Genomic DNA, 230,686 nt, shown 5'->3' with positions numbered 1-230,686 from the left:
CGAAGACTGTCGCTGCTCGTGAGTCCTTTGGGGGGTAGGGGAGATTCGCATCCCGACTGATGACGGGATAGGTGACGATGCTGCCCGAGAGATACGATGCCTCCGTATTGGTCCCCGAGGTCGCCCCTAAGGGAAAGGACGTGGTGTCGGCACCGTCGACCTTGGCCAGTGCGTCCAGACTGATCACCTCAGCCACAGGGTGCCCTGACGTATCGGTCTCGCCGGTGTAGCGTGCAGCCCATCCGTTGATGAAAGAACTGAAAGAGTTGTCGAACGCATTCGGTTCAGACGGCAGCTCTGACAGGATGTTTGGAACCTTGACCTCGGTGGTGGGGTCGTTCTGAGGAAAGACCGTGGTGGTTACTGTCGGCCTGTGCACACTGGTAGTTGCTTTCTCATCGGAATGCTCCTTGGAACACTTCAGGATGAAGGAGGCATGTCCGGCCGGGCCGGAGTAGGACGCGCCGGAGCTCCCCGGGAGAGTCCACATCTTGGCCCCGTCGGTCAGTGAGAAGGCGGTGTCGTCATCGAGGACTGCGGAGTCGGTGAGCTGAAGCGGGCCACCGGTACCCTGACGCTCGAAGACGATCCTGCCGGTCTGGGCGTCGAACACCAGGGTGATGGTGGCTTGGCCTCCCTGAGGAGACACGACGAATGTGGGTAGCAGGATTCGGGTGGCCACGTACTTGCCGGCAGGGCTGGTGATGAGCCGACGTTCGTCGGGGGTGGAACTGGAGGTGGCGAATATGGCCTGCTTACGGCTGTAGCTCCACAGGACGCTGCCGTCCTTGTGGTTGAGCGCCATGATGCCGTCGTCGGTGAGGAGGATGGGGCCGCCGGCGCCCGCAGCGGTGGTCAGCTCGGTGGAGGAGATCTCCTTGGTCCAGGAGGCCTTCGGCGCCAGTGACGTAGGCGGCGCCAGTGAGGAATCGGCGGGGGCCTTGGCGATGACATGGTGGATCGGGTTGATGAGCGCCCACGTTCCCGTGATGGCGGAACCGAGCGTCAGCGCAGGGGCAATGACCAGGACCGTGAGGTAGGCGCGGGTACGGCGAGGTACCCGAATACGCTCGTAGTGGGGGAATCCCTTGTCGGTTTTCTCTCCGGTCTTGCGCTGGAGAGGAGCCCAGCGGCTCGGGTCATCGGGATCGCTGTTACCGACCGCGATGGAGCGCATGCGCAGGTAGTGCAGCAGTGGGACGACGTTGAGGAAGAGCGTGGTTGAGAGCGCCGCTCCTGCCAGGGCCAGGAGGAACAGAACGGAGAACCCGGTCTCTTGATAGGTGTTCCACCACGCCGTTATCAGAGATGCTGACATCGTCGCGCCCAAGGCCGCCATGACCGTGATCATGACCGTCGTCAGGATGGGGCCCTTCCTCCCCCGTAAGGTGAGGCACGGCCAGACCAGCACCCCTCCAACGATCATGCAACTTGTCAGCACTGAGACTTTGCTCGGGATGAGGCTGCTGGGATCCTTGAGTTCTCGGCGCAGCATCAGTGCGGTTGCTGCGAGCACGACGGCGCCGAGGAGTCCGCCCCAGCGCAGGGCACGCAGTGTCAGGGTGCCGTGCGGCGGGAAGGGATCGCTCACGCTCTTGCCCTCGGTTTCACCCGTGTCCGGCTCCGTCGAGGGCTCGTCTTTGGAGTCGGCAGCGCCTGGCTGGGTGCCGGGATCGGTGTCAGGCTGATCGGTGCTGTTCTCGGCGGCGTCGGACGTGGGAGGCATGAGCCTATTGTGGTGACCCATCCGTGACGATGTCAGGTGTTTGCGCGGTATTCGCCCGGTTGAACGGACAAGGGAAGGAGTACTCCGGAGGGCCGGGCTACTAGCGTTGCTTCGGGCGCTCCCAATGCTTCAGGTCGGGTGCGGTGACGCCCTCAATGATGCCGAGCTTTCGCCCCCGGGTATCGACGCGGGTGAGCGTCACCGACATGTCGTCGTGCCGTCCGGTGGCCGGCGACTGAGGGGACAGGAGCAGGGCGCCGTCGTCGATCCCGGTGAGCCACTGGTCGGTGGCGAAGGATGCTGGAGCGGCGGACGTGTCGGTCAGGGAGTAGACGGTGACCGTCCCCTTCCCGTCCCCGGCCGGGTAGTAGGTCCGGGCGGTCTCCACGGCCAGGGCGTCGTTGGTCAGCACCTGTCCCAGGACGAGCCCCGAGACCTCCACGGTGCGGACCGTCTTCCCGGTGGCGGCGTCGAGGACGAGGACGTGGGTGCGCTGAGCGGCGACGTCGAGCGGGTTGCGGTCCTCATCCGAGTCATGAAGCACGGGCCTCATCTGCGGTGGACGCAGGACGAGCGAGACATAGTCGCCATCGGGGCTGACGACGGCGTAGCCGGCCGGCCGCCAGGCGAGGAGGTCGTGGGCAACGTCCTGGGCAGAGCTGCCGTCGTCGTCGAGCCAGTTGACGACGGCCGGCTTGATCTCACGCGCCCACAGCACCGAGCCGTCTGCGCCGCGGTACCTGGCGACGATGGAGCCGTTCGCCCCCGACCGGTCCTGTCTGCCGCGTTGCGCCTTCTCCTTCTCCGTCAGCTCTGGGGCGGAGACGTGGAGGAAGTCCTCGCCGATGGGTGTGGAGTAGTAGTCGGTGCTGGTGGGAGTCTCCGAGACGCGCTCCTTGACCTGCGAGGCGCTCAGGGCGGTGGACTCCACCTGCGGCAGCTGCGAGGGGCTCGGGCTGCAGGCGCTCATGGCCCCCGCGAACAGGACTGCCGCAGCCAGGGCTGAGCCGATGATGCGCCGGCGACGGAGGTGAGGGCGTGTGCTGGTCATGACGAGGCTCCTGAGATGCCGAAGGTGCGGAAGGAGTGGGAGCCCTTGTCCGGGCCGGTGGCCATGATGACGAGGGTCGTGCCCGGCGTGCTCAGGGTGGTGAGCAGCGGATTCGACGACGGCGACGGATCCTCGATGGTCCACACGTGCCGAGTCCCGGGCGGGTAGTAGGTGGAGCCTGCGGGCACGTCCACCGTCGTCGGGGTGCGCTCCCCACTGCTGACGCTCAGGACGCCGCCACCACCGGACTCGGCGCGGGCGAGACCGGCGTAGGACAGGATCCCCGCCTCCTGCGCCGAGTGGGAGACGGTCCGGGTCTGCGGGTCGAAGATCGCGGCGACGGCTGTGTTGCCCTCGAAGTACTTGGGGGACTGCGGCGCATCGCGTACCGAGTCGCCCTTTGCCCGTCGAGGCAGCGTCGTCAGCGTACCCGTGGCGCGCGAGGCTGCGCTGTTGGTTCCGGAGGTCAGGCCCAGGTCGTAGGTGGTGGTGTCGGCACCGGCGACGCCGGCCATGGCGTCAAGGTTGACGGCCTGCGCCGCCCAGCCCGTGGGGGAGGTCTGGAAATCGATCGGCGTGGGAGTCTGCGTGAAGGCGGCCACCCACCCGTTGTTGATGTCCGGCTTGCCCCAACCGTTGGTGACCAGTGGGGCGCTCTCACGGCGCGTGGCGGGGGAGGTGTCCGACATGAGTGTGTAGGTCGCATACGGTCCGCGCCAGTCTGGTTCTCCCTCGGGACTGCGCGGTACGCCCCCGAGGAGGAAGGTGGAATGACCCGCCGTGCCCCAGTAGGGCCGGATGCCAGGTCCGGTGGAGACCTCCTCCTCGTCGATGGACCACAGTCGGGAGCCGTCGGTGAGCGAGTAGCCGGTGGCGCCGTTGAGCAGGACGGAGTCGGTGAGCTGGAGGACGCCTTCCTGCATGAAGCCCTCGTAGGTGACGCGCCCGGTCACCGTATCGAGGACCACCACCAGGGGGTCGACGCTCATGCCCTCCGGCTGCTCGCCGTCGGTGGCATCGAGGGTCACCGCGAGGTGACGGCGGTCCGGGCTCGGGTGGCTGCGGATGAAGCGCGCGTGCTTGCGCGGATAGGTCCACCGGGTCGAGCCGTCGGCGGGATTGAGGCCGACGACGCCGTCGCTGCTCAGGACGACTGGCCCGGCAGCACCGGCCACCACGTCCATCATGCCGTGGATGTCCTGCGACCAGGCCGCCGTCGAGGCGAAGGACCGGGGCAGTGCCGGAAGCGCAGAGGTGTCGATGCTCGCAGCGGTTGACGGCGTGACCCGGCTCGCGATCAGGTGCGGGACCGTGGCCGCTGTCCCGAGGGCGAGCGGCGGAATGACGATGAGAATGACCGCGCCGAGGACGGAGCGCCACGAGGGCCGGGGCAGCCGAATCCTCCGCAGGCCTCCCAGCCGCGCCCTCAGGTGCCGCTTCTGCGGCGGCGGGAAGTAGGTGGCCCGGGCGGCACGAACCAGGAGATCGGTCGCCGCCAGCAGGCCCAGACCCAGCGCCCCCACCGCCAGCTTCAGCAGCTGGTCGATACTGACCGAGGTACTGCGCAGCTGGGCGTGCCACAGGCGCAGAAGGACGATGGTGAAGCCGCCCGAGAACACCAGCAAGCACAGCGGTTGGAAGAGGACGGTCTTCCTGATGAGCGCTCGCGGTGAAGTGGGATAGCTCTTCAAGGCAGAACGCGCGGTCTCTCTCCACTTGAAGTAGCCGGCGATCCATATGAGCACGGCCAGGCCGCCAACGAAGCCTCCGACCGACTTCATCGCGTCACCGGGATCCCCCATCCCGCTCTGGTAGACGAGGAACAGCACGACCATCGCCCCGACCGCTAGGAGCCAGCCGAGGCGCAGGGCCCGCAGAGCCCGCAGCATCGTGAGGATGCGTCGCGGAGGATCGGGCACCGAGCCGTCTGAGGCGCCAACGGAGTCAGCGGCCTCTGCGGTCTCTGCGGCCTCTACGGACTCCGCAGACTCCGCGGACTCGGCCGAGCCGGTGGGTGCAGGGGACTCGTTGTCCTGGGACTGGTCACTGTGCTGATCGGTCATCGTGCTGTCTTCCGTGCCGCTACTTGCTGGTGAACTGCTCGAGGTTCTCGGTGTGGGGGTGGCCGTCGTCGTCGGCGCTGAGCCAGAAGACCGGGGTGGAGGTCGTCTCCCCGCTCGCGTCAGTGCTCGTCCGGCTGACCACCAGCCCGGGTCCGGTGGGGACTCCCCGGTCTTGGATGATCGTTCCGGTGACGTCCACGCTGCTTCCCGTGGAGACATTGACGACCTTACGCGTCAGGCCCTGCAGGGCGGCGTTGAGAGAGGCCGGTTTCTCCTTCTTGCCCGTCGCCGCGTGGTTGGCTGAAGCATTGACGGCTGCCGGGTCACTGACCTGCGTCACCCAGCCGCCTGGGTGCACGGCCTCAACACCCTTGATGGTTGCGCGGACCTTCCCGGAGGTATCCACCTGGGTGACCGTCGATGCGCCGGAGTCGCTTGTCGGGTAAGGCGGCTGCGGTGACAGCAGCAGCGAGTCGGCTCCGGCCCCCGCGAGCCACTGATCGGTGGCGAAAGACGTGGGTGGGGAGGACGGGTCGTCCAGCCCGAAGACATGGACCTGGCCTTCCCCCGTACCTCCGGGGAAGTAGTCGTTGGCGGTCTCCACGGCCAGAGAGCCGTTCGTCAGACCCTGCCCCAGGATCACTCCGTTGAGCTCCTCCGTGCGCACCACGGCGCCGCTGGTGGCGTCCAGGACGACGACGTAGGACTCCTGCTCGGCGAGCCTCTCCTCGAGCTGCCCGTGATGCGGGGTAAGGATGAGGGAGATGCGGCGCCCGTCGGGGCTGACGACGATCTCTCCGCTGGTACGGGACCGCAGCAGGTATGAGACGTTCTGCTGCGGGGCCTCTGTAACCTCCAGCGCATTGAGCGAGGCACCCGGCGGCGTGATCGTCACCGCCCACTTCAGGGCGCCGTCTGATCGGTTCCGGCTGACGAGGGTGGTTCCCACGGGCGTGCGATATTTCTTCTCCCAGTTGATGAGCACCGTGATGGTGCTGTTGTGAGCGGGAAGCGTTGGGAACTCGATGTCCGGGCCCGTGGTGGCGTCGGCCTCTATGCTCGTGACCTGCTCGGCGCTGAGCGCAGTGGCCTTGACGGTGACCTCCTGTGTGGCCTGGTCCGGGGCTGAGGTCAGCTGACCGGCGCAGGCGCTCAACGGGAGGGACAGCAGTGCTGCGGCAAGGAGCAGCCGGGGGGATCGACGTCGACGGTGCCCAGGCGCCGCGGACGTGCGATGGGGGTACCGGGCGGCTTGCTGGCTCATGACGATGCTCCTACCAGTGGCTCTGTCAACTTCGATTGGCCCCATGGTGATGGTCTGTTCTGGCCCCATGTCTACCCGGAGACCGGCTTGACCGAATCTTCACATTCCCTTGCCCCGACCTTGGTGTGGGGCTTCGAGGCTTGTGGCTATGACCTCGAACGAGAACTCTTCCCGTACCGTGCCGCTGGTTGCCCTGGGTGTCGGCACCATCGCAGCTGCCGCCCTGGCCCTGGCCGCCCCTGACCTGACCTCCGGGTCGGGGATGGAGGGCATGCCGATGACCCACTACATGGGGCTGTTGGCCGTGCGTCAGCCGTGGAACCTGCTGTTGTTCATGGCGCTTCCGGTCGTGCTGGCCGAGACGCTCGCGATCACCGAGTTGGTGATGCTGTTGGCTCGTCGGGGTGAGCGTCCGGCGCCGGGATGGGTGACGAAGGTGGGCCACTGGGCCGGGTTGCTGGCCGGGCCGGTGTGGGTGTTCATCGGCCTGCACCTGCTTATCACTGCCGTGGTTCCGCTGACGGTCAATGGTGGCTGGCGTGGCCCCGCGGACGTGATCGCTGTCCTGTCGTACCTGGCCGGTGGCGTGCCGATGCTGGTGATCAGCCTGCTGGAGGCCGAGCTCTTGGGCCGCGACGAGACCGGGCGCCTGCGCCTGCACGTGGCGATGGTGGCGGTGTTCCTGGTGGTGGCCCACGTCGCGATGATCTTCGGCATGCTCGACCCTGCCGTCATGGGCTATTCGCCGAAGGCGCCGGCCTCGGTGCAGCACGACATGGGCGGCATGTCCGGCATGAACCACGACATGGGTGGCATGACGGACATGGACCACTCGACGATGATGCCCAGCTCCGCCCCGTCGAATTGATCCCCGGCCGGGTCCGTGGTGAGGTGGTGTCATGAACAGCGCTTCTGTTGCGGTTGTACCGAGTGTCCTGGTCGTCGACGACGAGCGGGTGCTGTCGGGCACGGTGAAGAACTACCTCGAGCGGGCCGGCATGTCGGCCCAGACCTGCGGGGACGGGCTGGCCGCGCTTGACCTTGTCCGGGCCACGGCCCCCGACGTGGTGGTGCTGGACCTGGGCCTGCCGGGCATGGACGGGGTGGAGGTGTGCCGCCAGCTGCGCACCTTCAGCGACTGCTACGTGTTGATGCTCACGGCCCGCGCCGACGAGGTCGACAAGCTGATCGGGTTGTCGGTCGGCGCGGACGACTACATGACCAAACCGTTCAGCCCGCGTGAGCTGGTGGCTCGCATCCAGGTGCTGCTGAGACGCCCCCGCGCCGGAAGTACGGGCGCCACGGCCGCGGTGGTGCACCGCATCGGCGCCCTCACCCTGGACCCGTCGTCGCGTCGGGTGGAGCTCGACGCGTCACCGGTGGAGCTGACCCGTACCGAGTTCGACCTGTTGCAGGCCCTGGCGGAACACCCCGGCTGGGTGCTGAACCGCCGCCAGCTCACCGACGCCGTGTGGGGCGAGGACTGGGTCGGCGACGACCACCTGGTCGACGTGCACATCGCGCACCTGCGCAAGAAGCTCGGTGACGACCCCTCCCAGCCCCGGTTCGTGCAGACGGTGCGCGGCGTCGGCTACCGGATGGGCCAAGGGCAGTGATGCCGCGCAATCCGCGCGGCAGTTGGGGACGCCGACTGCTGTGGACCCAGATGGCCGTGGTGGCGGCGATGGCCGCCACCATGGTGCTGACGGCACTGCTGGTCGGCCCGGCATGGTTCCGGATGCACATGCTCGAAGCCGGCCACGCCCAGCCCGATGTCGTCGAGCACGCTCAGCAGGCCTTCCACGACGCGGGCCTGGTGTCACTGGCCGTGGGTCTGGGCACCGCGATGCTCGCCGCCCTCGGGGTCGCCACCGTCCTCAACCGGAACCTGTCGCGCGGGGTCGAAGCCCTCGTGGACGGCGCCCAACATGTCGCCGCCGGACACTACGACCAACCCGTCATGATGACCTCGGCCAGCCCCGAGCTGGCCCAGGTCGCTGACGCCTTTAACCACATGGCCAGCCAAATCGCCTCCACGGAGCAGACCCGACGACGCATGCTCACCGACCTGGGCCATGAGCTGCGCACCCCGCTGGCCGCCACCCAGGTCACCCTCGAAGGACTGCAGGACGGTGTGGTCGACTTCACCCCCGCAAACGTCGAGATCCTGCTTCGGCAGAACCAGCGGCTGGCCGCCCTGGCCGCCGACATCTCTGAGGTCTCCCGCGCCGAGGAAGGCCGCATCCCACTGTCGCTGAGCCACCAGGACCTCGACCAGATCGTGACGGCCAGCGTCGCCGCAGCCCGGCACGCCTACGACGCCGCCGGGGTGACGCTGCACGCCCAGACCGTTCCCGGCCTGCGCGTCGACGTGGATGCCGCTCGCATCGGGCAAGTCCTGGACAACCTGCTGCGCAACGCCCTGCAACACACGGTGGGCGGCAACCGGGTCGAGGTCGCGATGAGACACGAGCACGACCGGGCCGTGGTCCGCGTCACCGACAACGGCGTCGGCATCCCCACCGAGGCCCTTACCCACGTCTTCGAACGCTTCTACCGCGTCGAGGACACCCGCACTCGCGACGTCGACGGTGGAACCGGTGTCGGCCTGGCGATCTCCAGGGCCATTGCCCGCGCCCACGGCGGTGACCTGACGGCCCACAGCGACGGCCCCGGCCACGGCGCAACCTTCGCGCTGACCCTGCCCACCGTGACTTCTTGACCAGATCTTGACCAACCCCTGCCGGGGGCTTCATCCGGGCCCGACAGGCTCAAGGACATGAACACACTTTCCCGCCGCCACGTGCTGTTCACCGGTCTCGGCCTGGCCTCGGCAGGGGCCTTGAGCGCCTGCGGCGCCAAGAGCACCCCGGCCGCAGCACCCGCCGCGCCGAACTCCCCATTGACGATCCCCAGCCAGACCCCGCTGGTCGCAGCCCCCGGCACGAAGACCGTCAACCACGTCCTCACGCCCCGGCCGGTCACCCTCGATCTGGGCGGCGTCACGGCCAGGACTTGGGCCTACGACGAGACCCTCGACGCCCCCGTCCTGCGGGCCCGCGCCGGAGACCTGCTGCAGGTCCGCGTCGAGAACAAGCTTCCCACCAGCACCTCCGTCCACTGGCACGGCATCGCGCTGCGGCAGCCAAGCGACGGCGTGCCCGGCGTCACCCAGCAACCCATCGAGGCCGGCAGCAGCTTCACCTACCAGTTCGTCGCCCCCGACCCCGGCACCTACTTCTTCCACCCCCACACCGGGGTGCAGATCGACCGCGGCCTGTACCGGCCGCTGGTCATCGACGACCCCGCTGAACCCGGCCGCTACGACCACGAGTGGATCATCACCCTCGACGACTGGGCCGATGGCGTGGGCACCTCACCCGATGACATCCTCGCCGCGTTCAAGGCCCAGAACGGCACCGTGTCCAGCGGCATGAACCACGACATGGGCGGCATGGACCACGGCATGTCACCCTTGGGTGACGCCGGGGACGTCACCTACCCCCACTACCTCGTCAACGGCCGCGTCCCCGCCGCGCCCCGCACCCTGACCGCCAAGCCCGGGCAGAAGGTACGACTGCGCGTCGTCAACGCCTCCTCCGACACCATCTTCAAGCTCGCCCTGCAGGGCCATCGACTCACCGTCACCCACACCGACGGGTTCCCTGTGACCCCCACCCAGGCCAGCGCCGTCTACCTCGCGATGGGAGAACGACTGGATGCGACCATCACCCTCGGCGACGGCGTGTTCGTGCTGCAGGCCGCGCCCGAGGGCAAGAAGGGCACCCCGGCCCGCGCCATCGTGCGCACCGGCTCCGGCAACGTCCCGGCCCCGGACACCCGCATCGCAGAACTCGACGGCAAGGCCCTGCTGACCACCCAGCTCAAGCCCGCCGACAGCGCCCGACTGCCCGACCGCAAGCCCGACACCACCCTCGACTTGGCACTCAACGGCCAGATGAAGCCCTACGCGTGGGGCCTCAACGGCAAACGCTTCGGCGAGGACACCCCACTGGCGCTCAGCCGCGGCCAGCGCGTGCGGCTGCGGATGACGAACATGACGATGATGGCCCACCCCATGCACATCCACGGCCACACTTGGGCCCTGCCCGGCAGCGACGGGCTGCGCAAGGACACCGTCCTGATCCGCCCCATGGAGACCGTCGAGGCCGACCTGCAGGCCGACAACCCCGGCACCTGGATGCTGCACTGCCACAACATCTACCACGCCGAACTCGGCATGATGACGACCCTGCGCTACTGACATCTCCCGGCCGATGTCGGCCACCCACGCCTGCCCTGATGGCGCGGCTGCCCCCTTGCGGCAGCCTCACCATCGCCGTCTGCAGAGCTTGACCAGACCTTCACCAAACCTCGCGAGCTCATTGACCTCGCCCCGTCACCGTGGAAGTGGAAGAAAAACCCCTTCCCCGAGCAGACAAGGACACGCCATGTACACGAGCCCCGACCAGGCCCCCAGCTCCTTCGGCGAGGCCCCCCGCCAGCCCCTGACCGGCCCAATGACCGACCAGGACCCCACCAGCACCACCCACCAGCACGGCAACTCCCACCAGCACGGCAAGTCCCACCACTGGATGCACCTGCTGATGTGCGCACCGATGCTGCTCGTGGTCGCCGGCTACCTGTGGGCCGGACGTGCCAGCCTCGCCGCCGGCGGTGTCCTGGCCGCCCTCGTGCCCGCCATCAGCTGCATGCTCATGATGTGGCTGATGATGCGCATGATGGACCACGGATCCCAGCACTGACCACCGCCCGCCATCCACCGGCAGCACCGTCTCGAGGAGCAACCCATGAACCACCCGGCAGCCACCGCCACCCACGACCACACCACCCGCTACACGTGCCCGATGCACCCCGAGGTGACCAGCGACCAGCCCGGCCGCTGCCCCGAGTGCGGCATGTTCCTCGTCGATGCCGACGCTGCACCCGCCACCCATCAGCACGGACACGGCCGCCAGAACGGACATGCCCAGCAGCACGACACCCACGACAAGGGCACGTGGCTCTGCCCGATGCACCCCGAGGTGACCAGCGACCACCCGGGACGCTGCCCCAAGTGCGGGATGTTCCTGCAACCCGCCGACGGTGGGGACGCGGCGGCCGCACAGCACCACGACCACCAGCACCCCACCGGCGAGCCGGCGGTGGTGGCCGGTGCGGTTGCTGCAGGGGACTGGACCTGCCCGATGCACCCCGAGGTCCGCAGCGACGGCCCCGGTGACTGCCCGATCTGTGGCATGGCGCTGGAGCGGGTCTCGGCCGGGCTCGACGACGGCCCGAACCAGGAGCTCGTCGACATGCGTCGCCGGTTCTGGGTGGCGGCGGTGCTGAGCGTGCCGCTGGTGGCGATGGTGATGGTTCCCATGGTGCTGGGGCGTGCGCTGCCCGGCAGCGTCGCGCCGTGGCTCGAGCTGGCCCTGTCGACGCCGGTGGTGTGGTGGGCTGGGTGGCCGTTCTTCGTGCGCGGCGCGAAGTCGGTGGTCAGCCGTCACCTGAACATGTTCACCCTGGTGTCGTTGGGTGTCGGTGCCGCGTGGCTGTACAGCGTGGTCGCGGTGCTGGCGCCGGGGTTGTTCCCGTCCGGGATGCGGGCGATGGACGGCCGGGTCGGCACCTACTTCGAGGCCGCGGCAGTCATCATCACCCTGGTGCTGCTCGGCCAGGTCCTCGAGCTGCGGGCCCGCGACCAGACCTCCGGTGCGATCCGCACCCTGCTCGACCTGTCACCGGCCACCGCGCACCGCATCGGGGCCGACGGCACCGAGACCGACGTGCCGGCCGCCGAGCTGCAGCTGGGCGATCGGTGCCGGGTGCGGCCGGGCGAGAAGGTGCCGGCCGACGGCACCGTGGTCGATGGTCACGCGTATGTGGACGAGTCGATGATCACCGGCGAGCCGGTTCCGGTCGACAAGAGCCCCGGTGACCGGGTCATCGGCGGCACGATCATCCAGGGCGGCAGCCTGGTGGTGGAAGCCACTGGCCTGGGCGCCGACTCGACCCTGGCCCGGATCGTCGACCTGGTCTCCCAGGCGCAGCGGTCCCGTGCTCCGATCCAGGGACTGGTCGACAAGATCTCGGCGGTGTTCGTGCCGGTCGTGATCGCCGTCGCCCTGGCCACCTTCGGGTTGTGGCTGGCGATCGGGCCGCAGCCGCGGCTGCCGTTCGCGATCGTGGCCGCCGTCAGCGTGCTGATCATCGCCTGCCCGTGTGCGCTGGGTCTGGCCACGCCAATGTCGATCATGGTCGGGGTCGGGCGCGGCGCCAGCGAGGGCGTGCTGGTCAAGAACGCCGAGGCCCTCGAACGACTGCAGAAGGTCGACACCGTCGTCGTCGACAAGACCGGTACCCTCACCCAGGGCCGCCCCAGCCTGGTCGACCAGCAGGGCGTCGACGGCCACGAGGATGCCCGGACACTGCTGCTCGCCGCGGCTGTGGAGGCCGGCTCCGAACACCCCCTCGCCAGGGCGGTGGTCGATGCTGCCCGCCAGACGGGACGCACGGTGCCGGCGGCCAGCGATTTCGCCGCCCACCCGGGTGGCGGTGTCAGCGCCACCGTCGACGGTCAGCACGTGCTCGTCGGCAGCCCCGCCTTCCTGGGCAGCCAGCACGTCGACACCCATGCCCTGGACGCCGTGGTGGAGGCCTACCGTCGCCGTGGCGCGACCGCGATCGTCGTGGCCGTCGACGGCAGGCCCGCCAGTGTGCTGGCCATCGCCGACCCGCTCAAGGCGACCACCGCCGGCGCGATCGAGGACCTGCGTCGGCGCGGGATGAAGGTCGTCATGCTCACCGGCGACAATGCCACCACCGCCCGGGCCATCGCCAACGAGCTGCGCATCGACCAGGTCGTCGCCGACGTCCTGCCCGACCAGAAGCACGGCCACGTGCAGGCCCTGCAGGCCCAGGGCCACACGGTCGTTATGGCCGGCGACGGCGTCAACGACGCCCCCGCCCTCGCCGTGGCCGACGTGGGTGTGGCCATGGGCACCGGCACCGACGTGGCCATCGAGAGCGCCGACGTGACCCTGCTCGGCGGTGACCTGGCCGCCCTGGTCAAGGCCCGCGACCTGTCGGTCGACACGATGCGCAACATCCGCCAGAACCTGGTCTTCGCGTTCGTGTACAACGTGTTCGGTATCCCGCTGGCCGCCGGCGCCCTCTACCCGGCCTTTGGCTGGCTGCTGTCGCCCGTCATCGCGGCCGCCGCCATGGCCCTCAGCTCGGTCAGCGTGATCACCAACTCGCTGCGGTTGCGCCGTCACCGCTGACCCCAAGAGCCCAGCCGGTCGTTGTTCACCCCATCACAGATGCCCGGGCTCGGGTGTGGGCGAGGCGGTAGGAGTTTGTGCCGGTTTCGATGATGGTGGCGTTGTAGGTGAGGCGGTCGACGATTGCTGCGCACAGGCGGGGGTCGGTGAAGGTGTCGGTCCAGGCGGAGAAGGACTGGTTGGAGGCGATCGCGATGGCGTTCTTCTCCTCTCGTTCGGTGAGGACCTGGAACAGCAATTCGGCGCCTCGCCGGTCGAGTTCCAGGTAGCCGAGCTCGTCAATCACGAGGAGGTCGACGCGGCCGTAGCGGTTGATGGTCTTGGTGAGTTGTTTCTCGTCGGCGGCTTCGACGAGCTCGTTCACGAGCCGGGTGGCGAGGGTGTATCGGACGCGGTAGCCCTGCTCGGCGGCGGCGGTGCCGAGCGCGATGAGCAGGTGGGACTTGCCGGTGCCGGAGCCCCCGATCAGGCACAGCGGGTCGCCGCGGCGGATCCAGTCGCCGGTGGCGAGCTCGTTGATGGTGGCCGGGTTGATGTTGGGGTTCGCGGTGAAGTCGAAGTCGGCGAGCCATTTCTCGCGGGGGAAGCCGGCGCTCTTGATGCGACGCAGGGTGGAGCGGCGGTCGCGGTCGTCGACCTCGGCCAGGAGGAGTTCGGCGAGGAAGCCCTGGTAGGTGAGTTGTTCCTTGGTGGCGGCCGTCACGGCGTCGTCGACGACGGTGCGGATCGTGGGCAGCCGAAGCCGGCGGCAGGCTTGGTCGATCGCGGCCTGCGCGGCTTGCTCGGTGAGGCCCTGACGACGGCGAAGGCTCTCGGGACGGCTGGTGCTGGTGGTGGTCATGGGGTTCCTGTCGGGGTGTGGTGGTGAGTCTCGGCGGGGGCCGGGGCGGGATCGGGTTGGCGTCGGCACAGGAGTTCGTCGTAGGCGGTGACGGTGGGCAGGGGCCGGGTGTCTTCGGGCAGGTGCGCGATGACCTGGTGCGGGTTGGTGGGGCGTCGGGGTGGCAGGTTCACGACCGTCCCGCCCCTGGTCTGGCTGGCTGGGGCGGGTGTGTGGGTGGTGGCATGGCGGCGGGCTTCGACGGCGACGACGTCGGGGCTGATCGCGCCCACCGACAGGGCCGAGGTGATGCCGGCGATCACCGCGTCGGACGGGAGGGATCGGTGGAGCAGGAGCACGTCGATCAACGCTTGGGTCCCGGCCACGTCGCCGCTGGTCTTGCGGGCCGCGGCCCAGAACGCGTCGTGGGCCGCGGTGAATGCTCCGGCGGCGCGGGCCTGCGCGAGGGCGGTGGAGCCGGGGAACGCGCCGGGCTTGTGCCGCAGCACTTCGAGGTAGTGGTCCAGCTCGACCCGGGTCACGCCACGGGTGCCGAGGCGAGGGTGGGTGGCGAGGACGGTGCGGCCCTCGAACACGACCACGCACGAGGCCCGCAGGGACACGCGGACGCGTTGGCCGATGAGGTGCGCGGGGACGGAGTACTTGACCATGCGGACGGTGATCAGGGCGGAGCGGTCGACGCGGGGGTGGAGGATCAGGCCGGGGTCGAAGTCGTCGGCCGGCAACGGTGCCAGGTGGGGCAGCTCGGCGTGGTGGTCCTGCCCGATCGTGTTGGCGTGGCCGGTGATGCGGCGGGTGTTGTCGTCGTGCTCCCAGGCGCGGATCTTGTCGTTGAGTTCGTCCAGGGTCGCGACTTCGGGCATGGGGGTGAGGTGGTTGCGGCGGAACCATCCGACCTCGCCCTCGACGCCGCCTTTCTCGTGGGCGCCGTCGATGCCGGGCTGGCAGTAGAACGCGTCGAAGCCGTAGTGGGAGCGGAACAGCACTCAGCGTTCGTTCTCGTCGCGTAGCCGGTCGCCGCCGTGGATGACCTGGATGACGGCGGAGGTGAGGTTGTCGTAGCGGATGTGGCGGGTGGGGATGCCGCCCAGGGCGTGGAAGGCCTCGATGTGTCCTTCGAGGAAGGCCTCCTGTCCGCCGGTCGGGTAGACGCGGTGGATGGCCTTGCCGGAGTGGGACAGGCGGTAGACGAACATGTGGCACTTGGTCTTGACACCGTCCAGGATGACGTAGACCTCGCCGAAGTCGACCTCGGCCTCCGCGCCGGGGGCGTGGTCCTGCGGCACCATCGCCTCCACCCGGCGCCCGGCCTCCAGATCGATCTGCGCGCGCCTGACCCGGACGTAGTCCCGCACCGTGGAGTAGGACAGGTCGGTGGCGCCGTGCTCGTCGCGCAGCCGGGCCAGGATCCTGGTCGCGGTATGGCGCTGCTTGCGCGGCGCGGTCAGGTCATAGGTGAGCATCTCGTCGATCGCCGGCTTGTACGGGTCCAGGCGCGGTGCTGTGCGGACCGGTTTCTTGCGGGGTGGGGGTTCGGCTGCGGCGAGTGCCTGGCGGACGGTGCGGCGGTGGACTCCGTGTTTGCGGGCGAGCTCGCGGATGGACAGGCCATCGACTCGCGCGTCGTGGCGGATGTCGGCCTACAGCTGCACTCGTGATCCCATCTTGGCTCCCTTGCCCTCGCGACTGGTTCCCAGTGATGGGGACCAGCGTGAAGGGGTGGGGCCAGTTCAGACCGTCAACACCCCGGCAAGTCGCACGCGGGGCCAGATCAGGCCGTCACAACGGGGCCGAACCAAGCTGTCACAACCATGCCAGTCCGTAGAGACGAAGGCGTGTGCCGGTGGGCTGGCTCTCATAGGTGGGGCGTAGAAGGACGACCGTGACGCCCGGCGCGCTGAGTGCGCTAATACCGCCGTTACCTCCTGGTTCATTGACGAGGAAGTCGTCAAGGCCGGCGTTGGGACCGGCTGCTCCTGGAACGAAGGAGACTGTGCCTTTCTCCAGGGGGATGGAGGTGGCTTTCGACTTGTCTCCCGACTGAAGGCTGATGTGTCCCTGTCCGTCGTCGGCGCGGGTGACGCCGACGGCGGTGACGAGCCCCGGGTCCTGGGGGGCTGCCAGCACAGCACGAGTCCTGGGGTTGAAGGTGGTGGCGACGGTGGACTGGTCCTTCCAGGTATCGGGAAAGCGACTCTCGTTCGGTTCGACTGGGTCGGGTGCGGTCTCCGGCAGGACGGCCAGCCTCCCGGAGAGGTGGGACGCCATTGGGGCGATGCCGAGGGTCTGGCCCAGGTCGTAGGTGGGGGTGTCGGCGCCGGGCACCTTCGCCAGGGCGTCAAGGGAGACGGCCTGGGCGCGGTGGGCCTTCGAGTAGTCCCACTCGGACCCAGTGGACTCGTCCTTCGTGGCGTCGGGGTAGGTGACTGTCCAGCCCTCGACGATGAGCGGCTCCAGGTTGGCGAAGGCGGCCGGAACGTCCCTGACGACTCCGCGGGGGTTGGTATCCGGGACGAGCGTGAAACGGCCGATCCCGTTGAGGCTACCGGGGGCTTTCTCCTCGAGAATGAGGCTGGCGTGGCCCGCTGTACCTGTGTACTGGTGGTCCTCCTCGGAGAGATCGAGGTCGACGTCGCTCAGCCGCCACAGGACGGAGTCGTCAGCCAGCGAGTAGATGGTGCTGCCGGCCAGGAGCACGGAGTCGGTGAGCTGGACGGCCTTGCCGTCGTGGAGGTGCTCGTTGGTGACCCATCCGGTCACGGTGTCCAGGACGATGGTGAGGGCCGATTCCAGACCGTAATCGTCGTCGGAGCTCTTGCCCTGGAACTCCCTCTCCCCGAGCGTCAGGGCGACGTGGCGCCTGTCCGGGCTGGTGATGAGGCAGGGACGCTCACCAAGGACGCCGTTGACACGTCCCCCGTACTGGGCGAACTTCTTGCCTTGGCGGTGGTAGTCCCAGCGGATCTTCCCGGTGGAGGGATCCAGGCTGATGAGGCTGTCGTCGGTGAGGACGAGGGGTCCAGCGGCCCCTGCGTTCACGTCCAGCGCGGCGGGGATGTCGTGGGTCCAGGTTGCCTGAGACGGGAAGGAGGTCGGGTAGGCGGGCAAGGTGGCGGGCGCGGCCACAGGGGTCGGGCAGGACCGGTCCCAGTTGTGGGCGAGGTAGGCGCTTGCGCTGAGCACGAGGGACGGGGCCAGGAGGATCGCCACCAGAACGATGCGTGAGCTCCAGGAGCCGGTGCCCCGGAGGTGGGCGGGTAGAAGGCGTGAGAGACGAGCCGACCTGTCACGCAGCCGTGAACGGAGCGAGGAGGCCTGTGCGACCTCGGGGAAGAAGGAGCGGGTGACGCGCAGAAGGAGGTCGAAGGCGAAGAAGGCACCCAGCCCCAGGGCCGCCATCGCGAAGGCGAGCAGCTCGCCGGCGCTGGCATCCAGCGTCATGAAGATGCCGTGCCACAGGCGCAGCGCCTCTCCGGCACTGAGCAGGCCGCAGGCGGCCACCCCGGCAACGGGCAGGAGCCGCTTGATGATGCGCCAGCATGCCCTCGCCCGATGCCGCCAGTCGACCCAGTACTCGGCCGGCTCCTCCCAGGCGAGAATGCCGATCCCCCACAGGACGAGCGCCGTGACCAGCGGCGCGAGACCGAGGTAGAGGAGCACCCAGCGCATCGTCAGATCAGTGCGCCACGCCAGGTAGAGGCCGGCCGCTACGAGGACGGTGAGCAGGGCGCCGACCTTCAACGCCCAGAAGAGGCCCTCGAACCGCCGCGACCAGACACGTCGGCGCTCCTGGGCCGTGCGAGGGCGCCGACGGCGGGCAAGGGCTGATAGCGAGGAGTAGGGATTCTCTGAGGTGAGGGGAGTGGGAGCCGCGAGAGGCTCCGCGTCCTCGCCTGTGGGCTGATCGGTCATCGTGCTGTCTTCCGTGCCGCTACTTGCTGGTGAACTGCTCGAGGTTCTCGGTGTGGGGGTGGCCGTCGTCGTCGGCGCTGAGCCAGGAGACCGGCACCGACGGCGAGCTCTGCTTGTCGGGATCGGTTCTCCTCATCACGAGAAGCCCTGGACCAGTGGGCGGCCCTGTCTCCTGGGCGTGCTCGCCGTTGAGGTCGGTGGCGGCACCGGTGTCGACATCGACCACCTCTCGTGCTGCCTGCGCAGACGCCTCGCCGTCCTCGCCGTCTGGGGCGGGCTCCTTGTACCTCTCGACCCAGCCGCCGCGGTAGACCTTGTCTGCACGTGTGATGGTGCCGAGTTTCTGGCCGCCGGTGCTGATGCGGGGCAGGTTGAAGGGGCCGCAGAAGCTGCTGCACATCTTGTGGTGCACTGGCTGCGGTGACAGGAGCAGTGAGTCCTGCCCGGCTCCCACGAGCCACTGATCGGTGGGAGTCGTGGTGGGGGAGGTGGACGGCTCTGTCAGTGAGAAGACGCTGATGCGTCCCTTGCCTGTTCCCGCGGGATAGTCGGCGTCGGCGGGAGAAGTCACGGGAGGCATGATCTCTATTGTGGCGGGCCGCCCCGGATCGTGCGGCAGAATTGCGGGCAGTTCTTACCCTGCCGCTAGAATGGCCCCGCCTCAAGGTGCCCGTGGACGTGCCGACGCCGTCCCTGCCGCCGCGGTCGTACCTTATGCCGCGCGGTCGAGGGTTAAGGGTGCGACCGCGAGACCTAACCTACGACCGCGCGGCGCTTCATCACGACGAGGCCTGGCGGGTCTCTCGATCGGCGCGCATGCGCTCGAGCTCCTCCGGAATCAGCGGTCCCTGGGTGGGTCCCCGGGGGCCCGTCCTGATGGGGTATGGGTGTCCATGGTGCTGACATCAACCCCGCATCGGTGCTGCACGCCGAAGAAAGACCGCAGGATTTCAACGATTCCCTCTGGGTGCTTCGACGGCAGGCTCGGTAGTGTCGGCGCTGTGGACACCGGGCCGCGCAGGAGCGAGAGTCCGTGGGTCTTGCCGCAGAGCCCGGCACCTTTCTCACAGGTCCTCCTGCACCGCTCCCTTGCCCGCCGTCTACGCAGGGTCCCGGTGGTCATGGTTGGACGCAGGTTCCGCTTTGAGTCTCGCCTCGAGTAAGCCTGCTCCACGAGGGTCGGGATCCACTGGCCAAGGGTTGTGTCTACTGCACGAAGGCCCCACCTACCCGAAGTACCCCCAACCCTCCTCCAGTAGCGCCCCATCCTCGTGCAGTGCATCCAGGTGACGCCGGCAGCCACCGCACTGACCGGGTCAGCCCCTCTGGCAGGCTGAAGCAGCAGCTCTCCCGTCCGGCAGGCGCGCCGACGCTGTCCCTGCCGCCGCGGTCGTACCTTATGCCGCGCGGTCGAGGGTTAAGGGTGCGACCGCGAGACGTAACCTACGACCGCGGCCGGTGGGGCGGGGCGCCGGGAGGCGGGGCGCCGGGAGGCGGGCCGACCCTGCGCCGCACATCTTGAGCCGACCCGGCTCAAGGCTTACTCACGCCTACCGCGAACAGGGGCATGGCCCGGGCGTCGGCCTGGTTAGCCTTGTCAGCACGTGCTCTCAGCGCCATCTCTCCGCGGCGCTGCGACATCCCTCGCCACCACCGGACGAGAGGTCCCGCACTGAGCGCGTGCCGAGGAGGAATTACTGATGTTTGAACGCTTTACCGACCGCGCCCGCCGCGTCGTCGTGCTCGCGCAGGACGAGGCGCGGGCCCTGAACCACAACTACATCGGCACCGAGCACCTCCTTCTCGGCCTCATCCACGAGGGCGAGGGAGTGGCCGCCAAGGCCCTGGAGTCCATGGACATCTCCCTGGATGCCGTGCGCAGCCAGGTCATTGAGATCATCGGCGAGGGGCAGTCCGCCCCCACCGGCCACATCCCCTTCACGCCGCGCGGCAAGAAGGTCTTCGAGCTCTCCATGCGCGAGGCCCTCCAGCTCGGCCACAACTACATCGGCACCGAGCACCTGCTCCTCGGCCTGCTGCGCGAGGGCGAGGGCGTGGCCGCCCAGGTCCTGACCAACCTCGGCGGGGACCTGTCCAGCGTGCGCCAGACCGTCATGCAGATGCTCTCGGGCTACGAGGGCAAGGAGACCGTCAACGCCGGCGGCCCCTCCAAGGAGGGCACGCCCTCGGGCAGCGCCATCCTGGACCAGTTCGGCCGCAACCTCACCGCCGCCGCCCGCGAGGGCAAGCTGGACCCGGTCATCGGCCGCAAGAAGGAGATGGAGAGGGTCATGCAGGTCCTCTCCCGGCGCACCAAGAACAACCCCGTCCTCATCGGGGAGCCGGGCGTGGGCAAGACCGCCGTCGTCGAGGGCCTGAGCCAGGCCATCGTCCACGGCGACGTCCCCGAGACCCTGCGCGACAAGCAGCTCTACTCCCTGGACATGGGCTCACTCGTGGCCGGCTCGCGCTACCGCGGTGACTTCGAGGAGCGCCTCAAGAAGGTCCTCAAGGAGGTGCGCACCCGCGGCGACATCGTCCTGTTCATCGACGAGATCCACACCCTCGTCGGTGCCGGCGCCGCCGAGGGCGCCGTCGACGCCGCCTCCATCCTCAAGCCCATGCTGGCCCGCGGCGAGCTCCAGACCATCGGGGCCACCACCTTGGACGAGTACCGCAAGATCGAGAAGGACGCCGCCCTGGAGCGCCGCTTCCAGCCGGTGACCGTGGACCAGCCCAGCATCGAGGAGACCATCGGGATCCTCACCGGCCTGCGTGACCGCTACGAGGCCTTCCACCGCATCGTCATCACCGACGAGGCCATTGAGGCCGCCGCCAAGCTCGCCGACCGCTACATCAACGACCGCTTCCTGCCGGACAAGGCCATCGACCTGGTCGATGAGGCCGGCGCCCGCCTGCGCATCCGCCGCATGACGGCTCCGCCCGAGCTGCGCGAGATCGACGAGCAGATCGCCCAGGTCAAGCGGGAGAAGGAGTCGGCCATCGACGACCAGGACTTCGAGCGCGCCGCCTCCCTGCGCGACGACGAGCGCCGCCTGGCCGACGAGCGCGCCGCCAAGGAGAAGGCCTGGAAGTCCGGGGACCTCGACCAGGTCGCCGAGGTCGACGAGGCGCTCATCGCCGAGGTCCTGGCCATGTCCACCGGCATCCCGGTGGTCAAGCTGACCGAGGCCGAGTCCGCCAAGCTCCTCAACATGGAGGCCGAGCTCCACAAGCGCATCATCGGCCAGAACAAGGCCATCGAGGCCCTGTCGAAGTCGATCCGCCGCACCCGCGCCGGCCTGAAGGACCCCAAGCGCCCCGGCGGCTCCTTCATCTTCGCCGGCCCCACCGGCGTCGGAAAGACCGAGCTGGCCAAGGCCCTGGCGGAGTTCCTGTTCGACGACGAGGACGCCCTCATCCAGCTCGACATGTCCGAGTTCGCCGAGAAGCACACGGTCTCGCGGCTCTTCGGCGCCCCTCCCGGCTACGTCGGCTACGACGAGGGCGGCCAGCTCACCGAGAAGGTGCGCCGCCGGCCCTTCTCCGTGGTCCTGTTCGACGAGGTCGAGAAGGCCCACCCGGACATCTTCAACTCCCTGCTGCAGATCCTGGAGGACGGGCACCTCTCCGACGCCCAGGGCCGCGTGGTCGACTTCAAGAACACCGTCATCATCATGACCACCAACCTCGGCTCCAAGGACATCGGAAAGTCGGTGGCCACCGGCTTCCAGTCCACCGAGTCCGGCGCCATGGACTACGAGGAGATGAAGGCTCACGTCAACCGCGAGCTCAAGCAGCAGTTCCGGCCCGAGTTCCTCAACCGTGTTGATGACCTCATCGTCTTCCCACAGCTGACCAAGGAGGAGGTGCGCCAGATCGTCGACCTCATGATCGTGCGCCTCGACAAGCGCCTGGCCGAGCAGCAGATGACCATCGAGCTGACCGAGGCCGCCAAGGACCTCCTGGCCGAGCGCGGCTTCGACCCGGTGCTCGGCGCCCGTCCGCTGCGCCGCGCCATCCAGCGCGACATCGAGGACGCCCTGAGCGAGAAGATCCTCTTCGGCGAGCTCGAGCGGGGTCAGAAGGTCATCGTCGACGCCGAGGGCGAGTCCATCCTGGGTGAGTTCATCTTCCGCGGTGAGCCCTGGGAGCAGGGCGAGGCCGAGGTCGCCGCACTGCGTGAGGCCGAGGATGCCGCGGCCGGCGGCGGGGGCGGGGCCTCCGGCCCGCTGCGCATCTCCACTCCGCCCATCAGTCGCGGCGGCGGCGCCTCGCCGGCTGCCGAGCCCGGGCGCTGACCTCGCCGGGTTCTGCCCGGTCCAGTTCCCTTATCAGTTCCATACGATGGGCCGCAACCCCGCTGGGGTTGCGGCCCATCGTCGTCGCCGCGCGTCGGGGCCCTCAGGCTGCAAGACGCGTTGGCGCGAACCGTGGAGTAGGTGGTGGGGCCGCCTTGCCCCCATGCTCATTTTTCCAGGTGGAGACCATGATTGTGGACGCAGGAGTGTGCGGGGTGAAGCGTGCGGCTGCGAATATGCACGGGCCTCGTAGTCGCCTGAACTGCGGAGCAAGCACATGAAAAGTGAGTGACGCCTGAATGCAGTAAGAGAATATTCTGAGAGTTTGGCTTGACCGTCTCATGTCTGTCCTCTGCCCGATACAGTGGAGTGACGATCCGTCGAAAGTCGTCCCTCGGACATGGCCGATCGGTGTCGTCACCCCGCCCCGCGCGGGGCCGTCTCAACCGCTATCGCCCCTACTCGTCCTCACTGTCCGTACCTGTCCGCCCTCATTCAGACTGCCGCGACACCCCTCGGTCGCGGCGCCGGAATGTCCGGCTCGGATCGCCCGTGCGTGCTCACGCATTCTTGGTGCCGCTACTCCCATGACCCAACTCAGATACGAACCGCGACATTTCCACCAGCACCGTTTTCCGCGCCTGCGGACCGCTAACGCTGCTGCGACCTTGAGCGTCCTCGGCGTGGTGGCGGCGGTGCTGCCCTGGGTCGGCTGGCCGAAGCAGGTCACCGTCGGCGTTCTGGTCCTCACGGTCCTCATCGGCCTGGGGCTGGTCACGGCTCCGCCCACCCGCGCGCTCAAGCGCGGCGGCATTGCCCCGGGGGCCCGCTGGCACTGGGGTGCGGCAATGCTCCTGGGCATGTCCCCGGCGATCCTGCTGGGCCTGAGCTTCCCCGTCGTCTCCCAGAAGATGGCCGCCAGTACGGTGAGCGGCACCGGCCTGCCGGTCATCGTCCTGAGCGTGTCAGTGGCCGTGCCCTGGCTCAGCCAGATCATCGGCACCCCCGTCTACCGGCTCCTGGGCGACTCCATCGGCCGTGGCCCGCGGGCGGTCCTGGAGCGCTACTGCTCCATCTGGCCGGCGCTGTTCCTGTGGGCGCTCCTGCCCACGGCGCTGGAGATCCTCGTCGTGGCCGCCGTGACCGGCTGGAACCTGCACGTCCTGGGTGTCCACACCGCCCTGCTCCTCCTGCACGTCGTCTTCGTCCAGTCGCTCATCGTCGCCGACGTCGCCGGACGCCGCCGCCTGTGGTCGGTGGGCTGGCTCTGCTACGCCGTCGCACTCGTCGCCGAGCCGACCTGGTGGTACCTGCCCCCGCTGGTCGGGGCCCTCAGCCAGCTCCTGTCCATGGGGCGCAGCCTGGGAAGGATCCTGCGGCCCCGCGGGGTCGCCACCGGCATCCTCGTGCAGGACATGCTGCGCGGTGCGATCCTGGGAGGAGTGCTGTGGTCGGACAAGTTCTTCCTCTTCCTGGGCGCCGGTCGTGACTTCGACGTGGCGCTGGTCTACCTGTGCCTCCAGCCCGCCGTCGTCGCCTACTGCTACTACTTCGCGGTCACCGCACCCCGGGTCAACACCGAGATCGCCCTGTTCCAGACGGTTCTCAAGCGTGAGGGCATGGCCAGTCTGCGCGAGCGCGGACGCACGCTGCGTCGGCTGCTGGACGCCAGCCTCATTCGCGCCTGCATCGTGGGGGTCGCCGGCGTCATCGTCGTCGTGTGCTCCATGGCGCTCATGTCCACCGAGCAGGTCCCGCTGGTCCTCGAGGTGTGCCTCGCCTCGACCCTGTTCACGGTGCTGACGCTCCTGAGCTACGAGATCGACCACATCGGCGACTCGACCACCGCTCTGCTCCTGTCCGGCATCCACGTGGCGATCGCCGCGGCCCTGCTGCTCAAGGTGGCCGACGCCGCCGCCTACCTGCCGCTGGCCGGCGTCGACCTGCTGCTGTGCGCGTTGGGGCTGCTGCTCTACCGCAAGCGGTGGGCCGCACCCGAGTACTCGTTCTTCTGGGGAAAGGCCATGTCCTGGTGAGCTCGTCATCCTCCTTCCGCGCCCGCCTGGAGAGTCTTCCGCTGCGCTACTCGGCTCCCGCCGGCGGCTACGCCCCGATGCCCAGTCCCGACGACGCCCCTGGCATCGGCGACCGGGGCGAGGAGGCCGGCCCCAGGATCAAGGTCGGCCCCGACGGATACGGCGTCGTCGTCACCACCGGCGGTGCCCTGAGCGGGCCCTCGGCCGCCACCCCCTCCGCAGGCTCGCCCGCCGTCCCATCCACTGACCCGCCCGCCACCGAACCGGTTGCCGAGCCGGCCTCGGCCTCGGCCTCCACTCCTGAGATCCCGGCCGCGCCGATCTACGGCGTCGTCCAGACCCCGGCGCCGGCCGGCTACGGAGTGGTCCAGCCCCGCCCCAAGAGCCCGGAGCCGAGCTCCCCGCAGAGCTCCGACGTCCTCGACTCCCCGATCTTCGGCGCGGTGAGCTCGGCCGCGCCGGCTGCCTCGGGTGCCTCGGCCTCCTCACCCGTGGAGCCGGCCGCCCCCCGCTCCACCGCGTCGGAGCCATTCGTTGACGCCGAAGCCCCTGCCGTCCCTGCTGCCCCCTCCACCTGGGCCTCCGACGCCGCTGCAGCCGGAGCGCCCTCTGAGCCCTCCATGCCCCCGGTGCACGGCGATTCCTCGGTCCCCGCCGAGCCGGCCCGGCAGGAGGCGGATCGGCCGAAGCCCTCAGCCCCCGCCGAGCCGGCCCCGCAGGAGTCCGTCCTCCCACAGCCCGACCAGCCCGAGCCCCAGCAGACCCCCGCACCCACCGCCATCGCCTGGGAGTCCGTGGCCTCGGCCGCCTCCCACGCCGCCGCCATCCCCCTGTCCCAGCAGCAGGCCGCCCAGGAGGAGGCCGAGGACGAGGAGGCCCCCGCCAGCGCGGCCGAGCTGCTCCCGCCCCCCGAGGAGCCGGAGCCCGAGCCCGATGAGCAGGTCCTGCCCGACGGCGTCCCCGAGGACGGCGTCTACGTGGACGTCGACGTCGCCATCGTCATGGAGTCCACCTACCCTTACCTCAAGGGCGGGGTCTCCGCGGTGGTCCACGACATCATCACCGGCAACCCGGACCTCACCTTCGGGATCATCCACATCACCTGGGACTCCCACTCGCCGCTCAAGGACCTCTACGGCATGCCGGACAACGTCGCCTGGGTGAAGGTCCTCTACCTGTCCATGGAGGAGCACCAGGAGGACTTCCTGCGCGCCCGCCCGCGCGACCTGCGCATGAACCGCCGCCAGCGCCGCGAGCTGTCCCGGCGCATCCTGGGGGCCCTGCTCGCCCTGGCCCAGGACGGCCAGACCGAGCCGCTGTGGGACCTCATCAGCGAGGGCCTGAGCGCCTCGCGCCGCTACCCGGTCTGGGCGATCCTGGGCACGCGCGAGTTCATGGAGGCCTATCACGACATGATGCCGGACCTGGGGATGTCGATGACCGACATCTTCTGGTGCCTGCGCGACTTCTTCTCCCTGGCCTACGCGGTCCTGGCCGAACCGGTCCCGCGCGCCCAGGTCTACCACGCCCACACCACCGGCTACGCCATGCTGCTGGGCGTCAACGCCGCCCGCGAGCACGGCACCAAGGTGCTGCTGACCGAGCACAACCTCTACGTGCGCGACACCGTCAACACCCTCCTGGAACGCCGGCTGGACCTCAACGTCAGGCTCACCGACTACCGCACCTTCGACGTCACCGGCCGCGAACGCATGTGGATGGCCTGGTGGCTGGAGATGGGGCGCCTGTGCTACCCCTACGCCTACGCCTCCACCTACCTCTACCCGCGGGCCATCACCGAGGCCAATGAGCTCGGCGGTGACTCCGGGCGAGCCATCGTCATCCCCAACGGCATCGTCACCTCGGAGTTCGACGCCTCCTACGCCGCCCGCCTGGCCGCCATCGAGGAGATCAAGAAGGAGGGCGCGGACAAGCACCTGTGGAAGCTGGTGTACATCGCCCGCGTCGTACCCATCAAGGGGCTGCTGGACATGATCGACTCGGTGCGCCTCATGGTGGACCGGGGCCTGAACATCCACCTGGACGTGTGTGGGCCCACCGAGCACATGCCCTCCTACTTCGAGCAGTGCCTCACCCGCATCGTCGAGCAGGGCCTGGAGAGCGTCATCACCATCCGCGGGACCGTCAAGGTCCGTGAGCTCCTGCCTGAGTTCGACCTGTTCGTCCTGCCCAGCTACAACGAGGGCCTGCCGGTCGTCTCCCTGGAGACCATGGGGGCCGGCATCCCCACGGTGAGCACCGACGTCGGCGCCGTGCGCTCCGTCGTCGAGGACTTGATCGTCACCGACGAGGGGGAGACCTGGGACCCCTGCGGCATCATCATCGAGCCCGGTGACCCCGCCGTCATGGCGGACAAGGTCCAGGAGGTCATCAGCGACGTCGATCTCTACGAGCGCCTGAGCCTCAACGCCCGCGGCCGCGTGGAGGCGGCCTACGACCTGGTCAAGGTCAACGCCTCCTACAACAAGATCTACCGTCAGGGCGGTGCCGGCGAGCAGACCGGTACCCGCGCCGACCGAGGAGGAGCATGAGGAGCAGCACCGGCGGCGTCGGCGCCTGGATCCGTTACGGAAACCCGCTCGAGCCCGGGGAGCTGGACTTCGCGATCGCCCACTACCGGGCCGCGATCCTCCAGCCCTGGGAGACCGAGGCAGCAGCCCGCCTCAAGGAGGCGCGACCGGACATGACGGTCCTGGCCTACCGGTGCCTGTCCTCCACGCGAGACTTCGAGCCGGACTCCATGCGCGCCTCCGGGCTGTCCTACCGCGAGGCCCTCCGCCGCGGTTGGCTCGCCAGGCGTGACAACGGCGACCTGGTCGAGTGGAACACCTACCCCGGCCACTTCCAGGCCCGTGTGTGGGACCCCGACTACCGCGCCCGCTGGGTGGAGGAGGTCTGCCAGGCCACCGCTGAGACCGCCTTCGACGGCGTCATGGCGGACAACGACGTCTTCGACGACTACTACGGCCTGGACCTCCCCCTGGACGGAATCGCCGACACCGCCGCCCTGCGCGCCGAGCTGAACATCTTCGTGGACCAGGCCGGTGCCGGCCTCAACGGCGTCGGCAAGATCCTCATCCCCAACGTGGCCGAGGCCCGCCGGGAACCCGGCCGCTGGGAGCGCCACTCGGCCTGGGGTGGTGGCTTCGACGAGTGCTGGCTGGGCTGGGGGGACCATCACCTCTTCGATGAGGCCACGGCCCTGGCCCAGATTCACGAGCTGCGAGGGCCGGGCCTGTCCATCGTGCGCACGCCCGACGGCGGGGGCGGCGGCTCCATGTCCGGTGCCCGCACGTCCCCCGGCCTCTACGGGCTGGCGGCCTTCTGGGTCTTCGGGGGAGGGGAGGGCGCCTACACGGCCACCGGTCACGACGACTACTCCCGCACTGCCTGGTTCCCCGCCCTCGACGCCGACCTGGGGCGCCCGCTGGGACGGCCCCGGAGGACCTCGGGCGCCTGGGTGCGCGAGTTCGAGGGCGGAGTGGCCGCTGTCGCGCTCGGCGAGGAGGGAGGCGGCACCGTGCGTCTCCCGGCGGGCCTCAGGTCACCGGGGCCCACCGGGGACCCGGACGGTGAGGCGCTGGCTCTGGAGGTGCCCCTCAGCGCGCATTGTGGGATGATTGCCCTGCGTGCATGAGTCATGACCCGGTCCGGCTCGTGCGAGATCCGATAATGGGGCTAAAGACCTGTCAAACGTTAGTCATGTTGGGTGGATCATTGACCTGCTTGACTTCCTGAGATCCCCGCCGTCCCGTACAGCGTTCTCTCGGGCAGGAAGCGCGGCGTCCGTCTTGGGCGGCGTCGACAGAGTTCCACAGGACCCAGGACAAGGATGACCTATGGCACAGACTTCCCAGAATAGCGCGGCGGACATCGCGCACAAGCCCATGATGAGCACTGCTCAGATCCTGTTGATGAACGTCGGATTCTTCGGCATCCAGTACTCCTTCGGCATGCAGCAGAACGCCATGTCGCCCATCTACCAGTTCCTCGGGGCTTCCGCTGACGAGATCCCCATCCTCAATCTGGCCGGACCCGTCACCGGCCTGCTCGTCCAACCGCTCATCGGGGCGCTCTCGGACCGGACCTGGAGCGAGAAGTGGGGACGCCGTAAGCCCTTCTTCCTGATCGGGGCCGTCGGCTGCTCCGTGTTCCTGTTCCTCATGCCCTTCGTCACCGCCTTGTGGATGGCGGTGCTGTGCCTGTGGCTGCTGGACGCCTCGAACAACACGGCCATGGAGCCCTACCGGGCCTTCATCGGCGACCGCCTGCCCTCCAAGCAGCTCGCCAAGGGCTTCCTCGCCCAGTCCCTGTTCATCGGCGCCGGCTCGGCCCTGGCCGCCGGGACCCTCGTCGTTCTGGAGAAGACCCTGGCGGGCGCCACCGCCGCCGGCATCCCCTACTGGGTCTTCGGCGCCTTCATGGTGGGCTCGGTGTGCTCCATCGGCTCGGTGCTCATCTCGGTGCTCTCCACCAAGGAGCTGCCGCCCACGCCGGAGGGCTTGGTCGAGCTCGAGCGCAAGAAGCGGGAGGAGGGCCCCTTCGGCTTCGTCAAGGACATCGGCGTCGCCATCGTCGAGATGCCCCGCGGCCTGAAGAAGATGGCCCTGGTCTACCTCTTCCAGTGGTACGCCATGAACGTCTTCTGGCAGTACCTGGGCCTCATGTGCGCCGTCACCTACTTCGGCGTGAACCTGTCCGACCCGGGGTACGCCAAGACCGAGGCCTTCAACGACGCCTCCGGCTTCGCCACCGGGCTCATGGTCGCCTACTACGTCTCCTGCACGGTCGTCGCCCTCTTCCTGGCGCGACTGTCCGACCGCATCGGCCCCAAGCACGTCCACACCGCGGCGCTGTGCCTCGCCGCCGTCTGCCTGGTCCTGCTCACCCGCATCGGCAGCCCCGGCCACACCGCGGTCCTCTACCTGCCCATGATCGGCATTGGTGTGGCCTGGGCTTCTATTACGGGCGTACCCTACATCATGGCCATTGAGATGATCCGCAAGGAGCGCCGAGGCGTCTACATGGGCGTTATCAATATGATGATCGTCATCCCCCAGTTCATCCAGACCCTCACCTTCGGTCCCATTTACAAGCACCTGCTCGGCGATCACCCGGTCAACGCCATGCTCTTCGTCGCAGTCTTCCTCGTCATCGCCGGTCTGCTCATCGAGTGGATCGACACCGTCAAGGACGCGGACCCGCGGGTGCGCGCCGCCGCCGTGTCCGCCACTGAGACTGCCGTGGCCTGACCGGGTGCCCCACGAAAGGATGTCATCCGTGACCTATACCACCATTGTCGCCGGAGTCGGCGATGTCGAGGCGAACACCCACGTCATCGATCGCGCCTGCGAGATGGCTCGCCTGTGCGACGCCGCTCTTCTCCTCGTCGCCGGCTTCGACCCCGTCTCGGCGCGGGACAAGGCTCGCATCAACGAGTCCGCCCCCGTCGCCGATGTGCGGGGCGGGCTCACCGAGGACCAGGCCTACGCCGTCGTCGAGAAGGCGCGTGATACCGCCGTTGAGCGCGGCGTCGCCCTCGCCCAGGGCGTCGTCGTCGAGGGCACGGCGGTCAATGCCGTCACCCTCGTCACCTTGGAGACCGAGGCGGACCTCGTCATCGTCGGATCCAAAGGCGTCGATTCGCTGTTCGGCCGTATCTTCGGAGCCGTCTCCGTCCAGGTGCTCCGCAAGTCGAAGTGCGACGTCCTCGTCGTCGTTCCCTAGTCGCCGGATAGACGTCGGACGCACGCGTCGGATCCTGCGCGATCGGACCGGCGGCGGATGCCCGCCACGCGGAAGTGTGGCGGGCATCCGCCGCTATGTTTTGAGGTTCTTCGTGTGTGAGGGCGTGGTCGGGGTGAGCGGGTGCCGGTGGTTCGGCGTCTCGGGGTCCTGCGCGGTCGTACTCGGCGTCGCGTGGTCGTACCCGGCGGCGCGCGGTCGTACCTTAGAGGGGCTCTAAGGTACGACCGCGCGGTTTTACGTACGACCGCGTGCGCTGGGGGTACGACCACGCGGTTTTACGTACGACCGGGTGGGATCGCGTACGACCACGTACCCCGAGACCCCGACGAGGAAAGCCCCGCACAACCCCATCCCCACGGCACGAAGAACCCGTTTTGAGCAGTTGTCGTAACTCCTGTGATACGTGGGGCCGGGCTGGGCGCATGGCGACGCTGGAGCTGCCCGCCGGCCTGGTCCTGCCCGGCCCCACCGGGGCGCCCGACGGCGAGCCCCTGTCCACCCGCATCACCCTGCCGGGACACACCGGCCTGTTGGCGCTGCGCCCTTAAGCCCTCGGGCCGGCCGGCGCAGCCCTGTTCGCGGCTGGATGAGTCACCTGCAGCATGGGACTGAAGTCACATAGAGTGCTTCGCGTGCGCCTGCGCGTGCACGGAGTCCCTAGTTCCACAAGAACCGAAAGAGGCAAGGATGCCCAAGTACGTGTACCGCTTCAGCGAGGGTGACAAGGACCAGAAGGATCTCCTGGGTGGCAAGGGAGCGAATCTGGCGGAGATGACCCGGCTGGATCTCCCCGTTCCCCCCGGCTTCACCATCACCACCGACGCCTGTCGCGCCTACCTGGCCAGCGGCGAGGTCCCCGAGGAGCTCTCGGTCCAGGTCACCACCGCTCTGCGTGGAGTCGAGGAGGAGCTGGGGCGCGAGCTCGGCGCCGCCGAGGACCCCCTGCTCGTCTCGGTGCGAAGCGGCGCCAAGTTCTCCATGCCCGGCATGATGGAGACCGTCCTCAACATCGGCCTCAATGACGTCTCCGTCAAGGGCCTGGCCGCCGCCAGCTCCGATGAGCGCTTCGCCTGGGACTCCTACCGCCGCCTCATCCAGATGTTCGGCAAGACCGTCCTGGACATCGACGGCGACCACTTCTCCGACGCCCTGGACGCCAAGAAGGACGCGCGGGGCGTCTCCATGGACTACGAGCTCCCCGTGGACGCCCTCCAGGAGCTGGTCGAGGAGTACAAGGCCATCGTCAAGGAGCACGCGGGCATCGACTTCCCGCAGGACCCCCGCTCCCAGCTGGACATGGCCACCGAGGCCGTCTTCCGCTCCTGGAACACCGAGCGCGCCCACATCTACCGCCGCCGCGAGAAGATCCCGCACGACCTGGGCACCGCGGTCAACGTGTGCACCATGGTGTTCGGCAACATGGGGGAGACCTCGGGCACCGGCGTGTGCTTCACCCGCGACCCCTCCACCGGGCGCACCGGCGTCTACGGCGACTACCTGGTCAACGCCCAGGGCGAGGACGTCGTCGCCGGCATCCGCAACACCCTGTCCCTGGCCGACCTCGAGCGCCTGGACAAGGCCTCCTACGACGAGCTGCGCTCCATCATGCGCCGCCTGGAGACCCACTACCGCGACCTGTGCGACATCGAGTTCACCATCGAGCGCGGCAAGCTGTGGATGCTTCAGACCCGCGTGGGCAAGCGCACCGCCGCGGCCGCATTCCGCGTGGCCACCCAGCTCGTGGACGAAAAGCTCATCACCATGGACGAGGCCCTCACGCGCGTCTCCGGCGAGCAGCTCACCCAGCTGATGTTCCCCCAGTTCGACGACGACTCCAGCCGCGACCTGCTCACCCGCGCCATGGCCGCCTCCCCGGGCGCCGCCGTGGGCTACATCGCCTTCGACAACGACGAGGCCGTCTCCCGTGCCGAGAAGGGCGACTCCGTCATCCTCGTGCGCCGCGAGACCAACCCCGACGACCTGCCCGGCATGGTCGCGGCCGCCGGCGTTCTCACGGCCCGCGGCGGCAAGACCAGCCACGCCGCCGTCGTCGCCCGCGGCATGGGCAAGACCTGCGTGTGCGGCGCCGAGGCCCTCGAGGTCGACTCCGCCGGCAAGACCCTGCGCATCGCGGGGCGCGAGGAAGTCCTCACCAGTGAGGACATCATCGCCATCGACGGCACCACCGGCGAGGTCTTCCTCGGTGAGGTCGGAGTCGTCGACTCCCCGGTCATGACCTACCTGCGTCGTGGCCTGGACGAGGCGCTCAAGGCGGCCGGAGACGAGGACACCCGCGAGCTCGTCACCGCCGTGGACCGCCTCATGCGCCACGCCGATGTGGTCCGCCGCCTCGAGGTGCGCGCCAACGCCGACACCCCCGACGACGCCCGCCACGCCATCCACCGCGGCGCCCAGGGCGTGGGCCTGTGCCGCACCGAGCACATGTTCCTGGGCGAGCGCAAGCAGTTCGTCCAGAACCTCATCCTGGCCTCCTCCGAGGTCGAGCGCGAGGCCGCCCTGGCCGCCCTCCTGCCGCTGCAGAAGGGTGACTTCATCCAGATGTTCGAGACGATGAACGGCAAGCCCATGACGGTGCGCCTCATCGACCCGCCGCTGCACGAGTTCCTGCCGGACCTGACCGAGCTGAGCGTCAAGGTGGCCGTGGACCGCGAGCGTGGCGAGCTGGACCCGGCCGATGAGGAGCTCCTGGCCGTGGTGCGCAAGAGCCACGAGGCCAACCCGATGCTCGGCCTGCGCGGGGTCCGCCTGCTGCTGACCATGCCGGGCCTCATCGAGCTCCAGGTGCGCGCCATCGCCGAGGCCGCCGTCGAGCGCCTCAAGGCCGGCGGCGACCCGCACCCCGAGATCATGATCCCGCTCATCGGGTCGGTGCGTGAGCTCCAGCTGGCGCGCGAGCGCGTGGAGCACGTGCTGCAGGAGGTCTCCCAGGCCTCCGGCTACGCCCTCGACTTCCCGGTGGGCTGCATGATCGAGCTGCCGCGCGCTGCCGTCACCGCCGCCCACGTCGCCGAGGAGGCCGACTTCTTCTCCTTCGGCACCAACGACCTGACCCAGACCACCTGGGGCTTCTCACGCGACGACGTCGAGGGCTCCTTCGTGGGCCACTACACCGACGACGGCATCTTCGGGGTCTCCCCCTTCGAGACCATCGACACCGACGGCGTGGGCGGCATGGTGCGCCTGGGCGTCGAGGGCGGCCGCTCCACCAAGCCGACGATGAAGATGGGCGTGTGCGGCGAGCACGGCGGGGACCCCGAGTCCATCGGCTTCTTCCACCGGGTGGGCCTGAACTACGTCTCCTGCTCGCCCTTCCGGGTGCCGGTGGCCCGCCTGGAGGCCGGGCGCGTGGCCGTCGCGGACAAGGCTGAGTAACCGGGTAACCGGGTAGCCGGGTAGCCGGGTAGGGCGGCCCGCGGACCAACAGCGTCGTGGGGGTCGGGCTGGGATCAGGAGGCCGGCGACGGCGAGGCGATACCGAGTCGCCCGCCCAGCCAGTCGAGCTGGTCGGCCAGCGCCGGCCCCCACACGGCCCAGGTGTGGGCGCCGTCGTACTGGCGGGTGCTCACCGTCATCCCGGCCCTCGTGGCGGCCTCGGCCAGGACGGGCACGGCCCCGCGGTAGCTCGTGTCCTGGCGGCCGACCGACAGGATGCCGGCGATGCCGTCGTAGCGGCCGGGTGGGGCGGTGGACATCAGGGAGAGCGGGTCGTTGGCCTCGTAGGCGGCACGGTCTCCTCCGAAGCCCTGGGAGATGGTGCGCTCCACGCCGCCCAGCGTGGGGTGCTCCTCGGCGCTGATGGCCAGGAAGGTGCGGTAGACGCCCGGTGAGCGGGTGACGACCTGCATCGCGCAGGTGCCCCCGTTGGACAGGCCGGCCACCGCCCAGTGGGCGGGGTCATCGTCGACCTGCAGGTTCGCCCTGATCCAGGCTGGTACGTCCTTCTCCAGGTAGGTGGCCACCTTGCCGCCCGCCTCGGTGTCGGAGCACAGGGGATTGGTGTACGGGCTGCCCAGGAGGTCGGCGACGACGACTACCGGGGCCAAGCCGTGGTGGTTGGCCGCGTAGGCGTCCATCGTGTCCTTCAGGTTTCCCAGCTCGAACCAGTCCGACGGGCTTCCCGGCTGCCCGGTGAGCAGGACGAGGACCGGCAGGGCCGGGCGCTGTGAGCCCAGGTAGGCCGGCGGCAGGTAGATGAAGGCCCCTCGCGGCGTGAAGCCCTTCGTTCCGGACTGGTCACCGGCCGGGATGTCGGCAGTGACCGCCTGGCCGCGGGCGGGCATGTCCGACGGCGGCCTCCAGGTCTCCTCCAGCATCCCGCGGCCACGCACGGGTGCCGGAGATCGGGCCGCGGCGCCCTGCAGGCGGTTGAGTGGCGTGGTCGCCACCCCGTAGCCCAGGACCGATGCCAGGGTGGGGTAGGAGGCGAAGAAGGTGTTGATGGCCAGCAGGGAGGAGGCCACCACGGCCACGAGGCTGGAGGCCGACTCCGTGGCGCGCACCAGGCGGCGGTTGCGTGAACGCACCGCCCGGTGACGTCCTTCGGTGCGGTTGCCGGTGACCAGCTGGGCGATGACGAGGCCGACGACACCCACCCAGGTCCACACGAACCAGCCGACGCCGTCGGCGACGGGATGCCAGATGACGTCCACGACCAGCCAGAAGGTCACTGCGCTCGCTGCGGCAGCAGCAGGTACGACGAGCTGGCGAGGCCAAGGCAGGTAGCGGGTGCGCCGCCACCACAGCCAGGCGATGACCACCGCGGCCACGACCACGCAGACCGCCCCCAGCCAGGGCTGGAGGAGGTGGACGGCCTTGAGGGCGCCCACGACGCCGCCCGACGCCTGCACGTCGGCCGTGCTGCCGGTAGTGCTGCCGACCATGCTGCCGGCAGTGGTGGCGTCGGCGGTGGGCGCGCCAGCACCGCTGATCTCAGTCACGGTTCATCAGCACATGGGCGAAGCGCGCCGTCTGGGAGGGCTTGAGACCGGGCAGGTAGGCCCGGGCGATGGCGATCCCCACCGTGGGCAGGTCCACCAGGTCGGGAACCGCCAGGTACATGGGCACGGAGCGCGGCTTGAACTTGCGCTTGTAGGCGTGCAGGGAGCCGAATCCGTAGGCCGGCTCCAGCACGGAGGCCAACAGGTTCAGGAGCGGGTCGAAGCGTGAGGAGGCATCGCCGTCGGCCGGTGCGGAGCGCGACAGCGGCGCCCCGGACAGGGACAGGATCTCCAGCCCCTCGGCCTGGGCGTCCTGGGCGGCGCGCCCGATGAGGTACTCCATGACGGGGCGGAAGCCGCCCTCGCGGCGTCGCATGAAGTCCAGGGTCAGGCCGATGACGCGCCCGTCGCGGTAGACCGGCAGCCAGGAGGTGACGCCCTGGACGGTGCCCTCGGCGTCCACGGCCAGCAGCAGGCGTGTCTCGGCGTCGTCGAGCTCGGCCAGGCCGCCCAGGGTGAAGCCCATCTCCGGCAGCGGCTTGTCACTGGCCCAGGCCTGGGAGATGGCCCGGATCTGGTCGCGCCGGCCGGCCGGGCAGTCGCGGAAGGTGGTCCATACCGCCTCGACGCCCTCCTTGTTGGCGTGGTTGAGGGCGGTGCGCACGTCCTGGTAGGCCTTGCCGCGGAAGGCCAGGTCCGGCAGGTCCAGGACGGACTCCTCAGCCACCTGCATGATCGTCCAGCCCATGGCGCGGGCGGCCTCCATGGCCGGGGCGTGCACCGAGTACAGGGCGGGGATGAGTCCGGCGTCGGTGGCGAAGTCGGCGAAGTCGCGCACCGCCTGGGCCACGTCGGCGTCGTCGGCGGCGGGGTCCCCGACCGTCAGGGCGACGTCGCGGCTGGGCCGGTAGGAGAAGCCGGCCGTGCCCGCCTCGTTGACCCAGGCCTCGTTGCCCTGCCAGGTGAGCATCCACCCCAGGGTCCCGGCGCCGCGGCTGCGCACCAGGTCGACGAGCTCCTCGCGGTCGGAGATCCGGGTGCGGGCGGGAGCGGACTGGGCCAGCCACACCCACAGGATCGTCAGGAGCCACACCAGGACCGGAACCCACGCGGTGAGCAGGTAGGCCAGGGGGGTCAGGGGCTCGACGATCAGGCTCATGATGCCGCCGGTGCTGATGGGCAGCAGGTAGGACACGTAGGTCTCCAGCAGGGCGGGCCAGGTCGCGTAGGGGGAGAAGTCATGAGACATGAGCAGGCCCCCGGCAACGGTCAGGACCGCCCCGCCCAGGAGGGTCAGGACCCAGGCGACGACGGCGCGGCGAATGACGCCGGGGCGCGAGCCCAGGGTGAAGCGCCTCCTGGTCCACACCACCAGGCTGATGACCACGATGTTGAGCAGCAGCGGCACCAGCAGGTGCCCCGAGCGCAGCCAGCTGTGCAGGAGCTGGGTCGTGGTGGAACCGGACTCGGGTAGCTGCTCGCCGATCTTCTCCACCAGGGCGAACAGGGCCGCGCACACCCCCAGGAAGATCTGCAGGGCGATGGTGCCGTAGGCCGCTGAACGACGCCCCCGGCGCAGGCCGTCGGCCAGGACCAGCTGCAGGAGCGCCGGCATGCACATCAGGAGCTGCTCGACGGGGTAGATGACGGCGTCCTTGGGCAGGATGGCGGGGGTCAGCCCGTAGCGGGCGTCAGCCAGGGGGCCGGCGGCGTTACTCACCACCGCCAGGGCGCAGCTCACGGCCCAGCAGGCCACCAGGAAGGCCACGAGCTCGCGCTCCACGCGCCGGGGCAGCTCCTGGGAGGGGGCCGACTGCTGCCCGCGCTCCAGGACGACGCCCATGATGAGGCCGATGACGCCGGCTCCCAGGCGGGCCAGGGCGCCCACGGTTCCGGTCACGGCGGCCGAGACGATGAGGACGGCGAAGGCCGCCAGGCGCGTGCGCCGTCGCCAGGACGGGCGCATGACGCTGGTGGAGGCCGCCACCAGGCCGGCGATGGGCAGGCTGATGCCCTGGATCGGGGCGTGGATGAGGTAGGGGGACCAGGCGTCCCACACGCGCCCGATGAGGGGGTAGAGCGCCTGGGCCAGGACGATGCCCCCGGCGCAGGAGACGACGGCGGTGGCCAGCCACCGTCGCGTGCCCAGGAGCCGCTCCAGCAGCACGCCGATGGACAGCAGCATGAGGCTTCCGGTCACCGGCAGCAGGTGGCCGGGGACCGCCCAGGCGGTCAGCAGGGTCCACACCCTCTGGGGCTGGTGGATGTAGGCGGACAGGATGATCTGCCCCCGGGGCCCCCAGGGCAGCAGGAGGATGCTGATGACGAGGGTCAGCGCGGCGCAGGTGGTTGCGGCCGGTGCGGGGGCCAGCCAGGCGCGCGCGGCCCGTGAGGCTCGGTGCGCGTAGGCGCTCAGGTGCGAGGGCTCAGACGCAGGGGCCGGCGGCGCCGACGACGGCGATGGTGCGGGCGATGGGGTGGAGGAGGGCACCGGCGAGGGCGCGAGCTCGGATGCGTCCGGGGGAGATGTGGTGGACGAGGCCGACGGCATGAACGCTCCTCAGCGGTAGGTGATGGGAGGCTGGTGATGCGATAGGGGACGGTCGGGGCTCCCCGCCGGGAGTCGACCAGCCGACATTCTTATCCACTTCCCGGGCATCCTCATCCACCTCCAGGTGGATGCGACCATGAGACCGGTCTCTCCAAGAATCGGGGATAACCCTAGGAGATAACCTCGATCTGGCCGTGTTCTCGCGGTTTTCTCCCTGTGAGTGGGCTGATGTGGTGGGGTGACGGCCCGCCCCTCGTTGCCGTCATGAGATAGTCTGCCGTGTGCTGGCGGTCGTGACAGGATGGCTGGGCACTGTGTTCGTGGGGACTCGACTGTGAGCCGTCCACGCGCGTGCCCACCTGTGCTGGGGGCCATCGCGGAGCAGGACGACGAGGAAAGGCGGCCCCATCCATGGCCATGTACGAGCTCGACGGCAACCACCTCCTGCCCGTGCGCCTGGGTCGCTCCGCTGATGCCATCACCCTGTCTCACAGTCTGGTCGCCATCCAGCGTCAGATCGTCGATGTCCTGCGCCGCCCGCTCTTCCCCCTGTCATGGGAGGAGCTCGAGACCGGGGCGAGCCTGACCGCCCTGGACGCCACCGGGCAGGTCGTCGTCGTCGAGGTCCTGGAGAGAGTCGACTCCACAGGGCTGCTGGCCGCCATGTCGCGCCTGACCCAGGCCGCCACCGCGGGCCGCCGTGAGATCGCCAGCAGGTACGCCGGCGGGCTGGGGGCCTTCAGCCAGGACTGGAACGAGTTCCGCGAGGCCATGCCCGCCCAGGTCGAGGCCGGGCCGAGGCTGACAATCCTGAGCGCCTCCCTGGAGCCCGACGTCGTCGGAGGGCTGGGAGTGCTGGCCTCCTCCGGGCTGGAAATCCACGAGGTGGACGTGCGCATCGTGGACGAGTCCCGCATCGTCGTCGTGGTGGAGAAGATCTCCGGAATGGACGTGGCCGCCGGGGGGCCGCTGCTCGTGGCCCGTGCGCCCCGCCCGGCCCTGGCCGGTTCCGCCTCCTCCGGCTCGAACGGCTCACGGGGCATGGACGCCGCTGAGCAGGCCGAGCACATGAGTCCGGTCACCGGCCCCATCGAGATCGTCATGCCCTCCGAACCGGTGACCGCTCCCGAGGCCGGGGGCGTTGATGAGGCCAGTGCCGCCATCCCGGCGGGAGCCTTCGCCGCGACAGGTGCCGCCGATGCGCTCTCCGAGCTGTTCGAGCCGGTGGCCGTCACCGCCGAGCAGCCCCAGGTACACGCCCTCTCCGCCCAGGGCGCCGACGAGCCCTCGCCCGAGAACCCCGAGGAGGCCGGCGCCGCCCAGTCCGCCGGGCGGGCCGCGCCCGAACCGGATGAGGGGACTGCCGACGTCGCCGACGGCCCCGTCGACGACGGCACTAGTGACGACGCTGCCGATGATGGACCCGCGACCGATGCCGACCGCGGTGCCGAGCACGGGGCTGAGCACCGTGCCGAGGCTGAGCCGCAGGCCCCGCAGAGCCGGCCCGAGCCGGGACCGGAGAGCTCTGATGCCGCCGCTCCGGCCCTCGCCGCCTCCGAGCCCGCGGATGGCTCCGAGGACTCCGACCACCACCCCGGCGACTCCGACCACAAGACCGGTGACCACGACGCCGCTGGTAGCGCTGACAACGCTGGCGCCGCCGGCAGCGTCGGTCAGGACCTGGCCGACATCCTCAGCGGTGACACCGTGACCGTTCCCGCCGTCGTCGACCTGGGCGAGGAGCCCGTCGCCGACGACGCCGGCCATGGGGGCCGCTCCGACTCCACCGATGACTCCAGCGCCGGGCAGCGGGCCGTCGCCGCCCTGGCCGGAGGCGTGGACATCCTCGGCGGGAGCAGCCTGTCCGGGGGGAGTGGTTCAGCGGCCTCGGCCGGCGAAGCCCCGAGCCCGGACGGCTCGCGCACCCGCATGGGACGGCGCTCGCGGGCGGCGCACTCTCAGCCTGAGGCTTCCTCGGCTGCGCCCGCCGCGCAGGCCTGGTCCACGGTCGCCCCCAACGAGTCCCGCACAGAGGCGCCCACCGGCGCGGTGCCGCTCGTGTCCTGGGAGCCGCTGCGCGGCTCGGCCGACGGGCTCGACCCGGTGGCCGAGGCGCTGGGCGGGGACCCCTCCAAGTCTCTCCTGGTCCAGGAGACTGCGGAGCTGGCGGCCGTGGCGGCCTCGCTGGGCAAACCGACCCAGATCGTCTGGCAGCGGCTGCGCCGAGGCATCTACCACGAGGCGATCCTGTCGGTGGAGGGGGTCATCACCCTGTCCGACGGGCGCTCCTTCACCGACCCGACGTCGGCCGCCAACGCCGCCCAGGCCGTCACCGATGCCGATGGCTGGCGCGTGTGGCGCGTGGGGGTGCACGGCGCCCACCTGGGGGACCTGCGCGACGACCTGGCCGACCGCGGCCTCTGAAGCCCCCTGCCCCCGAGTCTGACTGTCCGGTCGGCTCGTCCGTGCGATCGAGTCCCTTAGGTCGTAGGTCGTAAACCCCCTGACATCCTGCGCCCGTAGAGGAGGGTCGCCCGATGCCGCGAGGCTGGAGGCGGCTCGCGGCTTTCCCGACCACGCGGGCCGGGGAGATGACCATGAACGCGACGCGCAACGTGACGCGCAACGTGACGCGCAGGGGTGCGGCTCTGGTTGTGGTGGCCTTGTTGGCCTCGTTGTCCCTGCTGACCGCCTGCGGCTCGACGTCGTCGTCGGCCAGTTTGCCGCCGCGTGAGCCTCCGTCCGGTGAGCATCAGCTGACGGCCAAGGACGTCAATGCCTGGTTGGACGGGAAGTTGCCCGATGCCTTGAAGAACGAGGATATTCCGGGTGCTGTGGTGTCGGTGGTCAAGGACGGTCAGGTGGTGACCACCCGTGGTTATGGGTGGTCCAATACGGGTGCTTCGGGCGGGCAGCCGGTGGCCGTGGACCCGCAGACGTCCTTGTTCCGGGTGGCCTCGATCTCCAAGATTCCGACCTCCATCGCGGCCATGCAGCTAGTGGAGCAGGGCAAGGTGGACCTCGATGCCGATATCAGTGCCTACCTGGACTTCGAGATCGAGCGGCGCTTCGATGAGCCCCTGACCCTGCGCAACCTCCTGACTCACTCGGCGGGCTTCGAGGAGAGCATCCGGATGGCTCAGGACGAGACGGACCTGGAGGCCTACGTCAAGACCAATCCGCCGGTGCAGGTCTTCGAGCCGGGGAGCACCCCGGGGTACTCCAACTACGGCATGGCCCTGGCCGGCTACATCGTGCAGCGGGTGAGTGGTCAGCCTTTTGAGACCTATGTGCGTGAGCACGTCCTGGAGCCGGCGGGCATGACCTCCTCCACCTATGAGCAGCCCCTGCCCAAGGATATGGCCGGCTCCCTGGGCCCGGGCTACACCTCCACGGGTGAGGAGGTCCCCTTCGAGCTCATGGGTGACTTCCCGGCCGGCTCGCTGACTGTCTCGGCTCCGGACTTCGCGGCCTTCATGAACGCTCAGCTGAGTCGCTCGCCCAAGCTGTTGCGTGAGGAGACCTGGGAGCAGATGTGGTCGCCCGGGCTGGGGGAGGAGCGGCTCGGCAACCGGGCCAAGGCCGGGGAGATGGGCCTGGGCTACTTCGACCTCTCCCGTCACGGCCGGCGAGTCGTGGGGCACGGCGGCGACATTGTGGGGTGGCACTCCCAGTTCGAGCTCTACCCCGAGGAGAACACCGGCATCTTCATCGCCTACAACGGCGATGGTAACGACAGCGACTCCTCGAACAACCTGCGCGAGGACCTGGCTCAGGGCTTCGCCGACCGCTACTTCCCCGGCGAGACGGTTAAGGCATCCGGCAGCAAGGACTCCGCCGAGCGCGCCCGCCAGGTGGCCGGCTCCTACGTGCCCAGCAGAGTCCCGTGGGCCTCCTTCGCGGCGGCCTGGGTGCCGACTCTCTTCCCGGCAACGATCGAGCAGACGGGCGACGGGGGACTCAAGGACGGTAAGACTCAGTATGTCGAGGTCGAGCCCTGGGTCTGGCGGCAGGTCGACGGGCGCAGCGCCTTCGCCGCCCAGGTTGAGGACGGCAAGGTCGTCAGCCTCAGCCAGGGGCCCGCGCTGACCCTGATCCCTATGACACCGGTTCAGCAGATGCTCGCTCCTGTGTTCGGCATCTGCCTGGTCCTGCTGCTGGTGTTGACGGTGGCCTGGCCGATCGGGGCACTGCGACGACGTCGGGCCCTCGCGCGGGGCCGGGAGGTCGGCGCCCCGGTGTCGTGGCTGACCCGGGTGGCTCGGGGCGGGGGCGCCGTGGCGCTGGCCTCTCAGTTCACCTGGATCGTGATACTCGTCGTCTTCGCAGCCGTTCAGTCTTCTATCGTGGGCTATGGCTCCCTTGCCTGGGTCGTCCCGGTGGTACGGGGCGCCCAGGTCCTTCAGGCTCTGGGCGTGGTGGCCGTCATCCCGGCAGCAGCTGACCTCGTGATGTCCCTGAGGCGCCGGACGGGCTGGCGGAGGATCACCATGTCGACCGTTCTCCTGGCGACACTGGTGGCACTGGCCTGGTGGGCCTGGGCCGGCAACGCCCTGGTACCCAGGCTCGGACTGTGACCGGGGAACGTCGAGGCCTGTGCCCGTCGGCGACAATGCAGCTATGAGCCTGTCCGATCCCACCAGCTCGGTCCCGATCCGGCGCAACGACGTGCTGCTGGCTCTCACCTTCGCCGTGGTTCAGCCGGCCGTGGCGTTCCTTGCGAGCACCTCGGTGCCGGTCGGCCCTCGACCGTGGTTCGCCGCGACGGCGATTCCGCTCGCGGTCGAGGGGCTGGCCCTCGTGCTGTGGCGCAGTCGCCCCCTGGTCTGTCAGGCGCTGGTGTGGTCGGCGGAGGTGGCGACATCATTGCTGCTTCCCGCGGGCTACGTCGCCAGCGGCTACGGCCAGCTCGTCGTGTCCTTCAGTATGGGGATGCGGTTTCCTCTGCGCCGAACGGTGCCTCTCCTGACCGCGCTGTCCCTGGCTTACTCGGCGGTCGACAACTGGCGAGACCCGCCCAATCAGTGGGAGCTGGCCATGACAAGAGTGCTGGTGAACCTGGCGGCCTGCCTGCTACCGATGCTGGGCGGGGCGGCGCTGGCCAGCAGTCGCAGGTACGAGCACTCCCGTCAGGAGCTCCTCAGGCGCGAGCACGGCCGGCAGCTGGAGGTGGCCCTCATCCAGGAGCGCCGCCGCCTGGCCGGAGAGCTGCACGACGTCGCCGCCCACCACCTGGCCGGGATCGTCGTGCAGGCGGCCGCGCTCGAGCGACTGATCGACCGCGACCCGCAGACGGCCAGGGACGCGGCTCAGCAGCTGCGCCGACAGGCCAAGGAGACCCTTTCCGGGCTCCGCTCCGTGGTGGGCCTACTGCGCAGTGACGAGGAGGTCGAGGAGTCCACACCCGGACTGCGCGACCTGCCCGAGCTGGTCGCCTCCACCCGGGTGCTCGGCGTCGACATTGACCTGTTCGACGATGGCCTTCTGGGTGACGAGCCGGGTGATGCGACCACCCGCAGCACCTCCAGCGGTGCGCCCTCCAGAGATACCGCCGCTCGCATACCGGTCCTGTCGCAGCGGGCCGACACCGCCGTCTTCCGGGTGGCGCAGCAGGCGATCAGCAACGCCCTGCAGCACGCTCCGGGAGCCCCGATCACGGTGGAGGTGAGACGTCTGGAGACCGCCCTCGAGCTGACCGTTCTCAACGGCCCCGCACACCGGCCCTCGACCGACCCCGGTGGTGGCGGCACCGGCCTGACGGTCATGCGGGAACGGGCGGACGCCGTCGGAGGTTCACTCCACGCCGGCCCGGTGGAGGGCGGAGGCTGGCGGGTACGGTTGGTCCTGCCGTTGGCTCAGGGGGCTCAGGAGGAGGACGCGTGATCGGGGTGGTACTGGTGGATGACCAGGCGGTGATCCGCGCCGGCTTCCGCATCCTGTTGGAGGAGAACGATGACATCACGGTGGTGGGAGAGGCCTCCGGCGGCAGGGAGGCGGTGCGCGTGGTGCGCGCGACCCGGCCCGACGTCGTGTGCATGGACCTGCGGATGTCGGAGGGGGACGGCCTGACGGCCACACGCCAGATCGTCGCCGAGCGGGAGGGCGGCGTCCCGGCGGTCCTGGTCGTCACCACCTTCGACATGGACGCCGACGTCTTCGGCGCCCTGGAGGCCGGGGCGGACGGCTTCATCCTCAAGGACTGCGAGCCCGAGGAGCTGGTCGATGCCGTGCGCCGCCTGGCCTCCGGCTACGGCCTGGTGGACCAGAGCGTCACCCGGCGGGTGATCGCCGAGTTCGCCCGCCGCCAGGGCCGGGTCGAGAACCGAGAGGCGCTCGGTGTGCTCACCGAGCGGGAGCGCGAGGTCGTCCAGCTCCTGGCCGGCGGCATGTCGAACGCGGAGATCGCCGCCGAGCTCGTCGTCGAGACCAGCACGGTCAAGTCGCACCTGACGCGGATCCTGCCCAAGATCGGCGCCCGCGACCGGGTCCAGGCCGTCGTGTGGGCCTTCCGCAACGGGCTGGTCTGAGGTGCCGGCCGTCGTCGGACCGGATCAGCGCAGCACGTAGGCGGCCATCCAGCGGCGCATGGCGGAGAAGACCTGCTCGCGCACGGGCGGCTCGGACAGGGTGAGGTCGTGGACGCCGCCGGGAAAGCGCGCGATGGTCACCAGCTTGCCGAGCATGACGGCGCGGCGGGCGGTGGCGTCGGCGTCGATGATCGTGTCCGCGCTGCGCGACTCCGGAGTCCAGGTCACCCCGAGGCGGGTGGAGGCCGCGCCCATGGACAGCACCGGGCAGCGGATGTCCAGGCCCTGGGCGACGCGGTTGTGGCCCTCCATGACGGCCTGGAGCCAGCCCACGCGCACGGGCGCGGAGGGCTTGATCGACCAGGCCGGGTTGATGTCCCAACCGGTCACGTAGGGGTCGTCGGCCCAGGCGGGATCGGGCAGCTCGCCGTCACGCTCGGGGAGCCAGCCATCGGTGATGGAGAAGACGCGCGCCGGGTCGACCCAGCCGTCGAGGATCGACATGCGCGGGTCGCGCAGCGCCAGGGTGCGCAGAACCGGGTCGCCGACGGTGCGCACGAGTTCGGAGCCCTGGAGCGAGAGCCAGGCGGAATTCAGGACCAGGGCGCGCAGGGCCCCCGGGTGGCGGTCGGCCCACAGGGAGGCGATAAGCCCGCCCGTGGAGTGACCCGACAGGACGAGCTCGGTCTCCCAGCCCTGATCGGCGCGGATGGCCGACAGGGCTCGCCCCAGGTCCTCGTCGTACTCGGCCAGCGAGGTGCACCAGCCCAGCATCTGGCCCTCGCGCCAGGAGCGGCCGTAGCGGCGCAGGTCCAGGGCGTAGAAGGCGCCGCCCAGGCGGGAGATCTCGCGGGCCAGGTGGGTCTGGAAGAAGTAGTCGTTCCAGCCGTGCAGGTAGAGGTAGATGAAGGTGGGGGTGGTGGGGGTGCCCGGCAGGGCGCCGGGGTCGAGGGCCGGCAGGTGGCGCACCAGGGTGGCGACGGCGCCGTCGTCCTCGTCGTCGGGCAGCAGCTCCAGGGTGCGGGCCTCGAAGCCCGGGCCCAGGAAATCCGGCCCCCAGGCGTCCACCGGCGCGTGCTCGGTCGTTGCGTTCACGCTCCCATGATGGCACCGCTCGCTGGAAGGGACGCCGCGACCGAATTCTCACTCACCGACCAAAACTTCAGAAACGACCCGGAGCCGCGTCGTTTCTGAAGTTTCTGTCGAAGTGAGGCGGGACGACGTGAGGCGGGGGGCCGGTGAGGCGATCGGTGTCAGCCGGCGTGCTGGCCGATGAAGCGGAGGATCGCCTCCTCGACCTGGCGGCCGTGGCCGGTGATGAGGTGACCGCCGGTGGGGAAGATCGACGTCGTCAGGTCCGGGTAGCGGTGCATGGAGGACTGCACGTGCCCCGCCGGGGGAGCGAAGGGCGCTATTCGGTCGTTCCGGGCGTGCAGGAGCAGGACGGGTGGCTTGAGCTCCTCGATCGGATAGTCCTCGAAGTGCACCGCCATGTCCCGGTTGGTGATCGAGGCGTCGATGTCCGCCCCCGTCCTGCGCTCGGACAGGGGGAGCATGCCGTGGATGGTCCGGGGATCCATGCCCAGGACGGGACCGAAGAATGGCGAGAGCAGCCACATGATCCAGTCATGGTTCATGATCGCCGGCGGCCCCATGCGCCCGGGCGGCGCCGCGGGCTGGGACGGCCAGGGCGCGGCCGAGCTCAAGAGAATGAGCCCCGAGACGCGCTCGGGGTGGTCCAGGGCGAAGCGGATGGCGGAGGTGCCGCCGGCCGAGGCTCCCAGGACGAAGACTCGTTCGATCCCCAAACGGTCGAGCATCTCGGCGAAGACGGCGGCCTGGGCGGCCGGCGAGCCGTCGCCCCGCACGGCGCTGCCGGGGTAGCCGAAGCGCGACGGCGCGAGGACCCGGCAGTGCTCGACCAGGCTTCCGACGCTGTCGAGCGCCTGGTCGTATCCGCCGTACAGCCCGTGAACCGACAGAATCGTCTCGCAACCGGAGCCGGGGCCGAAGCCGGAGCCTCCTCCCGAGGGCTGTGGTCCACAGTCGACGTAGGCGACCTCGCCGTGACTGAGGGCCAGCCTTCGCACCGGATGGGCGAGCAGTCGCGCGCGGGCTGCGGCGCGGGCTCGGCTGAGAGCGAGGGCCTGAGCCGCGCCGTAGATGACGATCCCGGCGCCGAGGAGGCCCGCGGCGAGCAGTGCACGTCTCAAGGCAGACCCCCTCAGGCCTCCGGCGGCGTGTGTGCACTCGTTGCGTTCACGCTCCCATGATGGCACCGCTCGCTGGGAGGGCGTCACGACCGAACTCTCACTCACCAACCAAAACTTCAGAAACGACCCGGAGCCGCGTCGTTTCTGAAGTTTCTGTCGAAGTGAGGTGGGTGGGGTGCAGCTGCGGCGGCATCGATGGTGGGAGGGCTCCATCGGTGGGCCGCTGACGAAACGCGCCTCGGCATCGACCCTGACGACCGCCTTCTGCATCCTCCTCCTGGGCGTCTGCGCCATGACTGCCTACAACCTCCTGGCCCCCAGCGTCTAGGGCTCGCCTGGGGCGGCGAGGCCTGAGAGACTGGGCGCATGCGAATCGCCATCGGTGCCCCGGGCAATGGAGCCCTCCTGAAGGACGCTCTTGCGGAACGACTGGCTGAGGACGGGCGCGTGAGCGACGTCCTCGACTTGTCCACACCGGAGATCACCTACCCGGAGGTCTCCTTCCAAGTCGCCCGGGCAGTCGCCGAGGGGCGGGCCGACCGCGGGCTTCTCATCTGCGGCACCGGCGTGGGAACGGCCATCGCGGCCAACAAGGTGCGGGGGGTGCGCGCGGCGACCGCGCACGACCTGCTCACTGTGCGCGGCTCGGTGGAGAACTACGATGCCCAGATCCTGTGCATGGGACAGAACGTCATCGCGGCCCCCGCAGCCTGGGCGCTCATCGACATCTGGCTCGACCTGCGCCACGACCCCACCAGCAGCTACGGCCCCAAGGTCGGCGAGATCGCCGCCTACGAGGCGCGCCTCCACTCCTGACGGCGGCCCCGCGCGAGCGGACGGGTGCCCAGGGCACTATCCGCAGCCTCTACGTGCGTGGCCCCTATCGGAAACTGATTGCGGTCGCTGTCTACGAGAGAGCCTGAGGGTTGCCCAGGTGCCGCAAGAGCATCCGTGTCCAAATCGGATACAAAGGAGTCCGAGGCCCGACATAGTCGCTGACTGAACCGCGGAATCGCGCGGTTTCTTTCTGCGCGTCCGAACTGGGGGCGAGCCTTTGTATCCGATTTGGACACCGCCCAGCACATCGTGGCCGGTCGCGCTGCGCGTGGGGCCGTGATGTCCGGTGCATGACCTGCGTGAGGAACCTCGCGCGAACTTGCATTGAGTGCAATGATGCACTGAGTGCAAGATGAGTGCGTGACCGGAACCGACCTGCGTGCCACCCAGGCGCAACGCACCCGCGCCGCCATCCGCGCCGCCGCGCTCACCCTGACCCGGGAGCGCGGCTACGCCGCGATGACGGTCGACGATGTCGCCGCCCTCGCCGGAGTCTCCCGGCGCACTGTCTTCAACCACTTCGCCTCCAAGGCCGACCTTCTCGTCATGGGCCTGGAGCCTCCGGTGCCCGCGGTTGTCGAGGCCTTCGTCAATGGCTCCGGAAGCCTCCTGGAGGACCTCGGTTCCCTGCTCGCCTCCGGCGCCGAGTCCGTCGAGTCCGAGCGCGGCTGGCTCCTGTCCTTCCCGGAGATCGTGCGGGACAACCCCGAGGTGGAGCGCGCCGTCCACGAGCGGCTGCGCATCGTCGCCCAGTCCTTGGCGGAGGCCGCCGGCCGCCGTCTGGGAGCCGAGCCCGACGACCCGCGCACCCGCGCCGTCGTCGCCCTGGCCATGGCCATCCAGCGCAGCTCCCTGGACCTGTGGTGCGGCCGCTCCCACCCCTGGGAGGAGCGCCGTGATGCGGCAGCGCCCCCAGAGAATCCTGGAGCCCCCGAGGCCTCGGAGCGGTGCCCCCAGGTCCCCTTGGTCGATGCCGTGCGCACCATGGTCGAGGCGATCTCCGAGGTCGTCTCCCCATCCCGTTCTCCTCGCAACTGACTGAACCAACTGTTTCCATCCTTCGCCCTCAACCGACAAGGCCACACCTATGACTCAACGCACTTCGACGCCGGCCTCCGCCGGCACCGCCCTCCACGAACCGGGGGCGGAGTTCCACCCCGACCGCCGCTTCTGGGCGGTCTACGCCTCGCTCCTGATCGTCATGTTCCTGTCCGCCATGGACCAGACGATCGTCGGCACGGCCCTGCCCACCATCGTGGGCGACCTCGGCGGCGCCGCCCACATGGCCTGGATCCTGACCGCCTACACCCTGGCCATCACTGTGGCCATGCCGGTCTACGGCAAGCTCGGCGACCTCGTGGGACGCAAGAACCTCTTCCTGGTGGCCATCGCCCTGTTCCTGATCGGCTCAGCCCTGTGCGGCACCGCCGACTCCATGACTCAGCTCATCATCTACCGCTTCATTCAGGGGCTGGGTGGCGGCGGCCTCATGATCTCCTCCCAGGCGATCACCGGCGACCTCATCCCGCCGCGCGTGCGCGGCACCTACATGGCCCCCATGGGAGCCATGTTCGGCATCGCCTCCATCCTGGGACCCATCATCGGTGGCTGGCTCACCGACTCGGTCTCCTGGCGCTGGACCTTCTGGATCAACCTGCCGCTGGGCGTCCTGGCCTTCATCGCCATCTTCCTGGTGCTGCGCCTGCCCAGCAGTCGCCTGACCAGCCCCATTGACTGGTGGGGGCTCGGACTCATGAACGCCGGTGCCATCGCCATCGTCCTCATGGCCACCTGGGGCGGCAACCAGTACGCGTGGACCAGCCCGGTCATCATCGGCCTGGGCGTGGTCGGCCTGGTGTGCTGGGGGCTGTTCGGCTTCGTCGAGACGCGCGCCACCGACCCCATCCTGCCCTGGACGATCCTCACCAGCCGCACCTTCATCGTCTCCACGCTCGTCGGCATGCTCGCGATGGGCGGCATGATCGGTGTGCTGAGCTACCTGCCCACCTACCTCCAGATGGTCTACGGCTACTCGGCCACCACCTCCGGCCTGCTCCTGGTGCCCATCACCATCGGGATGCTCATCTCCTCGATCCTCTCCGGCGTGCTCGTCTCGCGCACCGACCGCTACAAGATCTACCCGGTGGCGGGACCCCTGGTCGCCGCCGGCGCCGCCTTCTGGCTCTCCCGCCTGTCGACGACGTCGCCCGTCTGGCAGATCTCCGCGGCCACCTTCCTCATGGGGGCGGGCATCGGGCTGTTCTTCCAGCTCCTGGTCACCGTGGTGCAGAACGCCCTGCCGGCCAAGCACCTGGGCACGGCCACCAGCGGCAACAACTTCTTCCGCGAGGTCGGCGTCTCCCTGGGCGCCTCGCTCATCGGTGCGGCCTTCTCCTCCGGCCTGACCTCCAACCTCACGGACCGGATCGGGGCGCTGGCCCGCAGCGCGGACCCGACCGTCCTGGGGGAGCTGGCCCGGTTCAAGGACGCCGACACCTCCTCGCTCACTCCCGCCCTGGTCAACCAGCTGCCCACCGTCCTGCACGACGCCGTGGCCGGCTCCTACGCCGACGCCCTCCTGCCGATCTTCGGCTGGATGATCCCGCTGTTCGTGGCGACCTCCGTCGTCGCCCTCTTCCTGCCCGAAGTGCCCCTGTCCCAGAAGACCGCCATGGAGCAGGTCGCCGAGGCTGAGGCCGCGGCCGAGGATGAGCTCAGTGGGCCGACGTCGCCGCAGGAGCCGGACTCGGCGTCGCAGCAGGCGGAGCGGGAATCGACGGAGCCGGTGACGGCGGCTGACGCAGAGTGATGGGCGGCCCGGTGGCCGGGCGCCCGCCTCAGCCCGCCGGGAACCGGTAGCGGTAGATCCTGCTTCCCCGCGCGTAGTAGAGACTGCTGTCGGCGCCGAGGGTCAGGGAGTTGACGTAGACCTTTCCTTGAGGTGTGGTGGCGAAGTCGGCGATGACGGTGCCCTCATCCTGCAAGGACGTGCTCAGGGCCCGCAGGCGCCCCGCCATGATCCCGTAGAGCACGCCGTCGCGCTCTATCAGCTGACTGCGGTTGGCGTCGGCGTAGCCCTGCCTGGTCAGCGCCCGGCTGCGTCCGATCGTGAAGTCGGCCGGGGTCATGGCGAAGACGTGCATGCCGGTAGTCCCGTACACGGTGCCGTCGCTGCCCAAGGTCAGGGCCGTGATGGAACGCTGGTCCTTGAACGGCGTCATCACCCGGGTCACCTTCCGCGTCTTCAGGTCGAACTCGAAGAGCCTGGGCGCGCTCGCTTCCGTCTGCTCGGGGTTCATGCCGTTGCCGCTGGCACTGGTCCCCACGTACAGCTTGTCCTGGTGGTGGACGATCGACAGCGGCCGGCGGTCGCTCAACAAGCCCCGCAGCGACGGATCCACATAGTTGATCGTGTCCAGCGGGTAGGTGTCGATCGTGTTGTGCGCGGCGTCGTAGATGGACAGCGCCCCGGAGCCGGCCTTGCTCTTGGGAGAGGTGCCGACGGCGAACTCGTCGTCATTGATCGGCACGATGGCGTACGGCCGCGCCTGGCGGGCATCAGACGTGATCCTCACCGACTGGTGATTCTCCAGCGTCGGCCCGGAGGCCCCCATCTTGTACCTGACCAGCTCACCACTGGGGTAGATGCCCGTGACGAACCACTTGCTGCTGTGGCCGAAGCCCTCGACCTGACCCAGCGGGGCCTGGGGCAGGCTGTACTGCGTCTTGTCCACCTGCGCGTTGGGGGTGGCGCGAAGGAGCATCGGGGCGGTCATGTACCAGGAGGCGTAGAGGTCTCCGCCGGGGACTGCCGTCAGGGACTGGATGTCGCGAGGTGATCCCTGGATCGCGTTGCCTCCGTTCGCGTCCTTGGGGAGGCCCGTCGCGCTGCCGTCGGAGGCGTGGACAATGGCGATGCTGGCGTCGTCCTTGCCCGCTGAGATGAAGTGCTCGTGCGTCGCCCAGCTCGACTGACTCGGCCTGGCCGTGGAGGCCAGTCCTTGGGCCAGCGTCCGTGAGGTGTTGGTCCGTGGGTCGTACTCCTGGAGCGTCGGTGTGTTGTGGCTCTGGACGGTGTAGTAGACCTTCTCGGCCTCGCCGGGGCGAGTGACGACCTGGCTGGACCAGGTGCCCACCTCAAGCGCCTTGCCGTCCTTCATCTTCTGCGCCCCGGTGACCGGGTCCAGGACGCAGGTTCCCCCGCAGGTCGGCCGGACGCCGCCCGGGACGCTCGTGCCGACGTACAGGTTGCCGGCCTTGACCTGCAGCCGTTCGAGGTGGGAGAGGCCGGCGGTGACGCGACTGGGCACCGCCAGCCTGGTGGCGGCGTTGGTGGAGGTGTTGATCCGGACGATGGAGGGGTTCTTCGTACCTGTCCCGGCGTAGAGGAAACCGTTGTCGTAAGCGAGGCTGCGCACGTCGCTCTCTCCTGCCTGAACTCCTCCCGGCAGCAGGTCGGTCCACTGGCCCCGTCCCTGGTTGGCGGAGGGGTCGTATCGCAGGATGTGGCCGCCGTGATTGCTCTGCGTGGCCACATAGACCCGGTCGTGCTCGTCAACGACGACGTCCCAGAGGAACGCGCTGTAGGCGGCGACCTGTTCGTAGCCGGGCCGGGACGGATCGCTCAGATTCGTGGCTTTCTGTCCCTCGGGGGCGTCCGGATCGATCTCGAAGAGCTGTCCGCCGCCGCTGGCGAGCATGACGTGCCGGTTCGACAACGTGGCGAACTCCCAGGGCTGCACGTCGGTGTTCTCCGGGACGAGCCGCTCGCGCGACCTCAGCGTGCGGGTATTGAGGTCCACGACGTGCAGCAGGCCGCCGTTGCCGCCGGCCACGACGATGCCGACGGGGGTGCCGTCACTCAGGACGGTGGTTCCGATGCTCGGCACGCTGGGGTCGGGTGGCGGCGTAGTGGGCAGGGCCTCCTCCCTGCCTCCCGGGTCGAGGGCGACGGCGGGTGCGGTGATGGACAGGGACAGGGCAAGGGCGGTGACGAGTGCGCCCCACAGGGTGAGGATGGTTGTCCTGGCTGACTGCTTCATCGCTGTTCTCGCCTTGTGTCGGAGGAAGGGGGCTGTGCGTGCTGCCGTCCGACGGGCTGAGCCCGTCGGAGCGGATGGAACCGCCTGGCCATTGTTCACCGGGGGAGAGATGACGGGTGGCGAAACCAACCGTGAAGTTGATCGATAAATCACTGTGAGGATGCTGGTCGAGGTGCTCTGGTGGTCTTGAGTGCTCGCGCAGGCCGAGCCGGGTGCGCTGCCGGAGCGCAGTGGTGAGAGGATGGTCCGGTGATGAAGCAGATCTTCAGACGACCGCCCCCGGCAGTGCTGCTGGCGATGGCGGGCGCGGCGCAGAGCGCCATGACTCGTGGTCGGACAGTGACGCCCGCGTCGGTGGCGGCAGCCACTGCCGTCGTCGGGGGCTCGATGTGTCTGCTCGCCGGAAGCGCGGGCAACTTTCTTCGCCACCGCACCACGGTCGACCCGGTGAGGGTCGAGCGGGCTCAGCACCTCGTTGTGGACGGCCCCAACCGGCTGACGCGCAATCCCATGTACCTGGGCCTGACGGGCCTGCTGCTCTCGCACGCGATCGCGCGCAGGAGCCCGTCCGCGCTGATCCCGCTGGCCGGCTTCGTCTGGCTCATCGACCGCCACCAGATCCCGGCCGAGGAGAAGGCCTTGGAGGAGAGGTTCGGGCAGGACTACCTCGACTACAAGGAGGCCGTTCCCCGCTGGCTGGGTATGCCGTGTGCTCGAGGGGGCTGTCAGGCGCGCTGCCGGCGCTGAAGGCGTGTGACGCCTGAGGGAGGGGTGACCCGAATCGCGCGGTCGGACGGAATGATCCGACGGCGCGAGTAGTTGAAGATTGTATGAAAGCATTCGGGTTTCTCAGCTTCGGACACTATGGACACGGTCGCGGCCCTGGCGACCCCGACGCCCGCCAGGCGCTCAAGGAAGCCGTCGAGATCGCCGTCGGCGCTGACGAGATCGGTGTCAACGGCGCCTACTGGCGCGTCCACCACTACGCCCGCCAGGCCGCCGCCCCCATCCCGCTGCTCTCCGCGGCCGGCGCCCGTACCCGGCGCATCGAGGTCGGCACCGGCGTCATCGACATGCGCTATGAGAACCCGCTCTACCTGGCTGAGGAGGTCGCCGCTCTCGACCTGCTCACCGACCAGCGCATCGCCATTGGCATCTCCCGCGGCTCGCCGGAGCAGGCCCGTCGCGGCTGGGAGACCTTCGGCTACACCGGCGGCGTTGACCCGCGCGGGGCCGACGTCGCCCACGCCCACACCGCCCAGTTCCTCGACGCCGTCCGGGGCGTCCCGCTGGCGGACCTCGACACCAGCGGTGGCATGGCACCCGGCGCCGGCTCCCGCCTGCGCATCGAGCCGTACGCCCCCGGCGTGGACCGCCGCCTGTGGTGGGGCGCCGGCTCTCGGGAGACCGCCGAGTGGACCGCTCGCCAGGGTCTGAACCTCATGAGCTCGACCCTCCTGACCGAGGCCACTGGTGAGGGCTTCTCCCACCTTCAGGCCGAGCAGATCCGCCGCTACCGCGAGGCGTGGAAGGAGGCCGGCCACGACTGGACCCCGCGCGTGAGCGTCTCGCGCTCCATCTTCCCGATCGTCTCCGAGGTCGACCGGAAGTTCTTCGCGTTGCGCGGCGAGGACTCCCACGACCAGATCGGCGTCATCGACGGCCTGCAGTCGACCTTCGGGCGCACCTACGCCGCCGAGCCCGACGTCCTCATTGAGCAGCTCGCCCGGGACGAGGCGCTCCATGCCGCCGACACCCTCATGCTCACCATTCCCAGCCAGCTCGGCGTCGACTTCAACCTCCACATCCTGCAGGCCTTCGCCGAGCATGTCGCCCCGGCGCTGGGTTGGCAGCCCAACACCGCCGGGCCGGTGACGGGCTATTCCCTGGAGGCGTAGGCGTCCGGCAGCGGTCACCGTCCGGTCCGGTCGCGATACGGTTCCGTCATGGAGGGCGCAGGCGATCGGGCCCCGGTGGTCGTGCACGACCTCGTGATGCCACAGGAGGACGATGGGCCGGATCGCGAGGAGCTGCTGACGGAGCGGAACGCCCTGGTCGATCGGGTGAAGGAGCTGAGCCCGCTGCTGCGCGACATCCATCAGCCGGTCCTGGAGATAACGGCAGCGATCAACGACGTGAAGGCCCGCATCGACGAGATCGACGCGGAGCTGCTCGACCGTTCGGTGTCGGCGGCGGCGAAGCTGCTCGCGGACGTCGAGGAGCCGGTCGGCACCGCGGAGCGCCGCGAGGTGGTCGAGGCGAAGTGGAAGGTGTTGGACGTGGACCGCCGCCGGATGCTCGTGGACGAGCTGGTGACGGTGACCATCGAGCCCATCACGCCCGGTCACGTGAAATTCGACCCCGACCTGATTCGGATAGAGCCGCGTCGCGACTGACTCATGAGTCGACTCGTCATTGCAATGGTGAGTCGACTCGTGGGAGAATGGTTGCAGACAAGAAGATCCCACCGGGGCCGCGACTTAGAAGCGCGGGGTTCTGCTCCCGGATGAGTAGCCGGTTAAACAGCCCAATTACCGTGGCGGGGAACCGGAAGATACTCATGTCTGAGGACTTCCGATGTCTGTCGTTATCGACGTTCCCCGCGCATCCGCGCTCGACCGCCCTGGCCTCGATCAGGGCTCCACTCCTTCTCCGCAGGCAGACGGCCTCGATCCCGTCATCGCCGCCGCTCGTGCTGCTGGTCGTCTGGCCGGTGAACGCCTGGCTCGCACGCCCCTGACCCCGCGACAGCGCGCCGCGGTCGCCGCCGTGATGGGCGGTGGTCACTGATGAGCGCCAACTCCGCCGCCTTCGACCACGTGAACGGCTTCCGCTGGCGACAGGGCGACCCCTCCCTCGCCGAGTCCGAGGCACGTCTCTACGACCTCGGCGTGCTCCGCTCCGTGCTGGAGGAGTCCGTCGAGATCGCCGTCGCCGTCGCCGACGCCCGCGCTCCGTCGTGTGGCCTCGTGGGATCATTTTGGGTCTCATTTGGGGGTCAATAGGGGGTCATTTAGGCGCCGCACTCTCTCTGAGGCCCTCCGCGCTGTCCGCGGCGGGGGTGGTCGCTGTGGCTAAGCAGGAGAACAACCCGACGAGCATCGGGCTCACGCAGTACCTCGATCCGTCGTACTGGACCTGGGCTGCCGAGGACCCGAACGGGGCCGCGCTGCTCCAGCAGGGAGCCGAGGCGATCCTCGCCTACGTGGTGCAGCGGCTCGAGGCCACCGGCTGCGAGGTCGTCGAGGCCTACGGCATCGTGCATGACAAGGACGAGCGCGAGGTCTGGAGCGACACGGAGAAGGCTCTGGTGATCGAGCCGAAGCCCGATCACCTGCACGCGGTCATCAAGTTCGCCAGCCGTGCGAAGAGCGCACCGCTGGATCGGCTCGCGTTCGGCATCGGCGTCGAGCCCCAGTACGTCGAGAAGCCGGGCCGCGGGCGGTACGCCTACGACAACATGCTGTCGTATCTGACGCACGTGAAGTACGCGGACAAGCACCAATACGCGCCTTCGGAGGTCGCTACGGTGCGTGGGCCTGACTACCTCGGGATCGACGCCCAGCGTCGGGAGACCTGGCTCAAGGGGCGCGCGCACGTGAAGAAGAAGGTCGTCGCCGAGAACTTCGAGGACATGCGCGAGCGCGTGCTCCAGGGCGAGTTCACGCGGGATCAGATCATGCTCACGGACGAGCTGTTCGACATCTACTCGCGGCATCAGCGGGAGATCGACGACGCGCTGTCGGCCTACGGCCAGCGCCGCGCATACCGGGCGGCGGCGAAGCTCCGCGCCGGTGAGTTCTCGACGCACGTGGTGTTCGTCCATGGGGATGCCGGGATCGGCAAGACCCGGTTCGCCACGGACTTCATCACCGAGGCGATCAACGCGGCGAACGCGCACGGCGAGCGGTGGCAGGTCTACCGGGCCGCGACGGGGAACCCGCTTGATGACTGGCGAGGCGAGGAGGTGCTGCTGCTGGACGATCTGCGGGCCTCGGCGATGGATGCGAACGACTGGCTGCTGCTGCTTGATCCGTACAACGCCTCGCCTGCGAAGGCTCGGTACAAGAACAAGGGCGAGGTGGCCCCGCGCCTTATCGTCATCACGGCGACGATCGAGCCTGTCGAGTTCTTCTACTACGCCCGCCAGAAGGGCAACGTGGACGAGGCGTTGGACCAGTTCATCCGCCGCTTGGCCTCGGTCGTGAAGGTCTATCGTGCCGACGACATCAATCGTTACCTCGTGCAGCACATTGGGAAGATCGAGCCCTACGAGTGGCACCAGTGCAGCATCCCGACCGCCGCACACACGCCCGGCATGTACGGCAACGCGTATCACCAGAACGTCGGGTCGCGGGAACTGACCTACGGTCCGGAGACCTCGGGGGAACATGACGCTGAGGGCGCGGTTGCTGAGCTGCTGGGCGGGCTCGCGGTGCGGAGCCCTGACGTGCCGCTGGCGCTGATCGGAGGTGCCGCATGAGCACCGAACGCGATGCGCTCTTCCAGGGGGTCGAGGGGGCCGGAGGCCCCTCGCAAGCAGCCGGGGAGGACATGAGCGCCAGCGAAATGTCCGACACGGCTACTGCTTGCCACTCTGGCGTACAGGTGGAGCAGCAGACCGACTCCCAGGTGAACACCGGTCGGGCTGATGCGGAGGCTGTGCGTCAGAGTCACGGCGGCGCGAAGCGTCGTCGTGGGGGCCGCGCGAAGCGCGATACCGACTTCGGAGAGGAGACGCTCGCGGCGCTTCGCACTCGTGCGAAGCGGCTCGGGCTGGCTCCGAGCACGTGGGTGCGGACCGTCGTCCGGGATGCCCTCCACGCCTCTCGGAGCGAGGAGTTGGACGCCGCCGTGGCCGCGCACCTGCTCGGGGTCGAGGCGCGGGTGCAGGCGTCGGCGGATGCTCGCGAGCTGGCCGCGCAGATTCGCCCGCTGGCGATCAACGTCAACGACCTCGACCGCCGGGCGCGGGCTGGTGAGTCAGTGGCGCTGTCGGCGGAGGTGCCCGAGCTGATCGAGTTGCTGCGCGAGGTCCGCGCCCTGCTCGGGGATCGGGCGGCCTCATGAGCACCACGCACTACAGCGCGAGCGCCAGCGCCGCCGACACGGAGCGCTATATCCGTGGCAAGGAGGACGAGCGGGGCATCGCGATCACGTGCGATGTGCCGGGAGGCCCCGGCGCGTTCTCGGCGCGCGCTCGGTCGCTCACGCAGAACACGACGCGCGAGGTCGAGGCGGTGCATTACCGCCAGTCGTTCAGCGACGAGGAGTTCGACCCGAAGAGTCCGGAGGACGTGCAGCGGGTGAACGATCTCGGTTATCAGCTCGCGAAGAAGATGCACCCGGATTCCGACTGCCTCGTAGTCAGTCATGTGGATGGGCGGGGCAAGAAGCCGCACAACCACATCTTGGTCATCAACCACAACAACCGGACGGGGAAGGCGCTCTCGGACTATCGCACGTTCCACGACCGCAAGGCCGGGAATCAGCGGGGCGTCCAGTCGGCGAACGACCAGCTGATGCGAGAACACGGGCTCTCGGTCGTGAAGCGGCTGGAGCACGCACCGAAGGACTGGGAGCTGCGCCGCGAGGACTTCGCCGAGGGATCGCTCGACCGCGAGATGGGCGACCGGATGAGCGCGGCGCTGGCCGATCCCCGGGCGGTGGACAAGGCCGGTCTGGTCTCGGTGATCGAGGAGCAGAACCAGCGGCTCGGCGATGACGGGGAGCGGGTGCCGCGGATGCGGTTGCACAGCCCCGTCAGCAAGAAGGGCAAGCGCGCCGGGCAAGAGACCTGGACGCTCTACATCGAGGATCGCCGCGGCGAGTCCGGCCGCGCCGAGCGCCGCAAGCGCGCGAGCGCCCTCTCGGCGGACTTCACCCCGGAGGGCGCGCAGGCGTTCTTCGACTACCACCAGCAGCAGAAGGAGAAGGAACATGAGCGCAGCGCTCGACAGGCTGAAGCAGCAGAACGAGCCCGAGCAGTCGCAGCAGCAGCTCGGCAGTCCGGAGACGATGGAGCTGTTGACCTCGATCCTCGCCGCCGTCGAGGCGCAGAACACGAGGATCGCCACGCTGACCGAACAGCAGAAGAAGCTCGCGGGGTTCGTGAAGGTCATGGACGAGGAGACGACGAGGCGGCTGGAGCGGATCACGGCCCCGGCGTCGACCTCCTCGCCCTCCAGTGACGTGTCCGCGAGGATCGCGAGTATCGAGAGCAGGCAGAACGAGATCGCGAGCACGCTCGGCGAGTTCGCGCAGAGTCTCAACGGCGAGAGCTTGAACGCCGCGTCGCGGAGCTTGGTCGCGGAGGCGCAGAAGAATCGCGCGGCTACGGCCTCGGCGATTGAGGGTCTGAAGGCGCAGGTCACAGCGAACCAGAAGCTCGTGAGCCAGGTCGGCGGCGCGGTCCAGCGGATCGAGAAGCGCACCGAGGAACGGGTCGAGAAGGCTGTCGAGCAGGTCGCCGGGGAGGCTTCGGCCACGATGACCGCGAGCCTCGACGCCTCGAACGCGCGGGCGGAGCGGATCATCGCCGCGACGGCGAAGCTGGAGGCGCGACAGCTCTGGTCCGCCGCCGCCGCGATGTGCCTCGTTCTCCTGCCGGTGGCCGTGGTCGTCGCCGGTCTCTGGATGGGCATCGCCGGGCTCATCACGGGTGTTTAGTGGGCGCTGGACGTGGACGGGAGCGTGTGGCTCGGCATCGGCCGGTGGCTCGTGGTCGGCGCTGGCCTCGCCGGGGCCGGCTACGGGCTCTTCGCGTCCGTCCGCTGGGTTGCGGGTCTCGTGGAGACCTGGAAGGGCCGCGGGATGCCGAAGTGGCCCCGCTGGCGCAAGAGGTGATCACGCCTCACGAGGGCAAGCGCGCGCAGCGCGTGCGGCAGCCGCGACAACTGGACATTAGGTCAGCGGCTGCTGTATAGTTCAGTGCATGCTGACCATTGCTTCGCGTCTTGACGTCATGAACCGGCTCGGCCGGGCCATGGCCGACCCGACGCGCTCCCGCATCCTGATGTCCCTGCTCGACAGCCCGAGCCACCCCGCGGTGCTCTCGCGCGAGCTGGGGCTGACCCGCTCGAACGTGTCCAACCACCTGACCTGCCTGCGCGACTGCGGGATCGTGGTCGCCGAGCCCGAGGGCCGCCAGACTCGCTACGAGATCGCCGACCCGCACCTGGCTGCGGCGCTGACGGCACTGGTCGATGTGACCCTCGCCGTGGACGAGAGCGCGCCGTGCATCGACCCGGCCTGCTCGGTGCCGGGCTGCTGCGCCGCGAGCAGTTCGGGGGACGCCTCGTGAGCGCCGCCTGCGGCTGCGACGAGCCGACGACCAGCCCCGCGGACGAGGCAGAGGAGGCAGAGCGCCCGTGGTGGCGTGATCCCGGCCTGGTCGTGCCGATCCTCTCCGGAGTCGCGTTCGGCACCGGCCTGGCGCTGGAGTGGTCGGGGCTGCACATCGCGGCGCTGGTCGCGTTCTGGGCGGGCCTGCTGCTGGGCGCGTACACGTTCGTGCCCGGTGCGATCCGGAATCTCGTTGTGAAGCGCAAGCTCGGGATCGCGCTGCTGATGACGATCAGCGCCGTGGGCGCGGTGATCCTCGGCTACGTCGAGGAGGCGGCCGCGCTGGCGTTCCTCTACTCGATCGCCGAGGCCCTGGAGGACAAGGCGATGGACCGCGCCCGCGGCGGGCTGCGCGCGCTGCTGAAGCTCGTGCCGGAGACCGCGACCGTGCTGCGCGACGGGACCTCCGCCTCGGTCCCGGCCAGGGAGATCGCCGTCGGCGACGTGCTGCTGGTCCGCCCTGGCGAGCGGGTCGCGACCGATGGGCTGGTCCGCTCGGGCCGGTCGAGCCTGGACACTTCGGCGATCACCGGTGAATCGATCCCGGTCGAGGTCGCGCCCGGAGAAGCGGTGTCGGCGGGCGCGATCAACAGCGCCGGCGTGCTGGAGGTCGAGGCGACCGCCGCGGGCACCGACAACTCGCTGACCACGATCGTGGAGCTGGTAGAGCAGGCCCAGGCCGAGAAGGGCGACCGAGCCCGGATCGCTGACCGGATCGCCCGCCCGCTGGTGCCCGGCGTGATGGTCCTCGCCGTCCTCGTCGGCGTGCTCGGGTCCCTGCTCGGCGACCCGGAGACCTGGATCACCCGCGCCCTGGTCGTCCTCGTCGCGGCCAGCCCCTGCGCGCTGGCGATCGCGGTGCCCGTCACCGTGGTCTCCGCGATCGGCGCGGCGACCAAGTTCGGCGTCGTCATCAAGAGCGGGGCCGCCTTCGAGCGCCTCGGCGGCATCCGGCACCTGGCCGTGGACAAGACCGGCACTCTGACCCGCAACCGGCCCGAGGTAACCGCCATCGTCGCCGCCCATGGGTTCGACGATGCGCAGGTGCTTGCTTGGGCTGCCGCCGTGGAGCAGCACTCGACGCACCCACTCGCCGCCGCCATCGCCGCCGCGGGCCGGGGAACCCCCGCCGCGCAGGACGTGGCCGAGGAGGCCGGGCACGGCATCGGTGGCCTGGTCGACGGCCGCAGGGTGGCGGTGGGCAGTCCGCGCTGGATCGACGCCGGTCCGCTCAAGGCCCGGGTCGAGGACCTGGAGGCCGAGGGGCAGACCTGCGTGCTCGTCACCGTCGACGGCTTCCTGGCCGGGGCGATCGGCGTCCGCGACGAGCTGCGCCCCGAGGTCCCCGAGGTCGTGCGGACCCTGCGCGACCAGGGCGTCGAGGTGAGCATGCTCACCGGCGACAACTCCCGCACCGCTGCTGCGCTGGCGAAGCTGGCCGGGATCGGCGACGTGCACGCCGAGCTGCGTCCCGAGGACAAGGCTCGCATCGTCGCCGGGTTCTCGGAGACGTCGCCGACCGCGATGATCGGCGACGGCATCAACGACGCGCCCGCCCTGGCCGGGGCGACCGTGGGCATCGCGATGGGCGCGACCGGCTCCGACGCCGCGATCGAGTCCGCCGACGTCGCCTTCACCGGCCACGACCTCGGCCTCATCCCGCAGGCTCTGCGCCACGCCCGCCGCGGCGGCAGGATCATCAACCAGAACATCGTGCTGTCCTTGGCGATCATCACTGTGCTGCTGCCGCTGGCGATCACCGGCGTGCTCGGCCTGGCAGCGGTCGTCCTCGTGCACGAGGTCGCCGAAGTCGTCGTCATCGCCAACGGACTGCGGGCTGCGCGTGCCCGCAAGCAATAGGTGTTCCGTCCAACGCCATAACTCAGACATGCGCTATGAGAACCCGCTCTACCTGGCTGAGGAGGTCGCCGCTCTCGACCTGCTCACCGACCAGCGCATCGCCATCGGCATCTCCCGCGGCTCGCCGGAGCAGGCCCGTCGCGGCTGGGAGACCTTCGGCTACACCGGCGGCGTTGACCCGCGCGGGGCCGACGTCGCCCACGCCCACACCGCCCAGTTCCTCGACGCCGTCCGGGGCGTCCCGCTGGCGGACCTCGACACCAGCGGTGGCATGGCACCCGGCGCCGGCTCCCGCCTGCGCATCGAGCCGCACGCCCCCGGCGTGGACCGCCGCCTGTGGTGGGGCGCCGGCTCTCGGGAGACCGCCGAGTGGACCGCTCGCCAGGGTCTGAACCTCATGAGCTCGACCCTCCTGACCGAGGCCACTGGTGAGGGCTTCTCCCACCTTCAGGCCGAGCAGATCCGCCGCTACCGCGAGGCGTGGAAGGAGGCCGGCCACGACTGGACCCCGCGCGTGAGCGTCTCGCGCTCCATCTTCCCGATCGTCTCCGAGGTCGACCGGAAGTTCTTCGCGTTGCGCGGCGAGGACTCCCACGACCAGATCGGCGTCATCGACGGCCTGCAGTCGACCTTCGGGCGCACCTACGCCGCCGAGCCCGACGTCCTCATCGAGCAGCTCGCCCGGGACGAGGCGCTCCATGCCGCCGACACCCTCATGCTCACCATTCCCAGCCAGCTCGGCGTCGACTTCAACCTCCACATCCTGCAGGCCTTCGCAGAGCATGTCGCCCCGGCGCTGGGTTGGCAGCCCAACACCGCCGGGCCGGTGACGGGCTATTCCCTGGAGGTGTAGACCTCCGGCAGCGGTCACCGTCCCGTCTGGTCGCGATACGGTTCCGTCATGGAGGGCGCAGGCGATCAGGCCCCGGTGGTCGCGTGGATGGAGCACCACCAGGTGGTCCTGTACCTGGGTGCGCTCGTGGCCGGCGCCGTCCTGGGGCTGGCGGCTCCCGCAGCCAGCAGCCTTCTGGAGGCGGCTGTCTCCCCGGTGCTGGTCACGTTGCTGTACACGACCTTTCTCGGTGTCCCCTTCCATCGCCTGCGGGCCGCCTTCGCCGATGCCCGGTTCATGGCGGCGCTTGTGGCGGTCAACTTCCTCGTGGTGCCGGCGGTGGTCCTGCCTCTGTCCCGACTGGTCGCCGATGAGTCGGGGCTCCTGGTCGGCACCCTCCTGGTGCTCCTGGCGCCCTGCGTCGACTACGTCATGGTCTTCACCCGACTGGCCGGCGGCGCATGGTCACGCATCCTGGCGGCATCTCCGGTGCTCATGCTCCTCCAGGCCCTCGTCCTGCCGCTGTGGCTGGCCCTCGCTGCCGGCTCACCCGGGGCTCAGGGTGGTGGTATCAGCTGGCGGCCTTTCGCGCAGGCCTTCGTCCTCATGATCGTACTGCCCATGGGGCTATCGATCCTCACACGGTGCGCCGCACCCCGGGTCCGGTCCGCCGACCGGCTCGCTTCAGCAGCGACGGCGCTCATGGTTCCGCTCATGATGGCGACCCTGCTGCTCGTCGTCGCCTCCCAGGTTCCCCACGTCGCCTCCCGGCCCGACGTCGTTGCCCGGGTTGTTCCCCTCTTCGTGACTTTCGCACTGGTGATGCCGGCTGTGGGAGACATCGCCGGGCGCATGGCTCACCAGGGGCGCCAGGAGCGCCTGGCTCTCGCCTTCTCCGGGACCACGCGTAACTCGTTGGTGGTTCTGCCGTTGGCTCTGGCGCTGCCCGATTCCATGGGGATGGCACCGATTGTGGTGGTGACTCAGACGTTGGTGGAGCTCGTCGTCATGGCAATCGGTGTCCGTCTGCTTCCCTGTTTTATTCGATAGGGGGAGTGTGGGGAAGAAGCCGATGCAATGATGATGCATTGATGTCAATGATGCAGAAGAACGACGTGGCCTGTGGGTCTCGGACTGCTCCGAGCCCCACAGGCCCCTGTCGTTGAGGGTGGCATCGCCCCTGGATCCCATATTCCAGAGGAGACTCAACCCTCCTTCGCCAGAGCGGCTCACGCCGAGCTCCCTATCAACTCGGGCGGCCTCGAAATCCGATCGGTCATTGGGCTCCCCAACCCTCGCGACCAGTTCCGTCCGGCGGCGGTCACTATGTAACCCACTGCTCCTGAGGGAGCACTTCAATGTACCTGAGAATATTCTGGGAATCTAGTTGCGGAATTTGTTTCGTTTTCCTGAGGCTAGAGAAATCCTTTTCTAAAGAGGGAGAATGATGTTAATTTTTGATGCATTTTAAACGTATAGGCAATCCTTTTGTGTTGATTCTCCTCGGTGTTGTCCCGGAAGTGCCGTGTATTGTTCAGCCGTCCAACCGTTAATCAACGGGTGGAAGGTGGTGGTTGTCCGGCTCGGAGTGCCGGATGCCACCGGCCCCCGATCTCGTCCCCGATCTCTTCAAGGAGCAGTTGCCTATGCCGCAGGTCACCGGAGCCGTTCATGAGGTGGGTGTCGACCAGCTCTTCTTCTCCACCACTGACGCACGTGGCGTCATCCGCCACTCGAACAACGTCTTCATCGAGCTCTCGCGCTACCGGCGTGATGAGCTCTCCGGCGCCCCGCACAACATCATTCGCCACCCGGAGATGCCCGGTGGTGCCTTCAAGGCCATGTGGGACACCCTCAAGGCCGGCAGCCCCTTCGCCGCCTACGTGCGCAACCTCGCCGCCGACGGCAGCGAGTACGACGTCTTCGCCACCGTCACCCCGCTGTCCGACGGCGGCTACCTCTCGGTACGCACCCGACCGGTGTGCTCCGATCTGTTCGACACCGCCTGCGCCATCTACCGCGACGCCCGCGCCACCGAGGACCAGGCCATCGATGGCGGGGCCAACCGTCGGGCGGCGGCCGAGGAGGGGCTGGGCCGCATCGCCGAGATGCTGGCCGGAGCGGGCCTGTCCTCCTACGAGGAGTTCCAGAACACGGCCCTGCCGGCGGAGGTGGCGCGTCGTGAGGAGCTCTCCGACGGTATCCCGGTGCGCCCCGACGCCGCCGGGGACCTGCGCGTCATGCTCGACTCGGTCACCAGGATCGCCGCCGGGCTCGACTCGTGGATGTCCGGTCAGCAGCAGCTCGCCGAGCTCTCCGCCTCACTCAAGGCCGCGGGGAAGGGACTGACCCGGACCCTGGAGGACCCTCGCCTGAGTATCGAGCACATCGCCGCCCTGGACCGCTCCGACCCCAGGGTCAAGCCCTTGGCCGACCTGCTGGACCTGTGGACCCAGATGCAGGTTCTGGTCAGCCCCCTCGTGGCGAGGCTCGTCGACACCCTGGCCCAGCTCGACACCAACGGCGCCCGCACCCGCTTCCGCATCGCCCTGGCCCGTCTGCACACCACCATCACCTCCCTGTTCACCGTCGAGCTCATCGACGGCGTCGGAGACCCGCAGTACTCGGCGCAGGCCATCCCCGACCTCATCGAGTCGTTGCGTGAGGGCATCGCCGAGATGGAGCGTCAGGCTCAGGCCCACCGCGCCCTCGCGGCCCAGGCGGTCGCCTACATCGGCGAGGCCAGCCGCATGATGACGATCCCGAACCAGCTCCTCATGCTGTGGACCGGTTCGGCCGCCTCGAGCGACCCGGAGCTGCCCGCCACGGCCGCAGAGCTCTCCAGTGCCGCCTCCGGCGTGGTCGAGTCCGTGGGCCGTCGCCTGGCCGAGCTCGACGACCTCGCTGCCCGCTGCCAAGCCACTCATGTCGCCGACAACTTCGCGGAGCTGGGGGAGGCCCTGGACTCCTTCACGACGGCGGCCGGAGCTGTCGCCCCGAGCTGAACGGGTGCGGCGCCGGTCGGCGAACGTATCCGTTCACCAACCGGCGCCGCTGCGCTGACCGAGTGCTAGGCGGGCTCGCCCCGCTCGACCGGGCTCAGTAGGAGTCGGTCTCGGAGCGGGGGGCCTCCTGAGCCGTTGCCTCAGTGGGCGTTGCCCCCGGGTAGTCCACGTGTCGGTCCTGCACGGGGCTTGTCGGTGAGGCGTACCCGTAGGGGCCGGGTTGCTGCGGCCCGGTGGAACCGGCCGCGCTCGGGGGTGCTGAGAGGGCGCCCTGTCCGACAGACGCGGTTCCCACCGGAACGGGCACGGGAACGGGGGAGGCCCAGCGCAGCTCATCGCGAGGGACCTCATAGACCACACCGGGGTAGCGACCGAACTGCTCCTCGCTGGGCACGGCCGAGGAGGTGGAGTCCAGCACCGCGAGCATCTGCTCCGGCGTCGGCCACGAACCGGACGGCCCGCTGCCGCTGGGAGCCGGCGGCGGGAACCACGCCGTGAACTCCGGCGGACGGATCATGATCCGTCCCGGGCGGGTGCGGTCGCGCAGGGCGTGGGCGCGCCAGGTGATGACCGGGTGCGTGGACCGCCAGACGGTCATGTGGAGCCACAGTCCCTTCTCCCGGGTGGCGCGATCCGCCAGGGCGTGGGTGTTGACCTCGGCACCCAGGTACTTGCCGCCGGAGAGCACCCCCACGACCCCGGGCACACCCGCAGGCGCGTAGGTGTAGCCGTGGTTGTCCGCCGTGTACTCCTGGGCCCGAACCAGCGCTTTGCCCAGAAGCGGGACGTTGAGGCCGAGGGTGACGAACAGCAGGCGCAGCATGGAGATGTGACCCGCGGCGAGGTGCCCGACCTCGTGCCCGATCACGAAGCGCAGCGCCTCAGGGTCGCGGGCCCGGCCACCGATCTCGAACATGTCGGAGTGGACGACCACGAAACGCCGGTAGCCGTGGCCGGCCGCGAAGGCGTTGATCTGACCGTTGCCCATGGTCACGTAGGCATCGGGGACCCGGCGCAGGCCGAACTGCCGGGCCGCCTCGACAACCATCCGGTAACCCTCCGGGAACTGGGTGGGACTCATCTGGACCGCGGTTGCGCGGAGCTTGGCGTACAGCATCGCGCGCGCCACCCACAGGATGATCGGGATGATGGGCACCAGCAGGAGGAACTGCATGCCGCTGTTCTCTTCACTGAGGAAGAAGTCGCGAACCTGAGCCCCCAAACCGGTCGGTTCAGGCACAGCGACCAGCCAGATCACCAGGGCGATCCACGCCAGGTAGGCCAGTGCAGTCGCCATGCTGGTCGCGACCAGGAGCGGGATCTCGGCGGGGTGACGCAGCTTGCGGATGCCCTTGATGCCGTGAACGGTCGCGCCGTTGAACATCCGGGGGTGGGAGGGTGGCACGGCCGGCGGCGGCGAGCCGAGGGGACCGGGGACGGTGGATGGAACATGTGGTGGCATGACGGCAACCTAAACGACTCGCCGCTGGATTCATCTCCTGCCCCAGTAGGATCTTCGCCTCCGGCGTATCGGCCGTCTGGTGGGAAAAGGTGTGGTTGGTCGCTTCCCTCAAACGGCGCTGTCGCTCCAGCAGTCCTGCAGGAGGTGGGGAGCCGGCGGGACCTGACGCCGTCGATCGCGACCCCGTAGGCTCCTGCCCGTGCCGCACTCCGCCTCGCCGTCTTCGCCGTTCCTGTCCTCGCAGCCTCTGCCCTCCCTGTCCGGGAACCTGGACCACACCGTGCCCTGGGGCATGCAGATCGCCGTGCGCTACGACAAGGTCCACCCGCCCCGGAGGATCGACGTCGCCGAGGCGGCCGCCCGCGCCGTCGTCTCCCTCCTGGCCTCACCCGCCGCCGCCCCCGGCGGGCCGTGGAACCCGGCCGTCGACTACTGGCGCGACGGGCGCATCCGCAAGCTCGTGCGTCGGGCCCGCGGCAAGCGCTGGGAGGAGGTCAAGGACATCGACGGCGTCACCGTCACCCAGGACGGCCCGGCCGGCTGGGGGCAGGCGGCCGCCCGCGCCTTCGTGCCCGGGCCGGTGCGCCCCCTGCCCGGGGCCCTGGCCAAGACCCAGGTGGAGGGCACCCACTTCCCACCCGGTGACGAGCTGCCCCCACCGCCCGCCGAGATCACTGCGCGCGCCGCCCAGGATCCGGCCGCGGCCGAGCAGATCGCGCTCACGGCGGCGTCGGCCTCCACCGGGGCCCTCGTGACGATCGAGGTGACCCCCCTGCACGAGATGACCTCGGGCAAGCTGGCCGCCCAGTGCGGCCACGCCGCCCAGCTGGCCTGGGAGAGCAGCGCCATGCCCCCTGCCATGAGGCGGGCCTGGGCCGAGGACGGCTACCGGGTGCGCGTCGTCGTGCCCAGTCGGGAGCAGTGGGAGACCACCACCCGGCCCGTCAGCGTCACCGACGCCGGCTTCACCGAGCTCGACGGCCCCACCGAGACGACTCGCGCCTTCTGGTGACGGCGCGGTACCTGGGTGTCCCTTCGCGCAGGGGCACCGGCGACCCGCCAGACATCCTCCATCAGCCCGTCATCGCCGCCAGGGCGGCCAGTCCCCGGACTCCCGCCCGGGCGAGCGTCTCAGGAGCCGTGGCGCCCCGAATCGGGAACTGCGTTTCCCGCCCAGAACGTACTTGTCCTCCAGACGACTGAGGTCGGACCCCAGTCATCTGGAGGACAACGCAGTCCTCGTCGAAGAAGGACGTCCCCGATCGGGTACCTACTGGGACTGCTCCTCGGGCTCCGGCACCCCGCGGAACACCCACAGCCGGATGAACACGTAGAGGTAGATGCCCTCGCAGCAGGCTGAGATGACGCGCGCCAGCTCGGCGTTGACCCCGAACCAGTGCAGCAGCGAGGACAGCCCCAGGATGAAGATGACGTACTGGCTGACGACCCCGGCCATGTAGCCCGCCCCCTGCTGGACGACGTGCCCGTGGGCCTGGAAGTTCAGCCACCGGTTGAGCAGGAAGGAGTAGACGGCCGCGATGGCGTAGCCGACCGTGACCGCCACCGGGTAGAACCAGTGAAGGTGGTTGTAGAACACCCACAGGCAGGTGATGTCCAGGAAGAAGGCGGAGCCGTTGATGATCGCGTAGCCGATGAAGGTCACCGGCAGCCGACGGCGCACGAAGCCCGGCAGGACGGAGTGGATCGCCGTGATGAGGCGCAGGAAGACTTCCGGGGCGCGGCGGGTCGTGGAGGCGGAGGACTCGACGGTGGACGCAGCTCCTTCAGCGGTTGTGGTCCCGGGGGCCCGGTCGTCCGTCGTGGTTCCTGCCATGAGGTGTCCTTCCCTGTGAACGCTCCTGTCAGGGGGAGTCTTCCCCGACCGCGCCGGATGGGCAAGTTCCGAAAGGAGGAACAGCGGCCCGCCGGCTCATCCTTGCGGCGCAGAGGCGGCCGGCGTCAGGGCCTGGGCGACCTCGCGGCGCAACAGCTCGCCGCCGGCGTCGGCCGGGTGGTGGATAGTGCGCAAGCCCACCTCGCGGGCCGCGGCGATGTTGGTGGCGCTGTCATCGACGAACAGGGCCTGGTCCGCCTCCACCCCCGCCAGCTCCAGCAGCCGGTGGAAGTAGGCGGCATCCGGCTTGGCCACCCCCAGCGTGCAGGAGTAGCCGTCGATGTCGCACAGGCCGTCATAGCCCAGCTGCTCGCGCATCCAGGCCCGACGCTCCCACTGCTGATTGGTGGCCAGGACCGTGGTGTAGCCCGCCTCGCGCAGGTCCCTCACCAGCTGCCAGGCCACGGGGTCGGGTGTGGCCCGGTGCCACATCTCCAACAGGTCCGATGCGCGCAGCTCCAGCCCCAGGCTCTCCACCACCCGCTCCAGCAGCTCGGTGAGGGTCTCCCGACCTGCCAGGGCGTCGGTCTCACCATCGATCATGGCCTGGGTGAAGGCGGGTCCGCCGCCGCGGGTCAGCGCCTCGCCCCACGGGGTGCCGATGAGCTGAAGGACGCCGTCGGCATCGAGCAGGACGGCGCGCACGGGTGTGGACGAGGCGGGCGGGATGACCGGCTGAGAGATGCTCACGCCCCGATTCTGCCCTACCTCGCGGTGGGATTTCTTGGGAGGTCGGTCGGGGCGTGGGGCGCACCGGTGGAAGACTGGGGCCATGACTGATGCCGCCAGCGCCCCCACCAGCACCCCCACCCGTGACGCCGCCGAGATCCTGCGCGACGACGACGCCTACACCGACTCCCTCATCGACTTCGTCACGGCCTCTCCCAGCTCCTACCACGCCGCCGCCGAGGTCGCCCGCCGCCTGGAGGAGGCCGGCTTCACCCGTGCCGACGAGACCATCACCTGGCAGGAGGACCTGCCGCGGCGCGGCTACGTCATCCGCGACGGCGCCATCGCCGCCTGGGCTCTGCCCGAGACGCTCAACCCGGGGGCGGGCCTGCGCATCGTCGGCGCCCACACCGACTCCCCGGCCCTCAAGCTCAAGCCCGCCGCCGCCCTCGTCCGCTCCGGCTGGCAGCTCATCAACGCCGAGGTCTACGGCGGCCCCCTGCTCGCCTCCTTCCTCGACCGCGAGCTGGGCCTGGCCGGACGCCTGACCACCCGCGACGGCGCCGTCCACCTCGTGCGCACCGGCCCCATCGCCCGCGTGTCCCAGATCGCCCCGCACCTGGACCGCAGCGTCAACGACACCCTCCACCTGGACCGACAGACCCACCTGCTGCCCCTGTGGTCACTGGCCGCACCCGACGCCGCCGCCGACGCCGTCGAGACCCACCTGTGCGAGATCGCCGGCATCGACCCGGCCGAGCTCGCCGGCCACGACGTCCTGACCTATCCCACCCAGGCGCCCGCCCGCTTCGGCCGGCGCGGAGAGTTCCTGGCCTCCTCGCGCCTGGACAACCTCTCCTCCGTCCACGCCGGACTGGTCGCCCTCGAGGCGCTCGCGGCCGCCGGGACCGAGCCCGCCGAGCCTGTCATCCTGGTCGCCTTCGACCACGAGGAGGTCGGCTCGGACACCCGCTCCGGGGCGGGCGGCCCTTTCCTCGAGACGCTCCTGCGGCGCCTGGCCCGGGTCCTGGGCGTCAGCGGTGACCGCCTCGAGGCCCTCCTGGCCCGCTCGACCTGCCTGAGCGCCGACGCCGGGCACTCCGTCCACCCCGCCTACGCCCACCTGCACGACCCGGCCGTCCAGCCGCTCATCAACCACGGGCCCCTGCTCAAGATCAACGCCCAGCAGCGCTACGCCACCGACGCCGCGGGCGCCGCGATCTGGGCACGGGCCTGCACGGCGGCGGGCGTGCCCAGCCAGGACTTCGTCTCCAACAACGCCGTGCCCTGCGGCTCCACCATCGGCCCCATCACCGCCACCCGCCTCGGCATCACCACGGTCGACGTCGGCGTGCCCCTGCTGAGCATGCACTCGGCCCGCGAGATGGGTGGCGTCAAGGACGGTCCCTGGCTCGCCCAGGCCCTGCACGCCTACTGGCAGGGGGCCTGAGCGTGGCGGGGCAGCGAGCCGGCCGCAGGGACCGGCCGGACTCGCCGATCCGCGCCGCCGGCGTGCACGGCGCCGCCCCCTGCCCCTGCGGCAGCGGCGCGACCTACGCCCAGTGCTGCGAGCCGCTCCACGACGGCGCCCCGGCACCCACCGCCCAGGCCCTCATGCGCTCGCGCTACACGGCCTTCGTCGTCGGCGACGAGGACTACCTCTTCCGCACCTGGCACCCGCGCACCCGCCCCGAGGGGCCCTACTGCCACCCCGGGACCCGGTGGACGGGACTGGTCATTCACGAGACCGTCGACGGTGGGCCGGACGACGAGACCGGCCTCGTGGAGTTCACCGCCACCTACCGCAGCGGCGACGGGCGCGGGGCAGTGGTGGACGACGCCCTGCGCGAGCGCTCCCGCTTCACCCGCCGCGCCGGCCGCTGGCTCTACCTCGACGCCGTCGGATAGTGCCGGCGGCCCAGGGGTGACCAGAGCGGACGGGACAGATGGAGCCCCGCTCAGCTCCAGGTGCCGCGCCAGTACTGGATGGGCCAGGGGGCCTCCTCCCAGGAGCGCACCCCCAGGTCGGCCGCCCAGCGCAGCGGCAGGTAGGGGTCGCGCAGGGCTGCCCGGCCCACGGCGATCGCGTCGGCCTGTCCGGAGATGAGCGCCTGCTCGGCCTGGGCCGCCTCCTCGATGAGACCCACGCCCACCACCGGGACGTCGCTGCCGGCCACGGCCCGCTTGACCTGCTCGGCCAGCGGCAGCTGGTAGCCGGGCCCCACCGGGACCTCGGCCGGGACGTTCCCGCCGCTGGAGATGTGCAGGACGTCGACACCGGCCTCCACCAGCTCGCGGCTGAAGGCGGCGGTCTCCTCGCCGGTGACGCCGCCCTCGGCCCAGTCCGAGGCCGACAGGCGGATGTCTAGCACCGTCTCCGGCCCGATGGCCTCGCGCACGGCCCGCACCACCTCGAGCGGGAAGCGCTGCCGGTTCTCTACGCTTCCGCCGTAGGAGTCGGTGCGCTGGTTGGACAGGGCGGAGCGGAACTCGTGGATGAGGTAGCCGTGGGCGCCGTGGATCTCGACGACGTCGTAGCCGGCCTCGACGGCGCGCCGCGCGGCCTCCGCGAAGGCCTCCACGATTCGACCGATCCCGGCCTCGTCCAACTCGCTGGGAACCGCGTGCTGGGGGAAGGGGATCGCGCTGGGGGCCAGCAGCTCCCAGCCCTCCAGGGTGCCGGTGCGCGCGCCCTCCACCTTGGGGCGCCACGGAGGGGTCCCCGACTTGCGCCCGCCGTGCCCGATCTGGATACCCGCCAGGGCCCCGCCGGCGTGGATCGCCTCCACCAGGCGGCGCTGGCCGGCGACCTGCTCATCCGACCACAGCCCCAGGTCGTTGGGGGACAGGCGCCCCTCCGGGGTGACCGCCGTGGCCTCCACGATGACCGTGCCGAAACCGCCCACCGCGCGGCTGGCGTAGTGGACCACGTGCCAGTCGGTGACGATGCCGTCCTGCGCCTCAACCGAGTACATGCACATCGGCGGTAGCCACAGGCGGTTGCGGGCGGTCAGCCCGCGCATGGTCATCGGCTCAAGAATGCGCAGCGTGCTGGAGGAGCTCATGGCCTCACGCTACTCTCCCGACCGCTCGGCCGACATGGGGCGGGAATCACCCGTGCGATGGCGCCATGGAACCCATAGGCTCCCGGGCGTGATCTCGCGTCCCGTCCCCGTCACCGACTGTGTCCAACGGCCCGTCCCCGTCTCCGACCCTCACCACCGGCCCGCCCCCATCACCCACGGCCCCGACGACGTCGCCCTCGTCTTCGAGAGCGGCGGCATGCGCGGGGCCTACACGGCCGGCCTCGTGCGCGTCATGCTGGAGGCGGGGCTGTCCTTCCCCTGGGTCGGGGGCATCTCAGCGGGCTGCACCAACACCTGCAACTTCGTCTCCCGGGACACCTGGCGCACCCGTGAGGCCTACCTGGGACTGACCACCGATCCCCAGGCCGGCGGCTGGGGCAGCTTCGTGACCGGCAAGGGCTACTTCAACTCCGAGCACATCTACCTGCACACCTCCGCCCCCGACGAGTCCATCCCCTTCGACTGGGAGACCTTCGCCGCCTCACCCACCACGGTGCGCCTGGGCGCCTTCCGCTGCGACACCGGCGAGGAGGTCTACTGGGGCCTGGAGGACATGCCCACCATGGGTGACCTGCTGGTGCGGGCCCGGGCGTCGTCGTCGATGCCGGTGCTCATGCCCATGGTCGAGGTCGACGGCGCCCCCTACGTGGACGGCGCCGTCGGACCCACCGGCGGCTTCGCCATCGACGCCGCCCGCGCCGACGGCTACGACAAGCTCCTCGTGGTCATGACCCGCCCCGAGGGCTACCGCAAGCCGCCCATGCGACGCCACGAGATCGAGATTCTCCAGCGGCTCTACCCCCGCTACCCGGCCCTGGTCCAGGCCGTCATCGACCGCCCCGAGAACTACAACCGCACCGTCGAGGAGCTGGAGCGCCTGCGCAGCCAGGGGCGCGCATACCTCTTCCGGCCCGAGCGCATGCCCATCGCCAACGGCGAGCTGCGCTACGACCGCATCGTCACCGCCTTCGAGGCCGGGCTGGCCCAGGCCCGCCGCGAGCTTCCCGCCATTGAGGCCTTCCTGGCGAGCTGAGCTCAGTGCGGCAGGGCGACGCCATAGCGGTCGATGTCTTGGCCCTCATCGAATCCGAAGGTGATGATCGGGGGCACCGGCTTGCCGCCGTCGAGGGAGGCGGCCAGCAGCTCCAGGACGTGGCGCTCGTGCGGCGGGACCGCCTCGGGCAGGTCGGTCAGTGAGAACCAGCGCAGACCTGCGTTCTTGGCCGGCTCACGCACGGCCGGCGTGCCCGTCCAGGTCCGCACCGTGAAGAACAGGTCGATGCGCTGCTCCAGGGCCGCGCCGCCCAGGTCATTGGTGCGGTGCATCGCCGTCAGCGCGTTGAGGTCCCTCGCCTCGACGCTAATGCCCAGCTCCTCATCGGTCTCGCGCAGAGCCGTCTCCAGGACGCTCTCGGCGGCCTCGACGTGCCCCGAGGCGCCGCAGGCCCAGTGCCCGTCCATGTAGCCGGTGTTCCGCCGCAGCTGGAGGAGCACCTGGGGCGCGCTGCTCGCCGCCCCGGCGTCCCGTTCCACGGCACCCGGATCGGGACGCAGGAGGTAGACGTAGGCGGCGGGAACGAGGGTGAAGGAGTGGGCTGCCATGGCGACCACCGTAGACCAGGTGCCGGAGCGGAGCCGGACGGGTGGGGGATATGAGGAGAACGGTCGGGATACGGAAGACGGGGACTCATGAAACCATCAGGAATGTAGGCGATGCTCCGGTGCAGTCAGTCATCAGTGGCCGTCTACGGCAGCTTTGCAGCGTGCCCGTCCTGGGGCATCTGAGAATCACCTCGACGGTAACGCTGCCGGCTCGACGTCGGACAACTAGGATCCACCCTGGGGTGACGGGAGATCTCGGCCCCAGTCCGCGGACCCGACGTCGCCGCCGACCGCCAGTCGTCGACACGATCAATGATGACCGATGCCGACCTGAGCCCGACCGACGCCCCGTTGACGTCGATTGACGACGCTGCTTGAGGAGGACCCGATGCAGACCAGCCTTACTCGGCTCACAGCCGACGACGGAACGCGTCTGGTCGTGCACATCTGGCTCCCCGAGTGGCTCATCGACGGCTCCCTCCTGGTGGCCGACGCCCCCGAGACCGACGCCCCAGCGCCCACCTCGGCCGCGATGCGCGCGCAGGTACCCGGCGCCGCCCGCCCCCGGGGCATCATCGTCATCGCCCACGGCATGGCCGAGCACGCCTCGCGCTACGCCCGCTTCGCCGCCTCGGCGGTGGAGGAGGGCTATGCGGTCCTGGCCGGCGACCACCGCGGCCACGGGGCCACCGCCGCCCCGGGCGGCTTCGGCTTCGTCGCCGAGAAGGGCGGCTGGGAGAGGGTCGTGGCCGACATGGGCACCGTGCTGGACGCGGCCCGGCGGGCCTGGCCCGATGTTCCGGTCTTCCTCATGGGCCACTCCTGGGGCTCCTTCCTGGCTCGCGACCTGGCCGCGCGCCGCGGCGGTGAGCTGGCCGGCCTCATCCTGCTGGGGACCGGCTCAGGAACTGGTGCGCTGACCCGTCCCGCCGCCGCGGTCTGTGCCGGGGAGTCCCGGCTGCGCGGCCCGCGCCACCCCTCTCGGCTGCTCAACGCGCTCGCCTTCGGCCCCTACCAGCGCCACTTCGCCCCCAACCGCACCGAGGCCGACTGGATCAGCCGGGACGTTCATGAGGTCGACCGCTACGTCGCCGACCCCTGGTGCGGATTCGTGTGCACCGCCAGCTTCTTCCGCGACCTCGTTGCCGGAGGAAGGGCCGTCAATACGGCCGCCCACGCCACGGCCGTGCCCGCGCAGCTGCCTATGCTCCTGGCCTCCGGTGACCGGGACCCGGTCGGCGCCATGGGGCGGGGCGTCCAGCGCTCCGCCACCCTCTACCGCCGCGCCGGCGTGCGGGAGGTCTGCGTCATCCTCTATCCGGGCGGGCGCCACGAGCTGCTCAACGAGACCAATCGGGATCAAGTCACCGGCGACATCCTCACCTGGATCGACGGACACCTGCCTGAACTGTGAGAACCGACGGGTAATCACGGATTCTCAGGCGGATACCCGGGTAATTGTTGTAGGAAACCTACAAGTTGCGCGGTGGCTCTTCGGTGGGAACCGGTCGTTCGTCAACTCTGCGATCCCCGTAGGGTGGAGTCATGGTCACCAAACTCTCCTCCACGTCAGCCGCCGGCAGCCTCGCCCACAGTCCCGCGCTCGCCCGCGTTCGCGAGGCCGGCCTGGTCCTGGCCGGAACGCTCTCCCTGATCCTCATCGGTCAGATCACGATCCCCCTGCCCTTCACTCCCGTTCCGATCACCATGGGTACCTTCGCGGCCCTGGGTGTCGGTGCCGTGCTCGGCTCGCGCCGTGGCGCCCTGTCCGCGCTGCTCCTCGGTGCCCTGGCCGCTGTTGGGGCCCCGGTCCTGCACGGCTGGAAGGGCGGCGCCATCGTGACCTTCGGTTACGTCGTCGGATACGTCCTCATCGCCCTCATCGCCGGACGCGCCGCCACCGTGTGGTCGCGCCACTCCGGCTCCATGGCATCTCGGGTCGCCACCGGTGTCGCCCTCATGCTGCTGGCCTCGGCCTCGGTCTACGTCCCGGGCCTCATCTGGCTGAAGGTCGCCACCGGCGCCAGCTGGAGCACTGCCCTGAGCCTGGGCCTGGTGCCCTTCATCGCGGGAGACATCCTGAAGTCCGTGGTCGCCACCGGCCTGCTCCCCGCGCGCAGCCGCCTTCGCTGACGGCCTGACGACGCGGGTCGGACCCTCCGTGTGCCCCGCCGGGCTCCGCGCTCGGCGGGGCACACGGGCCTGAGGGCCCGCTTCGGGGTGGTCGGAGGGGGTTAGAGTGCCCGTATGAGTCAGCCCGAAAGGCGGGCCGTACCCGTCCTGTCCGTCATGGACATGGTCCCCGTCAGCGCCGGATGCAGCCGCACCGACGCTCTTACCGACATGATCGCCCTGGCTCGAGCCGCCGACGCCGCCGGCTATGAGCGCTACTGGTTGGCCGAGCACCACGGCTCCACCACCTACCTGTCCTCGGCGACCATCGTCCTCATGGGGCAGGTCCTGGCCGCCACCGAGCGCCTGGGTGTCGCCTCCGGCGGGATCATGCTGCCCAACCACGCCCCGCTCGTCGTCGCCGAGCAGATCGGAACCCTGGCCACCCTCTACCCCGGCCGGGTCGATCTGGGACTGGGGCGGGCCCCGGGCACCGACCGGCGCACGGCCGCTGCACTGCGCCGGCGGGCCTCCGAACCGGGTCGTTTCGCCGAGGAGATCCTGGAGATCCTCGCCTACCTCGGTGACGAGCCCGTGCCGGAACGGGTCCCCGGCTCCCTCCTCCTGGGCGCCCCCGGCAATCCCGACGATGCCCTCCACGCCCCTGAGCCCGGCGGCCCCCGCGTGCGGGCCATCCCCGGGGAGGGCACCCACCCGACCGTGTGGGTGCTCGGCTCCTCGGTCAACGGCGCCCGCGTGGCCGGCCGGCTCGGACTTCCCTTCGCCGTGGCCTCGCACTTCGCCCCGGTCCAGGCCGAGGCGGCGATCGCCACCTACCGCTCCGTCCTGGAGTCCCGTACCGAAGACGCTCCCGGCCCTCAGGGCGCGCCGGATGTTCCCCGGGTCGCAGCCGCCGTCAACGTCATGGTGGCCCCCAGCCAGGAGGAGGCCCGCCTGCTGTTCAGCACCGCCATGGCCGCCGTCGCCCGCATCGTCGGCAACCGGCCCGGGCCGCTGGACCCGCCCAGCCAGGACCCCCAGGCCTGGCGCGCCTACGCGCCCGGCCGGGAGGGGGCCGTCGAGGCGGCCATGTCCCTGTCCTTCGTGGGCACGGCCGACGACGTCGCCACCCGCCTGCGTGAGCAGGCCGCCCGGTGGGACCTCGACGAGATCCTCGTGGTCACCTACGCCCACGACCCGGCCCTGCGGCGCCGCTCCTACGAGCTGCTCGCCCAGGCCTGGAACGCCTGAGACCACCGGGTTCTCACGGTTTGACTCCCGTGCTACGTGACGGTCCTGTTTCCTCGGTGGACGTACTATCCCCGCCTGTGGGCGGCGCCTGAGCCCCTCAGTGCGCCGGCAACCCTCTGTCCCAGTGACGAATCCCCGTCGGTTCCATGCCCCATGGAGGTCGCATGAACAACGCCCTGACTGTGTCGCGCCGTGGCTTCGGGCTCGGCGCGGCCGCCTTCGGCCTGCTCCTGGTCTCAGGATGCTCGCGCGGATCGGGTTCGGAAGGAGGCGGGCTGGGCAGCGGCAGCGGCAAGCTGACCCTGGCCTACAACTCCGACGGCCCCCACAAGACCTGGGCCGAGGCCGTGTGCCACTCGGTGTCCAACGTCCTGGGCATCACCATGGAGCCCCTGCCGGTGGCCCAGTTCTCCGAGATGCGCTCGGCCATTACCAAGCACACCCTCCTGGGCGCCTTCCGCTCCGGATGGTCGGCCGACTACCCCTCGCTGGAGAACTTCCTCAACGCCACCTTCCAGACCGGCGCCAGCGCCAACGACGCCCAGTACTCCTCGAAGACCTTCGACGACCTCCTGACTCAGGCCGCGGCCGCCACCGACCCCCAGACCGCCTACGGCTATTTCCGCCAGGCCCAGTCCCAGCTCTTCACCGACCTGCCCGGCATCCCGCTGTGGTACCAGAACGGCTTCGGCGGCTACTCCCGCAACGCGTCCAACGTCGACTTCGACTGGAGGGCCATCCCGGTCTACGAGGAGGCCCGCTCCAGCGCCAACGGCGGCGTCATCCTGGCCAACAACACCGAGCCCCAGAACTCGCTGCTGCCCACCAACACCAACGAGTTCGGTGGTGGGCGGGTCCTCGACCTGATCTATGCCGGTCTGATCCGCTACGACAAGGACGGTAACGTCATCAACGAGGTGGCCTCTTCCATTGAGACCACGGACAACCAGCACTTCACGATCACTCTCAAACCGGGCTGGACCTTCTCCGACGGCAGCCCGGTGACCGCCGACTCCTTCATCAAGGCATGGAAGTTCGGCGCTCTGCTGTCCAATGCCCAGCTCGGCTCCTCCTTCTTCGAGCGGATCAAGGGCTTCTCCTACGACGAGGACTCCGAGCTGACCGGGTTGACCAAGGTCAATGACCTCACCTTCACAGTCGAGCTGAACGCCCCGGCGTCGGACTTCAAGATCAGCCTGGGCCACTACGCCTACTACCCGATGCCGGAATCCGCCTTCAAGGACATCAAGGCCTACGGCAACAAGCCCGTGGGCAACGGCCCCTACCGGCTCGTCTCCTGGGACCACGACAGCCGGATGGTCCTGGAGCCCAACCCCGCCTACGCCGGCGGGCGCACCGTGGCGAACAAGGGCGTCACCTTCAAGCTGTACACGAGCTACGACTCGGTCTACAACGACCTGCTCGCCGATGCCATCGACATCGCCGACGGAGTCCCCGACTCCTTCCTGCCGATCTTCCAGAAGCAGCTGGGCGAGCGTGCCATCAACAAGCCGGCCGCATACTTCCAGGGACTCGCCATCGACGTCACCCATGAGCACTGGAAGATGGACGAGGAGGGACGCGCCCGCCGCGCCGCCATCTGCCGGGCCATCGACCGCAAGCTCATCTGCGACAAGCTCTACTACGGCACCCGCACGCCCGCCAAGGACTTCACCGCCCCCACCGTTGCGGGCTGGACGGCAGATGTCCCGGGCAACGAGGTCCTCACCTACGACCCGGACGAGGCCAGACGCCTGTGGGCGCGGGCCGAGGCCATCTCCAAGTTCTGAGGGAGGAAGAAGGAGACATGCTTCGCTACGTCGCACGCAGGCTGCTGCAGATGGTCCCGGTGTTCTTCGGTGCCACGCTGCTCATCTACGCCATGGTCTTCGCCCTGCCGGGCGACCCGATCGCCGCGCTCGGGGGCCAGCGCTCGCTCAGCCCCGAGGTGATCGACCAGATCAAGGCCAGCTACCACCTCGACAAGCCCTTCATCGTCCAGTACCTGCTCTACCTCAAGGGACTGTTCACCCTGGATCTGGGCCAGTCGCTGCGGGGGACCGAGTCCGTCCTCGACGTGCTGGTGCGGGCCTACCCGATCACCATCAAGCTCTCCCTCATGGCCCTGGCCTTCGAGGCCATCGCAGGTATCGGCTTCGGCCTCATCGCCGGGGTGAGGAAGGGCGGCTGGTTCGACGCCACCGTCCTGGTGCTCTCCCTGGTGGTCATCGCCGTGCCCACCTTCGTCATCGGCTTCGTCCTGCAGTTCATCGTCGGGGTGCGGCTGGGCTGGCTGCCCGTGACCGCCGGTGAGAGCCCCGGTTTCACCGAGCTCCTCATGCCCGCGGTCGTGCTGGGCGCCGTCTCCTTCGCCTACGTGCTGCGTCTGACCCGCACCGAGGTGGCCGAGAACCTCACCGCCGACCACGTGCGCACCGCCCGGGCCAAGGGCCTGAGCGGGGTCCGCGTCATGATCGTCCACGTCCTGCGCAACTCCCTGGTCCCGGTCGTCACCTTCCTGGGTGCGGACCTGGGGGCCCTCATGGGAGGCGCCATCGTCACCGAGGGCATCTTCAACATCAAGGGCGTGGGCGGCACCCTCTACTCCGCCATCATCCGCGGTGACGGCCCCATGGTCGTGTCCTTCACGACCGTGCTCGTGCTCGTCTTCATCGTCTCCAACCTCCTGGTGGACCTGCTCTACGCCGCCCTGGACCCGAGGATCCGCTATGCCTGAGAACACCACGTCCCCCACTACCCGCCCGGGCCAGGAGCGCTTCGTCATCGCCGACGACGAGATCGGCCTGGGTGCCGTCGACGCCGTCGCCGACGAGTCCGCCCCGGCCTCCGTCTGGGTCGACGCCTGGAGGCAGCTGCGCCGTCGGCCCATCTTCTGGGTGGCCTCGGTGCTCATCGCCGTGGCCGTGGCCTTCTCCCTGGTCCCCGGGCTCATCGCCCCGCGCGACCCCGGCTACTGCACGCTGGTCAACTCCTATCAGGGGCCCTCCTGGGGCCACCCCTTCGGATTCGACATCCAGGGCTGCGACATCTTCGCCCGCACGGTCCACGGGGCTCGGGCCTCGGTGAGCGTGGGCATCTTCACCACCCTCGTCGTGGTCCTCGTCGGCTCGGCCGTCGGGGCCCTGGCCGGGTTCTTCGGCGGGTTCTTCGACGCGCTGCTCTCGCGCGTCACTGACATCTTCTTCGCCGTGCCCTTCGTCCTGGCGGCCATCGTCGTCATGCAGATGTTCCGCAACGACCGCTCGATCCTCACCGTCATCCTGGTCCTGGCCCTGTTCGGCTGGCCCCAGATCGCCCGCATCACGCGAGGCTCGGTCATGAGCGTCAAGAACGAGGACTACGTGACCGCCTCGCGGGCACTGGGCTCAGGACGCATGGCCATGCTGCTGCGCCACGTCATGCCCAACGCCGCCGCCCCCATCATCGTGACCGCCACCGTCGAGCTCGGCGTCTTCATCGTCTCTGAGGCCACCTTGAGCTTCCTGGGCATCGGCCTGCCCTCCTCGGTCGTCTCCTGGGGCGCAGACATCGCGGCCGCCAAGGACGCCCTCAACAGCCACCCCAGCGTCCTGCTCTTCCCCGCCGGCGCACTGGCCCTGACCGTGCTCGGCTTCATCATGCTCGGCGACGTCGTCCGCGACGCCCTGGACCCGAAGGCCCGCAAGTGACACCCTCCAACGCATCCACCGCCACCGCCTCAGGCGCCTCCGACAAGACCTTCGCCCCCGCGGCCTCCTGGAAGGCCGAGAGCGACCCCCTCCTGGAGATCAGCGACCTGGAGGTCGCCTTCCGCTCCTCGACCGGGCTCGTCCCGGCCGTGCGCAAGGCGAACCTGACCCTCTACCCCGGCCAGTCCGTGGCCATCGTGGGGGAATCGGGCTCGGGCAAGTCCACCCTGGCCCACGCCGTCATCGGGCTGCTGCCCGGAACCGGTCGGGTCACCGGCGGCACGATCCGCTTCCAGGGCCGCGACATCACTCATCTGGGCACCCAGGAGCTCACCGCCCTGCGCGGCTCCTCCATCGGACTGGTGCCCCAGGACCCCATGTCCAACCTCAACCCGGTGTGGTCCATCGGCTTCCAGGTCAAGGAGGCGCTGCGGGCCAACGGCCTGGCCGGCGTCGCCGACGACCGCCTCGCCCACCTCATGGTCGAACATGCCGAGCACACTGGGCACGCGGGGCGCGCTGGGCGTGCCGACCGCGCCCAGAAGGCGGCCCCCTCGGCCGGCGGGCGCATCGACGTCGACGAGCAGGTGGCCCTCCTGCTGGAGCAGGCCGGCCTGCCCGAGGCCTCCCGGCGGGCCAAGCAGTACCCCCACGAGTTCTCCGGCGGCATGCGCCAGCGCGCCCTCATCGCCATCGGCCTGGCCGCCCGCCCCGACCTGCTCATCGCCGATGAGCCCACCAGCGCCCTGGACGTCACCGTCCAGCGACGTATCCTCGACCACCTCCAGACCCTCGTGCGCGAGCTGGGCACCGCGATGCTCTTCATCACCCACGACCTGGGGCTGGCCGCTGAGAGGGCCGAGCACATCGTTGTTATGCACCGCGGCCGGGTCGTCGAGTCCGGTCCCAGCCTCGAGGTGCTCCAAGACCCCCGCCATCCCTACACCCAGCGTCTGGTCAAGGCCGCCCCCTCCCTGGCCTCCCGGCGCATCGAGTCCGCCCACGCCCGCGGCATCCAGGTCACCGACGACGAGCTCCTGGGCGCCAGCCTGGGATCGAGCGCCACCGAGGAGATCCTGCGCGTGGAGCACCTCACCAAGGTCTTCGAGGTGCGCGGCGCCAAGGGCAAGGACAAGACCCTCACCGCCGTCGACGACGTCAGCTTCGGTATCCGCAAGGGCACGACGACGGCGCTCGTCGGTGAGTCCGGCTCGGGCAAGTCCACGGTCGCCAACATCATCCTGAACCTCATCGACCCCACCTCCGGCAAGGTGTTTCACGACGGGGTGGACCTGTCCACCCTGGGGCCCAAGGAGCTCTTCGCCCTGCGGCGCATCATGCAGCCGGTCTTCCAGAACCCCTACGGCTCCCTGGACCCGATGTACTCGATCTTCCGCGTCGTCGAGGAGCCGCTGAGGGTCCACGGGATCGGCACGGCCAAGGAGCGCGAGGCGCGCGTCGCCGAGCTGCTCGACATGGTCTCCCTGCCGCGCTCGGTCATGCGCCGCTACCCCCACGAGCTCTCCGGGGGGCAGCGCCAGCGCGTCGCCATCGCCCGCGCCCTGGCCCTCAAGCCGCAGATCGTCGTCCTTGACGAGGCGGTCTCCGCCCTGGACGTGCTGGTCCAGGCCCAGATCCTGCGCCTGCTGTCCGACCTGCAGGCCGAGCTGGAGCTGACCTACCTGTTCATCACCCACGACCTGGCCGTCGTGCGCCAGATCGCCGACGACGTCGTCGTCATGGAGCACGGGCGCACCGTGGAGTCCGGGGCGGCCGATGAGCTCTTCGCCAACCCGCGCCAGGACTACACCCGCGAGCTCATCCGGGCCGTCCCCGGAGCCGGCATCGACCTCTACGGCGATGAGGCACCCTCCGGGTCCGAGAGCTGAGGATGGACATCTGACGACGCGGCGGTGGACTTCTATCCACCGCCGCGTTTCATTTCCCCTCCGATATCGACCAGGCGGGCATTTCCTGAATGCTGGAAATGTATCCATTGAGTTTCACTCAACAGGTATTGTGACCCCGTTCATTTGTTCGTACACGGTGTCACCTTCACGGCTGTCAGGTGCTCGTGCCACGGGCCGGTGTTCCACGTACCGGTGGGTTGTCCGAAGGAGGAGAACGCATGCTCCCGTACCTGGCGCGCCGGATCGCGAACTACGCGGTCCTGCTGTTCATCGCCACATCGTTGGCCTATCTACTGGCCTCGGCCTCCCTGGATCCGTCGGCCCTGTGGAACCGTCAGGACCCTTCCCTCAACTGGGACGCCATTCACGCCAACCTCGTGAAGTACAACATCAGTCACGACCTGCCCGTGTGGGACCGCTACGTCACCTGGCTGCGCAACGTGCTCTTCCACTGGGACTGGGGGCGCACCCCCAAGGGTGAGCTCATCAATACCCTCATCGGCACCAAGATCTTCGTCTCGGTGCGGCTGGTCTTCCTGGGTGCCGCTATCGGCATGGTCGGGGGAGTGGCCCTGGGGGCCTGGACCGCCACGCGCCAGTACCGCTTCTCCGACCGCGTGACCTCCCTGATCTCCATGATTATCATCTCCACCCCAGCCATGGTCATCGCGATCCTCCTGCAGGTCCTGGCCGTCCAGATCAACCGCAGCTCCGGCTTCCAGATCTTCGAGTTCACCGGTGAGGGGGAGGGCGCCCTCGGTCGCCTCCAGCACCTGCTGCTTCCCACCCTGTCGATGTCGCTGGGCGGTATCGCCTCCTACTCCCGCTTCCAGCGCAACCTCATGCTCGACACCCTGGGCGCCGACTACGTGCGCACCGCCCGCGCCAAGGGCCTCATCAAGCGCAAGGCGCTGACCCGCCACGCGCTGCGCACCGCGCTCATCCCCATGGCCACCTACTTCGCCTTCGCCCTGGCCACCCTGTTCACCGGTGCCGCCATCACCGAGCGGGTCTACGGCTGGCACGGCATGGGCGAGTACTCCATCAGCGCGATCTCCGGCATGGACATCAACGGAGTGACGGCCGTGGTCGCCTTCTCCGGGCTGTGCACCCTCACCGGCGCGCTCCTGTCCGATGTCTTCGTGGCGATCGTCGACCCGAGAGTGAGGGTGAGCTGACCCATGGCGCGCAATGCTGAACCCAACGGGATGGCCTCCATCGGCAAGCAGATGACGGTGGGCGGCTATGCCGCCGTCGAGCAGGGCGGGGAGGCCCCGCTGAGCCCCGAGGACCTGGGCGACATCACCAAGGAGACCCCCAGGGACTCCCGGCGTCTGACCCGCAGGCAGATCATCACCCGGCGCTTCTGGCGCAACAAGGGGGCCGTCGTCGGCGCGATCGGCTTCCTGCTCATGGTGCTCTTCGCGCTCCTCGGTGACGCCGCGACCCACTGGACCTTCACCGACGTCGACTCCTCCGCCTTCCTGCAGGCCCCCAGTGCCGACCACTGGTTCGGCACCACCCAGGGCGGCCGCGACGTCTATGCGATGGTCGTGGAGGGCACCCGCAAGTCCATGATGATCGGCGTCTTCGTCGCCCTGCTCCAGACGGGCATCGCCGCCGTCATCGGTTCCTCGGCCGCCTACTTCGGCGGCTGGTGGGAGAAGATCGCCCTGTGGGCCACTGACCTGCTCCTGGTGGTGCCCTCCTTCCTCATCATCGCGATCCTCTCCCAGCGGGCCGGAGCCGCCAAGGGCTCCATCGCGCTGTTCATCATCCTGCTGGCCGGCTTCGGGTGGATGCTCACGGCCCGCGTGGTGCGCTCCCTGACGCTGAGCGTGAAGAACCTGGAGTACGTCAATGCCGCCCGCTTCATGAACGTGCCCAGTCCCGTCATCATCGCCCGGCACATCCTGCCCAATATCGCCTCCCTGCTCATCGTGGACGCCACCATCAACGTGGCCTACGCCGTCATCAGCGAGACGACGTTGTCCTACTTCGGTTTCGGGGTCCAGTCGCCCAACACCTCCTTGGGCACCCTCATTGCCGAGGGGCAGCGCTCCGCGACCACCTACCCCTGGATCTTCCTGGCCCCGGCCGCCGTGCTCGTCCTCATGCTCCTGTGCGTCAACGTCATGGGTGACGGTCTGCGCGATGCCATCGATCCCTCGTCCAAGTCAGGAGGCAAGGCATGAGCCCCACGAGCAGCACCCGCACTTCCGCCGAGGCCACGAAGAGTGCCGCGGCCGTGCCCGCCGTCGATGCCCGCAGAGGCGACGACGCGCTGCCGGACCCCACCAGCACGGCTCCGCTGCTGGAGGTCTCCGACCTGCAGGTCTCCTTCCCCTCCGAGGACGGGCGCGTCAACGCCGTGCGCGGAGTCAACCTGTCCGTCGCCCGCGGTGAGGTGCTGGCCCTGGTCGGTGAGTCCGGCTCGGGCAAGTCCGTCACCTCGACGGCGGTCATGGGACTGCTCGACGAGTCCGCCGAGGTCACCGGCTCGGTGCGCCTCCACGGCACCGAGCTGCTGGGGCGGCCCGACGGCTACATGTCCCGCATCCGCGGCTCCCAGGTCGCCATGGTCTTCCAGGACCCGCTCAGCGCCCTGACCCCCGTGTACACGGTGGGCGCCCAGATCGTCGAGGCCCTGCGGATCCACCAGCCCGGCATGAGCGAGGCGGACGCCCACAAGCGCGCCGTCGAGCTGCTCGACCTGGTGGGCATCCCCAACCCGCAGGTGCGCGCCAAGGCCTACCCCCACGAGTTCTCCGGCGGCATGCGCCAGCGGGCCGTCATCGCCATCGCGATCGCCAACGACCCCGATCTCATCATCGCCGACGAGCCCACCACGGCCCTCGACGTCACCATCCAGGCCCAGATCCTTGACGTGCTGCGCACCGCCCAGAAGGAGACCGGTGCCGGCGTCATCATGATTACCCACGACCTGGGAGTCGTGGCCGGCATGGCCGACCGGGTGGCCGTCATGTACGCCGGGCGCATCGTGGAGACCGGCGACGTCGACGACATCTTCTACCGCTCGCGCATGCCCTACACGATCGGCCTGCTCGGCTCCTTGCCCCGTCTGGACGCGCGCAAGGACTCGGCCCTGGCCACCCTGGAGGGCAACCCGCCCTCCCTGCTGGAGCTGCCCCGAGGGTGCCCCTTCATCCCCCGCTGCCCCATGGCCCAGGCCGAGTGCGCCCAGGAGGAGCCGGAGCTCACCCTCGTGGAGCGCGACGGGACCGACGGCCAGGAGGCCGGTTCCGGCGCCCAGTACTCGGCCTGCCACCGCCGCGACGAGATTGAGCGGGACCAGCTCGACTACTCCCACATCTACCCCGTGCCGGCTCTCAAGACTCCCGAGACCATGAGCCTGCCGCACGCCGAGCGCCCCGAGGTCCTGCGCGTCACCGACCTCGTCAAGGAGTTCCCCCTCATGAAGGGCGCCGTCTTCAAAAGACGCGTGGGCACCGTCCACGCCGTCGACGGCGTCTCCTTCGACGTCCGCCGGGGCGAGACCCTGGCCCTGGTCGGCGAGTCCGGATGCGGCAAGACCACCACCCTCATGGAGGTCCTCTCCCTCCAGGGGCCCCAGGAGGGCACGATCGTGGTCCTGGGCAAGGACACGGCCGACCTGGGGCGGGCCCAGCGCCGCCAGGTGCGCCGCGACCTGCAGATCGTCTTCCAGGACCCCATGGCCTCCCTGGACCCGCGCCTGCCGATCTTCGACATCATCGCCGAGCCGCTGCGGGCCAACGGCTGGAAGAAGGCGGACATCGGGCCGCGCATCGAGGAGCTCATGGGGCTTGTCGGGCTCGAGCCCAGCCACGCCAACCGCTACCCGCGCAACTTCTCCGGCGGGCAGCGTCAGCGCATCGGCATCGCCCGGGCCCTGGCCCTCGAACCCAGCCTCCTGGTCCTCGACGAGCCTGTCTCCGCCCTGGACGTGTCCATTCAGGCCGGTGTCATCAACCTGCTCGACGAGCTGCGCGCCACCATGGGGCTCAGCTACCTCTTCGTGGCCCACGACCTGTCAGTGGTGCGCCACATCGCCGACCGCGTCGCCGTCATGTACCTGGGGCGGATCGTGGAGATCGGCGACGTCGACACCATCTTCGAGGCCCCGGCCCACCCCTACACCCAGGCCCTGCTCTCGGCGATCCCCATCCCGGACCCGGCCAAGGAGCGCGGTCGCAGCCGCATCGTCCTGGAGGGCGACATGCCCAGCCCCGCCAACCCGCCCTCGGGTTGCCGCTTCCGCACCCGCTGCCCGAAGTTCGCCTCAGGACTCACCGACGACGAGCGCTCGGCCTGCCTGGGAGCCATGCCGGAGTTCCGCTCCCAGGGCGAGGACCACGACGTCGCCTGCTACTACCCCGAGCGCACCGCGGTCTTCTGACGTCCCTCGCCCCGAGTCCACCCATCGCACTATCAACCGATTCAGTCCACCGATCCTGCCCACCACCGCGCGCCGACGACGGCGCCCTTAGTGAACGGAGATTCCCATGAAGCTCAACCGTCGCATGTTCCTCGCCACGACGGCCTCCGCGGCCGTCCTGACCGCCCTGGCCGCCTGTGCCAAGAACGGCTCCGGCTCCTCGGGGTCCACTGCCGGCGTGCCGAGTGCCGCCCCCGACGAGCTCCAGGACGGGGGCACGCTGCGCTTCGGCATCGCCACGGCGCCCACAAACTGGAACGCCATGACCGTGGATGGCAACCTCGTCGACACACGCCTGGTCATGAAGTTCGTCATGCCCTACACCCTCGACTGGGCCGAGGACGGCAAGGCGACACCGAACCCCGACTTCCTCACCAAGCTCGAGGCCGAGGAGGTCGGCGGCAAGACCGTGGTCACCGTGGCCGTCAACGAGAAAGCCACCTGGGGCAACGGACGCAAGTGGGACTCCGAGGACATCAAGGCCTCTTTCGACCATGTCAATGACCCCAGCTACTCCTGGGCCTCCACCGAGGGAATCGATAAGGTCGAGAAGGTCGAGATCGTGGACAAGCAGACCGCCAAGATCACCTTCAACTCGGTCTACCCCGACTGGTCCGCTGCGCTAGCCACCCTCTACCCCAAGGAGCTCGTGGCCGACGCCACGACCTTCAACGAGTCGATGGCCGGCGCCACCAAGTTCAACAACGACTACTTCGCCGGCCCCTTCAAGATCAAGAGCTACGACGAGTCCAAGCAGATCATCACCCTGGAGCGCAACGACAAGTGGTGGGGCGCCACCCCCAAGCTCGAGACCGTCACCCTGCACGTCCTGGACGACTCCGCCCTGGGACAGGCCTTCGCCAACAAGGAGATCGACGTCCTGGACTACATCTTCTCCGCCGACGTCTACCAGCAGGCCAGCGGCCGCGACGACGCCGAGGTCCGCCAGAACACCGGCCTGCAGTGGCGTCACATCATGTTCAACGCCTCCTCCGGGCCCCTGGCGGACAAGGCCGTGCGCCAGGCCATCGTCCGGGCCACCAACCGTGAGGCCATCGCCACCTCCGACCTGGCCGGTCTGCCGGTGGACGCCAAGAAGACCCTCATGGGCAACCGCTTCTTCCTGCCCGTCCAGGAGGGCTACCAGGACAACTCCACCAGCTGGGGACACGACGTCGAGGCCGCCAAGAAGCTGCTCGACGGCGCCGGCTGGGCGGCCGGCTCCGACGGCGTGCGTGCCAAGGACGGCACGAAGCTCGAGCTGGTGATGACCATCCCCTCCAACGCCCCGGTGGCCACCAACGAGGCCAACCTCCTCCAGAAGCAGCTGGGCGAGGTCGGCATCAAGCTCAGTGTCTCCACCGTCGAGATCGACAAATACTTCCCGGAGTACCTCAACAAGAAGAACTACGCGCTGACGGCCTTCACCACCGAGAACACCCAGTACCCCCTGGCCAACGTGGGCCAGTACTACGCCTCGACCAGCCAGTCGAACTACACCGGAATGTCCGTTCCCGAGGTCGACCAGTACGTCGCCAAGATCGGCTCGACCCCCGACGGCGCCGAGCGCAACAAGCTCGCCAACGAGCTCGACAAGATTCTGTGGGAGAACGTCTTCAACATCCCGATCTACCAGCGCATGCAGCTGACCGCCGTGCCCAAGACGCTGCGCAACTTCGGCGCTCAGGGGCTGGCCTCCTTCCGGCCCGAGAGCATCGGCTACGTCAAGAGCTGAGCCGGTGCCCTCAACCGGACCGGATGACGACGGACGAGAGCCGGTGCGGCATGATGCGCCCGTGCAAGAAGACGTGCCCACCGCTGTGTCCATCACCGTGCCCCCTGCCATGCCGACCGTCGTCATCCGGTCCCTGCCGGCCCGCCTCGGCACCGCCCTCATCGGCCTGGCCTCGGCGGGGATGTCCCTGACGATCGGCCTGGCCGACGGCGCCGCCCACGGGCTGCGCACCCTGGCCTGGGCGGGGGCGCTCACCTTCCTCACCTGGCTGCTGTGGTGGGCCCCGCAGATCACCCTGGCCCCGCGGGCCCTCACCATCCGCAACGCCTGGCGCACCCACGTGCTGGACTGGGGCGAGGTCGAGATGTGCCGCACCCGTTGGGGGCTGTCGGTCGTCACCCGCGACGACGTCGAGGTGCGGGCCTCGGCCGCTCCCCGCCGCGGCGGCATGGCCGAGTCCTTCCGGCGCCGCCAGGAACTGCGCGAGCAGCAGGAGCGGCGCGACGGCCTGCGGGCCGCCGAGCCGACCCCGGCGGTGCGCCCGGAGTACCTGGTGGGGGAGGGGACTCACCGCACCAACCTCGACACCGGTGACGCCGGGTCCCTCATCGAGGCCTACGCCGAGCAGGTGCGCAGCCTTCCCGCTCGGGCCGCGGACGAGACGGCGCCCGGCGAGGTCGCCGGCGTGACCAGCAGCCTCAACCGCCCGGTCGTCGCCGCCGCCGGACTGCTCGCCGTCGCGCTCGCGGCCGCGACTGTGCTCCTATGACCCGCCCTATCGGCGCCTTGGTGTACTCGGTGAACAGCCGTGAGACGGACGAACACGTACTGGGAGTACGGCGGGAAGGGTAGCTGAATGAAGCTGATGGCGGAGGAATACGTCGTTGAGTTTCTTGTGTCGCGAGGCCTGTATGTCCTGGCGAATTCGGCGGTTCCCGTATTGCTGGCGATAGCTGTCGCGTCGGAGGGTTACAGTGCCTCCGGCGTCGGGCTGGTTCTCGGCGTGGGTGCGCTGCCGGGCATCTTGGGCGCTTTGTTGGCTCCGCAGATGCTGGTCCACGTCAGCCCCAAGACCATGTTCGGTGGTGCGGCGGCCGCATGGATCGTCATCTGTGGTGGGATCGCGATACTGAGTCGTGCTGGCTCGGTTGGTCTCGGCGTGTACGTCACTGTGTCGTTCGCCTTGGAGTTTGTCGCATCGATCATGTATCCAACGATGGGGTCCTATGTCGCAGACCTGGTGCGGCCGGACCTGCTGGATCGGATGAATTCTGCCAGGGCTGTCGTCGCTGGCCTGTGCGCGGTCGCCGGCCCTGGAGTTATTGCGCTGGTGCAGTCATGGCGAGGTGTTTCAGATGCTTGGTGGCTGGTATCCCTGCTGATGCTCGTGTGCCTGCTGTCGCAGAGCCGCCTGCCGAAGGGGCGCAGAACGGGTGGTGCGGATCGCGTGACCGCGCTGAAGCGGGGCCTGCGGGCCGCTGCACGTTCCCGAGGTGTTCTCGTTGTGCTGGTCGGCTCCGGGGTGTGGCACTTTACTGTGTGGGGGAGTTACATGACGATATACCCGGTGATGCTGCGCGATGATTATCGGGCGTTATGGTTCATCGGAGTCAGTGAGTCCTTGTTTGCCGTCGGTGGGATCGTGGGGTCCTTGGTTCGTCTGCCATCCCGCTTGTCGCGCCCAGTGCTGTGCCTGGTTGCGCTTCTCAGCTTCGTTCCGGTTCCGGTCAGTGTGGTGCTCGGTGCGCCTCTGTGGCTGGTCGCGGTGTCTCTCTTCGTGTCAAGTGCCGTGATTGCGGCGACGAGTGTGGCTTGGGAGACGTTTCTTCAGTCTCGAGTTGAGCGTGACGCACTGCCCTCTGTGTTCGCCTTGGACTACCTCGCCGGGGATGGCGTCGCGCCGCTGGGCTATGTGGCTGTTCCCGCCCTTGCGGTGTGGCTGGGCCAGGGCGCGGGTGTGCTGACGACCGCCGGGGTATGCGTATTGGTGCTGCTCGGGTGTCTGTGGGCGTGCGCTGTCTCCCCGGAGGTGGAGCAAGTCGAGCCGGCTGTGGAATGACCGGTGGCTCGTGCTCGCAGTCCCACCCGGCGGTTGATGCCGTCGGCTCCTGAATGGTCGAGGTGAGGGGCGGCACATGGCGGGTGTTGGCCCGGCCATGGCAGGTCGCGACCGGCGTCCTCTAGTCTTTCTCTGTTTCGTGCCCTGTGGTCGGTGCCTGAGCGGTGCCTGGCCCGCGGCGTCCTCCCACCGGAAGAAGTGCCCCCTATGACCGTGCGCCAGGATCTGCGCAACGTCGCCATTGTCGCCCACGTCGACCACGGCAAGACCACTCTTGTCGACGCCATGCTTTGGGAGGCGGGGGCCTTCGGGGCCCGGGCCACCGAGGAGACCACCGGTGAGCGCGTCATGGACTCCGGCGAGCTGGAGCGCGAGAAGGGCATCACGATCCTCGCCAAGAACACGGCGGTCCACTACTCGGGCCCCTCCGCTGCGGATGCCGGCTGCCCCGAGGGCATCGTCATCAACGTCATCGACACCCCCGGCCACGCCGACTTCGGCGGTGAGGTCGAGCGCGGGCTGTCCATGGTCGACGGTGTCGTCCTCCTCGTCGACGCCTCCGAGGGGCCCCTGCCCCAGACCCGCTTCGTGCTGCGCAAGGCCCTGGCCGCGAACCTGCCGGTCATCCTCGTGGTCAACAAGGTGGACCGCCCCGACTCCCGGCTCGACGAGGTCGTCTCCGAGTCCACTGACCTGCTGCTGTCCCTGGCCAGCGACCTGGCTGACGAGCACCCCGACATCGACCTCGACGCCGTCCTGGATGTGCCCGTCATCTACGCCTCCGCCAAGGCCCGCCGCGCCGACACCGAGGCCCCGGCCGACGGCGAGCTGCCGGCCAACGAGAACCTCGAGCCGCTCTTCCGCACCATCATCGAACGGATCCCCGGCCCCTCCTACGAGGAGGGCGCCCCTCTGCAGGCCCACGTCACCAACCTGGACGCGTCACCCTTCCTGGGCCGCCTGGCGCTGCTGCGCATCCACAACGGCACCCTGCGCAAGGGGCAGACGGTGGCCTGGGCCCGCCACGACGGCTCCCTGTCCTCCGCCCGCGTCTCCGAGCTCCTCGTTACCGAGGGGCTGGATCGCAAGCCCGCCGAAGAGGCGCACGCCGGCGACATCGTCGCCGTCGCCGGGATCGAGGACATCACCATCGGCGAGTCCCTCGTCGACCCCGAGGACCCCCGCCCCCTGCCGCTCATCACCGTGGACGACCCGGCCATCGCCATGACCATCGGCATCAACACCTCCCCGATGGCCGGGCGCACCAAGGGCGCGAAGGTCACCGCCCGCCAGGTCAAGGACCGCCTGGACCGCGAGCTCATCGGCAACGTGTCCCTGCGGGTCCTGCCCACCACCCGGCCCGACGCCTGGGAGGTCCAGGGGCGCGGCGAGCTGGCGCTGGCGATCCTCGTGGAGCAGATGCGCCGTGAGGGATTCGAGCTGACCGTCGGCAAGCCCCAAGTGGTCACCCGCACCATCGACGGCAAGCGCCACGAGCCCATCGAGCGCATGACCATCGACGTCCCTGAGGAGTACCTGGGCGCCGTCACCCAGCTCATGGCCGCCCGCAAGGGCCAGATGGAGACCATGACCAACCACGGCACCGGCTGGATCCGCATGGAGTTCCTCGTGCCGGCCCGCGGCCTCATTGGCTTCCGCACGCAGTTCCTCACCGAGACCCGTGGCACCGGCATCGCCTCCTCCATCGCTGAGGGCTACGCCCCCTGGGCCGGCAAGATCGTCTCGCGCACCACAGGCTCCCTCGTCTCCGACCGCGCCGGGGCCGTGACCGCTTACGCGCTCATCCGCCTGCAGGACCGCGGCAGCTTCTTCGTCGAGCCCACCCAGGAGACCTACGAGGGTCAGGTTGTGGGGGAGAACCCCCGCGGCGAGGACATGGACGTCAACGTGGTCCGTGAGAAGCAGCAGACCAACATGCGCTCCTCGACCGCGGACACCTTCGAGGCCCTTGTGCCGCCGCGCCGCCTCACCCTGGAGGAGGCCCTCGAGTTCGCCGCCGACGACGAGTGCGTCGAGGTCACCCCGGAGGCCGTGCGCATCCGCAAGGTCATCCTCAACTCCCAGGAGCGTTTCCGCGAGAACGCCCGCCGTCGTCGTGCCGAGGCCTGAGAGGAACCGCCGCCCATGAGCCAGTCCGTCAACCGCGGGGAGAAGCCTGCCGCCCCCGAGGCCGCAGCCGACGCCGTCGAGTCCGTTGAGGCTGTTGTGCCGGCCCAGTCCGCTGAGCAGGCCGAGAATGCTGCGGCGGTCGAGGAGCCTGAGGAGACTCCGGGCGCCGAACGGCCTGAGGGTCGGACGGCCGAGGATGACTCCGCTGAGGGCGGGGACGCCGATGACACCCCGACCCTCAACCTCGATGAGGAGTCCCGGGACGATCCGGACGAGGAGCCCGGCGCCGAGGCCCACGAGCCTCAGGAGGCCGCTGAGGCTGTCGAGGCCGTGAAGCCCGCGGAGGTGGCCGAGCCGGCCGAGTCCGTCGAGCAGGCCGAGGAGGTTCCGGCCGTCGAGCGGCCTGAGGATGGGGCTGCCGAGGGCGACTCCGCTGAGGGCGGGGACGCCGATGGCACCCCGACCCTCAACCTCGACGGCGAGTCCCAGGCCGAGCCGGTGGAGACTGCCGAATCGGTCGAGCCGGCTGAGTCCGTCGAGCACTCCGAGGAGCCTGAGGAGAAGGCTCCCGCCACTGAAGCCGCCGAACCGTTGGCGACGCCGGCATCGATGCGCGTCGTCGACGAGGCGGCCACCCCTGCTGAGGTCCTCTCGCCCTATGAGTCGGCCGGCGCCGATGCGTCTGCCGAGACCCGGCGGGGCACCGCATGGAGCCCCGATTCCGGCGACATGCCGCCGTCGATTGTGCCGAAGAGCCTGTCCGGGGCGTCGCCCTCGGCGTCCGAGCAGTCCATGCCCGCCGTCGACGCCGCCCGAGCCGCTGAACCCGCAGAGGGCGATGCCGATCGGGTGGGGGACAACGCCGCTCCCGCCGCCATCCCCGGGACCCTGGCCGCGGCCGCGAAGGCGCACAAGCCCGCCAAGGTCCAGAACGTTGCGAAGAAGACCAACAGCGCAGCAGTCGGGTCGGGCTCCTCGCGCCGTCGGCGCCTCGTCCCCGCTGCCTGCGCCGCCGGGGCTGCGGCCCTGCTGCTGGCCTGGGGCGGCATCGCCTGGTGGACCACCCAGCACATCGCCTCTGGCACCACCGTCTCCGGCGTCGATGTCTCCGGCCTGAGCCCCAAGAAGGCCCACGAGCGCATCGGCAAGGGAGTCGGCGACCAGCTCGCCCAGCCCGTCACCCTCACCGTCGGGCAGGGAAGCTCCGAGCTCGTGCCCGCCAAGTCGGGAATCTCGGTCGACACCGACGCCTCGGTCAAGAAGCTCACCGGATTCACCCTCAACCCCCTCACCCTGGCTCAGCGCCTCGGCGGCCAGCACACTGACGCCGTCATCCGGGTCGATTCCACCGCGCTGCGCGGCGCCCTGGAGGACCGGGTCGACGAGATGGCCAACGGCGCGGTCTCGGCGACCGTGACCCTCGATGGCACCAAGCCGGTCACCACGCCCGCGAGCAACGGCATCGGACTCGACGTCGAGGCCTCTCTCAAACAGATCGGCGGCACCTGGCCCCTGGGGAAGAAGACCCTGGCCATGGCCGAGGGCACCGCGACCCCCGCCATCACCGACGAGGAGGCCTCCACGTTCGTTAACGGCACCCTCACGCCGCTGCTGTCCAGCGGACTGACCGTGAACACGGCCGGCGCCGGCGCGCAGAGCAAGAACCCTGGCGCGGCCGCGGCCTTCTCACCGCAGGACACCGCTGAGATGCTGAAGATCTCCTCCGAGGGCGGCACCTTGAGCGCTACCTTTGACCCGACCGCGCTGCGCGACGCCATCGTCGCCAGGGTCGGCCAGGTCGAGACCCCCGCCCAGAACGCGACCTGGAAGATCGACGGCTCCGCCACCGGCGCCCCCGGGGCTCGTCCCCAGTACGTCCCCGCCGCTCAGGGGAAGACCATCGACACCGCCGCCCTGTCCGAGAGCCTGCTCAAGGCCGGCACCTCCGCCACCGACGTCGCCGGCCGGACCGTGAACCTGCCGATGGTCGTGTCCGAGCCGACGGTGAAGACACCGCAGAACGAGTGGGGCATCAGCGAGGCGATCGGCGAGTTCGCCACCCCGTACAACGCCGGGGACGCCCCGCGCACCCAGAACCTCACCCGCGGAGCCGAGCTCGTCAACGGCACCGTCGTCAAGCCCGGCGAGGTCTTCTCCCTGGAGAAGACCCTCGGCGAGGTCGACTACGAGCACGGCTTCGCCGACGCCGGAGTCATCTCCAACGGGCAGCACGTCGACTCCCTGGGCGGCGGGCTGAGCCAGGTGGCCACCACCGTCTTCAACGCCGGCTTCGAGGCCGGCATGGACGACACCGAGCACCACGCCCACCAGTACTACTTCGACCGCTACCCGGCCGGGCGCGAGGCCACCTTGTGGACCGGCAAGCTCGACGTGAAGTTCACCAACTCCACGTCCCACGCGGTGCTGGTTCAGGCCTGGCTGGACGGGGAGCAGATCCACGTGCGGATGTGGTCCACGAAGTACTACGACGTGTCGATCACCTCCTCGGACCGGTTCAACTTCCGCCCGGTGTCCACTGAGCGCAAGTCCGGCCCCGGCTGCGAGCCCTACTCGGGCGGCAACCCCGGCTTCGACATCACCGTCACCCGCACCCGCAAGCACGACGGCAAGGCGCTGCCCGACGACGTGCTCACCACCCAGTACGCCGCCGACAACGACATCGTCTGCTCCTGACCGGGGCGCCCCGGCAGCCTGCAGCCCTCTGCCGGGGTGCAGCGCCTGGGGTGGCATCCCGAGGAGAGTGCGAGGCGTCTTGTCCGGTGTTGGACGATGCTGCTACCCCCATTGCTGCTTACTGACTAGTCGATCGGGCGACCTGGGGGTGATACTCACTCCATGAGTGACTCCTCCTTGCCCTCGCAGCCCGACAATGTGCCGCCGGCGCCCCCACGTAAGGAACGACGCGCCGGGGCGGCGCTGACGAGTGCACCCGATTCGAACAGGTTCTCTGGCCTGGACATTGCAGTTGTTGCGCTTCTGATAGTCTCGTTGTTCGTCAGCGTGACGATCATTCCGACTCGTGGTTTTTCGCACATCTTTTCCGTGGGTTGGGATTTACTTCTGTGGTATTTGCCTGAAAGACTTTTGTTTGCTCCTGTGTGGGTGAATATTGTCGCAGTGGTCATGTATGTGAGAAGGCGGGATCAGGCGGGGATAGTGGCTTCCTTGGTGCCTGCTGCAGCATATAGTGTATCGTTTCTGGATGACCCTATTCAGGCGTCTTTTGTGGTGGCTGTGGCTCTGTTTCCGGTTGTTGCCGCTTTAATTCTGTCGACTCTAGGAGATCCGACAGGGGTTCGCCTTAAGTTGCTTGGAGTAGCATTTTCTCGAGGTGTATCGATCATACTGATAATCGTCTCTGTGCTCTTCTTTTTTCGTGCCACTTATGGGGTGATGGGACTTCCTGGTTGGGGGCTGGAAAGTGTTTTTCAGGGGACGTTGGAGGAGCCTCTTTTCACATACGTTATTAGGTTCGCGGAGCTTGTTCTTGGGGTTGGGGTTGTTGTCGTGTCGAACCGAAGGCGCTACTATGCCGCCTTCGTTACTCTGACTGTGCTTCAGGCGTTGGTGTTCACGGCGGAGTCTGTGGTTGAGCATCAGATTTATATTGGCGATCTGATTGTCCTCAGCTCAATGGCGATGGTGTGGTCCCGGCCTGTTCGCCAGTGGTTCTCCGGTACCTGGAGCCCCGGTGACGTTCCGGTAGGTCATGCCCCCGCCGTCGTTCCAGTGGGGATGCCTGCGGCCGTCCCAAGTGTTTATGCTCAGGGACGGGAGATACTCGGTGCAGATGGGCGCATGTATATGGCGGTCCCTATTGGTTCGTCACTGTCCGAATCAGCGGCTGCTCAAGGTGTTGGTGGTGATACGACACCATTGATGGACGTGCCCTCGGGTGATCTGGATGTCTCCGCTCGTGCGGCAGCGATGCTGCCGTCAACGCGAACAACCTTCTGGATCAGCTTCTTCTTCGGTTTGTTCGGCTTGATCCCCATGATGATGGGGAACAGTATGGCGCGGAACCTCGGGGTAGTGACGAACTCCTACAACCGAGAGTTCCTTAAAGGGTGGCTCATCGGTGTAGCGGTGTGGGGAGGGCTGAGTGTGCTCATCCTTCTCCTCGTCTATGTCGAGGTGGCATTGAACTACTGAATGCGACTGAGTGCTGCGGAGGAACTGGCTGGGTTGCATGTTGGTACGGCAGAGTGCAACGGCAAGATCCTGCCCGACGATGTCCTACCACCCAGTACGCCGCCGACAACGACATCGTCTGCTCCTGAGAGCCGGGGAGGGCATGCAGGCAGCCTGCGGCCCTGTCTGCATGCGGTGCCGGTGCGGGGTTGATGTGAGCGCCATGGACACTGACGGCCTTCCTCGGCGCTCCGACGTCGGTGTTACCTGTGACATTCGCGCTCCGGCAGTGACGTAATAGCGGTATGGCAACCCTGAGTTTTCGGCGTGCTGACGGCCACTCTCTCACCTCTTGGGCCGACGGGCACTGGGGGACCATACTTGGCCCGACCCCGCTCACCCGCGCGGGAGGATTCCCCTGAGAAGAAAGGACACTGCTGCTATGACGTACGTCATTGCCCAGCCCTGCGTCGACGTCAAGGACCGTGCCTGCGTCGACGAGTGTCCCGTCGACTGCATCTACGAAGGTGAACGCAGCCTCTACATCAACGCCGACGAGTGCGTCGACTGCGGCGCCTGCGAGCCCGTCTGCCCCACCGAGGCGATCTTCTACGAGGACGATGTTCCCGAGGAGTGGGAGGACTACACCCGCGCCAACATCGACTTCTTCGAGCTCAAGGGACTCGGCTCGCCCGGCGGCGCCCAGAGGACCGGCGCGCTGGACTACGACGACCCCATGATCGCCGCCCTGCCCCCGCAGAACGAGGAGTGGAAAGAGGCCAACGGCTACTGAGCTGACGGGCCGGGGGTGGAGACGCCCCCGGCCCGTGAGGAAGAATCAGGGCCCGTGACCACCAGCGCGACACCTGAGACCCTCCCCAGCCTCCACCTGCCCCGCCGACTCGCCCTGCCCGACTTCCCCTGGGACTCGCTGACCCCCTACCGGGAGCGGGCCGCCCAGCACCCGGACGGCGTCGTTGACCTCGCGGTGGGCACGCCCGTCGACCCCACCCCCGAGATCGCCCGCAACGCCCTGTTCTCGGCCGCCAACGCCCCCGGCTACCCGACGGCGGTCGGCGCCCCCGTGGTGCGTGCCGCCATCACCGAGTGGATGGAGCGACGTCGGGGCGTAGCCGGCCTGGGCGATGACGAGGTCATCCCCACCATCGGCTCCAAGGAGTCCGTTGCCCTCCTGCCGCTGCACCTGGGGGTGCACCCCGGCGACCTCGTCCTGCACCCGCGTGCCGCCTACCCCACCTACGACGTCGGCGCCCGCCTTGTGGGGGCCACCCCCGTGCCCGTGGACACCGACGCCGACCCCGCCACCTGGGGTATCGCCGAGGACGCGCCCGTGGCCGTCGTCTGGCTCAACAGCCCCGGCAACCCCGACGGGCACGTCCTGAGCGTCGAGCAGATGGCCCGGATCGTCGCCTGGGCCCGGGCGCGGGGCGCCGTCGTCATCTCCGACGAGTGCTACGCCGAGCTCGGCTGGGAGGCTCCGTGGGACACCCAGCCGATTCCGAGCCTCCTGGACCCCCGGGTCGGGGGAGCCGAGGGCCGAAGCGGCCTGCTCGCCCTGTACTCCCTGTCCAAGCAGTCCAACCTGGCCGGCTACCGGGCGGCCTTCCTCGCCGGTGACGCGCGGCTCGTGGGTGCCGTCACCGAGGTGCGCAAGCACACCGGCATGCTCATGCCGACTCCGGTGCAGGCGGCCCTCGTGGCCGCCCTCGGCGACGAGGCGCACATGGAGGTGCAGAAGGAGGTCTACCGGGAGCGCCGCGAGGTGCTCGTCGAGGCGACCGCCGCCGCCGGGCTCGTCAACGACCCGGCCTCCGTGGCCGGCCTGTACCTGTGGCTCCGGGGGCCCGCGACGATGAGCGCCTACGAGCTCGTGGGGGCCTTCGCCGAGCTCGGAATCGTCGTGGCCCCCGGCGACTTCTACGGCGAGGCCGGGGCCGGGCGGGTGCGCATGAGCCTGACCGACACTGACGAGCGAGTGGCCGCCGCCGCCGCGCGCCTGCGCTCTCCCGAGGCCGCCGCCCTCTTCGCCGGCTGAGGCCGGCCGGTCCCGGTCAGTCGACCTCGGGCCACTCGGAAGTGAGATAGGCCCCGACGGCGCGGTGCTGGAATCGGTAGGGCCTACCGCGCCGGATAATCCTGCGGGTCAGGTCGAGCCGCTGCGCGGTGGGGCCCGCGTCCGTGGCCCTCTTGTGGCCGAGCCGGTTGGCGATGTTCGTCAGAGAACGCTCCTTGGGTGCGAGCTCGGCCATTGCCTCGACGAACTCCCTCTCGCGTGGTGGGAGCCGGTCGAGGATGCGCTGCACATGCGACTCCGCCTCGTGGACCGCCTGCCTGCTCCATCCGGTACGGACGTGCTCGGCGGTGATGATGCTGTCAGTGCTGGCGTGCCAGGCGCACTGCCCGGCGAGCTGGAAAAGGAATGGCTCTCCGCAGGAGAGCTCGACGATAGCGCGTTGGGCGTCGGGTTCCATGAAAATCTGATCTATGCCGCCGTCGGCCGTGGTGATGGGCCATCCCTGGCTGATGAAGGGGTGGAGTGCGGTCAGAAGGTCGTCGTCGTCGATGGTCTCCAGCGTGGTGGTCTGGAAACGACGCGCGAAGGTGGCACCGGATCGGGCTCCGGCCATGTCCGCGAACTCGGGCAGCCCGGTCAGGTAGACGGCGATAGGAAGCGCCGAGCCAACGCTCAGGCCGCCGGGAAGGGGTGTGGGCTCCTCGTGAGTGAGCGCGTCACCCAGGGCGATGAGCAGCTGGGAGCGCGCGTGCTCATCAGTGATGTTCTGGACTTCGTCGATGTGGATCATCACCACGGCATGGCGCTTGGTGGCCGCACGGCCGATCTCAATGAGCAGATCGGTCAGGGCGGAATACGGCTCGGGACCGTCCTGGGCTCGCACGGACAGGGAGATGCCGGAAGCGGCCACGGACTCAACGCGGCGCAGCAGGTCGCCGATGCGCTGCTCCCTTGCTGCTGGCAGACCCGCCGTGTCGGCGAGGGTCAGTAGAGCCGAGGCGACTCGCTTGATGGGGTCGCTCCCTGACGGGATACGCAGCTGTGGCGTGACCCAGTCGCCCGCATCCAAGGCCTCACTCGCGATCCGACGCACCAACGCGGATTTTCCGGAGCCGGCTTCCCCCAGGATTGTGCGGCCGCGCTCGTGGATGCCGGCGGCGCGGCGCGGGCGAAGAGCGTCGCGCCAGTCGCTGAGGTGCTCAATGCGCCCCGCCCATACCAGGGGCACCGTGTCTGATCCTGGGCTGAACGGCGAGTCAAGAGGAGTCCTCATGATGATAAGTTTATCAACGAGCGACTCGCTTGATAAGTTTATCAAGCCCGGGTGGGTGTTCGACTGCTGCCCTCGGCGGGCTGAGGAGGTCGGCTGATCCGGTGGCTCGAGATCAGCCGATGAAACGACGCCGTGACGGCGCACCCCGTACAGTGGTCGCTGGGCCCGCCGGAACCCCGTGGGCCCAGGTCTCGCCGTCGCGATGCGTGCGGCCCCGAGCCCCAGGAGGCATGATGACGAGCACTCCCACCACCCCCGCGGCCGAGCAGCCCGAGCAGAGCCGGCCCAGCGCCGTCGGCGGTCCTGGCCTGCTGGCCGTTGACGGCACCAACCTCGAGCTGCCGCGCACCCCGGCGACCGACGGCGCCGACGGCCTGGGCGTGTCCAAGCTGCTGGGCTCCACCGGCGTGGTGACGCTCGACCCGGGCTTCACCAACACGGCGTCGTGCACCTCGCAGATCACTTACATCGACGGCGCGGCCGGGATCCTGCGCTACCGCGGCTACCCGATCGAGGAGCTGGCCAAGTCCTCGACCTTCCTGGAGGTCGCCTACCTCCTCATCAACGGCGAGCTGCCCGACCGCGAGTCCTTCGCACGCATGGAGCGGCGCATCTCGCGCCACCGGCTCCTGCATGAGGACTTCCGTGGCTTCTTCACCTCCTTCCCCTCCTCGGGTCACCCGATGGCGATCCTCCAGGCGGGGATCGCGGGCCTGGCCACCTACTACGAGGACACCCTCGACCCGCACGACCCCTACGAGCGCGAGCTCGCCACCGTGCTGCTGCTGGCCAAGATGCCCACGATGATTAGCTACATCGCCCGGCGCGCCATCGGACTGCCGCTGCTCTACCCCGACCCGCAGCGCTCCTACGTCGAGGACTTCATCCGCCTGACCTTCGGCATGCCCTACCAGTCCTACGAGATCGACCCGGCCGTGGTGCGGGCCCTGGACATGCTGCTCATCCTGCACGCCGACCACGAGCAGAACTGCTCGACCTCCACGGTGCGCCTCGTGGGATCGGCCGACGCCAACATGTACGCCTCCGTGGCCGCGGGCGTGGGCGCGCTGTCCGGACCGCTGCACGGCGGCGCGAACGAGGCGGTCCTGCGGATGCTGGACACCATCCAGAGCTCGGGGATGAGTACGGCCGAGTTCGTCCGCAAGGTCAAGGACAAGGAGGACGGAGTGCGGCTCATGGGCTTCGGCCACCGGGTCTACAAGAACTACGACCCGCGGGCCGCCATCGTCAAGGAGACCGCCCACGACGTCCTGACCCGCCTGGGCTCCGACGACGGCGACCGCAAGCTCGAGATCGCCATGGAGCTGGAGGAGACGGCGCTGCGCGACGAGTACTTCGTCTCGCGTAGCCTCTACCCGAACGTCGACTTCTACACCGGCCTCATCTACCAGGCGATGGGCTTTCCCACGAAAATGTTCACACCCCTGTTCGCCCTGGGGCGCCTGCCGGGCTGGATCGCCCAGTACCGCGAGATGATCGCCGATCCCGCCAAGCGCATTGGACGGCCCCGACAGGTTTACGACGGCTCCACCGAGCGCCACTACGTGGCCATGCACCGCCGCAAGCACGACGACGGCCAGTACCCGGCCACCCGCGCCGGCGTGCCCAGCCTCGACCGCGTCACCAGGGTCTGAATCACGAGGGCCTGAGGCTCACGGGCCACGCCGGTTGCCCAGGGCTGATTGTCTGTGGCCGGTTGTCTGGGGCCGGGCGGTGCGGGTCGGGGACGTACTTTCCCGACGAGGACTGCGTTCTCCCCCAAACCACTGAGGTCCGCCCGCGGTGGTTTGGGGGAGAAGTACGTCCCCGACGCAGAAGTACGTCGTCGATCAGGGCGTTGGGCCGTCCAGCGCGTCTCCTCGCCTACAGGCCGGCCAGGTTGATCTTGCCCGTGTGCAGGAGCTTCTCGCGCGTGGCGGCGTCGGCCATGAGCTCGGCGATGTTGTGGGGGACGACCTGCCACGACACGCCCCAGCGGTCGACGCACCAGCCGCAGCGCTCGGCCTCGGGCACGGCCGACAGCCCCGCCCAGTAGCGGTCGATCTCCTCCTGATCCCGGCAGGAGACGATCATGGAGACCCCGGGCGTGAAGGTGAAGTCATGGAAGGCCCCCGAGTCCATGGCCGCCATCCAGGTGCCGCGCAGCGTGAAGTCGGTGAACATGATGGTCCCCGCCTCCATCGGCCCGCCCTCCTCGTGGCGGCGCAGGGCTCCGCGGCGGGCGTCGTCGAACAGGGCGATCCAGGCCTCGGTGGCCTCCTCGGCGTTGGCGTGATTGGTCCCGCCGAACATGAAGGCGGGCAGGATGAAGGGACGCGGCTCGCCGGCCGGGTCGGTGAGCATGAGCTGCCAGGTCATGCCGAAGCGGTCGCGGACCCACGCGTAGCGCGGCGAGAAGGGGTACTCGCCCAGTTCCATGAGAACTCCGCCGGCGGAGAGGCGCTCGTAGAGCTCATCGAGGTAGGTCCGGGCCTGCTCCTCGCCGCCGAACAGGAGCGGGTCGAAGTTCAGGATGCAGCCGATCGATGGGTTCGGGGCGTCCTGGTCGCCGCCGTTGATGAGCGAGAGACGGAACCCGTGGATGCAGACCGTGGCCGCGTAGCCGGGCACCTCCTCGACGACGGAGCCCTCGCGGAAGACGTCGGCGTAGAACTGGGCCGCTTCGTCAACGGTGCCGTTGCATCGGATGGCGGGAGTGATGAGCTGGTCCATGTGAATACCGTAGCGTGACAAGCGTTGGGGCCGCTCCGGAGAGGAACGGCCCCAACGCTGTGATCGGCGAGCCGGGTCATGCCCGGGTATCACCGGTTATGAGGTGACCTTGCGGCGGTAGTGGAGAACTGCTGCACCGGCGAGCAGCCCGAGGATCGCCAGGGCCGTCAACCTGCTCGCGTTGATCCCTGTGTTGGGGAGGGGGCGCTTTGAAGCAGTAGTTGTCGGAGCGGCCGTGGGCGCCTGGGTGGGTGCTGGTGCGACGGCAGGAGTGGGTGTCGAGCCTCCACTGGGCGCAGGAGTTGGCTGGGTGCTGGGAGTCCCGCTGTCGGGTGGGCAGTTCTCGCCGACGACGCAGACACCAGGCTTGTCCTGGGTGGGGAAGCCGGGATCGGGGTCGCACTCGTCTCCGACTCCGTCGTTGTCGTAGTCGGTTTGACCCCAGTTACTGACGTCGGGGCAGTTGTCCTGATCGCGTGGTGTGTTGTCGCCGTCGTCGGTGATATCGACCTGGGTGGTGGCGACGGCGGTCTGTCCGTCGGATTGAGTGACGCGCAGCCCGATGACTCCGCTGAACTCCTCGGTGAAGGTATGGGTGATGCGTGGGGAGGTTCCGGTTTCGTCGTAGACGCCGTCACCGTTGAAGTCCCACTCGTAGGAGGTCAGAGAGCCTGAGACCGCGTGGGAGGCTGCGGCATCGATATCGACAGGATCTCCGACCTTGGCGACATAGGGGCCCTGGATCCAGGCGAAGGGCTTGTTGAGCTCGCTGCTGATGGCCTTGTTGACGAGGTCGCTGACCTGATCGGGCGAGGAGGCGTTGGCGGTCGTACCGGTACTGGAACTCACCAGGGTCTGGAAGTCGGCGGAGTTGAGCTGTCCGGTGTCAATACCGTAGACGCTGACCGGGTCTACTTCGTAGGCGGCCTTAGCGACAGAGGCGGCGGTGTAACCAGTGCCAGGCTCGGGATCGCGTGGAGGCGCGTCGCCGATGACGACGACGATTTTTTTAACCCCGTTGCGCCATTTCATATTAACGGCCTGCATGACGCCGCTGTAGACGCTCGCGTTGGTGTTGCCGAGGTTTCCTCCCTCGTAGGTTAGAGAACTCAGCCCTGCATCCAATGTAGATATGTCGGACGTGAAATCGACGTCGGTCCGGGCTAGGTAGTTCTTTGGGTTGTACTGAGGGTGGTCTTTGTAGTCTACGAGTGCGAATCGATAAGACAGCGCCTTCTTGCTTGTTTCTTCCGCTATCGAATGAATCTTCGATCGAACTGCCTCGACATTACTGTCCATTGAGCCCGTAGAGTCTACAACGAACGCGATATCGATATCCTCTCCATTGCTTTTGGGGCTCTTGATGGATGGGACCCCGATTTTGGTCTCTATGAGTTTTGCTATCTCTTCGTGTCCGATGAGATTGGGGTGGTAGAATTCATTCGGGTCCCCGCTTGTCCTAGCGTGCGTGTTTCCATTTTGGTCTTCCTGCCCCTCTGTCTCAAAGAACTCATTAATCCAGCGGTGAGGATTGACGACAGGGAATGATGGGTCTGGTTCATGTCCATCGAATGAGTTGATGACGCCATCTACGTAGGTTACCTTCAGGCTTGGGTGTGAGCTATTCCATTCAGAAACAAGGTCTGATTGAATGACCTTTGCGTCGTCACCGAGTTTTCTGACTGCCGCGCCGGCATTGTATGAATCTGTCCATAATGCGTGGCTGTCCCTGAGGGTAAAATTATCCTTGGATGATAGTCGAGGGTAGCCTACGATGACCACCTGGGCGTTGTCGTCTAAGCGATTATCGATTGCCTGAAGAATGTCAAGAGTTTGCTTCTTCACTTGTGGTAGCTTAGAGTTAGCGCCATCGATTTTCTGACGGCAAGTGGCAGGGTCTCTCATTCCAATCATGAAACACTGCGAAACAATATCGGAAAAATTGACATCATTGCCGCCGATAGTAAACATCACTAAATTTGTGTTAGAGTCCAATTCTGTCATTTGGTCACTTAGGACGTCGTCCGAAACGTGGCCACTATGTGCAATATTATCTAATATTGCGTGAGCTCCCTGGTCGTTAAGCCAGTTCACGTAGTTGTGCGCCCAATTGCGAGAACTTCTATAGGCCTTCTTGTCATCGCCGTAGTAGTGTCCTGCTCCATTCCCGGCAGAATAAGAGTCTCCGAGTAGGGCTACTCTGAGTGGAACGTTGGTTGTGATCGCGGCAGAGGCGGTTGGAAGAGTGGTAGGTAAGGGAAGTTCCTGGTTGAATAGTAGTAATGTGACTAGAATGATGAAAGTTAACTGTTTCATGTAGTGTGCAACGTTTGGCTTGTCATGTTGTGAAGGGCGATTCACTTCGGTTTCCTTTCGATCTTCGACACTATGCTTCTGTGTGTCCTTGATGGGGGCGCCCCCTGGGATGGTGATCTAAATCCTCGCCAACTTAGTGGTTCCAATATTTTGGAGACTACTTAAGTAACTAGACGTAGCGTAAAAGTACGACGATGCTATTATTGCCTGCATTGGGTGGGGGGGTGGGGTCGTTGGAGGAAAGATATACTGCGAGAAACATGTCATCAATGGGTCGCGTACCTCCATGTCTTCCAACCCATGAGGCTGGGATAGTTGGCCCCGGATCATTCTCCCATCCGTGATGTTCAGCGTAAGCAATAAACTGATTCATGAGTTCTTTTGGGTCAATGCTTTCATCTCTGAACCACCGTCTCAGGCGAAGTCCTGGATACTTATATTCAAACCATTTTGGAAGTGGGGAGTCGTTGATATGAATAGCCTCGTGGCCGAGGATTTTCTTTTTTCCCATCGGGTCATTCTTGAGGGCCCTCAGTCGTCTCGCCTCATATGACAGGGGGCCTCCTGGGCCATATGCCCAGGTAAGGCCACCCCCGATAGTAAGGCCTCCTGCAAGTGTGCTGCATCCGATTGTTGTCAGCAATTTTCGTCGAGATGGGCGTGGGGGTGGTTCGGTGTGCTCTGCGGGGTTGGTACTGGGGTGTGGGGCTGCCGTAGTCATGTCACGATTCTATAAAGCTTGGTGTGAGAGTCGTGTAGATTCGCGTATTGATGTTTGTCAGTACTTACTAGGTGGGATTCAATAGGGGTGCAGTTACTTCACTTACAGTGGGAGCCGCCGATTTTTTTGGGATGGGTGTTATGATTGCCTGTGGAGCTAATTGTCATGGTGGGTGATGTTCTGGAGTGCGGGAAACTAGGGTGCGTGGGATGTGGTTGCGCGAATTCAAAGCTCTCCGAGGGGGAAGTGTGTTGGCTCCCTGTTGTGAATAATTTTTTTGTCTCAACTGTGAAGTGTGGCGGGAAAAAGCAGGCACTCGACTCCGGGTCGACAGGTAGGGTGTAGTTAATTGTGATACGAACTTCACTATCCTTGGGTGTCGTATCTTCTGAAAGTCCAACAAATAGTTGCATGTAGTCGTCAGGTTTTCGGTGTGCGTGTTGGGCAATCCACGCCGTAGGGGTGGTGATGCGGGTTTCTTCTTCCCATCCGTGAGACTTTGCGTAGTCTATGAACTCGTCCCTGAGTTGCTCGGCAGGTTTTGATGGATCTTGGAACCACCGTTCGAGATGAACTCCTGGGTACTTCCAGGTCGTCCAACCTGGAAGCTCTGACTCTTCTGTGTGGACAGCTTTCACTCCGAGAATGGTCTCGTGTCCCATTGGGTCGTTTCTGAGTGCACCCAGTTGTCTCGCCTCATGTGAGAGGGGTCCTCCGGGGCCGAAGGCCCAGGTGAGTCCGCCTCCGGAGGTCAGGCCGCCAGCAAGAGTCCCGCAGCCAATGCGAATCAATAGCTTGCGGCGAGACAGGCGTGAGGAGGGAACTGTGGATTCTGATGCAGGGGTGTGGGGATCTGAGACTGCCGTAGTCATATGGCGATTTTATGAATCCATTAGGGTAGTTGTGTGGGTTGGCGCACTGAGGTTAGTCAGTGTTACTGAGGGGGTCTTGCCGTGGAGGTTTGTCGCCATGTGTGCCGCTACGATGAGAGGCTCTCGCTTGACGGGGAGGGGATGGCGTTGTCTCAGGCGTACCCAAGTCCGACAACAATCGAGCCGTTGAGCGGGTCAGTCTCGCGCTGCCCGATATTGGGGCGACAGTGAGGGGCATGCCGTCAGTCGGCTCCGCCCCGCCGTGGTGGCCGATCCATGACTCGGGTGTGGACGGTCTGGGATTCTTCGTCCAGTCGTGGCTCTTGGCGTAGTCGGCGAAGAGGCTCGTGAGCTCCGCGGGAGTCCTCCTCGCGTCATAGAGCCGCCGACGTAGCGAGACGTCCCCGTACTTCCACTGAAACCACGTGGGCAGCTCCCATGAATCGGTGAAGACGGCGGAGATTTCGAGAATGGTCTCCGCCCCCATTGGGTCGTCTCGGAGCGCTTTCAGCCCTCTGGTCTCGTAGGGTGGCGCCCAACTCGGTCCGTACGTCCACTCATGATCTACTGCGATAACGAGCCCTCCATCGATGGTGGGGTCGGCAGCACGCACGAGCGTCCGCCGCCGATTTGCCTGTCCTGCTCGCGTTGCAGAGTTATCGACGGCGAACTCTGTCCGAACCGCAACCACTGTGGTTAGGCTGGCCTTATGAGCAAGAAGCCTGCTGCCTCTGCCGCCTCGACCGACCTGCCTCTGCCCCATGCCGACCGTCCCGTCGCCTCCGCGCCCGGCCACTGGGTCCTGGCCCGCGCCGGCAAGCGCGTCCTGCGTCCTGGCGGCGCCGCCCTCTCCGCCGCCATGCTCAGCCACGCCGGCCTGGCGGGAGCCGACGTCGTCGAGCTCGCCCCGGGTCTGGGGCGCACCGCCGCCGAGATCATCAAGGATCACCCCGCCTCTTACACGGCCATCGACCGCGACCCCGACGCCGCCCGGCGTGTGGCCGCCGTCGTCGGGGACCTGGGCGCCGTCCGCCAGGGCGAGGCCGCCGACACCGGCCTGGACGAGGCCAGCGCCGACGTCGTCGTCGGTGAGGCCATGCTCACCATGCAAGGGGACAAGGGGAAGGCCGCCATCGTCGCCGAGGCCGCCCGCGTCCTGCGTCCCGGCGGGCGCTACGCCATCCACGAGCTCGGCGTCACCCCCGACGACATCGACGAGGAGTACTACACCCAGCTGCGCCGCGACCTGGCCCGCTCCATCCACGTCAACGCCCGCCCCATGACGGCGGCCGCCTGGAAGGAGCTCATGGAGGACGCCGGACTCGTCGTCGACTGGGTCGACACCGCCCCCATGGCCCTGCTCAAGGTCGGCCGCAACATCCGCGACGAGGGACTGGGCGGCTTCCTGCGGATCGCCCGCAACGTCGCCGCCGACAGGGCGTTGCGCCGGCGCGTCCAGGAGATGGCAGCCACCTTCAAGCGCTACGAGAAGGACATGGTCGGCATCGCCCTCGTGGCCCACAAGCCCGCAGCCTGAGCCCCGCTTCTCGTCGGTCGCTGACGTCGCGGTCGTACCTTAGCTCGCGCGTTCGAGGGGTCAAGGGTGTGAACGTACGACCTAAGTTACGAACTCGCGGATGCGTCCCTACTTGTGCAACGGGCCCTAGTCGTCGCGGGTCGCCCCGCGCAGACCGGCGCGCAGCACCTCCCGGTTGAGCAGCGCGATCGCCTCGATCGGGATACCCGCCGGGCACGCCGGCAGGCACTCGCCGAACTCAGAGCACGGCCCGAAGAGCGCATCGAGCTCCCGCGTCATCGCCCGAGCCCGGCGCCCCCGTTCGATACGCCCCTGCGGCATGAGCGACAGGTGCGCCAGCTTCGCCCCCGCGAAGAGCGCCGCCGCCCCATTCGGGCAGGCCGCCACACAGGCCCCGCAGCCGATGCAGGCGGCGAAGTCCAGTGCCCGCTCCGCCTGCAGGTGCCCCTGGGCGACGTCGTCGGCATCCGGCGCGGTCCCCGCGGCCACGTCCACGGTTCCGCCCGCCCGGATGAGCTCGTCGAGCGCCGTGCGGTCCACCACCAGGTCCCGGATGACCGGGAAGGCCGCCGACCTCCACGGCTCCAGTCGGAAGCGCGTGACCCCGGGGAAGGCCCGCAGGTGCTGACGGCAGGCCGGGGTCGTGTCCAGCGGCCCGTGCGGCGCCCCGTTGACGAGGAAGCCGCAGGCCCCGCACACCCCCTCCCGGCAGTCCGACTCGAAGACCACCGGCTCGCCGCCGGCCTCGATGATCTGGTCATTGAGGCGGTCGAGCAGCTCGAGCAGACTCATCTGGGGCTCGGCGTCCTCCACCACGTGGCTCTCGAAGAAGCCCCGCGCCCGCGGCCCGTCCTGCCGCCAGATCTCCAGCTCGATCCTCATCGGTAGTCCCTCACCTGCATGGGCACCAGCGAGAAGCTCAGCGGCTCCGTGCGGCGCGTGTGCCCGCCGTCGTCCCCGGTCTGCCAGGCCGACACCGAGCACCACGTCTCGTCATTGCGCTGGGCCTCGCCGCTCTGGGTCGCGTACTCCTCGCGGAAGTGGGCGCCGGCGGACTCGCGCCGGTCCAGGGCGTCGAGGACCATGACCTCCGCCAGCTCCAGGAAGTCGGCGACCCGCAGTGCCTTCTCCAGCTCCTGGTTGAGGCGCGCCTGGCCACCGACCACGGTGACGTCGGCCCAGAACTCCTCGCGCAGGGCGCGCACCTCCTCCAAGGCGTGCAGCAGCCCCGCCTCGGAGCGGCTGACCCCGCAGCCGGCGTAGAGGATCTCACCCAGACGGCGGTGGAACCACACGGGGCGGTGGGTTCCGCCCACCGCCATGAGCGCCTCAATGCGCTTGCGGGTATCGGCCACGGCCTGGAGCGCCTCCGGTGCGTCGGGGCTCAGGGGCCTACTGCCCACCAGCCCGGCCAGGTAGTTCGGCACGGCCAGTGGCAGCACGAACCAGCCGTCCACGCTGGCGCTCAGCAGCGAGTTCGCCCCCAGGCGGTTGGCGCCGTGGTAGTTGTTCGAGGCCTCCCCGCCCACGAACAGTCCCGGGATGGTGGACATCTGGTCGAAGTCCACCCACAGCCCTCCCATCGTGAAGTGGGCTCCCGGGGCGATGCGCATGGGCACCTCGTAGGGGTCCTCCCCGGTGGCATCGAGGTACATCTCGAACAGGTTCCCGTAGCGCGAGGCGATGGTCTCCTTGCCCAGCCGCTCCAGCGCGTCGCGGAAGTCGAGGTAGACCGAGTTGCGCAGCGGCCCGACGCCGCGGCCGGACTCGATCTGCTCGCGGGCGTTGCGCGAGGCGACGTCGCGCGGGGTGAGGTTGCCGAAGGCCGGGTACTTGCGCTCCAGGTAGTAGTCGCGCTCGTCCTCGGGGATCTCGTTCGGGGTCCGCTCGTCCCCGGGTCGCACGGGCACCCAGATGCGCCCGTCGTTGCGCAGGGACTCGCTCATGAGCGTCGTCTTGGACTGCCAGTGGGAGCTCACCGGCAGCGCCGTGGGATGGAACTGCACCATGCAGGCCGAGGCGAAGGCCGCCCCGCGCCGGTGGGCGCGCCAGGTGGCAGTGGCGTTAGAGGCCATGGCCAGGGTCGAGTAGTGGTAGACGCTGCCGTAGCCGCCGGTGGCCAGCACGACGGCGTGCGCGGTGTGGGCCTGTACCTCGCCGGAGAGCAGGTCCCGGGTGACGATGCCCTGAGCACGGGAGTCGGCCACGATGAGATCGAGCATCTCGGTGCGGGTGTGCATGCGGACGCTCCCGGCGGCGACCTGCTCCTGGAGGGCCTGGGCGCAGGCGATCTCCAGCTGCTGGCCGGTCTGTCCGCGCGTGTAGTAGGTGCGTGAGACCTGCACCCCGCCGAAGGAGCGGGTGGCGAGCTGGCCGCCGTACTCGCGGGCGAAGGGCGCCCCGATCGCCTCCATGTGGTCGATGATCCGGCCGGACTCCAGCCCCAGGCGCACGACGTCGGCCTCCCGTCCCCGGTAGTCCCCGCCCTTGACGGTGTCCTTGACGAAGCGCGCCAGGGAGTCGCCGTCGACCTTGCGGGCCCGGGCGGCGTTGATCCCGCCCTGCGCGGCCACCGAGTGGGCGCGCCGCGGGGCGTCGTGCAGGCTGAAGCACTCCACCCGGTACCCCAGGCGCCCCAGGGTCGCGGCCGCCCCGGCGCCGGCCAGTCCGGTGCCCACCACGATGACGGTCAGCTTGCGGCGGTTGGCGGGATTGACCAGGCGGTACTCGTCGCGCCGGCGCGCCCAGGCCTGCTCGGGCGGACAGTCCGGCAGGCGCGCATCCAGGTCCTCGCCGACGTCGTACAGGCCGCCGACGGCACCCGGCACACTCGCGCTCATCCGATCACCCCCGTGCAGATGAGCACCGGCAGCAGGCCGTTGACGACGGCGACGGCCAGGGCCACGCCCAGGGCGAGGGCGCGGCAGGCCTTGCGCAGCCTGGGGCCTGTGCCGCCCAGGTCGATGACCACGTTCCACAGGCCCTGCGCCAGATGGAGGGAGAGTGCCAGCATGACCAGGCTGTAGAAGAGCGCCATGCCGGGGCGCGACAGGCTCGCCACGAGGTTGTGGTAGGCGCTGACCTGCAGCTCGCCGTTCGACGTCGTCGGCGCCTGAAAGCCCTCAGGGGCGATGAGGCGGCCGATGGTCAGGTCGAGGACGTGGATGAGGACGAAGACCCCGATGAGGACGCCGGTCGCCAGCATGGAGCGGGCGCCGATGGTGCGGGCGGGCAGGGCCCGGCGCCGGAAGGCCCCGCGCGCGCTCCTCGCCCGGCGCCACAGCGCGATTCCCGCCGCGACGTGCGCCGCGACGCAGGCCCCCAGGGCCAGACGCATCGCCCACAGGAGCCCCTCGTGCGGCAGGAGCGGGTAGGCGACCTGCCGCAGCCAGGCGGCGTAGCCGTTGAAGGCGTGCGGGCCCGCGAGAACCTTGAGGTTGCCGACCATGTGGACCACGACGAACAGGGCCATGATCGTGCCGGTGATCGCCATCGTCGCCTTGAGGACGCGCTGTGAGGCCCACACGGGGGTGCGGCGCCTGCGCCGGGGAGGAAGCGCGTCGCCAACAGGCTGAGCAGCCTCGGGGACATGGGCGGCCGTGGATGTCGCAGCCATCTGCCCTCCCCTCCATTGCGTAGAACAACCCATCACTATGATAACGAACACTGTGATCCTGGTGTGGGGAATGCACCGTGTCCTTAGGGGCGTCCGACGCGACCGGCCGCCTTCCGCGGTTGAGGCGGAAGACGGCCGGTACGAGAAGCGCGGCGGCGGGGGAGTAGGAGGAGAGCCCTACTGGCCGGCGTGCTGCGTCGAGCCCAGCTCGATGCTCTTGCCCCCGCGGGCCAGGGCCTCGACGGCACCGGACTGGGAGTTGCGGCGGAACAGGACGTTGGAGGCGCCGGCCAGCTCTCGGGCCGGAACCACGCGTGGCTCCTTGAACAGGCCGAGGTTGCCGGGCACCACGCCGCCCTGCGGCATGAGGGAGACCTTCGTGCCGGCCGTCAGGTACAGACCGGCTTCGACGACGCAGTCGTCACCCAGCGGGATCCCGAGCCCCGAGTTCGCCCCCAGCAGGCAGTGCTCGCCCAGGGCCACGCGCTGGCGCCCGCCGCCCGAGAGCATGCCCATCGTGGAGGCGCCGCCGCCGACGTCGGAGCCGTCACCGATGACAACCCCCTGGGAGATGCGGCCCTCGACCATGGAGCGCCCCAATGTCCCGGCGTTGTAGTTGACGAAGCCGGAGTGCATGACCGTGGTGCCCTCGGACAGGTAGGCGCCCAGGCGCACGTTCGCGCCGTTGCCGATGCGCACCCCCGAGGGCAGCACGTAGTCGGTCATGCGGGGGAACTTGTCCACCGAGTGCACCTGGACGGGGCGCCCCACGGCGGCGCGCAGGCGCATGCGGGTGGTCTCGAAGTCCTCGGCGCGGCAGGGGCCGGCGGAGGTCCACACCACGTTGGGCAGGCGGGAGAAGATCCCGTCCAGGTTGACGGTGTTGGGCCGGACCAGGCGGTGGGACAGCGTGTGCAGGCGCAGGTAGGCGCCGGCCACGGTCTGGGGGGCGTCGTCGAGGTCGGCCCAGGTGCGCACCACGGTGGTGTGGACGCCGCGGGCCTCATCGCGCCGCTCCATGGCGCTCAGGGAGGCCAGGAGGTCGGCGTGCCCGTCCTCGGGCTCGTCGCCGAGAACCGGTCGGGGGTACCACACGTCGAGGGTGTTGCCGTCGTCGGTCACGGTCGCCAGGCCGAGACCCCATGCACTGCGAGTCGTCATGGGAACACCCTACGGTCCCCGGTGGCTGACCGTCGCCGGTGGGCGTGCGAGAATCACCGCATGGCGCGCACGACGATCCACCTCATGCGGCACGGCGAGGTGCACAACCCAGGCGGCATCCTCTACGGCCGTCTGCCCGGGTACCACCTGTCCACCCTGGGGCACCAGATGGCCCAGCAGGTCGCCGACGTCCTGTCCGCCTCCGGGCACGACATCACCCGGGTCATCACCTCACCCCTGGAGCGGGCCCGGGAGACCGGCGCCCCCACCGCCGCGGCCTTCGGCCTGGCGCCGACGACGGATCCCCGACTCATCGAGGCCGGCAACTCCTTCGAGGGCGTGGCCGTCAACCGCAACCGCTGGATCCTGGCCCACCCCACCTACTGGTCCAGCTACGTCAACCCGCTGCGCCCCTCCTGGGGCGAGCCCTACCGGGAGATCGTCGAGCGCATGCGCGGCGCCGTCGTCTCCGCGCTCGACCTCGCCGAGGGCCACGAGGCGCTCCTCGTCTCCCACCAGCTTCCCGTCTGGTCGCTGCGCCTCTTCCTGGAGGGCCGCCCCCTGGCCCACGACCCGCGCCGCCGCCAGTGCGCCCTGGCCTCCCTGACCTCCCTGACCTTCGAGGACCGCACCCTGGTGGGGCTGGCCTACTGGGAGCCGGCCGGTGACCTGCTGCGCCAGGCCCGCGACATGGTGCCCGGAACCTCCTCCGCCCAGACCGCGGGCAGTGTCAGCCCCACCAGCCCTGTCAGCCCCGCCGGGCACGCTGAGGCGGCCCGGTGACCCAGCAGCCGCCCTTGCGCCCGCTCGGCGGCGAGGTCGTGCGCACCGGCCCGACCGGTGAGGTCAGCCGCCCCGGCCGCGCCCGCCCCGCCCCGCGCCGCCCCTGGACCGGACAGGACTTCGTGTGGTGGCACACCGCCGCCGTCCTGACCGCCACCCGCCAGGGCCGCCGCCCCAACCCGGTCTCACCGACCATCGACCCCGTGCGCCCTGCCCTGGGATCCGGGGAGGTCATGCTGGCCACCTGCGACGCCGAGCTGCTCATGTGGCGGCGCGGGGACGCCACCTACAACCCCTCCCGGGGCTTCTTCCTGGCGGGCGGCCCCGTCGGCCTGGCCCTGACGGCCGCCTTCTTCGGCGGACAGGCCTACCTCAACCACCGGCGACGACGCGCCGCCGAGGCCGACGCCGTCGAGAAGTGGCGCCACCTGGCCGGCGCCCGCCTGACCGTGTCCACCCACGGCATCTACCTGGGCACGGGGGAGGGCGTCATGCCCATCTCCTACGTCGACATCCAGGAGGTCCAGCTCACCGCCACCGGTGAGATCGTCATCGCCGCCGCCAACGCCTCCGGATCGGTGCGCCTGAAGATCCGGGCCCAGTGGGCCGAGCTCGTCCTCATCCTGTGGTCGGTGCGCTACATGCCCGAGCACCCCCAGCTCGTCGGGCGCACCTGGATCCCCGGTGACTGGCTCATCCACGCCGCCGCCCACGGCTACGACGTCGACACCACCCCCTGGCCCCAGGCCCGCCCCGCCCTGCCCTGAGAACAGGGCACCGAGGCCGGGCCGGCGCGCACCCGGTGAGTGCTGGTCAGTGTGAGTCGGTCCCGGAGCGGTCGGTCCCGCCCGTCTCGCCGGCCTCAGGATCCTCGTCAGCTCCGTCATTGCTGGCGTCGGGAGCGCCGGTGGGCTCTTGCGGGTGGTGCTTGCGACGGCGGATGTCCTGCTCCAGGTCCCTGAGGAACTCCGGGTCGTCGTCGGGCGCCATGGGCCGGGGGCGCTGCGGGCGACGGAAGGTCGTGCCCTCCTTGGAGGACCACACGGTGGGCTCGACGTAGCCGCCGCGCTCCTCAGCGGCCTTGACCCGCGAGAAGATGATCCAGGCGATCGGGCCGATGGTCGGGAACAGCACGACCAGGGTGATCCACAGGTACTTCGGCATCCGCGCCGGCATGCTCTCATCCGGCGTGCGTGCGCAGTCCAACAGGGCGTACAGCGTCAGAGCGAACACCAGGACGATGAGGACGATACGCATGGGCCAACCCTAACCGAGCCGGAGAGCCCCGTAGACCCCTCACCTGCCCGAACCCTCACGGTGCCCCCGCCTCATCCCCAGCCGGCCCGGGCCGTGGCACCATCATGGGGTGCCAGCCCCGCCCGCCCTCCGCCTCCTGACCGGCGGAACCGCCCCCGACGACGTCGCCGCCCTGCGCACCGCCCTCGCCGAGCGCCTGGCCCTGCGTGGCCTGCTCACCACCCGCGATGGACTCCCGGCCCCCGCCGCCGAGGACGGGGAGCACCGGACGGGCTTACCACTCCCGCTGCTCGTCCCCATTGCCCCCGGGGAGGACGAGGGGCAGGTCCGCGCCGACCTGGCCCGCCGCATCACCCGCGTCCCGGCACGCACAGACCTCATCCTGCGCACGTCGGGCTCCACCACCGGCACCGGCCGACTCATCGCCATGAGCGCCGCCGCCCTCATGGCCTCCGCCCGCGCCACCCATGCGCGCCTCGGCGGCCCGGGAACCTGGCTCCTGCCCCTGCCGGCCCACCACGTCGCCGGCCTGCAGATCCTCATCCGTTCCCTGGAGGCCGGAACCGAGCCCGTCGTGGTCGACACGAGCTCAGGATTCAGCCCGACGGCGCTCGCGGAGGCCCTGAGCTCGGCGCGTCGGTCCACCGGGGCGGCCGCCTCCAGGCTCTACGTCTCCCTGGTCCCCACCCAGCTGGTGCGCGTCCTGCAGGACCCGCAGGCCCGCCGGGCCCTGGCAGGAGCTGACGCCGTCCTCCTGGGCGGCGCCGCCGCAGACCCTGCGCTGCTGACCCGGGCCCGCGGGGCGGGCGTCACCGTGGTCACCACCTACGGCATGAGCGAGACCGGCGGGGGCTGCGTCTACAACGGCCGACCCCTGGAGGGGGTCGAGATCGCCATCCAGGCCCCCGACGCCGAGGGCGCCGGCCGCATCCTCATCTCCGGTCCCGTCCTGGCCGAGGACTACCTCCACACCCCCGGCCACAGCCCCGCAGGCAGTCCCAACGCCGGCGAGGGTTTCCACCGCAGTGGCGCCAGGCGGGTCCTGGCCACCTCCGACCGCGGCCGGCTGCACCCCGACGGGCGCCTGGAGGTCCTGGGCCGCCTGGACGACGTCATCATCACCGGGGGCGTCAAGGTCGAGCCCCGCCACGTGGAGGAGGCCCTCACCTGTATCGACGGCGTGGCCGAGGCCTGCGTCCTCGGCCTGCCCGACGAGCAGTGGGGAAGCACCGTGGTCGCCGCCGTCGTGCTTGAGACGGGGAGGAGGCCGGGCAGCCCGAAGAGGTGGGACGGTGCCGCCCTGCGCGAGGCCGCCCGCGCCCGGCTGGACGGCGCCCACGCCCCCAAACGGGTCCTCGTCCTGGAGGCCCTGCCGTTGCGTCCCAGTGGGAAGGTCGACCGGCGCGAGGTCGCCCGGCTCCTCGCCGCGACCACGACGGATGTGACCTCGGAGCCCCTTACGCCAGGGTCCTGATCTCCGCCTCAGTTGGGCAGGTGGCCGGGCCGAAGTGCGTCACGGTCAAGGCTCCGGCCACATTCGCCCAGCGCAGCGCCGTCGCCAGGTCGATGCCCCGGGCCAGGGCCGCGGCCAGGACACCGGAGTGCGCGTCACCGGCCCCGTTGGTGTCCACCGGTGTCACCGGGATGCTTGGGGTATGGCGCGCCGCGCCGCCGTCGGAGAACCAGGAGCCCTGCTCCCCGACCCGCACCAGCACGGTGCCGAGCCGACCCGATAGTGCCTCGCAGACGCCGGCGTGGTCACCGGCCTCCACCCGCAGCTCCAGACGATCGGCGAGCAGCCCGGCCTCACGCTCATTGAGCGACCAGACGGGCCTCAGCGCACCGAGGTGCTCCAGCGAGCTCATGGGGACCGAACCAATCATGGGGGAGACGTCGAACAGTGCCGTGCACCCCGCTCGGGCCTTGGTCAGTCTCCTGGCCAACCGCTCCAGCGCCACCCTGGAGGCCTCATCGGCCAGGGAGTAGCCGGAGAGGTAGACGACGTCGTCGTCGCTCACTTCCAGGTGGTCGAAGGCATCCGCCGGGCCACGAGTCTCGGCCCCGCAGGTGGAGATGAAGGTGCGCTCGGCCCTCGCATCGGTCATGGCCACGCAGTAGCCCTGGTCGCCGGGGGCGACCGGGCCGACATGATCCACCCCGATCTCCTCCAGGGCCCGCCGGGCCGCCTCGGCGAAGGGCCCCTCGCCCAGCGGCCCCGCGTACAGGGTCTCGACCCCCATCCGGCGGGCGGCGGCCAGCACGTTGAAGCCGCCGCCGACGGCCATGGAGGACTCGTCGGCGAACACGTCACCGCCGGGCTCGGGAATCGCCTCGATGCGCAAGGTCAGGTCAATGACGACCTGACCGGTGTGAATAACCCGTCCCATCATGGCCGCCTCTGCTCCAAAGCGTCTTGCTGACAGCGCCCGCCGCCGCGAAGCGCCAGCAGCGCATCACAGACCGGCTCGAGCCTCAGGCCGGAGCGCTCCAGCACCCGATCGACCAGCTCGACGGGGAGAAGGTGGGGCGCGCTCGCCCCCAGGACCGCACCGGCCATCGCGGCAATGGTGTCAGTATCTCCCCCGAGCCCAGCGGCGAAGCACAGCCCGTCCAGGGGCCGCTGCGCGAACTCCCGCACGATCACCAGCGCGCAGGGTACCGACTCGGCCGACTCCACCGAGGTTCCGACGTAGGTGCGCAGATGCTCGGCCAGGGCCTCCCCGTGCAGGTTGCGACTCGTCTCCAGGGCGAGGCGGGTGCGGGCGGCAACGGAGGCCTTCTCCGTCCAGTGGCCCGCCTCGGGGCGGGCGGCCACGAAGTCCAGCGCCGCCTCCAACGCCCCCGCCGCGTCGACGCCGTCGATGGCCGCGCTGACCGCTGCGGCGAGGAGACCTGCGGCCTCGAAGCCCTGCCGGGTGTCGTGGGTGACCAGGCAGGAGGCCTGAACGGCCCGGGCCAGTGCGTCGCCGTCGGCACTCAGGGAGAAGGCGATGCCCACCGGGGCCACCCGCATCGCGGCGCCGTTGGTGGTGCCCTGTCTGCCGGTGCAGTGCGGGTCCGCCCCGGCGCGCACCCGCTCCAGAGCGAGTTTGGTGGAGGGCCCCAGCAGGTCCAGGGACCCACGGGCGCGCATATCGTCCTCCCAGCGCAGGAGGGCATCAGCGAGCTGGTGGGGGTCGATGCGGCCGCCACCGTCGATGAGGAGACCGGCCAGGATGAGAGCCTGCTCGGTGTCATCCGTGACGGTGCCAGCAGGTGCTGAGGGGGCGATGGGCTGCTCGGCGACGGCGTCTCGCAGCCCGGTGATCTCGCCGTAGCACCGGCGGATCTGTGCCGGGCTCATCGACTGGGTGGGCATCCCCAGTGCGTCGCCGAGGGCCAGCCCGGTCAGCGCTCCCAGGGCGCGTTCGCGTGCCGGGGGCTCAGCCGTCGCGGGCTCAGGCATGGGTGAAGGAGTGCGAGGGCGGGGATCGGGGTGTCTCACGGAGGTCCTTCTGGCGATCGCGGTGCCGGCTGCCTCACCGGCCGAGGTGTGGCTCAGGCGCCGCACCGGTGAGGGCCACGGCGCTGGTAGGGTCACTGCCGCCTACCCTAGAGGACTGCGAGAGGATCGGAGGAAGCCGTGAGCGGCGAGAACGGCGAGCACCCGCAGAACAGCGGCCCCCGCGCCACCAGCTGGGGGGAGGTGGTGCGACTGCGCACCCTGCCGGCCGCCGTCGCCCCCGTCATCCTGGGTGCCGGGGCAGCCGCCGCGATGGGGGAGCTCTCAGTGCTGCGGAGCCTGCTGGCCGCGGGCGTGGCCCTGGCGCTGCAGATCGGCTGCAACCTGGCCAATGACTACTCCGACGGCGTGCGCGGCACCGACGACGATCGCACCGGGCCGCCGCGCCTGACCGCCTCCGGGCAGGTCGCCCCCCGCACCGTCAAGCTCGCCGCCCTCGGCTGCTTCGGGATTGGAGCCCTCCTGGGCCTGGCACTCGTGGTCCTCAGCGGCCAGTGGTGGCTGCTCGCCGTCGGGGCCGCGGCGATCGCGGCCGCCTGGTTCTACACCGGAGGCTCCCACCCCTACGGCTACGCCGGCCTGGGGGAGGTCTTCGTCTTCGTCTTCTTCGGCCTGGTGGCCACGGTGGGCACCACCTACGTCCAGGCCGGCACGGTGCCGGGGTGGCTGTGGCCCTCGGCCTGCGGGATCGGCCTGCTCGCCTGCTCCCTGCTCATGGTCAACAACCTGCGCGACATCGACACTGATCCCGCCCACGGCAAGATGACCCTGGCGGTCCGCCTGGGGGAGGAGGGCGCCCGGCGCGCCTTCTCCCTCATGCTTCACGTGCCTCTGCTGCTGGGGCCGGTCGCCCTGGTGTGGGCGCGCGAGACCGGATCGGCCAGCCCCGTCGACGGCGGCGGGCACATCAGTCCGCTGCTGACCCTGGTCATCGCGCTGGCGGCGCCGCTCCTGCTCCTGCCACTGGTGCGCCGGGCCACCGCGCCGGTCCGCTCCGGCGCCCGGGGATGCGCTCTTATTGCCTCCCTGCGTGACGCCGGCCTGCTGGAGCTGGCCTACGGCGTCGTCTTCGCCGCCGCCACCGTCATCATCACCCTGTGAGCCCGGGTTCTGGAGAGCGTTCATCTCATGCGGGGAGATCTCAGGGTGTCAACGAAGTACATCGACTGGGCGCTGGTTCCGTCCCGCTGGATCGAGCGGAGATTCCTCATCTTCACCGCACTGCGCAACCCGGGGTACATCCTGCTGCATCTCGTTGCGGGCCCGCCTCTGGCGGCTGTCGTGGGAATCACCATCGGAGTGCCTCTGGGGCTGATGGGGGTGCCCGACGGGAACGGGATCTGGGCCTTTGTGTTGGGGGCCCTGCTCGTGGCCTCTCTCATGGGGATCCGGCTGCTGAGCTTCACCGTGTTCAACGCCTCGGGCGTGCACATCTTCCGGTTCATCGGATGCTGGTGGTGGCGCAAGGACATCCCCTGGGTGGCCTTTCGCGAGACGGCGCGTGTGGACCTTCAGGAGGCGCCCTATGACATCCACGGCTTCACACCTCCCGATACTCACAATCTGGCGTTGCATCTGACGACCATGGAGCAGTGGGCCAGGTTCGTTGGGGCCGGGGCGGTACAGGGGGATCGCCCTGATCCGCTGGCGGGTCTCCCGCCGAGGGACCGCATGGCGCTGGTCAAGGCATTCGACAAGCAGGGCACGTTCTGGCGGTTGGACAGAACTTCGACGATCATCCCCGGATTCGTGCGCCTGTCTCGACCTGACGACCGGCGTCAGGAGGCTCAGGAGCGCATCGCCCGCGACTGGCGAGCCCTCATCGAGTGGGCGGAGCAGAAGCAGTACCTGCCCAGGCGCCTCTACCCCTTCGAGTCCTTCCCGGGATTTCTTCCCTGGTAGCCCGGACCTCACGCCTCCGGGTGCCGGCGGTCGGAGCCGGAGCCCTCCTAGCGACGGAACACCCGGTCCACTGCTGCCAGGAGCGCCCGCTGAGGAAGGACACGGGTGAGGAATCGTGCCACGACGGCGTTCCCCAGCCCGTCAACAACGCTGGGCCCGCTCCCTCTCAGGGCTCGCATCGTCGTATCGAGGACCTGGCGCGTGGAACGGAGCCTGCCGACGACCGTGCCCTCGTCGGCGACCTGGAAGAACGGGGTGTCCGTGGAGCCGGGGCACACGGCCAGGACACGAATGCCGTCCCTCCTCGTCTCCCGCCAGAGCGCCTCGGTGAAGGAGAGCACGAAGGCCTTGGTGGCCCCGTAGACGGCCATATGGGGCATCGGTTGGAAGGCTGCGGCGGAGGAGATGTTGATGATCGTGCCGCTCCCGCGCTTGCGCATGGCCGGCAGGTATCTGGCCGTCAGGCCCACCACCGCAAGACAGTTGAGGCGCACCTCCTGCTCCAGGCGCTCGGGGGCGTCGTCGGCGACGTCCTTCCCAGTGCCGAAGCCGGCGTTGTTGACCAGGACGTCAACGTGCAGACCTCTGCGGTCGGTCTCGTTCCACAGCCTTTGGGTGGCGTCCGGCTCGGACAGGTCCAGGGAGATGGTGGTGACCTCCACGCCGTGCTCCTCGCGGAGTTCTTCAGCCAAGGTGTCAAGCTTGTCCTGCCGGCGGGCCACCAGGACAAGCTCGTGCTTCTTGGCTGCGTAGCGGCGGGAGAACTCCTCACCGATTCCCGACGACGCTCCGGTGATGAGCGTGACCATGGGGGCTCCTCCTCGTGATCGGGCGGGCGACAGCCACACAGCGTGGGCTGCACCGCTGTATGCGGTGCAGCCCACGCTACGAGAGACGAGCCAGACCCTGAGGGCTCAGTGGGCCGGTTCGGCGTCGAGCGGAACCCACGGGTCGGGCTGGTGGGTGATGCGGTTGCGCACATCCCGGCGCACGAGCTCGATCGACCACAACCAGATGACGTGCCCCAACGCCTCGGAGAAGTGCTCCGCCCAGGTCTGCCCACCGGCGACCCACGGGAAGGGCGAGAGACCGGGCCGGTGGACGGCTTGCAGATCGAACGGTGTCTTAGTCGTCCGTTGTCCACCGGCCCGGCCTCCCGGAAGCCTGGCACGGGAGGCGGCCGGGCCGCAACGTCGTCAGGATCCCCTCGTTCGCCCCCGTTGCGCCATGGTACGGCCGACGTCGAACCGTGGAGAAAAGCCGGCGAGGGCCTCGCCGCAGCCATTGCTGCCACGAGGCCCTCGCCAGACGGATAACGCAGGTCTACCGGCTCAGTTGCCGCCGCCCTGCTGGCCCCCCTGCTGGGCACCGGCGCTGCTGTCCGCACCACCCTGCTGGCCGGGCTGCTGTCCACCCTGCTGCTGACCGGGCTGCTGGCCGCCGGGCTGGTTGTCGCCCTGAAGGGAACCGCCCTGCTGCTGTCCACCCTGCTGGTTGTCGCCGCCCTGCTGCTGGCCGCCGGGCTGGTTATCACCGCCGGGCTGCTGGCCACCCTGCTGGGTGCCGGCGCTGCTGTCCGCACCACCCTGCTGACCGGGCTGCTGACCACCCTGCTGGTTGTCACCGCCGGGCTGCTGACCCTGGGGAGCGGTGGGCTGGGCGCTTCCACCGGTGGCGCCACCGGTCATCTTGCTGTCAGCGCTGGGCGTGGCAACACCACCGTCGCTGGTCTTGCCCGCGGTCTGCTTCGTGGCGGGAGTGGTCGAGTCACTCGAGCTGGAACCCGAGCAGGCCGCCAGACCGAGGCCGGCGGTCACGATGAGGAGCGAGGTGGCGAGGGTCTTGGCACGTGTAGCGGTGAATCGCATGAGTTCTCCTATGCGGTTGCTGGTGCAGTGTCAGAGCGGGATGGCCCGCTCTTGGGGGTCCGGAACGCCGTCGTCCATGGAGTTCGAGGAAGAACCCGACGACGCCCGTCACGAGTGATGATCGTCATAGACGGCTATGTGGTTGTTCGACAATCCCCGTTGCCGATGGCTCCGAACCTCTTTCGAGACTAGCAACAAGAAACTGACCGAAAGGGTGAAGTATCGTGACAACCGTCTCGAGTCTGGTGGCCATCGGGCTGCTGGGAGGGCTCATTACGGGTATCTCCCCGTGTGTTCTTCCCGTGCTCCCCGTCATCCTCCTCTCCGCAGGAGCACAGGGCGCACGCGGTGATGGCGGCGATGACAAGGGGGCCGACGGCGGCTTCGCCTCCCGCTTCCACCCCTACCTCGTGGTAACCGGCCTTGTGGTCAGTTTCACGGTCTTCACGCTCCTCGGATCGACCGTGCTGAGCCTGCTCCACCTGCCGCAGGACCTCATCCGCTGGATCGGCATCGTCATGCTCGCCCTGATCGGCCTGGGCATGATGGTCCCGAAGGTCATGGAGATCCTCGAGCGCCCCTTCGCGCGCTTCCAGCGCTTCGGCGGCTCGAAGAACCCCTCCAACGGCTTCCTTCTGGGCCTGGTCCTGGGGGCTGCGTACGTGCCCTGCGCGGGCCCGGTCCTGGCGGCCGTCGCTGTCGCGGGAGCCACCGGGAGGATTGGCGCCGACACCGTCGCCCTGGCCGTGTCCTTCGCCGTTGGCACAGCGATCCCGTTGCTGGCCTTCGCCCTGGCCGGACGCGGTATCACGGAGAGGATTCAGGCCTTCCGCACCCGCCAGCGCGCCATCCGCGTCACCGCCGGCGTCGTCATGCTCGGGCTGGCCGTGGCCCTGGTCCTGGACGCCCCGGCCGCTCTCCAGCGTCGCCTGCCCGACTACACCGCCTCCCTCCAGGCCCGCACCGACGACCTCCTCCACGGCGACTCCGCATCCGGCCCCTGCCGCCCCGGAGCCGCCACTCTCGGGGACTGCGGCCCCCTCCCTGCCATCGACGGCGCAGTGGCCTGGATCAACACGCCCGGCGACCAGCCCCTGACCCAGCAGAGCCGCGCCGGCAAGGTCACCCTGGTCGACTTCTTCGCCTACTCGTGCATCAACTGCCAGCGCTCGGTCCCCGGCATCGAGAAGCTCTACGAGACCTATGCCGGCTCCGGCCTGCAGGTGATCGGCGTCCACTCCCCGGAGTACGCCTTCGAGAAGGAGGTGGACAACGTGCGTGGCGGCGTCAAGCGCCTCGGCATCACCTACCCCGTGGCCGTCGACTCCAACCTGACCACCTGGACCAACTTCGACAACCACTACTGGCCCGCCCACTACCTGGCCGATGCCCAGGGCAACGTCCGCCAGACCCATGTCGGAGAGGGCGGGGAGGCGGCCACGGAGCAGCTCGTCCGCGAGCTGCTCATGCAGGCCAACCCGAAGGTGACCCTCCCCGCCCCCGTCTTCTCCGAGGTGAAGGACGACGCCGGCACGAACAGCCCCCGCACCCCCGAGACCTACCTGGGCTCGGACCGGGCCTCCGGCTTCGCCCAGGGAACCCTCGACAAGGGGCAGCACACCTTCTCCTTCCCCTCCCGGCTCCAGGCCGACACCTTCGCCCTGGACGGCATGTGGACAGTGGAGCCGCAGTACATCACCCCGACCGAGGGCAAGGGCCGCCTGCGCCTGTCCTACCGCGGTAAGCAGGTCAACCTCGTCGTCTCCGGCGAGGGGGACCTGACCTGGACGGTCAACGGGAAGACCCGCACCACCCACGTCTCAGGCGTGCCCAACGGGATGGAGCTGGTCCACAGCGAGGAGGTGGGATCGGGTGAGCTCGAGCTGGAGGCCTCGCCCGGACTGCAGCTCTACTCCTTCACCTTCGGGTGACCCGACGGTGAGCGCAGACGTGACTCAGGAGACGGTGCGATGAGCCTGGCGACGCTGGAGGCGCGGACCGGGACGCGCACCGTCTCCACCCGCGGTCTGGCCTACCATTCCCCTGTGACACATAGCAGTTGCGCCGGCTCGGAGGGAGAGTGGATCGCGCAGGTGGCCGACGGTGACGCCGACGCCTTCGCCCGCCTCTACGACGCCTGGTCCTCTCGGCTGTTCGCCCTGATCCTCCAGATCGTCGTCGATCGCGCCCAGAGCGAGGAGGTCCTCCAGGAGGTCTTCCTCGAGGTGTGGCGCACGGCCGGCTCCTACTCCCCGGCGCGGGGCAGCGTCCGGGCCTGGCTGGTGACCATGGCCAGGCGCCGGGCCATCGACCGGGTCCGCTCCTCCCAGTCCTCCCGGGAGCGGGAGAGCCGCTGGCGTGACTACATGCCCGACGTCGACCAGACGGTCCAGCAGGTCGAGGACAGACTCGTGGGCGAGCAGGTGCACCGGGCGCTCGAGGCGGTGGGGGAGCCCTACCGCTCCACCATTGAGCTCGCCTACTTCACAGGCCTGACCCACCGCGAGATCGCCCGCCGCACGGGCACGCCACTGGGAACGGTCAAAACCCGCATCAGGGACGGAATGGCACGGTTACGACGAGAGCTGGGGGTGCAGTCATGAGCGACCGCGACGACACTCACGAGGACGCCATCAACGGCGAGGCCGATCTGCAGGGCACCGAGGGTCTCGACGGCACTCAGAGTGGAGACGATCTCGAGCGCTTCGACGACGAGCTCGACTCGGAGACGGCCGCCCTGCTGGGCGCCTCACTGCGGCCCGTGGGCCCGCCGGCAGCGATCCGCGCCTCCCTTCTGGAGACCATTGCGCGCGAGCCTCAGTCGGAACGCGCAGACCAGGCCGACCACGCCGCGGAGGAGGAAGCCGGCGACCGCGACGCTGTCGGCGGCAGTAACAGTGGCAGTGGCAGTGATGGCGACTCGGTGGACTCTGAGGTCCTCAGTCTCGATGCGCACCGCCGTCGCCGCTCGGCCTGGCGCGCCGGCCTGCTGCGGGCGGCCGCGGCCGTGGTCCTGCTCGGTGTCGGCATCGGTGTGGGGCGCTGGAGCGTGCGGGGCGCGGTCGATGAGGCCATGGACTCCATGGCGAGCTCCATGGCGTCGACCCAGCACTACGCCCACCTCAACCAGGCCCAGGACGTCCAGCGGGTCACCGACACGATGTCCGACGGGCACGTCGCGACCCTCACCTGGTCCCGGGACATGAGCATGACCGCGCTGACCCTGCCGGCCGCCATGAAGGAGTCCGCCGGTGGGCGCAGCCTCCAGGTCTGGCTCAAGGAGGGGGAGACGACGACCTCACTGGGCGTCTACGACCCCCGGGACGGGGCCGGCTTCTCCTTCCTGGACGTCATGCCCAAGCCCGGTCAGCAGATCGTCATCACCATGGAGCCGGCCGGAGGCTCGGCCCAGCCGACGACGCCGCCCCTGGTCACCCTGCGAGTGAGTGAGGGTGCCGGCCGGTCCGGCGCTGCCACCGGCTCGCCCAGTCCTGCGTCCTCGGCCGCACCCACCGGAGACTCTGCCTAGCGCTGGACTGGGGTGGGGCGCGGTGCGCCGGGGCGACACGAGCACCTGAATCGTGATGTATGTAACAGTAAAGTCACCCTCGAGGTGCTGTCCCCAATCCTGACGGACGTCAGTACCTCTCGGGTGGTTTCGCGTCATTCCGCGGTTTCCTGAGGTTGGGCGGATGTGGCGGGCGAGGAGGTCGGTCATCGCCGCGATGAGCGGACAACAATGCGCACTTCTATTTCCGACTCCGGCGGGAATCAGTGGAGAATCTCAAAGGTGCGATCCCCATTGAGATCGTTTTCTTCATTTCGATACTCGCCACAATTCTCACCACAATTCTGAATACCCTCGATATATCGCGCCTGTTCCCTCATATGTGGTCGTGGCGGCGGCTCCGGGTCAGAAGTAGTACGGGAAGGGCGACCAGTCAGGAGTGCGGCGCTGGAGGAATGCGTCGCGCCCCTCCACGGCCTCGTCAGTCATATAGGCCAGGCGTGTGGCCTCACCGGCGAAGACCTGCTGGCCGGCCAGGCCGTCGTCGGCCAGGTTGAAGGCGAGCTTGAGCATGCGGATGGCCTGCGGGGACTTGCCCGTCACGGTGGCCGCGTACTCCAAGGCCCGTTCCTCGAGCTCAGCGTGGGGGACCGCCTCATTGACGACGCCCCAGCGCTCGGCGGTGACGGCGTCGTAGGTGCGGGCCAGGAAGAAGATCTCGCGGGCCCGCTTGTCCCCGACCTGCCGGGCCAGGAGCGCGGAGCCGTAGCCGGCGTCGAAGCTGCCGACATCGGCGTCGGTCTGCTTGAAGCGCGCGTGCTCGATCGAGGCCAACGACAGGTCACACACGACGTTGAGGCTGTGACCGCCGCCGGCGGCCCAACCCGGGACGGCGGCGATGACGGCCTTGGGCATGGTGCGGATGAGGCGCTGAACCTCCAGGATGTGGAGCCGGCCGGCCCGTGCGGTGTCGAGGCGGGCCTGAGCGGCGGCGACGTCGGCCTCGTGGCTGTAGGCGCGGTCCTCAGGCTCGCCGGCGGCCGTTGGGGACTGCGGCGAGGCCTCCCGCTCGTAGCGGTAGCCGTCCCGGCCGCGGATGCGCTGGTCGCCGCCGGAGGAGAAGGCCCAGCCGCCGTCGCGCGGCGAGGGGCCGTTGCCGGTGAGGATGACGGCGCCGACGTCACCGCTCATGCGCGCGTGGTCCAGGACCCGGTAGAGCTCATCGACGGTGCGGGGGCGGAAGGCGTTACGGACCTCGGGCCGGTTGAAGGCCACCCGGACCACCGGCAGGTCCCGGAGCCAGGTGCCGTGCTCGTCCCGGACGCAGCCCCTGTGGTAGGTGATGTCTGTGAGGGCCTCCGCCTGCTGTTGGGAGGGCTCCGTGCCGGCCTCGGCGTGGGGAAAGCCGGACACCTCCCGCCAGCGGTCGGGGGAGAAGATCTCTGAGACTCGGCGCGGCAGCGGGTGGGCGGTGGTGGCGTTCATGGCCTCAGCGTAGGGCCGCCAGGGCTCGTCCCGCCCCAGGGTGCCGGAAGCCAGTCGCAGTCGCCCCTAGTTCCCCAGGGCTGCGGCGATGAGCTCGGTGCGCGAGGTGTGGCCGAGGCGGTGGAGGACCTCGGAGACGTAGATGCGCACGGTGTTCTCAGAGATGCCGAGCTTGCGGGCGATGCGCCGATTGGTCAGCCCCTCCAGGAGACAGGTGTAGATATCGCGCAGACGGGGCGGCAGCTCGTTGACCAGCTCCTGGATGCGGGCCTCCGCGGTGGCGCGCTTCTGCTCGGACTGGTAGGCGCTGACGAGCATCTTCGTGGGGCGCGAGGACATGACGGGCTCACCACGGCTGGCGCGCAGCAGCGCCGCAGCGACGTTCTCGGTGCTCTCGTCCTTGGTGATGAAGCCGTTGACGCCCTCGGCCAGGGCCTCGGCGAGCATCTCGTCACGACTGAAGACGGTGAACATGACAATGGGCATCCGGGGGAAGCGCTCATAGATCGCTCTCGCGGTCTGGGCTCCGTCCATATCCGGCATATCGCTGTCCAGCAGGACGACGTCAATGGGCTGCTGCCCGGTCATGAGCAGGCTGATGGCCTGCCGCCCGCCGGAGGCGGCGGCGACGACGGTAATGGCCCGCTGCGAGTCGAGCTGTTCGGCGAAAGTGGTGCGAATGAGCGGGTCGTCATCGACGATGAGGACTCGCAGGGAACGCAGGGTGTGGCTAGGCATAAGCGGCTCCGTCCGGTGACGACATGAGGGATCTCGCAGTAGTGGTCGGTGTGGCGATATCGTTCCAGGGAAGACTGGCGAGAACGGTCCAGGAGGCTCCGATCCGATTCGAGCTCAAAGAGCCTCCGGCATTCTCGAACCGGTCCTGGAGGGCCCATAAACCGTACCCCCCGTGCATCTCCTCAGGCACCTTCTGATCGTGCCAGGGTGAGCTGAAGCTGATAAAAAGGGTGTCCTGCTCCTGCTCCACGACGAGGGAGACGAGATCGCGGGGGAAGTTGTACTTGAGGGCGTTGAGAGTGTTCTCGCGGATGAAGGCGACCAGGAGTCGACCGAGCTCGGAACGATGCAGCGCCGGAATCCTCTCGATGCCGTCGAGGTCGGCATCCAGAACGATCTCGCGCTGCGCCAGCGTGGAGGCGCTGGAGCCGATGATCTCCTGAAGGGTGGGCTCCTCCTTGGGCGGCCCCTGGGAGACGGCCAGGTTGTGAATGAGCAGGCGCAGGTGGGCGAGGGCCTGCTGAGTCCGGTCCTGCAGGTCGAGGACACGGTCTCGGTCATCGCCATGGGGGAGCCTGATGGATCGGGAGATGATGAGCATGCGCGTGAGGTCGGCGGCCAGGTCGTCATGGAGACTGTCGGCGATGTCGCGGCGCAGCTGCTGAATGAGCTCGGCAGCAATCTCCTTGGAACGCTCCGCCTCCCGCTGCATCTCCTCCAGGCGGTCTTTGGTGTTGCGGATCAGGACCCCGAAAGAGGCGGATAGGGTTCCCCAGAATAATGTCCAGACTGTCACCGGGAGGAGGGGGAGTCCAGATATGAGCTGCGCCAGAAAGAACACGGAGAGCTGAATAAGAGCGAGCTTAAATTTTCTGGCCACCGTGAGGTCGGCAACGATAACGTACACAAGAATCCAGGCCCATGCCAGGCGCGATCCTGCAACGTAAAAGACGATGAGGAGTGCGATGGAGAAAGTGGCTACTCCAACCCGTTGATCTTTTGTGTAGATATACGGAAGGAACGAGATTATCTGAAATATTTCTCCAATAATTATTGCATTTATGTTATCTTTGAGGGTAAGGTAGGTGAATACATCCAGAAGGATGAGGGGGGTGATGAATGAAATGAGCGTGGCTCGCCTCAGGTGTGGCAAATACCTCTGGTGTCGCATCCAGAGTCGTGAGAGTAAACTGCCGTTCTGCATAGTCCTTGAGGTGGGCGCTGAGGCTGTGGTTGGGGCTTATCTCGAGTGCTTGGAGGTGGAAAATGCCGCCATCCCTAAGGGGTGGTCTTAGGGATGGCGGCGGAGATTCTTCTCAGGAGTACCAGCGGTTCTTTGACCTGTCGCACCAGACGGAGGGTGGGAAGACGCACCAGTCGTAGAAGGGCTTCCCGAAGGTGCTTGCTGAGTCGTTGTGTTGGGCGGGGGCGGTGGCCGGCGCGGCGCTGGCCGGCGCGGCGAAGCCCGCCATGAGGAGGGCGACAAGGGAGATACGGACAACAGATTTCATGGAGGGAACTCCTGTCTCAGGGGGTGTTATGAACAATTTATCTTACCATTCCTGTGGTTTGTGCCAACTGCGTTCTTCGCCGTCCCGGTTGATTCTTCGCTCAACAAAACCAGCCGATGGTGGGCGACGGCGATGGCGCGGACCATTCCCGGCGACCGGGCGGAGACGCCCCTGACCTCCGACTACTCTGTGCCCATGACACAGACCGGTGCGACCGCCAGCCGTCCCTTCGTTCCCGTGGCCGAGGGCGGAGGGAGAATCGACTCCGAGACCGGCGCCCTGCGCGAGGTGATCGTCCACCGTCCCGGCGGGGAGATCGCCCGCCTGACCCCCATCAACGCCGACTCCCTGCTCTTCGACGACGCCCTCAACATCCCCCGGGCCCAGGCCGAGCACGACGCCTTCACCGCGATCCTGCGCTCCGAGGGCGTCATCGTCCACGACTTCCGCGAGCTGTTCACCGAGGTCCTGGCCGTCCCCGAGGCCCGCCGGCTGGTCCTGGACGAGGCCGTCGGTCCCGACGTCGTCGGCGTCTCCGCCTCCGAGCTGCTCATCGACTACTTCCAGTCCCTTCCCGACGCCGACCTCGCCGAGGTGCTCCTGGGCGGCATCACCCGCACCGAGCTGCGCGAGCGCCTCAGCTCCTCCGAGGGGCGCGACCTGTTCTCCTCCACCTACCTGTCCACCCTGGAGGGGCCGTTCGTCGTCACCCCGCTACCCAACCTGCTCTTCACCCGCGACGCGTCGGCCTGGCTCTACGGCGGGGTCTCGGTCAACTCCATGGCCCTGGAGCCGCGCCGTCGTGAGGCCATCGGCTACGAGGCCGTCTACCGCCACCACCCGGCCTTCGGCCCGCGCCTGGCCGAGCTCGCCGGCTCCGATGACCCGGAGGCCCGCCTGTGGCGCGAGGTGGGGCGGGTCTCGGCCGCCTCAACCATCGAGGGCGGCGACTTCCAGATCCTGGGCAACCGGACCCTCGTCATGGGCCTGACCCACCGTTCCACCGCCGCCGGCGTGGAGCGCCTGGCCTCCCAGCTCTTCGCCTCCGGCGTGGCCGACCGGGTCATCGGCGTCCACATGCCCGACGCCGCCTTCTACACCCAGCTCGAGGCCGTCATGCACCTGGACACCCTCATGACAATGGTCAGCCCCGACACCTACCTGCGTTTCCCCGGCTTCACCGAGGTCACCACCGTGGAGATCGAGCCCGCAGCGGCCGGACGGTCCCTTCAGGTGACGGTCCACGACGGCTCGCAGATGGATGCGGTCCTCGCCCGCGCCGCCGGCATCGACTCCTTCCGCGTCATCAGCCCCGGCGCCTCCGACGAGGCCGAGGCCCTGCGCGAGCTCGCCCGGGACTCCTGCAACGTCGTGGCCCTGGCCCCCGGGCGCGTCATCGGCTACGCCCACAACCAGCGCGCCAATGACGCCCTGCGCAAGGCCGGCATCGAGGTCGTCGAGACCCCCGGCGTCGAGCTCGTGCGCGGCCGCGGCGGCTCGCACTGCATGACCTGCCCCGTCACCCGCGACGCGGTGTGAGCCTGGCCGGTCAGGGCGCTCAGAGCAGCCGGCAGGCCCCCGGGCCCGGCCTGGTGACGATCACCGCGGACTGCTCGGCGCCCGGCTCGCGGTCCCGGTAGGCCTCGAGCCACTGCGCGGCGAAGGTCTCGGCCTCATCGGCCCGCACCAGGGCGTACACCGACCCGCCCCACCCGGCGCCGAAGGAGGAGGCGCCGATGGCGCCCGCCTGGCGGGCCAGTGACACCATGAGCCGGGTCTGCGGCACCTGGTTGCGCAGGCCGCGGTCGGCCAGCTCCTGGGAGCGCTGGAGGACGTCACCCACGCCCGGGTCGGCCGCGGCGATCATCCGGGCGCCGGCGGGAACCAGGACGAGGGACTCGGTGAGGAACTGCTCGATGCGCTGTCTCTCGTAGCCGGGCTCGCACAGTCCCAGCAGCTCCTTCAGGGCCGGGTCGCCCGCCGCCTGCTCGCCGGTGGTCTCCCCGATCAGGTGCCTGACCGCACCGGCCAGGGAGGCGTCAGTGCGTCCGGTGGTCTCATTCCACCTGGCCAGCACCGCCTGGACGGTGCTCGGCCCGCGGTTGTAGTCCTCCAGGGCCGCGCCGGTCTTGTGGGCCAGCACCCCGCTCACGCCGACGACGAGCGCCCACTGGGCGGGGAAGGAGATGGTCCGATCGATGCGCATTGGGTCGAATCCGGCCAGGAGCAGCCGGTCCTGGGCGCCGCACAGCATGCCGGTGTGGTCCTCGCTCCCGCCACGGGTACCGACTCCGCTGGTCCCCGGCAGGTCCCGCCACGCCCGTCCGCCCTCCATGGCGGCGAGGTAGCCGGCCAGGGACAGCCGGTCGGGCATCGACTCGACCCACCGGGGATCCTCGTCCCAGCCGTTGAGGGAGGCCAGGGCCAGGGCCGTGGCGCACACCAGTGCGGAGGACGAGCTCATCCCGGAGGCCGGCGGCAGGTCCGAGGAGAGGGACAGGTGGGCTGCGGCTCCCGCCCCGAAGTTGAGGGTGAGGCGGTCCAGCACGGTCTGAAGGTAGCGGCCCCAGTGGCCCGGCTCCAGGCCCGGGTCCACCCCGGCGTGCAGGGTCACCGGATCGCCGCAGTCCGTGGTGGCGGTCAGGGACCCCGGCGGCCCCGCCACGCGACGCGCCCGCGCCGTGATCGCCCGGTCGACGGCGCCGACCAGGACCGAGCCGCCGGCGTAGTCGGTGTGCTTGCCCAGCACCTCGACGCGCCCGGGCACCCGCCAGGCGGTCTTCTCAGGCGCCTCACTCATCGCCCCCTGCGTCTCCCGGCTCACAGCGACACCTCCGTCCCGGACAGGCGGGCCTCGACCTCGGCGATGTCCTCGCGCCGCGACAGGTCCAGGACCCCGCCGGTCGCCGCCAGGACCGCGACCGGACCGGGCAGGGCGCGCACGGCGTCGACGATCTCCAGCTCGCCGCGCGGCGAGGGGGTGATGCGGCGGCAGGCGGCGAAGATCTCCGGGGTGAACCGGAAGGCGTTCATTGACACCGGGGCGTGGGGCCCGGCGGCCCGGACCACCTCCGCTGAGGGCTTCTCCACGATCTCCTCCAGCGCCCCGTCACGGGCGCGCACGAGGGCGAAGGCGGCGATCCGCTCGGCGGGGATGTTGGACTCGGCCACCAGGGCGGCACGGTCGAAACCGGCCAGGGCATTGCCCCGGTGGCGGGCCAGGTCGCGCAGCACCTGACGGGGGTAGTAGTTGTCCCCGTTGACCATGAGGAAGGGCTCCCCGCCTACGGCCGCCTCGGCGGACAGGACGGCGTTGGCCGTCCCCAAGGGGTTGACCTGGACGGCCAGGTCGATCGTGAGTCGGGTGAGCTCCAGGGAGTCGATGTGGCGGCGGAAGTCCTCGTGCTCGGGCCCCACGACCAGGACGGCCCGCTCGATCCCGGCGTCGACCAGGGCCGAGAGGCTGTAGTCGATGAGCCGGTGCTCGCCGATGGGCATGAGGGCCTTGTAGCCGCTGGCCGCGGCCGTGGCCTGCTGGGAGGTCAGGCCGGAGCCGGCCGGGCTGCTCGCCCGCATGCGTGTGCCCAGGCCCCGGGCCAGGACGACGGCGACGCGGGTGTGCTCCGCCGCGCCGTCCATCGTCTCAGTGATCGTGTCTGTCATGGGTTCCTTCCTCCTGCCCGTCTCAGGCATCCAGGCCGTAGTGGCTCGCGACGGCGGCCGCGGTGGCCCGGGCCTCGTCACCGGTGGGCATCTCGGTGAAGACCCGCAGGAGCGGCTCGGTCCCCGAGAAGCGGATCGTCACCCAGCCGCCGCAGGCGAAGTAGACCTTGCAGCCGTCCTGCCAGGAGACGCGCTCGACGTCGTGGGTGAAGGCGGGCAGATCGTGGGCGCCGAAGATGCGCTCCTCCAGCTCGGCGCGCCGCTCGGAGGTGAAGCCGTAGGCGTTCTCCACCATGACGAGCTCACCGTACCGGGCCACGATGTCGGCGTAGAGCTCGGAGAGCCGCTTGCCCGAGGCCGCCACCGCCTCCACCAGCAGCGAGCCGGCGTAGACCCCGTCCTTGCCGGGAATGTGACCGCGCACGGTCAGGCCCCCGGAGGACTCGCCCCCGATGACGGCCCCGGTCTCAGCCATCTTGGCGCTGATCCACTTGAAGCCGACGGGCACCTCGTAGCAGACCTGCCCGTGGGCGGCCGCGACCCGGTCCAGCAGGTGGGTGGTGGACATGTTGCGCACGGCCGGCCCGCTCCAGCCCTTGCGGGTCAGCAGGTAGTCGTAGAGCAGGACCAGGACCTGGTTGGGGGTGAGGTAGGCGCCGGTGTCATCGATGATGCCCAGGCGGTCCGCGTCCCCGTCGGTGGCGATGCCCAGGTCCGCACCGGACTCGACGACGGCGTTGCGCAGGGTGGTGACGGTCCCCTCAGTGGGTGAGGGCATGCGGCCCCCGAACAGGGGGTCGTGGCGGTCGTGGATGACGTCCACCTGGCAGCGGGCGGTCAGCAGGATCGTCTGCAGGCTCGTCTCGGAGACCCCGAACATCGGGTCCAGCACGATGTGCATGTGGGCGTGGCGGATGGTCTCGGTGTCGAGCTTGTCGATGATGGCGTCCAGGTACCAGTTGATGGAGCGCTGGATGGTGACGAGCTCGCTGGAGCGGGCCTCATGGGGCTCGACGCTGCGCACGTCCGCGTCGGTCAGGCCGTGCAGGGATGCGGTGAGCTCGTCGGTGACCGCCTGGTCGGCGTCGCGGCCGCCGGGCAGGAAGATCTTGATGCCGTTGTACAGGGCCGGGTTGTGGGAGGCGGTCACGGCCATCCCGTACGCGGCCCCCAGGCGGCGCACCGTCCACATGGTGGTGGGGGTCGGGGAGGGACGGTCGATGAGAGTGACCCGGATGCCGTTACCGACGAGCACCTCAATGGCCCACCAGGCCGCGGTGTCGGACAGGAAACGGCGGTCGTAGCCGATGACGACGCCCTGCTCCGACGTGCCCTCCTCAAGGATGCGGTTGGCCAGCCCCTGGGTCAGGAGCCTGACGTTGGCGCGGGTGAACTCATCGCCGATCACGGCTCTCCAGCCGCCGGTGCCGAAGTGGATCATGGGGGTTCCTCTGTGGAGGCGCCGTTGCCCGGGACGGGGCGGCGAGGTGGATAGGGGTGTGGTGAGGGAGAGGCGCTGGGGGAGGGGCTCAGCCCTTGACGGCGCCGGCGGCCAGACCGGACTGCCAGAAGCGCTGCAGGCCCAGGAACAGCACGATCAGGGGGATGACGCCCAGGAGAGCGCCCTGGAGGAGCGCCCCGTACTGGGGGTTGAAGTAGGTCGACATGCCGTAGAGCCCCAGGGTGACGGGCTTGAGCTCGGCGGAGTTGATCGTCATCAGCGGCAGGAAGAAGTTGTTCCAGGTGGCCACGAAGATGAACAGGAAGATGGTCACCATCGCCGGTGCGAGCAGCCGCAGCACGATGGTGAAGAAGATGCGGATCTCGCTGGCCCCGTCGATGCGGGCGGAGTCGATGATCTCGTTGGGCACCGAGGAGTCGGCGTAGACGCGGCCCAGGAAGACCCCGAAGGGGCTGACCGAGCACGGCAGGATGATCGACCAGACGGTGTTGGTCAGGTGCACGGCGTCGAGGACCAGGTACAGAGGGATGGTCAGCAGCGCGATGGGCATGAGCAGGCCGGAGAGGATGACGACCTGGACGGCGCCCCGGCCCGCGAACTCGAACTTCGCCAGGCCGTAGCCGGCGGCCACCGACAGGAGCGTGCCCAGCACCCCGGCGACGCTCGAGTAGAGCAGGGAGTTGAGGATCCAGCGCCAGAAGAGCCCCTGGGTCCAGCTCATGAGCGCGCTGTAGTTGGTGGAGAAGCTGTTGCGTCCGGAGAACCACCACCCGGAGGTGGTCAGCAGGTCGGAGTTGGACTTGGTGGAGGAGATGATGAGCCAGTAGACCGGGCCGAGCATGTAGGCCAGGACGATGACCAGGACCGCGATGGTCACGGCCCGTGCGGGCACCGACGGGCGCAGCGAACGAGGAGTGTCGGTGGGCTTCACTTGTCGATCCTGTTCTGCACGAGGGCGTAGAGGGCGGCCAGGAGGCCGGCCACCAGGGCGATGAGGACGGAGATCGCCGAGGCCGGCCCCGAGCCGGACGGCGAGAGCGCACCGGTCATCGAGTTGTAGGCCATCATCATCGGCGTGTAGTCCAGCCCCATCCACTGGTTCTGGCTGTACAGAACAGTGGGCTCGTTGAACAGCTGCACCGTCCCGATGATGGAGAGCAGGACCGCCAGCAGCGACGCGGAACGAACCATGGGGATCTTGATGCGCCGGACGATCTGCCAGCCGGTGGCCCCGTCGATGCGGGCGGCCTCGTAGAGCTCGCGGGGCACGGACTGCAGCGCCGCCAGGAAGATGAGCATGTTGTACCCGGTGAAGGTCCACGTCGTGATGTTGGCCATCGACCACAGGATGATGCTGCGACCGAAGAAGTCCACCTTGAGGCCCACCAGTCCCAGCAGCTCGTTGATGGGGGAGAAGCTGGGGTTGTACATGTAGAGCCACATGATCGCGGCCACGATCCCGGGGATCGCGTAGGGCAGGAAGAAGCCCAGGCGGAAGACCGTCACCCGCTTGACCAGGAGGGAGTCGAGCACCAGCGCCAGGGCGAGGGCCGCCAGGATCATGACCGGGACCTGGACCACGCCGAACAGTAGGACCCGCCCCAGTCCCTTCCAGAAGGCGGGCTGTCCCGCCGCCTGGATGTAGTTGTCCAGGCCCACGAAGGTGCTCACCTTCTCCCCGCCGCCGTAGAGGTCCGAGCCGGAGGCGACGTCGCGGAAGAAGGACCGGTAGACCGACACCACGATCGGAATGAGGAAGACGACGGCGAACATGGCCAGGAACGGGGCCACGAACCCGATGCCCGCCCGGGCCTCCCTGCGCTTTCGCAGCGAGGTGGTGCGGATGCCGGATGCGCCCGTGGTCGTTGTCGTCGTGCTCATGATGCTCTCACTTCGATCGTGGTGCCGGTGGCTGCCTGTGTCTGCCGGTGGGCTGTGCTCGATCGCCTACTCGGCGACGGGCAGGTTGGCGTCCTTCAGGGAGCTGACCGAGGTCTTCTGGGCCGCCTGGAAGATGTCATCGACCTTGCCGGTCCCCTTCCCGGCCGCCTCGGCGGCCTTGGTCATGGGGTCGGCCAGGGAGGGCCAGGTCGGCATGAAGCCGAACTTGGAGTTCACGGCCGCATTGGCCTTGGTGAACTCGGCGTAGACGTCCTGGCCTCCGAAGAAGGTGGAGATGGTCTGCGGGGTCTTCACCGGGGCCTTCGCGGTCAGGACCAGTCCCTGGGTGGCCAGGTCATCGACCTGGGTGTTGAACCAGTCGTTGAAGGCCATGGCCCCCTCGGGGTTGGAGCAGCCCTTGAGGACGGCCACGCCCGAGCCGCCGTCGGGACCGGACATGGCCTTGTCACCGAAGGCGGGCAGCTGGGCGACCGCCCAGGACCCGGCATTGGGGGAGTCCTTCATGGTGTCGGCCAGGAGCGCGCCCTCCCAGGCCGCCCCGATGGTGCCGATGAGCTGCTGGTCGACCAGCGCCTTACCGAAGGAGTCGTCCCAGCGGTTGGCCACGAGGGCCGACTTGGAGTCCAGGACCCCCTGCCAGAAGGAGGAGACCTTGGCGGTCTCGGGGCTGGAGACGTTGACCTTCCACTTGTCGTTCTCAGCGCTGAACCACTGGGCACCGGCCGCGGCCGCCTGGCCCGCCAGGGTGTTGGGGGCCTCGTCGGGCTCGAAGGCCAGGGCGTACTTGCCCTGCTCGGCCGCCTTCTTGGCGACCTCGGCCAGCTCGGCGCTCGTCGTGGGCACCTTCAGCCCGAGCTGGTCGAAGGCGGCCTTGTTGTAGAAGTAGACCAGCGGGCCGGAGTCCTGCGGCAGGCCGACGACGGTCTTGCCCACGGTCATCAGCGACATCGACCCCTCGGAGAAGTGCTCCTTGTACTTCTCGGCCTGGGAGGAGACATCGGTGAGCAGGCCGGAGGCGTAGAGCTTGGGGATCTCGGCGTAGCCGACCTGGGCCAGGCAGGGGCCGGTTCCGGCCTTGACGTCGTTCTCCAGCTTGACGTTCATGTCCGCGGCCTTGCCGTCGAACTTGGTGGCCTCGACCTTCATGTCGGGGTGCGCGGCGTTCCAGCGGGCCACGATGTCGTTGACCTTCGTCATCCCCTCGCCGTCGGGCAGACGGTGCAGGTAGCGGATGACGCCGCCGGAGGAGGCCGAGCCGGATGAGCCGGTCGTGGCCGAGCAGCCGGCGGTGAGCATCGCGAAGGCGAGCAGCGAGGCGGCCAGTGCGTGTTTCTTCATGGGAGTTTCCTTCTTCGTCATTGAAAAGGCCCGGCATCTGCCGGAAGGAGTGGGGGCGCGGCGGGGCGGTGACAGGGAGCTGTCGGCGCTGTCGGTGTTGCGGGTGCGCGCCCGTGAGTGGAGCGTGGATATGGAACGGGGGTGCTCACTGCGAGGCAGCGGTGAGCCACTGGTGCCCTCCTTCCTCCAGACGGACCGTCCGGGGGCCCTGGGGCGTCGGCACCGTGGTGGTGACGGGCTCCAGGGAGTTGTTGATGACGAGGGTGGTGCGGCCATCGGGGTAGGCGGCCACCTCCACCCTGGGGTCGAGGGCCGCCCAGGCGGAGAACTCCTCCTGGCGTCCCGCGGCCCAGAAGATGGCCCGGTGCAGCAGCCGGGAGTTCTGGGCGCTGTAGGGCAGTCCCGTGGCGTACACCGCCCGGCCCCTCCCCAGCTCGTGGACCGCGAGGCGGACCTGGCCGTCCGCGGCGTCGAGCACCCGGGTGGCGGGACTGGTGACGACGATGTCGGGGGTGCCCTCGCCGTCGTCGAGGCCGCCGGTCAGGTCCCGGGTGATGAAGTGCTCCTGCACCTCAGGAGCACGACGGCGTGTGCTCAGGCCCCAGCCGATCTCCCGGTCCACGCCTAGGACGTCGGCGAGCTGGAAGGTGACCCCGTGGGCGGGGTGGGCGCTGGGAGCCCCCACCCCAATGAGGCCACCGCCGGCGGCCACGAAAGAGCTGACCGCGGCCACCAGCTCCGCATCCGCCCACTGCTCGCCCCCGGAGAAGGCGGTACCCTCGGCGCCGGCGCAGATAAGAACCTTGACGTCCGGGGCCAGGCCGGCGCGCACGTCGTCGAAGGACAGGAACTCCACGTCCACCGGCAGGCCCGACAGCGCCTCGAGGACCCCCAGGTAGGTGTAGGTCTGGCGATACCACAGGGCGTGCGCGACCATATGCGTCATCCAGGAGCGCAGACGGCCCCAGGAGTTGATGACCCCGACCTTGAAGCCGGGGGTCAGCGGACGCAGCCCCGCGGAGCGCTCGTGGATGGCGCGGAACTCCGCGATGATCTGCTCGACGCGGTCGATGAAGTCGGGGTGCTCCACGGCCAGGGACAGGTAGCCGCCGTAGCCGATCCGATCCAGGGGGGAGCGCACGATGGCGCGCCGGGCCTCCAGCCAGCTGCGGTTGGCCTCGGAGACGGGGTCGCCCCCCGGGTGGAAGACATCGGGGAAGAAGTACGGCAGGAACCGGCCCTCGGTGTAGCGCACGTGCGGAATGTCGGCGATCATCCGGCAGGTCGCCCCCGATCCGACCGAGCCGACGACGGCGTCCAGGCCGGTGGTGGCGAAGTGCTCGCCGTAGGGCTCGGTGCCGATCCAGTTGTCGCCCAGGAACATCATCGCCTCCTTGCCCTGGGCGTGGACGGCGTCGGTCAGCTCGCGCACCCGGGAGCACACGAAGCGCTGCTGGAAGTCGATCCAGTCGCGGAAGGCGCGGGTGGGGACCCGGAAGGGGGAGTTGTAGTAGCCGGCGTCGACGAAGTCCTCCGCGGTCAGACGGTAGCCGTACTCCTCCTCGAAGGCCTCCAGGGCGGGGACGCTCACCGAGGCGGAGTAGCCGAACCAGTCGACGAAGCGCTCGGTGGCGTCGGCGCCGTAGACGAGGGTGAAGTGATAGAAGAACGTGGTGAAGCGGACCACGTCCACCTCGGGGTGCTCCGTGAGCCAGGCGCTCAGGTGGGTGCGCACGTGGGACCACGTGGCCTCGTGGCGCACGTCGAAGGGCTTCTCCTTGACGCGCATGGGGTCCTCGTCCCAGCCGTTGGTGAGGTAGTTGTACATCTGGGTGGGGTCCCAGGTCTGGACCGCCAGGAAGCTGACGGTGTAGACGTGCCCGGCGAGGGCCTCGTGCACGGTGACGGTACGTCCGTCGGCCCCGATGCTCCACGCGGAGGCGGGCAGCTCCTGACCGGTGGTGCGGTCGTGGGCCTGCCACCAGCGCGTCACGTCGCAGCCGGTGTCGGGGCGGACCTGGTCGGCGAACCAGGAGGCCAGCAGGTCGATGCTCACGGGGCCATCGGCAGTGGCGGCGACCCGGTCGGACATGAGAAAGATGCGCGTGGCCTCATCGGGGTGGGCGTCGGCCCAGGCGTTGTCGCCACGGCCCACGAAGTAGGTCGAGTACACCTTGGTGGCCAGCTCCGAGACGATGCCGGGCAGCTCGGTGCCGTCGGAGTTCCGCACGGCGTCGGCGCCCAGGCGGGCGATGAGGCGGCGGACCTCCTCATCCATGCCGGTCTGGATCGGCAGGGTGAGGCGTCCCCCCGCCTGAGAGGGGAGCGGCGCCGCGGGCTGGGTCTGGAAAGACATCAGCACTCCTTCGGGCTGAATAGTCTGAACTCCGAACAAACTACAGCATGCGGCGCCCGTCCGCTACTGGCGAGGCGGTCGATATGCCTGGTGGTGGCTAGGAGGCGGGCCTGAGATCGACCAGGGTGGGGTTGTCGAGCACGGACTCCAGCGCCACCAGGGCCGCCCCGTACGACGAGGCCCATTGGCCCAGGTGGGAGGTCTCCAGCCTCACGGCGGCGCGCTGGTCCAGCAGCCGATCCTGCAGGGCGGAGGCAGTGGGGGAGATGAACACGTCGGCGAAGGCGGCCAGGTACCCCGACAGTACGATCACCTCGGGGTTGAGGACGTCCGTCAGGATCGCCAGGGCGCGCGCGAGCGCCCGCTGGGAGAGCTTCAGCCTCCGGGTGAGCTCGGCGTCCCCGGCGTCGAAGCGCCGGCGCAGGAGCTCGATGCGCTCATCCAGGGAGGTGGTCTCGTCGCGCACCGCGTCGCCCGGCGGGTAGATCGAGGTCAGGGCCTGCAGTCCGGAGCGGGTCTCCCAGCAGCCGCGCCGTCCGCAGCGGCACGCCAGGCCCTCAGGCTCCACGGGCATGTGGCCGACCTCGCCGGTCAGGCCCAGCCAGCCGCGCAGGAGGTGGCCGTCGGAGATGATGCCGGCGCCGATCCCCTCGCCGCCCGACAGGTAGAGCAGATTGCGCACCCCGTCCTGCGCGTAGCGCTCGTAGGTGGCCAGTGCGGCGAGCTTGGCGTCGTTCTCCAGCGTGATGGTGGGGACGCTCCTTTCCGGGCCCAGGCGGCGGGCGACTGCGTCGCGGACCTGGTCCGCCACGGCGACGTCGTGCCACTCCAGCGTGGAGGAGTAGCGCACGGTGTTGTCGGCGTAGTCGATGATCCCGGTCTGAGCCAGGACGATTCCCGGAACTGTCGTCCCCTGCTGCGTCAGCTGCTCCAGGGCCTGGGACAGCATGGCCGCGACGTGCTCGATCATCGTCTCGGGGCGGTGTCCGGCGTCGTCGACGAGTTCGCAGCGGCGCGCGACGACCTCTCCGGTCAGGTCCGTGACGGACAGGAGCAGCGAGGCGCCACTGATCTCCAGGCCGATGCCGGCCGCTGTATGTGGAGCCGTGCGCAGGCCCGTGCTCGGTCTGCCGACGTTGCCCGACAGGTCCGGCTCCTCCTCGATGAGCAGCCCCCGGGAGCACAGCTCGGCCACGAGGGTCGAGACCGTCGCCTTGGACAGCCCCGTCTCGCGGGCCAGGCGCGTGCGCGACAGAGCGGGACTCGTCTGAAGGTGCCGCAGGATGAGGGACATGTTCGAGATGCGCACGTCGGCGTGGGCCTTGGGTCTGTGCGCGCCCGGGCCTCCGAGGGGTCCCCAGAGATCCGGTCCGTCCGCCGGGATCCATCCTGCAGCCGGCACGGCAGTCTCCTCCTCCATCGGTGCCCGGTTGGTCCTGCGGACCGCGGGCGTGCCCCTCAGCGTAGTGATTCCAGGTGAGCGGGGAGGGGGTTTCGGTGGGCGTCCGGCTTGTTCCGTTGCGGCGCGGAACGGGCTGCGACGCAAATGAGACTATCACCACATTCTGTGGCCCTGAGGAGTTCCGGTTGCACATACGGACGTTGTTGGTTATGAGTCGCGTTTGTGTGCGTGCGGTGCGAGGCTGCGGGGGAGTTGCGATGTTCGTGATGATTTCAAGCATTCTCGATGCTTGTGGACGTTCATGCCCGACCGTGCGCGCCGGGTGGGTTCCGCCCTGTTCCGCGAACGTGGCTCCGGACACGCCCACGGGCGTGTCAAGGCCTGAAGTCCTCTGAATTCGCGGGATTCTGCGCCTGCTCAAATTGACCACTCGAACACTGCGCAGGACTATAAAACGGGCTTGCCGTCGTCGCTGGGTCCGGACGCGGCTCTCACAACTCGTCTTCCGGACTCTCGCGGCCAGGCCAGGAGCTAGATCGTGAGGAGTGCAGTGAAAGTCATTGAGGCCAACCATGTCTACAAGGTCTTCGGGCGGCGACCGTCCGACGGCGTCAAGAAGCTCAAGGCCGGCAGGACGCGGGACCAGTTGAGGAAGTCAGGGCAGACCGCCGCCGTCATCGACACCTCCTTCGACGTCGACAAGGGCGAGATCTTCGTGGTCATGGGCCTGTCGGGCTCCGGGAAGTCCACCCTCATCCGCATGGTCAACGGCCTGCTGCCCATCACGGCCGGCAGCATGACCCTCTATGGGGAGGACCTGGCGCACGTCTCGAAGCCGAAGCTGCGCGAGCTGCGCCGCGAGCGCGTCTCCATGGTCTTCCAGAACTTCGCCCTCCTGCCGCACCGGACGGTGGGGGAGAACGCCGCCTACGGTCTGGAGATTCAGGGAGTGAATCGCTCCGAGCGCGAGCGCCGGGCAGAAGAGGCCCTGTCCCTGGTGGGCCTGGAGGGGTGGGGTGGCTACAAGCCCGGTGAGCTCTCGGGTGGCATGCAGCAGCGGGTCGGCCTGGCCCGGGCCCTGGCCGCCGAGACCGATATCCTGCTCATGGACGAGGCCTTCTCCGCGCTCGACCCGCTCATCCGCCGGGAGATGCAGGACCAGCTCATCGACCTGCAGGGCAAGCTCGGCAAGACGATCCTGTTCATCACCCACGACCTCAACGAGGCCATGCGCCTGGGAGACCGCATCGCCATGATGCGTGACGGTCGCGTCGAGCAGGTCGGCACCGCCGAGGAGATCCTGCGCGACCCGGCCTCCGACTACGTCTCTCGGTTCGTGGCCGACGTCGACCGCAGCCGGGTCCTGACGGCCGGCTCCATCGCGGAGCCCCCGTACGCGGTCCTGGGCTCGGACCGCAGCCCCCACGCCGCCCACAAGCTCCTGCGGGAGAATCAGCCGCCGTGGCTGCTCGTCCAGAACCGCGACCGCACGCCCTTCGGCTATGTCTGGGAGGACGACGTCGCCCGGGCGGTCAAGGAGGGTTCCAACGCCCTGCCACTGTCCACGATCCACGAGATGCCGGTCGTGTCGCACTCGACCCCTGTCAACGAGCTGTTCGCCCACGCCGCGCAGCACGCCGCCCCCATCGTTGTCGTCGACGACGACGGACGGATCTCCGGCGTCATCCCGCGCGTCACCCTGCTGGCCGCCATCAGTGAGCAGAACCAGGAGGCCGGGGCCTCCAGCGCCGCCAGTGCCTCCAGCGCCGATCCGGCCGCGGAGCAGACCGACGAGCAGGCCGGCAAGGCCAGTGAGACCACCGAGGCCGAAGGAGCCGACGCCTGATGATTCCCGTACAGACTCCTCTTCCCAAGATTCCCCTGGGCACGGCGGTCGAGGTCCTCATTGAGTGGATCCAGGTTCACCTCCATGGCTTCCTCAGCGCGATCTCCCGGGCCGGCACCCTGGTCAACGACAACCTCGTGGACCTGCTCCTGGCTGTGCCCCCGTTGCTCATGGTGGTGGTCTTCGTCCTCGTCGCTTGGATGGCGAAGTCATGGAGGCTGGCGGTGGGTACCGCCGTCACCTTCCTTGTCATCATCTCCCTGGGGCAGTGGGTCAATGCGATGGAAACGCTGGTCCTGGTGACCCTGGCGACTCTGACCGCCCTCGTCTTCGCCATCCCCCTGGGGATCTGGGCCGCCCGCAACAAGTACGTCAGCGTCCTCATCCGCCCGGTCCTCGACCTCATGCAGACGATGCCGGCCTTCGTCTACCTCATCCCCTCGGTCCTGTTCTTCTCCATCGGGGTGGTGCCCGGGATGTTCGCCACGCTCATCTTCGCGATGCCCCCCGGGGTGCGCATGACCGAGCTGGGCATCAAGCAGGTGGACAAGGAGACCGTGGAGGCGGGGCGTTCCTTCGGCGCCACCGACTGGCAGATCCTGCGGGGCATCCAGTTGCCCCTGGCCGTCCCCACCATCATGGCGGGCGTCAACCAGGTCATCATGCTGGCGCTGTCGATGGCCGTCATCGCGGGCATGGTCGGTGCCGACGGCCTGGGGAAGGAGGTCGTCAAGGCGCTCGCGACGATCGACATCGCCAAGGGCACCGAGGCGGGTCTGTCCATCGTGTTCCTGGCGATCTACCTGGACCGGGTGACCGCGGCCCTCGGGGCTCCGCGGGAGAAGGGCTCGCTGCTCTCCCTCATCAAGAAGCGGTGACCCATGACTCGACGACGCTTCTTCGCCCCGTCCTCACCGGCGTCGGGCACGTATCGAAGGAACAGCATGCATACCTCCCGCCGCACTTTCACCGCTGCTCTGGCCTCCCTGGCGGCGGCGGGCGCTCTGTCCGCCTGCGGTAAGGGTTCCGGCGGTGGGGGCAAGCGACTCCGCCTGGGCTTCATTCCCTCCTGGAGCGACGGCCTGTCCATGACGCATCTGCTCAAGACCCAGCTGGAGAAGGCCGGGTACCGGATCAAGCTGACCGACCTGAGTGAAGCGGGGCCGCTGTACGCAGGTCTCAGCCAGGGGGCGGTCGACCTGTATCCCTCGGCGTGGCCGGACGTCACTCACAAGGAGTACATGGACAAGTACCGCACCTACATCGAGGATCTGGGGACCTACTACGACTCGGCCAAGCTGTGCTGGTCCGTCCCGGACTACTCCTCCATGACGTCGATCGAGGACATCAAGCCCCATGCCTCGCAGATCGGCAACAAGATCATCGGTATCGAGCCGGGTGCGGGTCTGACCAAGGTGTCTCAGGAGGACGTGATCCCCGCCTACGGTTTGGGGGACATGAAGTTCCTGACCTCCTCCACCACCGGGATGCTGGCCGAGCTCAAGAAGGCCGTCGATGCCAAGCAGGAGATCGTCGTGACCCTGTGGCACCCCTTTTGGGCCAACACCACCTATGACATGCGGGACCTGAAGGATCCCAAGGGTGCGCTCGGCAAGGGGGAGGGGCTTCACTTCCTGGGGCGCGAGGGCTTCGCGCAGGACTTCCCGGAGATCGCGAAGTGGCTCGGCTCCATCAAGATGGATGAGGCCACCTACGGCAGCCTCGAGGACCTCGTCGTCAACACTTACGGCGAGGGCCGGGAGGATGAGGCCGCCATCGCCTGGGCCAAGAAGCACCCTCAGTACGACTTCAAGAAGTCCTGACGTCAGGCGGCGCGGTCGGACCTGCCGGCCGGTGCGGGTGGAGCCCACCAGCGGGGACATTCCACGCGGCCGGGTGCGTCCTGCTCCAGCCGGGGGCATTCGACGCCGTCGGGGACAGCAATCCTGTCCCCGCACGCGCAGGACGTCCCCGGCCGGAACAAAGTGCGACGGCGGGGGCTCTCAGTCCTCGATGCGGTTGCCGTCCTCGTCGAGGTAGTAGCCCTCGTCGTCGATGGGGCGGAAGGTCATCCGGCCATCGGCGATCTCCTCGGCGAAGTGCTCCCGGGTCATCAGCCGGGTCTGACGACCGCGTTCCTTCATCTCCTCATAAGACATTGGTGTCTTCCATGGCCGATCCACTGCGCAGAAGATGAGCAGGGAGGTCGCCCAGGTCAGCAGCGTCAGGTGAGTGAGGCGGTGCGGTGCGAAGACCATGGCCGCCACTGCTCCGCCAATAACTGGGCAGATGAGGGCGGACAGGATCCGCTGCACCTTGCTCATGTCGTTGGTGCGTCGGATGCGCATGGTTAGGCGCATGGATATCGCATCCAGGGTCTCGTACACCGCGGTCGCCAGAATGGCGAATCCTGAGATCTGGTCGTAGGTGAGTCCGGCGCGAGTGAGGGCGGACCAGATGGCCAGCACGACTCCGACAGCGAGTGCGTCGAAGACTCCCAGGAAGACTCTTCCCCCAATCACCGCTGACAGGGGGACAGCCGGCTTCCAGGGCCGGTCTGGTGTGCTGGTGACGTCGCGTGTGCTCATATGCCCTTCCCCTGACGCTCCACGCTCACAGATGACGCTCCCTCACCCTAACAGGCGTGTGATCGTCATCGCAGTTGAGGTCTGTCGAGGCGGCCGGAGCCGCCGGCTACAGCGCCGCGTGGGCCAGTGCGATGCGGCGGAGCTTGGGCAGGTACTTGCGGGCGTCGCGGAAGTCGGCGGTGACGTACTCCGGCGGGATCGGCTGGGGCTGATGGATGCGCTCCTGGAGGGCGTCGTATCCGAGCGAGGTGTCCCACGGCCTCTCAATGAGAACGACGAAGGCCATGAACGGCAGCCACGTGAGAGCCGTCAGCGCCGTCGTCGATGCCGGGGCGAGGAGGCGAGCGGCCAGAAATCCCGCGAGCGCGGGGCAGGTCGCGGCGATGATCGTCAGCAGCAGGCCGTGCGGATCCCTCGAGCGCCAGGCCCGCATGATGAGCCGGTGGGCCGAGGCGTCGATGAGCTCGCGAATCGCCACCGCTACCAGGGAGAATAGGCACGCCCTACCGAATCCCAGCCCGGCGCGGGTCAGCGCCGACCAGGCCAGCACGATGACCGTCAGGCCGACGGCGCTGGGCAGCCCGAGAACCAGGCGGCCCACAACCATCGCGGAGACGGGCGTGACGGGCTTCCAGTGATGGTGCCCCGCGTCCCCTGACCCCGTGCTGCCCTCGTTCATGGCTTCCCCTCGGCGTGATCGCGAATTCAACCGCACGAGCCATTCTACAAAGGCCCGCGGACAGGGGCCTGCGCTCACGGCCACGCTCGACGCCGGCACAGGGGCGCGAGACGGCGCCGGACAGTCCAGTGCTCAGCCCCGTGGGCGTTTGCCGAGGTGGGCCCCGCCACCCTTGTCCCGGTTTCGTCGTCTTGATTGAAGATCGTGCGTATTCTGTGCCCGTGAGTCCGGACCATCAGCATGCCAACGGCGAGATCGACATCGCCTCTCTTCATGCTCAGGACTCCACCGGACTGCTGGATCGCATCGACCGCGCGGTCGTCTGGGACATTCCTCTGACGACGCCGTTTCGCGGTATCACCCGCCGCGACGGCGTCCTGCTCCACGGCCCCGGGGGCTGGGGTGAGGTCGCGCCCTTCTGGGACTACGGGTTGGAGGCCAGCGCTCCCTGGCTCGCCTCCGGACTGTGCGAGGCCCTGGGAAACTCCCTTCTTCCCCGCTACCGCGAGACCATCTCCGTCAACGTGACCGTCCCCGAGGTCGGCGCTCAGGACGCCTCTGATCTGGTGCGGGCCTCCGGAGCCAGGACCGCCAAGGTCAAGGTCAGCGGCAGCAGCGACAAGCGCTCGGCGGACCTGGAGCGCCTCGAGGCGGTCCGTTCGGCCCTGGGGCGTTCCGGCAAGGTGCGTATCGACGTCAACGGCGCCTGGGACCTGGACACCGCCCGCGAGAACCTGCCCCTCATGGACCGGGCTTCCGGAGGGCTGGAGTATGCCGAACAGCCCTGCGCCACCGTCTACGACCTGGCCGACCTGCGCCGCGCCGTCGACGTGCCCATCGCCGCTGACGAGTCGATCCGGCTGTCTGCCAACCCCCTGGAGATCGTCCACCGGCGCGCCGCCGACGTCGCCATCCTCAAGGTGGCCCCGCTGGGCGGGGTGCACCGGGCCCTGGACATGGCAGAGCGCCTTGGACTGCCCGCGGTCGTCTCCTCCGCCCTGGACACCTCCGTGGGCATCATGGCCGGCGCCACCCTCGCCTTCAGCCTGCCCTCCCTCAACCACGCCTGCGGCCTGGGGACCACGCGCCTGCTGACCCAGGACGTCGCCGACCCCAGCGTCCGCCCCAGCAACGGGACTCTGCGTCTGGACGCCGCCGCCCCCGTCTCCGAACGCCTCCTGAACGAGGTCAAGGCGGGGCCCTACCTCACCAAGCACTGGCAGACGCGCCTGCTGCACCTGGCCGGCGCCCTGCACGCCCGCCGCCAGCGCGAGGCCCGTGACCCCAGCCGGGCCGTGGCCGGGCTGCCGCTGTAGCCCGGCCCCACCCGTGTCCGGGGCTCACCGGACTGTGACCAATCGCAGCGCAGTGCAGGCGGTGTGCTCTCGTATCCTCGCCCCTGTGACCGACTCCCCGGAGCGCCCGCAGCTCCCGCCCGCCATGGCCGACGCGCGCAGCCTCGTGGCGGCCCTCCTGGCCGAGGGCGTGCGCGAGGTCGTCCTGTGCCCGGGATCGCGCAGCGCCCCGCTGGCGGAGGCCCTGGCCGACGCCGCCGACGCCGGGCGCCTACGGCTGCGTGTCGTCCTGGATGAGCGCAGCGCCGGCTTCATCGCCCTGGGGGCCGCCCGCGCCCACGTCCTGAACGGGCGCGGCCGCTGCGCCGCCGTCGTGACCACCTCGGGCACGGCCGTCTCCAACCTTCACCCGGCCGTCAGTGAGGCCGACGCCGCCGGCATCCCCCTGCTCGTCATCAGCGCCGACCGGCCCCACGAGCTGGTCGGCACCGGTGCCAGCCAGACCACCGAGCAGACCGGGCTCTTCGCACCTGCCCTGCGCCTGGGTGTGGATCTGCCCGCCGACCTGGCAGCCGACCTCGGGGGCCATGCGGCCGACGCCGCCATCGCCGGGCAGGTGCGCCGCGCCGTCGCCGCCGCCACCGGGACCCTCAGTCAGGATCCCGGGCCGGTCCAGATCAACGCCCGCTTCCGTCCGCCCCTGACGGTGGAGAACTCAGCGGAAAGCTCAGTGGGGGACACCGTGGAGGATGCGGTGCCGGCCGCTCCGGCACCGCCCTCCCCGCCGGCTGCGACGACTGTCCGGGCAGCCGTGCTGGCCGGAACCCCGGAGGCCGGTGCCGGCCAGCCGGCCGGCTCTGGCTCCTTAGCGCAGGGGAGAGGGATCGTCGTCGCCGGTGACACCGCCCACCCGGGCGTTGGCACCCTGGCCAGGTCTCTGGCCGAGCACCTCAACTGGCCACTCCTAGCCGAACCCACCTCCCAGGCCCGCAGCGGCCCGCAGGCCCTGAGCCGTTACGCCGAGCTGCTGGGCACCCCTGCGGGTCGCGCGCTCGCCCAGCAGGCCGAGCACCTCCTCGTTCTGGGGCACCCCAGCCTCAGTCGCTCCATCACCGCGCTCCTGGGGCGCGAGGATCTCGACATCACCGTCCTGACGGAGCGCGCCCGGTGGACCGACGTCTCCGGGCGGGCTCGACGGGTCGTCCCCATGGACGGTCTCGATCATGAGCCTGCCGACACCGCCGCCCTCCGTTCGGCCCGTCTAGTCGCCTCCCTCGGCCTGGAGAGCGCCGACACGGCCTGGACCGACTCCTGGCGCCAGGCCGTGGCGGATCTTCCCGAACCGGACCGCTCCAGCAGCGCCGACGCCCTGGCCCGGGCCGTGTGGGAGGCCAGTCAGGCCCCCGGTGCCCCCACCCTTCTGCTGGGTTCGTCCATGACGGTGCGGCGCCTGGACCGACTCGCCCAGCCCGGCGCCGCTGCCCCGAAGGCGGTCGCGAACCGCGGCCTGGCGGGCATCGACGGCACCATCGCCACCGGGATCGGACTGTGGATGGCCTCAGGGGAACCGGTTCGCGCCGTCATGGGAGACCTCGCCTTCCTCCACGACGCCATGTCCTTGAACCGGGGCGTGCGAGAGGAGGAGGCCGACCTGCAGGTGATCGTCGTCGACGACGGTGGGGGCGCGATCTTCTCCCACCTCGAGTACGCCCGCACCACGCCAGCGGGCCGGTTCGAACGGCTCTTCACCGCCCCTCAGCGGGCGGATATCGCTGCGCTGGCGGCAGCCCTGGGGGCCCGCGTCCAGGTCCCCCATGATGTCGAGGCCCTCCGCGGACTCCTGGCTGAACCGGTCGACGGCGTGAGCGTCGTCGTCTGGGAGACCACGAGGCACGGTCCTCACACCGTGACAACATGAACGACGATAGAGATGGACGGCAACCAGCGGGATAGGACCTGCGGCGGTGGCCCCGGCTCAGCCCGAACCCACCGCTGAGCTCTCAGCCCGCTGCGATACAACAGTTATACGATCCACAGCACAGCCTCAGGGAATCATCGGAAACGGCACAGAGCCCTGGTGTTGTCTACCCGTGGATCTGAGAGGGCGACACGCCCGAGGAGGAGCACAGATGAGCGGATACGACGAGACGAACCCGGAGGCATACCGGCCCAGTGAGCCCGAGGCGGCGGCGGACGGCGCTCACTCCGGTGTCGACTCCTGGTCCGCCAGCAGCCAGGCCAGCCCGGCAACGGCGTCTTCCGTCAGCGAGGGCGCGAGCGTGACCGAAGACCACGGCGGCTACGCGGATCTCTCCCAGGCCTACACCGCCGACGCTTCCCAGCCCGAGCCGGTCCTGCCTCAGGGGGCGAACGTGCAGCATGGGAACGAGACCCGGATGCTTCCCACCGAGCCGCCCACCTCTCAGCTGCCTGCCGAGCCGCCGACCTCGCAGCTTCCCGCGGAGCAGTCCGCGTCGCTCTACGCGCAGCCCGCCCAGGGGCAGTACCAGCCCCAGCAGCCGTCCTACCAGCCGCCGCAGCAGCCTCAGGGGCAGTACCCCGCCCCTCAGGTGCAGCAGGCGGCGCCGTCCAGCTACTCATCCTCCCAGCAGCCCTACCAGGGGCAGCAGACGCACCTCGGCTCGCCCTATACGAGCGTCCCGACGACGTCCGGTGGCTACGCGCCGGCCGGCGCCCCCACCGGGGAGTCCTTCTATGCGGCCTCGAAGGCCACAGGCGCTGACAGCGGCACCAAGAGGCGCCGGCGGGGGCCGGGCTGGTTCGCCCTGGTCACTTCCGTGCTGGTCGCCTCCCTGCTGGGGGCCGGTGGGGCTGTGACCGCGGTCAGGTACATGGACGCTCGCGGCGGGGATGTCTCATCGCGTTCCACGACGGCGCCCACCGCCATCGCCACCGGGAGCACGACCAAGACCGTCAACAGCGCCGGCCAGGCCCCCGACTGGGAGGCCGTCTCGGCCGCCGTGTCCAACGCCGTCGTCTCCATCGGCGTCGTCACGGACAGGGGCGAGGCCCTGGGCTCCGGAGTCATCTTCGACAAGGAGGGGCACATCATCACGAACAACCACGTGGTGGCGGGCGCCTCCAAGATCCAGGTGACGCTGGCTGACGGCCGCGTCTATGACGCCGAGACCACCGGTACCGACCCCGCCACCGACCTGGCGGTCATCCAGCTCAAGGACGCCCCCGACAACCTCACGGTCGCCCAGCTCGGCGACTCCGACAAGCTGGCCACCGGTCAGGACGTCATGGCGATCGGTAACCCGCTGGGCCTGTCCTCGACCGTCACCACCGGAATCATCTCGGCCCTCGATCGGCCCGTCGTCAACTCACAGAATGAGGACGGATCGGGCGGTTCGGCGGTCTACACCAACGCCATCCAGATCGACGCCGCCATCAACCCCGGCAACTCCGGCGGCCCCCTTTTCGATGAGAAGGGGCGGGTCATCGGGATTACCAGCTCCATCGCCACCATGGGGCGCTCTGGCGGCGGCGAGGGAGGCTCGGGAAGCATCGGCATCGGTTTCGCCATCCCCGTCAAGCTGGCCGACAAGGTCGCCAAGCAACTCATCAAGTCCGGAACGGCCACGCACGCCTACCTGGGAGTTACCCTCGACACCGCTGGTGCCAGGGCCGACGGCGAGAAGCGCGCCGGCGCCAAGATCACCTCGGTCGAAGGCGGCTCACCGGCCGACAAGGCCGGACTGAAGAAGGATGACGTCGTCATCGCCATCGACGGGAAGACCACCGCCCAGGGGTCGGCTCTCACCGGCTACGTGCGCCAGTACTCCGCCAACGACAAGGTCAAGCTCACGGTCATCCGTGACTCCAAGAAGCAGGACATCGACGTGACCCTGGCCGAGCGCAAGGACTCCTGACGCGATAGCCGCCCAGAGTCGTCTCAGAGACGCACGCCGAGCGCCCCCAGCATGGGACGCATCTTGGCGGTCGTCTCCGCCAGCTCGTCGACCGGCTCGGAGTCCGGCATGATGCCGCCGCCCCCGAACACTCTCGCGGGGGACTGCGGTCCGGGACCTCCTGTGGGCATCTGGGCGCTGCGCAGCGCGATGCACCACTCGCCCTCGCCGTGCCAGTCCACCCAGCCCACGGGCCCGGCGTAACGCCCCCGGTCCATGGACTCGGCCTCCTCAATGAGACGCGCAGCCGCTTGGGTTGGTGTCCCGCACACGGCCGCCGTCGGGTGCAGCGCGTCCACCAGCGCCAGCGCCCCGGTGTCCCCGGCGACGACCCCGGTGATGTCACTGGCCAGGTGCAGCACATTCGGCAGCGTCAGGACGAAGCGGGCCGGGGCCTCCACCACCGAGCACAGCGGCTCCAGCGCCGTGATCGCCGAGTCTCGGGCCAGCTCATGCTCCCGGTTGTTCTTCTCCGAGCCCTCCAGCCAGGACGCCAGGCGCGCGGTCGCCAGAGCGTCCTCACCGGCGTGCCGGCGGGCCGTACCGGCCAACACCCTGCTCATGAGGCGTCGATCCCGCAGGCGCAGCAGCAGCTCAGGACTGGCGCCCACCATCTGGTCGACGGCGAAGACCCAGGTGGAGGGGTAGTCGCTGGCCAGACGCCGCAGGACCGTACCGGTGGCCAGCGGCCCGCCCGGGTAGGCCAGCACGTCGCGGGCCAGGACCACCTTGCGGGCCTGCCCCGCACGCATCCGCTCCTGCGTGGCGCAGACCGCCTGGCACCACTGCTCCTCGCTGAGCGCCCCGGCCTCAACGGCGGTGGTGCCGCCGGAGTCCCCGGAGTCGCTGTCGGCTCCGGCTGGCCCCCGGTCGACCGCTGCACGAGCATCGGCCACCAGCGCCGTCAGGAGCGAGCCGGGATCTGGGTGCTCCGGCTCAGTCCCATCGTCAGCCCCGGACACCACGGTCGTCAGCCAAGCACCGGAGTCATCCAGCCCAACGAGGACCTCGGGAACCACCAGAACCGAGGACTGCTCGGAGCTGGGGGAGAAGGTGATCGCGCCCAGCGCCACCGGCCCAGTCCCGGGGCGGACCAGCGCATCACGCCACCAGGCCGCGCCGACGACGGCCCGCCACGCGGCCCGCAGCGCCTCAATGCGATCCGCCCCGCTGGCCTCGATCACCAGAACGTGGCCCAGGCCGATGAGTCCGCGCCCGTCGTGAACCCAGGAGCTGACATCCTCACGGCCCGCCAGCAGGTCGATGAGAGCCAGCCCCTCCAGTGCGTCCTCAGGCAGCTCATGGGTGCGGAAGGACAGCCGCGGCGGGACGGCCAGGCAGTGCTCTGCCCTCACGACGTCGGCCCCGGGTCGCTGCCCAGGCCGGTTCTCACTGCTCGCTCCGGGTGTGCTCGGGCCGAGTGGCCCGGTGGACCGCGACGATCCCGCCGGAAAGGTTCTTGTAGCCCACGCCCCGCCAACCGGCCTCCTGCATGAGGCCTGCCAGCTCCCGCTGGTCCGGCCAGGCCAGGATCGACTCGCCCAGGTAGTCGTAGGCCTCGGTGTTCGACGAGACCAGGCGGGCCGCGGCCGGCAGGGCGCTGCCCAGGTAGAAGCGATACAGGTGGCGGAAGGCCGGCCAGACCGGGGTGGAGAACTCCGCGATGACGATCCGCCCGCCCGGCACCGTCACCCGGCGCATCTCCGACAGCGCCCGCGCCGTGTCCTGCACGTTGCGCAGCCCGTAGGAGATGGTGACGACGTCGAAGCTCTCATCGGCGAAGGGCAGCGCCGTGGCGTCCCCGGCCACGAAGGCGATCTCGGGGTGGCGGCGCTTGCCCTCGGCCACCATGCCGGTGGAGAAGTCGCAGGCCACGACCTCGGCGCCGTCGGCGGCGTACTCCACCGAGGAGGTGCCGGTCCCCGCGGCCAGGTCCAGGACGCGCGTCCCCGGCCTCGCGGCGACGGCCGCGCGCGTCACCCGACGCCACATGTGCACCTGGAACAGGCTCATCACGTCATTGGACAGGTCGTAGCGGCGCGCGACGGCGTCGAACATCCCGGCGACCTCACGTGGGTCCTTGGCGAGGCTGGCTCGAAGGGGGGATCGGCTCATGGGGGTCATCATCGCAAATCCCGGCCGCGGTCTCGCCGCCAAGGCATGCCGCAGACCGCTCCCAGCCGGCCTCCGACCGCGCCGGGGCCGCGCTAGGACGCAGGTCCCGTCCGACACTGTTGAAATTCGTCACTCACTCGCAGCGTAATTCTGGGGCGCCGTCATCTGTCGTTGAGGTGGGGACTTCTCTGAGGATTGCCGTCACGGCAACGAAAACTGCGGTTCGCCTCCTCTCTCGCCGCTCCCGTCATGGAGGTGTCGGCCGCCTGGGTACAGTCGGCACAGGCTCCGCCCCGTGCGGGGCCTGCATTACGGTGCCAACTGTGATGCCTACGACTATGCCCGCAGTACCAGCAGTGCCGAGGAGGGAAGCCCGAGTGACCCAGGCAGCCGCCCAGTCCAGCGCCTCCGCCTCTGCCGACGTCATCGTCGTCGGGGCCGGCCCGGCCGGATCCTCCGCGGCCTACCACATGGCCACTCTCGGTCTCGACGTCATCCTGCTGGAGAAGCAGGAGCTCGGCCGGGACAAGGTCTGCGGAGACGGCCTGACCCCCTCGGCCGTGCGCGAGCTGGTCTCCATGGGGATGGACACCACCGGCTGGCAGCGCAACCGCGGCCTGCGCGTCATCGGCGGCGGGCACCTCCTCCACTTCCCCTGGCCGGAGCAGGCCTCCTTCCCCTCCTACGGGATGGCTCGCCCCCGCGCCCTGCTCGACCGCGACCTGGCCGAGCATGCCGCCGCGGCCGGAGCCCGCCTGCTCACCGGCGTCACGGTCACCGGCCCCGTCACCTCTCCCACCGGTCGGGTCACCGGCGTTGAGGCCCGCCCCACCAACCGGGTCGCCTACCCCGGCATCGAGGGGCCCACCACCTTCACCGCCCCGCTGGTCGTCGACGCCGGAGGCGTCTCGGCTCGCCTGGCCACCGCTGTCGGGCGCACCAAGAACGAGCGCCGCCCCATGGGCGTGGCCGTGCGCGCCTACTTCCGCTCCCCGCGCGCCAAGGACGCCTGGATGGAGTCCCGCCTCGAGCTGTGGGACGGCACGCCCGGCAAGTCCGACCTCCTGCCCGGCTACGGCTGGATCTGGTCCGTGGGGGAGGGGCTGGTCAACGTCGGGCTCGGCTCGGTCTCCTCGCGCGCCCAGGCCACCGCCATCGACTACCGCGCCGTGTTCAACCGCTGGATGGACAACGTCCCGGCCTCCTGGGGCTTCACCAAGGAGAACCAGGTCGGCGGCCTGGTCAGCGCCGCCCTGCCGATGGCCTTCAACCGCAAGCCGCACTACGCCGACGGCCTCATGCTGCTGGGCGACGCCGGAGGCATGGTCTCGCCCTTCAACGGCGAGGGCATCGCCCAGGCCCTCATGTCCGGCCGCCTGGCCGCCCAGGCCGCCGCCCAGGCATCCGCCCGCACGACCACCTCCGGCCGTGAGCAGGTCCTGGCCCAGTACCCCAAGGCCCTCAGCTCCGAGATGGGCGGCTACTACACGCTCGGCCGTGTCTTCGTCGCCCTCATCGAGCACCCCGAGGTCATGCGCCTGTGCACCCGCTACGGGCTGCCGCGCAAGCGCCTCATGAAGCTCGTCACCAAGCTCTTGTCCGACGGGTGGGAGCGCCGCGGCGGCGACGGAATCGACCACTTCATCCAGCTCCTGACAAGGATGGTGCCGGAAGCATGAACCCCTACGCCTCCCTGCTCATCATGGCCGCGCTGGCCCTCCTGGTGGCCGTCGGCGGTCTGGCCATGAGCGCCATCATCAGCCCCGCCCGGCGCAACCGGGTCAAGGTCGCCAACTACGAGTGCGGCATCGACCCCACCCCCGCCAACACCGAGCACGGGCGCTTCCCCGTCTCCTTCTACCTGGTGGGCATGACCTTCATCATCTTCGACGTCGAGGTGGTCTTCCTCTACCCCTGGGCCACGGCCTTCGGGCGCCTGGGCTTCTTCGGGCTGGGGGCGGCCGTCCTGTTCATCGGCCTCATCACCGTGCCCTACATCCTCGAGTGGCGTCGCGGCGGACTGGACTGGGACTGACGCCGCTCTGACCGGCCAGGACCCAGCCCGACGATCCCAAGGAGTACACAGCAGTGAAGAGCATGAAGAAGCACAACGCCTACATGGCGTCCATCCCGTCCAAGCGGAATGACCCCTACGCCGCCGCTGCCGCCGAGGTGGACAGCCCGGGCTTCCTGCTGACCACCGTCGAGAAGCTCGCGGGCCTGGCCCAGGCCCGCTCCATGTGGCCCGTCACCATGGGCCTGGCCTGCTGCGCCATCGAGATGATGGCCGCCGGCACCCCCCGCTTCGACATGGCCCGCTTCGGCTGGGAGGTCTTCCGCGCCTCCCCGCGCCACGCCGACGTCATGATCGTCTCGGGCCGCGTCTCCCACAAGATGGCCCCCATCGTGCGCAACGTCTACGACTCCATGCCCGAGCCCAAGTGGGTCATCTCCATGGGGGCCTGCGCCTCCTCGGGAGGCATCTTCAACAACTACGCCGTCGTCCAGGGCTGCGACCACATCGTCCCGGTGGACATCTACCTGCCGGGCTGCCCGCCGCGCCCCGAGATGCTCCTCAACGCCATGCTCGAGCTGACCCGCCAGATCGAGAAGAAGCCGCTGTTCAAGCACCGCGAGGAGATCGCCCGCGCCGTCGAGGCCGCCGCGCTGTCGGCCACCCCCACCCATGAGATGAAGGGCCTGCTGGCATGAGTGAGAAGAACACCCCGGCACACGACTCGGGCTCCGAGGCCCTGACCGAGACTCCCGAGGCCCCCGCCGTCCCCGCGGTCGCCGGCACCCCCGTGCGCCCCGAGCTGCGCCTGGAGGTCATCACCGCCCCCACCGGCCAGTTCGGCGCCTCCGACGCAGGCGACACCACCGGCTACGGCGAGCACCGCAGCGTCGTCACCCTCGCCCCCGCCGCCGCGCGCCCCTACGGCGGATGGTTCGACGACGTCGTCGACGCCCTCATCGAGGACCTCCAGGAGGCCGGCATCGACCCGGCCGCCGCCATCGAGAAGGTCGTCATCGAGCACGACGAGCTCACCCTGTTCATCGCCCGCGAGCACCTGCTCGATGTCGCCCGCCCCCTGCGCGACGACCAGGACCTGCGCTTCGAGCTGTGCCTGGGCGTCAGCGGCGTCCACTACCCCGAGCTGGTCGGGCGCGAGCTGCACGCCTGCATCCAGCTCATGAGCCTGACCCACGGCGGGCGTCAGCTGCGCCTGCAGGTCGCCTGCCCTGAGACCGACCCGCACGTGCCCTCCCTCGTCTCGCTCTACCCCGGCAACGACTGGCACGAGCGCGAGACCTGGGACCTCATGGGCATCGTCTTCGACGGCCACCCCCACCTGACCCGCACCGCCATGCCCGACGACTGGGTGGGCCACCCCCAGCGCAAGGACTACCCGCTGGGCGGCATCCCCGTCGAGTACAAGGGCGCCCAGACCCCGCCCGCCGACACCCGGAGGTCCTACCGCTGATGAGCACCGCACGCACCTTCCGCGCCTCCGGGCCCGCCACGGACGAGCTGTCCGCCGGCGCCGAGCAGTTCACCGTCAGCGGCGGAGACTGGGACGACGTCGTCGCCCAGATCGCCGAGCGCGACGAGGCCGACCGCCTGCGCAACGACCGGATCGTCCTCAACATGGGCCCGGTCCACCCCTCCACCCACGGCGTGCTGCGCCTGGTCCTGGAGGCCGACGGCGAGGTCGTCACCGAGGTCCGCGTCGGAACCGGCTACCTGCACACCGGTATCGAGAAGAACATGGAGTACCGCACCTGGGTGCAGGGCGAGACCTTCGTGACCCGCATGGACTACGTGGCCCCCTTCTTCCAGGAGGTCGGCTACGCGCTCGCCGTCGAGAAGCTCCTGGGCATCACCGACGACATCCCGGAGAAGGCCACCGTTACCCGCGTGCTGCTCATGGAGCTCAACCGCATCGCCTCCCACGTCGTGGCCGTGGGCACCGGGGGCAACGAGATGGGCGGCACCACGCTCATGACCATCGCCTTCCGCTGCCGCGAGAACATCCTCAAGGCCTTCGAGATGGTCTCCGGGCTGCGCATGAACCACGCCTACATCCGCCCCGGGGGCCTTGCCCAGGACATCCCCGAGGGCTTCACCGAGTTCGTGCGCTCGGTCATGCCGGACATCAAGAAGGACATCCACGAGCTCGAGCTGCTGCTCCTGGAGAACCCGATCCTCAAGTCCCGCTTCATCGGCGTGGGGGAGATCAGCCTGGCCGGAGGGCTCGCCCTGGGCCTGACCGGGCCCTGCCTGCGCGCGGCCGGCTACCCGCTGGACCTGCGGCGCACCAACCCCTACTGCGGCTACGAGACCTACGACTTCCGGGTCCCCACCTACAGGGTCTCCGACTGCTACAACCGCCTGCGCATCCGCCTGGACGAGGCCTACGAGTCCCTCAAGATCGTCTCCCAGTGCCTGGACCGCCTCGAGGAGATCGCCGCCCGCGGCGACGACCCCTCCAACACCACGATGGTGGCCGACCCGACCATCGCCTGGCCCGCCCGCATGTCCATCGCCACCGACGGCCAGGGCCAGTCCCTGGAGCACGTGCGCGAGATCATGGGCAGCTCCATGGAGTCCCTCATCCACCACTTCAAGCTGGTGACCCAGGGCTTCCGGGTCCCGGCCGGGCAGGTCTACCAGACCGTTGAGCACGCCAAGGGGATCCTGGGCGTCCACGCCGTCTCCGACGGCGGCACCCGCCCCTACCGGGTCCACTTCCGCGACCCCTCCTTCTCCAACCTGCAGTCGCTGGCCATGATGGGGGAGGCGGCATGATCGCCGACCTCGTGCCCACCCTGGCCTCCATCGACCCCGTCCTGGGAGGCGTGGACCGCTGATGAGCACCACCGAGAACGCAGTCAACCCGGCCGTCGAGACCATCGCCACCGTCAGCGCGGTCGGCCCGGTGGGAACCGTCGCGCAAGCCGCCGTGGCCGCCGGCTACAGCTCAGAGGTCGCCCAGGGCCTGCAGGTCGACATCGAGCGGATCATCGCCCGTTACCCGGCGGGCAAGGAGCGCAGCGCCCTCATCCCGATGCTCCACCTCATCCAGTCCGTGGACGGCTACGTCTCCCCGGCCGGCATCGCCCTGTGCGCCGCCCGGCTCGGCCTGGAGCGGGCCGAGGTCAGCGCCGTGGCCACCTTCTACAGCCAGTTCCGCCGTCACCCGGTGGGCACCTACCACGTGGGCGTGTGCACCAACGCCCTGTGCGCCGTCATGGGCGGGGACGAGATCTGGAAGGCGGTCACCGAGCACACCGGCCTGGGCGCCGAGGAGACCAGCGAGGACGGCACCATCAGCCTCGAGCGCGTCGAGTGCAACGCCGCCTGCGACTACGCCCCCGTCGTCATGGTCAACTGGGAGTTCTTCGACAACCAGACCCCCGACTCCGCCGTCGCCATGATTAAGGCCCTCGAGCGCGGCGAGGACGTCGCCCCCACCCGCGGTCCCGAGACCGTCCCCACCTTCCGCGAGAACGAGCGCCTGCTGGCCGGCTTCGAGGACGGCCGCACCGACGAGGGGCGCGGCCCCGGCGAGCCGACCCTGCGCGGCCTGCGCATCGCCCGCGAGCAGGGCTGGACCGCGCCGAAGGAGGAGACCAAGTGAGTGACACCGCCACCTACACCGCGCCGGGGACCCTCACCCCGGTTCTGAGCGACCTGTGGGACCAGGAGCGCTCCTGGACCCTGCAGACCTACCTCGACCACGGCGGCTACGAGGGCCTGAAGAAGGCCAAGACCCTCAGCTGCGAGGAGCTCATCGGCCTCATCAAGGACTCCGGCCTGCGCGGACGCGGCGGCGCCGGCTTCCCCACCGGCCTGAAGTGGTCCTTCCTGCCCCCGGTCGACGGCGGCCCGCGCTACCTCGTGGTCAACGCCGACGAGTCCGAGCCGGGCACCTGCAAGGACATCCCCACGATCATGTCCAACCCGCAGGCGCTCATCGAGGGCATCGCCATCACCTCGCGAGCCATCGGCGGCGACCACGCCTTCGTCTACCTGCGCGGCGAGGTCCCCCACGTCTACCGCCGCCTGCTCAGCGCCGTGCGCGAGGCCACCGAGTCCGGCCTGCTGGACACCGGCTTCGGCCTCGACGGCCAGCAGCGGCTGCGCATCACCGCCCACGCCGGGGCCGGCGCCTACATCTGCGGTGAGGAGACCGCCCTGCTGGACTCCCTGGAGGGCCGCCGCGGCCACCCCCGCCTCAAGCCGCCCTTCCCCGCCGTCGCCGGCCTCTACGCCCGGCCCACGGTGGTCAACAACGTCGAGACCATCGCCTCGGTCCCGGCGATCCTGGCCCGCGGCGCCCAGTGGTACTCCACCATGGGCACCGAGAAGTCCAAGGGCCACGGCATCTTCTCCGTCTCCGGCCACGTGGCCCACCCCGGCCAGTACGAGGCCCCCTTCGGCATCACCATGCGCGAGCTCATCGAGCTCTCCGGCGGCATCCGTCCCGGCCACGAGCTGAAGTTCTGGGTGCCGGGAGGCTCCTCGACGCCGATCTTCGGCCCCGACGAGCTCGACGTCCCCCTGGACTACGAGTCCGTGGCCGAGGCCGGCTCCATGCTGGGCACCCGCGCCCTGCAGGTCTTCGACGAGACCGTCTCCGTGGTGCGCGTGGTCACCCGGTGGACCGAGTTCTACCAGCACGAGTCCTGCGGCAAGTGCACCCCCTGCCGTGAGGGCACCTACTGGATGCGCCAGATCATGCTGCGCCTGGAGGCCGGGCGCGGTCTGCCCGGCGACGTCGAGAAGCTCGAGTCCATCGCCTCCAACATCGCCGGACGCTCCTTCTGCGCCCTGGGTGACGCCTCCGCCACCCCGGTCCTGACCGGCATCAAGCGGTTCCGCGAGGAGTTCGAGGCCGGCTACACCGCCGCCGCCGGCGAGCTCTTCCCCTACGCCGCCTCCTCCGTCTTCGAAAGCGCACGGTGAGCCATGACTGCTGAGACGACCACCAAGAGCTCCGCACCCGCGGCGCCCCCGGCCCCCGAGATGGTCCACATGACCATTGACGGGCTGCCCGTCGAGGTCGAGAAGGGGACCCTCCTCATCCGCGCCGCCGAGCAGGTCGGCGTGCGCATCCCGCGCTTCTGCGACCACCCGCTGCTCGCGCCGTCGGCCAACTGCCGCCAGTGCCTGGTGGAGGTGGCCATGCCGGGGCGCGACGGCGTCGTGCGCCCCATGCCCAAGCCCCAGCCCTCCTGCGCCATGACCGCCATGGAGGGCATGGAGATCTCCACCCAGGCCACCAGCGAGGTCGCCGCCAAGGCTCAGGCCGGCACCATGGAGTTCCTCCTCATCAACCACCCGCTGGACTGCCCGGTGTGCGACAAGGGCGGCGAGTGCCCTCTGCAGAACCAGGCCCTGGAGCTCATGGCCTCCGGCGCCCAGTCCGCCACCCGCTTCACCGACGTCAAGCGCACCTTCCCCAAGCCGCTGCGCCTGACCAGCAACATCCTGCTGGACCGCGACCGGTGCATCCTGTGCCAGCGCTGCGTGCGCTTCGCCGACCAGATCCCCGGTGACCCCTTCATCGCCCTCCAGGGCCGCGGCGGCGGGCACCCCTCCTTCGACATGGACGGCGAGCCCGAGCACGCCGGGGGTCTGTACTCCGAGCAGATCGGGCGCTTCGACGCCCGTGTCCTGGACTTCCACACCGAGGCGCCCCAGGAGGGGCTCGACGCCGACCTCCAGACGATCCGCGGCGTGCCCTCGCTGAGCGCCCTGGGAGACCTGACCGGCCCCGGCGGCGAGCCCGGTGCCTCCGACGGCACCGACTACGGCCCCGACCTCGGTGCCGGCCGCGAGGACCTGGACGCCTCCGGGCGCCCCTTCGCCTCCTACTTCTCGGGCAACATCATCCAGATCTGCCCCGTGGGCGCCCTGACCTCCGCGAAGTACCGCTTCCGGGCCCGCCCCATGGACCTGGTCTCCACCGACTCCGTCACCGAGCACGACGCCTCCGGCTCCGCCATCCGCGTCGACATGCGCCGCGGCGTCGTCCTGCGCCACCTGGCCGGCAACGACCCCGAGGTCAACGAGGAGTGGATCACCGACAAGGACCGCTTCGCCTTCACCTGGTCCTCCCAGCCCGACCGCCTCACCGTGCCGCTCGTGCGCGACGAGGAGACCGGTGAACTCGTCACCACCTCCTGGTCCGACGCCCTGGACGTGGCCGCCCAGGGGCTGGCCCGCGCCGCCGCAGACGGGGGCGTGGGGCTCCTGCCCGGCGGCCGCCTCACCCTGGAGGACGCCTGGGCCTGGTCCCGCTTCGCCCGCACCGCCCTGGGCACCAACGACATCGACCAGCGCGTGCGCAGCCACAGCCAGGAGGAGGACTCCTTCCTGGCCGCCCGCGTGGCCGGCACCGGACTGGGCGCCGTCACCTACCGCCACCTGGAGCGGGCCGGACAGGTCCTGCTCCTGAGCCTGGAGCCCGAGGACGAGTGCGGCTCCCTGTTCCTGCGCCTGCGCAAGGGCGTGCGCGCCGGCGGCGTCAAGGTGGCCACCGTGACCACCTGCCTGAGCGCCGGCAGCCGCAAGCTCTCCGCCCAGGCCATCCTCACCCCGCCCGGTGAGGAGGCCCGCGTCGTCGCCCACCTCAGCCAGACCCACCCCGAGCTCGTCGAGGCCCTGCGGGCCGACGGCGCCACCATCCTCATCGGTGAGCGCGCCGTCCGCGTCCCCGGCCTGCTGAGCGTCGCCGACGCCCTGGCCACCGCCACCGGCGCCCACCTGGCCTGGGTGCCGCGCCGCAGCGGCGAGCGCGGAGGCATCGAGGCGGGCCTGCTGCCCGGCCTCCTGCCCGGCGGTCGCCCCGTGGTCGACCCCGAGGCCCGCGCCCAGGTCGAGCAGGCCTGGAACCTGGGCCCCGAGCACCTCCTGCCCGCGACTCCGGGCCGCGACGCCACCGCCATCCTCTCGGCCCTCCTGGAGGGGAGCCTGGGTGGTGCGGTCGTCGGCGGCATCGACCTGCGCGACTTCCCCGACCCGGGCCTGGCCCGCGCGGCCCTGGCCGCCAGCGGCTTCACCGTCCAGCTCGAGGTGCGCCGCAGCGAGGTCAGCGAGCACGCCGACGTCGTCCTGCCCGTGGCCCCGGCCGTGGAGAAGAACGGCACCTTCGTCAACTGGGAGGGGCGCGTGCGCCCCTTCGGCCAGGCCCACGTCTCGCGCTCGCGCACCGACCGCCAGGTCCTGGGCATGCTCGCCGACGAGATGGGAGTCGACCTGCAGGTCGACGACCTGGTCGTCCTGCACGAGCAGCTCGCCGACCTGGGACTGTGGCGAGGGCAGCGCCCGTCGGTCGCTTTCGGGCCCGCCCCGGCGGTCTGCGCCGGAGCCCCCGTCGCCGCCGACGACGGCGTGGAGGCCCGCCTGACCACTCATAAGCCCATGCTCGACGCCGGGCGCCTCCAGGACGGTGAGCCCTTCCTGGCCGCCACCGCCCTGCGCCCCGTCGCCCGGGTGGGCGCCGACATCGCCCAGCGCCTGTCACTGGCAGCCGGCCAGGAGGTGACCGTGGCGACCGCCGCCGGATCCATCACCCTGCCGGCCGTCGTCGGTGGCGTCAGCGACGGCACCGTGTGGCTGCCCGAGTGCTCGGCGGGCTCCACCGTCCACCAGACCCTGGGCGCCGGGCACGGCTCCCAGGTCACCGTGACCCATGCAGCGGAGGTACTGAGGTGAACCCGATCTACGCGGCTCAGGCCGCTGCCGACGACGCCCTGCCCAACGGGGGCGTGACCGCCGACTTCTCCGCCGAGACCTGGTGGCTGACCCTCATCAAGGCCGGCTTCATCGTCGCCTTCCTCATCGTCAGCGTCATGATGGCGCTGTGGGTGGAGCGGCGCGGCCTGGCCCGCATGCAGACCCGCCTGGGCCCCAACGTCAACGGCCCCCTCGGCCTACTCCAGGCGGTCGCCGACGCCGGCAAGCTCATCATGAAGGAGGACTTCTGGCTCAAGGGGGCCGAGAAAGTCATCTATCTCCTGGCGCCGCTCATCGCCGCCTTCAGCGCCTTCATGGTCTACGCGGTCATCCCCTTCGGGCCGCAGGTGAGCATCTTCGGCCACTCCACGCCTCTGCAGCTGACCGACTTCCCGGTGGCGGTCCTCTACATCCTGGCCATCACCGCCTTCGGCGTCTACGGGATCATCCTGGGCGGCTGGTCCACGCACTCCACCTACCCGCTCTTTGGTGCCGTGCGCAGCGCCGCTCAGGTCATCTCCTACGAGCTGAGCATGAGCCTGTCCATCCTCACGGTCTTCCTGGCCTCGGGGACCATGTCCACCTCCGGGATCGTGACCGCCCAGGAGCGCATCTGGTGGGCCGTGGCGATGGTGCCCAGCTTCATCATCTACGTCATCTCCATGGTCGGTGAGGTCAACCGCCTCCCCTTCGACCTGCCCGAGGCCGAGGGCGAGCTCGTCGCCGGCCACATGGTCGAGTACTCCTCGATGAAGTTCGCCTGGTACTTCCTGGCCGAGTACATCAACATGTTCAACGTCTCGGCCGTGTGCGTCACCCTGTTCCTGGGCGGCTGGCGCTCGGCGATCCTCAGCCTGTTCTGGGAGGGCGCCAACTCCGGCTGGTGGCCGATGCTGTGGTTCGTCGCCAAGGTCTGGGCCGTCATGTTCTTCATGATCTGGACCCGTGGAACTCTGGTGCGCATCCGCTACGACCACTTCATGAAGCTGGGCTGGAAGGTCCTCATCCCGATCTCCCTGGTCTGGTTCGTGCTGGTGGCGGTGGTGCGCGCCTTCCGCACCTTCTCGGGCGCCTCCGTGCAGGCCCTGCTGCTGCCGATGGCCGTCGTGTTCTGCGTCATCATGTTCATCCTCTTCCTCATCCCCGACAAGGAGGAAGAGGAGGAGCTCTACGAGGACTATGAGGGCGACGACGACGAGGATGCGGACGACGAGGACGTCGAGATCCTGGACGCCGAGGACGACCACGTCGCCTTCCTCGAGGGCTTCCCGGTCCCGCCGCCTCCGGGCACGTCCCTGCCGCCCTCACCGCGCGCCCGCCGCGCCGCCCTGGCGGCGCAGGCGACCGACGCGGCCGGTGACTCCGAGACCGGGGCGGCCACCGCCGTCGGCCTCCTGGAGGACACCGATGTCGATGACGACGACGCAGCCGGTTCCGCAGACTCCGCCGCCTCTGCCGAGTCCCCCGACTCAGCAGGTGTGGTCGGCACGGCAGCTCCGGCCGGTACGGACGCAGCCACCGCCCTGCCCACCTTCACTCTTGACCTCAAGGCCGACCCGGCCGGCGGCAAGGACACAGACACGGCCGCTGAGGCACCCCAGGAGGGAAAAGATGACTGATCGCCCCCACCGTTCCCGGGGCTCGCAGCACGATAAGTGGCTGCGTGACGCTCCCTCCGCCCTGGCCCGCGCCTTCGCGCCCGTGGCTGGCTACGGGGTCACCATCTCCTCGATGTTCCGCCCGGTGGTCACCGAGCAGTACCCCTTCGAGCCGCCGCAGGTGATGCCCCGCTACCACGGCCGTCACCAGCTCAACCGCTACGACGACGGCCTGGAGAAGTGCATCGGCTGTGAGCTGTGCGCCTGGGCCTGCCCCGCCGACGCGATCTACGTCGAGGCCGCCTCCAATGAGCCCGGCGCCCAGTACTCGCCCGGCGAGCGCTACGGGCGCGTCTACCAGATCAACTACCTGCGCTGCATCTTCTGCGGCATGTGCATCGAGGCCTGCCCCACCCGGGCCCTGACCATGTCCACCGACTTCGATGAGCTCGTCGGCCCCGGCCGTGAGGGCCTCATCTACGAGAAGGAGGACCTGCTGGCCCCCGTGCCCGAGGGCGCCGTGTCCGCGCCCCACCCCATGGTCGAGGGCACCGAGGACGGCGACTACTACCGTGGGAAGGTCGTCGGCTCCACCCAGGCCCAGATCGACTGGGTGCGGAGCCACCGACCCGAGGACCCCAGCCTGGAGTCCGCCCGCGCCAAGGCCGCCCCCGCCGCCTCCGGCCGGGGCAGCCGCCACACCGTGAAGGGAGCCCTGCGATGAGCACCCTGCTGATGACCGGAGCCCCCGCCGTCGCCCCGACCGCCCTGACTCAGGACGGTCACCTGGGGCTGGGTGAGGCCATCGTCTTCGGCGTCGTCGCCCTGGTCACCGTGGCCTGCGGCATCGGCGTCCTGACCGCCAAGCGCGCCGTGAACGCCGCCATCAACATGATCGGCATCATGATCTCGCTGGCCGTCCTCTACATCGTCAACGAGTCGCCCTTCATGGGCATCACCCAGGTCGTGGTCTACACCGGCGCTGTCATGACCCTCGTCCTGTTCGTCATCATGCTCGTGGGTGTGGGCGGTGACGAGCCGGTGGGCGCCGCCGGTACCGTCATGAGGCGCCCGGTCCTCATCCTCCTGGGACTGGGGCTGGCCGGTGCTCTGACCGCCGTCGTGTGGCGCTCCACCCTGCCGAAGCCGGCCGGTCTCAAGGACGGCGCCAAGGCCGCTCCCGACCTGCTGGCCGTCACGCTCTACCACGACCACGTCGTCACCATGGAGCTGACCGCCATCCTGCTCATCGTCGCCGCCGTCGGCGCCCTGACCCTCACCCACCGCCAGCGCATCCGGGCCCGGCTCAGCCAGCGGGCGGTGGCCGAGGGCAAGATGCAGGACTACGCCGCCAAGGGCGCCCACCCGGGCCAGAAGCCCATGCCCGGCGTCTACGCCTCCACCAACTCCGCCGCCGCCCCGGCCCTGGACGCCCAGGGCGAGGCCGTCGAGGAGTCCGTGCCCCGGGTCCTGCGGGCCCGCGGCCAGGGCCTGGAGCTGTCCGACGTCTCCCCGGAGATGGGACTGGCCCAGCGCTCGGGCACAATCGTCTCCCGCCTGGCCGGGGCCGGCCAGACCGGTCAGGCCGGCGGCCCCCGGGACGCCCGCCGCTCCGGGATGCCCTCCATGCCCGGCGCCGCCGCCCCCACCGTCAAGCAGCCCGTCCTCAGCGATGACGGGGCAGCCGACTCGGCCGCCCCGGAGCAGAAGGAGGAGAAGTGAGTCTCCCCATCACCGTCTACCTCATCCTGGCCGGGGTGCTGTTCACCCTGGGGGCACTCACGGTGCTGCTGCGCCGCAACGCCATCATCGAGCTCATGGGGGTTGAGCTCATGCTCAACTCCGTCAACCTCGTCCTGGTCACCTTCTCCCGGATCCACGGCAACCTCACCGGCCAGGTCTTCGCCTTCTTCGTCATGGTGGTGGCCGCCGCCGAGGTCGTGGTGGGTCTGAGCATCGTCGTATCCATCTTCCGCACCCGCAGGTCCACGTCGGTCGACGACGAGAACCTGCTCAAGAACTGAGGGGAGAGACCACCGACATGCTTCCCGCTCCTGTCACCACCGTCGTGACGCCCCTGACCGAGGCCACCGGCCTGGCCTCCTGGGCCTGGCTGCTCATCGCCGTCCCCGCGGCCTCCGCCGCCTTACTGCTACTGGCCGGCCGCCGCTCCAACGCCTGGGGCCACTGGCTGGGCCTGGCCGCCTCCTTCGCCGCCGCCTGCCTCGGCGTGGGCATCCTCGTGCAGGTCCTGGGCCTGCCCGCTGAGGAACGCGTCATCGGCCTGCCCCTCTACCACTGGTTCTCCGCCGGGAACCTGAGCGTCGACGTCGGCCTGCGCCTGGATCCGCTGTCGCTGACCTTCGTCACGCTGGTCACCTGCGTCGGCTTCCTCATCCACCTGTACTCGGTGGCCTACATGGCCCACGACCGCGACCGGCGCCGCTTCTTCGCCTACCTCAACCTCTTCATCGCCGCGATGCTCACCCTGGTCCTGGGTGACTCATACATCGCGCTCTTCGTCGGCTGGGAGGGCGTGGGGCTGGCCTCCTACCTGCTCATCGGCTTCTGGAACACCGCCGACGCCGACGCCCCCCAGGGCGAGCAGGCCACCAGTCGCGAGAACGCCGCCGCCGCCAAGAAGGCCTTCATCATGAACCGCGTGGGCGACGTCGGCCTCCTGCTGGCCATGATGACGATGGTCGGCCAAGTCGGCTCGGTCTCCTTCGACGCCGTCTCCGCCGCCTCCCTCGACGGCTCGGTGAGCACCGGCTGGCTCACCGCCATCGGCTTCTTCCTGCTCCTGGCGGCCTGTGGTAAGTCCGCCCAGTTCCCCCTCCAGGCATGGCTGGGTGACGCCATGGCCGGCCCCACGCCGGTCTCGGCCCTCATCCACGCCGCCACCATGGTCACCGCGGGCGTCTACCTCATGGTCCGCTCCGCCGCCGTCTTCGAGGGCGCCCCCAGCGCCCAGACGGCCGTGGCCGTCATCGGCGCCATCACCCTGCTGCTGGGGGCCGTCATCGGAAGCGCCAAGGACGACATGAAGAAGGTCCTGGCCGCCTCCACCATGAGCCAGATCGGCTACATGATGCTGGGAGCGGGCCTGGGCCCGGTCGGCTACGCCTTCGCCATCTTCCACCTGCTCACCCACGGCTTCTTCAAGGCCCAGCTCTTCCTGGGGGCCGGCTCGGTCATGCACGCCATGGGCGACCAGGTCAACATGCGCCGCTTCGGCGGCCTGCGCGGCGCCATGACGATCACCTGGATCACCATGGGCATCGGCTGGCTCGCCATCCTGGGGGTACCGCCCTTCTCCGGATTCTGGTCCAAGGACCGCCTCATCGAGGCCGCCTTCGTCGGCGAGGGCGCCAAGCCCTGGATCCTGGGGACCATCGCCCTGCTGGGTGCGGGCCTGACCGCCTTCTACATGTCCCGCCTGTTCTTCATGATCTTCCACGGCAAGCAGCGCTGGACCACTAAGGACGACCTGGAGGGCGAGGTCCACCCCCACGAGTCCGGCTGGCTCATGACCCTGCCCCTGATCGTCCTGTCCGTGTTCTCCGCGGGCCTGGGCGGGCTGCTGACCTACAACAACATGTTCGTCACCTGGCTGGAGCCGGTCACCGGTCACGCCGAGCACGGCGAGCCGGTTCTGCCGGCCACCGTCATCATGGGCGCCACCCTCGTCCTGGTCGTCGTCGGGGTCCTTGTGGCCTGGTGGATGTACGTGCGCCGCCCGGTGCCCGTCGTCCTGCAGCCGGCCAACCCCCTGGTGGAGGCCGCCCGCAAGGACATGTACCAGGACGCCATCAACGAGGCCCTGGCCATGCGCACCGGCCAGGGACTGGTCCTGGCCACCGACGCCGTCGAGCGCTACGTCGTCGACGGCGCCATCGAGGGTGCCGCTGCGGGCACCGGCGCCCTGGGGCGCCTGACCCGCCGCACCGAGTCCGGGTACGTGCGCTCCTACGCCGGCTACATGCTGGCCGGAACGGTCCTCGTACTCATCGCCGTCCTGGCCGCCAGGTTCTGAGAGGACACGACACATGCCGACTCTTCCCGCATCGCTGCCCGTCCTGACCGTCATGGCGGTCACGCCGCTGGCCGGGGCGCTCCTGCTGTGGCTGGTCCCGCCGCTGCGCCGGCTCCACGCCCGCGCCGTGGGCCTCGTGTTCTCCCTGGCGGTCCTCGCCCTGGGCCTGTGGGCGCTGAGCGCCTTCGACCTGGCTCAAGCCAGCACCGTCCAGCTGACCGACACCCACTCCTGGATCCCCGCCATCGGCGCCTCCTGGGCCCTGGGCGTCAACGGCCTGGGCCTGTCCATGGTGCTGCTGGGCGCCTTCGTCACGCCCCTGGTGCTGCTCGCCTCCTGGGGTGAGGTCCCCGCCGACCGGCAGGGCCTGTTCACCGGGCTCGTCCTGACGCTGGAGTTCTTCGTCGTCGTCATCTTCTCGGCCCGGGACCTGCTGCTGTTCTACCTGTGCTTCGAGGCGATGCTCATCCCGGTGTACTTCCTCATCGGCTGCTTCGGCGGGCGGAATCGCCAGCGCGCCGCCCTGAAGTTCCTCCTGTACTCCCTGGCCGGCGGGCTCATCATGCTCATCGGCGTCATCGCCGTCTCCCTGCACTCCGCCAAGAACGGCGTCCCCAGCTTCCTCATCGACTCGGTGGCCGCCGACCTGCACGTGTCCACCTCCGCCGGTCACTGGATCTTCCTGACCTTCTTCATCGCCTTCGCCATCAAGGCACCGCTGGTCCCGGTCCACACCTGGCTGCCCGACACCGCCGAGCAGGCCACCCCGGGCACCTCGGTGCTGCTCATCGGCATCCTCGACAAGATCGGCACCTTCGGGATGATCACCCTGGTCCTGCCGATCTTCCCGGAGGCCTCCCGCTGGGCCGCCCCGGTGATCCTGGTCCTGGCGGTCGTCTCCATCATCTACGGGGGCCTGGCCGCCATCGCCCAGGACAACCTCTACCGCCTCATCTCCTACACCTCCGTGAGCCACTTCGGCTTCATGGTCCTGGGGATCTTCATCGGCAACCAGGTGGCCGCCAACGGCGCCATGGTCTACATGGTGGCCCACGGGCTGTCCATCGCCGGCCTCTACCTGGTCACCGGCTTCATGGCCCGGCGCACCGGGACAGTCGCCATCAGCGAGCTCGGCGGCATCGCCCGGGTCATGCCGCTGGTGGCCGGCACCTTCCTGGTCAGCGGGCTGGCCTCCATCGCCCTGCCGGGCCTGAGCGGGTTCGTGCCCGAGTGGATGGTGCTTACCGGCACCTTCTCGGTCTCGCTGGCCCTGGGCGGTGCGGCCGTCGTCGGCGTCGTCATCGCCGCCGTCTACATGCTGCTGCCCTACCAGCGGGTCTTCACCGGGGCGCCCGCCCCCGAGCGCGTGGGCAGCCCCGACCTCGACGGGCGCGAGCGCCTCGTCGTCGTCCCTATCATCGCCGCGATGCTCGCGCTCGGACTGGCCCCGGGCGTCTTGACGTCCGCCTTCGACGACGTCGCCCGGCAGGTCGCGCTCACGGTCACCAGCTCCTCGCAGGCTGAGGCCTCAGCCCGCGGCGCCGGTGACAGCCCCGATGCCGGCGGTGCGACTGACGCTCCCGCCGCCTCCACCGCTACGGAAGGGAACACCAAGTGAGCCCCTCAGCCACTGCCCCGATCGTCAACTGGGACGCCCTGACGCCGGTCCTCATCATCCTGGGCGCCGGTGTCCTGGGGGTCCTCGTGGAGGCCTTCATCGCTCGTCCCGCCCGTCTGGCCATCCAGTCCACGCTGAGCTTCCTGGCCATCCTGGCCTCCGGGGTCTCCCTGTTCCTGCGCTGGGGCGAGGTCAAGGCCGCCGGGGCCGCCGCCGCGGCCGTGCCCCAGTTCCAGCTCCCCAAGGGCTTCCTGCCGGGCGCCCGCATGTCCGCGGGCCTGACCGAGGACCCCTTCTCCATCGCCGCCCAGGGCATCCTCCTGGTCATCGGGCTGCTGGCCGTCCTGGTGATGGCCGACCGCACCTCGGTCGGAGATGGGGCCTTCGCGGCCCAGGCCGCCGACCGGCCCGGCAGCGCGGAGGAGAGCGAGTCCATCCTGGCCGGGTGGACCACGACCGAGATCTTCCCCCTGACCCTGTTCTCACTGGGCGGCATGATGCTCTTCGGGGCCAGCAGCGACCTCATCACGCTGTTCGTCATCCTGGAGATGATCTCCCTGCCGCTGTACATCCTGGCGGCCACCGCCCGCCACCGCCGGCTCCTCAGCCAGGAGGCGGCGCTGAAGTACTTCGTGCTGGGGGCCTTCGCCTCTGCCTTCCTCCTCATGGGCTCGGCCCTGCTCTACGGGGTGGCCGGCGCCGTCGACTACAAGACCCTGGGCGAGGCCGTGAGCAGCGCGGCGGGGCAGGACTGGCTCATCCTGGCCGGCCTCATGCTGGTGATCGTCGGCCTGCTGTTCAAGGTGGCGGCCGTGCCCTTCCACGCCTGGAGCCCGGACGTCTACCAGGGTGCCCCCACCCCGGTCACCGGGTTCATGGCCGCCGGCGTCAAGGCCGCCGCCTTCCTGGCCCTGGTGCGCTTCTACTACCTGATCGCCGGCGCCATGGGCTGGGACCTGGCCCCCGCCCTGTGGGCCGTGGCAGCACTGACCATGCTCCTGGGCACCGTCGTCGGGGTGGTTCAGCGCGACGTCAAGCGCATGCTCGCCTACTCGGCCATCGCCCACGCCGGCTTCATGCTCATCGGGATCGGGGCCTACTCCAAGGCGGCGATCTCCGCGCTCAGCTTCTACGCCCTGACCTACGGGATCGCCACCGTGGGGGCCTTCGGCATCGTCACCCTGGTGCGCTCCCACCGAGACGGCTCGGTGGGCGGTGAGGACGGCGACCTGGATGCCTTCAAGGGCCTGGGACGCCGCAGCCCCTGGGCGGCCGGTGCCATGACCGTCTTCCTGCTGTCCTTCGCCGGAGTGCCCCTGACGGCCGGCTTCATGGCCAAGTTCCGGCTCTTCGCCACCGGCCTGAGCGGCAACGGGACGCCCTTCGTCATCCTCGCCGTCGTCTGCTCGGCCGTGACCGCCTTCTTCTACATGAGACTCATCGTGCTCATGTTCTTCCATGAGCCCGACGGCGAGCGCTCCGTGGTCGTGGGCAGCCGCGGCCCGATCATCCTTGCGGTCAGCGTTGCGGTGATGGCCACAATCGGGTTGGGCATTTTGCCGCAGACCGCCTTCGACCTGTTCGACCAGACGGCTATGCTCCTTCCGTGATCGGATCACTGCCGCTGAGCGCCCCCGAGCTGGAGTCGCGCATCATCCCCGCCCTCCAGACCATTGAGGACCGCCTCATGGAGGTGGTCACCAGCGCCGACGAGACCATCAATCCGCCGACCTCGCACCTGGCCGAGGCCGGGGGCAAGCGCCTGCGCCCGGTCCTGGCCCTGCTGACCGCCCAGCTCGGCGACCCGGCCCTGGCCACCGGTGAGGAGATCCGCGACGCCGGGGTGGCCGTGGAGCTGACCCACATCGCCACCCTCTATCACGACGACGTCATGGACGAGGCCCCGCTGCGCCGCGGCGCCCCGAGCGCTCAGACCGTGTGGGGCAACTCCGCCGCCATCCTCACCGGCGACGTCCTCGTGGCCCGGGCCTCCCAGCTGGTGGCGGCCCTCGGCCCGGAGGCCGTCATGGCCCACGCCAAGACCTTCGAGCGCCTGTGCATGGGTCAGCTCCACGAGACCCTGCCGCGCCCGTCGGGTAACGATCCGGTGGATCACTACATCCAGGTCCTGGCGGACAAGACTGGCTCCCTCATCGCGGTGTCCGCCCGCTACGGGGCGATGCTCACCGGTGCCGGGACGCGCACCGAGCAGATCGTGGAGGAGTTCGGCGAGCGGATCGGTGTGGCCTTCCAGCTGGCCGACGACGTCATCGACCTCATGAGCGACTCGGCCACCACCGGCAAGACCCCCGGCACCGACCTGCGCGAGGGAGTGGACACCATGCCGGTCCTCCTCCTGCGCAAGGCCTTGGCGGCCGGCGAGCTCGACGCCGCCGGCCAGGCGATCCTCTCGCGCCTGTCCACCGGCGACCTCTCCGACGACGCCTTCCTGTCCGACGTCGTTGTTCGCCTGCGCGAGCACCCCGTCCTGGCCCGTACCCGCGAGATGGCCATGGACTGGGCCGCTCAGGCAGTGGAGGGCCTGGAGGGACTGGAGGAGGCCGTCCTTGACGGAACCCGGCAGCGCCTGGCTCAGGCTGGCATCGAGGGCGAGGCCGCCGCGGCGGCTGAGGCTGATGCCGGTGAGCGGGTGAGGCAGGTGCGTGCGGCCATGGAGGACTTCGCCCGCATCCTCGTGGACCGCGCCGCCTGAGCATCCGACCTGGGAGCTGATGAGGCCTCCCAACTCCCCATGACTTCCCGTGGCGAGTCGAGAAGATACGGGTCGTTTCCCAGCGTGTGAGATGGATCGCAGCGTATAGGGTGTCAGGTACGTGTTCCCAATGCGTTGAAAGGTCCTCGACATGTCGTCCTTGACGCCGCTGCCTCCTGATGCCTGTGCCCGACTGTCCCGACGTGGTGTCCTGGCCCTGCCCGCCCTGGCCGGTGCGGGGGCCGTCCTGTCGGGGTGCGGGGTGCTCAAGAAGGGCGATACCGCCTCCTCTGGGAAGAGCTCGGGTGCCGCGTCCCCACGTGCGGTGGCGACCGCGACTGGTCCCCACGGTGGGGTGGTGCTCAGTACGGAGTATCAAGGTGCTCCGATGACGGTGGAGGTCGGGCCGGTCGCGGTGAAGGGAAAGTACACGGTGGCGAGGTTTCACATCTCTACCGACTCAAAAGAAGATGTGTACCTTTCCCAGGCATTCGCCCAACTGGAAAACGTCGGTACGACTGCTGATGTCCGGATGATGTCACTGGAGCAGAGTCTGGTCTACGTCGAGCTTGGAGGGAACACTGAAGACCTCTCCGGTGCGGTCACAAAAGGTGCCCCGAAGGATGCTTTCCCTGTTTTCGGCGCTCTGAATGATGGAGTACATTCTGTGGAGATGCTGCTTCCCAACATGGGTGTTGTTGTCGGTGTTCCTGTGGTGAAGGAGGCGGAGGTGGATTTCAATGTCGATGACGTGATCGCTAAGGCCAACCTTCAGGGTCCCGACCCTGGTCCTTTCAAGCTCGAGCGGGCGACCGTGTCGATGGATGGGTCGTCGGATACGAAGCAGGATGAGAAGTCGACGACGGTGACGGTGGCCGGGGATGTCACGTTCGCGACAGACTCCGATCAGCTCTCGACTCAGGCTGACAGTGTGTTGGCGACTGTGGTGGAGCAGATCAAGAAGTTTCCCTCTGGTGGAGATCTGACGATCACGGGCCATACCGATGATGTCGCTGATGACGCACACAACCAGGATCTGTCGGAGCGGCGGGCCAAGGCGGTGTCGGAGCGTCTCAAGAAGCTGACGGACTTGTCTGCGTGGAAGGAGTCGGTCTCAGGCAAGGGAGAGTCCTCGCCGCGGGTTCCGAACGACACTGACGAGCGCAGACAGATCAATCGCCGTGTGGAGATTACGCTGACGCCCTCTAAGGCCGCCGAATCCAGTGCGTCACCAAGTGCGAGTGAGGCACCGTCGTCGGCGACCGTGCCTGACCCGGCAGGCCCTGTAGGTAAGGGCCCTGAGGGTGTCGATGTGAAGGTCGGTGGTAAGACCATGCACATGACGATTGACCATGTAGTTAGAGTAGGGGGCTACCTGACTGGAAAGGTAGTTCTCACCTCTAGTGAGGCGGTCAGTATGCCGGTTGCTCCCTTCGCATTGCCGGGGAAGATGATGGAAATGCGCGGCCTGTCTGGAGTGTGGTATGTGAGCAGCTTAACCATCCATCAGTGATGGGTTGAGGTATTTGGAAGCCGACTATGCGTACCCCAATGGGAATCGAGTTCCCTTGGCGAATAACTTTGTGTACAGTCTCGAGCCCGGGACTTCCCAGTCCCTCCCGGTTGTGTGGCCAGATGTCGGCGAGGATAGCATCACGATTGATATGCCGGCAGGTGAATATCTTTATACGAAAGAGCGAGTCGTCGCTCGCCTCACAGACATCCCGGTCGTCAGCGCGTAGTGGCCCGGTCACTTAGAAGGGTGGGGCTTGGTCGATGAGGGGTGCGAGTTGGAGGGTGTGGGCGGCTTTGGGGTAGGGGGTGGTCTCGTAGGATCCGGCTCTCTGGCCGGGTTGGGGGCCGCGGGTCTCGAGGCGGGGGCTGGTGCTGCCGTTGGTGTTGGTGCCGGGGCCGGTGTGGTTGTGGGCCTGGTTGTCGAGTGCTCTGTCAAGGGCTCGGTTGAGGCGGTTGAGGATGTCGGGGTTGATCTGCTTGCTCAGGTCGGTTGGTACGACGGCGCCGGGGACGTGGTGCTGGTGGGGGCCGGTCTTGCGGGGCAGGCGGGTGATGGTGCCGTTGGGGTGGCGCTGGTAGACGGTCTTGTCGGGGGTGTGCCAGGACAGGATCCCGCCGGCCTGGTCTCGGGTGAGGGCCCATCCGGGGGTGTGCTTGAGGCGGTGGTGGGCCTCGCACAGGGTGGCGAGGTTGTCCAGGCTGGTGGTCCCGCCCTGACTCCAGGCGGTGAGGTGGTCGATGTCGCACCGCTCGGCGGGGGTCTGGCAGGTGGGGAAGACACAGGCCCGGTCGCGGGCGCGCACCAGGTCGGCCAGACCGGCCGGGGGACGGTACCTGGTGCGTCCCACGTCGATCACGACTCCGCTTGCTGGGTCGGTGATCAGGCGCCTCCAGGTCCCGCCGGCGGCCAGGGCCCAGGCAGTCAGGGCCGGTACCGCCACACTGCGCGCCCCGATCCGCACCTGAGCAACCCCGCCCGCAGCGGCGGAGCACGAGGCGGCGGCCTTGGAGGCGGGGGTGGCCGGGGCGGGTACAGGCAGACTCCTCCCGCTGGAACCGGGCAGACTCCTCCCGTCAGCGGTGGGCAGGCTCCTGCTGCTGGTGGTGGGCAGACTTCTCCTGCTGTCCCGGGGTGCTGCACCGTTGAGAGGATCGGTCGTGACGGTGGGGTTCTGGTCTGGGGAGGCTCTGCCGGACTTCGGGTGGCGGGGCGCCTCGGAGCACTCACTGCCCCTGGGGTCACCTCTGCCGGTGGGGTCTTCTGGTGGTGCCAGACCAGCCAGGCTGGTCAGGGGGACGGTGACCTGGACGTCGATGTGGATGCTTGCTGGGAGGGGGAGGTGGCCGGTGCCTGAGGGGGTCCACCATGGGCTGGCGGACCCCACCAAGGAGCTCAAGGCCCCCAGAAGCCCTTCCAGGGGCACCCCGTCAGGCAGCAGACGACCCAGGGAGGCAGAACGCCTGGGAGGAGAGAACGAGGCAGGCACTGAACCCAGCTCACTCACACCGCCAAAGTCTCCAGTGCTGCTGCCGAGACCGCCACCACCGCCAGTGCCGCCACTGGTGTCGTCGTCGGGGGCTTGTGTGGGTCTGTGGTAGGCGGCTTGCTGGCTGGTGCGTAGTGTGGACAGGGTCATGGCGGTGATGGCGTCGGCGCGCAGCTGGGCTGGGGTGCGCTGCTCACCGGCTGCCCTGGCGCTGGCGGCGATCGCGTCCAGGGTCGCGTCCAGCAGCAGCGCGTCCATGGTCGGTAGCAGCAGGCGGACCTGGGACATGCCCTCGCCGGCGGGCCTGGGACGCGTCACGCACCGCCGGGAGGCATTGACTCGCACCCGCTCAGCATGCCCGGCGGGGTCGACCTCCATTAGGGCCCGCTCGATGTCGCGTCCTACCTGGGACACGCTGCGCCTGGGCGCCTGGGGCAGGACCCGCTCCTGAACGGCCAGTGCCACCGGGGCCGGCACCCCCTCCAGGCGGCGAGTCACTAAGGACGCCTTGGCTGCGTCCAGCACCCCGCATCGCTCCATGACCTCGGTGGGGTTAAAGCCCATGTCCATCAGAGTGCTGCCGTGGTCCACGATCTGCCCGGCCTGAGTTCGGGACAGCCCCAGGCGGGCCGACAGCAGGCAGGTGGTGTTGAACCTGCGCTCCTCGAACCCCACCACCGGTGAGACCGCACCGTCTGGGCCCCACTGACCGGGGTGGGTCGACAGCTCACCACAGGCGGTCAGGCACGCCGCCGCCAGGGCCTCACCCCAAGACGCCCACGCCGCCAGACGGTGACACGCCGCCGCCAGCTCACCCAGACCCCACGCCCCCAGACCAAGCAGCCCCGTGCCGCCGGCCTCCTCCACGGACACGACCCTGTGTCCCTCAGCGGCAGCCACCAACGTCGCGTCAGCACCCGACTCGCTGGCGAGCAGGGCCGGCGCCGCATCACTATCAGCAGGGCAACCGTCGCCGTCGCTGTCGTCGTCGTGGTCCTGGGTGGTGACCAGCAGGCGGACCAGCAGCCCCTCCACCACACTAGCCAGCTCACCGCCCGCGGCCAGGGACCGCAACAGACCCGCCACATCCTCAACGCAGGCCACGGCCCCCGCCGACACGTCCTGTGCAGGCGCGCTCAGCGTCCCGGCCGCACCACCGGCCGGGACACGAGGAAGCACACCGCCTTCGAACATATGTACAGTATAGCCCGATCCTCCGCACCCTGCACGCTGAGGCAGCCACCCAGAATCACCGGCACAGCAACGAAAACCCCGGGGCGTCGACCTTCTTGGCTTCAGGCATAAGGAGGTGGAGTGGGGCCGGCTCTTGCCTCACGTCCCGAACTCACCCACCTGAACCGGCCAACCGGTTTGGGTGGGCTGGTCCGGGAAGTCCAGTCCGGGTGTGCTAGTTCAGGGACACAGGTTCGGAAAGGCCAGGTGCGGGGACATGGGTACAGGAGGGCCGGGTGCGCGGATACAGGTTCGGAAGGGTCGGGTGCGGGTGAGCAGGTGCGGGCAGGCCAGTTCAAGGATGCAGGTTCGAGGCGCTCGGCTCGGGCGATCCGGTTCAGGACGTTCGGTCCGAGTGGGCCGGCTCAGGCCGACCCGACCCCACCTACCCGAACCCGCTCACCCAACCCCACCCCCTCCCCGACGTGACGCGGCTCAAAGCCGCGTTGTTGCCCACACCCTGGGGGAGCCCCTGCCTTCCTCCATAGACTGTGGCGCGGTACCCCGCCGTCGTCGCCCCGGACCGGAGCAACCGGTTCTCCCGGCAGCGGGAACGCGGGTGCCACGTCCACGTCCCCTGAAACAGGAACGAAGAACAGTGAACGCACGTCCTCTCAATGTCGCCGTCATCGGAGCAGGCCCCGCAGGCATCTACGCCTCGGACATCCTCTCGAAGTCGGGCATGGAGGTCTGTATCGACCTGTTCGAGCGGCTTCCTGCGCCCTACGGGCTGGTGCGCTACGGCGTCGCCCCCGACCACCCGCGCATTAAGCAGATCATCGTGGCCCTCTACAAGATCCTCCAGCGCGGGGACATTCGGCTCATCGGCAACGTCGAGGTCGGCCGTGACATCTCGGTGGCCGAGCTCCAGGAGCACTATGACGCCATCATCTTCTCCACTGGAGCCGACACTGACGCCCCCCTCGACATTCCCGGCGTCGACGCCCCCGAGTGCTACGGCGGCGCCGACTTCGTCTCGTGGTACGACGGTCATCCCGACCACCCGCGTACCTGGGACCTGAGTGCCAAGGAGGTCGCCGTCATCGGCGTCGGCAACGTCGCGCTGGACATCGCCCGCGTCCTGGCCAAGCACGCCGACGACCTCATGACCACCGAGATCCCCGCGAACGTGGCCGCCACGCTCCAGCAGTCCCCGGTCACCGACGTGCATGTCTTCGGTCGCCGCGGTCCGGCTCAGGTGAAGTTCACCCCGCTGGAGCTGCGCGAGCTCGGCAAGCAGGCCGACGTCGACGTCCTCGTCGACGAGGAGGACTTCGAGTACGACGAGGGCTCGCAGGCGGCCCTGGCCTCCTCCAACCAGCAGCGCCAGGTCGTCAAGGCCCTTGAGGGGTACGCGATGCAGGAGCCGGAGGACCTCACCGCCTCCCACCGCATCCACATCCACCTCTTCTCGGCGCCCCACGAGGTCCTCACCGACGACGACGGCCACGTCGTCGGCCTGCGCACCGAGCGCACCCGCCTGACCGGCGACGGCAACGTCACCGGCACCGGCGAGTACCGCGACTGGCCCGTCCAGGCCGTCTACCGCGCCGTCGGATACGCCTCCAGCGCCATCGAGGGCCTGCCCTTCGACGCCGAGCGGCACGTCGTCCCCAACGAGGGCGGCCGCGTCCTCGGCGAGGACGGCAAGCCCCTGACCGGCCTGTACGCCACCGGCTGGATCCGCCGCGGCCCCGTGGGCCTCATCGGTTCCACCAAGTCCGACGCGCAGGAGACCATCACCAACCTCGTGGCCGACGCCAACGCCGGCCTGCTGCACGCCGAGACCAGCGACGAGGCCCAGGTCGGTCACGACGCCATCATCGCCCTGCTGGAGTCCCGCGGCATCCCCTTCACCAACTGGGAGGGCTGGGAGCTTCTGGACGCCTACGAGCGCGAGCTCGGTGAGGGCTACGGTGAGGTCGTCGTCACCGGAGGGGCCTCCAAGCCGCGCGAGCGCGTCAAGGTCGTCTCCCGCGATGCCATGACCGCGATCTCCCGCTCCACCGAGGTTCCCGAGGACCTCATCGGCCAGCCCGAGACGGGTCGCGTCCCCGAGCGCGTCGCCCACCGCCTGGCCGACTGAGCCGAGCACGGTCTACGGCTCAAGCCCAGCCGACATCGCATGACCCGTCCGGCACCGGTCCCCGCGGCCGATGCCGGACGGGCATCGTCACCGACACGGAGAGGAAGAAGCCCGATGAGAACCCGCCGCATCCGCTTCGCCAGCGGAACCAACCGCTGGGCGCGTGACCTCTACCTGCGTGCCTTCCCCGAGGATGAGCGCATTCCCTGGGCGCTCATCCACGTGCTCAGCCTGCGCCGCGGCGTCGACCTCGTCGCCTGGTGGGACCAGCCCGTCGGACCGACCCGTGCGGCCCGCCCGGATCCTGTCGCCCTGACCTGGACCGTGCGTCGCCCCGGCTCCCGCCTGCTCTTCCTCTTCTACCTCGCCGTCGACGACGCCGCACGCGGCCGCGGGGTGGGCACCCGTCTCCTGGCCGAGCTCGAGCGCCGTCACCCCGGCTGCACCATCGTCCTGGACATCGAGCCCGTCATCGCCGAGGCCGACAACGCCGAGCAGCGACGCCGTCGGTTCTCCTTCTACGAGCGCTCCGGCTTCCGCGACACCGGGTACGCGGTCCAGGACTCGACGGGGGAGTACTGGACCCTCGCGCGTGAGGCGCCGGGAACCACCTTCGACCCCGACGACTTCCGCGACACCCTGAGCTGCCTGGACTGCGGCCTCATCACCGCGCGAGTGGTCCGGCGCGACTGAGCCGTGCGGAGCCGCCCCGTTATTCCTCGATCCGTCAATGGCTGCACGTGCCGATGGCATAGGTCAGACACAGGTTCATCCCATAGTCTCCACCCATGACAAGGACTCACCACTACAACGGTCTCAAGACCGCCGTCCTTCTGGGCGGCATGTGGAGCCTGCTTCTCCTGCTCGGCTACGTGCTGGCCCGGGGGACCGGCTCCGCCATCTGGCTGGTCATCGCTCCGGTCATCGGCCTGGTGCAGACCGCCCTCGGCTTCTGGAACTCCGACAAGATCGCGGTGCGCTCCATGGGCGCCATCGAGGTCACCGAGGCCCAGCAGCCCCAGATGTACGCCATCGTGCGTGAGCTCTCCGCCGCTGCCGGCCAGCCCATGCCGCGCCTCTACGTGGCCCCCACGATGAGCCCCAACGCATTCGCCACCGGCCGCAGTCCCTCGCACGCCGCCGTGTGCTGCACGCAGGGCATCCTCCAGCTCCTCAACGAGCGCGAGCTGCGCGGCGTCCTGGGCCACGAGCTCTCCCACGTCTACAACCGCGACATCCTCACCTCCTCGGTGGCCGCGGGCATCGCCGGCGTCATCTCCTCCATGGTCACCATGGCCATGTGGTTCGGCGGCGGCAACCGGCGCGACCGGGACGGCGGCAACATCATCGCCGTCCTGCTGCTGGCCCTCCTGGCGCCCCTGGCTGCCGCCATCACCCAGTTCGCCATCTCCCGCACCCGCGAGTACGACGCCGACCACGACGGCGCCGAGCTCACCCAGGACCCGCTCGCCCTGGCCAGCGCGCTCAGCAAGCTCGAGTCCGGAATCTCACGCGTGCCCATGGGGCAGGACCCACGCCTCGAACCGGTCTCCTCCATGATGATCGCCAACCCCTTCGGGAGCCTACGCAACCTCTTCGCCACCCACCCGCCCATGGACAAGCGCATCGCCCGCCTCGAGCAGATGGCCGGGTACTGACAGTGCCACTGACCGTCGTCGGCGGGCTACCGGCAGTCGGCAAGACCGCCGTGTGCCGGGAGGTCCTGCGCCTGCGGGCCGAGGCGCGGCCGCGGAGTCGACCACCGACCTGGTTGCGCATCGACTCCATCGAGCAGGCTCTGCGGGACAGCGGTGAGATGCTCCCCGGCATGCCCGCGGGCGCCGGATACTACGTGGCTGCCGCTGTGGCCCGGGACGTCCTGGACTCGGGCGGGGACGTCCTGGTCGAGTGCGTCAACCCGCTGCCCCTCACCCGCCGCCTGTGGGAGGAGACAGCCTCAGACCTGGGCGCCCGGTTTCTCGCCGTCGAGCTCATCTGCTCCGATGAGGCCGAGCATCGGCGCCGCGCCCAGCAGCGGGTGAGCGACATCAAGGGACTCGAGCTGCCGGGGTGGCAGGAGATCACGCACCGTGATTACGTCCCTTGGCCCGAGGCCGACCTCCGCCTCGACACCGCCCGGCTCACCGTCACCGAGGCCGCCCGGGCCATCGTCGACCTCGGCCTCGCGGATGGAACCCGATGACGGTGGACAGGGGAGTGGACACTCCACCTCCCACTGGAACCGACGACGACATCACCCCACGCATCAGGGCCGCCGTCGACGCCGGCGAATTGCGCGGTGTGACGACCGGACCGGTCGAGCGGCTGGGGACCGGTGAGAGCTACACCGCCTGGCGAGTCGGCTCCGGGGAGCAGTCCCGGGTCCTGCGCCTTCCACGACGCCCGCCCCATGACCTGCCCCGCTCCATGCAGGCCGAGTTCGAGGTTCTCAGACGCGTCCCGCCCGAGCTGGGACCCAGTGCCGTCGCCCTGGAGTCCGGCAGCGACAACCCGCTTGGCACCCCCTACATGGTGACCACCCACGTCCCCGGTCGGGCCCTGCGCACCGCCGACTGGAACCCGCGGTTCGCCACCGCCCTCGCCCACCAGATCGCCCGCCTGCACGAGGCCCTCGCCACCGCTACCGCCCCCGCGCCGTCGGCCGCCTTCGTGCCGAGCGCCGACGAACAGGGGGAGGAGCTGGTGACCTGGTGGGGAGAGCATCATCCGCAGACCCTCACCGACCCCCGCGTCCGCCCGCTCCTGCCTGCCTGGCGCCGTGAGCTCGACCGCCTCGCCCCGGCCTTCGAGGCGGTCCCCACCCACCGACTCATCCACGGCGACGCCGTCGCCCCCAATGTCATCCTCGGCCCCGATGGCCTGCCGCGACTCATCGACTTCGAGTGGTCCGGGCCCGGCGACACCGCCAAGGACCTGGCCCTCATCGGGGGCCGGGTGACCGGCGGGCCCTGGTACCTGCCCATGACGCCCGACGACGTCACCGCCTTCGTCACTGAATATTCGCGGTACTCGCGGCGCTCGCGGCTTGCGCAGGACACGGGTGCCGCCGACCTGCAACGGCTGCTGGAACGCCGCGAGGCCTACGAGCTCCTCGACCGCCTGGGCAACCTCCTGTACTGCCTCAGCCGCCCCGGCGAGGCCCGCTACGGCAGATGGGCCGACGATCTCGCCCGCAGCCTGACCGCCCGACTCGGTGGCTGAGCCGCCCGCATCACGGCAGTGTCGGGCTAGCCCCACCACGGCCCCGCCAGGTGGCAGGATTGGGCGCGATTCCGGCCCTGAGGAGGATATGAGGCATGAACAGATCAGCATGGGCCGCGCGCTACCGCCAGCTCGGCAGGGACGCCGCCTTCCTCCTCCTCAGCGGGCCACTGAGCCTGCTCGCCTTCTGCGTCATCGTGCCGCTGACCGCCCTCGGTGTGGTCACCACCATCATCTGGGTCGGGCTGCTGGTGCTCATCATCGACCTGAGCATCGCCGGGGGCTTCGCCAACATCGCCCGCCTCTCCATGGCGCGCGTGGACGGACGCGAGCCGGTGCCCGGCGGATACCTCGAGCCCGACCCGGGAGCCTCCGTGCATCGTCGGCTCTTCCGGAGCCTGCGCGACCCCCAGCGCTGGATGGACCTGCTGTGGGCCGTCATCTACTTCCCGGTCTCCCTCATCACCTGGGTCATCAGCGTCGTGTGGCTGGCCCTGGCCGTGGCAGGTCTCCTGGCCCCCATTGCCGACATCACCCTCGACCTGGTCCTCGATCCGGCCGTGGGGCAGCGTCAGGGACTGGCTCATCTTCTGGGCCTGCAGCCGGAGCTGTTCTGGGACATCGCTTTCAACCTCACCTGCGGCATCGTCTTCTCCCTGACCGCCCCCGCCGTCCTGCGGGGCCTGGCCGCCATGCAGACGGGTCTCATCCGCGCCATGCTCTCCTGGCGCAGCGAGGTCAGTCGCCTCCAGACCTCCCGGGCCGCCGTCCAGCGCGCCGAGGCCGACACCCGCCGCCGCCTGGAGCGCGACATCCACGACGGCCCCCAGCAGCGCCTTGTGCGGCTGCGCATGGACCTGGCCCGTGCCCATCGGCAGGCCGAGAAGGACCCGGCGGCCGCGTCGGCCATCATCCAGGGCGCCATGGAGCAGACCCAGCAGACTCTCGACGAGCTGCGCCAGCTCTCCCGCGGCATCGCCCCACCTGTCCTCATCGACCGTGGCCTGGCGGCCGCCATCACCGAGGCCGCCACCCGCTCCTCCGTCCCCGTCACCGTGAGCACCGAGCTGCCCGACCTGCCCGACCACGTCTCCCAGGCCGCCTACTTCGTGGTCAGTGAGGCGCTGGCCAACCTCAACAAGCACTCCGGGGCCACGGCCGCCGGCGTCGATGCCCGTATCGTTGACGGCGCCCTGCTCGTGAGGATCAGTGACAACGGCATCGGAGGGGCCTCGACCGCCAAAGGACATGGCCTGGCCGGCCTGGTCGAGCGCCTCAACGGGGTCGACGGTAGGCTCCTCATCACGTCCCCGACCGGCGGACCGACCACACTGGAGGCAAGAATCCCGTGCGCGTTCTGATCGCTGATGACTCCGTCCTCCTGCGCGAGGGACTGGCACTCATCCTGGCCGACGGCGGCCACGAGGTCGTCGGGGGAGTGGGGGACGGTGAGGCCCTCGTGAGCGAGGCCCTGCGGCTGCGGCCCGACGTCGTCGTCGCCGACATCCGCATGCCGCCCTCCCACACCGACGAGGGCCTGCGGGCCACCACCCGCATCCGTGCCCAGTGGCCGGGGGCACCCATCCTGCTGCTGAGCCAGTACGTCGTCGCCGGCTACCTGCCCGAGCTCCTGGCCGACGGCGGCGGCGCCCTGGGCTACCTCCTCAAGGACCGGGTCGGCGACATCGACGCCTTCCTCGGCGCGGTCGAGCGGGTGGCGCGCGGCGAGCTCGTCCTGGACCCCGACGTCGTCTCCCAGGTCCTCCAGCGAGGCCGGCGCGATGACCCGCTCACCGAGCTCACGCCCCGCGAGCGGGAGGTCCTGGCCCTCATGGCCGAGGGCCACACCAACGCCGGCATCGCCAAGATCATGGTGGTCACCGAGGGGGCGGTGGAGAAGCACACCCAGCGGATCTTTGCCAAGCTCGGCCTGCTGCCCGACGCCGCCGTCCATCGCCGCGTCAAGGCCGTCCTGACACTGCTGTCGGCCTAGTCGCCGGGGGCGAGCACCGCTCAGCGGTAGTTGACGAACTGGAGGGCGGCGTCGACGTCGAGGTTCTTCAGCAGGGCGATCACCGTCTGGAGGTCGTCGCGGGACTTGGAGGTCACGCGCACCTCATCGCCCTGGATCGTGGCCTTGACGCTCTTGGGGCCCTCGTCACGGATCGCCTTGGTGATCTTCTTGGCCACCTCCTGGGTGAGTCCCTCACGCAGCGGGCAGGCCAGACGGTAGATCTTGCCCGAGGGGCGCGGCTCCTTGTCCCCCAGGTCCAGGGCCTTGAGGGAGACGCCGCGGCGGAAGAGCTTGGACTCCAGGACGTCCAGGATCGCCAGGACCCGTTCGGCCGTGTTGGCCTCCAGGGTGATGGTGTCGCCCGACAGGCTCACGGAGGCGTCAACGCCGCGGAAGTCGTAGCGCTGGGAGATCTCCTTGGCGCACTGGTTGACGGCGTTGTCCACCTCCTGACGGTCGAGACGGGAGACGACGTCGAAGGAGGAGTCGTTGGCCATGGCGGCAGTCCTTTCCGGGGTGGGGACTTCAGTCGCCCCGAGTCTAGGTGGGTTGTTCTGTGAGGAGGGTCCTACGGGGGCGATTGGCGTTTCGCGCCGCTGCCTTGCTATTCTTCCACGGCGCCAAGCGATGGCCGAGAGGTCGGAGCGCGGAGCCAAGGCGGGTTGCCCGAGCGGCCAATGGGAGCTGACTGTAAATCAGCCGCGTAATGCTACGGGGGTTCGAATCCCTCACCCGCCACGGCGATCACTCGTGATCGCACCTCGCCATCCGGTGAGGGCCGCAGTGAGCGAAGCCACGGCGGAACGAATTGCCAGAGCGATTCGAATCTGCCTAGGATTCGGCTCGTTGCCCCGATAGCTCAGTCGGCAGAGCGTCTCCATGGTAAGGAGAAGGTCAAGGGTTCGATTCCCTTTCGGGGCTCTCACAGCGGGGGCCACTGGCCCCCATTGTGTTCCTATGGCGAGGTAGCTCAGCTGGTTAGAGCGCACGACTCATAATCGTGAGGTCGAGGGTTCGAGTCCCTCCCCCGCTACGCAAGCTTTCGAGTACAGCGTTCCGTCGCATGCTCGAGGATCGACACGAGGAGACAAACGTGGCCAGCAAGTCCGCCGACGTTCGCCCCAAGATCACTCTGGCCTGCTCGGAGTGCAAGGAGCGCAACTACATCACCAAGAAGAACCGTCGGAACACCCCCGACCGTCTCAGCATCGCCAAGTTCTGTGCTCGCTGCGGCAAGCACACCGAGCACCGCGAGACCCGCTGAGCATCGCACAGCGATCCCGGTCGCGGCCGGGTAGCGAGCCCCGTCGACATGACGTCGGCGGGGCTTCGTCGTCTCCGCGAAGCGGGTGCCTAGCATCGTGAGGGTGAACGGTCTCAGCTCCTGTGACGACGCCGTCGAGCGGCTCGCAGCAGTCCTGAGTGGGGTGCTCGCAACCGGCTCCTCCGGACTGTCCGACCGCGAGGCTCACCGCCAGGCCCGGCGGGGAGCGACGGCGATCCTCCCCGCTGTGCAGGCCCTGCACCGGCTCCAAAGCCGGCTGCGGGACTGCCGGGGAGAGGCCGCCTGGGAGGGCCTGGTGCACCGCCGTTGCCGGATGAGTGCGAGCCCCACGGGTGGCGGGGTCGCCCCGGGGCCGGCCGCGGCCGATGGAGTCTCGATCCGGCAGGTCGAGCGCGCCGGGTGGGAGCTCATCCAGGCGACGGTCGAGGTGCCGGTGGAGGGGCGGTACTGGCGGGTGACCCATGATCTCGCCCGCCGGACGTCGCCGCCCGGGCCGGACGCCGTCGAAAACGGTGCACTCCCGGCCCCGGGGGCCGGATTTGATACGCCGGCGGGCTGCGTGTTCTACCGGCTCACTGACTCCGCTGTGGTCTCCTGGGCACAGGCCAGCGGAGACCGGAACCCCATCCATCTCCTGCCCGGAAGGGCGGCTGAGGCGGGTCTGTCGGCCGGCTCCGGCGAGGTCGTCGCTCACGGCTTGCTCCTCGGAGCGATCAGTCTCGCCCTGGTCCAGCCTTCGCCTTCACGGCAGGTCGGCCTCGTATTCATTGGTTCTGCTGATGTCCCGGCCCCCGAGTGCGGCGCGGAGGAGTCGTGGGCGATGCTCGCCGTCGATCCTGTCGGCGGAGACATCACTCAGGGCAGGCGTCCCGTCCTGCGCCGCCAGTGATTCCATCCGTCCCGTCAACGCCACCCGGAGACGGTGCGGAATCCAGGTTGTCTCCCTATCGGTACATGAAGGAATAGTGATCGCTTACTGGAGGGAATTCTGACGGAGATTCATTACTTCCTTGAAGGAAGTGACGCGAGGACGTGAAAATGAATTATGACCCCCGGCCAATCATCGGTAGGTGGGGATGATGGCGTAACAAAGGTGGGTATTTGGGATGTCAAACTGATGTATGTCAGGTGACATGAAGTCAGTGCCTGAATTGTTTTCCTGCACAGAAGTGGATCTCCGAGATCCGCTCAGTATCAACGAAAAGTGGAGGGGTTGCCTGTGTTTCCGAGGTTGCCTGATGTTGTGGGTCACTGCGGTGGAGTGCTGAGTCTCCGACCGAGTGTGATAAAAAAGAAGTGGAGCCGTGCTTGTATGAAAGCCAAAGTCGATCAACAAGTTCGTGCTCGAGGGTTCGCGACCTGCCACAGGTCGGTGCTGAGAGGAGTCGATCAAGGTGATTACCGCAGAGCGGACGATGGTGGAACCGACGGCCTGCGTCGAGGATGTCGAGATGACGTGGACTCAGAGCGATCAGGAAGCCGTTGAGGCCACCTACGGCCAAGAACTGGCCGGGGCTGCGGGATCTCCCGAGGACGGTCTGGAGTCGGCCGGTGGCTGCGGCCAGAGCGACTCCTTGGAGCAGAAGGGCTTCCGTCGGCTCGACGAGATCGAGATGGATGCCTGGCGCTCCTTCCTGGCGGCCTCCACCTCCGTCACCGCCCGTCTCAATCGTGAGCTCGAGGCCGGGTGCGGCATCTCCATGCACGAGTACGAGATCCTGGTGCGCCTGTCCGAGGCTCCTGAGCAGACTCTGCGCATGTCCACTCTCGCCGAGCACGTCTCGCACTCCCGCTCACGGCTGACCCACACGGTCCGACGCCTGGAGAACGTGGGGTACGTCGAGCGCAGCTCCTGTGACTCCGACCGTCGCGGCGTCAACTGCACGCTGACGCCGCAGGGCCTCAGCTTCCTGCGAGAGGCGGCTCCGGTGCACCTCGACGGCGTACGCCGCCATGTCGTCGACCGTCTCAGTCGTGAGCAGCAGGTCGCCCTGGCCGAGCTCATGAGGGTCATCGCCCAGGCCCCGGACTCCTCCTGTGGGCTCTCGGCGGCCTCGGCCTCCTGAGGCTCCTGCGCGATCAGTGGGCGTCGTCAGCCGGTCTTGTCATCGGTGGCGGCGCCCACAAGTCTGTCCAGACCACGTCCAGGTTCGCCAGAAGGCGGCGCAGCAACGGCAGGGAGATGCCGACGACTCCGTGAGGGTCGCCGTCAATCCCCTCGATGAAGGCGCCGCCCAGGCCGTCAATGGTGAAGGCTCCGGCGCACGACAGCGGTTCCCCGCTGGCGACGTAAGCCTCGATCTCAGCCTGGGACGGGGAGCCGAAGCGGATGGTGGCCGAGCTGACCCCCTCGGCGATGGCGCCGTCGGCGGTGCGCACCAGGAAGTGCCCCGTGTGCAGGGTGCCGGTGCTCCCGCTCATCATCCGCCAGCGCTCATGGGCATCGGCGGCGTCGATGGGCTTTCCGACGACCTGGCCGGAGATCTCCAGCATGGAGTCGCAGCCCACGACCACCTCGGCCTCCTGCGGGTCGGTGGACGCCATGACGTCGAGGGCCTTGGCCCGAGCCAGGGCCTGGACCTGCTCGGCGGCGGTCGGGGCCGCTAGCCCGGCCTCGCGGCGCCGTCGGATCAGCTCGTCGAGCACGGCCTCCTCGTCGACGTCGGAGACCCGCACCAACGGCTCGACCCCTGCGGCTCGCAGGGTGGCCAGTCGGCCGGATGACTTCGAAGCCAGGAGAATCACGTCGCCAGACTATACGGGCCGGTAGTCTCGGATCATGATCTCAGGCGGAAGCCCCTTCTCGCGTCTCGACACCGTTCCCGTCACCGGATCCACCCAGGACGACCTGCGCGCGGCCCTCACGGGACCTGAGCGGGCGTCCTGGCCGCACCTGTCGGCACTGCGAGCACTCGCTCAGACCGCCGGAAGAGGGAGGTCCGGGCGCGCCTGGGTCACCCCCGACGACGGAGGGGCCCTCCTGGTCTCCGTGGTGCTCAGGCCCCTCGTCCCCGCCCGGTGCCTGGGCTGGCTGCCGCTGCTGGGCGGCCTGGCCGTCCGGGACGCTCTGGCCCCCCTCGTCGAGGACCTGCCCTGGCGTGTGGGGACCAAATGGCCCAACGACGTCGTCGCCCTTCCCGATGACCCGGCGGCCGTGCCCGCAGTGCCCGGCTGGGCCGGCACACGCAAGATCGCCGGCGTCCTCAGTGAGCTCATCATGCCGGAAGCCGCCGCAGGGGGTGCCGCCCGCGTCCTCGCTCCAGGCACGGTTCCTGCCGACCGCGATGAGGCGCCCATGGTCATCCTCGGAATCGGCGTCAACATCGGGCAGGCGGCTGAGGAGCTGCCGGTGCCCTGGGCCGGCTCCCTGCGCACGCTGGGCGCGGTCGGTACGGGGAGCGGACCCGATCCGGAAGACGCCGTGGAGATCGTTCTTACGGCGATCGGCCACCACCTGGCCCGGCTCGTCGGGCAGTGGGAGGAGGTTGGCGGGAATGTCGACGCATCAGGCGGCGCTCTCGGGCACCGGCTGCGCGAGGCGCTGACCACTCTGGGGAAGCAGGTCAGTGTCCAGGCTCCTGACGGTGAGCTCGGTGGGCTGGCTGTTGATGTCACCCCCGCCCTCGTGCTGCGCACCCAGGCCGGTGACACCGAGGTTCGTGCCGGCGATGTGACCCTCGTGCGAATGGAGGGCTGAGAGGGTCGTGAGAATCATGAACTCGTTGCTGGTGAATGCGTTCTGTCGCCCTATGGGCATGAGCGTGTGATCTGCGCTACTGTGGCAGGGTGACATTAGACAGCCAAGCGAGCGAGGGGCTCGCACCGGACTCCCGCGGGGGTGTCCCTCAGCAGATGGCTCACCAGGGTGTGCATCGTGTCGAGGGTGAGGCCGCTGCTGAGGTGGACCCCGCGGAGAGAACCACCTTGGTGGGACACGAGAGCCTGCTGCTGGGGGCGCCCCCCAGCCTCACCCTGGCCGAGCTGGCTCAGCGGGCTGGAACCAGTATGGAGGTGGCGCAGAAGTTCTGGCGCGCCATGGGCTTCGCCGATGTCCAGCCCGATGAGGTCCGCTTCACTGACCAGGATGTTGCCGCACTTCAAGACACCGTGGCGCTGCTGGATGAGACCAGTGACTCCTCCCTGGCGGCGGCCAGCGCGCTCGAGCTCCTCAGAGCCCAGTCCTACACCATGGACCGCCTGGTCCTGTGGGAGCTGGAGACCTTCGTCACGGACCTCAGTGAGCGTCTCGGGCTGGATGACACTGCCGCACGGCTGGTGGCCCTCGACCGCATCGACGGCCTCGTGGAGCTCCTGTCGCGCCAGCTGACCTACGTGTGGCGCCGTCACATGGCCTCCATCCTGGGGCGCACCGATGCGGAGGTGGCGACCCGGGGCAGGGAGGACACCGGCCCCGACCTCTACCCGCTCATCCGCTCCCTGGGCTTCGTTGACATCGTCTCGTTCACCCAGCGCGCTCAGGGCATGAGCAAGGCCGCCCTGACCCACATGCTCGAGGACTTCGAGAACACGGCCCGGGACGTCATCACCTCGCGGGGCGCGCGGGTGGTCAAGACGATCGGGGACGCCGTCATGTACATCTCCGACGACCTGCTGATCGCCGCCGACGTCGTCACCGCCTTAGTCGAAGAGCTCCAGAAGGGGCCGGATGCGATCCGGGTGCGGGCCAGCCTCGTCGAGGGGCGGGTCATCTCCCGCTCCGGCGACGTCTTCGGTCCCACCGTCAACCTGGCTTCCCGGCTCGTGGACGCGGCCGAGCCCGGCGGCATCCGCCTGGACGAGTGCACCGCCATGGCCATTCTCCGCTCGCCCGAGGCGGGGCGGTACCGGGTGGGGCAGTGCCATGAGGTCGTGGCCAAGGGGCTGGGGCAGATCGTGCCCTGGTCGCTGGAGCGGACCTCGCCGACCCGCCCCTGAGTCGAACTCCTCGTTCCGTTACCATCTCGTGATTTTCTGTCCCTTCGGCTCGTGAAGGGGCTGGTCGATCCTGGGGTTTTCCGCGGTATCCTCGCCGAAACGTGGTCTGGCTGCAGGAGGCTCGGGGAGCCGATGCCTCGGAGGTGGTCACGTCTTGATATCTTCTCCACCTCTGAGACGATGGCGGAGGGGTGCGTCGTCACCTAACATCGCGGATGTGACAACTGTTCTGCTCGTCGAAGACGATCCTGCCATCTCCGAGCCCCTCGCCCGCGCCTTCGGACGCGAGGGCTATGAGGTCCTGACCCACGGCACCGGTAAAGGCGCCCTCGAGGAGGTCTCGGCCGCCGACATCATCGTCCTGGACCTGGGACTGCCGGACATCGACGGCCTGGACGTGGCCCGTCAGGTGCGGGCCCAGGGGCTGACGATCCCGATCCTCATGCTCACCGCCCGCAGTGAGGACTCCGACCTCGTCGTCGGTCTGGACGCCGGGGCTGATGACTACGTCACCAAGCCCTTCCGCCTGGCCGAGCTGCTGGCTCGCGTGCGGGCACAGGTCCGCCGCGCCTCGGGGGAGGCCACTGAGGACGAGCTGAGCGTCGGGGAGATCCGGGTCGACGTCGCCGCTCACCGGGCCTTCGTCGGCTCGCGCGAGCTGCAGCTGACGACCCGGGAGTTCGAGCTGCTCCGGGTCCTGGTGCGCGCCGGCGGCAAGGTCGCCTCCGGTGAGGACATCCTCAAGGAGGTCTGGGGTGAGGACCCCACCGGGAGTCCCCAGACCCTCCAGATGCACGTGACCTGGCTGCGTCGCAAGCTCGGTGACGATGAGGAGCGGCCTGCGCTTCTGCTGGCCCAGGAGGATGGTTACCTCCTGACCGCCGGCTGAGTCGCTGACCGGGAGGGCTTCCCGAGAGGAGTGCTGGGTTCCCAAGGCGCCTCGATGAGCTGATCGGGGCTGAAGGAGGGCTTGCCATGCGTCGTTACGCCATGACGATGACGATGTCGGCGGTGTCGGTGGCCGTCCTCCTGTTGGGACTGCCGCTGGGGGGCGCCTGGATCGCCAGCGCGTTGCGCTCCGCCGGAAGCGGCGACCGGGTCGTCATCATCGGCACGGTCATCCTCACGGTTCTGGTGCTCACCGGTACCGCGCTCACGGCGGCCTCCGTGGTGGCCTCCCGGGTGTCCAGGCGCATCTCGGCCCCGCTCATCTACCTGGCCGCCGAGGCCGAGCAGCTCGGCAGCGGCCAGGTCCGCCCGAGGCTGCGCTCCTCGGGGATCGAGGAGATCGACCTGGTCCAGGCCGAGCTGGTGCGTTCGGCCGAGCGCGTGGCCGGACGCATCGCCGCTGAGCGGCAGTTCGCCTCCGATGCCTCCCACCAGCTGCGCACACCGCTGACCAGCCTGTCGCTGCGCCTGGAGGAGATCGAGCTGCTCGCCGGTGAGGAGGAGGTGCGTGCCGAGGCCCACGCCTGCCTGGAGCAGGTCGAGAGGCTCACCGGCGTCGTCGAGGACCTGCTCAAGGTCTCGCGCCGCTCCGGAGGCGGGACCACGGAGGCGCTTCACCTCAAGGACATCTTCGCTCAGCAGCGCGAGGAGTGGGAGCCGGCCTTCGAGCAGGCCGGGCGCACCATCACCTTCTCCGACGAGATCAGCCACCCGGTCCTGGCCACGCCCGGGTCCCTGGCCCAAGTGCTGGCCACCGTCATCGAGAACTCCCTGCGCTACGGGGCCGGGACGACCTCGGTGAGTGTGCGCGGGGCCAACGGCGGTCACGCGGTCTTCATCGACATCGCCGACGAGGGCGAGGGCGTGGCTGAGGACATCGCACCGCACGTCTTCGAGCGGCACGTCTCCGGCTACGGCTCCACCGGCGTTGGGCTGGCCCTGGCCAAGGACCTCATCGAGGCCGACGGCGGCCGCATCGAGCTGTCCCAGCGCAGCCCGGCCGTCTTCTCCATCCTGCTCAACGCCGTCCCCAAGTCCCTGGACCCCAACAACGTACTGCCGCAGGGCGCGCTGGTCTCGGTGGGCCGGCGTCGTCGCTTCTGAGCCGCCGCTGAACCCTCGCGCGACGGCGAGGTGAGGGCAGTGGCGTCAGGAGTTCTGGCGGCGGGACTTGATGACCTTTGAGATGGCGGAGGCGAGCATCGGCGCCACCGAGATGAAGACGATGACGAGGATCATCGTGTCGATGTTCTCCCGGATCCACTCGAAGGATCCCAGGAAGTAGCCCAGCCAGGTGATGCCGAAGGCCCAGAAGGTGGCGCCCAGGATGTTGAAGGTGATGAAGTGGCGGTAGCGCATCTTGCCGACGCCGGCGATGACGGGCGTGAAGGTACGCACGATCGGCACGAACTGGGCCAGGGTGACGGCCTTGCCGCCGTGACGCTCGAAGAACTCCGAGGTGCGCTCCACGTACTCCTGCTTGAACAGACGGGAGTCGGGCTTGTTGAAGATCGCCGGCCCCGCCTTGCGGCCGATGAGGTAGCCGGTCTGGTTGCCGGCGACGGCCGCGAGCCACACGAGGGGGGCCGCCACCCAGATGTGTACGCCGACGGCGCCGGTGCCCACGAACATCCCCAGCGTGAAGAGCAAGGAGTCGCCCGGCAGGAAGAAGCCGATGAGCAGGCCGGTCTCGGCGAAGATGACGAGCATGACGCCGAGGATGGCCCAGGGGCCGAACCACTTGACGATGGTCGTGATGAGGTTGGCGGCGTCGAGCCACTCGGGGCCGAGCATCGGTGCGCGGACGGAGGGGAGGGCTGTGGGCAGGTTCAGCGCCGGTGCGAAGGCGTTCAGGGCAGTCACCGTGCAAGGCTAAACGCTGCCCCGCCGGCCATGCCGTGAGAGCGATCCCCTCCAGGCTGTGGCATCGGGCACCCCGAAGGGTGCGGCCAACCGGGTCGGTCCTCTCGGGCGTCAGGGACGAACCGAGATGGGAACGGCCGGGGACTCAGTGCCGCTGTCGGGCCGTCCCTGGGGGCCGGTGCTATCGGTGTCGTCGTCGCCGGGGGAGCGGTCCTTGTGCCCGGTGAAGACGATGTAGTGGTAGAAGACGAAGCGGAATGCTGTCCCCAGGCTGAAACCGACGACGTAGGCAGCGACATTGTCCGCCAGCGGGGAGGTCAGCCCCAGGACGTGATGGGTGAACAGCAGGCAGAACTGTGTGATGGCGATACCGCCCAGGTTGGCCAGGACGAACAGCGTGGCCTCGCGGGCGACGTTCTTCTGGGTCCGGCCCCGGTAGGTCCAGTAGCGGTTCGCGATCCACGAGAAGACGGTCGCCGTCGAGGAGGCCAGCAGCTGGGCGGAGTTGGGGTGACCGGAGAGGACACCGGTGGGGCCGTGCTGGAGCAGGTTGAACAGGCCGACGTCGATCACGTAGGCCGCAGCGCCCACCATGCCGAACTGCATGAACTCCTTGACGAGGGCGATGAGCCTCTGGGTCAAGGAGTTGCCGGAGGAGCGCGTCATGGCGGGCATCCTATGCCGATCACAGTCAGGTCACGCAAACCGGGGCCGCTCACGGCACCCAGTGAACACTGACGCTGCCCAGGTCCCACACCCACGAGACCCACAGCAGCTGGCCGGCGATGCCCGCCGCCAGCAGGGCCAGCCGCCGGCGGGTGGTGCCGGCCGCCACGGCCAGCGCCCAGCCCGCTGGGGCCAGGGGCAGCAGGAGGCGCAGCACCGACGTCGTCGGATCGAAGAAGACCAGGAGGTAGAGCAGGTAGCCCAGGCACCAGAACCAGACCGCGGGCCCCAGGGCCCGCAGGCTCGGGGCGCTCAGCAGCAGGCCCACCGCGACCAGCACAACGGCCAGCAGGGCCGGACCCAGGTGCGGGCCCACCCAGTCGCCCAGGCGGATCGCCCACTGCACGACGGGCGCCAGGTCCGCCCCACGCCAGGAGGTCTCAGTGGCCGTGTAGGCGTCCTGGCGGCCCGTGACCAGCCAGGCGATGACCGGCCAGCTCAGGGCCGCCGAGCAGGTGAGCAGGGCCAGCACCAGCAGTCGCAGGCGTGCGCCCGGCGCCTGCGGGGCGTGGCCGGGCACCAGACGCGCGAACCAGGTGGGCGGGACCCAGCCGCGGGCGCAGGCCACCTCCCAGGCCCACCACAGCCCCAGCGCCGCCCCCAGCGGGACACCGATGGGGCGGGCGAAGCAGGCCGCCAGCGCCAGGGGAATCGCCGTCAGTGACCGCCCGCGGCTCGCCAGCCACAGCGTCAGACCCACCAGCACCAGCCCCAGGGACTCGGCGTAGGGGACCTGGAGGGCCGCGGCGCACGGCGAGGACCAGACCAGGGCCACCGCCCACAGGGAGGCCCGCCTGCCCGCCACCGGTGAGAGCCAGCGGTCCATGACGACCGCCGCCGCCGCCGAGGCCAGGACCGATACGAGGGCGGCGCGCACGTAGAAGGACCAGCCGGTCCAGCCCAGCAGGGAGGCCGCGGCGCTCAGCAGCGGCATGAAGGCCCAGGTGTTCTGAACCACCCGTCCGTCGCCGCCCACGGGCAGCCGCTCCGGGTAGCCCTCCTCGACGATCCGGTTGTACCAGCCCGAGTCCCAGAAGCGCAGGTGCTCCTCCCAGGACGGTGCGGCCCCGGCCCACGGGGTGGCGGGCGTGTCCTGGGCGCCCAGCCGCAGGATGAGGAGGGACACAGCGCTCGCTGCGGCCCAGACCGCCAGGACCTGGAGCCAGTGGTGCGGCCCCGAGGCGGCGCCGTGCGTCGAAGATGAGGGCGGGGCATGCCGGGCGCTGGAGGACGCGGAGGACTCTGAGACGGGTGGGGTCACGGCCCCCACCCTACGGTCTGGACCCGTGCGCGGTGAGGATGAGCGACATGCGGGTAGCCTTGGGGTGTGAGCGCACCCATCGTTGCCGTGATCGGAGGCGGGCAGCTGGCCCGCATGATGCAGGAGGAGGCCAGTGCTCTGGGGATTCACCTCAGGGCGCTGGTGGAGGCCGCGGACGGGTCCACCGGACAGGTGACCCCGGACGCCCCCGTCGGAGCCGCCGACGACGAGGCTGCCGTACGCGCCGTCGTCACCGGGGACGGTAGTGACGGGCCCGCAGGTGGGCCGGCCTCGGTCCTCACCTTCGAGCACGAGCACCAGGACTCGGCCCTTCTGGAGAGGCTCCAGGCCGAGGGGGTCAGTGTCCAGCCCACCCCGCAGGCCCTGACTCTGGCCCGCGACAAGCTCGCCATGCGGCGGATGATGAGTGAGGCCGGGCTCCCGCAGCCCGCCTGGGCGGAGGTCGGCGGGCCGCAGCAGGAGAGCGCCGAGCAGATGGTCGATGCCATCGATGCCTTCGCCGCCGAGCACGGCTGGCCCGTGGTCCTCAAGACGCCGCGTGGAGGCTATGACGGCCACGGGGTGCTGCTGGTGCGCAGCGCCGAGTCCCTGCGCCAGGGCGAGGCGGCCGACTGGATCGCCTCGGTGGCGCGCGCCCGAGCGGGCCAGGGCGACGGCCGCGGGGCCGGAGGGGGAGGCAGCCTCGGAGGTGCGGCGGTGACCAGTCTCCTGGTGGAGCAGGCGATCCCCTTCACTCGCGAGCTCGCTGTCCTGCTGGCCCGCACCCCCAGCGGGCAGGTCGCGGTGTGGCCGGTGACCCAGACGGTCCAGGAGGACGGCATGTGCGCCGAGGTCCTGGCGCCGGCGCCCGGTCTCGACTCGGCCGCCGTCGAGGAGGCCGAGCTCATCGGCCGCACGATCGCTGAGCGCGCCGGGGTGACCGGGGTGCTCGCCGTTGAGCTCTTCGCCGTGGAGACCTTCGGGGAGCCCACGCGCCTGTACGTCAACGAGCTGGCGATGCGTCCCCACAACTCCGGGCACTGGACCCAGGACGGGTCTGTCACCAGCCAGTTCGCCCAGCACCTGCGGGCGGTTCTCGACCTGCCGCTGGGTGCCACGGAGGCCACGGCGCCCACCACCGTCATGGTCAACCTCATTGGCGGCCGTCGCGAGCCGGGACCCGACGCCCTGGCCCGGGCCATGGCTGCGCACCCCGAGGCCCGTATCCACCTCTACGGCAAGCAGTGGCGAGCGGGCCGCAAGCTCGGGCACGTCACCATGACTGTCGGTCCGGACCAGGAGGTCGCCGACGTCGTCGAGCAGGCGCGCGGGGCCGTTGCCATCCTGCGCGGGGACGCCTGAGCCGGACGCATCCAGACCGCAGCACGCAGGACACGACAGGGAGGACATTTCATGAGTGAGCTCAGCGCAACGACGACGGGCACGCAGGACGCGGGGCGGCCGGTGGTCGGCATCGTCATGGGGTCGGACTCGGACTGGCCGGTCATGGGGGCCGCCGCCGAGGTCCTCGACGAGTTCAAGGTGGCCTACGAGGCCGACGTCGTCTCCGCCCACCGCATGCCCACCGAGATGATCGACTACGGGCGCGCCGCTGCTGAGCGGGGGCTGCGCGTCATCATCGCAGGCGCCGGGGGAGCGGCTCACCTGCCCGGGATGCTGGCGGCCGTCACCGAGCTGCCGGTGATCGGGGTGCCGGTGCCGCTGAAGTACCTCGACGGCATGGACTCCCTGTTGTCCATCGTGCAGATGCCCGCTGGGGTCCCGGTGGCCACCGTCTCCATCGGCGGGGCCCGTAATGCCGGGTTGCTGGCGGTGCGTATCCTCGCCTCCGGCCAGGGGCCGGAGGCCGCCCGCCTGGGCGCCGCCATGCGGGCCTTCCAGGCAGACCTCAGCGAGGTCGCCCATGCCAAGGGCGCCGCCCTGCGCGAGCGGCTGCAGGATTGACGATCAACCGTTTGCGGGACGAGTGCGAAGGTCGCTGGCTGTGTCAGGAGCCGGCCGTGAAGGCCTCTTGCCAGAACTCATCGGCGTCCCAGTCGGCTTTCATTCCCAGGGCATTCAGTGGGATGCGTTGATATTCGCCTAAAAGAGAGTGCAGCCTCAGGGCCCACGTCGAGTGCGGGCTGATGGTGAACAAGATCGACTGAAGAGAGACGAGAACGGGGTAGAGTCTCTTTCGTTCTAGAGCTCTTGGATTGCCGGTATCAAAGGTGCTGCGATCGGTGAGCCAGCGGACGGTCGGGCTTCTGGAGATCGCTGGATATACGCCGAGGAACCTGTTCCAGAGACGTCCGTGGTGGGCGCAGATGTTGCGCACCCTCACGTAGGTCTTGAGCCAGGACTGCAGTACCTGGTCAGGGAGGTTGAGCTCTCTTGCAATTTTCTTGCGATACCTGAGGGTCAGGTTGGCGTAAAGGTGATGAAGCTCGCCGGCGGTGAGCAGCTCGATGACCAGCCAAGACGGTGGTGTCTCTGGAGACGAGTAGGTGGCGAGGTAGTGCGAGAGGGCATCAGGGTAGTGGAGGTGATCCGCCTGTTCGCCGCGATCTGAAGGAGTGCGCTGTCGTTCGCGTTCTGTCAGGGCTTCGATGCGTTCAATCGTTGTGGAGTATCCTTTTCGGCTTTGATAGTTGGAGGCGTTGTGGTACCAGAAGGCTCCGCCTTCGCCGTGTATTGACATTGTGTTGGACACTGCGGCGCGCACCGTGACCTCGACGCGTTCAAGGGCGTCCATTGTCATGAGGCGCAGCTGGCGATCGAACACGTAGATATAGAGGATGTCGTCGAAGGTGGTGCCCGACTTGAAGGAGTGGGTGGTTCGGTCGGCTTGGAAGGGGATTGTGTAGGGAGAGAGCCGATAGTATCCGATGTGTCGGAGGTATCTGGCGGCGCGATTCCGGTCCGTGATGATGAGTCCGCGTTCAATGTAGCGCTCAATGAGCTCGTTCTCGTCGAGTGCTGGTTTATCGTAACGTTGACCTGGAGGATTCATCCTCCAATGGTAAGGTGTTGGCGTGTAAAAACCCCCCGATTTGGGCGTGCTCTGGCGAGCGAGAGGCCTGGGGGGTGTTGTGGTGTCAGTGTACACCGGTGTGCGGGGTGTTGGGTGAGGAATGTGCTGACGCGTGGATCTCGCGTTCGTTTCTGTTCGTTTCTGAGCGAGCGTGGGTAGACTGGGGGCATGAGCATTCTCGTTGCTGGAGGCGCCGGCTACATCGGCGCGCACGTGGTCCGACTTCTCCTCGAGCGCGGGGAGGAGGTCGTCGTCGTCGATGACCTGTCCTACGGGACGCCGGAGCGAGTCAAGGGGGCCTCCCTCGTCGAGCTCGACGTCGCCAGCGGCCAGGCCCCACAGACCCTCGCCGAGGTCATGGACTCGCACGGCGTCACCGCCGTCATCCACTTCGCCGCTCGCAAGCAGGTGGGCGAGTCCGTCGAGCGCCCCGCCTGGTACTACCAGCAGAACGTCGGCGGCCTGGCCAACATGCTGCTGGCCATGGAGACCGCCGGCGTCAAGCAGATGATCTTCTCCTCCTCGGCCGCCGTCTACGGCATGCCTCCGGTGGAGGTCGTTCCCGAGGACATCGACTGCCGTCCCATCAACCCCTACGGAGAGACCAAGCTCATCGGGGAGTGGATGATGGCCGACGCCGAGAAGGCCTGGGGACTGCGCTGGGCCGGCCTGCGCTACTTCAACGTCGCCGGAGCCGGCTGGGACGACCTGGGCGACATGGCCACCCTCAACCTCATCCCCATGGTCCTCGACCGCCTCGCCAAGGGCGAGACCCCCAAGATCTTCGGAACCGACTACCCCACCCCCGACGGCACCTGCGTGCGCGACTACATCCACGTCAAGGACCTGGCGGTCGCCCACATCGCCGCCCTGGACTACCTGGCCGGCGGCCAGGAGATGGCCGAGCACGTCTTCAACGTCGGCACCGGCCAGGGCGCCTCGGTGCGGGAGGTCGTCTCCAAGGTCATCGCCTCCACGGGCCTGGACCTGGAGCCCGAGGAGCTCGCCCGCCGCGCCGGCGACCCGCCCCAGCTCATCGGCAACGCCACCCGCATCGGCGAGGTCCTGGGATGGAGGGCCGAGCACGACCTGGACGACATCGTCGCCTCCTCCTACACCTCCTGGCAGGCCGACCCCAACCGGCCCCACTTCGGCTGAGCGGTCCCAACACCACGGCGTGCGGGCCGGTTCCCCCTCTCCCGGGGAACCGGCCCGCACGTGTTCGTCTTCGGTGACTGAGCGTCAGGACTGGTTGAAGTCCGCCGCCGTCAGCTTCCCGTCGCGCAGCTTGGAGAAGAAGTCCGGTGCGGTCGTGTCCCGCAGCAGCACCGTTTCGCCGATGTCGGCGTCCTCAGGGGAGTAGGCGGGATCCTCAATGGGCGGGGCCCCGGTCAGGCCGCCATTGGAGGCGGAGCGGAAGGCCAGCACCATCTGGGCGATGCTCATGGTGCCGGCGCTGCGATCCACCGTGAGCGCGTTCGTACCGGCGTCGACCAGCGCGTCCTGCCGGGAGAAGGAGAAGGCGGTGGACGGCGCTGCCGCCTTGGAGACCACTGCGGAGATGACGGCGCGCTGGCGCTGACCGCGACCCACGTCACCTGTCGGGTCCGACTTTCGCATCCGGGAGTAGGCCAGCGCCTTCGTCCCGTCCACCGTCTGACACGTGCCCTGAGAGGTGTCCCAGACCAGGCCGGAGTCCTCATCGGCGACGTCGTAGTCCAGGCAGACGTTGACCCCGCCGACGGCGTCGACCATCTGGGACACCCCGGTCATGCCGACCTCCACATAGTGGTCCACGGTCAGCCCGGAGAGCTTCTCCACGGTCTGGACCAGCAGCTTGGGGCCGCCGAAGGAGTAGGCGGCGTTGATCTTGTTCTCCCCGTACTCGGGGATGTCCACGAAGGTGTCGCGAGGCAGGGAGGTCAGGCTCGTCTGTCCGTTCTCCGCCTTGTGCAGCAGCATGACGGAGTCGGCGCGCGCCCCCTCGGTCTCGTCCTGGACAGCACCTCCGCGCGCGTCCGAGCCCACGATGAGCCAGGTCTCGCCCGGAGTGTCCGCCGCCCCGGACAATGCGTCGACGCGATGGAGCTGGGAGGAGACGTCGTTCCACAGCCAGGCGACCCGCGCTGCGATGAGAGCCAGGACGACAACGATGACGACGACCGTCCAGCCCACGATCCGGCGCCACCTGGGACGGGTGCGCTGCGGCCGCTGCGGACGCTGGGGCGTGAGTGAGGGTCCACCTGCAGCGGGCTCCTGCGGCGACTGCCGGCCCGCGGAGCCCACGGGGTAGGTTCCGCGCCGCACGGGTAAGGCCTGCGTGCGCTCCGGCCCGGCTGTGCCGCTGCCTCCGTCGGTGTCCGCTTTCAGGGGGATCGCACTCGACCCGGTCCGGGCGTGGCTGCCCCGTTGAGACGGGGCGGAGGGGCGACGGGGCTGGACCGACGGCGGCTGCTGCCCCTCTCGCGCGGAGGCGGGCTGAGCCGAGGCCGGCTGGTCGCCGTCCTGACGGCCCAGGACCGAGTGTCGCTGGGGGCGGCGGGCGGCGGTTGATGACGGGCGGCGCGGGGCGCCACCGGCAACGTCAGTGGGCTGGGCGACTGCCTCGCCGCCGGACGCCTCCCCGCGCTCGCGGCTGCGCTGGTTGACAGCATCGATGGGACGCTGCCTGCGTTGAGGCCTGCCTCCGCTGGAGCCGGGGGTGATCGAGGGCGGTAGTGAGTCGTCTGTCGGAGTCACACCACTGATTCTGCCTCAGGCGGGGCAGGCAGAGGTGGTCGGCTTCGCGGCGGGTTGCTGCTGGGGGGTGCTCGCCTTGGGCGCCTGGGTGGACGGAGCCGGCGTCGGGGTGGGCTGGGAGGGCTCGGAGGACTCCGAGGACTCGTCAGTGTTCTCCGAGGCGGAGCCGTCCGCGGTGGCGCTCGAGTCCGACGAGGCGGGTGCCGAGGTGTCGGAGGGGATGGGCTTGTCGTCCTCGAGGGCCTTCCAGACCTTCTTGGCGCCCTCGGCGGGGACCACCTGGTTCGGGTTGTCTGCGGGCTGGTTCGGCATGGTGACGAAGTTGATCTTGTCGACGCCCACGCCCTGGATGGAGTAAGCCAGGCCCGACAGGTTGCCGATCTGACCGATGCGCTCGGACGTGGTGAGGGTTTCCAGGGTGGAGGTCAGGAAGCCGGACTGCGTCAGGAGGCTGGAGGACAGCGCCTTGGAGGCCATGGCTCGCATGAGGTTCTGCTGACGGGTGATACGGGAGAGATCCGAGCCGTCGCTCACCCCGTGCCGGACGCGGGCGTACTGCAGGGCGTTCTCGCCGTTCAGCTTCTGGCAGCCCTCATCGAGCTTGAAACCGGTGTACTCGGAGTCGTCAATGGCCTCATCGACCTGTACGTGGACGCCGCCGAGGGAGTCGACCACCTTGGACAGGCCTGAGAAGTCGACGACGACGAAGTCGTCGATACGCACGTGCGTCAGCTTCTCCACGGTCTTGAGGGTGCAGGCGGCTCCGGAGGCAACGGCCTTCTTGTCGTCGCTGCTGCTGCCGGCTCCGTTGGCGAAGGCGGAGTTGAACGGTGCGTCCTCGCTGGCGTCGGTCTTCCCGCCGTCGAGGGTCGTGCACTCGGGGATGTCGACCAGGGTGTCGCGGGGGATGGACACGGCGTCGACGCGCGTGCGATCAGCCGAGATGTGCATGACCAGCGCCGTGTCGGAGCGGGCCACGGAGACCTCGTCGTCGCCCTGCGAGCCGTCGACGTTGTTGTTCCCCGCGCGCGAGTCGGTGCCCAGGATCAGGAGGTTGACGGCTCGGCCCTCGTAGCTGTCCGGCGGCTTCGTGCCGGGCCGGTCCTCCTCGGTCAGAAGGCTGTCGATGTTGAACCAGGCGATCCGCGACTGGATGTTGTGCCACGCGAAGCCCGCGGCGGAGACGACGAAGATCGTCACCGCGAGCAGGCTGAGTCCCACTCGCCGGGCCAGGCGGCGTCCGAGTTCCTTGGAGGAGTGTCGCGCATTCGGCTTACTGAACTGAGGCACGGAAGCGATCATAGGGAACGAGACTGCTAAACCATATGGGTCTGCCTACACCTGTTACATGAGATTTACCCAATGCTGGGTGAAGCCCCTCACACGGGTAACAGGGCTAGGCTCTGTCCGTGACCAGTGTTGCCAAACCCACGCCGACCAGTGCCTCGGCCGCTCCCGTCAGTGCTCCGGATCAGGTAGGGGAGCGCTCGGAGGGTCGGGCCCTCGCACCCGATGAGCAGAGCGTGCGAGTGGTGACGGTCGCCTTCAACCCGGGTGAGGAGCTGGAGCGCTTCCTGGCCTCCTTGGCCACGGCGACGGCGCGCAGGCTCGTCGTCGTCATCGCGGACAACGGCACCGAGCACGACGTCGTCACTGCTGCTGCTCAGCGGCACGGGGCGCGCGTCGTCGGGGACGGCACCAACCTCGGTTACGGGGCGGGCGCCAACCTGGCGGCCGCGGATCTGGAGGAGGACTGGATCGTGGTGGCCAACCCCGATCTCGTCTGGAGGCCCGGGAGCCTCGACGTCCTCATTGATGCGGGCCTGGCCAACCCGGCGGCCGGCTGCCTGGGGCCCCTTCTGCTCAACCCCGACGGCACCGTCTACCCCTCCGGACGCGCCCTGCCCTCCTTGGTCAAGGGTGCCGGGCACGCCGTCCTGGGCCGGATGTGGCCGGCCAACCCCTTCTCCGCCGCCTATCACACCGCCGATCAGGGCGGCTCGGGCGGATCGCGGACGGTGGGCTGGCTCTCGGGGGCCTGCCTACTGCTGCCCGCCGCCGCCTGGAGGCGCCTGGAGGGCTTCGACGACGACTACTTCATGTTCTTCGAGGACGTGGACCTAGGGGAGCGGGTCGGACGGGCCGGCTGGCTCAACGTGCAAGTGTCGGACTCCGTCGTCGTCCACGAGCAGGGGGCCAGCTGGAAGACCCGCCCCGAGAAGATGATCCGGGCGCACCACGCCTCCGCCCGCCACTACCTCAACGGCGTCTACAACGCCCCGTGGCAGGCGCCGGTGCGCTGGCTGCTCAGCGGCGGGCTGCGCCTGCGCGAGGAGCTCGAGGTCCGCGCCTCCCGGCACTGAGGGGGAGTGCCCGCTGCTCTCCGGGAGCCTCGGGGTCAGTCGTCGGTCTCAGCGGTGAGCCGCGCGCCGGCAGGGGGCTCGGGGGCGTTGTCCAGGGCGATGCGGCGAGCCAGGTGAGTGATCTGCCGCTCCCTGGCGCTGTTGCGCCTGAAGGAGGAGAGGATCTGCGCCAGGAAGGCGATGACCAGGGCGTAGAGCAGGAAGTCAGTGCCTCGCCCGACTCCCATCCGGTGCGCGATCGAGCTCATCACCCAGGGGAAGGTGATGTTGAAGACGGCGAAGGCCACGAAGGCCAGGGTGACCAGTCTACGGGCGGCCATGTGGCGGGCCCCGCCGGGGGTGCGCAGCATCATCCAGCCGACGGCGATCACGGCCAGGATCAGGGCGGCCTGGATGTAGAACTGGTGGTTCGTGATCGGCGTGACCCGGGTGGCGAACTGATGAATCATGGGCTGTGCCTTCCGTGCGGGCTCAGGAGAAGAGCAGGTCGACCAGGATGTTGACCGAGTTCCACAGGGACTGGCCCTTGGCGCGGGAGTAGTCGGTATAGACGATGTGCACCGGGAACTCGCGCCAGGGCATGCCGGTGGCGCCGATCTGGCGAATGATCTCGCTGGCGTGCGCCATCCGGTTCTGCCTGAGGTCGAGCTGCGCCAGGACGTCGCGGCGGAGCACCCGCAGGCCGTTGTGGGCGTCGGTCAGGCGCATGCCGGAGGTGTGCGAGCTGACGGCCGCCGCCGTGCGCAGGACGATCCGCTTGAGCCACCCCACCGGGGAGGGGCCCTCGAGGAAGCGCGAGCCGAGGACGACGGCGAGATTCTCGGCTCGCGCCGCGGCCACCATGGCGGCGGCGTCCGCGGTGGAGTGCTGGCCGTCGGCATCGAAGGTGACGACGTAGTCGGCATTGGTCTTCTCCAGCACGTAGGAGAAGCCCGTCTGCAGCGCTGCGCCCTGGCCGAGGTTGATCGGGTGGCGCACGACCACGGCCCCCGCGGCGGCGGCCTCCCGGGCAGAGGCGTCCTTGGAGCCGTCGTCGACGACAACGACATGGGGGAAGACTGTGCGGGCCTGGGAGATGACCTCGCGCACGACGGTCGCCTCGTTGTACAGGGGAATGACGAGCCAGGTGTCGGTGACCGGGAGCGCCGGGGTGGGCTCCCCGGTCTGCGATGCGGTGGAGGTAGTCACCACCGCATTCTTGCACGCGAACAGAGGGCGCCAGCCCTCTTGCGGGAGGCGGGGGCGGTCGGCCTTGGTGGGGTAGGTCTCCTTCGGGGCGTGCCCGGGCGGCGTCTGGCGGGGGTGGGTCCCCTAGGATGGGCCCGGTCGTGCAGTGCCCGCCGCCTCCGGCGACCGGAGCGGCACGGCTTCCGGCAGCCACCAGGCTGCCCGGACTCATTCGATCGTCAGGGCGGTGCGAGCCGTCCGCACAGGAGTCGCCGTGGCCACCAGCATCGCCCCGTCCGCCGATGTCCCTCCGGGTTCCAGCCGGGAGGGGAGTGACGGCGCTCATGGTGCCGGTGGCACCGGCAGTGCGCCCGGCCGAGCGGATGCGGCGACCGCGTCCCCGAGGGGTGCTGGGGCGGTGGGCCGTCGCAGTCTGCTCCTGCTCACCGACGCCTTCCCCTACGAGGTGGGGGAGGAGTTCCTCGAGCAGGAGATCGAGACCCTGTGCGCCGCATACGACGAGGTCGTCATCGTCCCGATGCGCCTGAGCCAGGGGGCCCGTCAGACCCGCGACCTGCCGGCCAATGCCCGCTGCGCCCTGCTGCCCGCCTCGCGGCTGGCCGACTGGCGCCTCCAGGCCCTCCTGCGCGCCCCGCAGATTCTGCTGGGCCGCGAGCGCATGGTCGAGACCCCGGTGTGGAAGAGCTTCGGCCGCTTCGGCATGGATGTGCGCTTCGCGGCGATCGCCCTGAGCGCGTACGGACGAATGCGTCGGCTCCTGCCGAGCCTGGGGCTGGAGGGGACGGGGCACCTGACCATCTACTCCTACTGGTTCTTCACCGGGGCGGCACTGGGCGGCATGCTGCGGCGTCGGGAGCTGAAAAGGCGCCCGGTGACGGTGGTCTCGCGAGCGCACGCCTACGACGTTGACGAGGCCGACGCCCCCCGCGGCTACATCCCCTCACGCGCCTTCGTCATGCGGGCCGTGGACCGGGTCTATCCGATCTCGGACTACGCGGCCTCCTTCCTGCACCGGCGCTTTCCCGAGGCCCGGAACATCGAGGTGCGCCGGCTGGGGGTGCCGCCCGCTCCGCGCCACGAGCGTCACCGCACCGAGCCCTTCCAGCTGGTCTCCTGCTCGCACATGGCCCCCTACAAGCGGGTCCACCTCATCGTGGAGGCCGTCGCCGAGCTGGAGCGACGCGGTCGGCGAGTCTCCTGGACCCACATCGGTGAGAACGACGCCGACCGGCTGGCCGCCATGCGGGCCCGGGCCGAGGAGCTGATCGACTCGACCCCGGTGACCTTCACCGGGCACCTGACCAACCGCGAGGTGCGCGAGCTCTATGCCGCCACCGACTTCGCCTGCTTCCTCAACTGCTCCGACGGTGAGGGCGTCCCGGTGGCCGTCATGGAGGCCCAGGCGGCGGGTATGCCGGTCGTGGCCACCGCCGCCGGTGGGACCGGCGAGATCGTCCACGACGGCGAGAACGGCCGGCTCGTCCCGGTGGAGGTCACCGCCGCGCAGGTGGCCGACGCCGTCGAGTCCGTGATGGACCTCAGCGACGCCCAGTACGCAGCCATGAGTGCGCAGGCCCACGCCACCTGGGCGAGGATGTCGGACGCGCAGCGTCAGTACCGGGAGTTCGTCGACGGCCTGGTGGCCCTGGAGGGCTGAGGTCATCTGCCGGGACCGTCTTCCTCCGCCTCTTCCCAGCGGCGTCGCAGAGGAGAGGCGCCGGAGATGTCGTCTCGCGGGGGGGCAGTCCCCTAGGATGGGGCCGGTCGTGCAGCGCCGCCGCCTCCGGCGACCGGAGCGGCACGGCTTCCGGCAGCCACCAGGCTGCCCGGACTCATTCGATCGTCAGGGTGGTGCGAGCCGCCCGCACAGGAGTCGCCGTGGCCACCCGCATCGCCCCGTCCGCAGATGTCTCCGAGGAAGCCGTGCTCGGAGAGGGCACCAGCATCTGGCACCTCGCACAGGTCCGTGAGCACGCCGTCCTCGGGCGGGACTGCATCGTGGGGCGCGGCGCCTACATCGGTGAGGGCGTCGTCATGGGGGACAACTGCAAGGTGCAGAACTACGCCCTCGTCTACGAGCCGGCCCGCCTGGCCAACGGGGTCTTCATCGGCCCGGCGGTCACGCTGACCAACGACCACTTCCCCCGGGCCGTCAACCCCGACGGCTCGCTCAAGTCCGCCGCCGACTGGGAGCCCGTGGGAGTCACCATCGAGGAGGGCGCGTCGATCGGCGCCCGCGCCGTGTGCGTGGCTCCGGTGCGTATCGGGGCCTGGGCCACGGTGGCCGCCGGCGCCGTGGTCACCAAGGACGTTCCCGCCCACGCCCTGGTCGCCGGGGTCCCCGCCCGCCGCATCGGCTGGGTCGGACGCGCCGGTGAGCCCCTTACTCCCTCCGACCCCGGCCCCGACGGCGCCCCGCGCTGGCGCTGCCCCGTCACCGGGACCCTGTACGAGCAGTTCGACGCCGAGCCCGCTGCCGGGTCCGGCTCGCAGTCCAGCTCCGAATCCACCACCATCCGAGAGGTCACCCACTGATGTCACGCGAGTTCATCCCAGCAGCCAAGCCGATCATCGGGCAGGAGGAGCGCGACGCCGTCGACGCCGTCCTCGCCTCGGGCATGGTCGTCCAGGGGCCCCAGGTCAAGGCCTTCGAGGAGGAGTTCTCCGCCCAGGTTGTCGATGGCGTCCACTGCGTGGCCGTCAACTCCGGCACCTCGGCCCAGCACGTGGCCACCCTGGCCAGCGAGCTCCAGGAGCGTGCCGGCGGGGCCCCGGAGGTCATCGTCCCCTCCTTCACCTTCGCCGCCACCGGCAACTCGGTGGCCATCAGTGGTGCCGTGCCGGTCTTCGCCGACATCGACCCGGTGACCTTCACCCTCGACCCCGCCAGCGTCGAGGCCTCCATCACTGAGCGCACGGCGGCCATCGAGGTGGTCCACCTCTACGGTCTGCCCGCCAACATGCCGGAGATCCTCGCCATCGCCGAGCGTCACGGCCTGGCCGTCTTCGAGGACTGCGCCCAGGCGCACGGCGCCGCCATCGACGGCAAGCCCGTGGGCACCTTCGGGGCCTGGGGCTCCTTCTCCTTCTACCCCACCAAGAACATGACCAGCCTTGAGGGCGGCATGATTACCACGGCCGACGCCGAGCTGGCCCGCCGCTGCCGCCTCATCCGCAACCAGGGCATGGAGCAGCAGTACGCCAACGAGCTGGTGGGCCTCAACAACCGCATGACGGACGTGGCCGCCGCCGTCGGCCGCGTCCAGCTGACCAAGCTGGCCGGCTGGACCGCTGCTCGCCAGGCCAACGCCGCGCGCCTCAACGAGCTGCTGGCGGGCGTCGAGGGCGTCGTCACCCCCCACGTCCCCGAGGGTTACACGCACGTCTACCACCAGTACACGATCCGCCTCGAGGGCGCCACGGGCGCCGAGCGCGACGCCGTCCAGGCCGCCCTGCGCGAGGAGTGGCAGGTCGGCAGCGGCGTCTACTACCCGATCCCCAACCACCGCCTGGCCTCCCTTGCCCACTACGCCGAGGGCCTCGAGCTGCCCGGAACCGAGAAGGCCGCTCGCGAGTGCCTCTCCCTGCCGGTCCACCCCTCCCTGAGCGATGCGGACCTGGAGCGCATCGGCCAGGCCGTGGCCGCCACCGTCAAGGCAGGTGCCTGACATGGGTGAGAACGTCGCTCTCGACGGGCAGGCCACCACTGCGCTGCCCGAGGTCCACCACCTCACCGACAAGGGCACGGCGGACAACCCGCTGCGCGTGGGCCTTATCGGCCTGGGCTCCATGGGGCGCCACCACGCCCGGGTCATCCGCGCCACTGAGGGCATGGAGCTCGTGGCCGTGGCCGACCCCGGCGGCGACCGCTTCGGCGTGGCCGGCGAGCTGCCGGTCCTGCCCGATGTCCACGCCCTCATCGACGCCGGGCTTGACGCCGCCATGGTGGCCGTCCCCACCGTCTACCACGAGGACGTCGCCCTGGCCCTGGCCGAGGCGGGCGTGCACACCATGGTGGAGAAGCCCATCGCCCACGACGCCGCCGCGGGCCGCCGCGTGGCCGCCGCCTTCGCCGAGCGGGGCCTGGTGGGCGCCGTCGGCTACGTGGAGCGCTGCAACCCGGCCCTGCGGGCCCTGCGCGAGCGCCTCGACGCCGGTGAGCTCGGTGAGGTCTACCAGGTCCTCACCCGCCGCCAGGGCCCCTTCCCGGCCCGCATCAGCGACGTCGGGGTCGTCAAGGACCTGGCCACCCATGACATCGACCTGACCGCCTGGGTCGCCGGCGCCCGCTACACCTCCGTGGCCGCGCAGGTCACGCACCGCTCCGGTCGCCAGAACGAGGACATGATGGTGGCCACCGGCCTGCTGGAGGGCGGCATCGTCGTCAGTCACCAGGTCAACTGGCTCACCCCCTTCAAGGAGCGCGTCACGATCGTCACCGGCGAGAAGGGCGCCTTCGTGGCGGACACCCTCACCGGGGACCTCACCTTCCACGCCAACGGCACCGTGGCCTCCACCTGGGACCAGGTCGCCGCCTTCCGGGGCGTCAGCGAGGGCGACGTCATCCGCTATGCGATCCCCAAGCGCGAGCCGCTGGCCCTGGAGCAGGAGAACTTCCGCGACGCCGTGCGAGGCGTGGCCCAGCGCCACGTCACCATGGCCGAGGGCGTGGCCACGCTCGACGTCGTCGAGGCGGTCCTGACCTCGGCGAGCGAGAACCGGACGGTCGCGCTCTGAACCGCTCAGCCGCACCGAGCGGCCCCGTGGCGGGAGTACTCGCCCGGGTCCGCTCGGTCATGGAGTCCTCCCCGTTCCTACGCCACGTCCTGACCCTGGTCAGCGGCACGGCCACCGCCCAGGCCATCGTCTTCGGCATGACGATGATCCTCACCCGCATCTTCTCCGACGCGGACCTCGGCCAGCTGGCGCGCTACACCTCGGTCGTCTCGATCATCACGGCTGTGGCGGCCCTCCGCTACGACATGACGATCATGCTCCCCAAGAAGGACGCCTGGGCCCTGGCCTGCGCCCGCCTGGGAATGGTGTGCATCGTGGTGGTCTCGGTCGCCTCGAGCGTCGTGGCCTTCCTCCTCAAGCCGCTGGTCACCCGGTACTGGGGGGCGGATATCGCCGTCTGGATGCCGCTGCTGGGCGTGACCACGCTGCTGCTGTCCACGGTCCAGCTCCTCCAGTACTGGTACAACCGCCAGTCGGACTACCGGACGATCTCGATCAACCGGGTCGAGCAGCAGGTCGGGCAGTCCCTCGGCCAGCTCGTCCTGGGGGCGGCGGGGATGGTCAGCGTCGGAGGCCTGCTGATCGGTCAGACGATCGGGCAGGCCTGGGCCTTCGTCAACCTGGGGCGCAAGGCCAAGCCCTTGCACCGGCCGCTGCCGCCGGAGGCGCCCACCCTGTGGCAGGTGGCCCGCCGCTACCGGCGCATGCCCCTGCTCAACGGCCTCAACGCCTTCGTCGACGCCGTGCGGCTCAACGGCATCAACCTGCTCGTGGGCTCCTACTCGGTGGCCAGCCTGGGGCAGTTCAACCTGGCCTGGCGCTGCCTGGAGGTTCCGCTGGCTCTCATCAACGCCGCCGTGGGGCAGGTCTTCTTCCACAAGCTCGCCACCCTGCGTCCCGGACAGATGCGCCCCCTGGTCCGCCAGGTCATCAAGCGGGTCCTCATCATCGGGACCGCGCCGTTCGTCCTGCTCTACATCGTGTCGCCCTGGCTCTTCCCCCTGCTCTTCGGCAGCAGCTGGACCGAGGCCGGTAGCTTCGCCAGGGCCCTGACCCCCTGGCTGTTCATCCTCCTGGTCACCTCCCCGCTGTCGACTCTCTTCGTCGTCACCGAGAACCAGGACTGGCTACTCATGTTCTCGGTGGTCTACGCCGCCGTCCCCCTGGCCTGGCTCTGGTTCAGCCCGTACTCGCTGCTGACGACCACCTACGTCCTGGGCGCCCTCATGTGCCTCATCCTGGTGGTGCAGATCCTCATGGCCGACGCCGCCGCCCGCCGCTTCGACGCCAGGCCCCCCGCCAGTGAGGCAGACGAGGGCCACTACGAAGCCGCTGACGACTCCGGGGACGCAGCCGGCACGCCCGAGGATCAGTAGGATCTCGAGTACTGGGCGATAGCGGCCTCGTAGGCGCGGCCGTAGGAATGCGCCACCTGACTGGGGGAGAAGGCCCGCGGCAGCGTGTCCTGGATGTCGCGCGCCGTGAGGTCCGTGCACCGTCCCATGACGTCGACGACGGCCCTGGCCCACGCGGCGGGGTCGTCCTGAGGGACGATCTCGCTCACTGAGGGATCCAGGAAGCTGGTGTGCGCCCCCCGGTCACTGGTGACCACTGGCCGGCCGGCGGCAACGGCCTCGGCGGCACCCAGGAAGAAGGTCTCGGCGAGCGTGGGTACGAGGAAGAGGTCGCTGTCGGCCAGGACCTGCTGCACCTGATCACCCGGCAGCTGACCGGTCAGCTCCAGGTCGACGCCCAGGGCGGCCGCGAGATCCGTGCAGCGATCGGCCAGAGGCCCGCCACCCACCCAGGTCAGCCGGGCCGGAACCCCCTGCTGTGCCAGCGCCGCGACCGCCTCAACGGCCAGGTCCGGGCGCTTGCGCTCGATGAGCCCCCCGATGCCGACGATCCGCAGCGTGTCACGACCCAGCTCGATGCTGCGGCGCGGCGCCGGCTCCTCAGGCATGGTGACCTCATTGGGGACCGTCAGGATCTCACCCTCGGGGCGGTAGGCCCGCAGGTCGGCGGCGAGCTGGTCGGAGACGGTGGTGACGACGTCGGGCCGGTGCTCCAGGCGCAGGACCACCTGAGCCCCCGCCCGCGCCAGGGAGCCGAGCTCGGCGCCGCGCTGGGCGACCCCCGACCAGTGCTCCGTGTGGAGCCACGGCTGACGGGGCCGACTCAGGGAGTAGGGCAGGAGGGTGGAGACCGCGTGGGTGTGGACGACGTCGCTGTCCCGAGTCAGCGCCGTCAGCTCCCGCCTGGCCGCGAGCACCTCGTGGGGCCGCGACAGCGACATGGGCAGGCGCACGACGGGCAGCCCCATCACCCGGTCGCGGCGCACCCCGTCATCGACGGAGGCCGAGGCGAGGTGGACGACACGAATGTCATGGCCGGCCGCCGCCATGGAGGCGGCGTGGCGTGCCACGAAGACGCCCAGACCCGGTGAGCGGTGCGTGGGGAACCAGGTGGTGACGATGGTGACGCGCATGATGCTGCCCAGGGAGCCAGTGCGGGCGATCAGCCGGGCAGGTGCTCGGTGAGGGCCTGGACCACTCGGGCCGCGGCGTGGCCGTCCCCGTAGGGGTGGGCATCGGCGTCGGCGGGCTCGGTCGGCCGGGTACGGGAGGCGGCGTCGACCAGGGCCTGACCGGGCTCGACCAGGACGTTCCAGCCCAGGTTGACGGTCTCGACCCACTCGGTCTGGGGACGCACCGTGGTGCACGGCGCCCGCAGGAGGAAGGCCTCCTTCTGCAGGCCGCCGGAGTCGGTGACCACGCCGCGGGCGTGCAGGGTCGAGGCGACGAGCTCGGGGTAGGCCAGGGGCGGGTGCATCCGCAGGTTGCCCGAGTCCTCCAGGGTGATGCCGTGCTCGGCGCACTTGGCCACCAGGCGCGGGTGGGCCAGGAGCACCACCGGGTGATCGACCGCCGCCAGCGACTCCAGGATGGAGCGCAGGCGCTCGGGGTCGTCGGTGTTCTCCGCCCGGTGGATGGTGGCCAGCGAGTAGCCGCCCTCGGGCAGGTCCAGCTCGGTCATGACGGGGGAGGGGGTATCGATGACGGAGTCGCGCACCGAGAACAGGATGTCGGTCATCACGTCGCCCACGACGACGGTGCGCTCTGCCAGGCCCTCGTCCGCCAGGTGGGCGGCCCCCACCTCGGTCGGTGCCAGCAGCAGGTCGGCGGCGTGATCGGTCAGGATCCGGTTGATCTCCTCGGGCATGGCCCGATTGAAGGAGCGCAGGCCCGCCTCCAGGTGGGCGATGGGCACGTGGAGCTTGACGGCGGACAGCGCCCCGGCCAGCGTGGAGTTCGTGTCCCCGTAGACCAGGACCCAGTCGGGGCGATGGGTCTCGATGGTCTCGTCCATGGCCGCGAGCATCGTGCCGGTCTGCACCCCGTGCGACCCCGAGCCGACCCCGAGGTGGACGTCCGGGGCCGAGATCCCCAGGTCGCTGAAGAAGACATCGGAGAGCATCGGGTCATAGTGCTGCCCGGTGTGAACAATCACATGGTCGATACCGGCCTCGCGGAAAGCGGCGTCGATCGGGGCTAGCTTGACGAACTGGGGCCGGGCGCCCACCACTGACATGACACGCATGGTTGAGACTCTACCGTGACTGCGCGGGCTCCAGTGCCATCGAGCGCCAGGGAGTCAAGGACGCGGAGGCCTTTTCGAACGGTCGTGAACATCGTTGGGGCGGCGCTGAAAGGGCGGTACTTCCACGGAGGCCGCCCCCGGCTGCTGAGCTCCACCGCGAGGTACCGGACCGCCGACGTCGTGTCATAACTGTGATCGGCCGATGGTACTATCATTCGCGCTCGAGTCTGTCTGCCTGGTGCGGCCGCGCCTGGTTCCTGAGATACCCCCTAAAGGAGGCGAGGCACCGTATGGCTGCGATCGTCTACCACGCCCCTTTCCCCCTGGATCGGGAGGCGTCGTCGGCTTCCGGTATCCGGCCTGTGCGCATGCTCGACGCCTTCCGGGAGCTCGGTTACACCGTGCTGGACGTGACCGGCTCGGCCCGGGAGAGGGCCCGCCGCCTGCGCGCCCTGAAGGACCGCCTCCAGGGCGGGGAGCGCATCGAGTTCCTCTACTCCGAGTGCGCGACCATCCCCACCATGCTGACCGAGCCGCTCCACCTCCCGCCCCACCCCTTCGTCGACCCGGCGCTCATGGGGCTGATGCACCGGCATGGCGTACCCACGTCCCTGTTCTACCGGGACATCTACTGGGCCTTCCCCGACTACCGCGAGCGGGTCGGGGCCGCGCTGGCCACGGCCATGGGCTGCGTCTACCGCTACGACCTGGCCTGGTACTCGCGCTACATCGACCGCCTCTACCTGCCCTCGATGCGTATGGGTGCCCACGTTCCCGGGTTCCCCGAGGAGCGCATGGCCCCGCTGCCCCCGGGCTGCGAGATCGTTGACGAGGCGCCCTCCTCCCGCCCTGACGGCGAGCTCCACCTGCTCTACATCGGCGGGCTGGGCGGCCACTACCGGCTCCAGGAGTGCCTGCGCGCCGTCGTCGACGTGCCCGGCACCAGCCTGACCATCTGCACCCGCCCCGACCAGTGGGAGGCGGCCGGCGACCAGTACACCGACCTGGTGGAGGCCGCCGGTGGCCGGATCGAGGTCGTGCACCGTTCCGGGGAGGAGCTCACCGCCCTCTACGAGCGCGCCGACCTGTGCGTCCTGTTCGTCGAGCCGGACCCGTATCGGGAGTTCGCCTCCCCGGTCAAGCTCTACGAGTACCTCGGACGCGGCAAACCGGTCATCGCCTCCCAGGGGACCCTGGCCGCCGAGGTCGTGGGCGCCGCCGGCGCCGGCTGGACCCTTCCCTACGACGCCGCAGTGCTCTCCGGACTGCTGCGCAGGCTCCTCCAGCACCCCCAGGAGATCGCCGAGGCCGCCGGCCGGGCCCGGCAGGCCCGCCAGGAGCACACCTGGCTCAGTCGGGCGCGCACGGTCGCCCAGGACATGCGGGCGGTTCGGGCCGGCGCACTGGCCCAGGCCCGCACGCTGCGAGCAGGAGGGAACCGATGAGCGCACGGGGCTTCGTCAAGGCGTCGCTGGGCGCTCTGGTCCTCGGCGGCGCCGCGGCCGCGCTGGCGACGGCGGTGACGTCGCGTCGGTGCGCCCGTTCCGGTCGAGCCGACGGCGTCCTGCTGGCCACCCGCATCCACCTGCCCGAGGCCGCAGCCGCCTCCTTCCGGCTCGACAGCGTGGAGAAGGCGCTCGCGGCCGACGGGACGGCGGTGCGGGTCCTCACCAGCCGGGCCCCGGCCGACGCGCCGCAGGGTGAGCCCGATCCTGAGGGGGTCCAGGTCTCGCGCTGGCCGGTCCTGCGGGACTCCTCGGGCTACCTGCGCGGCTACGTGCCCTACCTGTCCTTCGATCTGCCCCTGGCTCTCAGGCTGCTGGTGGCCCGTCGGCCGGAGGCGATCCTCGTGGAGCCGCCCCCGACGACCGGTGCGGTCGTGCGGGTCGTGGCGGCCCTGCGCGCGATTCCCTACGTGTGGTACGCCGCGGACGTCTGGTCGGCGGCAGCGGCCTCCACCGGAGCGGCCGACATCGTCGTGCGGGCCGTCGAGAAGCTCGAGGCCTTCGCCGTCGGCGGGGCGGCTCGGGTCATCGCCGTCAATGACGGAGTCGCCCAGTCCGTCGCCGAGCTCGTGAACGCGGCACCGGACGACGAGTCCTGGGCACAGCGGATACGGGTCGTGCCCAACGGGATCGACACCGCTGTCTTCGACGCGCACGGGCCGACCCCCTCCGAGCCGGACCGTGCGCGGATCGGGCTGAGCGGGCCGTACTTCGTCTACGCCGGAACGGCCTCGGAGTGGCAGGGCGCCGACGTCTTCGTCCACGCCCTGGCCCAGGTGCGGCGCACCCACCCGAAGGCCCAGCTGCTCTTCCTGGGCCGGGGAACGGCCTGGCAGGAGATCACCCAAGCCGCCTCCCAGCTGCCCGCGGGCCCCGACGGCGCCCCGGCCGTCATCATGCACCCGGCCGTGCCCGCGGCCGAGGCCGCCGTGTGGCAGCGGGGCGCCGCAGCGGCCCTGGTGTCCATCAAGCCCGGGCAGGGCTACGACTTCGCCTACCCCACCAAGGTCCTCTCCGCCCTGGGATGCGGCACACCGGTGCTCTTCGCCGGTCGCGGGCCGGTGTCCGCGGACGTGCGCGACTTCGACCTGGGATGGGCGGCCGAGCACGACGCGGCGGCGGTCGCCGAGGCCATGCGCACGGCGCTGGACACCTACGATGCCGAGATCGCCTCGGGTACGCGGCCCGCCACGGCGCAGCGCTTCCACGACTGGGTCGAGGACCATCGCTCGCTGCGTGCCACGGGGCAGTCCGCCGCCCGCGTCGTGCAGGAGGCCGCCGGCAGGGCCGGTGACAGCAGTGAGGAGAGTGCAGGGGTCCATGAGGTACGTCGAGTGAGTGAGGCGCAACGTTGGTGACCAACAGCCTGGTCGACTGGTTCAACACCCTGCCAACCGCGGTCCTGCTTCTGTCTGCGCTCTTCGGGGTCGGGTGGCTCGTGCTGCGCGCCGCCGGGATGAGAGGGATCCGTCCCGTCGCGCTGGCCCCGACCATCAGCGCCCTCATCCTGACGGCCGACGGGCTCTTCCAGGCCGCCGTCGGCAAGCCCTGGGGCTGGATCCCCGTCATGGTGACGACCGCGCTCCTGGCCCTTGCCGCCACCACGGCGAAGCGTCTCATCGACCGCTGGGACCCGGGGATCCTCCTCATGCCCGAGGACCAGCGGGAGGGCATGACCATGCGCACCGACGGCGGACGCGCCGAGCGCAGGCTCTTCCTGACGGTCCTGGTGTTCTGGGCCGTCACCGCGCTGCCCGTCATTCTCACGATCCCGCCCAACGCGGTCTCCCAGAGCGGTGACGCCCTCTACCACTACATGCAGGTCGCCATCATCGAGCGCGAGGACTACGCCTCGATGTTCAACCCGAACGCCGGCATGTTCGGGCTCACGAGCCACGCGGGCTTCTACCCGATCGTGTGGCACCAGGTCGCCAGCCTGGGAGCGTGGAGCTGGCGCGAGACGCTCATCGCCAACAACGTCCTGCTGCTGGCCGTGGCGCTGGTGTGGTACCTCGGCCTGGTCTACCTGGCTCGTACCGCGCTGCCCAAGGTCCGCCACGCCCCCTACCTGGCACTGGCCGCCTCGCTCCTGGCTCCGGTCTTCCCCTGGCGGCTCACCTACGGTGCGGCGCTGTGGCCCTACTGCATGGCGGTGGCCACCTGCCCGGCCGTCATCGCCATGTCGATCGAGTGCTGGCGCCGTGCCCGCACCCTCATGGTGGTGGCCGCCCGGGAGCAGAACACGTCGGTTTGGGGCGCACGGGCGCGTGCCGCCATGGCGTTGAGCGCCATCATCCCCTTCTTCGTCGGGTCCTGCCTCATCCACACCTCAGCGGCGGCAATGCTCCTGTGGCCGCTGTTCGGCATCCTCCTGTGCCAGGCGGTGCACTCGGGGATCAGGAGCTGGCGCTGCGAGCGGCGCGCTCAGGCCGCGGCTTGGTGGATCGGCGCCGTCCTGGCGGTGGTCGCGTTCGTCGCCTTCGTCGTGCTGCCCGGTCCCCAGCAGCACCACTTCGGCAGGTACACCGAGCTGGACTGGAGCAACCTGACCACCAAACTCCTCATCCCCATCACCCTGAACTACTTCGGCGGCTGGGCCATCGAGTGGATCGAGATGCCGCTGGCGACCCTGTGCCTCCTGGGCGCGGCGATCTGCCTGTGGCGGCGGCGCAACTGGGAGCTGGTGGTGGCCTGGATCTTCAGCATGTCCCTCATCCTGGCCGCCATCGCCCCCATCCCGGTGCTCTCGGCGTTCACCGGCCTGTTCTACCGGGTTCCCCACCGCATCAAGGCGATGACCGCCGTTCTGGCGGTGCTGCTCGTGGTGATCGCCCTGGATGCGCTGCGTACGTGGCTCAGCCCGCTGGGAGCGCGGGCCGGCTCCGCGCTGCGCGGAGCCCTCGGACGTATTGGCCTGGCCTCGGTGAGCACTGCGGTGCTCAGGGCAGGGGCCGCTGTCGCCGTCCTGGCCGTGTGCCTGCCCATCATGCTGATCGGGAGCCGGGCCGTGGCCACCGATGTGCGCGAGGGATATCTTCCGGTGCACGGAGACACCCGCTTTATCGCGGATACGGCCGAGCTCGACATGATCCGCCGCCTGCCCGACGAGCTGCCGGACAACGCCGTCGTCATCGGTGACCCGGTGGCCGGGACCGGCTACATCCCCATTCTCACCGGTATGCGCAGCGTGTGGGTCTTCCCCGGTCAGGCCGCCGACGACCAGGACGGGATCTACCTGCGCGAGAACTTCAACCGGATTCACACCGACCCCCACGTGTGCGAGCTTCTCCAGCGGCACGGGATCCACTACTTCTACGCCGACAAGGACATCGTCTTCAACGGCAACCGGCTCAGCAAGTTCCGACCCGGCCTCTACGGGGTCGACACCTCCAGCGGCTTCACCCTCGTCGACTCCGGCGGCACGGCCTCGCTGTGGCGCATCGACATCTGCGGCTGACGACCTGCTGACGCTCTGACGGCGCCCGTATCGGGGCCTATGAGCTCTCAGAGCTCTCAGCTCGTGGGGGCGACGGGCTCGGCGCCCCAGGTCCCGTCCAGGAACAGCTGCGTCCACAGGCCCGTCGAGGTGGCCCCCCTGGCCATGCGCAGGATCTGCTCGGTGTAGGGCATGGGGGCGTTGAAGGCCTCGAAGGCCATGGGGTGGTGCAGCATGGTGCGCATGGAGACCGCTCGGGACAGCGCCGTGCGGGTTCCGGTGACGGTCAGCGCCGCCATGAGCGCTCGTCGCGGCCCAGCCGGGATCCGCGCGGCCGGCGCCTCGAAGAGCTGGGAGGCAGTGCCCGTCGCCTCGCCGTAGACCTCCGCCGTGAACTGCGCGTACCAGTCGCGAGTGGCGGTCAGCTCCTCCGATCCCCGCAGCCAGGCGCGCCACATCTCGGTGTCGAGCATCGGCAGCGCCCAGCCGTATCCGAAGGCCTCGTAGGCCTTGAAGGACTCGTTGATGTACTTGGCCTGACGTTCCTGGAGGTTGACCCACTCCAGGAGCTCCTGGACGCAGCGCCCGCCTCCAGGAAGGTCCTCGCCCGGGTTGGTCGGGAAGGAGACCTCCTGGGCTCCCTGCACCACGGCTCGGCGCAGCAGGGGCAGGTGGCGCCACGCATCGCGGTCCCCCTGAAGCAGCGAGTGGTGGCGGGCCACGGTGGTGAGTACCTCGTTGCGTGAGGGGCTGCCCTCGAGCAGGTGCTCGTCATGCATGTTGCCGACGATCGTGTGGCCGGGCAGGAACACCGCATCGGTGTCGATCAGGGCCTGGCGGCGCATCTGGAGCAGGGCGTACCAGTCCTGGACGTGCGGCAGCGAGGTCAGGCCCCAGGTGCGCCTCTGGAAGTCGACGCCGTTGGGCCCGGCCCAGCTGCGAGCCACCTCGGCGGGGTCCAGGTCGACCGTGAACCAGTCCAACTCGAGCGCCTCGGCCACGCCCCGGGAGATGGCGACCTCAGAGCTGCCCGGCACCCCGTAGGTGAAGGTCACCACGTCGCGGGCCCCGTGGCGCTTGAGCCAGACGGCCAGCAGCCGGGAGTCCAGCCCACCGGAGAGGGGAACGAGGATCTGGCGGCCGTCGATCTCCTGAAGGACGCGCTCGACCGCGGTGTCGAGCGCGCTGCGGAAGACGGCCGCGAACTCCTCTGGGGAGGTGATCGGGTCAGCGGCGTACCGGTAGGTCTCCCACGAGTGGCTGCTCCAGGTGCCGTCGGGGCGCAGCTCCACCACCGATCCGGCCGGAGTGGCGTAGACCTCGTGGGCCAGTGTCCGCGTCCCGGGGGTGAAGCCGGCGTGCAGGAAGACCTCGGCGGCCTCCTCGTCGCGCACCCAGGCCGGGGCGTGTCGGTGCAGCTCCTCAGGGTCGTCGCTGATGACCCAGGTGTCGCCCGCGCGGGTGAACAACAGGTGGTGGGAACGGGTGCGGTCCGTGCTCAGGCGCACGAGGCCGTCGTCGGCCTCGATGAGTGTCCAGGCCCCCGTGCGCCGCTCGGGCCGCTCGCGCCGCAGGGACTCCAGGTCACCGGACCCGGGCGGCAGCGGTCGCCACAGGTGGTACTGGGGCGCTGAGGACACTGGGGACGCTGCGGACGCTGGGGGCACAGCGCCTGCGGGACCGTGCGTCCACGTCGGAGACGTCAGGTGAAGGCGGTATCCGGAAGGGGACGTGTCCGTGCGGTCCGTGTGGTCCAAGTCGTGCATGTGGACATGGTAAGCGCCGTATCATACGGAGGGCTGCTACCCGAGCCGCCACCTGAGCATCAACCTGAGCCTCAGCCTGATCCGTCGGAAGGACCAACCCGTATGCGCATCGCCGTCGTCGCCCTGGGCAAGATCGGACTGCCTCTGGCCGTCCAGTACGCAGACAAGGGCCACGAGGTCGTCGGAGTCGACGTCAACCCCGCCGTCGTCGAGGCCGTCAACGCTGGAACCGAGCCCTTCCCCGGCGAGGCCCACCTGGCCGAGAAGCTCGCCGCCCTGAGCCCCGCCACCGGCAACGGCGCCCTGCGCGCCACCACCGACTACGCTGAGGCCATCCCCGAGGCCGACGCCATCGTCCTGGTCGTGCCGCTCTTCGTCAACGACGCCACCTGGGAGCCGGACTTCGCCTGGATGGACGACGCCACCCGCTCCCTGGCCGCCCACCTGACCCCCAACACCCTCATCTCCTACGAGACCACCCTGCCCGTGGGCACGCTGCGGGGCCGCTTCAAGCCCATGATCGAGGAGATCAGCGGCCTGAAGGAGGGGACCGACTTCCACCTCGTCTTCAGCCCCGAGCGGGTCCTCACCGGCCGCGTCTTCGCCGACCTGCGCCGCTACCCCAAGCTCGTGGGTGGTCTGGACGAGGCCGGCACCCAGGCCGGCATCGCCTTCTACGAGTCCGTCCTCGACTTCGATGAGCGCGACGACCTGCCCCGCCCCAACGGCGTGTGGGACATGGGCACCGCCGAGGCCGCCGAGATGGCCAAGCTCGCCGAGACCACCTACCGCGACGTCAACATCGGCCTGGCCAACCAGTTCGCCGTCTACGCCGACAAGGCCGGCTTCGACATCGAGCGCGTCATCGAGGCCTGCAACTCCCAGCCCTACTCCCACATCCACCGCCCCGGCATCGCGGTGGGCGGGCACTGCATCCCGGTCTACCCGCGCCTGTACCTGTCCACCGACCCCGACGCCTCCGTGGTGCGCACCGCCCGCACCTTCAACGCCACGATGCCCGCCTACGTGGTGGGTCGGGCCACCGAGGTGCTCGGCTCGCTCAAGGGCCTGCGCGTCGTCGTGCTGGGGGCCTCCTACCGCGGCAAGGTCAAGGAGACCGCCTTCTCCGGGGTCTTCCCCACCGTGGAGGCCCTGCGCGAGGCCGGCGCCGAGGTCCTCGTCCACGACCCCATGTACACCGACGAGGAGCTGGCCGGTTTCGGCTGGACCCCCTACCACCTGGGGGAGCAGGTCGACGTCGCCATCGTCCAGGCCGACCACCCCGAGTACGGCGAGCTCTCCGCCGCCGACCTGCCCGGGCTGCGCCTCCTGCTGGACGGGCGCCGCGCCACCGACGCCGCCAAGTGGACCGGTGTGCCGCGCCTGACTATCGGCGGAGGCGAGTGACCCCGCAGGCGCTCTGAGGTCGGCAGGAGGAATGACTGCGAGCGTGGCGGCGGGGCTGTCCGGAGACTCCGGCTGGATTCTGACGGCCGCCACGCTCGTCGTGGCCGGGCTGCTCCTGGTGCCCGGCTGGATCGTGGGACGCTCGGCGCGCCTTGCCGCACTGCCGTCGCTGGCGGTGGCTCCCGCGCTCGGCTCGGCGATTATCGCGGCGGCGGAGATCCTCGCCCACACCCTCGCGTTGCCCTGGCTCCCCTGGGGGTGGGCGGTGATCGCCGGCCTGACGGCGGTCTTGGCGTTGATGGCACGTCTGATCGTCGGTGCTCCGCCGGAGCGTGCGCGACGAGCGGCGTCGCAGGGCCGGGACGAGCGGGTGATCCTGGCTGCAGGCCTGACCGTGGCCGTTGCCGTGCCGGCCGGGGTGATTCTGTCCGTCCTGCCGGGGCCCGGCTACCCGGCGCAGGTCTTCGACGCCACCTTCCACCTCAACGCGGTGGCGGCCATCCGTGAGGGCGGCAACGCCTCCATGCTGGGGGGCCTGTCCGCCCTCTACTCCGGTCGCGCCGTCTACTACCCCACGGTCTGGCACGGGGTGGTGGCGCTGGCACCGGGCAGCCCGGCCCCGGTCAGTACCGCGGGGGTGCTGGCCCTCACCGCGGTGGTCTGGCCGCTGAGCCTGTTGGGGTTGCTCGCCCGGGCCGCAGGTCTTGACGCCGCCCGGGCCTCGGAGACGGACCGAGCCCGCCGCAGGCAACGGACCTGCGCGGTCGCCGTTGTGCTCGCGCTCAGCGCCGCAGTGGTGGGCTTCCCACTGCTGCCCATGACGGCCTTGGCAGTGTGGCCCTACGCCCTGAGTGTTGTGGGGCTTCCCGGCGTCCTCGTGCTCTACGACCTGCTGCGTCAGGAAACCTCCTCGTGGCGCCTGCGTCTGGTACTGGTCCTCCTCGCCCTGGCCGCCGCCGGCGGCGTGGTGGCGGCGCACGGCACCGGCCTGTTCAACCTCGCCGTCTTGAGCCCACCCTTCTTGGTCAACCTCCTCGTCTCCCGATGGCGTCGCAGCGCCACCAGGCGGGGCGGCCGCGCCCTCCTGGTGGCCGGAGCGGTCGCGTCCGTGCTGGTCCTGGCCATGGGGGCCTGGGTCATGCGCGCCTCCCTGGCCTCTGTCCTGGGCTATCAGCGCCCGGCCGGGGGAGTGGGCGGCATCGTGGCGACCCTGGGGCAGGCGCTCATCGACCTGCCGATGTATGGGGCGGTCCCGGGGGCCTCCGTGCCCGTCGGGATCGTGTTCGGCGGACTCACCCTGGCGGCGGCATGGTCGGCACGTGCACACCGGGATCAGCGCCCCTGGCTCGTCATGTGGCTCCTGTCGCTGCTGCTCGTGGTCCTCGTGGGGGGACCCCAGTGGGCCGGCCGTCAGCTCGGGGCGCCCTGGTACCTCCAGAAGGCCCGGATCCTTCCGCTTGTCATCCTGCCGGTGCTCGTCCTCATGGTGCAGGCCGGGGCCGGGCGGCCTGGGCGACGACTGTGGGGGTGGCTGCGTCGACTGGCCTCACGGGTCGGCGGGGCCCGGCCGCAGCGTGCGGCGGTGGCCATGCTGGCAGCGCTTGTACTTCTGCCGGTGGTGGCAAGGGTCCCCCTGGAACGCAACCTCGTCGCCTCCGTCTACGACCCGCAGCGCATCAAGTACGGGACCTTGCTGACCGAGGACGCCCTGGCGCTCATTGAGCGCTCGAGGAGCGTCCTGCCCCAGGATGCGGTCGTCCTCGGAGCGCCATCGCGAGGGGCCGCCCACCTGTGGTCCTTGGGTGGGGTCCACGTCGTCTACCCGACGCGTGACCAGACAGCACCTGGAACCCCGGGTGCGACCCTGCCCTCTGCCTGGCCCACCCTGGGGCAGAAGGGCTCGCGGACCTGCGCGCTCCTCAACCGGCTGGGGGTGCGCTACTTCTACAGCAGCTCGGACGCCACGGCCGCGGGCTCTGTGGCAGGAGCAGCCCCCCTGCGCTGGGACGCCCCGCTGACCCGGATCCCCAGCGAGGGGCTCGAGCTCATCGACTCCCAGGGCAGCACCTCACTGTGGCGCATCACCGCCTGTGACTGAGGGGGCTTACTTCACGATCCTGAGTCAGGAGACTGAGGCCAGCTTTCGCACGACGTACTGATTCAAGCTGGTGGACTGCTCTGCTGCTTCCATGGCCAGACGTCGGTGCAGGTCCTCGCCGAGGCGCAGCTGGAACTTACCCGAGTAGTGACGAGTCGATAGAGGCTCTGGCACCGCTTCCCCCGACGCGAGGAGGTCGGCGACCACCTCGCTGACAAGGTTGCGTAAACCAGACAAGGCCAGCTCAGGGGTTCCGTCCAGCCAGGAGAGTGAAGGAAACTCGACGCAGGTGGCAACGAACTCGTCATCCTCCGCTGACCACGTCACGCGGAAGCTGTACCTTGCAGTGTCGATGGCTGTACTCATGTCTCCGTCTCTCCCTTCTTCTCGATGGCGGCGAGAACGTGTCTCACGTGCATTCGTGCCTCCCGGCTGGCGGGTGGCAGGCTGTCGGCGTCGTGGGTCAGGGTGTAACCGGCCATCTGCACCGGGATGACCTCGGCCTCCTTGGCGTGCTGTGAGCGGGCCGTGGTGGCCGGATTGGGAGGCGGGACGGAGGGCGGAAACGCGTGTGGGGCCCCCGCGGGGACCCCACACGTCACGGCTTATCGATGGCGGCTCGATGGCGGCGCTGCCCGGTCACTGCCCCTGGGCGGCGTACTTCGCCTCGACCTCGGCCTTGAGCGGGCGCCACCAGGCCTCGTTGTCCCGGTACCAGTCGATGGTGGCCTGCAGACCGGAGCGGAAGTCGGTGAACTTCGGCGCCCAGCCGAGCTCCTGGACCAGCTTGGAGTTGTCGATGGCGTAGCGCATGTCGTGACCAGGGCGGTCGGCGACGTGCTCGTAGTCGTCGGGAGCGTGGCCCATGAGCTCCAGGATCAGCTCGACGACCTCCTTGTTGTTCTTCTCGCCGTCGGCGCCGATGAGGTAGGTCTCGCCGATGCGGCCCTTCTCGATGATGTCCCACACGGCGTCGTTGTGGTCCAGGACGTGGATCCAGTCGCGCACGTTCTCGCCGGCGCCGTAGAGCTTGGGGCGCACGCCGTCGATGAGGTTGGTGATCTGACGCGGGATGAACTTCTCGATGTGCTGGTAGGGCCCGTAGTTGTTCGAGCAGTTGGAGATCGTGGCCTCCACGCCGAAGGAGCGCACCCAGGCGCGCACGAGCAGGTCGCTTCCGGCCTTGGACGAGGAGTAGGGGGAGGAGGGGTTGTAGGGCGTCGTCGGCTCGAACTTCGCCGGGTCGTCCAGCTCCAGGTCCCCGTAGACCTCGTCGGTGGAGATGTGGTGGAAGCGCACCTTGTGGCGGCGCACCGCCTCCAGGAGGGTGAAGGTGCCCACGAGGTTGGTCTGGATGAAGGGGGAGGGGTCGCGCAGCGAGTTGTCGTTGTGAGACTCGGCCGCGAAGTGGACGACGACGTCGGCCTGGGCGACGAGCGGGTCGACGACGTCGGCGTCGGCGATGTCCCCGACGACGAGCGTGACGCGGTCGCCCAGGTCCGCCAGTGAGCCCTTGTTCCCGGCGTAGGTGAGCTTGTCCAGGACGGTGACGGTGGCGTCGGGGTGGCGCACCAGGGTCTGGTGGACGAAGTTGGCGCCGATGAAGCCGGCGCCTCCGGTGATGAGGACGTGCATAGAACTCGCTCCGATACGTGGGAACTGCGGGCGCTGAGCGCCCATCATGGCCGACGCCATCATGCCACAGGAGTGCGCTCGAGCTCACGGGCGGCTGCAGATCGCGACTTCCGGGCCGACGCAGTCGGACCGAGGGTCCTGGGGTGGTGAGACCGGATTGCAATAGACGTGCCGTGAACCGGTAAAACCGCGGAGCCTCAAGAAAAGGTGTGGGGTGGGTTGGCGGTCTCCGGGATTCTGGGTGCCGATGCAGCCGGCGCCGTCAAGGACCCTCCGTGACATTCAGTAAACTATCAGTAATCTCTTGGAAATCGCTCAGAAATTAGATTTCGTGCCTCTCGAGGGAGCGCGTCGTCGGTTGTGATGGTGAGGCCTGATGGACGCCCGTCGGTATCACCTCAAAGGAACCCCATGAACGTCCCTCGCGCTCTTGGCCGCATCGCCCCCCGCGGCGGCCATCGCCTCTGTGGCCATGCCGGTGGTCTCAGCGCCCGCGCACACGCGTGCCGCTCCGCCGGGCTCATCGCCCTGTCCTCACTGCTCCTGTCCAGCCTGGTGCCCGTGGCCGGCGCCGCTCCAGGCGCCGGCGACTCCGGTGGTCAGGGCGAGGTCCCCGCTCCGGTACAGATCCTCGACCTGACCACCGCTAGCGGGCAGGCCACCGAGGTTGCGCAGTCGGGGCTCGACGACGCTCGAGCCTCGACGGGGCAGGGCTCCGGCTCGGCCGATGCCACCTCGGCGAGTGCGGCGGCGGTGCTCGGCGCAACCGCCACCGTGCCCACCCTCGCTCAGGCCACGGGCGCAGCCGACGCGCCGGTCCCGTCGATCCTGCCGGCCGCCACGGATCCGCAGGCGGACGCCGCCTTGCTCACCGACCCCCTCGAGGTCGACCGCTTCTTCGTCGCCGGCTTCACCTGGACCGGCGGCGCCGACCTGCCCGACGGCGTACGCATCTACCTGCGCGTGCGGGAGAACGGGAGCTGGTCGCCCTGGTACCTGAGTGAGGCGGCCGACTCCGGCCGCGACGACCGCGCCACCCCCGGCACGGGGGAGTTCGTCACCGGCGGGGCCGACGCGATCCAGGCCTCCGTCGTCGGCAGCTCGCTTCCCGCCGGGCTCAAGCTGGCCCTGGTCCCCTCCCGCCCGCAGGGCGAGGAGGTCCTCGGTGCAGACGACCTCACGACCACCCAGGCCGCACCGACCCCCGTCATCGAGGATGCCTCCGCCACTGAGAACCAGGGCACTCAGGTGGATCCGGTCGCCATGACGCTGCCCGCGAGCCCCGCGCCGGTCGCCCGGCCGGCCGCAGCATCGTTTGCTGCACCAGCCGCTGTGCCTGTCGTCGCACCGGCTGCGACGACCGCCAATGGCTTGCCGGTCGCGGTGACCACCCGGGCCGAGTGGGGGGCCAATGCCTCCTACATGAGCTGGGATCCCGAGTACGCGAGAGCCGGCCACGTCGTCGTCCACCACACCGCAGGCACCAACAGCTACTCAGCAGGCCAGTCCGCCTCCATCGTGCGGGGCATCTACTACTACCACGCGGTCGTCCTGGACTGGGGCGACATCGGCTACAACTTCCTCGTCGACAAGTTCGGCACCGTCTTCGAGGGGCGCTCCGGCTCCGTGGCGGCACCGGCCGGCAGGATGAGCATCGGGGCGCACGCCCGCGGCGTCAACACCGGCACCATGGGCATCTCCATGATGGGGGACTACAGCACGGTGTCCCCCTCGGATGCCCAACTGAGCTCCGTGGGCAAGATGGCCGGATGGTTCCTCAAACGAGCCGGCATCTCCGATGCCACCGGCTGGGCGGGCCTGCACGTGTGGACCACCGAGCGCTACCAGGCCGGCTCCACTATCTCCATGCCCCGCATCCTCGGGCACCGCGACGTCGGCTACACCACCTGCCCCGGCAACGTCGGCTACTCCAAGCTCGGTGCCATCCGCGCCATCGCCAAGGCGCAGGGCTCCTCCCCGCAGGGAGGAAGCAGTAGTGCGTCGTCGACCGTGCCCCAGGACCATCCGGGAGCCGTCGCTCTGCGCGGTGCGCTGGGCGCCAACGGCTGGATCGGAGCGGCCACCTCCGGCGTCCAGGCCTCTGCCAAGGGTGGGGTGTTCCAGCGCTTCGAGCATGGGGTGGGCTACTGGAGCCCGGCGACCGGTGCGCAGTTCGTGGGTGAGCCGGTGCTCAGTGCCTGGGGCGCTTACGGCTATCAGACCGGGTCCATGGGCTACCCGCGCAGCGGTGGCGTGGCGGGAGTCGGCGGCAGCCGTCACCAGATCTTCGAAGGCGGCATCGCCTACTGGCGCCCCGGGGGCCGGGTCAGCTTCATCCGTGGTCCGATCCTGACGGGCTGGGGTGCTGCCGGCTGGGAACGCTCCTGGTTGGGGCTTCCCACCTCCAACGAGACCGCCTCCACCAAGGGTGGGGTGTTCCAGCGCTTTGAGCGCGGGGTGGCTTACTGGAGCCCGGCGACCGGTGCGCAGTTCGTGGGTGAGCCGGTGCTCAGTGCCTGGGGCGCTTACGGCTATCAGACCGGGTCCATGGGCTACCCGCGCAGTGCTGGCGTGGCGGGAGTCGGCGGCAGCCGTCACCAGATCTTCGAAGGCGGCATCGCCTACTGGCGCCCCGGGGGCCGGGTCAGCTTCATCCACGGCTCGATCCTCAACGCCTGGGCGGCCTCCGGCTGGGAGCACTCCAAGGTGGGGCTGCCCACCGGACGCGCAGTGCGCCAGGCCGACGGCACCATGACCCAGACCTTTGAGAAGGGCAGCATCTCCGTGGCGCCCAACGGGAAGGTGACCATCCGCTGACATTCCGCACCGGGGGAGCGGCGAGGCGGCCAGAAGTGCATGAGACAGCTCATGAGACACTGGCCGCCTCACCGCTTCCTTACCAGCCGCCTTCATCGACCACCTGCCGGGAAGGACCTCCACATGAACCGAGGACTCGTCTACTTCCACTTCGATCCTCATCATCAGGTCCGCGACTACGTCGTCGCCGCACTCAGCTCCCTGCGGCCCCACGCCGACCACATCCTGCTGGTCTCCAACTCACCCATCAGCGAGGCAGACCGCGCCCGCTTGGCGACCTGCTGCGATGAGATCCTTCAGCGCCCCAATGAGGGACTCGACGCCGGCGCCTACCGAGCAGGCCTGGAGCACCTGGGCTGGGAGCGGCTCGCCGACTTCGACGAGCTCATCCTGACCAACCACACCTACTACGCGCCGCTGCGGCCCTGGGAGGAGGTCCTTGCCCGCGCCGCGAACTGGGGCGATATCTCCTTCTGGGGTATGACCGAGCACGCCACCATGCGCCCCCACCCCTTCCTCGCCCAGCGCGAGCTGCCCCGCCACCTCCAGTCCCACTGGATCGCGGTGCGCCGCAGGCTCCTGACGGACCCGGCCTTCCGGGAGTACTGGGAGCAGATGCCGCCGGTCACCTCCTACCGCGACTCCATCCAGTGGCACGAGTCGCGCTTCACCGGCCACTTCTCCGAGCTCGGCCACACCTGGCAGGTCGCCTTCCCCGTGGACCGCTACCGCTCGGAGAACCCGGCCATCGAGGAGGCCCCAGCGCTGCTGGCCGACGGCTGCCCCCTGCTCAAGCGCCGCGCCCTCTTCCACGACCCGCTCCACCAGGACCGCCAGGCCGTCGTCGGCGGGGAGCTGCTGGAGGCCGCCGTCGAAGCCGGCTACAGCGAGGACCTCATTCTGTCCGACGTCGTCCACACCGCAACCGCCCGAGACCTCATCGTCAATGCCGGCCTCACCGAGGTCGTGACCGGCTGCGTCCCCGGGGACGCGGGGGCCGACGTCGAGGCGAACTCGCCTGCGCAGCGGCCCTCGGGTTGCGCCGTCGTCCACGTCCCGGCCGGGAG

General features: G+C 69.3%; 182 protein-coding genes, 3 tRNA genes and 4 pseudogenes (2 of these 189 only partly in view). 125 read left to right on the top strand and 64 right to left on the bottom strand.

From position 1 onward, the window contains the following. From HMPREF9058_RS11415 to HMPREF9058_RS11400, 4 genes are all read right to left on the bottom strand, one after another. Positions 1–1,726 carry the 5' portion of an MFS transporter gene (locus tag HMPREF9058_RS11415; RefSeq protein ID WP_254654141.1) on the bottom strand. It extends 404 nt beyond the left edge of the window, so the window shows 1,726 of its 2,130 coding nt (coding positions 1–1,726); its start codon is at positions 1,724–1,726; its stop codon lies beyond the left edge, outside the window. A 100-nt stretch (positions 1,727–1,826) separates the two neighbouring features. Further along, positions 1,827–2,777: a hypothetical protein gene (locus HMPREF9058_RS11410; RefSeq protein ID WP_009407054.1), complete on the bottom strand. Its 951-nt coding sequence runs from the start codon at positions 2,775–2,777 to the stop codon at positions 1,827–1,829. Continuing rightward, the gene (locus HMPREF9058_RS11405; RefSeq protein ID WP_009407202.1) at positions 2,774–4,840 is read right to left on the bottom strand and encodes a hypothetical protein; all 2,067 of its coding nucleotides are present in this window, start codon (positions 4,838–4,840) and stop codon (positions 2,774–2,776) included. The genes HMPREF9058_RS11410 and HMPREF9058_RS11405 overlap by 4 nt, the downstream gene beginning before the upstream one ends. Before the next feature lie 19 nt (positions 4,841–4,859). Next, positions 4,860–6,104, bottom strand: a complete 1,245-nt coding sequence (locus HMPREF9058_RS11400) for a hypothetical protein (RefSeq protein ID WP_254654140.1) — start codon at positions 6,102–6,104, stop codon at positions 4,860–4,862. Positions 6,105–6,252: 148 nt separating this feature from the next. On the opposite strand from HMPREF9058_RS11400, the gene HMPREF9058_RS11395 reads away from it, so the two are divergent. From HMPREF9058_RS11395 to HMPREF9058_RS11370, 6 genes are all read left to right on the top strand, one after another. Further along, positions 6,253–6,972 carry a DUF6803 family protein gene (locus tag HMPREF9058_RS11395; RefSeq protein WP_009407066.1) on the top strand — a complete coding sequence of 240 codons (720 nt, stop codon included), beginning with the start codon at positions 6,253–6,255 and terminating at the stop codon, positions 6,970–6,972. Between the two features lie 31 nt (positions 6,973–7,003). Next, the gene (locus HMPREF9058_RS11390) at positions 7,004–7,720 is read left to right on the top strand and encodes a response regulator transcription factor (protein ID WP_009407165.1); all 717 of its coding nucleotides are present in this window, start codon (positions 7,004–7,006) and stop codon (positions 7,718–7,720) included. Positions 7,721–7,770: 50 nt separating this feature from the next. Continuing rightward, positions 7,771–8,826, top strand: a complete 1,056-nt coding sequence (locus HMPREF9058_RS11385; RefSeq protein ID WP_043538224.1) for a cell wall metabolism sensor histidine kinase WalK — start codon at positions 7,771–7,773, stop codon at positions 8,824–8,826. Between the two features lie 57 nt (positions 8,827–8,883). Further along, complete coding sequence (locus HMPREF9058_RS11380; protein ID WP_009747870.1) at positions 8,884–10,368, top strand: multicopper oxidase family protein; 1,485 nt, start codon at positions 8,884–8,886, stop codon at positions 10,366–10,368. A gap of 187 nt (positions 10,369–10,555) precedes the next feature. Then, positions 10,556–10,870, top strand: a complete 315-nt coding sequence (locus HMPREF9058_RS11375) for a hypothetical protein (RefSeq protein WP_009747823.1) — start codon at positions 10,556–10,558, stop codon at positions 10,868–10,870. Positions 10,871–10,915: 45 nt separating this feature from the next. Continuing rightward, entirely contained in the window at positions 10,916–13,393 is a 2,478-nt protein-coding gene (locus tag HMPREF9058_RS11370; RefSeq protein ID WP_009747740.1) for a copper-translocating P-type ATPase, read from the top strand. Between the two features lie 25 nt (positions 13,394–13,418). On the opposite strand, the gene istB is transcribed toward HMPREF9058_RS11370, so the two are convergent. The 4 genes and pseudogenes from istB to HMPREF9058_RS11350 form a co-directional block, all read right to left on the bottom strand. Next, positions 13,419–14,234, bottom strand: coding sequence for an IS21-like element helper ATPase IstB (istB, locus tag HMPREF9058_RS11365; protein ID WP_009747804.1), 816 nt, complete (start codon positions 14,232–14,234; stop codon positions 13,419–13,421). Beyond that, positions 14,231–15,868: pseudogene (gene istA, locus HMPREF9058_RS11360) on the bottom strand (IS21 family transposase). The gene istB and the pseudogene istA overlap by 4 nt, the downstream one beginning before the upstream one ends. A 169-nt stretch (positions 15,869–16,037) precedes the next feature. Further along, complete coding sequence (locus HMPREF9058_RS11355) at positions 16,038–18,146, bottom strand: hypothetical protein (protein ID WP_009747737.1); 2,109 nt, start codon at positions 18,144–18,146, stop codon at positions 16,038–16,040. 19 nt (positions 18,147–18,165) lie between these two features. Further along, positions 18,166–18,726, bottom strand: coding sequence for a hypothetical protein (locus HMPREF9058_RS11350; RefSeq protein ID WP_139019028.1), 561 nt, complete (start codon positions 18,724–18,726; stop codon positions 18,166–18,168). A gap of 1,120 nt (positions 18,727–19,846) precedes the next feature. Between HMPREF9058_RS11350 and HMPREF9058_RS11345 the strand changes: the two genes are divergently transcribed. The 8 genes from HMPREF9058_RS11345 to ppdK all read left to right on the top strand — a co-directional run bounded on the left by HMPREF9058_RS11345 (position 19,847) and on the right by ppdK (position 33,645). Then, entirely contained in the window at positions 19,847–22,447 is a 2,601-nt protein-coding gene (locus HMPREF9058_RS11345; protein WP_009407122.1) for an ATP-dependent Clp protease ATP-binding subunit, read from the top strand. Positions 22,448–23,115: 668 nt separating this feature from the next. Further along, positions 23,116–24,483: a hypothetical protein gene (locus HMPREF9058_RS11340; protein WP_254654138.1), complete on the top strand. Its 1,368-nt coding sequence runs from the start codon at positions 23,116–23,118 to the stop codon at positions 24,481–24,483. Continuing rightward, positions 24,480–27,035 (top strand): GT4 family glycosyltransferase PelF, encoded by a 2,556-nt coding sequence (gene pelF / locus HMPREF9058_RS13650; protein ID WP_009407352.1) that lies wholly within the window; start codon positions 24,480–24,482, stop codon positions 27,033–27,035. The genes HMPREF9058_RS11340 and pelF overlap by 4 nt, the downstream gene beginning before the upstream one ends. Next, positions 27,032–28,141 carry a putative glycoside hydrolase gene (locus HMPREF9058_RS11330; RefSeq protein WP_009407206.1) on the top strand — a complete coding sequence of 370 codons (1,110 nt, stop codon included), beginning with the start codon at positions 27,032–27,034 and terminating at the stop codon, positions 28,139–28,141. The genes pelF and HMPREF9058_RS11330 overlap by 4 nt, the downstream gene beginning before the upstream one ends. Before the next feature lie 202 nt (positions 28,142–28,343). Continuing rightward, positions 28,344–29,756 carry an MFS transporter gene (locus tag HMPREF9058_RS11325; protein WP_009407314.1) on the top strand — a complete coding sequence of 471 codons (1,413 nt, stop codon included), beginning with the start codon at positions 28,344–28,346 and terminating at the stop codon, positions 29,754–29,756. Positions 29,757–29,784: 28 nt separating this feature from the next. Further along, positions 29,785–30,231, top strand: coding sequence for a universal stress protein (locus tag HMPREF9058_RS11320; RefSeq protein WP_009747803.1), 447 nt, complete (start codon positions 29,785–29,787; stop codon positions 30,229–30,231). 443 nt (positions 30,232–30,674) lie between these two features. Next, positions 30,675–30,800, top strand: a complete 126-nt coding sequence (locus HMPREF9058_RS13975; protein ID WP_009407275.1) for a hypothetical protein — start codon at positions 30,675–30,677, stop codon at positions 30,798–30,800. Between the two features lie 139 nt (positions 30,801–30,939). Beyond that, positions 30,940–33,645: a pyruvate, phosphate dikinase gene (ppdK, locus tag HMPREF9058_RS11315; RefSeq protein WP_009747937.1), complete on the top strand. Its 2,706-nt coding sequence runs from the start codon at positions 30,940–30,942 to the stop codon at positions 33,643–33,645. A 74-nt stretch (positions 33,646–33,719) separates the two neighbouring features. Here ppdK and HMPREF9058_RS11310 read toward each other — a convergent pair whose 3' ends face one another. Next, entirely contained in the window at positions 33,720–35,153 is a 1,434-nt protein-coding gene (locus HMPREF9058_RS11310; protein WP_050798062.1) for an alpha/beta hydrolase family protein, read from the bottom strand. Between the two features lie 49 nt (positions 35,154–35,202). Continuing rightward, a complete protein-coding gene (locus HMPREF9058_RS11305; RefSeq protein WP_009407022.1) occupies positions 35,203–37,761 on the bottom strand; it encodes a bifunctional lysylphosphatidylglycerol flippase/synthetase MprF in 2,559 nt (852 codons plus the stop codon). 411 nt (positions 37,762–38,172) lie between these two features. Between HMPREF9058_RS11305 and HMPREF9058_RS13870 the strand changes: the two genes are divergently transcribed. From HMPREF9058_RS13870 to HMPREF9058_RS11285, 4 genes are all read left to right on the top strand, one after another. Beyond that, positions 38,173–40,185: a hypothetical protein gene (locus tag HMPREF9058_RS13870; RefSeq protein ID WP_009747929.1), complete on the top strand. Its 2,013-nt coding sequence runs from the start codon at positions 38,173–38,175 to the stop codon at positions 40,183–40,185. A gap of 173 nt (positions 40,186–40,358) precedes the next feature. Then, positions 40,359–42,338 carry a serine hydrolase gene (locus HMPREF9058_RS11295; protein ID WP_050798046.1) on the top strand — a complete coding sequence of 660 codons (1,980 nt, stop codon included), beginning with the start codon at positions 40,359–40,361 and terminating at the stop codon, positions 42,336–42,338. Between the two features lie 43 nt (positions 42,339–42,381). After that, a complete protein-coding gene (locus HMPREF9058_RS11290) occupies positions 42,382–43,644 on the top strand; it encodes a sensor histidine kinase (protein WP_043538220.1) in 1,263 nt (420 codons plus the stop codon). After that, entirely contained in the window at positions 43,641–44,288 is a 648-nt protein-coding gene (locus tag HMPREF9058_RS11285; protein ID WP_009407386.1) for a response regulator transcription factor, read from the top strand. The genes HMPREF9058_RS11290 and HMPREF9058_RS11285 overlap by 4 nt, the downstream gene beginning before the upstream one ends. A 24-nt stretch (positions 44,289–44,312) precedes the next feature. On the opposite strand, the gene HMPREF9058_RS11280 is transcribed toward HMPREF9058_RS11285, so the two are convergent. Together HMPREF9058_RS11280 and HMPREF9058_RS11275 are read right to left on the bottom strand one after the other, a co-directional pair. Then, complete coding sequence (locus tag HMPREF9058_RS11280) at positions 44,313–45,383, bottom strand: alpha/beta hydrolase (RefSeq protein WP_009407269.1); 1,071 nt, start codon at positions 45,381–45,383, stop codon at positions 44,313–44,315. 158 nt (positions 45,384–45,541) lie between these two features. Further along, positions 45,542–46,501, bottom strand: a complete 960-nt coding sequence (locus HMPREF9058_RS11275; RefSeq protein WP_009407230.1) for an alpha/beta fold hydrolase — start codon at positions 46,499–46,501, stop codon at positions 45,542–45,544. 175 nt (positions 46,502–46,676) lie between these two features. Between HMPREF9058_RS11275 and HMPREF9058_RS13645 the strand changes: the two genes are divergently transcribed. The 4 genes from HMPREF9058_RS13645 (at position 46,677) to HMPREF9058_RS11260 (ending at position 50,147) form a co-directional block, all read left to right on the top strand. After that, positions 46,677–46,829: a hypothetical protein gene (locus HMPREF9058_RS13645; protein ID WP_009747785.1), complete on the top strand. Its 153-nt coding sequence runs from the start codon at positions 46,677–46,679 to the stop codon at positions 46,827–46,829. Between the two features lie 38 nt (positions 46,830–46,867). Beyond that, positions 46,868–47,317, top strand: a complete 450-nt coding sequence (locus HMPREF9058_RS11270; protein WP_009747752.1) for an RpiB/LacA/LacB family sugar-phosphate isomerase — start codon at positions 46,868–46,870, stop codon at positions 47,315–47,317. 381 nt (positions 47,318–47,698) lie between these two features. Then, on the top strand, positions 47,699–48,376 hold the full coding sequence (locus tag HMPREF9058_RS11265; protein ID WP_043538218.1) for a TetR/AcrR family transcriptional regulator: 678 nt from the start codon (positions 47,699–47,701) through the stop codon (positions 48,374–48,376). A 49-nt stretch (positions 48,377–48,425) separates the two neighbouring features. Then, positions 48,426–50,147 (top strand): MDR family MFS transporter, encoded by a 1,722-nt coding sequence (locus HMPREF9058_RS11260; RefSeq protein ID WP_009747749.1) that lies wholly within the window; start codon positions 48,426–48,428, stop codon positions 50,145–50,147. 28 nt (positions 50,148–50,175) lie between these two features. Here HMPREF9058_RS11260 and HMPREF9058_RS11255 read toward each other — a convergent pair whose 3' ends face one another. Then, a complete protein-coding gene (locus HMPREF9058_RS11255) occupies positions 50,176–52,380 on the bottom strand; it encodes a hypothetical protein (protein ID WP_009747805.1) in 2,205 nt (734 codons plus the stop codon). Positions 52,381–52,632: 252 nt separating this feature from the next. Between HMPREF9058_RS11255 and HMPREF9058_RS11250 the strand changes: the two genes are divergently transcribed. The 14 genes and pseudogenes from HMPREF9058_RS11250 (at position 52,633) to HMPREF9058_RS11185 (ending at position 65,421) form a co-directional block, all read left to right on the top strand. Then, positions 52,633–53,127, top strand: coding sequence for an isoprenylcysteine carboxylmethyltransferase family protein (locus tag HMPREF9058_RS11250; protein ID WP_043538345.1), 495 nt, complete (start codon positions 52,633–52,635; stop codon positions 53,125–53,127). Between the two features lie 83 nt (positions 53,128–53,210). Further along, positions 53,211–54,278: an LLM class flavin-dependent oxidoreductase gene (locus HMPREF9058_RS11245; protein ID WP_009407218.1), complete on the top strand. Its 1,068-nt coding sequence runs from the start codon at positions 53,211–53,213 to the stop codon at positions 54,276–54,278. A gap of 48 nt (positions 54,279–54,326) precedes the next feature. Continuing rightward, complete coding sequence (locus HMPREF9058_RS11240) at positions 54,327–54,776, top strand: hypothetical protein (RefSeq protein WP_043538216.1); 450 nt, start codon at positions 54,327–54,329, stop codon at positions 54,774–54,776. A gap of 181 nt (positions 54,777–54,957) precedes the next feature. Further along, the gene (locus HMPREF9058_RS13200) at positions 54,958–55,170 is read left to right on the top strand and encodes a hypothetical protein (protein ID WP_003780572.1); all 213 of its coding nucleotides are present in this window, start codon (positions 54,958–54,960) and stop codon (positions 55,168–55,170) included. Further along, positions 55,170–55,385: a hypothetical protein gene (locus HMPREF9058_RS11230; protein ID WP_009407019.1), complete on the top strand. Its 216-nt coding sequence runs from the start codon at positions 55,170–55,172 to the stop codon at positions 55,383–55,385. The genes HMPREF9058_RS13200 and HMPREF9058_RS11230 overlap by 1 nt, the downstream gene beginning before the upstream one ends. A 56-nt stretch (positions 55,386–55,441) precedes the next feature. Beyond that, complete coding sequence (locus HMPREF9058_RS11225) at positions 55,442–56,863, top strand: Rep family protein (protein ID WP_009747953.1); 1,422 nt, start codon at positions 55,442–55,444, stop codon at positions 56,861–56,863. Further along, positions 56,860–57,450 carry a hypothetical protein gene (locus HMPREF9058_RS11220; RefSeq protein ID WP_043538211.1) on the top strand — a complete coding sequence of 197 codons (591 nt, stop codon included), beginning with the start codon at positions 56,860–56,862 and terminating at the stop codon, positions 57,448–57,450. The genes HMPREF9058_RS11225 and HMPREF9058_RS11220 overlap by 4 nt, the downstream gene beginning before the upstream one ends. Continuing rightward, positions 57,447–58,571 carry a relaxase/mobilization nuclease domain-containing protein gene (locus HMPREF9058_RS11215; RefSeq protein ID WP_009407241.1) on the top strand — a complete coding sequence of 375 codons (1,125 nt, stop codon included), beginning with the start codon at positions 57,447–57,449 and terminating at the stop codon, positions 58,569–58,571. The genes HMPREF9058_RS11220 and HMPREF9058_RS11215 overlap by 4 nt, the downstream gene beginning before the upstream one ends. Before the next feature lie 112 nt (positions 58,572–58,683). Beyond that, positions 58,684–59,226 (top strand): annotated as a pseudogene (locus HMPREF9058_RS13195) (hypothetical protein). Between the two features lie 88 nt (positions 59,227–59,314). After that, positions 59,315–59,683, top strand: coding sequence for a helix-turn-helix transcriptional regulator (locus tag HMPREF9058_RS11205; RefSeq protein ID WP_003780589.1), 369 nt, complete (start codon positions 59,315–59,317; stop codon positions 59,681–59,683). Next, on the top strand, positions 59,680–61,584 hold the full coding sequence (locus tag HMPREF9058_RS11200) for a cation-translocating P-type ATPase (protein WP_003780583.1): 1,905 nt from the start codon (positions 59,680–59,682) through the stop codon (positions 61,582–61,584). Before HMPREF9058_RS11205 ends, HMPREF9058_RS11200 begins: the two co-directional genes overlap by 4 nt. A gap of 28 nt (positions 61,585–61,612) precedes the next feature. Further along, entirely contained in the window at positions 61,613–62,437 is an 825-nt protein-coding gene (locus HMPREF9058_RS11195) for an LLM class flavin-dependent oxidoreductase (protein WP_009407404.1), read from the top strand. A gap of 48 nt (positions 62,438–62,485) precedes the next feature. Further along, positions 62,486–63,466, top strand: a complete 981-nt coding sequence (locus tag HMPREF9058_RS11190) for an arsenic resistance protein (protein WP_009407131.1) — start codon at positions 62,486–62,488, stop codon at positions 63,464–63,466. A 596-nt stretch (positions 63,467–64,062) separates the two neighbouring features. Then, complete coding sequence (locus HMPREF9058_RS11185) at positions 64,063–65,421, top strand: PAS domain-containing protein (protein ID WP_009407168.1); 1,359 nt, start codon at positions 64,063–64,065, stop codon at positions 65,419–65,421. Positions 65,422–65,515: 94 nt separating this feature from the next. Here HMPREF9058_RS11185 and HMPREF9058_RS11180 read toward each other — a convergent pair whose 3' ends face one another. After that, the gene (locus tag HMPREF9058_RS11180) at positions 65,516–66,805 is read right to left on the bottom strand and encodes a M48 family metallopeptidase (RefSeq protein ID WP_009407057.1); all 1,290 of its coding nucleotides are present in this window, start codon (positions 66,803–66,805) and stop codon (positions 65,516–65,518) included. Positions 66,806–67,175: 370 nt separating this feature from the next. Between HMPREF9058_RS11180 and HMPREF9058_RS11175 the strand changes: the two genes are divergently transcribed. Next, positions 67,176–67,895, top strand: coding sequence for a peptidyl-tRNA hydrolase (locus HMPREF9058_RS11175; protein WP_043538342.1), 720 nt, complete (start codon positions 67,176–67,178; stop codon positions 67,893–67,895). Between the two features lie 258 nt (positions 67,896–68,153). Here HMPREF9058_RS11175 and HMPREF9058_RS11170 read toward each other — a convergent pair whose 3' ends face one another. Together HMPREF9058_RS11170 and HMPREF9058_RS11165 are read right to left on the bottom strand one after the other, a co-directional pair. After that, positions 68,154–68,717: a GtrA family protein gene (locus tag HMPREF9058_RS11170; RefSeq protein WP_009747889.1), complete on the bottom strand. Its 564-nt coding sequence runs from the start codon at positions 68,715–68,717 to the stop codon at positions 68,154–68,156. Positions 68,718–68,813: 96 nt separating this feature from the next. Next, a complete protein-coding gene (locus HMPREF9058_RS11165) occupies positions 68,814–69,467 on the bottom strand; it encodes an HAD family phosphatase (protein ID WP_009407156.1) in 654 nt (217 codons plus the stop codon). A gap of 82 nt (positions 69,468–69,549) precedes the next feature. On the opposite strand from HMPREF9058_RS11165, the gene HMPREF9058_RS11160 reads away from it, so the two are divergent. Next, a complete protein-coding gene (locus HMPREF9058_RS11160) occupies positions 69,550–70,896 on the top strand; it encodes a M18 family aminopeptidase (RefSeq protein WP_009747747.1) in 1,347 nt (448 codons plus the stop codon). 2 nt (positions 70,897–70,898) lie between these two features. After that, on the top strand, positions 70,899–71,354 hold the full coding sequence (locus tag HMPREF9058_RS11155) for a YchJ family protein (protein WP_043538208.1): 456 nt from the start codon (positions 70,899–70,901) through the stop codon (positions 71,352–71,354). 50 nt (positions 71,355–71,404) lie between these two features. On the opposite strand, the gene HMPREF9058_RS11150 is transcribed toward HMPREF9058_RS11155, so the two are convergent. Further along, positions 71,405–72,511 carry an NADH:flavin oxidoreductase/NADH oxidase gene (locus tag HMPREF9058_RS11150; protein ID WP_009747728.1) on the bottom strand — a complete coding sequence of 369 codons (1,107 nt, stop codon included), beginning with the start codon at positions 72,509–72,511 and terminating at the stop codon, positions 71,405–71,407. Positions 72,512–72,599: 88 nt separating this feature from the next. Here HMPREF9058_RS11150 and HMPREF9058_RS11145 point away from each other — a divergent pair, with 88 nt between their 5' ends. Then, positions 72,600–73,565, top strand: a complete 966-nt coding sequence (locus tag HMPREF9058_RS11145) for a patatin family protein (protein WP_009747817.1) — start codon at positions 72,600–72,602, stop codon at positions 73,563–73,565. 2 nt (positions 73,566–73,567) lie between these two features. On the opposite strand, the gene HMPREF9058_RS11140 is transcribed toward HMPREF9058_RS11145, so the two are convergent. Beyond that, the gene (locus HMPREF9058_RS11140) at positions 73,568–74,134 is read right to left on the bottom strand and encodes an NUDIX domain-containing protein (RefSeq protein WP_009407291.1); all 567 of its coding nucleotides are present in this window, start codon (positions 74,132–74,134) and stop codon (positions 73,568–73,570) included. 388 nt (positions 74,135–74,522) lie between these two features. On the opposite strand from HMPREF9058_RS11140, the gene HMPREF9058_RS11135 reads away from it, so the two are divergent. The 18 genes from HMPREF9058_RS11135 to dapC all read left to right on the top strand — a co-directional run bounded on the left by HMPREF9058_RS11135 (position 74,523) and on the right by dapC (position 99,666). Next, the gene (locus tag HMPREF9058_RS11135) at positions 74,523–75,548 is read left to right on the top strand and encodes an alpha/beta hydrolase (RefSeq protein ID WP_009407360.1); all 1,026 of its coding nucleotides are present in this window, start codon (positions 74,523–74,525) and stop codon (positions 75,546–75,548) included. A gap of 131 nt (positions 75,549–75,679) precedes the next feature. Then, positions 75,680–76,267 carry a biotin transporter BioY gene (locus HMPREF9058_RS11130; RefSeq protein WP_009407063.1) on the top strand — a complete coding sequence of 196 codons (588 nt, stop codon included), beginning with the start codon at positions 75,680–75,682 and terminating at the stop codon, positions 76,265–76,267. A gap of 114 nt (positions 76,268–76,381) precedes the next feature. After that, positions 76,382–77,497 carry an LLM class flavin-dependent oxidoreductase gene (locus tag HMPREF9058_RS11125; protein WP_009747829.1) on the top strand — a complete coding sequence of 372 codons (1,116 nt, stop codon included), beginning with the start codon at positions 76,382–76,384 and terminating at the stop codon, positions 77,495–77,497. A gap of 164 nt (positions 77,498–77,661) precedes the next feature. Continuing rightward, positions 77,662–79,287 carry an ABC transporter substrate-binding protein gene (locus HMPREF9058_RS11120; protein ID WP_009407271.1) on the top strand — a complete coding sequence of 542 codons (1,626 nt, stop codon included), beginning with the start codon at positions 77,662–77,664 and terminating at the stop codon, positions 79,285–79,287. Positions 79,288–79,304: 17 nt separating this feature from the next. Continuing rightward, on the top strand, positions 79,305–80,234 hold the full coding sequence (locus HMPREF9058_RS11115) for an ABC transporter permease (RefSeq protein WP_009407410.1): 930 nt from the start codon (positions 79,305–79,307) through the stop codon (positions 80,232–80,234). Further along, positions 80,227–81,186 (top strand): ABC transporter permease, encoded by a 960-nt coding sequence (locus HMPREF9058_RS11110; protein WP_009747766.1) that lies wholly within the window; start codon positions 80,227–80,229, stop codon positions 81,184–81,186. Before HMPREF9058_RS11115 ends, HMPREF9058_RS11110 begins: the two co-directional genes overlap by 8 nt. Continuing rightward, positions 81,183–83,075 (top strand): ABC transporter ATP-binding protein, encoded by a 1,893-nt coding sequence (locus HMPREF9058_RS11105; protein ID WP_009747904.1) that lies wholly within the window; start codon positions 81,183–81,185, stop codon positions 83,073–83,075. The genes HMPREF9058_RS11110 and HMPREF9058_RS11105 overlap by 4 nt, the downstream gene beginning before the upstream one ends. A 239-nt stretch (positions 83,076–83,314) precedes the next feature. Continuing rightward, the gene (locus tag HMPREF9058_RS11100; RefSeq protein ID WP_009747777.1) at positions 83,315–84,274 is read left to right on the top strand and encodes an ABC transporter permease; all 960 of its coding nucleotides are present in this window, start codon (positions 83,315–83,317) and stop codon (positions 84,272–84,274) included. A 30-nt stretch (positions 84,275–84,304) separates the two neighbouring features. Further along, entirely contained in the window at positions 84,305–85,291 is a 987-nt protein-coding gene (locus tag HMPREF9058_RS11095) for an ABC transporter permease (RefSeq protein WP_009747860.1), read from the top strand. Next, positions 85,288–87,495 carry an ABC transporter ATP-binding protein gene (locus tag HMPREF9058_RS11090; RefSeq protein WP_009407020.1) on the top strand — a complete coding sequence of 736 codons (2,208 nt, stop codon included), beginning with the start codon at positions 85,288–85,290 and terminating at the stop codon, positions 87,493–87,495. The genes HMPREF9058_RS11095 and HMPREF9058_RS11090 overlap by 4 nt, the downstream gene beginning before the upstream one ends. Before the next feature lie 106 nt (positions 87,496–87,601). Beyond that, a complete protein-coding gene (locus HMPREF9058_RS11085; RefSeq protein ID WP_009407164.1) occupies positions 87,602–89,269 on the top strand; it encodes an ABC transporter family substrate-binding protein in 1,668 nt (555 codons plus the stop codon). A gap of 61 nt (positions 89,270–89,330) precedes the next feature. After that, positions 89,331–90,038 carry a hypothetical protein gene (locus tag HMPREF9058_RS11080; RefSeq protein ID WP_009407220.1) on the top strand — a complete coding sequence of 236 codons (708 nt, stop codon included), beginning with the start codon at positions 89,331–89,333 and terminating at the stop codon, positions 90,036–90,038. A gap of 87 nt (positions 90,039–90,125) precedes the next feature. Beyond that, positions 90,126–91,328 carry an MFS transporter gene (locus HMPREF9058_RS11075; RefSeq protein ID WP_043538205.1) on the top strand — a complete coding sequence of 401 codons (1,203 nt, stop codon included), beginning with the start codon at positions 90,126–90,128 and terminating at the stop codon, positions 91,326–91,328. A gap of 207 nt (positions 91,329–91,535) precedes the next feature. Beyond that, the gene (gene typA, locus HMPREF9058_RS11070) at positions 91,536–93,458 is read left to right on the top strand and encodes a translational GTPase TypA (RefSeq protein WP_009407458.1); all 1,923 of its coding nucleotides are present in this window, start codon (positions 91,536–91,538) and stop codon (positions 93,456–93,458) included. Between the two features lie 15 nt (positions 93,459–93,473). Beyond that, positions 93,474–96,152 carry a VanW family protein gene (locus HMPREF9058_RS11065; protein ID WP_009747799.1) on the top strand — a complete coding sequence of 893 codons (2,679 nt, stop codon included), beginning with the start codon at positions 93,474–93,476 and terminating at the stop codon, positions 96,150–96,152. A 162-nt stretch (positions 96,153–96,314) separates the two neighbouring features. Beyond that, positions 96,315–97,631 carry a hypothetical protein gene (locus HMPREF9058_RS13510; RefSeq protein WP_009747837.1) on the top strand — a complete coding sequence of 439 codons (1,317 nt, stop codon included), beginning with the start codon at positions 96,315–96,317 and terminating at the stop codon, positions 97,629–97,631. A gap of 421 nt (positions 97,632–98,052) precedes the next feature. Further along, the gene (gene fdxA / locus HMPREF9058_RS11055) at positions 98,053–98,403 is read left to right on the top strand and encodes a ferredoxin (protein WP_009394099.1); all 351 of its coding nucleotides are present in this window, start codon (positions 98,053–98,055) and stop codon (positions 98,401–98,403) included. Positions 98,404–98,457: 54 nt separating this feature from the next. Continuing rightward, positions 98,458–99,666 carry a succinyldiaminopimelate transaminase gene (dapC, locus tag HMPREF9058_RS11050; protein WP_009407375.1) on the top strand — a complete coding sequence of 403 codons (1,209 nt, stop codon included), beginning with the start codon at positions 98,458–98,460 and terminating at the stop codon, positions 99,664–99,666. A gap of 16 nt (positions 99,667–99,682) precedes the next feature. On the opposite strand, the gene HMPREF9058_RS11045 is transcribed toward dapC, so the two are convergent. Then, entirely contained in the window at positions 99,683–100,918 is a 1,236-nt protein-coding gene (locus HMPREF9058_RS11045; RefSeq protein WP_043538201.1) for an ATP-binding protein, read from the bottom strand. A gap of 233 nt (positions 100,919–101,151) precedes the next feature. Here HMPREF9058_RS11045 and HMPREF9058_RS11040 point away from each other — a divergent pair, with 233 nt between their 5' ends. Continuing rightward, positions 101,152–102,573, top strand: coding sequence for a citrate synthase (locus HMPREF9058_RS11040; protein ID WP_009407442.1), 1,422 nt, complete (start codon positions 101,152–101,154; stop codon positions 102,571–102,573). A gap of 229 nt (positions 102,574–102,802) precedes the next feature. Here the strand turns inward: HMPREF9058_RS11040 and HMPREF9058_RS11035 are convergent, their stop codons facing one another. The 3 genes from HMPREF9058_RS11035 to HMPREF9058_RS13505 form a co-directional block, all read right to left on the bottom strand. Next, entirely contained in the window at positions 102,803–103,651 is an 849-nt protein-coding gene (locus HMPREF9058_RS11035; protein WP_009407021.1) for a VOC family protein, read from the bottom strand. A gap of 96 nt (positions 103,652–103,747) precedes the next feature. Further along, a complete protein-coding gene (locus HMPREF9058_RS11030; protein WP_254654135.1) occupies positions 103,748–105,622 on the bottom strand; it encodes a VWA domain-containing protein in 1,875 nt (624 codons plus the stop codon). A gap of 1,164 nt (positions 105,623–106,786) precedes the next feature. Continuing rightward, positions 106,787–107,350, bottom strand: coding sequence for a hypothetical protein (locus HMPREF9058_RS13505; protein ID WP_139019026.1), 564 nt, complete (start codon positions 107,348–107,350; stop codon positions 106,787–106,789). A gap of 919 nt (positions 107,351–108,269) precedes the next feature. Between HMPREF9058_RS13505 and HMPREF9058_RS11025 the strand changes: the two genes are divergently transcribed. Beyond that, a complete protein-coding gene (locus tag HMPREF9058_RS11025; RefSeq protein WP_009747739.1) occupies positions 108,270–109,097 on the top strand; it encodes a class I SAM-dependent methyltransferase in 828 nt (275 codons plus the stop codon). Positions 109,098–109,223: 126 nt separating this feature from the next. Here HMPREF9058_RS11025 and HMPREF9058_RS11020 read toward each other — a convergent pair whose 3' ends face one another. The 4 genes from HMPREF9058_RS11020 to dapD all read right to left on the bottom strand — a co-directional run bounded on the left by HMPREF9058_RS11020 (position 109,224) and on the right by dapD (position 113,874). Next, positions 109,224–109,979, bottom strand: coding sequence for a succinate dehydrogenase/fumarate reductase iron-sulfur subunit (locus HMPREF9058_RS11020; RefSeq protein ID WP_009747936.1), 756 nt, complete (start codon positions 109,977–109,979; stop codon positions 109,224–109,226). Beyond that, a complete protein-coding gene (locus tag HMPREF9058_RS11015) occupies positions 109,976–111,937 on the bottom strand; it encodes a fumarate reductase/succinate dehydrogenase flavoprotein subunit (RefSeq protein ID WP_043538199.1) in 1,962 nt (653 codons plus the stop codon). The genes HMPREF9058_RS11020 and HMPREF9058_RS11015 overlap by 4 nt, the downstream gene beginning before the upstream one ends. Continuing rightward, positions 111,934–112,713, bottom strand: a complete 780-nt coding sequence (locus tag HMPREF9058_RS11010; RefSeq protein ID WP_009406980.1) for a succinate dehydrogenase cytochrome b subunit — start codon at positions 112,711–112,713, stop codon at positions 111,934–111,936. Before HMPREF9058_RS11010 ends, HMPREF9058_RS11015 begins: the two co-directional genes overlap by 4 nt. 177 nt (positions 112,714–112,890) lie before the next feature. After that, complete coding sequence (gene dapD / locus HMPREF9058_RS11005) at positions 112,891–113,874, bottom strand: 2,3,4,5-tetrahydropyridine-2,6-dicarboxylate N-succinyltransferase (RefSeq protein WP_009407161.1); 984 nt, start codon at positions 113,872–113,874, stop codon at positions 112,891–112,893. 60 nt (positions 113,875–113,934) lie between these two features. Here dapD and HMPREF9058_RS11000 point away from each other — a divergent pair, with 60 nt between their 5' ends. Both HMPREF9058_RS11000 and HMPREF9058_RS10995 read left to right on the top strand, forming a co-directional pair. Further along, positions 113,935–114,657: a histidine phosphatase family protein gene (locus tag HMPREF9058_RS11000; RefSeq protein ID WP_009407188.1), complete on the top strand. Its 723-nt coding sequence runs from the start codon at positions 113,935–113,937 to the stop codon at positions 114,655–114,657. Then, positions 114,654–115,424, top strand: a complete 771-nt coding sequence (locus tag HMPREF9058_RS10995; RefSeq protein WP_009407263.1) for a hypothetical protein — start codon at positions 114,654–114,656, stop codon at positions 115,422–115,424. Before HMPREF9058_RS11000 ends, HMPREF9058_RS10995 begins: the two co-directional genes overlap by 4 nt. 46 nt (positions 115,425–115,470) lie before the next feature. On the opposite strand, the gene HMPREF9058_RS10990 is transcribed toward HMPREF9058_RS10995, so the two are convergent. Beyond that, positions 115,471–115,914 carry a PLD nuclease N-terminal domain-containing protein gene (locus tag HMPREF9058_RS10990; RefSeq protein ID WP_009407058.1) on the bottom strand — a complete coding sequence of 148 codons (444 nt, stop codon included), beginning with the start codon at positions 115,912–115,914 and terminating at the stop codon, positions 115,471–115,473. 109 nt (positions 115,915–116,023) lie between these two features. Here HMPREF9058_RS10990 and HMPREF9058_RS10985 point away from each other — a divergent pair, with 109 nt between their 5' ends. After that, positions 116,024–117,388, top strand: coding sequence for an AMP-binding protein (locus HMPREF9058_RS10985; protein ID WP_009407226.1), 1,365 nt, complete (start codon positions 116,024–116,026; stop codon positions 117,386–117,388). Here HMPREF9058_RS10985 and HMPREF9058_RS10980 read toward each other — a convergent pair. Together HMPREF9058_RS10980 and HMPREF9058_RS10975 are read right to left on the bottom strand one after the other, a co-directional pair. Next, on the bottom strand, positions 117,372–118,304 hold the full coding sequence (locus HMPREF9058_RS10980; RefSeq protein ID WP_009407166.1) for a PfkB family carbohydrate kinase: 933 nt from the start codon (positions 118,302–118,304) through the stop codon (positions 117,372–117,374). The two genes, HMPREF9058_RS10985 and HMPREF9058_RS10980, sit on opposite strands and share 17 nt — an antisense overlap. Further along, the gene (locus HMPREF9058_RS10975; RefSeq protein WP_043538197.1) at positions 118,301–119,359 is read right to left on the bottom strand and encodes an ADP-ribosylglycohydrolase family protein; all 1,059 of its coding nucleotides are present in this window, start codon (positions 119,357–119,359) and stop codon (positions 118,301–118,303) included. Before HMPREF9058_RS10975 ends, HMPREF9058_RS10980 begins: the two co-directional genes overlap by 4 nt. Before the next feature lie 177 nt (positions 119,360–119,536). Between HMPREF9058_RS10975 and HMPREF9058_RS10970 the strand changes: the two genes are divergently transcribed. Then, on the top strand, positions 119,537–120,517 hold the full coding sequence (locus HMPREF9058_RS10970; protein ID WP_009747742.1) for a 1,4-dihydroxy-2-naphthoate polyprenyltransferase: 981 nt from the start codon (positions 119,537–119,539) through the stop codon (positions 120,515–120,517). Between the two features lie 45 nt (positions 120,518–120,562). After that, positions 120,563–121,318: a hypothetical protein gene (locus HMPREF9058_RS10965; RefSeq protein WP_009747788.1), complete on the top strand. Its 756-nt coding sequence runs from the start codon at positions 120,563–120,565 to the stop codon at positions 121,316–121,318. Between the two features lie 47 nt (positions 121,319–121,365). Here the strand turns inward: HMPREF9058_RS10965 and HMPREF9058_RS10960 are convergent, their stop codons facing one another. From HMPREF9058_RS10960 to HMPREF9058_RS10955, 3 genes and pseudogenes are all read right to left on the bottom strand, one after another. After that, complete coding sequence (locus HMPREF9058_RS10960) at positions 121,366–122,127, bottom strand: SDR family oxidoreductase (RefSeq protein ID WP_009747849.1); 762 nt, start codon at positions 122,125–122,127, stop codon at positions 121,366–121,368. 105 nt (positions 122,128–122,232) lie between these two features. Beyond that, positions 122,233–122,403: pseudogene (locus HMPREF9058_RS13500) on the bottom strand (DUF1440 domain-containing protein); the annotation flags it as partial. Positions 122,404–122,649: 246 nt separating this feature from the next. Then, positions 122,650–123,186 (bottom strand): hypothetical protein, encoded by a 537-nt coding sequence (locus tag HMPREF9058_RS10955; protein WP_043538193.1) that lies wholly within the window; start codon positions 123,184–123,186, stop codon positions 122,650–122,652. A gap of 224 nt (positions 123,187–123,410) precedes the next feature. Between HMPREF9058_RS10955 and HMPREF9058_RS10950 the strand changes: the two genes are divergently transcribed. Genes HMPREF9058_RS10950 through HMPREF9058_RS10940 form a run of 3 tightly spaced genes read left to right on the top strand, consistent with a single transcriptional unit; the run spans position 123,411 to position 126,715 of the window. Continuing rightward, entirely contained in the window at positions 123,411–125,117 is a 1,707-nt protein-coding gene (locus HMPREF9058_RS10950) for a cytochrome c biogenesis protein CcdA (RefSeq protein WP_009747771.1), read from the top strand. A gap of 39 nt (positions 125,118–125,156) precedes the next feature. Continuing rightward, positions 125,157–125,789 carry a sigma-70 family RNA polymerase sigma factor gene (locus HMPREF9058_RS10945; RefSeq protein ID WP_009407182.1) on the top strand — a complete coding sequence of 211 codons (633 nt, stop codon included), beginning with the start codon at positions 125,157–125,159 and terminating at the stop codon, positions 125,787–125,789. Then, entirely contained in the window at positions 125,786–126,715 is a 930-nt protein-coding gene (locus tag HMPREF9058_RS10940; RefSeq protein ID WP_009407157.1) for an anti-sigma factor, read from the top strand. The genes HMPREF9058_RS10945 and HMPREF9058_RS10940 overlap by 4 nt, the downstream gene beginning before the upstream one ends. 384 nt (positions 126,716–127,099) lie before the next feature. On the opposite strand, the gene HMPREF9058_RS10935 is transcribed toward HMPREF9058_RS10940, so the two are convergent. From HMPREF9058_RS10935 to HMPREF9058_RS10920, 4 genes are all read right to left on the bottom strand, one after another. Then, the gene (locus HMPREF9058_RS10935) at positions 127,100–128,179 is read right to left on the bottom strand and encodes a 1,4-dihydroxy-2-naphthoyl-CoA synthase (RefSeq protein ID WP_009747794.1); all 1,080 of its coding nucleotides are present in this window, start codon (positions 128,177–128,179) and stop codon (positions 127,100–127,102) included. A 66-nt stretch (positions 128,180–128,245) separates the two neighbouring features. Then, complete coding sequence (locus HMPREF9058_RS10930; protein ID WP_003787214.1) at positions 128,246–128,917, bottom strand: response regulator transcription factor; 672 nt, start codon at positions 128,915–128,917, stop codon at positions 128,246–128,248. Then, complete coding sequence (locus HMPREF9058_RS10925) at positions 128,910–129,824, bottom strand: sensor histidine kinase (protein ID WP_254654133.1); 915 nt, start codon at positions 129,822–129,824, stop codon at positions 128,910–128,912. The genes HMPREF9058_RS10930 and HMPREF9058_RS10925 overlap by 8 nt, the downstream gene beginning before the upstream one ends. A gap of 409 nt (positions 129,825–130,233) precedes the next feature. After that, positions 130,234–130,428, bottom strand: a complete 195-nt coding sequence (locus HMPREF9058_RS10920) for a hypothetical protein (protein WP_009407207.1) — start codon at positions 130,426–130,428, stop codon at positions 130,234–130,236. A 195-nt stretch (positions 130,429–130,623) separates the two neighbouring features. Here HMPREF9058_RS10920 and HMPREF9058_RS10915 point away from each other — a divergent pair, with 195 nt between their 5' ends. Next, entirely contained in the window at positions 130,624–131,967 is a 1,344-nt protein-coding gene (locus tag HMPREF9058_RS10915; protein ID WP_043538333.1) for an arginine deiminase family protein, read from the top strand. 19 nt (positions 131,968–131,986) lie between these two features. Here the strand turns inward: HMPREF9058_RS10915 and HMPREF9058_RS10910 are convergent, their stop codons facing one another. The 8 genes from HMPREF9058_RS10910 to HMPREF9058_RS10875 all read right to left on the bottom strand — a co-directional run bounded on the left by HMPREF9058_RS10910 (position 131,987) and on the right by HMPREF9058_RS10875 (position 142,458). Further along, on the bottom strand, positions 131,987–133,252 hold the full coding sequence (locus tag HMPREF9058_RS10910; RefSeq protein ID WP_009747875.1) for a galactokinase family protein: 1,266 nt from the start codon (positions 133,250–133,252) through the stop codon (positions 131,987–131,989). Then, positions 133,249–134,091 carry a nucleotidyltransferase family protein gene (locus tag HMPREF9058_RS10905; protein ID WP_009747751.1) on the bottom strand — a complete coding sequence of 281 codons (843 nt, stop codon included), beginning with the start codon at positions 134,089–134,091 and terminating at the stop codon, positions 133,249–133,251. Before HMPREF9058_RS10905 ends, HMPREF9058_RS10910 begins: the two co-directional genes overlap by 4 nt. A 22-nt stretch (positions 134,092–134,113) precedes the next feature. Then, positions 134,114–135,532 (bottom strand): phosphoglucomutase/phosphomannomutase family protein, encoded by a 1,419-nt coding sequence (locus HMPREF9058_RS10900; protein WP_009747812.1) that lies wholly within the window; start codon positions 135,530–135,532, stop codon positions 134,114–134,116. An 88-nt stretch (positions 135,533–135,620) separates the two neighbouring features. Next, the gene (locus HMPREF9058_RS10895) at positions 135,621–136,484 is read right to left on the bottom strand and encodes a carbohydrate ABC transporter permease (protein ID WP_009407076.1); all 864 of its coding nucleotides are present in this window, start codon (positions 136,482–136,484) and stop codon (positions 135,621–135,623) included. Continuing rightward, positions 136,481–137,434: a carbohydrate ABC transporter permease gene (locus tag HMPREF9058_RS10890; protein ID WP_009407055.1), complete on the bottom strand. Its 954-nt coding sequence runs from the start codon at positions 137,432–137,434 to the stop codon at positions 136,481–136,483. Before HMPREF9058_RS10890 ends, HMPREF9058_RS10895 begins: the two co-directional genes overlap by 4 nt. A gap of 66 nt (positions 137,435–137,500) precedes the next feature. Beyond that, on the bottom strand, positions 137,501–138,793 hold the full coding sequence (locus tag HMPREF9058_RS10885) for an extracellular solute-binding protein (RefSeq protein WP_009407364.1): 1,293 nt from the start codon (positions 138,791–138,793) through the stop codon (positions 137,501–137,503). Positions 138,794–138,938: 145 nt separating this feature from the next. Then, the gene (gene gnpA / locus HMPREF9058_RS10880) at positions 138,939–141,149 is read right to left on the bottom strand and encodes a 1,3-beta-galactosyl-N-acetylhexosamine phosphorylase (protein ID WP_009407180.1); all 2,211 of its coding nucleotides are present in this window, start codon (positions 141,147–141,149) and stop codon (positions 138,939–138,941) included. A gap of 97 nt (positions 141,150–141,246) precedes the next feature. Beyond that, positions 141,247–142,458, bottom strand: a complete 1,212-nt coding sequence (locus HMPREF9058_RS10875) for an ROK family transcriptional regulator (protein WP_009747783.1) — start codon at positions 142,456–142,458, stop codon at positions 141,247–141,249. A gap of 643 nt (positions 142,459–143,101) precedes the next feature. On the opposite strand from HMPREF9058_RS10875, the gene HMPREF9058_RS10870 reads away from it, so the two are divergent. The 3 genes from HMPREF9058_RS10870 to HMPREF9058_RS10860 all read left to right on the top strand — a co-directional run bounded on the left by HMPREF9058_RS10870 (position 143,102) and on the right by HMPREF9058_RS10860 (position 146,220). After that, on the top strand, positions 143,102–144,397 hold the full coding sequence (locus tag HMPREF9058_RS10870; RefSeq protein WP_009407373.1) for a glycine betaine/L-proline ABC transporter ATP-binding protein: 1,296 nt from the start codon (positions 143,102–143,104) through the stop codon (positions 144,395–144,397). After that, positions 144,397–145,275, top strand: a complete 879-nt coding sequence (locus HMPREF9058_RS10865; protein ID WP_009407150.1) for a proline/glycine betaine ABC transporter permease — start codon at positions 144,397–144,399, stop codon at positions 145,273–145,275. The genes HMPREF9058_RS10870 and HMPREF9058_RS10865 overlap by 1 nt, the downstream gene beginning before the upstream one ends. Positions 145,276–145,341: 66 nt before the next feature. Further along, a complete protein-coding gene (locus HMPREF9058_RS10860; RefSeq protein ID WP_009747906.1) occupies positions 145,342–146,220 on the top strand; it encodes a glycine betaine ABC transporter substrate-binding protein in 879 nt (292 codons plus the stop codon). 180 nt (positions 146,221–146,400) lie between these two features. Here the strand turns inward: HMPREF9058_RS10860 and HMPREF9058_RS10855 are convergent, their stop codons facing one another. Together HMPREF9058_RS10855 and HMPREF9058_RS10850 are read right to left on the bottom strand one after the other, a co-directional pair. Beyond that, positions 146,401–146,985, bottom strand: coding sequence for a hypothetical protein (locus tag HMPREF9058_RS10855; protein WP_009407194.1), 585 nt, complete (start codon positions 146,983–146,985; stop codon positions 146,401–146,403). 106 nt (positions 146,986–147,091) lie between these two features. Further along, a complete protein-coding gene (locus tag HMPREF9058_RS10850; protein ID WP_009747811.1) occupies positions 147,092–147,664 on the bottom strand; it encodes a hypothetical protein in 573 nt (190 codons plus the stop codon). A 221-nt stretch (positions 147,665–147,885) separates the two neighbouring features. Between HMPREF9058_RS10850 and HMPREF9058_RS10845 the strand changes: the two genes are divergently transcribed. The 3 genes from HMPREF9058_RS10845 to HMPREF9058_RS10835 all read left to right on the top strand — a co-directional run bounded on the left by HMPREF9058_RS10845 (position 147,886) and on the right by HMPREF9058_RS10835 (position 152,855). Next, positions 147,886–148,980 carry an o-succinylbenzoate synthase gene (locus tag HMPREF9058_RS10845; protein ID WP_139019024.1) on the top strand — a complete coding sequence of 365 codons (1,095 nt, stop codon included), beginning with the start codon at positions 147,886–147,888 and terminating at the stop codon, positions 148,978–148,980. A gap of 85 nt (positions 148,981–149,065) precedes the next feature. After that, positions 149,066–150,877, top strand: coding sequence for a 2-succinyl-5-enolpyruvyl-6-hydroxy-3-cyclohexene-1-carboxylic-acid synthase (menD, locus tag HMPREF9058_RS10840; RefSeq protein ID WP_050798043.1), 1,812 nt, complete (start codon positions 149,066–149,068; stop codon positions 150,875–150,877). Positions 150,878–151,088: 211 nt separating this feature from the next. After that, on the top strand, positions 151,089–152,855 hold the full coding sequence (locus HMPREF9058_RS10835) for a S1C family serine protease (RefSeq protein WP_043538185.1): 1,767 nt from the start codon (positions 151,089–151,091) through the stop codon (positions 152,853–152,855). Between the two features lie 23 nt (positions 152,856–152,878). Here HMPREF9058_RS10835 and HMPREF9058_RS10830 read toward each other — a convergent pair whose 3' ends face one another. Further along, entirely contained in the window at positions 152,879–154,249 is a 1,371-nt protein-coding gene (locus tag HMPREF9058_RS10830; protein WP_009406987.1) for an isochorismate synthase MenF, read from the bottom strand. A 34-nt stretch (positions 154,250–154,283) separates the two neighbouring features. Beyond that, a complete protein-coding gene (locus tag HMPREF9058_RS10825; protein WP_083816391.1) occupies positions 154,284–155,009 on the bottom strand; it encodes a demethylmenaquinone methyltransferase in 726 nt (241 codons plus the stop codon). A gap of 377 nt (positions 155,010–155,386) precedes the next feature. Here HMPREF9058_RS10825 and HMPREF9058_RS10820 point away from each other — a divergent pair, with 377 nt between their 5' ends. The 17 genes and pseudogenes from HMPREF9058_RS10820 to HMPREF9058_RS12830 all read left to right on the top strand — a co-directional run bounded on the left by HMPREF9058_RS10820 (position 155,387) and on the right by HMPREF9058_RS12830 (position 176,232). Further along, positions 155,387–156,688, top strand: a complete 1,302-nt coding sequence (locus HMPREF9058_RS10820) for a geranylgeranyl reductase family protein (protein WP_009747861.1) — start codon at positions 155,387–155,389, stop codon at positions 156,686–156,688. Beyond that, positions 156,685–157,044, top strand: a complete 360-nt coding sequence (ndhC, locus tag HMPREF9058_RS10815) for an NADH-quinone oxidoreductase subunit A (RefSeq protein WP_003787163.1) — start codon at positions 156,685–156,687, stop codon at positions 157,042–157,044. The genes HMPREF9058_RS10820 and ndhC overlap by 4 nt, the downstream gene beginning before the upstream one ends. 62 nt (positions 157,045–157,106) lie before the next feature. Then, positions 157,107–157,721: an NADH-quinone oxidoreductase subunit B gene (locus tag HMPREF9058_RS10810; RefSeq protein WP_175284728.1), complete on the top strand. Its 615-nt coding sequence runs from the start codon at positions 157,107–157,109 to the stop codon at positions 157,719–157,721. Continuing rightward, a complete protein-coding gene (locus HMPREF9058_RS10805; RefSeq protein WP_009747763.1) occupies positions 157,718–158,494 on the top strand; it encodes an NADH-quinone oxidoreductase subunit C in 777 nt (258 codons plus the stop codon). Before HMPREF9058_RS10810 ends, HMPREF9058_RS10805 begins: the two co-directional genes overlap by 4 nt. After that, positions 158,494–159,881 (top strand): annotated as a pseudogene (locus HMPREF9058_RS10800) (NADH-quinone oxidoreductase subunit D). The gene HMPREF9058_RS10805 and the pseudogene HMPREF9058_RS10800 overlap by 1 nt, the downstream one beginning before the upstream one ends. Beyond that, positions 159,881–160,651, top strand: a complete 771-nt coding sequence (gene nuoE, locus HMPREF9058_RS10795) for an NADH-quinone oxidoreductase subunit NuoE (RefSeq protein WP_009747859.1) — start codon at positions 159,881–159,883, stop codon at positions 160,649–160,651. Before HMPREF9058_RS10800 ends, nuoE begins: the two are co-directional and overlap by 1 nt. Continuing rightward, a complete protein-coding gene (gene nuoF / locus HMPREF9058_RS10790; protein ID WP_003787154.1) occupies positions 160,648–161,979 on the top strand; it encodes an NADH-quinone oxidoreductase subunit NuoF in 1,332 nt (443 codons plus the stop codon). Before nuoE ends, nuoF begins: the two co-directional genes overlap by 4 nt. A gap of 3 nt (positions 161,980–161,982) precedes the next feature. Next, positions 161,983–164,733, top strand: coding sequence for an NADH-quinone oxidoreductase subunit G (locus HMPREF9058_RS10785; protein WP_009407367.1), 2,751 nt, complete (start codon positions 161,983–161,985; stop codon positions 164,731–164,733). Next, a complete protein-coding gene (nuoH, locus tag HMPREF9058_RS10780; protein WP_009407031.1) occupies positions 164,730–166,373 on the top strand; it encodes an NADH-quinone oxidoreductase subunit NuoH in 1,644 nt (547 codons plus the stop codon). Before HMPREF9058_RS10785 ends, nuoH begins: the two co-directional genes overlap by 4 nt. Continuing rightward, entirely contained in the window at positions 166,366–167,076 is a 711-nt protein-coding gene (gene nuoI / locus HMPREF9058_RS10775; protein ID WP_009407197.1) for an NADH-quinone oxidoreductase subunit NuoI, read from the top strand. The genes nuoH and nuoI overlap by 8 nt, the downstream gene beginning before the upstream one ends. Beyond that, positions 167,073–168,074 carry an NADH-quinone oxidoreductase subunit J gene (locus HMPREF9058_RS10770; protein ID WP_009407293.1) on the top strand — a complete coding sequence of 334 codons (1,002 nt, stop codon included), beginning with the start codon at positions 167,073–167,075 and terminating at the stop codon, positions 168,072–168,074. Before nuoI ends, HMPREF9058_RS10770 begins: the two co-directional genes overlap by 4 nt. Next, complete coding sequence (nuoK, locus tag HMPREF9058_RS10765) at positions 168,071–168,376, top strand: NADH-quinone oxidoreductase subunit NuoK (protein ID WP_003787144.1); 306 nt, start codon at positions 168,071–168,073, stop codon at positions 168,374–168,376. Before HMPREF9058_RS10770 ends, nuoK begins: the two co-directional genes overlap by 4 nt. A 17-nt stretch (positions 168,377–168,393) precedes the next feature. Continuing rightward, entirely contained in the window at positions 168,394–170,388 is a 1,995-nt protein-coding gene (nuoL, locus tag HMPREF9058_RS10760) for an NADH-quinone oxidoreductase subunit L (RefSeq protein ID WP_009747886.1), read from the top strand. Between the two features lie 13 nt (positions 170,389–170,401). Beyond that, positions 170,402–172,006 carry an NADH-quinone oxidoreductase subunit M gene (locus tag HMPREF9058_RS10755; RefSeq protein ID WP_009747754.1) on the top strand — a complete coding sequence of 535 codons (1,605 nt, stop codon included), beginning with the start codon at positions 170,402–170,404 and terminating at the stop codon, positions 172,004–172,006. Further along, positions 172,003–173,616 (top strand): NADH-quinone oxidoreductase subunit NuoN, encoded by a 1,614-nt coding sequence (gene nuoN / locus HMPREF9058_RS10750; RefSeq protein ID WP_009407422.1) that lies wholly within the window; start codon positions 172,003–172,005, stop codon positions 173,614–173,616. Before HMPREF9058_RS10755 ends, nuoN begins: the two co-directional genes overlap by 4 nt. Next, complete coding sequence (locus HMPREF9058_RS10745; protein ID WP_009747773.1) at positions 173,613–174,719, top strand: polyprenyl synthetase family protein; 1,107 nt, start codon at positions 173,613–173,615, stop codon at positions 174,717–174,719. The genes nuoN and HMPREF9058_RS10745 overlap by 4 nt, the downstream gene beginning before the upstream one ends. 388 nt (positions 174,720–175,107) lie before the next feature. Then, the gene (locus tag HMPREF9058_RS12830; RefSeq protein ID WP_254654132.1) at positions 175,108–176,232 is read left to right on the top strand and encodes an OmpA family protein; all 1,125 of its coding nucleotides are present in this window, start codon (positions 175,108–175,110) and stop codon (positions 176,230–176,232) included. Between the two features lie 241 nt (positions 176,233–176,473). Here HMPREF9058_RS12830 and HMPREF9058_RS10735 read toward each other — a convergent pair whose 3' ends face one another. Next, the gene (locus HMPREF9058_RS10735; RefSeq protein ID WP_009407320.1) at positions 176,474–178,915 is read right to left on the bottom strand and encodes an HNH endonuclease signature motif containing protein; all 2,442 of its coding nucleotides are present in this window, start codon (positions 178,913–178,915) and stop codon (positions 176,474–176,476) included. A 637-nt stretch (positions 178,916–179,552) separates the two neighbouring features. On the opposite strand from HMPREF9058_RS10735, the gene HMPREF9058_RS10730 reads away from it, so the two are divergent. The 7 genes from HMPREF9058_RS10730 (at position 179,553) to HMPREF9058_RS10700 (ending at position 186,255) form a co-directional block, all read left to right on the top strand. Beyond that, positions 179,553–181,040, top strand: a complete 1,488-nt coding sequence (locus HMPREF9058_RS10730) for an FAD-dependent oxidoreductase (RefSeq protein WP_009406996.1) — start codon at positions 179,553–179,555, stop codon at positions 181,038–181,040. Positions 181,041–181,154: 114 nt separating this feature from the next. After that, positions 181,155–181,733, top strand: coding sequence for an N-acetyltransferase (locus HMPREF9058_RS10725; RefSeq protein WP_009407115.1), 579 nt, complete (start codon positions 181,155–181,157; stop codon positions 181,731–181,733). A 95-nt stretch (positions 181,734–181,828) separates the two neighbouring features. Beyond that, positions 181,829–182,698, top strand: a complete 870-nt coding sequence (htpX, locus tag HMPREF9058_RS10720) for a zinc metalloprotease HtpX (RefSeq protein ID WP_009407174.1) — start codon at positions 181,829–181,831, stop codon at positions 182,696–182,698. Positions 182,699–182,700: 2 nt separating this feature from the next. Continuing rightward, positions 182,701–183,243, top strand: coding sequence for an ATPase AAA (locus tag HMPREF9058_RS10715; protein ID WP_009747798.1), 543 nt, complete (start codon positions 182,701–182,703; stop codon positions 183,241–183,243). Positions 183,244–183,257: 14 nt separating this feature from the next. Beyond that, positions 183,258–184,262, top strand: a complete 1,005-nt coding sequence (locus HMPREF9058_RS10710; protein WP_254654131.1) for a phosphotransferase family protein — start codon at positions 183,258–183,260, stop codon at positions 184,260–184,262. A gap of 95 nt (positions 184,263–184,357) precedes the next feature. Continuing rightward, positions 184,358–185,623: a sensor histidine kinase gene (locus tag HMPREF9058_RS10705; protein WP_009407341.1), complete on the top strand. Its 1,266-nt coding sequence runs from the start codon at positions 184,358–184,360 to the stop codon at positions 185,621–185,623. Further along, on the top strand, positions 185,611–186,255 hold the full coding sequence (locus HMPREF9058_RS10700; protein ID WP_009747718.1) for a response regulator transcription factor: 645 nt from the start codon (positions 185,611–185,613) through the stop codon (positions 186,253–186,255). Before HMPREF9058_RS10705 ends, HMPREF9058_RS10700 begins: the two co-directional genes overlap by 13 nt. Before the next feature lie 20 nt (positions 186,256–186,275). Here HMPREF9058_RS10700 and HMPREF9058_RS10695 read toward each other — a convergent pair whose 3' ends face one another. Beyond that, positions 186,276–186,773: a YajQ family cyclic di-GMP-binding protein gene (locus HMPREF9058_RS10695; RefSeq protein ID WP_003787109.1), complete on the bottom strand. Its 498-nt coding sequence runs from the start codon at positions 186,771–186,773 to the stop codon at positions 186,276–186,278. 159 nt (positions 186,774–186,932) lie between these two features. Between HMPREF9058_RS10695 and HMPREF9058_RS10690 the strand changes: the two genes are divergently transcribed. From HMPREF9058_RS10690 to HMPREF9058_RS10665, 6 genes are all read left to right on the top strand, one after another. Continuing rightward, positions 186,933–187,014, top strand: a tRNA-Tyr gene (locus tag HMPREF9058_RS10690). A gap of 110 nt (positions 187,015–187,124) precedes the next feature. After that, positions 187,125–187,197 (top strand) — tRNA-Thr (locus HMPREF9058_RS10685). 38 nt (positions 187,198–187,235) lie between these two features. Continuing rightward, a tRNA-Met gene (locus HMPREF9058_RS10680) sits at positions 187,236–187,309 on the top strand. 60 nt (positions 187,310–187,369) lie between these two features. After that, positions 187,370–187,540 (top strand): 50S ribosomal protein L33, encoded by a 171-nt coding sequence (rpmG, locus tag HMPREF9058_RS10675; RefSeq protein ID WP_003779904.1) that lies wholly within the window; start codon positions 187,370–187,372, stop codon positions 187,538–187,540. A 103-nt stretch (positions 187,541–187,643) separates the two neighbouring features. Then, on the top strand, positions 187,644–188,450 hold the full coding sequence (locus tag HMPREF9058_RS10670) for a MaoC/PaaZ C-terminal domain-containing protein (RefSeq protein WP_009407402.1): 807 nt from the start codon (positions 187,644–187,646) through the stop codon (positions 188,448–188,450). Between the two features lie 505 nt (positions 188,451–188,955). After that, the gene (locus tag HMPREF9058_RS10665; RefSeq protein WP_009747778.1) at positions 188,956–189,627 is read left to right on the top strand and encodes a MarR family winged helix-turn-helix transcriptional regulator; all 672 of its coding nucleotides are present in this window, start codon (positions 188,956–188,958) and stop codon (positions 189,625–189,627) included. A gap of 13 nt (positions 189,628–189,640) precedes the next feature. Here HMPREF9058_RS10665 and HMPREF9058_RS10660 read toward each other — a convergent pair whose 3' ends face one another. Continuing rightward, on the bottom strand, positions 189,641–190,306 hold the full coding sequence (locus tag HMPREF9058_RS10660; RefSeq protein WP_009407281.1) for a nucleoside triphosphate pyrophosphatase: 666 nt from the start codon (positions 190,304–190,306) through the stop codon (positions 189,641–189,643). A gap of 34 nt (positions 190,307–190,340) precedes the next feature. Between HMPREF9058_RS10660 and HMPREF9058_RS10655 the strand changes: the two genes are divergently transcribed. The 4 genes from HMPREF9058_RS10655 (at position 190,341) to HMPREF9058_RS10640 (ending at position 194,548) form a co-directional block, all read left to right on the top strand. Next, the gene (locus HMPREF9058_RS10655) at positions 190,341–191,258 is read left to right on the top strand and encodes a biotin--[acetyl-CoA-carboxylase] ligase (RefSeq protein ID WP_009407190.1); all 918 of its coding nucleotides are present in this window, start codon (positions 190,341–190,343) and stop codon (positions 191,256–191,258) included. 89 nt (positions 191,259–191,347) lie between these two features. Continuing rightward, positions 191,348–192,496: an adenylate/guanylate cyclase domain-containing protein gene (locus tag HMPREF9058_RS10650; RefSeq protein ID WP_043538180.1), complete on the top strand. Its 1,149-nt coding sequence runs from the start codon at positions 191,348–191,350 to the stop codon at positions 192,494–192,496. Between the two features lie 217 nt (positions 192,497–192,713). Then, positions 192,714–193,385, top strand: coding sequence for a response regulator transcription factor (locus HMPREF9058_RS10645; protein WP_009406998.1), 672 nt, complete (start codon positions 192,714–192,716; stop codon positions 193,383–193,385). Positions 193,386–193,471: 86 nt separating this feature from the next. Beyond that, complete coding sequence (locus tag HMPREF9058_RS10640; protein ID WP_003787099.1) at positions 193,472–194,548, top strand: sensor histidine kinase KdpD; 1,077 nt, start codon at positions 193,472–193,474, stop codon at positions 194,546–194,548. A 45-nt stretch (positions 194,549–194,593) separates the two neighbouring features. Here HMPREF9058_RS10640 and HMPREF9058_RS10635 read toward each other — a convergent pair whose 3' ends face one another. From HMPREF9058_RS10635 to HMPREF9058_RS10625, 3 genes are all read right to left on the bottom strand, one after another. Beyond that, positions 194,594–195,307, bottom strand: coding sequence for a VTT domain-containing protein (locus HMPREF9058_RS10635; protein WP_009747741.1), 714 nt, complete (start codon positions 195,305–195,307; stop codon positions 194,594–194,596). A gap of 111 nt (positions 195,308–195,418) precedes the next feature. Continuing rightward, positions 195,419–195,982, bottom strand: a complete 564-nt coding sequence (locus HMPREF9058_RS10630; protein ID WP_043538178.1) for a GtrA family protein — start codon at positions 195,980–195,982, stop codon at positions 195,419–195,421. Between the two features lie 40 nt (positions 195,983–196,022). Then, positions 196,023–197,294 carry a hypothetical protein gene (locus tag HMPREF9058_RS10625; protein ID WP_009747832.1) on the bottom strand — a complete coding sequence of 424 codons (1,272 nt, stop codon included), beginning with the start codon at positions 197,292–197,294 and terminating at the stop codon, positions 196,023–196,025. Positions 197,295–197,360: 66 nt separating this feature from the next. On the opposite strand from HMPREF9058_RS10625, the gene HMPREF9058_RS10620 reads away from it, so the two are divergent. Both HMPREF9058_RS10620 and purE read left to right on the top strand, forming a co-directional pair. Next, positions 197,361–198,656 carry a 5-(carboxyamino)imidazole ribonucleotide synthase gene (locus HMPREF9058_RS10620; RefSeq protein WP_009407027.1) on the top strand — a complete coding sequence of 432 codons (1,296 nt, stop codon included), beginning with the start codon at positions 197,361–197,363 and terminating at the stop codon, positions 198,654–198,656. Positions 198,657–198,707: 51 nt separating this feature from the next. Further along, the gene (gene purE / locus HMPREF9058_RS10615) at positions 198,708–199,259 is read left to right on the top strand and encodes a 5-(carboxyamino)imidazole ribonucleotide mutase (protein WP_009747952.1); all 552 of its coding nucleotides are present in this window, start codon (positions 198,708–198,710) and stop codon (positions 199,257–199,259) included. A gap of 43 nt (positions 199,260–199,302) precedes the next feature. Here the strand turns inward: purE and HMPREF9058_RS10610 are convergent, their stop codons facing one another. Further along, complete coding sequence (locus tag HMPREF9058_RS10610; protein ID WP_009407215.1) at positions 199,303–200,307, bottom strand: Abi family protein; 1,005 nt, start codon at positions 200,305–200,307, stop codon at positions 199,303–199,305. Between the two features lie 189 nt (positions 200,308–200,496). Between HMPREF9058_RS10610 and galE the strand changes: the two genes are divergently transcribed. Beyond that, the gene (galE, locus tag HMPREF9058_RS10605; RefSeq protein ID WP_003787093.1) at positions 200,497–201,486 is read left to right on the top strand and encodes a UDP-glucose 4-epimerase GalE; all 990 of its coding nucleotides are present in this window, start codon (positions 200,497–200,499) and stop codon (positions 201,484–201,486) included. A gap of 84 nt (positions 201,487–201,570) precedes the next feature. Here the strand turns inward: galE and HMPREF9058_RS13865 are convergent, their stop codons facing one another. Next, entirely contained in the window at positions 201,571–203,067 is a 1,497-nt protein-coding gene (locus HMPREF9058_RS13865; RefSeq protein ID WP_009407294.1) for an LCP family protein, read from the bottom strand. Positions 203,068–203,082: 15 nt separating this feature from the next. After that, positions 203,083–204,357 (bottom strand): LCP family protein, encoded by a 1,275-nt coding sequence (locus HMPREF9058_RS10595; protein WP_009407228.1) that lies wholly within the window; start codon positions 204,355–204,357, stop codon positions 203,083–203,085. 119 nt (positions 204,358–204,476) lie between these two features. On the opposite strand from HMPREF9058_RS10595, the gene HMPREF9058_RS10590 reads away from it, so the two are divergent. Next, complete coding sequence (locus HMPREF9058_RS10590) at positions 204,477–205,430, top strand: glycosyltransferase (protein ID WP_139019022.1); 954 nt, start codon at positions 204,477–204,479, stop codon at positions 205,428–205,430. Between the two features lie 35 nt (positions 205,431–205,465). On the opposite strand, the gene HMPREF9058_RS10585 is transcribed toward HMPREF9058_RS10590, so the two are convergent. Next, positions 205,466–205,879 carry a DUF2304 domain-containing protein gene (locus HMPREF9058_RS10585; RefSeq protein WP_003787089.1) on the bottom strand — a complete coding sequence of 138 codons (414 nt, stop codon included), beginning with the start codon at positions 205,877–205,879 and terminating at the stop codon, positions 205,466–205,468. Positions 205,880–205,901: 22 nt separating this feature from the next. Next, positions 205,902–206,618, bottom strand: a complete 717-nt coding sequence (locus HMPREF9058_RS10580; protein WP_009747848.1) for a glycosyltransferase family 2 protein — start codon at positions 206,616–206,618, stop codon at positions 205,902–205,904. A 253-nt stretch (positions 206,619–206,871) separates the two neighbouring features. Between HMPREF9058_RS10580 and HMPREF9058_RS10575 the strand changes: the two genes are divergently transcribed. The 5 genes from HMPREF9058_RS10575 to HMPREF9058_RS10555 all read left to right on the top strand — a co-directional run bounded on the left by HMPREF9058_RS10575 (position 206,872) and on the right by HMPREF9058_RS10555 (position 212,731). After that, a complete protein-coding gene (locus HMPREF9058_RS10575) occupies positions 206,872–208,275 on the top strand; it encodes a glycosyltransferase (RefSeq protein ID WP_009747787.1) in 1,404 nt (467 codons plus the stop codon). A 221-nt stretch (positions 208,276–208,496) separates the two neighbouring features. Then, positions 208,497–209,153: an acyltransferase gene (locus HMPREF9058_RS10570; RefSeq protein WP_043538173.1), complete on the top strand. Its 657-nt coding sequence runs from the start codon at positions 208,497–208,499 to the stop codon at positions 209,151–209,153. Then, the gene (locus tag HMPREF9058_RS10565) at positions 209,153–210,286 is read left to right on the top strand and encodes a DegT/DnrJ/EryC1/StrS aminotransferase family protein (RefSeq protein ID WP_009747834.1); all 1,134 of its coding nucleotides are present in this window, start codon (positions 209,153–209,155) and stop codon (positions 210,284–210,286) included. The genes HMPREF9058_RS10570 and HMPREF9058_RS10565 overlap by 1 nt, the downstream gene beginning before the upstream one ends. A 1-nt stretch (position 210,287) precedes the next feature. Continuing rightward, positions 210,288–211,355 (top strand): Gfo/Idh/MocA family protein, encoded by a 1,068-nt coding sequence (locus tag HMPREF9058_RS10560; RefSeq protein ID WP_009407429.1) that lies wholly within the window; start codon positions 210,288–210,290, stop codon positions 211,353–211,355. A 26-nt stretch (positions 211,356–211,381) separates the two neighbouring features. Further along, positions 211,382–212,731, top strand: coding sequence for a lipopolysaccharide biosynthesis protein (locus HMPREF9058_RS10555; protein WP_009747940.1), 1,350 nt, complete (start codon positions 211,382–211,384; stop codon positions 212,729–212,731). Here HMPREF9058_RS10555 and HMPREF9058_RS10550 read toward each other — a convergent pair. Further along, positions 212,725–213,843, bottom strand: a complete 1,119-nt coding sequence (locus tag HMPREF9058_RS10550) for a glycosyltransferase family 4 protein (RefSeq protein ID WP_009747774.1) — start codon at positions 213,841–213,843, stop codon at positions 212,725–212,727. The two genes, HMPREF9058_RS10555 and HMPREF9058_RS10550, sit on opposite strands and share 7 nt — an antisense overlap. Before the next feature lie 29 nt (positions 213,844–213,872). Further along, entirely contained in the window at positions 213,873–214,955 is a 1,083-nt protein-coding gene (gene wecB / locus HMPREF9058_RS10545) for a non-hydrolyzing UDP-N-acetylglucosamine 2-epimerase (protein ID WP_009407130.1), read from the bottom strand. A gap of 290 nt (positions 214,956–215,245) precedes the next feature. Between wecB and HMPREF9058_RS10540 the strand changes: the two genes are divergently transcribed. The 3 genes from HMPREF9058_RS10540 to HMPREF9058_RS10530 are packed head-to-tail and all read left to right on the top strand — an operon-like array spanning position 215,246 to position 219,917. Next, a complete protein-coding gene (locus HMPREF9058_RS10540; RefSeq protein WP_009407018.1) occupies positions 215,246–216,400 on the top strand; it encodes a glycosyltransferase in 1,155 nt (384 codons plus the stop codon). After that, positions 216,397–217,818: a glycosyltransferase gene (locus tag HMPREF9058_RS10535; RefSeq protein ID WP_009407351.1), complete on the top strand. Its 1,422-nt coding sequence runs from the start codon at positions 216,397–216,399 to the stop codon at positions 217,816–217,818. The genes HMPREF9058_RS10540 and HMPREF9058_RS10535 overlap by 4 nt, the downstream gene beginning before the upstream one ends. Next, entirely contained in the window at positions 217,815–219,917 is a 2,103-nt protein-coding gene (locus HMPREF9058_RS10530; protein ID WP_009407240.1) for a DUF6541 family protein, read from the top strand. The genes HMPREF9058_RS10535 and HMPREF9058_RS10530 overlap by 4 nt, the downstream gene beginning before the upstream one ends. 56 nt (positions 219,918–219,973) lie before the next feature. Here the strand turns inward: HMPREF9058_RS10530 and HMPREF9058_RS10525 are convergent, their stop codons facing one another. Next, the gene (locus tag HMPREF9058_RS10525) at positions 219,974–221,536 is read right to left on the bottom strand and encodes an asparagine synthase-related protein (protein ID WP_009407395.1); all 1,563 of its coding nucleotides are present in this window, start codon (positions 221,534–221,536) and stop codon (positions 219,974–219,976) included. A 228-nt stretch (positions 221,537–221,764) separates the two neighbouring features. Here HMPREF9058_RS10525 and HMPREF9058_RS10520 point away from each other — a divergent pair, with 228 nt between their 5' ends. Both HMPREF9058_RS10520 and HMPREF9058_RS10515 read left to right on the top strand, forming a co-directional pair. Then, the gene (locus tag HMPREF9058_RS10520) at positions 221,765–223,069 is read left to right on the top strand and encodes a nucleotide sugar dehydrogenase (RefSeq protein ID WP_009747871.1); all 1,305 of its coding nucleotides are present in this window, start codon (positions 221,765–221,767) and stop codon (positions 223,067–223,069) included. Between the two features lie 31 nt (positions 223,070–223,100). Further along, positions 223,101–225,167 carry a DUF6541 family protein gene (locus HMPREF9058_RS10515; RefSeq protein WP_009747914.1) on the top strand — a complete coding sequence of 689 codons (2,067 nt, stop codon included), beginning with the start codon at positions 223,101–223,103 and terminating at the stop codon, positions 225,165–225,167. Between the two features lie 24 nt (positions 225,168–225,191). On the opposite strand, the gene HMPREF9058_RS10510 is transcribed toward HMPREF9058_RS10515, so the two are convergent. After that, complete coding sequence (locus HMPREF9058_RS10510) at positions 225,192–225,533, bottom strand: type II toxin-antitoxin system HicB family antitoxin (protein ID WP_043538171.1); 342 nt, start codon at positions 225,531–225,533, stop codon at positions 225,192–225,194. A 273-nt stretch (positions 225,534–225,806) separates the two neighbouring features. Continuing rightward, the gene (rfbB, locus tag HMPREF9058_RS10505; RefSeq protein WP_009407221.1) at positions 225,807–226,802 is read right to left on the bottom strand and encodes a dTDP-glucose 4,6-dehydratase; all 996 of its coding nucleotides are present in this window, start codon (positions 226,800–226,802) and stop codon (positions 225,807–225,809) included. Positions 226,803–227,213: 411 nt separating this feature from the next. Here rfbB and HMPREF9058_RS10500 point away from each other — a divergent pair, with 411 nt between their 5' ends. After that, positions 227,214–229,619, top strand: coding sequence for an N-acetylmuramoyl-L-alanine amidase (locus HMPREF9058_RS10500; RefSeq protein WP_009407369.1), 2,406 nt, complete (start codon positions 227,214–227,216; stop codon positions 229,617–229,619). 123 nt (positions 229,620–229,742) lie between these two features. Further along, positions 229,743–230,686 carry the start of a rhamnan synthesis F family protein gene (locus tag HMPREF9058_RS10495; RefSeq protein ID WP_009747894.1) on the top strand. Its footprint extends 1,111 nt past the window's final position, so 944 of the gene's 2,055 nt are visible here — the first part of the coding sequence; it begins with the start codon at positions 229,743–229,745; the stop codon falls past the right edge of the window.

The organism is Actinomyces sp. oral taxon 175 str. F0384 (assembly GCF_000223355.1).
Lineage (GTDB): Bacteria > Actinomycetota > Actinomycetes > Actinomycetales > Actinomycetaceae > Actinomyces > Actinomyces oris.
This window is presented reverse-complemented; position numbering and strand designations above follow the sequence as displayed.

Coding starts and splice junctions, on each gene's coding strand:
- HMPREF9058_RS11035 (WP_009407021.1), bottom strand. CDS start 103,651: ATGGACCAGCTCATCACTCCCGCCATCCGATGCAACGGCACCGTTGAC.
- HMPREF9058_RS13870 (WP_009747929.1), top strand. CDS start 38,173: ATGGCCATGTACGAGCTCGACGGCAACCACCTCCTGCCCGTGCGCCTG.
- HMPREF9058_RS10865 (WP_009407150.1), top strand. CDS start 144,397: ATGATTCCCGTACAGACTCCTCTTCCCAAGATTCCCCTGGGCACGGCG.
- HMPREF9058_RS11325 (WP_009407314.1), top strand. CDS start 28,344: ATGGCACAGACTTCCCAGAATAGCGCGGCGGACATCGCGCACAAGCCC.
- HMPREF9058_RS11240 (WP_043538216.1), top strand. CDS start 54,327: ATGGAGGGCGCAGGCGATCGGGCCCCGGTGGTCGTGCACGACCTCGTG.
- purE (WP_009747952.1), top strand. CDS start 198,708: ATGAGTGAGCTCAGCGCAACGACGACGGGCACGCAGGACGCGGGGCGG.
- HMPREF9058_RS11120 (WP_009407271.1), top strand. CDS start 77,662: ATGAACAACGCCCTGACTGTGTCGCGCCGTGGCTTCGGGCTCGGCGCG.
- HMPREF9058_RS11125 (WP_009747829.1), top strand. CDS start 76,382: ATGAGTCAGCCCGAAAGGCGGGCCGTACCCGTCCTGTCCGTCATGGAC.
- HMPREF9058_RS11085 (WP_009407164.1), top strand. CDS start 87,602: ATGAAGCTCAACCGTCGCATGTTCCTCGCCACGACGGCCTCCGCGGCC.
- HMPREF9058_RS10920 (WP_009407207.1), bottom strand. CDS start 130,428: ATGAAATCTGTTGTCCGTATCTCCCTTGTCGCCCTCCTCATGGCGGGC.
- HMPREF9058_RS11385 (WP_043538224.1), top strand. CDS start 7,771: ATGGCCGTGGTGGCGGCGATGGCCGCCACCATGGTGCTGACGGCACTG.
- HMPREF9058_RS10755 (WP_009747754.1), top strand. CDS start 170,402: ATGCCGACTCTTCCCGCATCGCTGCCCGTCCTGACCGTCATGGCGGTC.
- galE (WP_003787093.1), top strand. CDS start 200,497: ATGAGCATTCTCGTTGCTGGAGGCGCCGGCTACATCGGCGCGCACGTG.
- HMPREF9058_RS11195 (WP_009407404.1), top strand. CDS start 61,613: ATGCGCTATGAGAACCCGCTCTACCTGGCTGAGGAGGTCGCCGCTCTC.
- HMPREF9058_RS11380 (WP_009747870.1), top strand. CDS start 8,884: ATGAACACACTTTCCCGCCGCCACGTGCTGTTCACCGGTCTCGGCCTG.
- HMPREF9058_RS11355 (WP_009747737.1), bottom strand. CDS start 18,146: ATGACCGATCAGCCCACAGGCGAGGACGCGGAGCCTCTCGCGGCTCCC.
- HMPREF9058_RS10585 (WP_003787089.1), bottom strand. CDS start 205,879: ATGATTCATCAGTTCGCCACCCGGGTCACGCCGATCACGAACCACCAG.
- HMPREF9058_RS11095 (WP_009747860.1), top strand. CDS start 84,305: ATGGCCTCCATCGGCAAGCAGATGACGGTGGGCGGCTATGCCGCCGTC.
- HMPREF9058_RS11180 (WP_009407057.1), bottom strand. CDS start 66,805: ATGTTCAACGGCGCGACCGTTCACGGCATCAAGGGCATCCGCAAGCTG.
- HMPREF9058_RS11350 (WP_139019028.1), bottom strand. CDS start 18,726: ATGCCTCCCGTGACTTCTCCCGCCGACGCCGACTATCCCGCGGGAACA.
- HMPREF9058_RS10500 (WP_009407369.1), top strand. CDS start 227,214: ATGAACGTCCCTCGCGCTCTTGGCCGCATCGCCCCCCGCGGCGGCCAT.
- HMPREF9058_RS11110 (WP_009747766.1), top strand. CDS start 80,227: ATGCCTGAGAACACCACGTCCCCCACTACCCGCCCGGGCCAGGAGCGC.
- wecB (WP_009407130.1), bottom strand. CDS start 214,955: ATGCGTGTCATGTCAGTGGTGGGCGCCCGGCCCCAGTTCGTCAAGCTA.
- HMPREF9058_RS10825 (WP_083816391.1), bottom strand. CDS start 155,009: ATGAGCCGATCCCCCCTTCGAGCCAGCCTCGCCAAGGACCCACGTGAG.
- HMPREF9058_RS13975 (WP_009407275.1), top strand. CDS start 30,675: ATGGCGACGCTGGAGCTGCCCGCCGGCCTGGTCCTGCCCGGCCCCACC.
- HMPREF9058_RS10630 (WP_043538178.1), bottom strand. CDS start 195,982: ATGCCCGCCATGACGCGCTCCTCCGGCAACTCCTTGACCCAGAGGCTC.
- HMPREF9058_RS10560 (WP_009407429.1), top strand. CDS start 210,288: ATGGGTGAGAACGTCGCTCTCGACGGGCAGGCCACCACTGCGCTGCCC.
- gnpA (WP_009407180.1), bottom strand. CDS start 141,149: ATGTCTTTCCAGACCCAGCCCGCGGCGCCGCTCCCCTCTCAGGCGGGG.
- HMPREF9058_RS10960 (WP_009747849.1), bottom strand. CDS start 122,127: ATGGTCACGCTCATCACCGGAGCGTCGTCGGGAATCGGTGAGGAGTTC.
- HMPREF9058_RS11175 (WP_043538342.1), top strand. CDS start 67,176: ATGCAGATCGCCGTGCGCTACGACAAGGTCCACCCGCCCCGGAGGATC.
- HMPREF9058_RS10975 (WP_043538197.1), bottom strand. CDS start 119,359: ATGCCTGAGCCCGCGACGGCTGAGCCCCCGGCACGCGAACGCGCCCTG.
- HMPREF9058_RS10565 (WP_009747834.1), top strand. CDS start 209,153: ATGTCACGCGAGTTCATCCCAGCAGCCAAGCCGATCATCGGGCAGGAG.
- HMPREF9058_RS10705 (WP_009407341.1), top strand. CDS start 184,358: ATGAACAGATCAGCATGGGCCGCGCGCTACCGCCAGCTCGGCAGGGAC.
- HMPREF9058_RS11260 (WP_009747749.1), top strand. CDS start 48,426: ATGACTCAACGCACTTCGACGCCGGCCTCCGCCGGCACCGCCCTCCAC.
- HMPREF9058_RS11205 (WP_003780589.1), top strand. CDS start 59,315: ATGCTGACCATTGCTTCGCGTCTTGACGTCATGAACCGGCTCGGCCGG.
- HMPREF9058_RS12830 (WP_254654132.1), top strand. CDS start 175,108: ATGACGGTGGAGGTCGGGCCGGTCGCGGTGAAGGGAAAGTACACGGTG.
- HMPREF9058_RS10810 (WP_175284728.1), top strand. CDS start 157,107: ATGAAGAAGCACAACGCCTACATGGCGTCCATCCCGTCCAAGCGGAAT.
- HMPREF9058_RS11115 (WP_009407410.1), top strand. CDS start 79,305: ATGCTTCGCTACGTCGCACGCAGGCTGCTGCAGATGGTCCCGGTGTTC.
- HMPREF9058_RS11150 (WP_009747728.1), bottom strand. CDS start 72,511: ATGAGCTCCTCCAGCACGCTGCGCATTCTTGAGCCGATGACCATGCGC.
- fdxA (WP_009394099.1), top strand. CDS start 98,053: ATGACGTACGTCATTGCCCAGCCCTGCGTCGACGTCAAGGACCGTGCC.
- HMPREF9058_RS11020 (WP_009747936.1), bottom strand. CDS start 109,979: ATGAGGATCGAGCTGGAGATCTGGCGGCAGGACGGGCCGCGGGCGCGG.
- HMPREF9058_RS11045 (WP_043538201.1), bottom strand. CDS start 100,918: ATGAGGACTCCTCTTGACTCGCCGTTCAGCCCAGGATCAGACACGGTG.
- HMPREF9058_RS11255 (WP_009747805.1), bottom strand. CDS start 52,380: ATGAAGCAGTCAGCCAGGACAACCATCCTCACCCTGTGGGGCGCACTC.
- HMPREF9058_RS11330 (WP_009407206.1), top strand. CDS start 27,032: ATGAGGAGCAGCACCGGCGGCGTCGGCGCCTGGATCCGTTACGGAAAC.
- HMPREF9058_RS11245 (WP_009407218.1), top strand. CDS start 53,211: ATGAAAGCATTCGGGTTTCTCAGCTTCGGACACTATGGACACGGTCGC.
- HMPREF9058_RS10520 (WP_009747871.1), top strand. CDS start 221,765: ATGCGCATCGCCGTCGTCGCCCTGGGCAAGATCGGACTGCCTCTGGCC.
- HMPREF9058_RS11250 (WP_043538345.1), top strand. CDS start 52,633: ATGAAGCAGATCTTCAGACGACCGCCCCCGGCAGTGCTGCTGGCGATG.
- HMPREF9058_RS10885 (WP_009407364.1), bottom strand. CDS start 138,793: ATGAAGAAACACGCACTGGCCGCCTCGCTGCTCGCCTTCGCGATGCTC.
- HMPREF9058_RS11390 (WP_009407165.1), top strand. CDS start 7,004: ATGAACAGCGCTTCTGTTGCGGTTGTACCGAGTGTCCTGGTCGTCGAC.
- HMPREF9058_RS11310 (WP_050798062.1), bottom strand. CDS start 35,153: ATGGTCGGCAGCACTACCGGCAGCACGGCCGACGTGCAGGCGTCGGGC.
- HMPREF9058_RS11345 (WP_009407122.1), top strand. CDS start 19,847: ATGTTTGAACGCTTTACCGACCGCGCCCGCCGCGTCGTCGTGCTCGCG.
- HMPREF9058_RS10955 (WP_043538193.1), bottom strand. CDS start 123,186: ATGCGATTCACCGCTACACGTGCCAAGACCCTCGCCACCTCGCTCCTC.
- HMPREF9058_RS11410 (WP_009407054.1), bottom strand. CDS start 2,777: ATGACCAGCACACGCCCTCACCTCCGTCGCCGGCGCATCATCGGCTCA.
- HMPREF9058_RS10770 (WP_009407293.1), top strand. CDS start 167,073: ATGAGCACCCTGCTGATGACCGGAGCCCCCGCCGTCGCCCCGACCGCC.
- HMPREF9058_RS10935 (WP_009747794.1), bottom strand. CDS start 128,179: ATGAACGCCACCACCGCCCACCCGCTGCCGCGCCGAGTCTCAGAGATC.
- HMPREF9058_RS11400 (WP_254654140.1), bottom strand. CDS start 6,104: ATGAGCCAGCAAGCCGCCCGGTACCCCCATCGCACGTCCGCGGCGCCT.
- HMPREF9058_RS11025 (WP_009747739.1), top strand. CDS start 108,270: ATGAGCAAGAAGCCTGCTGCCTCTGCCGCCTCGACCGACCTGCCTCTG.
- HMPREF9058_RS10860 (WP_009747906.1), top strand. CDS start 145,342: ATGCATACCTCCCGCCGCACTTTCACCGCTGCTCTGGCCTCCCTGGCG.
- HMPREF9058_RS11270 (WP_009747752.1), top strand. CDS start 46,868: ATGCGAATCGCCATCGGTGCCCCGGGCAATGGAGCCCTCCTGAAGGAC.
- HMPREF9058_RS11040 (WP_009407442.1), top strand. CDS start 101,152: ATGACGAGCACTCCCACCACCCCCGCGGCCGAGCAGCCCGAGCAGAGC.
- HMPREF9058_RS10655 (WP_009407190.1), top strand. CDS start 190,341: ATGATCTCAGGCGGAAGCCCCTTCTCGCGTCTCGACACCGTTCCCGTC.
- HMPREF9058_RS11375 (WP_009747823.1), top strand. CDS start 10,556: ATGTACACGAGCCCCGACCAGGCCCCCAGCTCCTTCGGCGAGGCCCCC.
- rfbB (WP_009407221.1), bottom strand. CDS start 226,802: ATGCACGTCCTCATCACCGGAGGCGCCGGCTTCATCGGCGCCAACTTC.
- HMPREF9058_RS11160 (WP_009747747.1), top strand. CDS start 69,550: ATGACTGATGCCGCCAGCGCCCCCACCAGCACCCCCACCCGTGACGCC.
- HMPREF9058_RS11130 (WP_009407063.1), top strand. CDS start 75,680: ATGGTCACCAAACTCTCCTCCACGTCAGCCGCCGGCAGCCTCGCCCAC.
- typA (WP_009407458.1), top strand. CDS start 91,536: ATGACCGTGCGCCAGGATCTGCGCAACGTCGCCATTGTCGCCCACGTC.
- HMPREF9058_RS10540 (WP_009407018.1), top strand. CDS start 215,246: ATGGCTGCGATCGTCTACCACGCCCCTTTCCCCCTGGATCGGGAGGCG.
- HMPREF9058_RS10855 (WP_009407194.1), bottom strand. CDS start 146,985: ATGAGCACACGCGACGTCACCAGCACACCAGACCGGCCCTGGAAGCCG.
- HMPREF9058_RS11395 (WP_009407066.1), top strand. CDS start 6,253: ATGACCTCGAACGAGAACTCTTCCCGTACCGTGCCGCTGGTTGCCCTG.
- HMPREF9058_RS10535 (WP_009407351.1), top strand. CDS start 216,397: ATGAGCGCACGGGGCTTCGTCAAGGCGTCGCTGGGCGCTCTGGTCCTC.
- HMPREF9058_RS10640 (WP_003787099.1), top strand. CDS start 193,472: ATGCGTCGTTACGCCATGACGATGACGATGTCGGCGGTGTCGGTGGCC.
- HMPREF9058_RS11190 (WP_009407131.1), top strand. CDS start 62,486: ATGGAGGGCGCAGGCGATCAGGCCCCGGTGGTCGCGTGGATGGAGCAC.
- HMPREF9058_RS10930 (WP_003787214.1), bottom strand. CDS start 128,917: ATGCCTAGCCACACCCTGCGTTCCCTGCGAGTCCTCATCGTCGATGAC.
- HMPREF9058_RS11185 (WP_009407168.1), top strand. CDS start 64,063: ATGCCGCAGGTCACCGGAGCCGTTCATGAGGTGGGTGTCGACCAGCTC.
- HMPREF9058_RS10695 (WP_003787109.1), bottom strand. CDS start 186,773: ATGGCCAACGACTCCTCCTTCGACGTCGTCTCCCGTCTCGACCGTCAG.
- HMPREF9058_RS10550 (WP_009747774.1), bottom strand. CDS start 213,843: ATGCGCGTCACCATCGTCACCACCTGGTTCCCCACGCACCGCTCACCG.
- HMPREF9058_RS10945 (WP_009407182.1), top strand. CDS start 125,157: ATGAGCCTGGCGACGCTGGAGGCGCGGACCGGGACGCGCACCGTCTCC.
- HMPREF9058_RS11065 (WP_009747799.1), top strand. CDS start 93,474: ATGAGCCAGTCCGTCAACCGCGGGGAGAAGCCTGCCGCCCCCGAGGCC.
- HMPREF9058_RS11290 (WP_043538220.1), top strand. CDS start 42,382: ATGAGCCTGTCCGATCCCACCAGCTCGGTCCCGATCCGGCGCAACGAC.
- HMPREF9058_RS11075 (WP_043538205.1), top strand. CDS start 90,126: ATGAAGCTGATGGCGGAGGAATACGTCGTTGAGTTTCTTGTGTCGCGA.
- HMPREF9058_RS10905 (WP_009747751.1), bottom strand. CDS start 134,091: ATGACAGACACGATCACTGAGACGATGGACGGCGCGGCGGAGCACACC.
- HMPREF9058_RS11215 (WP_009407241.1), top strand. CDS start 57,447: ATGAGCACCACGCACTACAGCGCGAGCGCCAGCGCCGCCGACACGGAG.
- ndhC (WP_003787163.1), top strand. CDS start 156,685: ATGAACCCCTACGCCTCCCTGCTCATCATGGCCGCGCTGGCCCTCCTG.
- HMPREF9058_RS11305 (WP_009407022.1), bottom strand. CDS start 37,761: ATGCCGTCGGCCTCGTCCACCACATCTCCCCCGGACGCATCCGAGCTC.
- HMPREF9058_RS10725 (WP_009407115.1), top strand. CDS start 181,155: ATGAGAACCCGCCGCATCCGCTTCGCCAGCGGAACCAACCGCTGGGCG.
- HMPREF9058_RS11090 (WP_009407020.1), top strand. CDS start 85,288: ATGAGCCCCACGAGCAGCACCCGCACTTCCGCCGAGGCCACGAAGAGT.
- HMPREF9058_RS10510 (WP_043538171.1), bottom strand. CDS start 225,533: ATGAGTACAGCCATCGACACTGCAAGGTACAGCTTCCGCGTGACGTGG.
- HMPREF9058_RS11405 (WP_009407202.1), bottom strand. CDS start 4,840: ATGACCGATCAGCACAGTGACCAGTCCCAGGACAACGAGTCCCCTGCA.
- nuoE (WP_009747859.1), top strand. CDS start 159,881: ATGAGCACCACCGAGAACGCAGTCAACCCGGCCGTCGAGACCATCGCC.
- HMPREF9058_RS11295 (WP_050798046.1), top strand. CDS start 40,359: ATGAACGCGACGCGCAACGTGACGCGCAACGTGACGCGCAGGGGTGCG.
- HMPREF9058_RS10915 (WP_043538333.1), top strand. CDS start 130,624: ATGACACAGACCGGTGCGACCGCCAGCCGTCCCTTCGTTCCCGTGGCC.
- HMPREF9058_RS11370 (WP_009747740.1), top strand. CDS start 10,916: ATGAACCACCCGGCAGCCACCGCCACCCACGACCACACCACCCGCTAC.
- nuoI (WP_009407197.1), top strand. CDS start 166,366: ATGACTGATCGCCCCCACCGTTCCCGGGGCTCGCAGCACGATAAGTGG.
- HMPREF9058_RS10515 (WP_009747914.1), top strand. CDS start 223,101: ATGACTGCGAGCGTGGCGGCGGGGCTGTCCGGAGACTCCGGCTGGATT.
- nuoL (WP_009747886.1), top strand. CDS start 168,394: ATGCTTCCCGCTCCTGTCACCACCGTCGTGACGCCCCTGACCGAGGCC.
- HMPREF9058_RS10850 (WP_009747811.1), bottom strand. CDS start 147,664: ATGAACGAGGGCAGCACGGGGTCAGGGGACGCGGGGCACCATCACTGG.
- HMPREF9058_RS10610 (WP_009407215.1), bottom strand. CDS start 200,307: ATGAATCCTCCAGGTCAACGTTACGATAAACCAGCACTCGACGAGAAC.
- dapD (WP_009407161.1), bottom strand. CDS start 113,874: ATGACGACTCGCAGTGCATGGGGTCTCGGCCTGGCGACCGTGACCGAC.
- HMPREF9058_RS11170 (WP_009747889.1), bottom strand. CDS start 68,717: ATGGCAGGAACCACGACGGACGACCGGGCCCCCGGGACCACAACCGCT.
- HMPREF9058_RS11015 (WP_043538199.1), bottom strand. CDS start 111,937: ATGAGCGCGAGTGTGCCGGGTGCCGTCGGCGGCCTGTACGACGTCGGC.
- HMPREF9058_RS10990 (WP_009407058.1), bottom strand. CDS start 115,914: ATGCGTATCGTCCTCATCGTCCTGGTGTTCGCTCTGACGCTGTACGCC.
- HMPREF9058_RS11030 (WP_254654135.1), bottom strand. CDS start 105,622: ATGTTTACTATCGGCGGCAATGATGTCAATTTTTCCGATATTGTTTCG.
- HMPREF9058_RS11230 (WP_009407019.1), top strand. CDS start 55,170: ATGAGCGCCAACTCCGCCGCCTTCGACCACGTGAACGGCTTCCGCTGG.
- HMPREF9058_RS13505 (WP_139019026.1), bottom strand. CDS start 107,350: ATGGGACACGAGACCATTCTCGGAGTGAAAGCTGTCCACACAGAAGAG.
- HMPREF9058_RS10785 (WP_009407367.1), top strand. CDS start 161,983: ATGACTGCTGAGACGACCACCAAGAGCTCCGCACCCGCGGCGCCCCCG.
- HMPREF9058_RS13510 (WP_009747837.1), top strand. CDS start 96,315: ATGAGTGACTCCTCCTTGCCCTCGCAGCCCGACAATGTGCCGCCGGCG.
- HMPREF9058_RS10835 (WP_043538185.1), top strand. CDS start 151,089: ATGAGCGGATACGACGAGACGAACCCGGAGGCATACCGGCCCAGTGAG.
- HMPREF9058_RS11135 (WP_009407360.1), top strand. CDS start 74,523: ATGCAGACCAGCCTTACTCGGCTCACAGCCGACGACGGAACGCGTCTG.
- HMPREF9058_RS11010 (WP_009406980.1), bottom strand. CDS start 112,713: ATGGCTGCGACATCCACGGCCGCCCATGTCCCCGAGGCTGCTCAGCCT.
- HMPREF9058_RS11140 (WP_009407291.1), bottom strand. CDS start 74,134: ATGGCAGCCCACTCCTTCACCCTCGTTCCCGCCGCCTACGTCTACCTC.
- HMPREF9058_RS10735 (WP_009407320.1), bottom strand. CDS start 178,915: ATGTTCGAAGGCGGTGTGCTTCCTCGTGTCCCGGCCGGTGGTGCGGCC.
- istB (WP_009747804.1), bottom strand. CDS start 14,234: ATGACCACCACCAGCACCAGCCGTCCCGAGAGCCTTCGCCGTCGTCAG.
- HMPREF9058_RS10805 (WP_009747763.1), top strand. CDS start 157,718: ATGAGTGAGAAGAACACCCCGGCACACGACTCGGGCTCCGAGGCCCTG.
- HMPREF9058_RS13200 (WP_003780572.1), top strand. CDS start 54,958: ATGTCTGTCGTTATCGACGTTCCCCGCGCATCCGCGCTCGACCGCCCT.
- HMPREF9058_RS10900 (WP_009747812.1), bottom strand. CDS start 135,532: ATGATCCACTTCGGCACCGGCGGCTGGAGAGCCGTGATCGGCGATGAG.
- ppdK (WP_009747937.1), top strand. CDS start 30,940: ATGCCCAAGTACGTGTACCGCTTCAGCGAGGGTGACAAGGACCAGAAG.
- htpX (WP_009407174.1), top strand. CDS start 181,829: ATGACAAGGACTCACCACTACAACGGTCTCAAGACCGCCGTCCTTCTG.
- HMPREF9058_RS11220 (WP_043538211.1), top strand. CDS start 56,860: ATGAGCACCGAACGCGATGCGCTCTTCCAGGGGGTCGAGGGGGCCGGA.
- HMPREF9058_RS11000 (WP_009407188.1), top strand. CDS start 113,935: ATGGCGCGCACGACGATCCACCTCATGCGGCACGGCGAGGTGCACAAC.
- HMPREF9058_RS11100 (WP_009747777.1), top strand. CDS start 83,315: ATGCTCCCGTACCTGGCGCGCCGGATCGCGAACTACGCGGTCCTGCTG.
- HMPREF9058_RS10940 (WP_009407157.1), top strand. CDS start 125,786: ATGAGCGACCGCGACGACACTCACGAGGACGCCATCAACGGCGAGGCC.
- HMPREF9058_RS10980 (WP_009407166.1), bottom strand. CDS start 118,304: ATGATGGGACGGGTTATTCACACCGGTCAGGTCGTCATTGACCTGACC.
- HMPREF9058_RS10890 (WP_009407055.1), bottom strand. CDS start 137,434: ATGAGCACGACGACAACGACCACGGGCGCATCCGGCATCCGCACCACC.